The following is a 224,854-nucleotide window of genomic DNA, read 5'->3' as shown; positions in this document are numbered from 1 at the left end:
GTAATCCTTGCGCATGATGACTCCTGTCGGTGGGCGTTTTGGGCGTGATATGAAACCAGAATCCGCCGCCTCCGCAATCGGCGGTCATATCTGATCGGAGAAAAACCGTTCGGCTGCGAACCCGACGAGATTCCCCCGCATGGGTTATACCTGAACCGGTGCCTTCGCCGCAGTCAGGAGAAACCGATGAAAACTTCCGGTCCCAGTCCCGTCATCACCATCGCCGAGCAGCCAGGCTGCCTCCTTGTGAAATTCCACGGCATACAAGTCGCCGCCTCGGCCCGAGCCCTGGTGCTGCTCGAAGCCAATTACCCGCCGGTCTACTACATCCCGCGCGAAGACATCGACGAGAAGTACTTCGCCCGCACCGACCACACCACCTACTGTCCGTACAAAGGCGACGCCAACTATTTCAGTCTGCAAGTGCCGGGGCATGAAGGGGCGAATGCGGTGTGGACGTACGAAAATCCGAAGATTTCGGTCAGCCAGATCAAGGATTACGTGGCGTTTTATCCCGATCAGGTGAGGTTTGAGTTGCTGGAGGCGGAGGTTTGAGACGGCCGACTTCATGCACTTGGTCGGCAGTCGCCAACAGCATTCAGTCAGGATTTTTTGCCCGCTTCGGCATTCAAAAACAGCAGCGCGATCATCGGGTAGCGCTTGTTGTCGTGACTCGGGGTTTTTTGAGCTTTGGCAGGACAGACCCAGGCTAGCGCATCACTGGTCAGTGCCCGAAGCATTGTCTGGAAGGCTTCAATCTGATCAGCACTTGCCAGACTGCCGAGCGAATAGGGTGCAATAAATACGGCGCCCAATTTAGGCTCGTTGTAGTCGAGCCTGGCGGCATCGACAGTCGCTAATTTGCATTTACTCAAGATCCAGTCGCGGGCGTACGCCAGATTATCGATCGGCACGTAAGCGACTTTGGCTTCAATGCAAAAACCATTGCTGTCGTCGGCAATGTATAGGTCGTTACGGCCGATCGATGAGGTCTTTTCGTTCGCCTCCGTGGCGATCTTGCTGATCTGATATTCCTCGATGGCAGTCCAGTCGGCTTTCCAGGCTGCACCGGCGAGGATGCTTACGTTGGCCTGTTCGTTGTACCAGTAGGGGAGATCATCGCCGTCCCACACATCGATGTAGCGCTCGGTGCAAGTGATCCAACTGTTCAGCACGGGATCGAGTGGCTGTAAGGTTGGGCAAGCAATGTGTATATATTGATCGTTCATCGAGACGATGATCCTTGTCATTTGACGACGTTGGTTAGAAGAGGTAGCTGAAAAAGCCTTTGGATTGTCGAGCGCTGATCTCACGCGCGAAAAGATTGCGGGTCGATTTGAAGAATGATTGTTCCGCATTGAAGTTGTTTTGTTCGGTGGTCCTGAATAGAAGATTGAGTTCGACGACCGGCTTGGCGTAAACAGAAACCTCTTCAAGCATTTTTTGTTGATCCGCTGATGATTCAGCGTCAGAGGAGGCAACTTTGCGCAGGAGCGCCATCATATCGTTGCTGTTGCTTGCTTCGAGGTAAGGCTCCATGGAGAGCTTCATCTGCTTGTCGATTTGTTCTATCGATTTGTCCCGCACACTTGCCAGTCTTTTGAATTTTTCATAGGTGCCTGTCACCAATGCGAGTTCTTCATATTTGATGTAGAGGTCGGTGCGGCATTGACGTACCGCAGTGGACAGTTCTTTGCTGCTTTTGGCCAGTTCTTCATTGGTTTTGTACAGGGCTCTGGGGACTGCATCGTAACCGGGCTTCGACGCCAGTTCCGGATGGGTCAGAATGTGCTTCAGCTCATCAAACTGTAATTGGTAGGAGCCCGCAAGCTTGCCGTATTGATCTGCCAGTTCCAGATGCTTGGAAGAGCAGGAGGCGTGCAGCGCCCGCATCGGCCGGTAATAGCTGTCAATAATGTCTTTTTTGTCGCCGAGGGAGCTCTTGTAACCTTCGAGGATGCCGCTGAAGAGGAAGGAGCCCAAAAGCACCGGTACGATGGCTTGGCCGAACCACGCAAGGAATTTACCACCTCGATTTGTTTTGCCAGGTTTGTTGTTGTCTTCGGCATTGTCGGGTGACGTATCGGGCGTCGACAAGTTGGCCATTTTCCTGATCCTTTAGGAGGGGGTGAAGTAATGAAGGAAGGGAGCTGCATTAAGTGATGATGGATGATATGTAAGTGCCACTATGCTGTCGATGGCAGAGGAACATCCACAAAAAATCCGCTTCAGGCCTGACCTGAAGCGGATCCGTTGTGCCAATCAGTTCTTGTCCAGATCGATATTCTTAGTCTCCCGCAGACAGATCATCCCCACCACCAGGCTCACCCCGGTAATCAGCACCGGGTACCACAGCCCGTAGAAGATATCCCCGGTGTACACCACCAGCGCAAACGACACGGTCGGCAGGAAACCGCCGAACCAGCCGTTACCGATGTGGTACGGCAGAGACATCGAGGTGTAGCGGATGCGGGTTGGGAACAGTTCGACCATCAGCGCCGCGAGCGGGCCGTAGCACATGGCGGAGATGATGATCAGGCCGACGATCAGGGCCACGATCATCGGTTTGTTGATCTGCTGCATGTCAGCCTGTTGCGGATAACCGGCGAGGGTGATGGCACCGCGCAGTGCCGCTTCGTCGAAGCCGTCGAGTTTCACATCGCCGACGCTCACTTGCACCGTGCTGCCCGCCGGCGCGGTGACGCTTGAGTAGGGCAGGCCTTGCTTGACCAGGAAGGTCTTGACCTTGTCGCACGGGCTGTCGAATTTGGCCTTGCCCACCGGATCGAACTGGAAGGTGCAGGTCGCCGGGTCAGCCACCACGGTGATCGGTGCCTGACGGCTGGCGTGGTCGATGGCCGGGTTGGCGTAGTGGGCCAGGGATTTGAAGATCGGGAAGTACAGCGCGGTGGCCAGCAGCAGGCCGAGCATCAGCACCGGTTTGCGCCCTACCTTGTCCGACAGCCAGCCGAAAATGATGAAGAACGGCGCGCCGATCACCACGCTGATGATCAGCAGACTGTTGGCCACCGCCGGGTCCATTTTCAGGAACTGGGTGAGGAAGAAAAGCACGTAGAACTGCGCCGCATAAAAGGTCACCGCCTGGCCGGCGTTGATGCTGAACAGTGCGATCAGCACGACCTTGAGGTTTTCCCATTTACCAAAGGATTCGCGGATCGGTGCCTTGCTGGTTTTGCCTTCCTCTTTCATTTTCAGATAGGCCGGCGACTCATGCAGGCTCAGGCGAATCCAGGTGGAAATGCCCAGCAGCACGATCGACAGCAGGAACGGAATACGCCAGCCCCAGACTTCGAACTGATCGCCGGTGAAGTAGCGGCAACCGAGCACCACCAGCAGCGACAGCAGCAGACCGAGGGTGGCAGTGGATTGAATCCAGCTGGTGTGGAAACCGCGTTTGCCGATCGGCGCGTGCTCCGCCACGTAAGTTGCGGCGCCGCCATATTCGCCGCCAAGGGCCAGGCCCTGCAGCATGCGCAACACAACAAGAATGATCGGCGCGGCGATTCCGATGCTGGCGTAGGTCGGCAGCAGGCCCACCGCGAAGGTCGCTACGCCCATCAGGATGATGGTCGCGAGGAAGGTGTATTTGCGCCCGATCATGTCCCCCAATCGACCGAACACCAGCGCCCCGAACGGCCGCACGATGAAGCCTGCGGCAAACGCCATCAGCGCGAAGATGAACGCCGTGGTGTCGTTGACCCCAGCGAAGAACTGCTTGCTGATGACCGCCGCCAGGGCGCCGTAGAGAAAGAAGTCATACCACTCGAACACCGTCCCCAGGGACGAGGCGAAGATGACCTTTCGGGTATCGGGGCTGGCGTCCGTGCTGCGCACGGCGTCCAGCGGTTGAGCGTGTTCTGACATATCGGTATCCCTCACAGTGATTGTTTTTGTTGTTTCCACTGTCGGCGCCGACCTTGTGGGCGTGCGCCGCTGTTCCTTTGGTCAAGAGAGTGCGGTCAGTGCTTTTTCTTCGGCGGGAAAACTCCGGGCGGTTGGGGTGAGAATCAGCTGTGCCGCTTTTTCAGCAATCATCAGCGTAGGCGAACAAGTGTTGCCCGAGGTAATGCGCGGCATGATCGACGCATCGGCAATCCGCAGGCCCGGTACGCCGTGCACGCGCAACTGCGCATCGACCACCGCGTCCGCGTCATTGCCCATGCGACAGGTGCCGACCGGGTGGAAAATCGTCGTGCCGATTTTCGCCGCCGCTTCGTGCAATTGTTCTTCGGTCTGCAGGCTGGCGCCGGGCAGGTATTCCACCGGGTTGAAGGCTTGCAGGGCGGGGGCGCTGACGATGCGCCGGGTCAGGCGAATCGCATCGGCGGCCACGCGCAGGTCTTCGGGATGGCTGAGGTAGTTGGGTTGGATCAGCGGGGCTTCTTGCGGATCGGCTGAGCGGATCTCGACCCGGCCCCGGCTCTGCGGCCGCAAATCACACACCGACGCGGTGAACGCAGGGAAGCTGTGCAGCGGTTCGCCAAAACGCTCCAGCGACAGCGGCTGCACGTGATATTCGAGGTTGGCCGAGGTCTGTTCCGGCCCGGATCGGGCAAACGCGCCCAGCTGACTCGGCGCCATCGACAAAGGCCCGCTGCGGTCATACAGATAGCGCAGGCCCATGCCCATCTTGCCCCACACGCTGCCAGCGATCTGGTTGAGGGTGCGGGCGTTTTCCAGTTTGTAGATCAGCCGCAGTTGCAGGTGATCCTGCAGATTGCCGCCGACGCCCGGCAGCTCATGCACCACGCCGATCCCGAGCTTTTCGAGCAGCGGACGCGGGCCGATTCCGGAGCGTTGCAGAATGCTCGGCGAGCCCACGGAGCCGGCGCACAACACGATCTCCTTGCGCGCCTTGAAACTCTTTTGTTGACCTTGCCAACGGGCGCTGACTTTCGAGGCGCGGCCGTCTTCAAACAGAACGCGATCCACTTCGACTTCGGTCAATACCGTGAGATTGGCCCGATCGCGAATCGGCTTCAGAAACGCCTTCGCCGCATTCCAGCGCACCCCGGCCTTCTGATTGACCTGAAAGTAGCCACAACCCTCGTTGTCGCCCTGATTGAAGTCATCGATGCTGGCGATGCCGCTCTGCTCGGCAGCACTGCGGAAGGCATCGAGAATCGGCCACGACAGGCGCTGGCGTTCGACTCGCCACTCACCCTTGTCGCCATGAAAGTCCGCCGCGCCGGCAAAGTGGTTTTCGCTCTGCTTGAACAGCGGCAGCACGTCATTCCAGGCCCAGCCCGGATTGCCCTCGGCGGCCCAGCCGTCGTAGTCGTTGGCCTGGCCGCGCATGTAGATCATGCCGTTGATCGACGAACAGCCGCCCAGCACCTTGCCGCGCGGATAACTCAGCGCGCGGCCATTGAGGCCCGGTTGCTCTTCGGTCTTGAAGCACCAGTCGGTGCGCGGGTTGCCGATGCAGAACAGGTAACCCACGGGGATGTGAATCCACGGGTAGTTGTCGCGCCCGCCGGCCTCCAGCAACAGCACGCGCTGCTGTGGATCCGCCGACAGCCGATTGGCCAGCAAACACCCGGCCGGCCCGGCACCGACCACGATGTAATCGAATTCATCGAGGGAAGTCTGCATTCCCTGACCTCGCTTATTGTTTTTGTTGTCGGTCATCCTAGTTGTTAGCTTTCGTCAAAAGAATGTTAGTTTTTGCGCAGCCGCTGTGCGTTTTCAAACAGCGCTTCCTGACGATAGCCGACAAGGACAAGCCATGTTCGACTGGAACGACCTGCGGTTCTTTCTCGAGTTGCAACGCAGCGGGCGCTTGCTCACTGCTGCCCGCCGCCTGAACACCACTCACGCCACCGTGGCCCGGCATATCGAGGCCATCGAAAAAAGCCTCGGCACCGCGCTGTTCGTCCAGCACGCCCAAGGCTACGAAATGACCCCGGCGGGGGAGGCGCTGCTCAAACATGCCGAAGCCATGGAAAACGTCGCGCTGCTCGCCCAGGAAGAAATCACCCAGTCCACCGCACCGCTGGGCAAGATTCGCGTCGGCGTCACGGAAGGGCTGGGCATCATGTTTTTGGCCAGCCGCATGATCGGGTTGTTCGAACGCTATCCGGGGCTGGAAGTGGAACTGGTGGCGGTGCCGCGTTTCGTCAGCATCCTCAACCGCGAGGCGGAAATCAGCATTCACCTGGAACGGCCGGCAGCTGACATGCTGGTCACCCGCAAACTCACCGATTACCGGCTCGCGCTCTATGCCAGCCGCGCCTATCTCGACAATGCGCCGCCGCTGCGCAGTCGCGAAGATCTCGGACGACACGCGTGGATCGGCTACGTCGATGATCTGCTGTTCAGTCAGGAACTGATGTTTCTCAACAGCTTCTGTCGCAACCCGCGTGTTGTGTTTCACAGCACCAGCGTGATCGCGCAGCAGCAGGCGGCGCGCTCAGGTCTCGGCATTGCAGTTCTTCCTTGTTACATGGCCGCGTCGGACCCGGATCTGGTGCCGCTGTTGCCCGATGAGAGCATCGAGCGCAGCTACTGGATCAGTACGCGGCGCGAGTTGCACAAGTCGGTGCGGTTGCGGGTGGTCTGGGATTACGTGGTGGGGTTGTGCGAAGGCGAGCGCGAGTTGTTGATGGGCCAGTAAAGAAGCTGTTTCATGCAACTAAAACGCTTGGCAAAAGGTCATTCGATTTGCGGAGGTTGAGTCATCTCGCAGAACCTCGACAACGAAGACGTTACCCGTGGCCACTCACCTCGATCGCCGCAATAACCTGTCCCTCGACAGCCTGAATTTCTTCCTCGCCGATGTGCGTGACGGGCTCGGTCCTTATCTGGCGATTTACCTGCTGGCGGTTCACCACTGGGAGCCGGCGAGCATTGGTCTGGTGATGACGATTGCCGGGATCGCCGCGCTCATCACGCAGACCCCGGCAGGCGCACTGGTCGACAGCACTCGCTTCAAACGGTCGCTGATTGCGATTGCCGCGCTGGTGGTCACCGCAAGCTGTCTACTGCTGCCGTTTGTGGCGTCGTTCAGCCTGGTGGCGGTGACGCAAGCCATCAGTGCCGTCGCCGCTTCGATCTTCGCGCCAGCCATTTGCGCGATCACCCTTGGCATTACCGGGCCTCGTGCCTTCACGCGAAGAACCGGGCGCAACGAAACTTTCAATCACGCCGGCAACGCCTGCGCCGCGTTGTTGGCCGGTTTGTCCGCGTACCTGTTCGGCCCGGTCGCCGTGTTTTATCTGATGGCGGTCATGGCGCTGGCCAGCGTGATTGCCGTTTCGTTCGTATCGGCAGACGCGATTGACCACGATCTCGCCCGAGGCCTGAATCCCAGCGAAACGGGGCAGGGCAAGCAGCCTTCGGGCTTTTCCGTGTTGCTCACCAACCGACCGTTGCTGATATTTGCGATTTGCTGCGCGCTGTTTCATCTGGCGAACGCGGCGATGTTGCCGCTGGTGAGTCAGAAACTGGCGCAGGCCAATCTGCAAATGGCCACGCCGCTCACGTCCGCCTGCATCGTCGCGGCGCAACTGGTGATGGTGCCGGTCGCGCTGCTGGTGGGAGCGAAAGCGGATCTGTGGGGACGCAAGCCGTTGCTGCTGGCGGGGTTTCTGATCCTGCCGTTGCGTGGCGTGTTGTATGTGCTGTCGAACGATCCGTGGTGGCTGGTTTCGGTGCAGTTGCTCGATGGCATCGGCGCGGGGATTTTCGGCGCGCTGTTTCCGGTGGTGGTGAAAGACCTGACGCAGGGGACCGGGCATTTCAATGTCAGTCTCGGGGCGATTTCAACGGTGTTCGGTCTGGGTGCTGCATTGAGCAACAGTCTGGCGGGCATCGTGGTACAAGAGGCCGGTTACAGCGTTGCGTTCCTCACCTTGGCGGGGGTGGCGATGGCGGCGCTGGTGCTGCTTTGGGTGGCGGTGCCGGAGACGGTGTCGCGCCCCGATGCCGACTCAATCACCCTGCAAGGCAGGGCGCCGCCGATGGTTGCGCCTTGACTCAAACGGTCTCAAGACCTGGTCAACCAGCGGGAATCGACAGCGTCGCCCGCAGGCCTCCCTCGACCCGGTTTTCCAGGGTGATCCGCCCACCCAGACGGGTGGCGATGGTATTGACGATGGTCAGCCCCAGGCCCGCGCCCTCGGGATTGCCCCGGCTGTAGAACCGTTCGAACAGTCGTGCCCGGTCCGCTTCATCGATACCCGGCCCCTGATCTTCAACGCTCAAATGGTAAAACCCGTCGGCCCGGGTCAATTGCACGCTGATCACGCCTTGCTCCGGGGAGAAGTTGGCGGCGTTGGTGATGAGGTTGTTCAGGGCAATGTCGATGGTGGCAGCATCGGCGAACGCTGGAAAAGGTTGTTCGTTGACGTCGAAGGCCAGTTCCAGATGCTTGCTCAGCAACCATGGCGTGAGTTGCACCAGACTGTTGCGCACGGTGTCGCCAAGGTCGATGCGTTGGTTGGCAGGCGCACTGGCCTTGGGTTCGAGGCGGGCCATGGTCAGCAACTGATTGACCAGTCGGCTGGTTCGATCCACGCCGGCAATCAGAAACTCGAGTGACTCGCGACGTTCCTGCTCGGTGCCGGCTTCCAGCAGGTTTTGCGCGTGTACCCGCAGAACCGCCAGCGGCGTGCGCATTTCGTGGGCGGCGTCGGCGATGAACCGGCGTTCCCGACCGAGCACTTCCTGGATCTGCGCAAGCATGCGGTTGAGCGCGGCCTGCATCGGTTCCAGTTCGCTGGGCAGCGGCGTCAGTTGCAGCGGTTCTAGGGAGCCGCTGTGCCTGGCGCGTAGCGTCGCCGCCATATTGGCCAGGGGCTTGAGCCCCCAGCCGATGGCCAGCCAGATCATCGCCGCAAGAATCAGGCTGCCGATCACGTTCGGCCACAGGGTATGGCGGACGATCCGGTCAACCAGATCCGCTCGCACGTCACCGCGTTCACCCACCCAGATGCGCAAACCGTTCTGTCGGTCTTCCAGGACAAACGCCCGCCAGTGGCGCTTGTTCAAATCCACCACATCACTGAAGCCTGGCTGGATCGGCGGCGTGCTGAAGGAGGGCGCGCTGGCGGTATGCACCAGGACCTCGCCCTTGGCATTCCAGACCTGAAAGGCGAGCTTTCTCTCGTAGGGATGGCCGTCACCCTTGGGCACGGCTTCAGCCAGGGCCGAGTTGAACGCCCGATAAAGATCCGCGTGCTCCTGCCCCGGCAACGGCATGCGCATCACACCTTGCAGCAACCGTGCGTTCTGCGCCAGTTGCGCGTCGTAGACTTCGGCGATTTCGTGGTTGCTGTCGTGCAGATTGAACAGGCTGAGCACGGTCAGACCGGCGAGCATCAGGCCGATGATCAGGGTCAGGGTGCGGCGCCGGATCGAGGTCATCGGCGCTCCTCCACCAGATAACCCACGCCACGGATGGTGCGGATCAGGTCGGTGGAGAATTTCTTGCGCAGGTGATGAATATGCACTTCGAGAGTGTTGCTTTCGGCTTCTTCGTTCCAGCCGTAAAGCAGTTGTGTGAGGTGGTCGCGGGTCATGACCCGACCCGGCGGCGAGAGCAGTTCGTGCAACAACTGATATTCCTTGGGCGTGAGCACCACCGGCTGCCCCAGGTAGCTGACTTGCTGGGTGCCGGGGTTGAGGCTGATGCCGGCATGTTCGATCAGCATCTGCGCGCGTCCGGCACTGCGTCGCAGCAGGGCGCGCAGGCGGGCCTTGAGCTCGGCCAGGTCGAAGGGTTTGATCAGATAGTCGTCGGCGCCGGCATCCAGCCCCGCGATGCGGTCTTCGGTGGCATCGCGGGCGGTGAGGATCAGCACCGGCAGGTTCGAACCGCTGCCACGCAGACGACGCAGGACTTCGAGCCCATCCATGCGCGGCAGGCCGAGATCGAGCACCGCCAGATCAAAGGTTTCGCTGAGCAGGGCGTGCAGGGCGCTGCTGCCGTCCTTGAGCCAGTCGACGGTGTAACCCTCGCGCCCCAGCGCCTGATGAATGCCCTCGCCGAGGGCCACGTCATCCTCGATCAGTAATAAACGCACACGGACTCCTGTCAGTCGAGTTTCTTGTTCACGTCCACCAGCAACGCGGCGATCTCTTTGCGGCGCCCGGCGTCGGCACTTTCCCGGCCTGGGCGTGGAGCGGCTTGCAGGGCCTTGAGCAGCGCTGCTTTGGCTTCAGCGTAGCGTTTTTGACGGTAAAGGTGATCGCCCCAGAAGTACAGACTGTCGATGCCGTCCGGGTTGAGTTGCAGGGCTTGTTTGAGCAGTTGTTCAGCCTTGTCGCTGTCGCCGAACCCGATCGGCCATCCCGGTACCCGATCGTACAGCGCGGCGAGGCTGGTGTAGGCCGAACCTTGCAATGCCTTGGGGTCGAGGTTCAGGGATTTTTCCAGATCGGCTTTGGCGTCCTTGGCTTTGCCCAGGGCCCCGAGCCCGCCCTCGGCACCGGCCCAACTGCTGGTGACAATGCCTTTCCAGATCCAGGCCTCGGCGACGGCCGGACGTTCGGTGGCGAAGTGCGTTGCCTGGACGGCCAACTGTTCAAATGCAGCGGCGCGCTGTTTTTCCGGTGTTTCGTACTGGATGTGCGCCCAGCTCTGCTGGATGCTGTTGAGGCGTTGTTGATCGGCAGCGTCCAGCGCCCAGACACTTTGACTGAGGGCGCCCAGCAGCACACAGGCGAGAATTTTTTTCATGGTTTCGGCGTCTCGTTTTCAGGTTTTTCACTCAGGCGACGGATCAATGGCAATTGCTTGCGCAGACCGCGATCCACCAGATTGGGCAGCAGGCTGTTGAGGCGTACGAAAAAGCGCTCCGGCCAGCCCAGATAGAGGTCTCGGCGATCGCCGGCAATTGCATGGATTACGGCATTCGCGACGGCTTGCGGGTCGTCGACGCTGGATTTGAGTGCGTCATTCAAGGCTTGGGCGGCGGGGCTGTTCATGGCGGTGCGCGTGGCGCGGGGCGCCACGTACAACACACCGACCCGGGTATCCGCCAACTCTCGGCGCAAGGCCTCGGAAAATCCGCGCAAGGCAAACTTGGTCGCGCAGTAACTGGCATAACCTGGATAACCGATCGAACCATAGGTCGAGCCGACGTTGACCACCATGGCACTGTCGGCCTGCTTGAGCAGCGGCAGCAACAGTTTGGTCAGGCAGATCGGCGCACCGATGTTCACCGCCAGCATGGCGTTGATGTCGCTGTCGTCGAGCTGTTCCAGCATTGCGAAATGATTGACCCCGGCGGCGTTGATCAGCAGGTTGATGCCGCCGATGGCCTCGGCGGCGGCCAGCACCTTGCGCCGGTCGCTGAGGAACGTCAGATCGGCGGCGACCCAGCACAGGTTCTGCGGGTAAAGGTCGAGCAACGGGCGCAGCGATTCCTGATGCCGCGCGACCGCCAGGACCTGCGCACCGGCAGCGCACAAGGCACGCGTGATCGCTATCCCGATGCCGCCGCTGGCACCGGTCAACACCACACGGGCTTCATGCAGCTGCATGTTGAGCCTCCGCGTCACGGGGCAGGCCGCGGAACATGTCGGTGTAGAGCCGATAGACGACTTTCGAGGCATGGATCACAGCCGCCTGGTCGGCCGGATCTTCCAGCTGATTCATCAGCCGGCGATAGGTTTGCATGTGCTCGATGTCCAGCGAGCCGTGGGAACTGAGGTAGCTGAACGCCGTTTCCGGCAGGGCCAGACGCTCGCGGATACTGCCCGCGGCGTGGGTGGCCAGGGCGATGCTGGTGCCCTCCAGCACGTTGACCATGCCAAACAGGCCCACCGGATTGCCTCGGGCGATCAGGTCGTAGAGAAAGCTGACCATCAGCTCGATCGGCAGCGACGGCTGTCCGTCACGCACCGCGTTACGGTCACCGCCACAGGCCTCGATGTCGTTGAGCACCCATTGCTCGTGGCCGTATTCGTCCTCGATGTATTCGCACACGGCTTTGCGCAGCCATTCCAGGTGCGTCGGCAGGCGTGCACCACAGGCCATCATCAGAGGTACGGTGTGACGCACGTGGTAGTAGGCCTGGGCGAGAAACGCGCGATAACTTTCAAGGCTGACCTTGCCTTGCAGCGCATCGAGAATGATCGGCAGATTGAACAGCTCGTGGCGTTCCTGGTGCGTGGCTTCTTGCAGGGTGTCGAAAAAACTCATGGTGCGGATTCCTCGGAAAGGGCGGATTCGGCAAGCACGGCGCGGTACTGCGCGACGATTGCCTCGCGGCGCGGGCGACCGTTGGCGGTGAGCAGGCCGTTGGCGGCCGTGAAAGGTTGTTTGAGACGTGTCCAGTGATGCACCTGGGCGTAATCGGGCAAGGCCTCGTTGGCAGCGGCGACGGCGGCGGCGAGCTGAGCATCGGTGCAGTCCGGACGGTGCGGCCAGAGCAGGGCGTGGTTGTGCGGCAAGGCTTCGCCATACACAAAGGCCTGGGCGATGTGATGACGCTGGGTCAGTTCGGATTCGACCCATTCCGGGTTGACGTTGCGGCCGAAACTGGTGACGAACTGATGCTTCTTGCGGCCCTTGAGGTAGAGAAAACCTTCCGGGTCGAACTCCCCCAGATCGCCGCTGGGCCACCACTCATCGGTGTACGCCGGTTCGCCAAGGTAACCGAGCAGGGGCGAGCCTTTGATCAACACCTCACCATCTTCGGCCAAGCGCACGTCGACGTGGGGCAGGGGCCGCCCGACGCTGCCCGGACGTCGAGCCCCAGGCCGGTTGAGACAGACAACCGAGGCGCATTCGGACAGGCCGTAGCCTTCGTAGACCGGCAGGCCGACCCGTTGCGCGCGGTGCAGCAGATCCTCGGATACCCGTGCGCCACCAACGGCGGCAAAACGCAGCGATTGCGGATCGAAGGCTTTCTGTTCGGCAGCGCTGACCAGTAACAGCAGCAATTGCGGCACCAGAATCAGGCTCTCGGGTGCCCGGCTGGCCAGACAGCCCAGCAAGCGCGGCAGGTCGACGCCGCTGGCGCCCTGGATGCCCAGGGTTTTCTGGCTCGGCACGCTCAGCGTCGCACCGGCGTACAGCGCCGCGTAACAGCCGAGGTTCTCCAGCAGGATCGCCAGCGGCAGCAACGCCACGTGATGTTGAGGGGCTGTGGGTTTGCTGGCCTCTTCCAGCTCCCGAGCGACCCGCAGCAGACTGTCGGCGCTCAGGCACACGCCCTTCGGTGTACCGGTGGTCCCGGAGGTAAACGTCAGTTTGGCGGTGCCGACTGGCAGGCGGTTCGGGCCTTCAAAGGCGCGGCACCAGAATTCACCGCGTTGTTCATAACCGGCGGCCAGCAATTCTGGCACCAACTCCGGTTCGGCGATCACTCGCTCGGCCTGGCTTTGCTCTAGGCAATGGGCACGCTGCGCGGGGCTGAAAAAGGGCGGCAGCGTCACGCAGGCCAGACCTTCAAACAACGCCGCCAGATCCCAGAGTATGGCCTCGACGCCGTTGTCCAGCGCCAGGGCGATAACCTTCACCTTTTCATCGCGCAGGCGCTGCTGGCGGTACATCACCTCGGCGTACAGCGTCGTGTAGCTGATTTTCAGCGTGTCGCCCCATAACGCCAGGGCGTTGTCATTGCGCCCTGCATGGCTGCGCAGGGTTTCCTGGAATCGTTGGCGTTCAAGCGACATGGCAGGCTCCTTCGACAGAAGTCGGCAATCCCAGCCGACTGAACAGACCGATGTTGCGCAGATGGATGAAACCGGAGCGGATATTGCCCACGTGCACCCAGGGTTTGCTTTCGTAGTAACTGCCCCAGTGGTGACGGTCATCGCCCAGACGCTCCGGGTCAGCGGCGCACAGCGTCACCGGCTTCAGACCCAGGCGATGGAAGCTGTTGACCAGCCCGATATTGCCGGTGAAGGTCACCCATTCCAGACCGCCCATGGCCAACAGATAAGTGATCGCAATGATGCTCAGGCGCGCGCTGCCGGTGTCGTTGGCGGCAAGGTTGCCGACTTCGACAATCGCGCTGCGCTCCACCGGATGGTCTGCCGCCGCGCTGATCAACGGCTCGATCGGTTCATCCAGGTAACGTTCGAGAAAAAGTGGTTCAAGGTGCGCACGACGTACTCCAGCGACCGCGCACAAGTCCCCGGAGTCGTTGTGCACACCAAACAGTTCAGGCATGAAATGGCGGATATCGGCGCCGTGGGCCTTGCGAAAACGTTGTTGAATAAACGCTTCGAACGCCGCCCGTTGAGCGTCGCCGGGTTGGGCGCTCGACAGCTGCATCTGCGTTGTTTCGCCTTGGCCAAAACGCAGGGGCAGGTGGATGTTCCAGTCAGAATCGGGCATGGGCTGAACGCCTCCCTCAATAGGTTTGAGTGGAGTATCCGGACCATTTCTTAACGAAGTCTGAAGGTGAAAAAAGGTTAACGAACGACGGATCTTCAGATTGTCTTAAGACTGTCACGGCAGTGTGACGCCGTCGGTTCGCCCGGCAACCGGATCGAGACAGCCGAACGAGTCGGCCGTCGCTTACAACAATCACGAGGCAACTATGACCCGCGACATGGCCGCACCCCATTATGGAAAACTGTCGATCACCTTGCACTGGCTGATGCTGGCGCTGTTCGTGGGCGTGTATGCCTGCGTTGAAATCAAAGGCTTCATGCCCCGAGGCAGCGAAGCGCGGGGCCTGTTAATGGGCCTGCACGGGATGTTCGGCGCGAGCATTTTCGTTCTGGTGTGGGTGCGCCTGTTTGGCCGCCTGACGCCGCGTCCGCCGATCACCCCCAAACCGCCTGCCTGGCAGACGGCAATCGCGCACCTGATGCACCTGGCCCTGTATGGGCTGATGATCGCCACCCCGGTGCTGGCCTGGCTGATGCTCGCGGCCGGCGACAAACCTTTTCCGTATTTCGGCTTTCATGTGCCGGCGCCGGTGGCGGTCGATCCGGATCTGGCCAAGCAGATCAAGTACTGGCACGAGCTGATCGGCAATGCCGGTTACTGGCTGATCGGCCTGCACGCCGCTGCCGGACTGTTCCATCATTACTGGGTTGGCGACGACACCCTGGACCGGATGCTGGGCGGGCGCAATCGCTCCTGAGGACCAGGCCCGCTCAGTCAGCCAGGTGTTCCGGCGACACCACCCATACGCTGCACGGAATCTTGTACAGCAGGTGTTCTACCGTGCTGCCGACCAGCCGGCCTGCGCCGCGATGGCCGACGCGGCCCATGACGATCATGTCGATGTCATACCCGCTCGCGTAGCTGCACAGCACCTTGGCCGGGTTGCCCATGACCATGTGCTGACGCTCGTCCGGAATGCCGTTGCGCTCGGCCAGTTCGCGAAAGGCGGCAGCCTGGGCATCGAACAGGGACTTGGCGGAGCTGGAGGAGAAGAACGCCGAGGCATTGTTGAAGCCGAATTCACTGGCGCTGATTGATGACAGATCATGGGCATACAGCACGTCGAGTTCGGCATTGCACAGGCTGGCCAGTTTGGCGGCCTCGCGCAGGATCCGGTCGTTGAAGCCGGCGTACTGCCCGTCACGGTGGAACGGGTCCACGGCGGCCAGGATCTTGCGGGGCAGGGCATGCCCGACATGGCTGACGAAATGCAGCGGCACCGGGCATTCGCGCAGCAGGTGAATATCCAGCGGGGTGAACATCAACCGTGACAGGAGCGATTCCGGCTCCAGCGCCTTGATCAACGCCGCCATGGGCTGTTCTCTGAGGTGAATGAGGATTTCCTGTAAGGGCCGTTCCACCCACACCACTTCCGTGGTGACGGTGACCCCGAGCTTGCGCATCGAATGCGCCCGTTCTTCGAGCCACTGACGATGACGCTCGATATAGCCGATTCGCATCTGTTCCAGTGCTTGCTCGTTGACCATGCTGGCGGTCGCCAGACCTTCCAGATAATCGAAAGCCACGATGTGCAGGGCCGCGCCCGCCGCCTTGGCCAGTGCCGCTGCACGGTCGAAGGCAGGGTTGTTTTCCATCAGGGGTGAGGCGACCAGCATGTAACGCGATTGCTCTGACATGACGACTCTCCTTTGGCAGGACACTTGAACCGATGGTTACAGGCTGCGCCAGGCGCGGGGTGGCCGTTTGATCTTTGTCAAACAACCGATGGTCGGCAGAACGCCGTCAGACGGGTGGTCAATCGAGGTGGATGTCGTCGATTGTTGATCATTATCAAACGCTGGCCAGACCGTGCGGCGCAGGCTGGGTTACGAGTCGAATCCCTCAGGAGAATGCTCATGGCCACCATGAAAGCCGCGATTTTCGTCGAGAACAATCGCATCGTGCTCGACGACAAGCCGATCCCCGAAGTTGGCCCGCAGGACGCTTTGATTCGAATAACCACCACGACTATATGCGGTACGGATGTGCATATCCTGCGCGGCGAATACCCGGTGGCGCAGGGTTTGACGGTCGGTCACGAGCCGGTGGGCTTCATCGAGCGTCTGGGATCACAGGTGCGCGGGTTTGTAGAGGGGCAACGCGTGATTGCCGGCGCCATCACTCCCAGTGGGCAAAGTTATGCTTGCCTGTGTGGCTGTGGTTCTCAGGACGGGCCGGACACTCGTCATGGTTTCCGGGCCATCGGCGGGTGGAAGTTCGGCAACACCATCGATGGCTGCCAGGCCGAATACGTCTTGGTGCCCGATGCCATGGCCAATCTGTGTCCAATACCGGACGGCCTCAGTGATGAACAAGTGCTGATGTGTCCTGACATCATGTCCACCGGTTTTTCCGGTGCCGAACGGGGCGAGGTGAGCATCGGCGACAGCGTCGCCGTATTCGCCCTCGGCCCCATTGGTCTGTGTGCAGTCGCCGGTGCCCGGCTCAAAGGCGCCAGCACGATCATCGGTGTCGATGCGGTGGCCGAACGCATGACGGTAGCGCGTCGATTGGGGGCCACGCATGTCGTCAATTTTCGCGAGGGCGATGTGGTCGAGCAGATCATGGCCCTCACCGATGGGCGCGGTGTCGATGTCGCGATCGAGGCACTGGGCACACAAGGTACCTTTGAATCGGCGTTGCGCGTGCTGCGTCCGGGCGGCCGCTTGTCGAGCCTGGGTGTTTACTCGAGCAACCTGCACATACCCCTCGACGCCTTTGCGGCCGGGTTGGGCGATTACAGCATCGTCACCACCCTGTGCCCCGGCGGGAAAGAGCGTATGCGGCGTTTGATGGCGGTCGTGCAGAGCGGCATGGTTGACCTGTCACCGCTGGTGACTCACCGATTCAAACTGGATGACATCGAAGCAGCCTATGACTTGTTTGCGCACCAGCGTGACGGGGTGATGAAAGTGGCGATTACACCGTGAAGGTGCAGGTCCTGCCGCTCACGGGACGAGCACGATCGCGCCGTTGAATTGCCCGGCGCGCAATCGCTCCAGTGCCTGATTGGCTTCTTCGAGCGCAAACAGGGTGGTGTCGCAGTGCACCGGGGCGTGCTGCAGCTCCGCGAAAAAAGCCGTGCCATCTTCGCGGGTCAGGTTGGCCACCGAGCGGACGCTGCGCTCGCCCCACAGCAGCCGGTAGGGGAAGGCCGGAATGTCACTCATGTGAATTCCGGCGCAGACCACGCCCCCCCTTTGGCCGTGACAGCCAGCGCCAACGGCACCAGGGCCCCGACCGGGGCGAAGATCAGACTGGCATCGAGCAGGTGTGGCGGTGGCTGATCCGAAGGCCCGGCCCATTCGGCGCCCAGCGATCGGGCGTAGCGCTGGCCTTCGCTGTCATCCGGTCGTGTAAAGGCATACACCTTCTGTTTGCGTGCGCGTGCGACCTGAATCGCCAGATGCGCCGCAGCCCCGAAACCGTAAAGCCCCAAATGGCGCGCCTCCCTGGCCATTTGCAATGCGCGAAAACCGATCAGCCCTGCGCACAGCAGCGGCGCAGCCTGGGTATCGGAAAGGGTTTCAGGAATGACCAGGCAGAAACGGGCGTCGGCCACGAGGTACTCGGCATAACCACCGTCGAGATGGCAACCGGTGAACTGGGCCTTGTCGCAAAGGTTTTCCCGGCCCGTGCGGCAAAACGAACACTGACCGCAGGTTCGGCCCAGCCAGGGAACGCCGACCCTTCGGCCGACCCATTCGGGCCCGACATCGCTACCGACGGCCGAGACGGCGCCGACCACCTCATGCCCCGGCACCCGTGGCAACCGTGCCTGAGGCAACTCACCGTCGACCAGATGCAGATCGGTACGGCACACCCCGCAGGCCAAAACCTTGATCAACAACTGGTGTGAGCCGGGCGTGGGAATGGGCCGCTCTTCAAGTATCAAAGGCTGGCCGGGGCGGTGCAGAACCATGGCGCGCATGACGTCACTCCCGTCGGCAGGGTCACCGCAGGTGACGATGGCAGCCGACGATCAACTGCTTGAGCCCATCCATGTTCTGAATGGTGACGTCGCGGCCGGTGATTTCCACCAGCCCCATGTCGCGCAGGTGGGCGATGCCGCGACAGATGGTTTCGAGGCGCAGGCCCAGGTAAGAGCCGATCTCCTCCCGACGCATCTTCAACACAAAGCAGCGCGACGAATAACCACGAGAGTTCAAGCGTTGCGACATGTTCAACAGGAACGCTGCCAAGCGTTCATCCGAGCTCATGTTGCCCAGCATCATCAGCATGTCGTGATCGCGAACGATCTCCCGGCTGAGGATCTTGTTCAGGTTGTGCTGCAGTGATGGCAGCTCCCTGGCCAGTTTTTCCAGATGACCGAAATGGATGGGGCAGACTTCGCTGTCTTCCAGCGCGACTGCATCGCAGGTGTGCAGATCCGAACTGATGGCGTCCAGACCGAGCATTTCACCGGCAATCTGGAACCCGGTGACTTGCTCGCGACCGTCGATCGACAGCACGCTGGTCTTGAACGAGCCCAGCCGCACGGCATAAAGCGAGCGCAAGGGGTCGCCGGCACGGTAGAGCGCCACACCTTTTTTGACCTTCGATCTCTGCACGATCAGCGTGTCCAGACGCTCGATTTCCCCACCGGTCAAGCCGAGCGGCAGACAGAGCTCCAGCACGCTGCAACTGGAGCATGCGGTTTTGAGATGCTGGTCGTGGTACGCGCGAGTTTCTGCCACCAGGAAACCCTCCCCGTCACCTGTTGAGCATAGTTCTCAAGGCGCCTTGGACACGCAAAAAGTGTCGTGAGCCCAGCTGAAACGACGAACGGAGCCGTTGCTGTCGAATATCCAGGCGTATTGGAAATGAGTCATGCATCACTGCTGTGACGCAACGCCGACTCAATTGATAAAAATCAGTACTGCGCACGAACGCCGCCAGATACTTGAACGACAGCATTGCCTGTTGTGACCACGCTGGGGGACGTCATGCATCAAGCCTTTGTGCGTGCTTCGACGCCCGGGTTCCGGCACAGGAAATGAAGTTTGCAATCTTCCAGATACACGTTTCGGGGAGAGGCACGTGATGCTCAAACTCAAACGCATTCTATTGATAGCCCCGGGTGAAATGATCCTGACCCCGGCCTTTGAACGCGCCTATGCGCTGGGTGGTGCGAGCGGAGCGCTGTTGCACATCGTCGCGTTCGATTATGTCCCGGTGCTGGCAGCGGCCGGGCTGTTTGCACCGGAAGCAATGGCCCAGGCGCGGGAAGGGTATCTGCAAGTGCATCGGCACTGGCTGGAGCAGCAGGCCCGCTTCAAACGATGCATTGGCTTGAACGTTACTACTGAAGTGGTCTGGGCCAGATCGAACCTGGCGCACGTGCTTGAGTACGTGAATGACTTTCATCCGGACCTGGTCATCAAGGATACCCATTACGTCCCGGCACTCGACCGCGCCTTTCATCGCCCGCTGGACTGGCACTTGCTGCGCGAATGTCCGGCACACCTGCACCTGGTGACCCACGCCGGGCATGCCAGGCCAATGAAAATTCTTGCGGCGGTCGATCTGTCGCATCTGGAAGAACTGACGCAAGGGTTGAACGACCGGATACTCGACCTCGCTTCCACACTGGCGGCCGGCTGCGACGCGACGCTGCACCTGCTCAATGTCGGTTGCTGGGCGGTTATGGGTGATGGGGCCGCAAGTGTGCCGACAGGCAGCCTGGATGGCAGTCTGAAAGGTGCAATCGAGGACGCCCAGCAAGAAGCTTTCGAAGCACTCGCCGAACGCTATGGCATCCAGAGTTCATGCAGACACTTGCTGACCGGCATCCCGCAAAAGGTCATCGGCCTGTTTGCCCGGCAGCACGCTTTTGACATGGTGGTGCTGGGCACGCTGTATCCCGACGGCAAACACCGGTTCATCGGCAGTATCGTCGAGAGCGTGTTGAACCAGGCTCCCTGCAGTCTGATGATCGTCAAACCGCCGCAGCCCTCCGAGTGAAAGTCAGCGCTGTCAGGCCTGCAGTTGATAAAAATCAACGGCTCCCGAGCCAGAAGGAGCGCTCAATAGTGCTCCTCTGAGCGTTCAAGGAAACGGCCATGCGAATCACATTTCTGGGTGCTGCGGGCACGGTGACGGGCAGCAAGTATTTGCTGGAACATCATGATCAACATGTACTGATCGATTGCGGCCTGTTCCAGGGCTACAAGCAACTGCGATTGCACAACCGCGACCCGTTCCCGCTCCCTCTCGGCGGTCTTGACGCGATTGTACTGACCCATGCCCATCTTGATCACAGCGGCTATCTGCCGGTACTGGTACGCAATGGTTATCGCGGCCCGGTCTACGCCACGCCAGCGACCTGTGAACTGGTAAAGATCCTGTTGCTGGACAGTGGCCGATTGCAGGAAGAAGAGGCTGAGTTCGCCAATCGGCATGGCTTCTCGAAGCATAACCCGGCGCAGCCGCTTTACACCGAGCAAGATGCGGCACAAGCATTGAAACTGTTACGGGCGGTGGAGTTGCGTCACAAGGTTCAAATCATCCCCGGCATGATTATCGAACTACACTGCGCCGGGCATATCCTGGGCGCAGCGACGGTCACGGTGGTTGCCGACGGACAGTCCCTGGTGTTTTCAGGGGATCTTGGCCGACCGGATGATCCCTTGATGCTAGCCCCGGAAACGGTCGAGCAAGCAGACTTTCTGCTGGTGGAGTCAACGTACGGCGACCGCAGGCATCCAGCCGAATCACCGCATCAACAGTTGGCCGAGGTCATTAACCGTACTGCGTTGCGCCGAGGCATCACGCTGGTGCCATCGTTCGCAGTCGGACGTGCCCAATTGCTGATGTACCACCTGTATCAATTGAAACGCACAAAAGCGATTCCCGATCTTCCTGTCTACCTGAACAGCCCCATGGCTACTGATGTCACGGACCTGTATCAGCGATTTCGCAGCGAGCACAAATTGTCTGCGCAGGACTGCGACGGCATGTGCCATGTCGCGAAGTTTGTCCGGACGGTCCAGGACTCGAGAGAGCTTGATCAACTGCGCACGCCGGCAGTGATCATTGCTGCCAGCGGCATGGCGACGGGAGGGCGGGTCGTCCATCATCTCAAGGCGTTGGCTCCCAACCCGCTCAACACATTGTTGATGCCGGGCTTTCAGGCCGGTGGCACCCGTGGGGCGCAGATTGTCGCGGGCGCTCCCAGCGTACGCATCCATGGCAGGGACGTACCCATCAACGCTGAGGTGGTACCCATGCAAACCCTGTCGGCGCATGCTGACACCGATGAAATCATGCAGTGGTTGCGTGGATTCAAGCGGCCGCCGAATCACACCTTCGTGGTACACGGCGAACCCAATGCATCCGATACGTTGCGCCGCCGCATCAGCCTGGAACTGGGATGGTCGGTGTCGGTGCCGGAGTATCGTGACAGCGTGGATTTAGGCGAAACCGATGCCCCAGAGCATTCGCGACTCTGATGAAAAAGCCCCCGCCGTTATCGGGCGGAGGCTGTCAGGCGGTCAGTCGGCCTTGATCGGCACGACCTTGTCCGCCTTCATGGCTTCGGGCTTTTTCGGCAGGGAAATGTTCAGCACACCTTTGCTGAAGCTGGCTTCGATCTTCTCGGCATCAACGCCCTTGGGCAGATTGAATACTCGCTCGAAGGAGCCGTAGTGACGCTCGCTGAGGTGATAGCCCTTCCTTTTTTCCTCCTTGTCCTCTTTCTTCTCCCCCTTGATGATCAGGTTGCCGTTGGACAGCTTGAGCTCGATGTTCTTTTGATCCATGCCGGGCAACTCGGCCGTGATCTCGAAACTCTTGTCCTTTTCGGTGATGTCCACGGCAGGCAGGCCGTGGCTGCTCAGTTCGCGCCGCCAGAAGGGTTCGACATCGAACAGTCCACGGCTGAACGGCGACAGCGCCGAACCGCGATTGAAATCTTCGAACAGGCGATCAACCTGTTGCCGGAGTTTTTCCAGAGGGCGCCACGGGTCTGATGGCAGGGGCAGCTGGCTCGATTTGTCCTCGGGATGGATCGGCATTTTTTTCACGGAATTGCTCATTTTGACGACTCCTCTCAGATGAAGGGCAGGCTGCAAATGTCCTGTACGCGAGTCCACCCTGGAAAAAAAATACGGCGCGGGCACTGGCCTCAAAGCGTCAGTGCCCCGGTCCACAGCATCCAGCCGGCGAAGGCCGCCGCCGTCCAGATGATGATCAGCAGTCCCGTTTCGGGGCCGTTGAGCGGTTGTCCCTGGCGCGATTTCATGCTGGCCAGGTAAATCAATGAGCCTGGGGCATAGAGCAAAGCGCTGAGCAGCATGTATTTCGGCCCGGCGGCGTACAGCAGCCACACGCAGTACAGGGTGGCGATCAGGGCAATGGCCACGTCGCGTATTTGCAGGCCCAGATGTCCCTCGTAGGTCTGCCCTTGCCAGGCCAGCTTCAGCGCATAAAGGCCGCTGAACAGGTACGGCAGCAGAATCATCGATGTGGCCAGGGAAATCAGCGCCAGGTAGCTGGCGCTTGAATACAAAGTCAGCAACAGAAACAGTTGAATGCAGCCATTGGTGATCCACAGGGCGTGATTCGGCACGCCACGGCTGTTTTCCTCGGCCAGTGCGCCCGGCATGACGTTTTCCCTGGCTGGCGTGAATACCGATTCCGCCGCCAGCAGTGTCCAGGCGAGCAGGGCTCCGCCCACCGAGATGATCAAGCCGATGCTGATCAGAACGGCTCCCCAAGGTCCTGTCGCAGCTTCAAGCACACCGGCCATGGATGGATTTTTCAGGGCTGCCAGATCCGGTTGCCTGAGAATGCCCAGCGACAACAGAGACACAGCAATCAGCAGCAACAGGGTGATGACAAAACCAATAACCGTGGCGCGTCCGACATTGGCCCTTTCTGCCGCCCGGGCGGAAAACACGTTGGCGCCTTCGATGCCGATGAATACCCAGACCGTCACCAGCATTGTGCTTTTGACCTGGTCAAGGGTGCTGCCCAGCGCCGGCGAACCCCAGAAATCAACGCTGAATGTTTGCCGTTGAAAGGCCGCCATCACCAGACCGATAAACAGCAGCAGCGGCACAATTTTGGCCACGGTTGTCAGCGCGTTGGCCCGTGCCGCCGTGCGCATCCCGCTGAGGATCATCCAGTGCAGCGACCACAACACCACAGACGCCCCGACAATCGCCGCCGTGTTGTTGCCTTCGCCGAACAGTGGAAAGAAGTAACTTAACGCGGCAAACAGAATCACCAGGTAGCTGACGTTGCCGATCCATGCGCTGATCCAGTAGCCCCAGGCCGAATTGAAACCGAGATATTCGCCCCCTAACGCCCGGGCGTAGGCGAACACGCCGTTATCCAGATCCGGTTGGCGGTTGGACAGCGTCTGGTAAACCAATGCCAGCGAGAGCATGCCGACACCGGTGATCAACCAGCCAATCAGAATCGCCCCGGCGCCCGCGCTGGCCGCCATGTTCTGCGGCAGGCTGAAAATGCCGCTGCCGATCATCGAACCGACCACGAGTGCAATCAGCAGGCTCAGGGACAGCCGTTTGGTCTCGACTTTTTGCAGACGGCCTGTCATCGGTTGACCGGTGGGAGGAACAGTTGAATGCGTGCCTTGCAAGTGCGTAGCCATGGGAGCCTCCGGGAAACGAGGTGGTATGCACTCACCGAATGCGTTGGCGTGAATGCTGACTCTAATTTCTGCGGGAACACTCAGACGCCGTTTGATCTAGATCAGAAAGAACAAACACCGTGTTTTTGCCTGGGCGCCGCCACGATGTGAGCGCTGACACAGGGATTACCCTGACCGTTTGCGGCGTGGATTGTTGATCATTATCAAGTGTCGGACACGTAGCCCGGCGCAGTCTGGTTCAGCGCCCACCCCGGTACATGACTGCGATGTTCAGCCTGACGCTGAGGCGCAATAGCATCGGCGACAGCCTATTCATGGCGAGCTCACGACACTGCTTCGAAGAACGTAACGGTGACTGCATGACGGATTGCTTTCGGCGATTGGAGGTGATGATGAACATTGAAATCAGTGGACCGAGCGACGATCAATGGATCGTGCGAATGGATGCATTCGTGGTCAGGTTTGACAGCAAGGTCGCTGCGCAATCTTTTGTCGATCAGCTCAAGGCACGGATCGATGCGCCTCATGTGTGGCCAACGATTGTCGATACAGCGCCGGTTGCACGACCCAGGGTCACGCGCGCCGGTGACCCCGTCGCGCTATGAACGACGCACTGGGTCTGGCGGGGGCCGCCGCAGCGCTGGGTATCGGCATGCTGGTCGGTCTGGAGCGCGAGCGGCATAAAGGGCGCGGCGACAGCCGTGCCTGTGCCGGGTTGCGCACGTTCGCGATCACGGCGCTGCTGGGTTACGTCGCGATGCAAGTGGGCGGCGCACTGCTGTTGGGCATTGTGGGCGGCTGTCTGGCGCTGCTGATCAGCGTGGCTTACTGGCGCAGCCTGAGCACTGATCCGGGGCTGACCAGCGAAGTGGCCTTGCTCACGGTGCTGGTACTGGGCGCGCTATGCGGCACAGCGCCGGAACTGGCAATCGCCATTGGCGTGGTCATGGCGGGGCTGCTGGCTTACCGGCAGAAACTCCATCACTTCGCCCGCAGCCAGTTGAGCGAAGCGGAGATGCGCGATGGGTTGGTGCTGCTGATCGCAGCATTGGTGGTGTTGCCGCTGACGCCTGACCGGTTCATCGGTCCCTACTCGGCACTCAACCTGCGCACCCTTTGTACATTGACCGTGTTGCTGATGGGCGTCGGCGCCATCGGGCATATCGCCATGCGCACGCTGGGTGTGCGCTACGGCTACGCGGTCAGCGCCATCGCGTCCGGTTTCGCCTCCAGCACCATGACGATTGCGGCGATGGGGCATATCGCCCGCAAAGACCCGGAGCACCTCAAGGTACTGAGTGCGGCGGCCCTGCTGTCGAACCTGGCCATGGCGGCGCAGGTCGCGCTGATCCTCGGCGCGGTCGACACCGCGCTGTTGCCGCACCTGTGGGGGCCGTTGCTGGCCGGGTTTGGCGTAACGCTGCTGTTCAGCCTGGGCCTGCTGTTCCCCAGGCCCGCGGTCGCTGCGAACCAACCGATCAAGGTCGGCGGGGCGTTCAATCTCAAGCTCGCGCTGGCGGTCACGTTGACCATGGCCGGCGTGACGTTTTTGTCTTCGTTGATGCTCGATCACTTTGGCGAGGCGGGCGTGATGCTGACTGCCGTGCTAAGCGGATTCGCCGATGCCCATTCTTCCACGGCTTCAATCGCCACGCTCGCCAAGGGTGGCCTGTTGGCTTACAGCGCCATTGCGCCACCCGTGTTGCTGGCGGTCAGCAGTAACGCGTTGAGCAAGTGCCTGGTGGCCTGGATCAGTGGCGGACGACGCTTCGCCGCGTATGTCATACCCGGTCAGATTCTGCTGACCGCTGCCATGTGGGCCGGTCTGCTGGTGGATCGAGCGACGATTTGACCGGACACTGACAAAAATCAAAGTGCTCGTCGGTAAAAGGGACAGCCTGAGACTCATTCCCTGCCATCGCTCAATGCCGAGGTGCACCATGACACAGGAACCCCGCCTGCTGCTGATCGCTCCGCCCGCCATGCACCACACGCCGGCATTCGATCGTGCCTTGGCATTGGCGCAGGCGCTGCAAAGACCGCTGCATATCGTGGCATTCGATTATTTACAGGCGCTGGCAGTGGCCGGGCTGTTTGCCCCCGAACAGGTGGCCGTGGCCCGTGACGCCTACCTGGAGAAGCATCGCCATTGGCTCGAAGAACAGGCAACACGGATGCGTGGACACGGGATCGTTGTCACGAGCGAAGTGGTCTGGGTCCAGGACCCTTACGCGGAGATTCTGCAATTCATCAATGAGATACCGTTGGTGGTGATCATCAAGGATGCTCATGAAGAGTCGGCCTTGAAACGGGTGTTCTTTACTCCGCTGGACTGGCAACTGCTGCGCGATTGCCCGATCCCGGTACACCTCGTGACCAACGCCTTGAACCCTCGCCCCCGTCATGTTCTGGCGATCATCGACGTGCTGCGCAGCGAAGATCAGGATCTGGTGTTCAACGACCAGATTATCGATGCCGCATCGAAGCTGGCCGAGGTGTGCAATGCCCGGCTGCAGTTGTTGCACGTTTACGATTGGACCGCCGCCTATGCGCAAGACTTCGGGGTCGGCGCGTTGCCACTGGCCACCGGTATCTACGAGGCACTGGGCACGGCGCAGCATGAGGCGTTTGCCGCGATGGCCGAGCGTCATGGCGTGTCGAAGGAGTGTCGTCATTTCATCGAAGGTGCGCCGGTGCCGGCCATTTGCCGATTCGTCGAAGAGCAAAACGTCGACATGATCGTGGCGGGTACGGTGCAGCACCTGGGTCTGACCAAACTGCTGGGCACCACCGCCGAACAACTCTTGCACCGGGCACCGTGCAGTGTGTTGGCGATCAAGCCGGGCAGGGGACTCTAGCGTCGGAGCACCGGCGATCGCCCGTACTGACGTTCGCCGGCGGCAGAGGCTACAAGTACAGGCTGTGAATGACCTGGCGGGGATCGTCAGGGTCATTGTGCCGTTCAAACCCCAGCGTCCGGGCCAGGTCACGCATCGGGGCATTACTGGCAGCATCGACCGAATACATCCGATGCATTCCATTCTTGCGTGCCGCCGAGATCAGGTGCTCCATCAACAGGGTCCCCAGTCCCAGGTGCGTCCATTCATCGGCGACGGTAACGGCGCATTCGCACTCGTGTTCACCCGTGGCGGCATAGCGGCTTACGCCGATCTCGATCAATTGGCCGTTGTCGTGCACCAGCGCGACGTAGGCCAGGCGCAGGCGATTATCGGTGTCCATCAATTGATCCAGCATCGTGCCCGACGGTTCGTTGATCTGCGCCAGAAAGCGCATGTGTCGCGACTCCGGAGACAAGCGTTTGATGAACGCATATTCGCGTTCCCGATCCTTTTCCGAAAGGGGCCGGATCAGCACATGGCGACCGTCCCTGAGTGCTTCGATCCAGTGTTGCCCGGCGATCGAGGCATAGGCATTGGCGGCTCGTTCGTTGTGGTCTTTGACGGTGAGCATGAGGAGACCCTCCTTGCGGTTTTAAAGACGGGTGCGGGACACAGCGCCCTGCAGTCGCTTTCTTTCTACGCCGCTCAATGGGCAGGAATCTGATCTGGGTCAGAGACCGGCGATGTTGAATGGTCCGAAGTTGATGTAAATCAACTGCGCGCCAGTCGCGCAGGCTCAGTCTCAAAGCCTGCGGTTGTCTTGCGGAGGTGTGTAATGGGGCAATATCAACGTTTGCTGCTGGTCGCCGACCAGACCCTGCATCAGACGCCCGCCATGCTGCGCGCGGTGGCGCTGGCCAAGGCGAGCGGGGCGGCGCTGGACGTTCGGGTCTTCGCTGAACCGGCACCCGTGGTTCACCTGTGGGAGGACAAAATCGATGAGGTCGGGTATCAGCGCTATCTGCGCCACCACCGTCGCTGGGTAGCCGATCAGCTTGAGCTACTCTCGGAACAGGGACTGAAGGTGACGGTGAACGTGGTGTTCACCACCCACGCGCTGCTGGATATCCTGCGGGCTGTCGCAGACCTCAAACCTGATTTGCTGATCAAGGATGTGACGCTCGAACCCCTCCTGAAGCGGGTTTTCATAACGCCGCTGGATTGCCATTTGCTGCGCGAATGTCCGGTGCCCGTGCATCTGGTCAACGAGGTCCGTTACAGCCTGCCGCATCGGATCGTGGCGGCCGTGGATCCGTTCGATCCCGAGACCCAGATCAGCGGTCTGAATGACACCATCATTCAGACTGCCAACGCGCTGGCCGCGCAATGTGACGCGCCCATGCACCTGCTCTACGCTTATGACCTGTCACCGGCCTTCAATGGCGACGCGCCGCTGGTCGGTGCCGGATGGGGAGTGGATTTTGTCGAGGAGCTGCGGCAGTCCCTGCATCAGGCGTTCATCAATCTGGCCGATCGCTACGGGATCCCGCCTGAGCGACGCCATTTTGTAATGGGCCTGCCAGTGCCTGTCATCAGCGAGTTTGTCGAGCAATACGTGGCGGATGTGGTCGTGATGGGCACGGTGCACCGCGCAGGTATTGATCGGTTGATGGGCAGCAATACTGAACGGGCGCTGTATTCGGTACCCGGCAGCATCCTGGCGGTGGGGCCGGTCGTTCGAACCGAAGTGCGACGTCCTGGATCTGACGAGAGGTCTCTATGAGCCAGTATCAACGGTTGTTGCTGATCATCAATCCGCTCCTGCGCGAGTCCGCTGCGATCAACCATGCCGCGGCGCTGGCCAAGGCCAGTGGCGCGCGCTTGCACATATTGGCGCTGATTCCCTCGCTCGACGGTTTGTCGCTGCTGGAAACAGGCAACCGGTCACAGGCACGCGAAGCATTTCTTGAGGAACACCGGCAGACGCTGGAAGCCCGGGCGGTCAATCTGCGCGGCAGGCGGATCGAGGTGACCACCGAAGTGGACTGGGCCGCTGATGTGGAGCAGCGCATCCTTGATCACGTCAAAGCGTATGGGCCCGATCTGCTGATCAAGGAAATCGAACAGGTGTCGACCCTCAGGCGCGCGTTTTACACGCCGCTGGACTGGCAATTGCTGCGCGATTGTCCAGTCCCTGTGTATCTGGTGGGCGGAAGCGGCTATGTATTGCCTCGTAAAGTGCTGGCGGCGGTCGAGGTGTCGGATATCGAGTCCGCCGACAACTCGTTGAACGAGCAGATCATCCGGCAGGCCAGTGCCCTGGCCATTCAGTGCGACGCCGAGTTGCACTTGCTCTATGCCTGCGATATTTCCGCCGCGTACCTGGCGGACATGGGAGGATTACCCCTGGCCGAGCTGACTCGGTCACTGCGCGAGGACCTGCAAAAATCGTTTCTTCGACTGGCCGGGCAGTTCGGTGTGGCCTCCAGTCAGCGGCACTTCGTTGAAGGCCGGCCAGTTAGCGTACTGAGCGAGTTCGCCGACGAACAGCATGTCGATGTCATCGTGATGGGAAGAGTTCGCAACCGGGGCTTGAGCAAATGGTTGGGCAGTACCACCGAGCACATTCTTTACCAGGTACCTTGCTGCGTTCTGGCGGTTTGACGAGCGTTGCCGGGCTCTCGGCAGGCGAGATGCTTTCCGTTGGTCAATCAGCGTATTGACATATCGAACAATCTCGATATTCTCGCCGCATGGACCTGATCGAAGTATTCAAAGCACTCTCAAACCCGGTACGGCTTGAAATCCTGAAAGGCTTGAAAGACCCCGTAAAGAACTTCCCTCCGCAGGACGAGGGCGACGTTCACACGGTGGGCGTGTGTGTGAGCAGTATTCAAGAGGGCATCGGACTCTCGCAGTCAACGGTGTCCGGTTATCTTGCAACGCTGCAGCGTGTGGGCCTGGTTGAAGTCAGGCGCATCGGTCAGTGGACCTACTACAAGCGCAATGAAGCCAACATCAGCGCCTTGGCCGAGGTCATAGGGAAAGAGCTGTAAAAAAATTTACCGCGTGATATCGAGATATCTCGATATCCCTTATTATCGATACGAGGATTCAATATGAAAGCGATGCTGCTTGAATCATTTGGCAACCCGGAATCGTTCACACTTTGCGACGTACCCAAGCCCGTGCCGAAAGCGGGGCAAGTGCTGGTCCGGGTACACGCCACCTCGATCAATCCATTGGATTATCAAGTCCGACGCGGCGACTATCAGGATCTGGTGCAACTGCCGGCCATCACCGGACATGACGTCTCCGGCGTCGTCGAAGCGGTCGGCCCCGGCGTGACGGCTTTCGCACCGGGCGACGAAGTCTGGTACACGCCGCAAATCTTCGACGGTCCCGGCAGCTATGCCGAGTACCACGTCGCATCCGCCAGCATCATCGGCAAAAAGCCTTCCTCGCTGAGCCACCTCGAAGCGGCCAGCTTGAGCCTGGTGGGCGGGACGGCGTGGGAAGCGCTGATCGTGCGGGCGGCGCTCAGAGTGGGGGAGAGCATCTTGATACACGGCGGCGCAGGCGGCGTCGGACACGTCGCCATCCAGCTCGCCAAAGCGATGGGCGCCAAAGTGTTCACCACCGCGAGCGAAGCAAACGCCGAGTTCGTCCGCCGTATGGGCGCCGATGTGATCATCGACTACGAAAAGGGCGACTACGTCGACGCCATCCTGCGAGAAACCAATGGCCTCGGAGTGGACGTGGTATTCGACACCATCGGCGGCGACACCCTGTCGCGCAGCCCCGACGCCCTCGCACAACTTGGCCGCGTGGTCTCGATCGTCGACATCGCCCGGCCACAAAACCTCGTCCAAGCCTGGGGCAAGAACGCGAGCTATCACTTCGTGTTCACCCGCCAGAACCGCGGCAAGCTCGATGAATTGAGTGCCCTGGTGGAGCGCGGTCAACTGCGACCACATGTTGGCGCGGTGTATTCGCTTGCGGAGATTGCGCTGGCCCATGCTCGGTTGGAAAGTCACAACAACGGTCTTCAAGGGAAAATCGCGATTGCGGTTGAGCCGTCGCTTCGGGCGGGTTCTGCGGGGGATGCGTCATGATTTATGAGATCGCTTTGTTGCCCGTTTATAAAGAACGTGTTGATGAGTTCAGAGGTGCATTTGCCGAGGTTGCGGCTTTGCTCCGCCGCGCGAATGGGTATGGCGGGCACATGCTTGCGCAGGGGATTGAAACGCCGGAGCGGTTCAATTTGATCGTGCGGTGGGAGTCTCTTGAGGCTCATACGGAGTTTGAGGCGGGGGAGGATCACAGGGTCTTTATGTTGGGGCTGGAGGGGTATTTTTCGGAGGCGCCGCAGGTTTATCACATTGAGGGGGCGGCTTTTACTGCGGGTGGAGATGATGGGGCTCTTTGGCCCGGAAACTGAAACTTGCGTTTGTGATGAGGGCGCCGGACTGGGTGACAGTCCGGCTTTTGTCCGGAATTAAACGCTCTGCGCTTTGGTTGTTTAAATCAGTCCTGCTGTCACACCCGGATGCCCACAGCGCCTTGCGCCGTCCCCTACACCTAAGACAGAATCCGCCGGCTTGTGCGTCTGGCCCCCCGACCGTAACTTGATTCCCGTCACTGCCCATCAGTGATCGGGTCTGCAAGCCCGCCGGAAAACCAGTCGCACAGCCTGCCAAAAGGACGCTCGTTCGCGCCCGCGCAATGGCGGCTTTGTGCGGGAGACCCTCGGGTCTGCCGGGTGCCTGGTTTCCCGGTCTTGCAGACCCGCACATGGCTGCCACCCATCATCTGCAAGTGATGCTGGTAGCTCCTAATCAAAATCAGGAGTTTCACCATGATCAAACCGACACCGAACCCCCCGGAAACCGATCCGGTTTCACCCTACAGATTCCCCGACTCCCGAACCCTGAACGAAGCCGCCGAACGCGCGCTCGATCATTACCTCACTCCGCAGCAACGGATTATGGGGAGTCACCACAAGCACGACCCGATGTACTTGGCGAATCCGGCGTACGACACCGAATCACTGCTCGCCAACGCCAGTGAATCCCTCGGTTCGGCCAGCGAGATGCTCAACAACTTTGCGGCCACGCTGGAGCCCTCTCACCGTAAGACTGCGATAGGGATTGCGCAGATTGTGATGCTCGGGGAATTGGCGGTGAATCAGGCGTTGGATAACGTCGAACTGAAAACTTAAGGCTGTATTTCAGTAAAAAGGGAGCAGATTCACTACCTGAATCTGCTCCCTTTTTTGTTCGTTAAGCTCAACCGTTGGCGTTTGCTCTCTTTTCCGCCGTCACGATGCAAGCCTTGTAGAAATTGGAATGGAAATCGCTGATCGCTTTCTGTTGCAAACTCTCGCTTGAGTATTGAGGAATCTCGTACGCCTCGCGAATCAACGACTTGAACACCTCACCCACATACTCGTTCTGCTTACCTGCCGCTTCGGCCAGTTCCATCACCGAAGCCATGGGCACGCCTTGCTGCCTGGTTTTCATGACCTGTTTGGCCGAGTTTTCTATTCGTTGGCACTCTTCTAGCTCTTCCTGCGGCACAGGAGAGGCAAGGGCGGAAAAACTGATGGCGAAGGTTACTGCTGCTGCCAGACATTGTTTGTGCACGAGGTGTCGTCCCTGGTTTTGAGGCTGAACCATATCATTCGTGGCTCGGCGCCACCATTGCAGGCAGGGAGAAAGAGCGCCAGGTGCTGGCACGCGGCCACGCCTTGCGCCCCCCGATTTCCGCTGTCACCCTTCGGCCCGTTCTTCAAGGATCAGAAGAAGGAATCAAGGATTGAGTGGCTACATTCCCAACCCGCCTAAAAACTATCGCAACAAAGGAACCGACCCCGTCGATATTCATGCCCAGCGTTGGGCTGAGTATGAGAAACACGGGAAGGAACCGGCATCTGCACGTGAAAAAATTGGCATAGCCCTGCGGATCGGAGTGTTCTTCGATGGTACGGGGAATAATGCCAATAATGCTGCGGCCGGGCTTCTGTGTGGTGCTCATCATCCGATTGCGGCTCAAGATATTGATGCCAGTTGTAAGCCGTTCATGAAAGATCCGGACAGCAGCTACGGTAACGACACCAGCAATGTGCAGAAACTGAGTGACTTGTATTACGCACCTCAGAAAGCCGAAGGAGACGGCTCGCAGAAGCAAGCCTTTCGCATGGTGTATGTCGAGGGGATCGGTACTCGCTCAGGCATGGAGGACAGCACGCTTGGGGCCGGCACTGGTCGAGGTGAGACGGGGGTTGCAGGTCGTGTTCAGCTTTCGTTTTCAGAGATCAAACTGCGTATTGAAGGGGTACTGGCTAGCCATCCTGAGAGCGAAATTACTTCTCTGACATTCGATACGTTCGGTTTCAGCCGTGGAGCTGCTGCCGCTCGGCATTTTGCCAATGAAATTGCACGCGGAAAGCAGGGCCCTCTTGGGGATGTGATGCGCAGTAGTGCGAGAGGATTTAGTTCTACTTTCAATGATCAATACAAAAGCAGCATCAACATGGGCTTCATTGGTCTGTTCGACACCGTACCCTCGATTGCCGGATGGTCAAATCTGGGCAATATCAAAAGCCCTGTTGCCACTGGCATCAGGTTGTACCTGGATCGTCGCTATTTCTCTGATGTCGTCCAGCTGACTGCCCGCGATGAATGCCGGGCGAATTTCGCTTTGAGTCGCGTCAAGCCCGATCATTTGGAAATCGTTTTACCGGGAGTTCATTCCGACCTTGGTGGTGGTTACCTCGAAGAAGCACAAGAGAATGTACTCGTCAGCCCCATGCAAAGCTTGGACGTGTCGCAGAATACTGATGTTGTGACAACCTCGATTTATCGTGATGCAGAGATAGTGAAGGATCAGTTGCTTGCCAAAGGTTGGCCTGCGGAAATGCTGGAGATTGTCACGCCAGCTGCGTTGCCCTTGCCTAATGCGTTACAAGATCGGCTCAGTCCGCGCCTAAAACGGGTGTACGCCGCCGTCCAACTAAAACGTCCGGTGAGTGGCATGCTCTCCCGGGTGTACCTGCGCTTGATGCACCAGTTGGCGAAAGAGAAGGGCGTTCGCTTTAAAGACATTCCGGATACACCGGAATTGGCTGTTCCTTCAGAGCTTCAAGCGTTGTGTGATCGGTTCTTGGCGGGTGACTACAGCGTTACTCCGCAAGAAGAAAAGCTGTTGAAACTGAAGTACATTCACACGTCCGCAAACTGGAACCACCCCCTTGGCCGCAGAGATGGCAGCGGAATGAGCGCGGTCTATATCAATGCTCCTACCGCAGACTCAATTCGCGTACAACATCCTCACGTACCTGACTGGACGCTCTGGTAATGAAATTACTCGTCACTCTGTTTTGCGCGTTGTTCATGGCTGGCTGCCAGTCTGCTGACCCGCTATCAGGCAAAAACGACCCCAAATCCGAATGGTGGGAATTGGCATTCATCGAACCTGATTACATGCAGGTTTGGGTGGAGGACAGTTCTGTGCAGGACGTTACCGGCAAGGTCTACTTCAAGGCCAATGGTGGCTCCGCAGCCGGTGGCGAGCCAGAGGACGGCACCGAGTCGGCTCGCGGCTGGTCAATAGTGGACGGCAGCGGGAAACGAGTAGTGGGTGCCGATCTTCCCGTTCGGATATATGTACGATGGCAGTCAATCGTTGAAAAGAAAACCTGGCAAGCCTGGGTGGATATTCCAGAACATGCCAGGCAATTGATGTTGGAATCCACCAGCAAACGTTGCCCGCAAACACCTGAACGAGAGGCGCGGTTTATGGCGTCGGTTTACTTGGGGCTGGCGCCCGGCGGGGTGGTGCAGGCTTGGGTTAAAGACTCGTGTCATAAGGCGATCAAGGTCGCTCGGGCGAAAGCAGAGATTGAGCCGTTAGGGCCTAGTCAGGGTAAGAACCAAGGACGTTACGCCTATCCGGTCAGTGAAAAATCCAAGCGTTATATCGACAAATTCGGCATTCCGTATGGCAGTTGGTAATTCTTGGGAAACGGGGGCGAGTCGGAAAAGATAGGGCGGCTCTTTTGATAAATAGATGCGTCCCATTTTTAAATCTGCCCGCATTCCTCCCTGACTTATTGAACAAGCTGCCGTATCCCCAGAGACAAAATCAAACCACCGCATAATTGATCAATAGCTTTTTTCCTCCTTCGATACGCTGACGCGATGTCAGGTTGCGAAAGAGCGATTGCGACCATTCCATACCAAGTCATTGAAACCACCACTACGACTGCCAGCATCGACAAAAACGTGCTTGTTGACACGTGGGCGGGGGCTGCCGCTGAGAAAATAGCGGCGTAGAAGGCCATGGATTTTGGGTTGCCGATGTTCGTGATGACTCCCTGAATGAACGACTGCCGAAAGTTTCCGACGGCAGCATCATTATTGGGGGCAAGCGCGGTCTTTCCGGCATTTAGCAACAGTCGGAGTCCAAACCACATCAGATAGGCGGCCCCCAGAACTTTTACGATCAGCGCCGCCCAAGGAAACGCAGCAAATACAACGCCGATACCTGCTATTGCACAGGTGGCCCAGAGTAAGTTGACCAATACAATGCCTGCCACCAAGGCCAAGGCTTCTGGCCGCGACGCAGCTACCGCTTTGTGGACTACCGCAACGAAATTGGGTCCTGGAATAACGACACCGGCCAGGTAAACCAAAAAAACTGTCAAAACAGCGAGACCATCGATCATGTGCGTTCCTTTGCGAGCTCAGTAGTTGGAGAGGTTATCATTCGGTTCAAGATCCAACGTACCTGCTACTTTCGGTTGTCATCCGATGAGCAGACCATTTTTGACGCTTATTAAGTGATGATGTCAACGGCAGTACTCCCCAACCGCTCCCCATTAACTACCACATGCACCGTATGTACCCCCGCATAGTGCTTGCGCGTAGTGAAATCCTTAATCACCTGTCGCCGCGCCACAACCTCACTCCCAAACCCCGCCAACTCCAACGTCTTCAACTTGAAAACCTTGGCCGAAGTCCCGCCATTCGCCTTCACATAGTCAATCGCATAATCAATCACCAACCGCTGTTCAACTGGCACCAACGATCGCACGGTAAACGACAGAGTGATCGTATCCCCAAGCCGCACAACCGCCGGCTCCACCTTCACATCCAGCAATTCAACCTCAGCCTTCGCCCCAGCGCCTATAACTGTGAGCGCCCGAGAATTCCCCTGTTTGATCAAACTTCGTAGCGCATGTTTGGCAATCCACGCCGTGTGTTTGTTCTCCAGCGACCACCCCTCAACTGTATCCAGCACCCACTCCGGATGCTCTTTGGTCACGTCATTCAAATGATTCGCCACGGACTTGCGCACGTACAAACTTTCATCGGCTTTCAACCGGTCAAGAATCCCGGCGGCCAAGTGTGGATCAGCCTGCACCGGTTCCAGCCGAAACGACCACGGCAGGCGAGGGCGGCTGCCTTCGCTGGCGAGTCTTCGAACGTGGTGGTTTTCGTCTTGGGTCCAGTCGTGCATCAGTTCCAGCGAGCGTTCCAGGTCGCTGCGCAGGAAGTGGCGGATGGCGAATTCAGAGGAACCGAAGGTGGTGAAGTATTTCAGGGCCTCCATGGAAGCGTCGAACGCGTGCGCGCCGTAGCACGCGACGTAGTGCGGCAGGCACATGCTGACGAAGCCGCTGTTCAGTCGCGGGGCAAGTTCGCGCAGGACAGCGAGGGAATCTGCGTAATCCAGCGGTAGCACGTGATGCAGGCTTTCGCTGACGCGGGCCATGCGCTGCATGACGGAGAGGTCGGCGAGGCCGTCGTTGGCGTGCTTGAGAAACGCCTTGGCCTTGAACGCCGGGTACACGGCGCTCATTTCTGTGGCGATGTGTTGCAGGCGTTCGGCGTTGAAGATTTCTTTGAGGGCCGGGGCGGCGGTTTCGGTGGCGCTCATGGTCAGGTCATCGGGGTGTCGATGAACGCCTGGGTGCTTTCGGCGTACGCGGTGTATTGGGCGATGCGCGGGAAGTGATCGGCGTCGATCTGGTCGGGGACGACGAGGCCGGTGAAGCTCCAGGCGACGGCGAGAGTGATGCCGTCCTGCTGGAGAGGGCCGTCGGTGGGCAGTGGGTGTTTTTCGAGTTCATGTTCAAGGGCGGTGAAGGCGGCGGCGAGTTGGCCTTCGACGCGTTTGACCCACGGCTGGTATTGAATGTCGGCCGGGCGCAGGTTGCGTTCGTAGTAGAGCTGCACGGCTTTTTCGCAGGCGGCGAGGCCGAGACCGATCAGGCGCAAGGCTTTGGCGCGTTGCGGCAGGTCGGCGGGCAGCAGGGTTTTGCCGGACAGGGCTTCGAGATAGTCGAGGATCAGGGTCGAGTCGATCAGCACTTCGCCGTCATCAAGGATCAGGGTCGGCGCCTTGACCACCGGGTTGATCTGCTGGAAACGTTCGAAGTGGCGGAACACCGAGACCGGGTCGTGTTCCATTTCGACCCCCAGGCATTTGGCAGAGATCGCCACGCGGCGCACGTAAGGGGAGTCCAGCATGCCGATCAGTTTCATGACGCGTTCCTTCAAGTCGAACCGGGGAGGGCATAACGTAGCCGAGGTTGGGGGGATTTGTCAGTCTTTGCGAGGGGAGGGTTTTGCGTTCAGTGACCGTAACGAATTGCGACAAAGCGCCGCTCGTCCGACGTTTGTCTTCTATATACAGCCGCTCGACTGAATTTCTTGCTATAAACGCACTCCGATGAGCGCTGTGAAGCCTGTGTCAGAGCAGTTTCCGGGCCTTGTCGGACAAATTCCCGGTATTTACAGTTGCTGAGGCCTCAAACGGGCCTTAGACTGCCGCCCCTTCGTAAATTGAGTGCCGGGTGGCGTTTGCAATAAACGATGCCTTTCCGATGACCGCAGGCGGTTCGCCGGAACGCTCCCTAATTCGCCTTAATGCACGTTTTTTATAGAGATATCAATGACAAAGGACAAGTTGCTGGCCATGCCGGCAGATGACTACATGAATGCCGAGCAACACGCTTTCTTTCAAGAGCTGTTGCAGAACATGAAAGTCGAAACCCATGAGCGCATTGAGCAGAACCGTATTGCCATCGAAAGCCTGGACACCCCGGCTGACCCGGCGGACGCCGCATCGGTGGAAGAAGAGCGCACCTGGCTGGTAAACGCGATCGATCGCGACCAGCGCATGCTGCCGCAACTCGAGCAGGCCCTTGAACGTATCAAGGAAGACAGCTTCGGCTGGTGCGACGACAGCGGCGAGCCGATCGGCCTGAAACGCCTGCTGATCAGCCCGACCACCAAGTACTGCATCGAAGCTCAAGAGCGTCACGAGCAGATCGACAAGCACCAGCGTCAGGCCTGATTCCTGAGGCGACCCCTTCAATGCGGGTCGTCGCGAAAAGATCGCAGCCTTTTGCAGCTCCTAAGGGAACTGCAAAAGGCTGCGATCTTTGCTTTTTCTCGTCTGCCGGAAAGTCCCCGCACCATTCCATTGACCTGCCACAGACCCACGACTAACGGACCATGGATAATGGCGTTGTAGTGGCGTTTAATGCAGTCACAACAATGAGAACAAGCGTGGGGTAACAAAATGACGAGAGATGGATCTCTGGTTGCGGCTCTGCCTGCACCAGTTGTTTTGCCGAAGAATCGCTGGCTGACGCCGACCCTGCAAAGCATCGCTCTGATGCTGTTGCTGGCCGGAATGAGCCTGGGCGAATGGCCGTTGTACGTCGGCATGCCGCTGGCGGTGCTGATCGTCTGGCTGCCGCGCCTGCGTTCCCGGGCGGTCCCCGATGCGCAACCGATCGATAGCAATAACGCGATGTCCGAGCTGACTCGCGACCTTTCCTACACCACCAGTCATAACGCGCTGTCAGCCGCAGGCGTGGCGTTTTCCGTCAAGGAGCTGGCCGGCAAGCTGCAATCGCAACTCGACGCCGCCGCGCAGATCGTCAACAACGCCGAAGTCATGATCGCCACTGAGCAGGCCACTTCGCAGCTCAGCCGTGAAGCCTTGGGCGCTGCCAGCGAAGCCCATCACAGCAGCGCAGCAGGGCGCACCGAGCTGGTGGATTCCATTTCGCGCATGCATCAGCTCAGCCAGCGTGCCAATGCCAGCCGCGAACTGATCGAAGCCTTGAGCCAGCGCAGTGATGACATCCAGCGCGTGACACTGGTGATTCAGTCGATTGCCAGTCAGACCAATCTCCTGGCATTGAACGCCGCCATCGAAGCGGCCCGGGCCGGCGAGCACGGTCGCGGTTTTGCGGTGGTAGCGGATGAGGTGCGCGGTCTGGCGGCCCGTACTGCAACGGCCACTGGCGAAGTGGGCGAGATGGTCGCCGACATCCAGCAACGCACGGCGCAGGTGGTGGAGCAGATCCGCCAGCTCTCCGACGATTTGCACACCGGCGTCGAGCAGGTCGAACACACCGGCCAGCACCTGGAAAACATCGCGCGACTGGCTGCCGGCGTAGAAACCCAAGTCGGCGAAATCGCCCGAGGCGCGGAAACCAATCGTGAACAGCTCGACAGCCTGTTCACCGCCATCGAGCAGATGCGCAGCGATCTGGCGATCAGCGACCAACAGACCCGGCACCTGGCCGAGGCCGCCGTGCAAATGGAAGGGCAGGCGGAAACCATCAGCGAACGTCTGGCCGAAGTCGGGCTGGATGACTATCACCAACGCATCTACGACCTCGCCCGCGAAGGGGCCAGCCAGATTGCCGCGCGGTTCGAGGCCGATGTCGAGCAGGGACGCATTAGTCTTGAAGACCTGTTCGACCGCCAATATCAACCGATTCCCGACACCCAGCCCGCCAAGTTCCAGACTCGTTTCGATCGCTACACCGATCAGGTGCTGCCGGCCATTCAGGAACCGTTGCTGCCGCGCCACGAAGGCCTGGTGTTCGCCATCGCCTGTACGCAGCAGGGTTACGTGCCGACCCACAATCAGGCATTCAGCCAGCCGCTGACCGGGGATGCACAGGTCGATACCGTGAACAACCGCACCAAACGCAAATTCGCCGACCGCACCGGCATCCGCTGCGGCAGCCATCAGCAACCGGTGTTGTTGCAGACCTACACCCGCGATACCGGCGAGCTGATGCACGACCTGTCGGTGCCGATCATGGTCAAGGGCCGTCACTGGGGCGGGTTGCGTCTGGGCTACAAACCGGAAAAGCCGCGCTGAGCCATTGTTGCCGGAACTGCAATTAAGCTGTGCAGCGGCGTTGCTGTTTCCTCTTGATCCAAATCATTAACATGCCCACATAGTTAGGTTGCTAATGAAGTTGGGAGGTCAACATGCAATGCAGAGTCGATGTCGCGGTGATGATCGGCAGCGGTGTACCCGCCGGTCTGCGCGCGATGGGGCAAAGTGTCTGCTGGGTGGTGCTGCTCAATGGCGAACGCCGGGGCACTGCGTTTGCAAGTCGTAACGAGGCGGAAGAGTGCAGGGCCGCATGGCTTGCGCAATTGAGCGCTGAAACCGGTGACAGCCTGCACTGATCAAGATTACTTGCCCCGGTGCAGGCGCACATTCAGCTCATCGACCATGATGGCTTCCTCGCCATCGGCCCGCAGCCACTCCTTGAGCATTTGCGCCTGTTGTGGGCTCCAGAAGTCGGCGTCGATCAGCTTGGTATCGGCATCCAGCGGATGGGCTTCGATGAAGTCGTCGATCGCCGTTTCCTCCGAAGGCAGCCCTAATTGATCGAACAGGGTGGTCAGGTTGTAGGCAGGCAGTTCCATGGTGTACTCCTTGAAGGATGGCGGGGTCGGTCACTCTCTTTATCTGAGGTGCTCGCTGGCCAGGAGTTCGATTCGCGATTCCAGTGAACGGGCAAGGGCGCAGGCGGCGTTGTGATTCTCGCGGAAACCTCTGACAAGCCCCGTCGACTTTTCCCTGATATGGAAAAAGCCGTTGCCCGCCGGGATTACCTGGAACAACGGTTCCCGTCCGCAAGGCTCCATTGCAGGAACAGTCTCGAAGGCTGAAGTGTTCAAGGCAAAGGCAGGTTCGTGAGTCACGGCAAAATGCGTCATAGTGCACATATGAAGTCCTTTTCATGGATTGACCCGCATTTACTGGCCACTGCGGGTAGTCGCGAATAGCATCGCTGCTCTAGAATCGCCAACACCTGTTGACGGCATGGCGTTATCTAAAGCAATTTTTTGCGTGCGATATGTCGGAAAAGTGCTTTTCTTGGTGAGTTTTTTCCCTAAAGTTCGTAGTCAGTTTTCTCTGGCCGGCCGTGAGGCGTTTTCCTTCAACATTTGGAGAATGTCTTTGCAGGTTTCGCGGGTGGCATTCCAGTAGTCTTGTGGACCTCGCGTTGGATGAGCACTTCGCTCGCTCAGGCGTATATTCGAGTCATTGTGCAACACCTTCGGCCTGGCCGACTTTTACTGCCGTGCGCGCTTTTCGCGTACGGCACTCTTTTCAAGTGTGGGGATGTTTCTTTGGCAGTCAGTAACCTCGATATGCATGCTTTGTTCGTGCTGGGTGATTTGCGGGCAAAGCTGGTCAAGCAGTTTCAATCGCGTTTTGTTTACATCACCGAGCAAAACGCCGAAGGCATTTACGTTGCCGAGATCGACACCGAAAGCGCATTGGTGGTCGATGACAAACCTGGCCTCAAGCTCAAGGTCGGTGATCATTTCAGCGCGTCGGTGCTGCCGAGCCGTGAAGGCGGCAAGATGGACATCCGCTTTCGCGAAATCAAAATGACTGTGTACGGCTTGGGCGACTACGCGTTCGTCACCACGGCCGACGGCCATGCCATTGTGTTCAAGGAAGGCCACAGCGCGGTCACCGTGTTCGCCGCCAATGAACAACTGCAGGAAGGCCTGACCAAGACCCTGAAAGCCGTCACCGCCAAAGCCGCCAAGTGGCGCAAGGGCGAACTGGTGACCTTCAAGGCCAGCGAGTGAGCCGCGCCGATTTCCATTTGCAGAACCTCGACAGCGCCCGTGAAGAAGCACGTCGATTGTTCACTGCAAAGGCCGAAATGAAGAGCGCCTGGCTGGGGTGGGTCGCCTCGCAGATCTACGCCTTGCAGCCTGCGGAATACGCCAGCATGGTCAGACGCGAGCTGAAGAACCTGCAGGAAATTTCTGAAAAGTAGCCTCATCCGTGTCATGCCCCTGAAAAAGCAGGAACCTCGTCTACAGTCAGTTGACTGAGTATTCAGAGGCTTGCGGTCTTCTGTCAGGCCATCCTGCTATTGCTGTGAACAGCACGAGGTGCAAAAGCATGAACGGATTTCGACGGTTGCTGGCCGCTGGCCTGACCTCCTTCGGCTTGATGACGGCGGTGCCTGCGGTGAGCGCGGCACAGGCGCCGATCCACTTTGCCGACCTGAACTGGGAAAGCGGCAGCCTGATCACCGACGTCCTGCGGATCATCGTCGAGAAGGGTTACGGCCTGCCGACCGATACCTTGCCGGGCACCACCATCACCCTTGAGACTGCGCTGGCCAACAATGACATTCAGGTCATCGGCGAAGAGTGGGCCGGGCGCAGTCCGGTATGGGTCAAGGCCGAGGCCGAAGGCAAGGTCGTCAGCCTGGGCGACACGGTCAAAGGCGCCACCGAAGGCTGGTGGGTGCCGGAGTACGTGATCAAGGGCGATCCGGCCAAAGGCATCAAGCCATTGGCGCCGGAGCTGCGCAGTGTCAGCGATCTAAAGAAGTACAAGGACGTGTTCAAGGATCCGGAAACCCCGAGCAAGGGACGGTTCCTCAACAGCCCGATCGGCTGGACATCGGAGGTGGTCAACAAGCAGAAGCTCACGGCTTATGGCTTGCAGGATGATTTCGTCAATTTCCGCAGCGGCTCCGGTGCGGCACTGGATGCGGAAATCAGCTCATCGATCCGTCGGGGCAAACCGGTGCTGTTCTATTACTGGTCGCCGACCCCTCTGCTCGGTAAGTTCAAGCTGATCCAGCTGGAAGAGCCGCCTTTTGATGCCGAGGCCTGGAAAACCCTGACCGACGCCGATAACCCCAATCCGAAACCGACCCGTTCACTGGCCTCTAAGCTGTCGATCGGGGTGTCCACGCCGTTCCAGAAGCAGTATCCGCAGATTGCCGAGTTCTTCGGCAAGGTCGATTTTCCGATTGATGATCTGAACAAGGCGCTGGCCGAAATGAGCGAGAAACACACGGCGCCCCGGGATGCGGCGGTGGCGTTCATGAAGGCGCATCCGGATGTGTGGCAGGCGTGGTTACCGAAGGATGTGGCAGATAAGGTTTCAGCTGATTTGAAATAGAGGCCGTAACGATGGGCCTTATCGCGGGCAAGCCCGCTCCCACAGGTTTTTCGGTGTGCTCTGAGCTTTGAAAACACATCGATTCCTGTGGGGGGCGGGCTTGCCCGCGAAGCTTTTAGAAGCGGGTTTGCACAGCCAGCTCAAAGGTGCGCGGTGAGCCGAGGTAATACGCCGGCGACACATGGGCGAACTCGGCATACACCTCATTCGTCAGGTTGCGCACCCGCCCGGTCACGGTGGTGTGCGAATCCACCTGGTAGCTGAGGAAGCTGCCAAACAGCGTGTACGACGGCACGGTCATGGTGTTGGCATTGTCGGCGAACACCGACGCCACATACCGCGCATCGACCCCGCCTTGCCATTGCGGCGAGAAATCATAGGTCAGCCATAGATTGCCGACCCGGTCCGGCACGTTGGTCGGTGTGTTGCCTTTGCGGGAAACCACTACGCCGGCGGCGTTCTTTTCGTTGAACTCATCGTATTGCGCATCGACCCAGGCGAAGTTGCCTTCGGCCAGCAGCTTGTCGGTGATCCGCAGCGAGCTGGCAATCTCGATGCCCTTCGAAGTCTGCTGGCCGACCGGAATGCTGCTGGTCGGGTCCAGTGGATCCGTCACCGCGAAGTCTTTGCGCTCGATGGTGTACGCGGCCACTGTCGCCGAGCCGCGCCCGTTCAGGTAGTCGAACTTGCTGCCGATTTCCCATTGCTTGCCGGTCGAGACATCGAAGTCCTGGGTGCCATTGGGCTGCTCGGCGGCGGTGCTGTATTGCACGTAGACATTGGCAGACGGAATGAACTGGTATGTCAGGCCGACGCGCCCGGTGACCGGCTCCCAGCTGCGCTTCAAATGACGCGGGTTGCTCGCGGTCACCGTGCGATGGTTGGTCACGTCGAGGTCGATATCGTCGTACCGCAGGCCAGTAAGCAGCGAGAGCTTGTCAGTCAGTGCCAGGCGGTTTTCGGCAAACAGCGCTTTGGTGGTGATTTCGTTGGTCTTGTCGCTGACGAAACCCGGCATCGTTCCGGGAATGTCATAGAAATGCCCCGGTCGGTAGTTGTTCGGGTTCACCGTGCTGGCGCCTTTGACGTTCAGCGGCGAGTTGGTGGTCTGGTTTACCTTGTACTCGAATCCGCCGGACCAGGTGGTGTCGAGGCCGAACAGGCTGTTGTCGTGGCGCAGTTCGAACTGGTTGCCGTTCTGCTCGCCCTGGTGCCGAACCTGATAGGCAGTGGAGCGGTTCACCGCGCTGTTGTCGGCGTTGTATTGATAGGTTTCCAGGTTGCGGTAATCACGCTGGCTGTCGAGGTGATAGAGGGTGTTGCGCAGGGTGGTGCTGTCGTTGATCCGGTAGTCGATGATCGAGCGCACCCAGATTGTCCGCTGCTCGTAGCGCCCATCCTCGACGTTGTAGTTATTGAAGCGATTGTGCTTGTCGATCTTCAGTTCGCCGGCCTTGGGGTTGAGCACCGGCGTGCCCCAGTACGGGCTGTCCTCGTGTTCGTCCTGATATTCCAGGGCCAGGGTGTGCGACAGGTTCGGCGTCAGGTCGCTGAGCAACGAGAACGCCAGGCTCCAGGCATCGCGCTCCTGGCGGTCGATGTAGCCGTTGCTGGTGTTGTGGCTGACGTCGAGACGCGCGTAATGCTGCACCTCGGCGCCGGGTTCGGTCAGCGCGTGGTTGAGGCCGAATGCGGTTTCGGTAGTGTCGTAGGTGCCGTAGCTGACCCGACCTTCGATGGCTTGCTCGTCGCGCGTGGCCAGTTTGGTCACGTAGTTCAGCGAGCCACCGACCGAGCCAGCGCCGTTGATCAGTGACGACGGACCGCCCACCAGTTCCACCCGGTCATAAATCCACGAATCCACGGGCCGTGCCAGTCCGCCGGAAACGTTGACGCCGTTGAACATCTGGGTGATCTGGCTGCTGGTAAAACCGCGATAGGAGACGAACCCGCCAAAGCCCGGCGGCGCACTGGCGTTCACCCCCGGCAAGGTGTTGGCCGCGTCCTGAAAGTTTTGTGAACCGTGACGTTCGATGTCATTGCGGTTGGCAATGGCCACCGAAGCGGGGGTGTCGCGCACGCTGAGGCCGAGGCGCGAGGCCATGCCGCTGGACTGGTCGAGGCTCAGGCCCGGTTCGACGCCGGATTCGCCGTCAATGGTGATCGGCGCCAGATCCACGGTGGATTGCGCCCAGACGTTGACGGACAGGCAGCCGCAAAGGCTCGCCAGCAAGGTAAGTTGTTTCATCGATTGAATCCTGAATGCTTGTCTAGGAGTCAGCGCACAGGCGAACGCCGCGCGTTGGCGCAGTAGGCTGACAAATCAAAAAGGCAAGGACACTCAGGCGAGCGGCGGGGCGCGAGGGTTGGCCGAAGGCCAGATGAAGCGGGCAGGGAGGTCGGCGCTGACGATGACCGGCAGCGGCGGGCTGTGTTGTTCAGGCAGGATCGCGAGGGTCAGGCTGGAGTTGAACGCCGGGCCCATGCCGCCTGTGGAGCACAGCGGACAACCGAAGGCCTTGGCCAGGGTCGGCAGTTTTTCTTCGGCGGGATTCGAGGCGAGCGGCGCCTGGGTGCTCGGGTCGACGGCGCAGAACTGGCCGCCGATACCGTTGAGCTGCATGCCGACCATTTGTCCGTGACCGATGCTGCAGGCGAACACGTTGAACAGGACGCAGCAATAGAGCATCCATGCCAGCAGTGAGCGATCGGTACGGGTGAATTTCATGGGGCGGCACTTTACCGCACCGCCGACCGGTCGTGCACATGGAAAAATGCCGACTAGGATGTTTTGTTCAAATCCCTTTAAAGGATTCTCGACCATGACCTTTGTGTTGGCTCAATGGCTGGTGACGATATTTGCGGTGATCAGCCTGATGCATGTGTATTGGGCGATGGGTGGGCAGTGGGCGGCCGTGGCAGTGGTGCCGCAGGTTCCGGTGGACAACGGCGGGCTGACGCTCAGGCCGGCGTTCAAGCCGTCAGGCTGGATCACGCTGGTGGTGGCGGCAGCTCTGCTGCTGATTGCCGCACTGGTGTGCATGCGAGTGGGGTGGTGGCTGCCCGCCGTGCATCACTGGGCGCTGCAATGGGTGATCAGCGCGATTGCGCTGCTGATGTTTGCGCGGGCAATCGGCGATTCGGAGCTGGTGGGGTTTTTCAAGGAAGTGAAGGGGTCGCGATTTGCCCGGCTCGACACTTGGGTTTACTCGCCGCTGTGTCTGATATTGGGAGCCGGGCTGTTGGCTGTCGCCTGGATCTAACTGCCGGTTTCAGTACGCCGGCTGCTGACCTCGGCCGGCACATCATCCCCCGCCATGCGCTTGCGGAACAATGCCGCCCGCGCCAGCAGCAGGGTGGTCACTGGCACGGTGATCGACAGCAGAATCGGGATCAGCCATGCGTGCAGCACCGGCCCGGATTTGAGCGCGGAAAAACAGATGATCGACGCCAGCGCCACGCACCACGCGCCCAACGTCGAGGCCAGCGCCGGCGGGTGCATGCGCTGGAAGTAATCTTTCATCCGCAGCAGGCCGGTCGCGCCGATCAGGGCGAACACGCCGCTGAGGACCAGCAGGATCGCCACCGGGATTTCCACCCAGAGAGACAGTTCAGCGTTCATTCGATCACCTCGCCACGCAGGAGGAACTTCGCCAAAGCAAACGAGCCGACGAAGCCGAACAGCGCGATCAGCAGCGCCGCTTCGAAGTAGGTGTCACTGGCATAACGAATCCCCAGGGTCAGCATCATCAGCATGGCGACGATGTACAGGTAATCCAGCGCCAGTACCCGGTCTTGCGCCGACGGGCCTTTGAACAGGCGCACCAGCGTGAGGACCATGGCCAGGGAAAACAGGAACAGCGTCAGCAGAATCGCGTTCGACAGCAGCGGGCTCATTCGAAAATCTCCATCAATGGCCGCTCGTAAGTGACCTTGAAGTGCTGGATGAATTGCGCTTCGTCATCCAGATCCCACACGTGCAGCAACAGAATGCTGCGATCCAGCGCCAGCTCCGACCATACCGTGCCGGGCACGACCGTACAGATCATCGACAGCGCCGCCAGACCGTTGGCATCGCGCAGGTCCAGCGGCACCTTGATGAAGCGTGAACGAAGCGGCCGACGACCGGCGTTGAGTACACCCCAGGCCACCTGCAGATTCGAGACGATCACGTCACGCCCGACCAGCAGAAACAATCGCAGGATCGTGCCCGGGCGGCGGATGTGAATTTGTTGCGGGCGCAGTTTGCGCATCATCAGCGGGGCACAGAAACCGAGTACGGCACCCAGCAGCAGGTTGCCCGGGCTGACCGACAGGTTCAGCACCAGCCAGAGCAACCACAGCGCAAGCGACAGCCACGGCGCAGGGAACAGACGCTTCATGGTTGCACCTCCAGCAGCGCAGCCTTGGCTTCCGGGCTCGGCACGGCGCGGGTGCCGAGCACCGCCATTACGTATTGCTGCGGATTGTTCAGCGCATCGGCTGCTGCCTGGGTGTAACGCAGCAGCGGTTCAGCCTTGAAGGTCAGCGCGATGCTCAGCCCGAGCAGCAGGAAAATCGGCGTGCATTCCAGTTTGCGCAGCAGGGGCGACGGGCGCTCTTCGGGCGACCAGAAGCGCTGGATGCCCAGGCGCGAGAACGCCATCAGCGAGCCGAGTCCGGTGAGGATCAGCAGGGCCAGCAACGCCCATGCGGCATTCGAGATCGGTTCGCCGGCGCCGAGGCCCAGCGGGTTGAGCAGGGCGCCGATCAGGCTCAGCTTGCCGATGAAACCGGACAGCGGCGGCATACCGATAATCAGCAGCGCGCAGGCAATGAAGCTCAGGCCGAGGAAGGCCATGGTCCACGGGATCACCTGACCGACCACGGCTTTCTGATCGTCGTCGAGGTTGATGCCCTTGACCGGACGCTGCCACTCCTGCGGACGCGGCAGCAGTTCGTTTTCATCTTCCAGCGGCACTTCGATGGCGGTACGCGAGCGTTCGATCAACTCAGCCAGCAGGAACAGCGCGCTCAACGCCAGGGTCGAGCTGACCAGATAGAACAGCGCGGCGCCGATCAGATTGGGTTGGGCAAAACCCACGGCCGACAGCAGGATCCCCGCCGACACCAGAATGCTCAGGCTAGCCATGCGTTCCAGGCGTTGCGCGGCAATGATTGCCACGCCCGCACCGGCCATGGTCGCCATGCCGCCGTAGATCAGCCAGTCACCGCCGAAGTAAGCCGAAGCGCCCGCTTGGCCCGAGAACAGCAGCGTCCACAGACGCAGCAAGGTGTAGACGCCGACCTTGGTCATGATCGCGAACATCGCCGCCACCGGCGCGCTGGCCGACGAGTAGGCCGGTACCAGCCAGAAGTTCAGTGGCCACATGCCGGCCTTGGCCAGGAACGCCACGGCCAGAATCCCTGCGCCAGCGTGCAGCAGGCCTCGGTCGGCTTCCGGCACCAGCGGGATCTTCAGGGCCAGATCCGCCATGTTCAGCGTGCCGGTCACGCCGTAGATTAATGCCGCGCCGATCAAAAACAGCGACGAGGCCAGCAGGTTGATCGAAATGTAATGCAGCCCCGACGACACCCGCGCCCGGCCCGAGCCGTGGAGCAGTAAACCGTAGGACGCGGCGAGCAGCACCTCGAAGAATACGAACAGGTTGAACAGGTCCGCCGTCAGGAATGCGCCGTAAAGTCCCATCAACTGAATCTGGAACAAGGCGTGGAAGCTCGACCCCGCGCCGTCCCAGCGGGCCATGGCGAAGAGCAGGGCGCTGACGCCAATGATTCCGGTCAGCACCAGCATCAATGCCGACAGACGATCGACCACCAGCACGATGCCGAACGGCACCTGCCAGTTGCCCGGCAGATAAACCCCAATCGAACCGGGAACGCCGGTGGTCTGGGTCCATTGCAGCAGCATTACCGAGATGCCGAGGCCGAGGAGGCTGGAGAACAGGTTGATTTTCGCCTTCAGTGGTCGGTGCTTCTCGCCGAGCATCAGCATGATGGCGGCGGTCAGCAGCGGCAGCAGGATCGGTGCGGCGATCAGGTGAGTCATCGCCGTCATTCCTTGGGCTCCCTTCCGTCAACGTGGTCGGTGCCGGTCAGGCCCCGTGAGGCCAGCAGCACCACCAGAAACAAAGCGGTCATGGCGAAGCTGATGACGATGGCCGTCAGCACCAGCGCCTGGGGCAGCGGGTCGGTGTAATTGAGCAGATCCTGCGGCACGCCGTCCTTGATGATCGGCTCCTTGCCGATGAACAGGCTGCCCATGCTGAAGATGAACAGGTTGACGCCGTAAGAGAGCAGGCATAGGCCCATCACCACCTGGAATGTCCTTGGCCGCAGGATCAGCCAGACCCCGGACGCGGCGAGCACGCCGATGGCGATTGCGATGACTTCTTCCATCAGACGGCTCCTTTGGCGGCAGCGGTTTTGTGGCCCCGGACCGATTGGTGGGCGAGGGCGGTGAGGATCAGCAAGGTCGAGCCGACCACCACGGCGTAGACGCCGATATCGAAGAACAGCGCGCTGGCGATATGGATGTCACCCAGCAGCGGCAGGCTGAAATGCCAGGTGTGGGTGGTGAGGAACGGATAACCCACCACCATCGCCCCGAGGCCGGTGACGGTGGCGAACAGCAGGCCGGTGCCCATCCAGCGCAGTGGGCGCAGGCTCATTTGCGCCTCGACCCACTGGGTGCCGGCGACCATGTATTGCAGGATGAACGCCACCGACATCACCAGACCGGCGACAAAGCCGCCACCCGGCTGGTTGTGCCCGCGCATGAACAGGTAGAACGACACCACCAGCGCAATCGGCAGCAACAGACGCACCAGCACCGCCGGCACCATCATGAAACCGAGCGCGGTGTCGCTGGCCGAGCGCGGGTTGACCAGATCGGTGACCACGTCGGGGGCGAGCAGGCGCTGCTGGGCCGGCAGTTGCAGGCTTTCTTTCGGCGGGCGGAAGCGACGCAGCAGGGCGAACACGGTCAGTGCCACGGCGGCCAGCACCGTGATTTCGCCAAGGGTGTCGAAACCACGGAAATCCACCAGCATCACGTTGACCACGTTGCTGCCGCCGCCCTCGGGCAGGGCGCGGCTCAGGTAAAACGAGGAAATGTCGTTCGACGTCTGCCGGGTCAGCATCGCGTAGGACAGCAGCGCCATGCCGCCACCAACGGCAATCGACAGCAGCAAGTCGCGCAGACGCCGTACCCGCGCCTTGCGCAGGCTGCTTGGCAGCGGCGAAACCTCTTCGATCCGCCGTGGCAGCCAGCGCAGGCCGAGCAGGATCAACACGGTGGTCACCACTTCGACCACCAGTTGCGTCAGGGCCAGATCCGGCGCCGAGAACCAGACGAAGGTCACGCAGGTCATCAGCCCGCAGACACTGACCATGGTCAGGGCGGCGAGACGGTGATACTTGGCTTGCCATGCGGCGCCGAGGGCGCAGGCGATTGCCAGCAGCCACAGGGTCACGAACACGATCGAGCCAGGAATCTTCGGCCGATCGCCCCAGCTCAGACTGCTGTGCAGCATCGGAATCAGGCCGGCCAGCACTGCCGCCAATACCATCAGGAACAGCTGGGCTTGCAGACGCTTGGTGCCGATCCGCCGCTCCAGCCGCCGGGCCAGACGCATCATCGCCACCAGACTGCGCTCGAACATTCGCTTGCCGTTGAGGCGGCCCGCCAGCGGCGGATACTTGAAGCGGCCGCGCTTGAGCTGGTTGCGCAGTAGCAGATACAGCACGATGCCGCCGGACATGGCGATCAGGCTCATGATCATCGGTGCATTGAGGCCGTGCCAGATCGCCAGGCTGTATTCCGGCAGCACGCCACCCACCACCGGCAAGGCGGCAGCGGCCAGCAACGGGCCTACAACTTGTGCCGGGAAAATCCCCACCAGCAAACAGGTGAACACCAGCAGTTCCACCGGCGCACGCATCCAGCGCGGCGGTTCGTGCGGGGTGTGCGGCAGGTCGGTGGCGGTTGGGCCGAAGAACACATCAACGGTGAAGCGCAGCGAGTAGGCAACGCTGAACATACCGGCAATGGTCGCGATGATCGGCAGGCTGGTTTCAACCCAGGCGGTGGCGTTGATGAACACGGTTTCGGCGAAGAACATCTCCTTGGACAGGAAACCGTTGAGCAGTGGCACGCCGGCCATGGAGGCACTGGCCACCATCGCCAGGGTGGCGGTGAACGGAATCAGTTTGAACAGGCCGTTGAGTTTGCGGATGTCGCGGGTGCCGCTTTCGTGGTCGATGATCCCCGCGGCCATGAACAGCGAAGCCTTGAAGGTCGCGTGGTTGAGAATGTGGAACACCGCCGCCACGGCGGCCAGCGGGCTGTTCAGGCCGAGCAGCAGCGTGATCAGGCCGAGATGGCTGATGGTCGAGTAGGCCAGCAGTCCTTTGAGATCGTTCTGGAACATCGCGCAGTACGCGCCGAGCAATAGCGTGGCGGCACCGGCGCCGCTGACGATGTAGAACCATTCTTCGCTGCCGGACAGCGACGGCCACAGCCGGGCCAGCAGGAAAACCCCTGCCTTGACCATGGTCGCCGAATGGAGGTACGCCGAAACCGGTGTGGGCGCCGCCATCGCGTGCGGCAGCCAGAAGTGGAAGGGGAACTGGGCGCTTTTGCTGAGGGCGCCGATAAGAATGAGGGGAAGCAGGATGGGGTAGAGGGCATGTGCGCGAATCAGATCGCCGGCGGCCAGGACCTTGTCCAGGTCATAGCTGCCGACCACATGGCCGAGGATCATGACCCCCGCCAGCAGACATAATCCGCCCGCACCGGTGACCATCAACGCCATGTACGCACCACGGCGCGCGTCGTGGCGGTGGTGCCAGTAGCCGATCAACAGGAACGAGAAAAGGCTGGTCAGCTCCCAGAAGAACACGATTTGAATCAGGTTGCCGGAGATCACCAGCCCGAGCATGGCGCCCATGAACGCCAGAAAGAACGCGAAGAAACGCGGCACCGGATCGTCCGGCGACATGTAATAACGGGCATATAAGGAAACGAGGGTGCCGATGCCCAGCACCAGCATCGAGAACAGCCAGGCGAAGCCGTCCATGCGCAGGACGAAGTTCAGGCCCAGGCTGGGCAGCCACGTGAATTCTTCGCGGATCACGCCGCCGTGGGCGATCTGCGGGTATAGCAGCGCGACCGAGACAGTGCCGATCAGTGCGACCAGACCTGCCAGCAGGGATTCGGCGTTACGTGCGTTGTGCGGCAGCACGGCTGCCAGACAGCTGCCCAGAAAAGGCAGAAGCAGTAGAACTATCAGGGACATAGGCTTCTAATCTGCGGAAGTTTGTGAAGCATCATACGTGCCAGCTCCCGGATCGCCAAACGCGAGGATGTCTCTGAATCCTACAAAGTAGCCGTAAAACCCCGTTTAGCCTTCGGTCTCGTGCTCCAATTCTTCCGTGACCGTTTGTGTCTCTTTGCCTTTGGTCTTCAATTCACTGACGATCACTGCCGCCACGATCAGCCCCGCACCCACCAATGCAATCGCTGGCAAACGCTCCCCCGCGATGCGCCCGACGATTCCGGCCCACACCGGCTCACCGGCGTAGATCAAGGTCGCTCGGGTCGGCGAAACACTTTTCTGCGCCCAGTTCATCGCCACCTGAATCGCCGCACTCATCGCGCCCAGGCCCAGAGCCGTACTCAGCAACAGCCACGAGAAGTCCGGAATCGCCTCGCCGGTCGGTACCACCATCAAAAACGACAGCACCGAAGTCGTCGCCAGTTGCACAACGGTTACGCGACGCACATCGACCTGCCCGGCATAGTTGCTGATCAGGATGATTTCGGCTGCTATCGCGATGGCGCTGATCAGCGTGGCGATTTCACCGGGGCTGAAATTCAGCGAAGCACCGGACGGCCCGGAAAGCAGCATCAGCCCGGTAAACGCCAGCATGATGCCAATGCTCGGCATCAAACCCGGGCGCCGGCCGAGAACCAGCCATTGCAGCAGAGGCACGAACGGCACGTACAGCGCGGTGATGAACGCCGACTGGCTGCTTGGAATGCTCTGCAAACCGACAGTCTGCAAACCGTAACCGAGCAGGATCGCCACGCCGATAAAGGCACCGGCCTTGAGTTCGAACAGGGTCAGCTCACGCAGGTGCTTCCAGGAGAACAGCGCAACGATGCCCGCGGCGGCAGCAAAGCGCAGGCCGACGAAGAACATCGGACCGCTGACGGTCATCGCGTGCTGCACCAACAGAAAGGTGCCGCCCCAAAGCATGGTGATCAGCACCAGCACGCACTCGGCTTTGCTGAATCGGGAAAACCGCAGGGAAGATTGGGAGGGATTGGCTGACGTCATGACCTTGCGCACTTTTAAGGAGGAGACGCACAATGCGCCAAATGTTGCGCAGTATACTGCCCAACTCCAGCCAGTGAGCAATATAGTGCACAAAGATTCCGTTCAGCGGGCTTCGGTCCTGCAACACGTCAGCCAGAACGTCCGGCGCCTGCGCCACGCCGCCGACATGAGCCAGACGGCCCTCGCGGAAAAGTCCGGGGTCAGCCGGCGGATGCTGGTGGCCATCGAGGCCGGCGAGAAGAATGTCAGCCTGACCACCCTCGACCGCGTCGCCGAAGCCCTCGAAGTGGCCTTCAGTGATCTGATCCAGGCCCCGGACAATCGCGATCCCGGCCGGATCAACGAACTTGCCTGGGCCGGCAGCATCCCCGGCAGCAAAGCCGTTTTGCTATCCAAGGCCAATGCCACCCGCGCGGTGGAGCAGTGGGAATGGTGCCTGCAACCGGGTGAGGTCTATCCCTCGCAACCGGACGCCGAAGGCTGGAGCGAGCAGATTTTCGTGTTCGAAGGCTGCCTGACGCTGATGCTCGGCGATCAACCCCAGCGCATCGCCGCCGGGGAGTTTTTCATGTTCGCCAGCAACCAGCCGCACACCTATCGCAATGACGGGGAAGTGGCGGCGCGCTTCGTGCGCAATGTGGTGATCTGACTGTTGCAGGGCCGACAGCGGATAAACAGTTTGCTCCATCCTGCGTGCAGACTGCTTTAGGTTGTTATCTCAATCTATTGATAAATAAAGAAAATGTATTCAGGCATGACTCCTGCTATGGGTTCTGGATCCTCATCCGGAAACCACGGAGTCGCCTCACATGATCGCTTCAAATCAAACCGCTAAACGCCTCCTGAACATCGGGAGTACCGTCTGATGCCCCGCGAAATCCGTCTCAACGCCTTCGACATGAACTGCGTCGGTCATCAGTCGCCGGGCCTGTGGGCTCACCCTCGGGATCGCTCCTGGCAGTACAAGGATCTGGAGTACTGGACCGATCTGGCGAAAATCCTCGAGCGCGGCAAGTTCGACGGTTTGTTTATCGCCGATGTGCTGGGCATCTACGACGTGTACAACGGCAATGGCGAAGCGGCGATCCGGCAGGCGGCGCAGGTGCCGGTCAACGATCCGTTGCAGTTGATCCCACCGATGGCGCTGGTCACCGAGCACCTGGGCTTCGGTCTGACCGCTTCGCTGTCCTTCGAGCATCCGTATCCATTCGCACGACGCCTGTCGACCCTCGATCACCTGACCAAAGGCCGTGCCGGCTGGAACATCGTCACCTCTTATCTGGAGAGCGGCGCGAAGAACATCGGCCAGCAAGCCCAGACCGAACATGACGCACGCTACGACTTCGCCGAAGAATACCTCGAGGTCTGCTACAAACTCTGGGAAGGAAGTTGGGAAGAGGGCGCGATTCTGCGCGATCGCGAACGGCGGATCTTCAGTGACCCGAGCAAGATTCACGAGATCCGCCACCACGGGAAACACTTTCAGGTGCCGGGCATTCACCTTTGCGAACCGTCGCCGCAGCGCACGCCGGTTCTCTATCAGGCGGGTGCTTCCAGCCGGGGCAAGCAGTTTGCCGCCGAGCATGCCGAATGCGTTTTTGTCGCTGCCCCGTCGAAAGTGCTGCTGAAGAAAACCGTGGCCGACATCCGCCGCCGCGCCGCCGAGGCCGGGCGTGATCCGTCGAAGATCCTGATTTTCAACCTGCAAACCGTGATCCTCGGCGAAACCGACGCCAAGGCCAAAGCCAAATTCGAAGAATACAAATCCTGGGTCAGCTACGAAGGCGCGATGGCGCTGATTTCCGGCTGGACCGGCATCGACTTCAGCCGCTTCAAACCGGACGAACCGCTCAGGCATGTGCACACCAACGCGATTCAATCGGCGGTCGAGGCGTTTTCCACGGCGGATCCGAACAAGGTCTGGACCCCCAACGAACTGGCCGACTGGGTCGGCATCGGCGGGTTCGGCCCGTTGTTCGTCGGCAGCCCGGAAACGGTGGCGGACCTGTTGCAGGAATGGGTCGACGAAACCGACGTCGACGGCTTCAACCTGGCCTACGCGCTGACCCACGAAACCTTCATCGACGCCGTGGAATTGCTGGTGCCGGAGTTGCAGAAGCGCGGTGTCTACAAGACCGAGTACGCGCCGGGGACCTTGCGCGAGAAGCTGTTTGGCGAAGGGCCGAGACTGCCGGAGGTTCATCCGGGCAGCGTCTATCGAAACCTCGGCGAGCTGCATCGGCAGGAGAAAAAAGTCGCGTCCGTCTAGACGCCTTCGCGGCGTCTGAATGACACTGCCTTGAGCAAACCCTCTGCAGCGAGAACGGCATGACTCAAACCGATACGACCGCACTGCGTCACGCCGACATCCTGATTGTCGGCGGCGGCCTCAGCGGCACGATGCTGGCGGTGCAATTGCTGCGTTTGCCGGGGCGCAGAAAGATTCTGGTGATCGAGCCCCGGGCCGAGCTGGGCCGGGGCGAAGCGTACAGTGCGGTGGAACTGGGCCACACGCTTAACGGCAACGCGGCGCGGATGAGCGTCGATCCGGACAATACCGATGACCTGACCCAGTGGCTGACCGCTCACATCGCCGGTGGCGGCTGGCCGGAGTCGGATCAGCAACATGTGCCGGTCAGCGAACTGTTTCCACCTCGGGGGCTGTTTGGCGTGTATGTGCAACAGCGTCTCGCCGAAGCGCAGCAGGTTGGCGCGCAACACGGTTCTACGGTCGAGCATGTGCGCACCGAAGTGGTCGATGTTCAGGCCTCCAGTGATTCCGTGCAGCTCACCTTGAGTAACGGTCAGCAATTGCTCGGGGCTTTTGCCGTGTTGGCGACCGGGATGTTCCCGGCTGCCCGCACCCCGCAAAAAGAATCCAGTGGTCTCAACGCGGCGGCACTCGATCCGTGGGATGTCGCGGCAATGCGCCAGCTCGATCCGCAATCGACGGTGCTGATCATCGGTTCCGGCCTGACCATGGTCGATGCCGTGGTGTCACTGGAGCAGGCCGGGCATCGCGGGCCGATCGAGGTGTTTTCCCGGCACGGGTTGTTGCCCCATGTGCGTCGGCAACCGCCCGCGTGGGTGGACTTCCTCGCCGAGGATCACAGCATTCGCACACCACGCCAGTTACTGCGCGAATTGCGCCGGCATTGCCGCGACGCCATCGCACAGGGCATCGACTGGCAGGCGCCGCTCGACACCGTGCGTGCGCACATCGGCCGGTTATGGAGTCAGGCCAGCGATGTGCAGCGCCGGCAATTCGTGCGGCATGTGCGGCCGTGGTGGGAAAGTCATCACCATCGTTCGCCGCCGCTGAGTGCGGAACTGGTCGAGCGTCTGCACCGGGAAGGGCGATTGCGCATTCATGCGGCGTCTTACAAGGGTCTTGAGCCTGCATCGGGCGACGGCGTGAGTATCCTCATTCGCCCTCGCGGCGAGGCCGAAACCCGCGTGCTGCAGGGCGCGGCGTTGATCAATTCCAGCGGCATCGAATACGACTGGCGCCGGGTCGCGCGACCTTTGCCGCAGCAGTTGCTGGCGCGCGGTCTGGTTCGTCCAGGGCCGCTGGCACTGGGGATCGCGGCAGAGGTGGACGGTGCGGTGCTGGATGTCGAGGGCCGGGTCTCGAACCGCCTGTTTGCCATGGGCCCGCCGTTGCGTGGCATGTGGTGGGAAAGCACCGCCGTCACCGATGTGGCGTTGCAGGCCAAGGCACTGGCCGCGCGACTGGTTCGCTGATGCCCAAATGCAAGAAACCCCGCTTCGGCGGGGTTTCCTGTTTCTGGCAGCTCAAACCGATCACTCAGTAGCGCTGATATTTGGAACCGAATTCCGGACGGTTTTCTGCGACGTACAGTTTGGTCTGTTCGGCGTTCTGTTGCAGTTTGAGGCCGTCTTTGTGTTCGGCATCGATGCTGACGGTATCGACGTTCAGGGTGCCGGACTGGCCAACGGTCGCAGCCGCGACAACCGGGGTGCTGGCGTGTGGGGCGGCGATGGCGGAGGTGGCGCCGATCAGGGAAACGATGAAGCCGAGTGCGATGATGTCTTTCATGATGTTGCTCCAGAGAGTGGGGAGAAGATGGGGCCCACTGTAGTGCTGGAGGGTTTTGATGTGAAAACACCTTTGCGCATAGTTGTTATCGAAGGTGTTGATGCGCGATCAGCGCGGTAGGGTATTGCTCAGCCAGCGCTGGCGCAGCTGCTCCAGACGGCCATCGGCCCGCAATGTATCCAGCGCCTGCTGCCAGCGTGCGACCTGTTTCGGATCGGTTTGCGGCGAAAAGGCTATGTAGGTGTTCTGTTTCATCAGCGGGATCTGGTACTGCAAGCGTCCCGGCTCCATGCCTTGTTCGCGGGCGAGGGCGGCCTTGGACCAGGTATCGGAGACCACGAAATCGGTACGCCCCAGGCTGAACAGTCGCATCATCTGCTCCGGGGTTTCCACGCCGTAGAGGTTGTTCAGGTCTTGCCCTTGCAGATAGCTGTAGACCAGCCATTTGCGCGGCACGGTGATCTGGCCCAGGTGATCGGCTTCACGCAGGCTGTGCACGGGAGGCTGGAGATTGTCGCGGGCGTACAGCGCGGTTTCGACTTCGATCAACGGCCCGACCCATTGATAGCGATCGTCGCGGTCGTCGGTACGCAGTACGGTGAATACGCCGGTGTCGGGGGTGTCGCTGGCCATGCGCAGGGCGCGCAGCAGCGGGACTTGTTGCAGATGGATACGATCGCCGGTCTGGGTCGCCAGGGCCTTCACCACGTCCACACCGAATCCCGCGAGCTGATTGCCTTGCATGAAATGCAGGGGCGGGTGGTTGTCGGTGAGCAGTTGCAGGTCCGCCGCAGTGGCCGTCAGGGCCAGCATTGACAGCAGACAGGCGGCAAATCGTTTCATGGATCGTCCCTGAACAAATCAATCGCGCAGCTTAGTACGAGCCATGACGGCTGTCGTGGGGAAACAGCGGGCTTTTGTGTCAGAGAACAAGGCTTATCGGTAGTGAACGCTGCGGGGGCAGAGCGCCCCCGGCAGGAATCGACAACGGCGGTACAAACGATCAGTAACGCTGGTACTTGGAGCCGAACTCGGGACGGTTCTCGGCGACCAGTACGCTGCGGGCCGAACGTTCGCGCAGTTCCTGTAAGCGATCGGCACCCCCTTCGGCGACGCGTTCGCGCAGCTCTTGCAAGCGGTCCGCACCGCCCTCGGCGACGCGCTCACGCAGTTCCTGCAAACGATCCGCGCCGCCTTCAGCCACGCGTTCGCGCAGTTCCTGCAAGCGATCCGCGCCACCTTCGGCTACGCGATCCTTCTGCAGGTTTTCCGAGCCGTATTCGGCAACCAGCGGCTGGGAGCTGGCGGACGCCAGGTCGGCCAGGGCCAAACCGCTGAACAGGCTGATTGCGAGTACCAGGGATTTCGAGGACTTGAACATGGTGCTTCTCCTTGCGTTTGAGATGAGTGAACCAGTGCTTTCTGGTGGGTTCATTCAAACGCGAGGGTGTATCGCTGATATGTGGTGTTGCGGCCCGAAAACGCGGGTTACGTATCTGCGCGGCGAATTTATACAGAGCGATACAAATCCGTCAGGATTCGGCGAGCATCTCCACGGCGAAGGAGAAAACATAACCCTCGTTGCGCACGGTCTTGATGTAGGTCGGCTCGCGGGAGTCGTCCAGCAGACGCTGGCGCAGGCGGCTGACCAGCAAATCGATGGAGCGGTCGAACAGGTCCGCGTCGCGACCCTGGGTCAAATTCAGCAACTGGTCGCGGCTGAGCACCCGTTGCGGATGATCGAGAAACACCCGGAGCAGGCGATATTCGGCGCCGCTTAGGGCGACCATGGTGTCGTCTTCATCGAGCAGGTGGCGGGCGGTGGTGTCCAGGCGCCAGCGGCCGAACGCGAGCAGGCGTCCGGTTTCGGTGATCAGCAGATTGGGCGGCAGCATTCGCGTGCGGCGCAGCACGGCGTTGATCCGCGCCAGCAATTCGCGGGCAGCGAAGGGTTTGGTCAGGTAATCGTCGGCACCCATTTCCAGGCCGAGGATGCGGTCGGTCTGGTCGTCGCGGGCGGTGAGCATCAGGATCGGGATCGCCTTGTGCTTGCCGGCGCGCAGTTCGCGGCACAGCACCAGCCCGTCATCGCCGGGGAGCATGATGTCGAGCACGATCAGGTCGACCGTGTTGGCTTCCAGAAAACTGCGCATCTGCCGGCCATCGGCGACCACGGTGCTGCGCAGGCCGTTCTTGGTCAGGTAATTGCCGACCAGCTCGCGGATCTCGCGGTCATCGTCGACGATCAGGATGTGGTTGATGTGATCCATGGTTCGCTCTTTTTATAAGGAGTGCCCGAAGCGTTGCGCTTCGGGCACTGGTCGCTTTTAGTCAGGACACCACGCGATAGCACGGCACATACGCCGCGCCGCCCGGCAGTTTCATCCGGTGCTGGGCGACGAAGGCTTTGAGCAGCAGATCGAGGGGCTGCATGATCGCGGCGTCGCCACGGATCTGATACGGCCCGTGTTCCTCGATCAGGCGGATGCCCTTGTCCTTGACGTTGCCGGCGACGATCCCGGAGAACGCGCGGCGCAGGTTGGCCGCCAGTTCATGGGGCGGCTGATCGCGGTGCAGCTTGAGGTTGGCCATGTTTTCGTGGGTCGGATCGAACGGGCGCTGGAAGCCTTCGTCGATCTTCAGCAGCCAGTTGAAGTGGAACGCGTCGGCGCGTTCGCGGCGGAATTGCTTCACGGCCTTGAGGCCCGCCGTCATCTGCCGCGCCACTTCGGCCGGGTTGTCGATGATGATTTCGTAGTGCTTCTTCGCCGCTTCGCCGAGGGTGGCGGTGACGAAGGCGTCCAGTTGTTCCAGGTATGGCGCGGCATGTTTCGGCCCGGTCAGGATCACCGGGAACGGCAGGCCGGCGTTGTCCGGGTGCATCAGGATGCCCAGCAGGTACAGGAACTCTTCGGCGGTGCCGGCGCCGCCCGGGAAGATGATGATGCCGTGGCCGACGCGGACGAAGGCTTCCAGGCGTTTTTCGATGTCCGGCAGGATCACCAGCTCGTTGACGATCGGGTTCGGCGCTTCGGCAGCGATGATGCCCGGCTCGGTCAGGCCGAGGTAACGGCCACCGTGAATCCGCTGCTTGGCGTGGGCGATGGTCGCGCCTTTCATCGGGCCTTTCATCACGCCGGGGCCGCAGCCGGTGCAGATGTCGAGGCTGCGCAGGCCCAGTTCATGGCCGACTTTCTTGGTGTATTTGTATTCTTCGGTGTTGATCGAGTGGCCGCCCCAGCACACGACGATTTTCGGCTCGACGCCCGGACGCAGGGTGCGCGCGTTGCGCAGCAGGTGGAAGACGTAGTCGCTGATGCCTTGGGAGGTGCTGAGGTCGATGCTCAGGGCATCGAGTTCGTTTTCGGTGTAGACGATATCGCGCAGGGCGCTGAACAGCATTTCCCGGGTGCTGGCGATCATTTCGCCGTCGACGAAGGCGTCGGCCGGGGCGTTCAACAGCTCCAGGCGCACACCGCGATCCTGCTGGTGGATGCGGATTTCGAAGTCCTTGTAGGCTTCAAGAATGGTTTTTGCGTTGTCGACATGGGCGCCAGTATTGAGGATGGCCAGGGCGCACTGGCGAAAGAGGGTGTAGGTGCTGCCGGTTCCGGCCTGGCTCAGTTGCTGAACTTCACGTTGGGAAAGGGTTTCGAGGCTGCCTTTTGGGCTGACCGAGGCATTGATTACGTGTCGTTGGGTCATGCAGTGATCCTTAAAACGATGTCATTGCCGGCATGGCCAATGGCATCCGAATAGTGTGTATCCATGAATGAAGATGGCACGATCTGCGTGGTATCGCCATGTCCCCGTTGGACGTTGAAAAGATGAAAAGGCGCACCAGCATAGCTAAATCCGCCTCAGAGGCGATAATGCGCAGCCTCTTTTTAACTCAAGCCATGGAAGCCTGTCGCGATGTTCGAGATTCAACCGATCGATGCCATCACTTATCGCCAGCAGACCCGGCGCAGCACGCTGATCATTGCGGTGCTGTTTCTGGTGCTGGCGATGGCGTTTTCGACGGCGGCGGTGGCGCTGTTCGGCGAGCCGGGCGGGGATAACCTGCGGTTCAATGTCGGCGGGGTGTTTGGCGCATTTCTGCTGACAGCGGCGTTGCTGCGCGGGCGTTTCTGGAATCAGACCTGGATGGCCCCGGCGGTGTACGGCTGGCGGCTCAAGCGCAGCCTGATGAGCGTCACCAACGTGATGCATCAGGTGACGGCAGCGGTGGAGAAGGGTGATCCGGTGGCGATGAAGGTGCTGTGGTTTTATCACCTGGGCCTGACACAGATGCATGAACTGGACGGCAATTCCAGCGATCACGCGCAATTGCACAGGGAAGTCGAAGCGCACAAGTCGCGGATGGAGGCGCTCGGTCTGGACACCGATCAGAAGCGCCTCGATCCGGCCTGGCTGGAAACCTTGAAAGCGCGCTAAAACGGAATGCGCGCGGCACGCCGCAGTTTCCAGCGGCGGATCAGACGCCCGTAGACCAGCAGGTTGACCACCAGCACCACGCTGCCCAGCACCAACTGAATCTGCGGGGTCAGCCCCGCCGGGTAGATGATCGGCCAGATGTAATGTTCGATGAATCCGCCGGCGTATTCGGTCTGCCCGGCGGCGTGGCGCATCAGGTTTTCCCAATAGGTCAGCGGACAGGTCAGGTGCAACACCTCGACCGCCACGCCCCAGGCCGCCGCCGGCAAATGCAGCCACATCAGCCGCGGCCACTTGAGCACCAGCAGCCCGCCGAACAGCACGAACAGAATGAACAGCAAATGAAACAGCACCAGCCCGTCGGCGGCTATTCGATACAGCATGTCGTCTCCCTGACGCGTGTGTGAATGGTTGTCATGTTACGCCGGTAAACGACTGACGGAAGGAAGGATTTGCGCCAACTGCGCAAGATTGTTCAAGCCATGAACGGGCGTTTGCTGGCAGAGTCCGGGGCCTTGTCTCACGGTTGAAGCGTGTTATGTCTGACTCATTAATGCCGCGCAGTGCCTTTCTTCGCGGAGCCGCGGCGATCATGCCGTTATCGCTGGCCACCGCACCCTGGGGGCTGCTGGCCGGCTCCATGGCGATCGAAGCCAACCTCACGCCGCTGCAAGGGCAGGGCCTGTCGAGCATCGTGTTCGCCGGCGCTGCGCAATTGGTGGCGATCGGCATGCTCAAGGGCGGCGCGGGGATTTTCTCGATTCTGCTGACCACGCTGCTGCTGACTTCGCAGCATCTGCTTTATGGAATGAGCATGCGCCACGTGATTTCGCCGTTGCCGGGGCGCTGGCGTATCGGTCTGGGCTTTTTGCTCACTGATGAACTGTTCGCTCTGACCAGTCAGCATGATCGTCAGCAGTTCAACCGCTGGTACGCCTTGGGCGTGGGTCTGACGTTTTACATCGCCTGGAACCTCTTCACCCTGGCCGGCATCGTGCTCGGCAGCAGCATTCCGGGGCTTGAGCATTTGGGGCTGGACTTCTCGATTGCCGCGACCTTCATTGCCCTGATCACCCCGGTGGTGCGCAATGTGCCGACGGTGGTCTGCGTGGCGGTGTCGCTGTTCTGCTCGGTGCTGTTCAGCTACTGGCAATGGGGTTCGGCGCTGGTGCTGTCGGGCCTGGCCGGCATGACCGCCGGGTTTATCTGCAACAAGCTGTATCGGGAGCGCACATGATGGTCTGGGCAGTGATTTTCGGCATGGGGATTCTGGTGTTCCTCAACCGTTACGTGTTTCTCGAACCGCGCCTGCCGGTGCGTTTGAGCAGTAACGCGCGGCAGTTTCTCGGGTTTGCCGTGCCGGGCATGTTGACCGCGATTTGCGGGCCGATTGTATTCATGCCGGACAAACAACTGAATCTGCAGTGGGATAACCCTTATCTGCTGAGCTCACTAGTGGCAATCGGTCTGGTGATCTACACGCGTAATACATTGCTTAGCATGCTATTGAGCATGGCGTTCTTCTTTCTATTGCGCTGGTGGCTTTAAGTTCTACGCTTAATGGATGAATTCCATTAGCGAGGTGAACATGGCAACCGAGCAGAAACGTCCCGAAAAAGATGACGAGCCGAGCGAAGAAGAGATCGAGCGGGAGAAACACAAGGAGCAGACCTGGAAGCATGACGACAGCCGCGAGTTGTCCGACCGTGATCAGGAACGCCCGCTGAAACCCTGAACGCCACAACGAAAAAGCCCCGCGATTGCGGGGCTTTTTCGTTTCATCAAAGATCGTCCAGCTGCGTGAAATCGGGGTGGGAGGCCCGATAACCCAAGGTCTTGTCGATCCAGGCATTCAGCTCGTTGACCATCACCGGCGGGTGGCAGGGATAGTTTTCGAGGGTGGCGCGCAGGATGCGGTCGATATCGGGTACGTCACGCAGGTTTCGAGTCTTTATGTAGTGGCCGATAAAACAGTCGAGTTGAAAGCGTTCTGTCGTGGACAGATGAATACACTCCAGGCCTGTGACCTGTTTGATTGCAAAATCGTCGCGCAACTTAGTTCTCTGCAAGGCTTGTTAAGTTTGTGGGGTATTCCTGGGTTTGCTGACTCTTTGGTCAACTGGTATGCCAAAAGGAAATGCGGCGCGCATGCTATCCGTAGTGTTTGTAAATGTATGTATGACGGTTGAAATGTCAGACAGGCGGTTAGTTCAATCAAACGACTGTTTATGTTGAATGTTTCGCGTTTGAAACACCGGGTGTAACGCGCAGGATTCAATTCGTGAATTCCTGCTCTTGATAACGCACCGCATCGGCACTTATTTACGTCACCGCTTCAATCAATTCAGACCCCTGATTGCGGGCGTTGCCCACCGCTTTGCCGACTTTGTGCCATTGGAACGCTTCGCTGGGTTCGGCTTCAAACAGCAGCATCTGCTCGGCGCGCTCGGTGGGCGTGGCGGGATCGAGCCATTCCTGTACCCGATCGGCGTGCAGCACAATCGGGCGACGGTCATGCACATCGAGCAAGCCACCTTCGCTGTCGGCGGTGATGATGACGAAGCCGTCGTCTTCCCGTGAGGGTTCGCCGGGTATCGGAAACTGGCCGATGGCGGCGCAGAAAACCGGTTGATGGTCGGCGCGACGAATCAGCCACGGCTGTCGGCTCTTGTCGGGTGCATCGACCCACTCGAACCAGTTGTCGACCGGCACGATCAGTCGATGGCGCCAGATCGCTCGAAAGAACGGCCCGTGGGCGACTTTTTCCACCCGCGCGTTGATTGGCGCGGCGCGATCCTTGGCCCAGTGCGGGCGCCAGCCCCAGCGCAGATTGTCGGCGTATAGCCGTTGTTGGTGCTGATGGAGGATCGCCAGTGACGTGGTGGGCGCAGCGTTGTAATGCGCCAGCGGTGCGTCGCCGACGTGATTGATCAGCGCATCGGGAATGCTCAGCACCGCGACAAAATCGTGGATGCCACGGTATTGCGACAGTCTTCCGCACATCGGCCGATCCTCCGGCGAACCAGCTGCCTGAAGGCTTCAGTTTAGTTGCACGGTTCAATCCTTGCTGCCCTGGCCGGTGAAGGCGTCGCGCCAGACCAGCCAGCGGCGTTCCAATATGGCCAGCAGGCCATCGCTGAGTTTGCCGAGCAGTGCCAGGACGATGATCGCGGCCAGCACGATGTCCGGTCGCGAAGTCTCGCGACCGTCACTGAGCAGGTAACCCAGCCCTTTGGTCGCCGCGATCAGTTCGGCCGCCACCAGAAACATCCACGACAGGCTCATGCCGCTGCGCAATCCGGTAAACAGACCGGGCAGGGCAGCTGGCAACAGAATCCGTCGCACCAGTTGCAGCGGACTGAAACCGTAGATATGCCCGACCTCCACCAGTTTGCGGTCGATGTTGCGAATCGCCGCGACCACGTTGACGTAAACCGGGAAGAACGCGCCGATGGCGATCAGGACGATTTTCGAGGTCTCGTCGATCCCCAGCCACAGCAACAACAGCGGCACCCAGGCCAGGCTGGGAATCGAACGCAGCGCGGCGAAGGTCGGTTCCAGATAGGCCTCGGCTTCGCGGCTGAGGCCGACCCATGCGGCGAACACCAGCGCCAGACTCGCGCCGATGGCAAACCCCAGCAGCACGCGAATCAGACTGGCGCCGATGTGTTTCCACAAGGCACCTTCGGCCAGATCTGTAAGGGTCAGGGCAATCTCGCTCGGCGCCGGCATCTGGTAGGACGGCAGCCAGCCGATGCGTACGATAAATTCCAAGGCGATCACGATCAGCAATGGCAGGGCCAGGCCCTTAAGGCGCCGGCGCCAGAGCGGATTCAGCAGTGGGAGTTTTCGCCGTGGTGCCGACAAGGCGAGGCGGGCGGGCAAGTCGTTGCTCATGGACGGTTCTCCGCTCACGACAAATCCGCGACGGGCGCGGACTTGTCATGAGCCTGATCGGTTACTGGGCGGCGGCGACTTGCTGGAAACCGGTGTCGATCAACTGATCGATGACCTGATCGACATTCACCCCACGGCGCACCAGTTCTTCGGAGACCAGAATCGGCGCGGCGGCTTTTGAGGCCAGCACGTCCCTGGCGGTCAGTTGCGGGCTGCTCAGGTCGGTGCGCGACAGTTGCAGCTTGGCCACGTCCAGCGGCAGGCCGGATTCGCTGGCGAGCAACTTGGCCAATTCTTCGGGGTTCTTCACCGACCACTCGCGGGCCTGCTCATAGGCCTTGATCACGGTGTCGATGGTTTGCGGGTGTTGCTTGGCGTATTGCTCGGTAACGCTGACCACGCCGTAGCTGTTGAAGTCGCGATTGCGGTACAGCAGGCGCGAACCGGCCTGCACCTGGCTGGCGGCCATGTGCGGATCGAGGCCGGCCCAGGCGTCGACATCGCCTTTCTCCAGCGCGGTGCGGCCGTCCGGGTGTTGCAGGTGCACCAGTTCCACATCGTCCTTTTTCAGCCCGGCCTGTTGCAGGGTGCGCAAGGTGAACAGGTACGGATCGGTGCCTTTGGTAGCGGCGATTTTCTTGCCCTTGAGGTCGGCGACGGACTGGATCGGCGAGTCCTTGCGCACCACCAGCGCGGTCCATTCGGCGCGGCTGTAGACGTAGACCGATTTGATCGGGCTGCCATTGGCGCGGCTGAGCACGGCAGCGAGGCTGGCCGACGAGGCGAAATCCACGCCGCCGCTGTTGAGGTACTCCAGCGAGCGGTTGCTGCCCTGGCTCAGCACCCAGCTGACTTTGCTCTGGGGCAGGGCTTTTTCCAGGTAGCCCAGATGTTTGAGCGCCAGGCTGACCGGCGAGTAATAGGCGTAATCCAGATGCACTTCGGCCGGCGGCGCTTCGGCAGCGTGGGCGAAAGGGTGCAGGCTCAGGGCGACTGCGCAGGCCGCGAGCAGCGTTTTGACGCGGGAAAACGGTAAGAGGGATTTCATGGGCACGCTCCGGCAAGGCAACAGATTCTTATGTCCAAAAAGATACTTTTATCGAATGCTTCCTGCATGAATGGAATATTGCAGGCTCTGTGCCATGTGCGCCTTGTCCCGTATTTACGGGGTCTAACGCCGGTTTTGCAGGTTTGAAGTGTTGCAGGGAGAACACTGTGCCGAGCCACTGTTGCTCGGCCAACAGTGCGGCGGGAAGGTGCTGAGCTTATGCGCTAATCGAATTTCAAATCTGATTTGTAAGAGCGTTATGGTCTATAAAAATCCCTCTGCAGGACTCGCCATGAAGCTCTCACGTTTCCTACGCGCCGCGTTGACCAGCGCACTGTTTGCCACGCCATTGACCTACGCTGCCGAACCCTTGGTCCTGCACGTCGGCGACCAGAATTACTACAACATCCGCGCGTCCATAGAGGCGTCCGGCGTGTTGAAGGACGCGCCTTACACGGTCGACTGGAAACACTTCCAGGCTGCCGCGCCATTGGCCGAGGCGTTGCAGACCGGATCCCTGGATCTGGGTTTCCTGGGGGATTCGGGGTTTCTGTTTCTGGCTGCCAAACAGGCGCCGGTGAAACTGATCGGGGTGTCGCGACAGAACCCGGACACCATCGCCCTGTTGGTGCCCAAGGATTCTCCGGTGAAAACCATCGAGGACCTGAAGGGCAAAAAAGTCGCCTACTGGCCGGGTGCCTGGAGTCAGCAATTGACCTTGCGGGCACTGGAGCAGGGCGGTTTGCCGGAGAACTACGTCGACTTCGTCAAGCTGATGCCGATCGATGCAGCGGCGGCGCTACCGCAAGGCAGCATCGATGCGTTCCCGGTCTGGGAACCCTACATTTCCCAGCAGATCGTGTTCTCCGGTGCGCGGCCGATTCTCACCGCGAAAAACCTGATGCCGGGTTTGAGCGCCATCGCCGCGTCTGCGCCGTCCATCGACAGCAAGCGCGAAGCGATCGCCGATTTCCTCGGGCGCCTGAAGCAGGCCCGGGCCTGGGTCGACAGCCACACCGACGAATACGCCGACCTGTGGGCGAAGAAAGCCAACCTCGATCAGCAGGTTTCGCGGCACTGGTTGCGCCAGGCGCACATGACGGTCGGCCCGGTGGATCAGCAGGCCGCCGCCGATCTGCAAAGCACCGCCGACTTCCTGTTCAAGGTCAAGGCGCTGCCGGCTCCGCTGGCCACGGCGGGGATCATCGACAGCTCGTTTCAACAGGCACTGGCACGCTGAGCGAGCGCCGGAACCAAACCCTGTGTATCTTTATCCAACCTCGGCCCATCTCAATGGGTCGCAGGGAGGCAGCAGCGGCGAAGGAGTTTTGCCAATCGACAACATGACCGCAACGGTCGGGCTCAAGGCAAAACATGACACAGTGGTTCAAGCTTTTCTGCGCGATGGCGGTGGCCGTCGGGCTGGCCGGGTGCATCGCCGCTCCCATTGAAATGACCGCGCAGACAGAAGCCCGGCTCAAAGAGCAGGCGCCTGTGCGCTTTCTGTTGACCTTCGATGACGGGCCCAGCGCTTCCAGTCTTTTCAACCCCACCGACACCGTGCTCGACAGCCTCAAGGACAACCCGCTGCAGCCGGGGATCAAAGCGGTGTTTTTCGTCCAGACCCGCGCGCCGCGAGCGGGCAACAGTGAGATCGGCCGGCAGGTGATGCGCCGCGAGCACGCTGAAGGGCACATTCTGGGCTTTCACACCGCCACCCATTGGCACACCAATCATCGATTGCTCGACCCGGATGAGCTCGAAACCACGTTGACCAACGGCTCGGCGGACATCGCGGCAATTTCCGGCGCGCCGCCGACGTTATTGCGCCCGCCGTTCTGGAACTACGACAAACGCACCTTCGCCGCCTATCAGCAGCACCACATGCAGGTTTTGCTGACTGATCTGAGCGCCAACGACGGCAAGATCTGGGGCTTCAACGCCAGCCCCCGGCGGCGGGCGAACATGCTGCGTCAGCTGTCGGAAGTCCGGGAACGGATTGCCCTCGGTGAATTGCCAACGGTGGACGGGGTGATTCCGGTGGTGGTGACCTTCCACGATCTCAACCGCTACACCGCCCGCCATACCCGCGAGTACTTGCAGATTCTGCTCGACAGCGCCGCCGCCACCGGCGTGCGACTGGCGGACAAACCGTTCTATGAGGATCGCGCAGCACTGGAAAAAGCCGCGCTGGCGCGCACGGTGGGCGAGTCGTCGAAACCGGTGAATCTGCCGGGGATCTGGAACTGGATTTGGGACCATGACGCCCATTGAGAGCGGCGACTTGAAGATGTGAAGCGGTTGGCAAATTTTGCGGGTGTCGGTGAGAGCAAGGCGACAAAAGCTCATCTATGCTGATCGGGTCGCCCGAGCCTGCGCCTGTGAGGCGTGCCCCCCATGATTGCCATTGCCGACATTTGCCGCATCGTCGAATCCGGCTTCTCGCCGCTGTATTGCGATTGCACCGAAACGGCGCAGGGACTCTTGCAGATCAAGGTTTACGAACCCGACAGCGGGCGGGTCAACCTGTTGCTCAACGGGGTGTCTCCGGAGCATCTGGTCACCATTCGTGACATCTCCAATTTCATCGGTGAATTGCGCACTGAGATGAGCGCCGGACGCCGGGCATTCGCCGGTTGAGGGTCAAAGGCGTCGCTGAAAGGCGCGGACGATGCTCAGCGTGGCGTCACTGACGTTCAGATTCTGCACCGCATCCAGCGGGTGCCAGAGACAGTCGACGATTTCATTCAGCGGGCGAACCTGATCGATGTTCAGCACCGATGCCTCGTAGACGTGGTGGCGGGTGCTGCCGTTCTGCAATTCCATCAGATAAAGCATGTCATCGCTGTCCAGCCCGGTTTCCTCCTTGAGTTCTCGGACGGCGGCTTGCGCGCGGGTTTCTCCCGGTTCGACGGTGCCCCCCGGAAGCGTCCAGCGGCACCTGGGTTTGCGCACCAGGAGAATGTGTCGATCCTGTTCGCAGATGACGGTTGCTCGTACTTTCATGTGTTACCCGATTGCCGGTTGTCATAAATCTGTCATGAATTAGCAATATTTGGACCGCTACCGGTTTAGAGCTTCTGAGTGCCTGGAAGCGGCAAAAGTGCCGGAGACTTGACGCGGCCACGGTGCGACGTCCGGTCGGCACGACTGCGTGTTGCGGGTGTAAGGTGCAAAAGTTCGTTAGAAGACAGGAGGTGCCTATGAGCATGGCGATGCTGAACAAAATGCACATGAATGGCTACGACGTACTCAGCGTGAACAACGGCCCGTGGCGGGTCTGCACGCAGGGTGACCGGCTCGCTTCGTTTGCCAGTCGCGAAGAAGCGCTGGCCTACGCCGCTGCGCTGCCGGGGTACAAAAGCCGTGTACGCGGTCGCAAGACAGGCTGAAGGCCTGTGGAGAAAAAGCCCCGGATGTCCGGGGCTTTTTGTTGTGGACCGGGTGGGTTTCAGTGGACTTTGGTTCGGCTGATGGCGCGGGCTTTCACTTCCCGGGCATACAGTTGCAGGCGTTCTTCATCGCTTTGCAGCACTTCGCAGGATCGCAGTACCGCCTGGGCGTCCGCCTCGTTGCCCGACTGACGCAGTTGCTCGGCGATGCGCTTGAGGTCCACCGCCGACCATCTCAGGTCCGATGCCACGCTTTGCAGGTCACGCTGAAGTTCGTGTTCGTATTCATTGAGCCGCATGATCACCTCCGGAACATTCTCGGTAAAACAGAGTAGCCGCATTTTTCCGGTGTGGGGCAAGGTCTTCTGTCGGTGAGCTGAATGGCCCGGTTTTCGGGGAGTACCGGCAGAGCGCTACGATGGATGTCCGAACAGTTACAGGGTACATTTGCGTTTTTTCAGATGAAGGAATCACTATGCGGATGTTGATCGGAGGGATGCTGATGGCGGCATTGGCCGGTTGTTCGTTGCCTGCGTCACTGGTGCCGGGCGAGCCGAATGTCAGCAAGACCAGCGACAAGACTCCCAAGGACTACGCCGCATGTGTATTGCCGCTATGGCAGCAAGACGTTGCCAAGACGTCCCAGACAGCGATTTCCAATGGCTACCGGATCACCGCGCCGAGCATCGTCACCGCCGACGAGATTCTCGATGTGGTCAAGTACAAGGACGGCAGCCGCGTTTCCCTGTACCAGGGGCCGCCGTGGGCGAAGTCCGGGTCGTTGCGCAAAGCGGTGCGCGACTGCCTGTAATGGCGAAATAAAAAAAGCAGAAACCGAAGATCGGTTTCTGCTTTTTTTTGCCTGCTGATCGGGCTCAGTCCGAGATGTCGGTGAGCGGAATGCCGGCGCCGCCGGTCTTCTTTTCCCGACGATCCTGCATCCAGTCTTCCACCTGGCTGTTGAACCCTGCCGGTGCCTTGCGCCCGACCTTTCTGGCGATGTCGAGGATGGTCTGTTGGGCGAGGGCTTCTTCCATACGCTTTTGCGCGGTCATCATCGCGGCGTGAATCGAGCAGGTGCCGTCCAGCGCCCAGTCCGGCGGCGAGCCGTCGAACAGCGCGCAGCGTCCGCGAATGTCCCGGCATTCGAAAATGTTCTTGGGGCCATCGATGGCATTGACGATGTCGAGCAGGGTGATTTCGTCCGCCGGACGCGCCAGAGTGAAGCCGCCGCGCACACCGCCGGTGGATTCCACCAGTTTGCCTTTGGCCAGTTTGGTGAAGATCTTCGCCAGGTAATCCAGCGGCACCCCTTGCAGCTCTGCCAGGTCACGCACGCTGGCTTCACGACTGTCACCGCCGCTGCCCACCAGAAAGGCCAGGCAGTGAATGCCGTACTCGACCCCCGCACTGTAAAGCGACATAACTATCTCCGACTGTATTTGTCGCCGATGTTATCAGGGTTGTTCGTGGCAAACAATTCGGGAACGCTTTGGTTTTTTGGCTATGAGGATCCCGTTTTTCTTGGTTTTCAGCTAAATCAACGAGTTAAATAGGGTGGTTCAGTTCAATCTGAGCTATCGAAGTTTTCGATGCTAATTATCACAAAATCTGACTTGTCGGATTTAAAGGCGACCAATACAGTCGCCGTTATCCGGTGAGCAGCTTTCCTCGCTGCTGAAAAGTTAAAGCGTGTCCGCTCCCGATGATGTGAATCCTTCAACCTCATTCAGTGACTTGGCTTCGTGCCTGGAGAGAACAATGAAACAGCACATTCTGGTAGTCGGCGCAGGTTTCGGCGGCATGTGGACGGCGTTGAGCGCCACGCGTCTGGTCGACATTCACAATCGGGACAACATCGACGTAACCGTGTTGGCGCCGCAAGCCGAGCTGCGCGTTCGTCCGCGTTTCTACGAGCCGAATGCCCACACGCTGGCTGCGCCGCTGGGCGATCTGTTCGACGCGGTTGGCGTCAACTTCATCAAAGGCGCGGCGAACACCATCGACGTTCAGGCGAAAACCGTGGGCTACACCGACGCAGCCGGTACGCAGCAGGTGTTCAACTACGACAAGCTGGTGCTGGCCTCCGGCAGCGGTCTGGCCCTGCCGGACACCCCGGGCGTGGCGCAATACGCTTTTGACGTCGACCAGATCGAAGCTGCGATTCGCCTGGAAAACCACCTTGATTCGCTGATTGGCCTGCCTGAAAGCCAGGCGCGCAACACCGTGGTCGTCGCCGGCGGTGGTTTCACCGGCATCGAAACCGCCACTGAAATGCCGGCGCGTCTGCGGGCCGTGCTGGGCGATGATGCCAATATTCAAGTGATCATCGTTGATCGCGGGCAGAAAGTCGGCGCATCCATGGGCGAAGCGATCAGCGTGTCTATTGCCGAAGCGAGCGAAGAGTTGGGCGTGGAATGGCGACTGGGTGTGTCGGTGCTGTCGGTCGATGAAAACGGCGTGACCCTGTCGGACGGCCAGCGTATCGAGGCAAAAACCGTGGTCTGGACCACCGGTGTACGCGCCAGCTCCCTCACCGAGCAGATTCCTGCCGAGCGTGATCGCCAGGGCCGTCTGCACGTTGATGCCAACCTGAAAGTCATCGGCCAGGACGACATCTTCGCCACCGGCGACGTGGCTTACGCGGCCACCGACGACATCGGCAACTTCGCCCTGATGACCTGCCAGCACGCGATTTCCCTTGGTCGTCACGCCGGCAACAACGTCGCAGCGCAGATCCTCGGGGTCGACCCGACGCCGTACAGCCAGCCGAAATACGTGACCTGCCTCGACCTCGGCGCCTGGGGCGCGGTGTACACCGAAGGCTGGGATCGTCAGGTGAAACTGGTCAAGGAGGAGGGCAAGTCGCTCAAGACCCAGATCAACACCCAGTGGATCTACCCGCCGGCGGCTGACCGCGCGAGCGCGCTGGCGGCTGCGGATCCGATGATTCCCGTGGTCGCGTAAAACGACGTGTCGCAGACAATCCCGCCCGGTTGACGCTGGGCGGGATTTTTTTTCGTTCAGATTCCGCAAACCCCTCCGCTAAGGACCACCCGACCGAATTCGGCGTTGGCCTCCTGAGGTGTGATGGCGAACAACTGGTCGAGGCGAATTTCCTGTTGCGCGCCCTGTTGTTCGATCACCAGAAATTCTTCTTTGTCACTGCTGGTTCGCGTGGTCACGGCCCGGGCCATCAGCCGCTGACCGTCGATCAGTTCGATGTCCAGCTGATAGCCGCGCAGGCAGGCGATTTCCAGGTAGTCGTGCAGATCACAGTTCAACGGCTGATAACGGGTCATTGCGTTACTCCTCGAAACCTTGCAGGGTGATGATGAAATAGCCGTCTTCGGCGATGGCCTTGGCGACCTGCGGATTGGCCGGCTCGCTGTGGCAGAACAGACACTGGCTCTGGGAAATGTCTTCGTCCTGCAAGCCGTTGTCCATCAGGAACTGCCGAGCGTAGGCTTTCGCTGCTTCGGCTTCGCGATCGGTCAGCACGTCGAAATGAAGATAGCGGCCATCTTTGGTGCGCACGTGGGTATCGAATACTTTGACGAACATTATTGGCTCTCCTGCATTTTCCAGGTGCCGGGCAGCGAGAGGTTGCCCGAGGCGATGTCGTAGACGCTGCTGACACACAGCAGTGGGTTGTGCAGGTCGGCATTGACCTTCAGCGCTGCGGTGACGCCGTCATAGTTGAAGCTTTGCGGGAAACCGACGGCAGCCAGCGGCACGCGGATCTGCGCGGCGTTCTGTTTCACACTCAGGTCGTAGCCGGGGGAGTCGATGTAAATCGGCGCGCCGGGCCAGGTCGCAGGCAGTTTCGGTTTGGCATCCTTGGGGATGTCGCGCACTTTCAGGCCACCGGGGCCGCAGCTTTCATCCTTGCTCAGAACCACCCAGTGCGAGTGCCAGAGGCCACCATCGTTGTCCTTCTTGCCATCCTTGTTTTCATCCAACTGCGGGGTGTCATCGAAGTCCGGATGCGAGGTCAGAGCGAGGGCGAGAATGCCTGAGTTCGCTTCAAAACCGACGGCGCCGCTGTCGAGGCTGGTGGGCCAGACGTAGCTGTAGACCTCGGCGCCGGCGAATGAACCCTTGGCGGTCGGCACGCGGCTGCCGGCCTTGCCATCGACCAATTCTTCGAAGACCAGGGTGTTGCCGTCCTTGAAAACACGGGTGTGGACCAGATCGAACGCGGCGTCGGTTTTACCGGGTTCGCTGTGAATGCCTTCAGGTCCGTGGGCCCAGGCTTGTGTTGCCAGAAGCGTGCTGATGGTCAATGCCAATGCGCTTTTCATGGAATGCCTCGATGTGCGTTTAAGTTTCGAATCGACACCGCAATCCTAAGGTGGCACTGTTTTTTGTCAATAAGGTTTTTAAACGATACTATTTATCGATCCCATTGAAACAGGCGATGACCGTGTTGTTTGACCTGCTGGAAAGATTGTCGAGCCTGACCCGGGTGTGGTTTCGCGAGCACCCGCTGCTGGCCGAACTGCAACCGATTCAACTCAGCGCGCTGCTGTATCTGGCGCGTTGCAACCGCTATTCGAATACGCCGCTGGCGGTCACCGATTACCTCGGCCTGACCAAGGGCACCGTGTCGCAGTCGCTCAAGGCGCTGGAGACCCATGGTTTTCTGACCAAGGTTCCGGACGCCCGAGACAAACGCAGCGTGCATCTGGAATTGACGACCACTGCACGCGAGCTGATCGACGCAGTGATGCCGCCGGATTTCCTGAGCAATGCCGCGCAACGCATGGGCGCGCGTGCCGGCGATCTGGAAGGCTTGTTGCTGGAGTTGCTGCGCAACATTCAACACAGCGAAAACGTACCCAGTTACGGGCTTTGCCGGACTTGTCGCTTCCACCAGACATCGACTGCCGGCGCCGTCTGCGGATTGACCGGCGAAGCGTTGGCCCCGCCGGAAATCGAACTGATCTGTCGCGAGCATCGGTTACCTGAAGAAATCCCTGTTTAATCTTCTTTGTGCCACGGCTGTGACTAATCCTCACGGCTCCCTGTTTTCTCTACGATGCGTAATGCCCCGTGACACTTGATCGCAAGCGTCTTTCCAGCGTGCACTAGGCTTTGAATGCCGGCCCATTACGGGCCGGCATTGCTGTTTCTGGAGGATTGTTTTTGATTCAAGGAGCGACCGATCATGGATGATCTGGTGAAAGAAGTGATTCCGCTGTTGCAGTACCTGATCCCGGGGTTTGTCTCGGCCTGGATTTTCTACACCCTGACGGCGTTCAAACGGCCGGATACGTTCGGGCAGATTGTGCAGGCGTTGATTTTCACGTTTGTGATTCACGGGATGGTGTTGGGGGTTGGAGCGGTTTGTGTGTGGGTGGGGGAGAAGGGGTTTTCTGTAGGGAAGTGGGATGCGAAGGCTGAAGCGTTGTGGGCATTTTTTGCATCGCTGGTACTCGGGTTGTTGGCCTGTTGCCTGTCAGCGAATGGCAAGTTACATGGTTGGTTGCGCAGCAGAAACGTCACGAAACAATCTTCCTACCCCAGTCAATGGTTCAGCGCATTTGCGAAATATGATCGCGTTATCACCCTGCATTTGGATGATGAAAGGCGCGTTCTAGGGTGGCCGGTGGACTGGCCACCCGAGTCAACCAGCGGGCAGTTTGTGATGCAGTATCCCTGCTGGATCAACGAGGATGGAACGGAGGTGCCTATTAGTGCGGAATTTTTGTTGATAGATTCCACAAGGGTTAAATGGGTTGAATTCAGCCCTGTATCAGAGGGTTCATCATGACCGCCAGAGCATCACAACCAATACCGCCACATATAAAGCGTCTTTTTGTAGGGCCGGACGGAAAGCGGCTGGAGAAACCATTGATCGAGGCATCAAAGGCACCTCCTCCGCCGAAGTACCCTCCATATCCTCATACCCATTCCTAGCCCCATCCATCCTTCACCGCCCGGCGAATGCCCTCCAGCAACATCGCAAACGCCGGGTTGTCGTTGTTCTCCCGCCAGATCAGATGCAGCTCGCTCTGCACCCCTTCGCCCAGATCGATCTCGCGAAACACCACATTCCTGAACACCACACTGGTCGCGCAACGCGGCACCAGCGCCAGCCCCATGCCCGCGTTGACCAGCGCCAGAATCGTCAGCGAAGACCCCAGCCACTGCACGTAATCCGGCGCGACCTGGGCCGAGCGCAGCATGCCGGTCAGCAATTCGTTGAACGGCGGATAGGCCGCGTGGGAATACATCAGGAACGGCTGCCCATCCAGATCCTTCACTGAAACGTCGTCTGCCTCCGCCAGTCGATGGCCGCTCGGCACCGCCAGCACAAACGGCTCGCGCACCAGGCATTCGGTGGCGTAACCCGGCTCGAGCAACGGCGCGCGGACGATGCCCAGGTCGATGCGACGGGCACGCAGGGCTTCGTGTTGCTGATAGGTGTTCATTTCAGTCAGGTCGATCTTCACCTGCGGCTGCTTGAGGCGCGCCTCGGCGATGACCTTGGGCAGAAACTCGTACACCGCGCTGCCGACAAAACTGATGTTCACCGAACCGATATCGCCCTCGGCAAAGCGCCGGGCGGTGACGGCAGCCTGTTGCGCGCGTTCGAGCAGATTCTGCGCTTCGATGAAAAACGCCCGGCCGGCGGCGGTGAGCGCGACACTGCGCGTGCTGCGGGTAAACAGTTCGACGCCCAGATGATGTTCCAGTAACTGGATCTGCCGGCTGAGTGGCGGCTGGGTCATGTTCAACCGCTCGGCGGCGCGGCGGAAGTTGAGTTCGGTGGCGACGGTGGTGAAGCAGCGCAGTTGGGTCAATTCGAACATTGATCTAATCCAGGTATCAATCGAATGCCAGGTTAGATTAGACGGGATCAATTGCCCCGTCCATGATCGCTCTACGCCTCAAAGGCCACCGCTATCCCTACAAAAACAAAGATCGGGAGTCGCCCCTTGAATACCCTCCAGAGTCCGCCGGACATCACGGTACTCGCCCGCGCCGCTGCCAAGGTCAAGCGCCATGTGCTGCCGTTGTTCGTGGTGATGTTCATCGTCAATTACATCGACCGGGTCAACATCGGTTTCGTGCGCAGTCATCTGGAAACCGATCTGGGTATTGGCGCCGCTGCCTATGGCCTTGGCGCCGGTTTGTTTTTCATCGGTTACGCCTTGTTTGAAGTGCCGTCCAACATGCTTCTGCAACGCTACGGCGCCCGCGTCTGGCTGACGCGGATCATGTTCACCTGGGGCGCAGCGGCGATGGCCATGGCGTTCGTCAAAGGCGAAACCAGTTTCTACGTGCTGCGCTTCATCCTGGGCGCTGCCGAGGCCGGGTTCTTCCCTGGAATCATCTATTACTTCACCCAATGGCTGCCGGCCTCGGAGCGCGGCAAGACCATGGCGGTGTTTCTCAGCGGTTCGGCGATTGCTTCGGTGATATCCGGCCCGGTGTCCGGCGCGCTGTTGCATATCAGCGGTCTGGGCCTGCACGGCTGGCAATGGATGTTCCTGATCGAAGGCGCCGCGTCGGTGGTGCTCTGCGGGTTTGTCTGGTTCTGGCTGCAATCCCATCCGCGCCAGGCCAAGTGGCTGAGCGAAGAGGAGCGCGAGGCGCTGGTGGCCGCGATCGCCGAGGAGCAGCGTGCCCGCGAAGCAACCCACGTCGCCAAACCTTCGATGTTCAAACTGTTGGCTGACCGGCAGATCGCGCTGTTCTGCTTCATCTACTTCTCTATCGCCCTGACGATCTACGGTGCCACCTTCTGGCTGCCGAGCATGATCAAGAAAATGGGCAACCTCGGCGATTTCCAGGTCGGACTTCTCAACTCGGTGCCGTGGATCATTTCCATCGTCGCGATGTACGGCTTTGCGGCGCTGGCCGGCAAGTGGAAATTCCAGCAGGCGTGGGTCGCGCTGACTCTGGTGATCGCCGCGTTCGGCATGTTCATGTCCACCACCGGAGGGCCGATTTTCGCCTTCGTCGCGATCTGTTTTGCGGCCATCGGTTTCAAGGCGGCTTCGGCGCTGTTCTGGCCGATTCCGCAAAGCTATCTGGATGCGCGCATCGCGGCGGCGGTGATCGCGCTGATCAACTCCATCGGCAATCTGGGTGGCTTCGTTGCGCCGACCGCGTTCGGTTTTCTGGAGCAGACCACCGGCTCCATCGAGGGCGGCCTGTATGGTCTGGCCGCAACTTCGCTGGTGGCAGCAGTGGTGATTTTCTTCGCCCGCATGGCGCCCGGCACCAAAGGCAAAACCCCGGCAAAGCCTGAACCCGAGACCGCCGTTGCGCCGACGGCCAATCCGGTGGCGAGCCACTGATTCCGACTCAACAGGAGCGTCATTTTGAAAATTACTCGTGTCACCGTCACTCCGATCGCTTTCCGTGATCCGCCGCTGCTCAACGCCAGTGGCATCCACGAACCGTTTGCCCTGCGCTCGATCATCGAGATCGAGAGCGACAACGGTTACATCGGCCTCGGCGAAAGCTATGGCGATGCCCCGGCGCTGGCGATCCAGCAACAGTTGCAATCGCAGTTGATCGGCCTCAATCCGTTCAACCTCAGTCAGTTGCGTCGCATCGTTCAGGCCACGGTCGCTGCCAACAAACCGGCCAGTCTGGCGGGTGCCGAACTGGCGCCCGGTTCTCACGCCAGTAAAGCGGTAAGCAATGCGTATTCGGCGTTCGAAGTGGCGTTCCTCGACTTACAGGCGCGTTACCTGAATGTGCCCCTGGTGGATCTGCTGGGTGGGGCGGTGCGTGATGAAGTGCCGTTCAGTGCCTACCTGTTTTTCAAGTATGCGCAGCACGTTGATTCACCGTACAAACCGGACAACTGGGGCGAGGCGCTGAATGAACAGCAGATCGTCGCCCAGGCCGCGCGAATGATCGAGGCTTATGGCTTCAAGAGCATCAAACTCAAGGCCGGCACGTTGCCGCCGGAACACGAAGTGGCGTGCATCAAGGCGCTGAAAAAGGCCTTTCCCGGTTATCCGCTGCGCATCGATCCCAACGGCAACTGGTCGCTGGAAACCTCGATCCGCATGGCCGAGTTGCTGGGTGATGACCTGCAGTATTACGAAGACCCGACCCCGGGCCTCGAAGGGATGGCCGAACTGCACAAACGCACCGGGCTGCCGCTGGCGACCAACATGGTGGTCACCGATTTCGACGAATTCCGCCGTAGCGTCGCGTTGAACAGCGTGCAGATTGTCCTCGCCGATCACCATTACTGGGGCGGCCTGCGCGACACCCAGACCCTGGCGAAAATGTGCGACACCTTCGGCCTCGGCGTGTCGATGCATTCCAACTCACACCTGGGCATCAGCCTGATGGCGATGGCTCACGTGGCGGCCGCCGTGCCGAATCTGGACTACGCCTGCGACACCCATTACCCGTGGCAGGAACCGGATGAAGAGGTGATCAAGGGTGGCAAACTGCCGATCGTCGACGGCTGCGTGAAGATCACGCGTGCACCGGGCCTGGGGCTGGAACTGGATCACGATCAACTGGGCAAGCTGCATGACCAGTACCTGACCTGCGGCATTCGCCAGCGCGATGATGTGCGGCAGATGCAGCGCTACAAACCTGACTGGAAAGCGCTGAAGCCGCGGTTCTGATCGAGCAAAACCAGAGGGCGCCAAACGGCGCCCTCTGTTGTTTCAGAGCGTACGCATCAACCAGTCGCGAAACGCCTTCAGCGACGCCAGCGACTCATTGCGCGCCGGGTACACCAGGTAATAGCTGCGCCGGCTGCTGATCGGTTCGCCCAGTTGCAGCAGCTCGCCGTTGTGCAACTCATCCTCCACCAGAATCCTCGGCACCAGCCCGATGCCGATATTGGCGCGCACCGCCTGGATCAGGTGCGAGGTCATCTCGAAACTCGGGCCGATGCGCATGCTGCGATGGGGCAGGGCGTGATGGCTGAACCACTCGGACCAGGCCTGAGCGTTGCTGCTGACGTTGAGCAGCAGTTGCCCGGCGATATCCTTGTCGGCAGTGAGACGTTCGGTATCGGACAACTGCGTGCTGGCGATCACCACCAATTCTTCAGTGTGCAGGCGGTGGGCGGTCAGCCCCGGCCAGTCACCGCCGCCGACGCAAATCGCCGCGTCGATTTCGCTGGTGTCGAAGTCGATCGTTTCGATGCGTGAATGCAGGTGCACGGTCATGCCCGGGTGCGCGGTGTAGAAGTCCTTCAAGCGCGGCAGCAGCCATTTGGAGCCGAAGGTCGGCAGGGTCGCCAGGCGCAAACTGTGAATCCCCGAGCCAAACGCCATGGCCTGCAAGGTCGCACTGCGGATCTGCCCGAGGGCTTCGGACAGCTCGCGCTGGTACATGCGCCCGACGTCGGTAAGGATCACCCGCCGGCCTTCGCGGCTGAACAGGCGCATCCCGAGCATCTTTTCCAGTATCTGCACCTGACGGCTGACCGCACTCTGAGTCAGCGACAGTTCGTGAGCGGCGCGGGTGTAGCTTTCATGGCGTGCGGCGGCTTCAAATGCCAGCAGCAACGACATCGAGGGAGTGAGGGTTCGCGGATTCATTCGTTTTAGTCATGGATTGCGGGTCGATTTTACGGTTGTCCCGGTGTCACTCTGCAATGAACATAAGGCCTATGAGATGGCGGGAGCGTGACGCAATCATTCATTGCGCACAACTGTTCACCGCCACACGGCCCGTTTTTGACCGAGATTGCCCTTCCGATGATTGCCCAGCTGTCGCCTTCCACCGCGCTGAACACCGATTACCAACAGTTTCTCAAAGCCCTTGAAACCGGCGGTTTTCGCGGCGAAATCAGTGCCGACTACGCCAGCCGCGTGGTGCTGGCCACTGACAACTCGATCTACCAGCGCTTGCCGCAAGCGGCGGTATTCCCGCGTGACGCCGACGACGTGGCGCTGCTGGCGCGCCTGATCGCCGAACCGGCGTACCAGAAAGTGGTGATCACGCCTCGCGGCGGCGGCACCGGTACCAACGGCCAGTCGTTGACCGATGGCATCGTCGTCGACTTGTCGCGGCACATGAACCGCATCCTCGAAATCAACGTTGAACAGCGTTGGGTGCGGGTGCAGGCCGGTGTGGTGAAGGACCAACTGAACGCCGCCCTGAAATCCGCCGGGCTGTTTTTCGCCCCGGAACTGTCGACCTCGAACCGTGCCACCGTCGGCGGCATGATCAACACCGACGCCAGCGGCCAGGGCAGCTGCACTTACGGCAAGACCCGCGACCACGTGCTGGAGTTGAACATGGTCCTGCGCGGTGGCGAGCGCTTGCACGGCCGCCCGCTGGAAGAAAGCGAACTGGCAGCGGAATGCGCCCGCGAGGGCCGGGCCGGCGAGGTGTATCGCTGCGCGCGGCAGATCATCGATGAGCAGCGCGAGCTGATCCGGGAAACCTTCCCCGATCTCAACCGCTGCCTGACCGGCTACGACCTCGCGCACCTGCGCGAGGCCGACAATCGTTTCAACCTCAACAGCGTGCTGTGCGGCGCCGAGGGTTCGCTGGGGTTTGTGGTCGAGGCCAAACTCAACGTATTGCCGATCCCCAAGCACACGATGCTGGTGAACATTCGCTACGCCGGCTTCATGGATGCCTTGCGCGATGCCCGGGCGCTGATGGCGCTCAAGCCGCTGTCGATTGAAACCGTCGACTCCAAAGTGCTGTTGCTGGCGATGCAGGACATTGTCTGGCATGGCGTCGCCGAGTACTTTCCGGAAAGCGCCGAGCGGCCGACGCTGGGGATCAACCTGGTGGAGTTCTGCGGCGACGATCCCGAGGAGCTGCAACGCCGGGTCGAAGCCTTCGTCCAGCACTTGGGCAACGACGCCACGGTCGAGCGACTGGGGCATACGCTGGCCGTCGGGCATGCGGCGGTGAATCGCGTCTACGGCATGCGCAAACGCGCAGTGGGTCTGCTCGGCAACGTCGCCGGTGAAGCGCGGCCACAGCCGTTTGTCGAAGACACCGCCGTGCCGCCACAGCACCTGGCCGAGTACATCGCCGAGTTGCGCGACCTGCTCGACAGCCACCAATTGCAGTACGGCATGTTTGGTCACGTCGATGCCGGCGTGCTGCACGTACGGCCGATTCTCGACATGAAGGATCCGCAACAAGCTGCACTGGTGCGCCCGGTGTCGGACGGCGTCGCCGCGTTGACCCAGCGTTACGGCGGCCTGCTGTGGGGCGAGCACGGCAAGGGCCTGCGTTCGGAATATGCGCCGGCGTTCTTCGGTGAGTTGTACCCGGCGTTGCAAGCCTTGAAGGCGGCGTTCGATCCGTTCAACCAGTTCAACCCCGGCAAGATCGCCACGCCGAACATTCCCGGCGCTGTATTGTTGAAGATTGACGAAGTGACCCTGCGCGGCGAACTCGATCGGCAGATCGACGAAAAAGTCTGGCAGGACTACGGCGCGGCGATGCACTGCAACGGCAACGGCGCCTGCTACAACTTCGATCCCGACGACGCCATGTGCCCGTCGTGGAAAGCCACCCGCCAGCGCGCGCAATCGCCCAAGGGCCGCGCTTCGCTGATTCGCGAATGGCTGCGTTTGCAGGGCGAGGCGGGTGTTGATGTGTTGGCCGATGCCAGCCGCCGTCCGCCGTTTTTCAGCACATTGCTGCAGCGCTGGCGCAACAGTCGTGCGCAGGAACAGGACTTCTCCCACGAGGTGTACGACGCCATGGCCGGCTGCCTGGCGTGCAAGTCCTGCGCGGGGCAGTGCCCGGTGAAAGTGAACGTGCCGGACTTCCGCTCGCGGTTTCTCGAGCTGTACCACACCCGTTATCTGCGGCCGGCGCGGGATTATCTGATCGCCTCGCTGGAGTACACGATTCCGTACATGGCGCGGATTCCGTTGCTCTACAACGGCGTGATGGGCGCCTCGTTCAGCCGGCGCTTGATCGAGCGCCTTGGCGGCATGGTCGATGTGCCGTTGCTCAGCCGTTTCGATTTTTATGCGGCGATGCGTCGCTGGCAGGTTCAGCCGGCGTCGGTCGAGGTACTTTCGGCGCTGACCCAGGCGCAACGTGAACGCAGCGTGGTGCTGGTGCAGGACGCGTTCACGCGGTATTTCGAGGCGCCGCTGCTGGCGGATCTGATCGAGCTGATTTCGCGTCTCGGTTATCAGGTTTATCTGGCGCCGTTCTGTGCCAACGGCAAGCCGCTGCACGTGCAGGGTTTCCTGTCGGCGTTCAATCGCGCGGCGTTGCGCAATGCCGGGCAGTTGCGCGCGCTGGCCGAGATCGGGGTGCCGTTGGTGGGGCTCGATCCGGCGATGACTCTGGTCTATCGCCAGGAATATCTGAAAGTGCCGGGGATGGAGAAATGCCCGGAGGTGGCACTGGTGCAGGAGTGGTTGCTCAAGGTCATGCCGGAGCAGGCCGATCAGCGCCGCGAGGACACCTTCCGCCTGCTGGCGCATTGCACCGAGAAAACCAACGCCCCGGCCGCCACCCGGCAATGGGAGCAGGTGTTCGAACGTGTCGGCCTGAAGCTGGCGACCCAGGCCACCGGGTGCTGTGGGATGTCCGGTACTTACGGACACGAAGCGCGCAATCGCGAGACGTCGGCAGTGATCTACGAGCAATCCTGGGCGAAGCAGATCGAGGCGCCGGTGGAGAAGGGCGAGGCGCTGGCCACCGGGTATTCCTGCCGCAGTCAGGTCAAGCGCCAGGCCGATCAACAGCTGCGTCATCCGTTGCAGGTCGTGCTGGAAATCCTGCGTACAGCGTGATCGCTATTTGAGAATCGCTGGCGATTGGATCGGTTTTTCATGTTATAAGGTAACGCAAATTATGCGACCGCTTTCGGGCGGTCGCATCGATCAACCTTTCGATTGCGATACCTCCATGACGATTGCGGTTCCCCGTTCTGCCCCCTTGGCGACTGGCCGGTTGCTGTCCATTGATGCGCTGCGTGGCCTAGTGATTCTGTTCATGTTGCTGGATCACGTGCGCGAAACCTTTCTGCTGCATCGACAGGTCAGCGACCCGATGGACATCGCCAGCACGGAACCGGCGCTGTTCTTCAGCCGCACCCTGGCACATCTGTGCGCGCCGGTGTTCGTGCTGCTGACCGGGTTGTCGGCGTGGCTGTTCGGCGAGAAGTACGACGGCAAGGCTGACGTCAGTGCCTTCCTGTTCAAGCGCGGTTTGTTTCTGGTGGCGCTCGAATTCACCCTGGTGAATTTCGCCTGGACGTTCCAGCTGCCGCCGACCGTGATCTACCTGCAAGTGATATGGGCGATCGGCCTGAGCATGATCGCGCTGTCGCTGCTGGTCTGGCTGCCACGCTGGCTGCTGCTGACGTTGAGCGTTGCGATCATCGCCGGGCACAACCTGCTCGACGGACTGCACTTCCCGACCGAGTCGGCACTGCACGTGCCATGGGCAATCCTGCATGACCGCGGTTGGATCGAGGCCGGCGAGACTTTGCGTCTGCGCACCTCGTACCCGTTGTTGCCGTGGATCGGCGTGATCGGGCTGGGTTACGCGCTGGGGCCGTGGTTCGCTCGCGCAGCCGATGCCGGCGTGCGCCAGCGCCGTTTGTTGATCGGTGGTGTCGCCGGGCTGCTGGGCTTTGTGGCACTGCGGCTGGTCAACGGTTACGGCGAGAAACCCTGGGCTTTCGGTGACAGCGGTGTGCAAACCCTGATGAGCTTTTTCAACATCACCAAATACCCGCCGTCGCTGTTGTTCATCACGTTGACGGTGAGTGTCGGGCTACTGCTGTTGCTGGTGTTCGAGCGCGCGCAGGATCGACGCTGGATTCGCTGGCTGACGGTGTTCGGCTCGGCGCCGATGTTTTTCTACCTGCTGCACCTGTACGCGCTGAAGGTGCTGTACCTGATTGGCGTGGCGCTGTTCGGGCTCAATCAGGGCACCTATTTCGGTTTCTCGTCGGTGACGGCGGTGTGGCTGGCGGCGATGGTGCTGGCGGTCGCTTTGTTCCCGGCCGTGCGCTGGTTTTCGGCACTGAAGGCCCGACGCCGTGACATCGCCTGGTTGAAGTATCTGTAGAACGGCTCAGCTCGTTTTGCCCTCGCGGGCATTGCGGACGAAGTCGATAAACGCCTTGAGCGGCGCCGGTACATGGCGTCGGCTCGGGTAGTACAGGTGCAGGCCGGGATAGTACGGACACCAGTCCGCCAGCACCTGCACCAGCCGTCCGCTCGCCAAGTGCTCGCGAGCCATGTCCTCGAACACATAGGCCAGTCCCAAGCCCTTCAACGCCGGGCCGATCATCAGGCTGACATCGCCCAGGGTCAGCGGGCCGTTGACCTCGATTTCCTGTTCTATACCACCCCGTTCGAATTCCCAGCGGTACATCGAGCCGCTCGGGAACCGATGTCGGATGCAGGGAAGGGCATGCAAATCTTCAGGTTTCTGTGGCGCGGGATGTCGTTCGAAAAAGCCGGGCGAGCCGACCACCACTGAACGCAGATTCGATCCGATGGGCATCGACACCATGTCAGCTTCCAGCCGGTTGCCGAAGCGTACACCTGCATCGAATCCGGAGGCGACGATATCCAGCAGCGCATCGCTCTCGACTACTTCCAGACGAATATCCGGGTAAATCTTCAGAAACTCGCTGGCTATAGGCAGCAGCACCAGCTCGCACGCCTGGCGCCCGGAGGTAATGCGCAGATTGCCCGAGGGCTTGTCGCGAAAGTGATTGAGGTCTTCAAGCGCATCTTCGATATCGCGAAACGCCGGTTTCAGCCGCGCATACAACCGTTCGCCCGCCTCGGTCAGAGCCACGCTGCGGGTGGTGCGATTGAACAGGCGCACGCCGAGGCGATTTTCCAGCGCTCGCAATGAATGGCTCAGCGCCGACGGCGTCAGGCCCAGATCCACCGCTGCACGGCTGAAATTCAGATGCTGGGCAATGCAGAGAAAGATCGACAGATCCGCCGTGGACGGGTTTTTCATTTGTGAGCACCTTTCACAAAGTTATGCAAATTTGTTGGGATTATCACATCAGTAGCACGGCTTTAAAGTCGACTCAACTCATCAAGAAGGCCCGGCAATCTCGCCCGGGTCACCGACAGGAGGAGTTGATATGCGTACCTGGCTGATTACCGGAGCTTCCCGTGGTTTTGGCACCCTTATCGCTGAGCAGGCCCTGCGTGCCGGTGACGCGGTGGTTGCCACCGCCCGCAACCCGCAAGACATCACCGACCGCCTCGGCGATCACCACAATCTGCTGGCGGTGCGCCTTGATGTCACCCGCGAAGAAGAAGCCCACCAAGCGGTGGCAGCAGGCATCAAGCGCTTCGGCCGCATCGACGTGCTGATCAACAATGCCGGCTTCGGCGTGCTGGGCGCCGTCGAAGAAACCAGCGCCAGCGAAACCGAGCGCCTGTTCGCCACCAACGTGTTCGGCCTGCTCAACGTCACCCGCGCCGTGCTGCCACATATGCGCGCCCAGCGCAGCGGAAGGGTCATCAACATCTCGTCGATTGGCGGTTATCAGGCCTACGTGGGCTGGGGCGTCTACGGCTCGACCAAGTTCGCGGTAGAAGGCATCAGCGAAGCGTTGCATCAGGAGCTGTCGCCGCTGGGCATTCATGCCACAGTGGTCGAACCGGGCTTCTTCCGCACCGACTTCCTCGACGAACAATCGCTGATCAAGACCGCGCTGGTACTGCCGGACTACGACGAAACCGTCGGCAAGATGCGCACGTTTGCCGAAGCGGCCAACCATGCACAACCGGGCGATCCGCTGAAGTTTGCCGAAGCGATGCTGGCGCTGGTCAACGCCCCGAACCCGCCGCAGCGGCTGGCGCTGGGCAGCGACACGATTGCGCGAATCGAAGCGAAGAACCGCTTGGTGGCGCAGGAGTTGGCCGAGTGGAATGAGCTGGCGTTGTCCACGGATTTCAAGGACTGACCTGGCCCCTCGTTGAAGCTATCGCAGGCTGCGCTCTATTGATCGCAGCCTGATTTTCTTTTCATTGGATGAAATCATGACAAACGTCTCCCAACACACTGGCGCGCGCGACAAGCTGCTGATCCTCGCGGCCATTTGCCTGTCGGCGCTGGTCCTTCCGTTAAGTTTTACCGGTGGCGCGGTGGCGACGCCGGCCATTGGCCGTGACCTGGGCGGCAGCCCGGTGGCGCTGACCTGGATCACCAATGCGTTCATGTTGTCGTTCGGCAGTCTGCTGATGGCGGCGGGGGCGTTGGCCGATGTCTATGGACGCAAGCGCCTGTTCACCGGCGGCATGCTGTTGTTCACCGCAGCGTCGATTGCCCAGAGCCTGGCACCTTCGGTGTTCTGGCTCGACGTGTTGCGGGCGATTCAGGGCGTAGCCGGTGCGGCGGCGCTGGCCAGTGGTTCGGCGGCGTTGGCGCAGGAATTCGAAGGCCATGCGCGCACCCGTGCGTACAGCATGCTCGGCACCACATTTGGTATCGGGCTGGCGTTCGGGCCACTGGTGGCCGGGGCGTTGATCGAGGCGTTCAACTGGCGCGCGATCTTTGTGTTCACTGCGCTGATCGGTGTAATCGCGATGGTTTTCGGCCTGCCGCGCATGCGTGAAACCCGCTACCCCGACGCCAGCGGTCTCGATTGGCCGGGCACTGTGACGTTCAGCTCGATGCTGGCGCTGTTCACGTTCGGTGTGATCCAGGCGCCCGAAAGCGGTTGGGGCAGTCCGTTGGTGGTCGGTCTGTTGGGTGCTTCGGCGTTGTTGCTGGCGCTGTTCGTCTTTATCGAAATGCGCGTCAAACGTCCAATGCTCGATCTGACGCTGTTCCGCTTTCCGCGCTTCGTCGGCGTGCAGATGCTGCCGATCGGCACCTGCTATTGCTACATCGTGCTGGTGGTCATGCTGCCGCTGCGCTTTATCGGTGTCGAAGGCTTGAGTGAAATCGATGCCGGTCTGCTGTTGCTGGCGCTGTCGGCGCCGATGCTGGTGGTGCCGATGCTGGCGGCGTCCATGACCCGGTTTGTCTCGGCCGGCATCCTGTCGGGCGTGGGCTTCCTGATTGCCGCCGTGGGGCTGCACTGGCTGAGCCTGTACAACGTCGGCGAGCCGAAATTTGCGCTGGTGGTGCCGATGGTATTGATCGGAATCGGCGCGGGTCTGCCGTGGGGCTTGATGGATGGACTGTCGGTGAGCGTGGTGCCGAAAGAGCGCGCCGGTATGGCGGCCGGGATTTTCAACACGGTACGGGTGGCGGGTGAAGGGATTGCACTGGCGAGCGTGGCGGCGATTCTTGCCTCGCTGCTGCATACCGATCTGCAGTCAGTGGCCAGCGGTGCAGACGCCGCGCTGATTGCGGAGACCGCCCACCGGGTGACCACGGGCGACATGGCGCATGCGATCAACACGGTTCCGGGCCTGGCCAATGAGCGTCTGGTTCAGGGTTACGCCTCGGCGTTCCAGTATATGCTGCACATCCTGACGATCATCACCCTGGTGTCGGCGGCTGTGGTGCTGGGGCTATTAAGCAAGGATCGGACGGTGTCGGAACCCCAACAGGCTGCGGCATAAATGAAAAAGCCCGGAAGCGCAAAACGCTTCCGGGCTTTTTTCATTGGATCAACGGCGATCCAGCCACACCGTCTGCGCATTGCAGAACTCGCGAACGCCGAAGTGCGACAGCTCACGGCCGAAACCGCTTTTCTTCACGCCGCCGAAGGTCACGCGCGGGTCGCTGGCGGAGTAGCCATTGATGAACACGCCGCCGGTTTCCAGTTCGCTGGTCAGTTGCTGGGCCAGGGCGACGTTGGCGGTGTAGATCGTGGCGGTCAGGCCGAACTCGCTGTCGTTGGCCAGGGCCACGGCGTGGGCGCAATCGCGGGCGGTGATGATCGAGGCCACCGGGCCGAACAGTTCCTGCTTGAACGAGGTCATGCGATCGGTGACGTCGGCCAGTACGGTCGGCTCGTAGTAGTTGCCCGAACCCTCTACTTTGCCGCCGCCGAGCAGCAGGGTGGCGCCTTCTTCCAGGGTGTCGCGCACTTGTTGATCCAGTTCGTCGCGCAGATCGAAACGGGCCATCGGGCCGATGTAGTTGTCGGCGGACAAAGGATCGCCCATCTTCAGCTGGCGGGTGGCTTCGACGAATTTGCGGGTGAATTCTTCAACCACACCTTCTTCGATGATCAGGCGTTTGGCGGCGGCGCAGACCTGGCCGGAGTTCTGGTAACGACCGATGACTGCGGCTTGCACGGCTTCGTCGATATCGGCGTCGTTGAGCACGATGAACGGGTCGGAACCGCCCAGCTCCAGCACGCATTTCTTCAGCGCGGCACCGGCCTGTGCGCCGATGGCCATGCCGGCACGGACGCTGCCGGTCAGGGTTACAGCGGCAATGCGCGGGTCAGCAATGGCGGTGGACACGCCTTCCGGGGTGACGTTGATCACTTCGAACACGCCATCGGCAAAACCGGCGCGGGTGAAGGCGTCGCGCAGCAGATAGGCGCTGCCCATCACGTTCGGCGCATGCTTGAGCACGTAGGTGTTGCCAGCGATCAGTGCCGGGACGGCACCGCGCAGCACTTGCCAGATCGGGAAGTTCCACGGCATCACGGCGAGGATCGGGCCGAGCGGACGGTATTCGATGCGCGCCTTGCCGCCTTCGACCAGCGTCGCTTCGGCGTTGAGCATGGCCGGGCCGTGTTCGGCGTACCACTCGCAGAGCTTGGCGCATTTCTCGATTTCGCCACGGGCCTGGGCGATCGGCTTGCCCATTTCCTGGGTGATCATGGTCGCCATGGCTTCGCTGCTGTCACGCAGCGCGCCGGCCAGCGCAGTCAGGGCGCGGGAGCGATCTTGCAGCGGTTTGCGTTTCCACTTGTTGAAGCCGAAGGCGGTGCGGGTCAGTGCAGCGTCGAGGGCTTCGGCGGATTCGAAGGCGTAGTGACCGATCTGCTCGCCGGTGGCGGGGTTGATCGAGATGGCGTGGGTCTGGCTGGAAATCGGGCTCATGGCATCGTCCTGCGAGGTCAGTGGATGCGCTCAGAGTAGGGTGGCGTTTGGTTTCTGGAAACTGAATAATAAAGAGCGTTTCTTTCACGATTGGAGAATGACTGTGGATCTGGTGCAACTGGAAATCTTCAAGGCCGTTGCCGAGCACGGCAGCATCAGTGCTGCGGCGGCGCAGATCCATCGCGTGCCGTCGAACCTGACGACCCGCATCAAGCAGTTGGAGGAAGATCTGGGCGTCGACCTGTTCATCCGCGAGAAAAGCCGCTTGCGCCTGTCGCCGGCCGGCTGGAGTTTTCTCGAGTACGCACGGCGCATTCTCGACCTGGTGCAGGAAGCGCGCGCCACCGTCGCTGGCGAGGAACCGCAAGGCGCGTTCCCGTTGGGGTCGCTGGAAAGTACGGCGGCTGTGCGGATTCCCGGTTTGCTGGCGACCTATAACCAACAACACCCGAAGGTCGATCTGGACCTGTCGACCGGGCCGTCCGGGACGATGATCGACGGTGTGCTTTCCGGGCGCCTGGCGGCTGCGTTCGTCGACGGCCCGGTCCTGCACCCGGCGCTGGAGGGCATCCCGGCGTTCGAAGAAGAAATGGTCATCATCTCGCCACTGCATCACGGGCCGATCCAGCGCGCGGCGGACGTGAACGGCGAGAACATCTATGCATTCCGCTCGAACTGCTCCTATCGCCATCACTTCGAAAAATGGTTCAGCACTGATGCTGCCGTGCCCGGCAAGATTTTTGAAATGGAGTCTTATCACGGCATGCTCGCCTGCGTCAGTGCCGGCGCCGGCCTAGCCCTGATGCCGCGCAGCATGCTGCAAAGCATGCCCGGCTGCGCGACGGTCAGCGTATGGCCGCTGGCGTCGGATTTTCGCTATCTGACGACGTGGCTGGTATGGCGGCGGGGTACGGTTTCGCGCAGTCTGAGCATGTTTGTGCGCTTGCTGGAAGAGCGCGGTGTGGTGCGCGCAGAAGAGAATTGACACGTTGTGTCATGGTTGTATCTTAGGCGTCCTGTTTCGCAATATAAAAAACTATACAGCGCTAACGATTAGCCAGAAGGAATCAGCGATGACCACAGCCCTGAGCGGAAAAGAAGCGGTAGGTGAGCGTTTTGTGCTGGAAACCATGCGCCACGCCCAGCAGTTGACCTGGAAGGCCGTGGACGAGATCGCCAAGGCGATCAAACCCGGGATGCTCGAGTCGGAAGCCCATGCACGGGGCAAGGAAATCCTCGTTGAGCTGGGCATGGACCGGATCTGGCATCCGCTGCTGATCCGCTTCGGCGCCAACACGTTGAAGACCTTCAAGGAGCGTTCCGACGGCGATCCGGTGCTGGGCGAGAACGACATTTTCTTCATCGACATGGGCGTGGTCTGGGAAGGTCACGAAGGCGATGCCGGGGCGACGTATGTCACCGGTTCCGATCCGCAGATGATTGCCTGCGCAGCGGCCTCTAAAGAACTCTTCGACAAGGTCGAAGCCTTCTGGCGTCAGGGCGTGACCGGTGTCGAGCTGTACCGTTACGCCACCGATCAGGCCGAGACGATGGGCTGGAAGCTGAATCTGGACATCAAGGGCCACCGGGTCAGCGATTTCCCTCACGCGATTTATCGGGGTGGCAATCTGGGTGACTTCGATCAGGCTCCGAATGCCGGTGTGTGGATTCTGGAAATCCAGATTGAACACCCCGAGCTTCCGTACGGTGCTTTCTATGAAGACCTGCTCATCTGATTGAAAAGCTTGCCCGGTTCGGTGATTCGCCGAACCGGGCATTTTTTATTGGCCGTCTATGCTGCGGGGCAGGTCGAGCGGATTACCGTCGCGCAACACCTCCGGTAGCAACGCATCCGGAAAGCCCTGATACGCCACCGGCCGCAAAAAGCGCTCGATCGAGGTCATGCCGACCGAGGTGAAGCGGCTGTCCGACGTGGCCGGGAATGGCCCGCCGTGTACGGTGGCGAAGGTCACTTCCTGCGGATGGGCGAAGGCGTTGACCACGATGCGTCCGGTGCGGCGTTCGAGGATCGGCAGCAGACGCCGGGCCAGATCCAGATCGCGGTCTTCAAGGTGAATGGCTGCGCTCAGTTGGCCCTTGAACGACCGCGCGACCGCCAGCAATTCTTCCTCATCGTTGACCGTTACCAGCAACGCGGCCGGACCGAACACTTCATGGGCCAGCGCCGGTTCGCCGAGCAGGCGTTGACCGTCAACTTCCAGCAGCGCCGAGCGGCCTTCAAATCGGCCATCCGCTGGTGCGCCGACTGCCACCAGCTTCGCCCCCACGCTTTCCATCGCCACCAGGCCGTTAACGTATGACCCGTGAATCCCCGGCGTCAGCATCGTACGCGCTGGCGCTTCGCTGATCCGTTTGATCATCGCATTGCGCAGCGCTTGCAGACCTTCGCCTTCAATCGCGATCAGAATCGACGGACACAGACAGGCCTGCCCGACATTCACCAGCATCCGCTCGATAAAGCCATCGCCGATTTCGCCGCCACGCGCGGACAGCGCTGCGGGCAAAATGAACGTCGGGTTGACGCTGGTCATTTCGGTGAAAACCGGAATCGGATCAGGCCGCAACTGCGCGCGACGATAAAGCGCCATGCCGCCCACCTCTGAACCGGTGAACGTCACCGCTTTAATCAAAGGATGATCGACCAGCGCCTCACCGATGGCATTGCCGCCACCGCGCACCATCGAAAAAACACCCTCGTGCAAGCCATGCTTCTGCACCGCTTTACGGATGGCGCTAGCCTGGATTTCCGAGGCTCCAGGATGCGCGTTATGCGCCTTGAGAATCACCGTCGCACCGGCTGCAAGTGCCGACGCGGTGTCGCCGCCGGCCACCGAATAGGAGATCGGAAAATTGCTCGCACCGAAGATCGCCACCGGGCCGATGGCAACTTTCTGCAGGCGATGATCCATCCGTGGTCGCGGCTGGCGATCAGGTTGCGCCGGGTCTATCGCCAGTTGCAGAAAGCGCCCCCTGCGCACCACCTCGGCGAACTGACGGAACTGGGTCGCAGCTTTGGCGGCTTCGCCTTCCAGTTGTGCATGGGGTAGGCCGGTTTCCAGCGCGGCCCGGGCAGCCATTTCTTCGCGCACGGCGTCGAGGTTGTCGGCGATGCTTTCCAGAAACGCCGCACGTTCGGTCAGCGAGGTGTGGCTATAGCTATCGAATGCCGCGTCGGCGAGGGTTGCAGCCTGATCGACTTGCGCCGCGCCGCCGAAGGCAAAATCCGGCTCGATCAGCGTGTTGGTCGCTGGATTCAGCGCCTTCATCGTGCCCTCGGTGGCGGCGACGTCAGTGGCGCCGATCAGCATGTGGCCGGTCAGAGTCATTTTGCGTCACCTTGCGACTGAAGGTTGGCAATCAGTTCGTTTGTAGTGGTGATGACATGGGCGAACGTCGGGCCGTTGAGTTCATGGGCGGCGTGCATCATTTCCTCTTTGAACGCGGCGGTGGCATCGCGCACCAGCGTGACGTGATAGCCGAGTTCGGACGCATAGCGGGCGGTGGCTTCGATGCAGGTATTGGCCAGCAAGCCGACGATGATCACGTGGGTGATGCCTTGCTGTTTCAGGCGAAAATCCAGGTCGGTGTTGGCGAAACCGCTGGAGCCCCAGTGTTCCTGGACCACGATGTCGCCGTCCTTCGGCGCGAAATCCGGGTGCCATTCGCCACCCCATTCGCCGCGCGCGAAGTGGTGCATGTGCATGATCTTTTGTTGGGTCGGGGTTGGATGATCCCAGTTCTCGTAGTCGCCTTTTACCCAGCGGTGATGCGGTACGATGACGACCGGAATCGGCAGGGCCCGCACGGCGCGATCGAGTTTGCGCAGGTTGTCGAGCAGGCCGTTCTGCTCGGCCATCGGTTTGAGCAGCGGAAAGATCTTGCCGCCGTCCGAGAGAAAATCGTTGTACGGATCGACCAGCAGGTAGGCGGTTCTGTCGAGCGGATAGAGAGGTTTCGACATGACGATGTACTCCGGCAATGAGAGTGATCGATGCTCAGGGCTTGTTCCCGCATCGTGTTGATATGATAATCATAGTAACTATGAAAGAGGCAAGCCCTGATGGCTGTAAACGATAGTCTTCCCGACACGCTGTGCCCGATTTCCCGGGCCGAGGCGATCGTCGGCGACCGCTGGACGGTGCTGGTTTTGCGCGAATTGTTCATGGGCAGCCATCGCTACGACGAGATCCTGGCCCAGACGGGCGGTACGCCGCAGATGGTCGCCGCGCGTCTGAAAAGCCTGGAGGCGGACGGGCTGGTCGAGCGCCGCTTGTACAACGAGCGGCCGAAACGCTACGAGTACCACCTCACCGCGAAGGGCGAGGCGTTTTACCCGGTGGTGATTGCGTTACGTGCCTGGGGCGAGACCTGGTGCAAGTCGCCGGAGGAAGGGCTGGCGGTGAACATGACCCACAAGAACTGCAACCACAGCGCCGGCCTCGGGCCGCTGTGCGATCACTGCGGTGAAGTGCTGCGCCGTGAGGATCTGATCAGCCAGCCGCAAGAGGCGTACGCCGCCGAACGGCAGGCGCGGCGTGAGGCGTTCAAGGCGAAATAGGCGATTCCAGCCAACGCAAAAAAGGCCCTCACTTTCGAGGGCCTTCGTGTATCAGCGCAAAACGGATGACTTACAGATTGTTCACCAGCTTTCCGGAAGTCAGCCGCCGACGATAAGCACTGTCACGAGTCGCCAGCCAGAAATACAGCGGCGAGGTCACCAGCAAGCCAACCAACCACGACAGGTCCGCACCGTTGATGTGCGCCGACACCGGGCCGACGTACAGCGGCGTGTTCATGAACGGAATCTGCACCGCGATACCGATCGCATACGCCAGCAAGGCCTGCGGGTTGTAGCGGCCGTAGATGCCGCCATCGACCTGGAAGATCGAGCCGATGTCGTACTGGCCTTTGTGGATGGCGTAGAAGTCGATCAGGTTGATCGCGGTCCACGGCACCAGTACGACCAACAACACCAGCACCATGTCGACGAAGTGGCCGATGAAGTCTGCCGACGCGCCGACCGCAGCGAAGCAGCAGGCCAGCAGCACGATGATCGAAATCACCGCGCGGCTCTTGGCGGTCGGGATCCAGCGGTAAGCGAAAGTCTGCACCAGGGTGATCAGCGACAGCACCGCGCCATACAGGTTGAGGGCGTTGTGGCTGATGACGCTGAGAAGGAACAGCACCAGCATCAGCGGGCCGATGGCGCCGGTGGCGAGTTTCACCGCGTCCATGGTGTCCATTCCCACGGGGGTTGCCAGCACAGCGACGGCGCCGAATATGAACGACAGGCTCGAGCCCAGCGCCGATCCCAGATAGGTTGTCCAGAAGGTCGCCGCCACCGGCACGTTCGCCGGCAGGTAACGCGAGTAGTCCGACACGTACGGCGCAAACGCGATCTGCCACAGCGCCGCCAGCGAGACCGTCGCAAGCCAGCCCGAAAGGTTGAAGCTGCCGCGCGTGAGGAAATCATCGGTCTGGATGTGGGTGAGGATGTAGCCGAAGCCGACCACGATGCCGATTCCCAGGACCCAGGTGCCGATGCGGTTGAGCACGTGGATGAAGCGGTAACCGATGATGCCGATGATCCCCGAACCCAGCGCGCCGATGACGATGCCGACCGGCACCGGAACGCTGTCGACCACGCCATGCAGGGACTTGCCGGCGAGCACGATGTTGGAGGCGAAGAAGCCGATGTACATGACGCCGGCAATCAACACCACCAGCAGCGCGCCGAGGGAGCCGAACTGCGCACGGCTCTGGATCATTTGCGGGATGCCCATCTGCGGGCCTTGCGCCGAGTGCAGCGCCATCAGCACACCGCCGACCAGATGGCCGACCAGAATGGCGACGATGCCCCATACCAGATTCAGGTGAAACAGCTGCACGCCGAGGGCGCCGGTGACGATGGGCAACGGCGCAATGTTGCCGCCGAACCAGAGGGTGAACAGATCCCGGACCTTTCCGTGGCGATCTTCGGGCGGCACGTAGCCGATCGTGTGTTTTTCAATGAGCGGTGCAGACGTTGATGCAGAGGTGGTCATGACGAACTCCAAGGCAAGGACGAGTACGTGGACGTACTTCAGTGAGCGCCGGCACGGACGGCGCATTTCTTGTTGGGGTTGATCATGGGCAAGGAAAGGTGAGAGATAAATTAGTAGTTTTGTTGCTTCAGGCGTTAAAAAAACGAGGCTCTCCGGTCAGCGGAAAACGCTCTGTTCCGGTCGTTTCAGAGCCATGAACGACAACGCAGCTGACCTCCATCGGAGCAGCTGTCTGTCGGTGTTATTGCAGCTCGGCTGCAGACCTGAATCCTGCAGCCAAGGCCGTTTTTTCAGACGCGAATCGACGCCAGCATCCGTTGCAGCATCTCATCGCAAGCCGTGAGCTGATCGACGCTGACGAACTCGTCCGGCTTGTGCCCCTGATCCATGCTGCCGGGGCCGCACACCACTGTGGGAATCCCCACCGCATCGAACAATCCGCCTTCAGTGCCAAACGCCACGGTGCCGAAATCGTCCGAGCCACAGAACGTGGCGATCAATTCCGCAGCCTGGCTCCGGGCATCCGTCGCCAGCCCTGGATAGGCCGACAATTCACTGAAACGGATATCGCTCTGCTCGCTGACGGCCCGCATGCGCGGCAGCATTTGCTGTTCGGCATAGGTCTTGAGTTGCTGCGCGACGACCGCCGGATCCTGCGAGGGCAGGGCGCGGATTTCGAAGTCGAAACGGCAATCGGCGGGAACGATGTTCAACGCCTTGCCACCGTTGATCACGCCGGTTTGCACCGTGGAGTACGGCGGGTCGAAACGCGGGTCGAGGTGTTCATCCTTGAGTTGCCGGCCGATGCGTCCCAGCTCGCCGATCAGCTCGGCGGCGCATTCGATGGCGTTCACTCCGAGTGGCGCGTAGGCCGAGTGACAGGCATGACCCTGGACATCGCAGCGCACAGCCAGTTTGCCCTTGTGCCCAAGCACCGGTTTGAGTTCGGTCGGCTCGCCGATGATGCACAGCAGCGGTTTGACCGGACGTCGCTCCAGCACCTTGAGCAACGAGCGCACGCCGAGGCAGCCGACCTCTTCGTCGTAGGACAGGGCAATGTGCACCGGCATACGCAGCGGTGCTTCGAGCAACGACGGCACCAGCGCCAGCACGCAGGCGATGTAGCCCTTCATGTCCGCCGTGCCGCGACCGTAAAGCTTGCCGTCACGCTCGCTGAGTTCGAACGGCGGCAGCGTCCACGGCTGGCCATCGACGGGCACCACATCGGTGTGCCCCGACAACACGATGCCCGGCTGATCGGCCGGGCCAATCGTGGCGAACAGATTGGCCTTGCTGCGCTCATCGTTGTAGATCAGCTCGCACGGCACATCGAAACCTTCGAGGTAGCTGCGCACGAAATCGATCAATTGCAGGTTGGACTCGCGGCTGGTGGTGTCGAACCCCACCAGCGTCTTGAGCAACGCGACGCTGTCGCTCATCGGTCGTCTCCGGCAACCCCGTAGCCCGGCGCCTTGGCCGGATCGAGGGCGCGGTCGATGTAGTCCTGCAACTGCGGGCGATAGGCGTCCCACAGTTTTTGCAATTGACCGATCGGGTCTTCATCGGCCCAGTCGACCCGCAGGTTGACGATGGGCCAGGTCAGTTCACCCACCACGACCACGGCTGCCGAATGCACCGGACCTGCTTCACCGCCCAGGGCCTGGGCGGCGTGCAGGGCGTTGATCAGGCGATCGGCCAATTGACCTTCGCCTTCTTCGAACGCGCTGACCATGGCTTCGATCACCGAGCGCCCGGCGAGCATGTTGCCCGCCGCCACGCATTGCTCTCCCGACACGGCGTTGTGCACGCCCAAGGTTTGCGCGCCGCTGAAATGCGCGGTCTGGCCGAGGTGGTTAATGGCCGTGATCTGCCGGTACTGACTGTAGCCGTTGCGGGTCAGCACCTTGTCCAGCGCCGCCTCGGGCGCCAGACCTTGCTCCATCAGGGCGAGCACTTCCGGGCCGAGCGACGGCAGAGTGATGTTCTGGCTCGACACCGCACCAACCCCCGGCAACAGCCACGGGCAGCGGGCGCCGACGGCGATGCTGGAGGAGCTGATGGCGATGCCGAACTGACCGGTTTCGGGGCAGCGGGCGGCGATGGAAAATGTCATGTGTGGCCTCCTTTCGCTAAGGTCGAATTACTCGGGAATCACCGCAACCACATCAATTTCCATCAGCCACTGCGGCTGACCCAAAGCCGACACCACCAGCCCGGTGGAGATCGGGAACACGCCCTTCAGCCATTTGCCGACTTCCTGATACACCGGCTCGCGGTAGCGCGGGTCGATCAGGTAAGTGGTGGTCTTGACGATATGGCTCAGGTCGCTGCCGGCCTCTTCGAGCAGTTGCTTGACGTTGCGCATGGCCTGTTCGGTCTGCGCGCGCGGGTCGCCGAGACCGACCAGTTCACCGTCGAAATTGGTCCCGACCTGACCACGGACATACACGGTGTTGCCGGCGCGCACGGCCTGGCACAGGTCGTTGTCCAGGGTCTGGTTCGGGTAAGTGTCCTTGGTGTTGAACATGCGGATGCGGGTGTGGGTTGGCTGACTCATGTGCGGCTCCTGACGAATTCGGACCCGGCGCGACGGGCGCCGGGATTGAAGAGGGAAATCAAGCGTCGACGGTGTCGACAGCGTTGTTGTGCAGCGCGGCTTCGCGTTGTTCGGCATCGCGATAGGCCAGGTATTTGCGCTGGGTGGCGATGTGGTCGGCCACGTGTTTGGCGTCGTGCCACACGCCCCAGATGAACGACGAACCGCGTCGCGACTGCCACGGCAGACCGAGGAAATACACGCCCGCTTCGCTGGACACGCCGCGCTGGTGCTGCGGCTTGCCGTTGTCGTCGAAAGCGGCGACTTTCAGCCACGAATAGTCCACCGCAAACCCGGTGGCCCAGATGATCGAGGTGATACCGGCGGCGGCCAGATCGAGATCGGCCAGCGGGTTTTTCACGCATTCAGGGTCCGGATACGTTTCGCGGGCTTCCGGTTCCAGCGGCAGATCGAGGCCGTTGCGTTCGATGTAGGCGTCGGCGGCATCCAGCAGCGCGAGGTAGTTCTCGTCGCCACGCTTGAGGTTGTCGCGCAGGTCCTGTTTGAAGGTCACCACGCCGTCGCTGAACGATTCGGTGACGCCGACCAGGGTCATGCCGCGATGGGCCAGACCACGAAAATCGATGGTGCGGCCACCGTGGGCACCGCTGACGGCGATGGTCACGTGCTCGCGGCCGGGTTTCATCGCGGCCTGATCCCACTCGCCGAGGACGCCCAGCCACCAGCAGAAATCGCGGTTGCGGTAAGCGCGAGGAGGGCGGTCATGAGCGCCGACGGAGAGGTAAACCTGCTTGCCCGAGCGCTGCAATTCATCGGCGATCTGTACGCCCGACGAACCGGCACCGACCACCAGCACTGCGCCGGCCGGCAACTGCTGCGGGTTGCGATAATCAGCCGAGTGAATCTGCAGCAGACGCTCATCTTTCGGTGCAATGGCCGGGATCACCGGACGCTGGAACGGGCCGGTGGCGGCGACGACGCGGGCCGCTTCGATCACGCCCTCGGAGGTCTCGATGGTGAAGCCCGGGCGACCGACATTACGCACTACGCTTTTCACATCGACGCCGGTGCGGATCGGCGCGTTGAATTTCTTTGCATACGCTTCGAAGTAATCGGCGACACGTTCCTTGTGGGCAAAACCGTCCGGATCGACATCATCGAATTCCATCCCCGGAAACCGGTCGTGCCACGCCGGACCGTTGGCCACCAGCGAGTCCCAGCGCCCGGTGCGCCAGCGTTCGGCAATGCGGCTGCGCTCCAGCACCAGGTGCGGCACACCGAGTTTGCTCAGGTGTTCACTCATAGCCACACCCGCTTGACCGGCGCCGACAACAAGCGTGTCTGTTTTTATTATTTCAGTGGTCATCTCTGATCCCTTCTCACGAGGCCGTTGGATTCAGGTCGCTGTCGACCTGTTCTCTGTGCTTGGGATCAGACTAGGGAGGGGGTGGTTATCGGTAAAATATTATTAAGCTGGCATGTGAAGATAAAAACGTGATGCAGAGGCCTGAAAGCTCCGTAAATACGGGGCTTCACCTTGGCACCGGAATCCGGGACAACAAAAAAAAGGACCGCCGACAGGATAGTCGACGGCCCTTTTCAAGGCGTGTTCAGATCACAAGGACTCAGCGATCGAGAAACGCCAGCAGGTCTTCATTCAATTGCTGCGCATGAGTCACCGCAAAGCCGTGCGGCGCACCTGCGTAGACTTTCAGTTCAGCGCCCTTGATTTGCGCGGCCGCTTGTTTGCCGGTGGTTTCGAACGGAACAATCTGATCGCCATCGCCGTGAATCACCAACGTCGGCACATCGATTTTCGCCATGTCCGGGCGGAAGTCGGTTTCCGAGAATGCAGTGACGCAATCCACGGTGCCTTTGAGCGAGGCCAGCAGAGCGATGTTCAGGGTTTGGGTCAGCACGCCATCGGAGACTGTCTGACCCTGATTGGTGCCGTAGAACGGGGCATTGAAGTCCGCGATGAACTGCGCACGATCCTTCAGCAGGCCAGCCTTGATTCCGTCGAACACCGACTTGTCGACGCCTTCGGCAAAGTCCGGTTTCTTGCCGAACAGCGGTGTCACCGCGCCCAGCAACACCAGTCCGGCAACGCGCTCGCTGCCGTGGCGTGCGATGTAGCGGCTGACATCGCCGCCGCCCATGGAGAAGCCGACCAGGGTCACGTCACGCAGATCCAGGTGCTCGATCAGTTGCGCGATGTCATCGGCGAAGGTGTCGTAGTCGTAGCCGGTCCACGGCTGCTCGGAACGGCCGAAGCCACGACGGTCAAAGGCGATGGTGCGATAGCCGCGGCTGCTCAGGTATTCCATCTGGTATTCCCACATGTCAGCATCCAGCGGCCAGCCGTGACTGAACAGCACGGGCTTGCCGCTGCCCCAGTCCTTGAAATAGATCTCGGTGCCGTCTTGGGTCGTGAACGTGCTCATGAAAACTCCTTGGGTGTGGGCCTGCGAGGATGCCGTGATGGCAGCGTTCACTATCGCGACAAAGGGCATTGGCCACTTGTACGCAGGTGCTAAGTTTCGAGCCGCACGCGTTAACGATTTGACGGCATGAGTTGTAAGATGCAACCGCATCGAACCTGCCGTTTTGCCGGAGACACCCGAAATGAAGCGCAAAAGCCTTGCGGGCAATGCCTGCCCGATCGCCCGGACACTCGATCTGATCGGTGACTGGTGGTCGTTGCTGATCATCCGCGATGCGCTGGAAGGCATCAGTCGTTTCAGCGATTTCGAGAAGAGCCTGGAAATCGCCAAGAACATGTTGAGCACCCGGCTCAAAGGGCTGGTCGAGCGCGACATCCTGCGCTTGGTGCCAGCGTCCGATGGCAGCGCTTACAAGGAATACGTGCTGACCGAAAAGGGTCGTGCGTTGCAAACTGTGATCGTTGCGTTGTCGCAGTGGGGTGGGGAGTTCATGTTCGAGCCTGGCGAGCCGGGGTCGGTGATGGTGGATGCGCAGAAGCGTCAGCCGATCAGGAAGCTTCAGTTGCTGTCGGCCGATGGTCGGGTGCTGGCGCCGGAAGATGTGGCGACGAAACTGGCGGTTGAGCATTGAGATGATGTGATTCACCGATTCCGGAAGACTTTTACTGATGCCGCTGGTCGGCAATACATATTTAGTAATGACAAAAATTGACGTCAGAATAGTGGCTCATTACTATCGCGCCACTATTCTGATATCAGTTTCCGTCTCGAGGGATCGAACATGTCCTCACCCGCCCTCGTGGCGAGGTTGTGCCTGGCTTTGCTATGCCTTTCTCCACTCCAAACCGCACTTGCAGCACCCACCCCCGGTGAAACCGACCTGATCCGCGAACGCCAGAATCGTCTGCTCGAAGAGCAGCAGAGGCGGCTCGAAGAGCTCAAGGATCTGCCCGGTAAAGAGGCCAAGCCGGCGCAGCCGGAAGCCCCCGCCGACACACGTTGCTTTCAGATCAACGACATCGAGCTCAAAGGCGCCGACAGCCTGTCGGAGAACGACAAGAGCCGTTTGCTCAAGCCCTACATCGGCCAGTGTCTCGGTGTGCCTCAGCTGAATGAAGTGCTGAAGGTCATCACCGATCACTACATCGAGAAGGGTTGGGTGACCAGCCGTGCTTATCTGCCACAGCAGGATCTGTCCGGCGGGCACCTGAAAGTGCTGGTGGTCGAAGGCAAACTCGAGGGCTTGAAAGGCGCCGACAACAGCAAGCTCTCTGAGCGTGAGTTGTCGATGGCGTTTCCCGGCAAGGCCGGTGAGCTGGTGAACCTGCGCGAGATCGAGCAAATGGTCGATCAGCTCAATCGCCTCCCTTCCAACCAGGCCAAGATGGAGCTGTCGCCAGGCAAGAACGTCGGCGGCAGTGAGGTGCTGGTCACCAACACCCCGCAGAAACCATGGCGCGCCGGACTGTCGCGCAGCAACGATGGCCAGCGCAGCACGGGTGAGCAGCAATGGGGCACGACATTCGACTGGGACAGCCCGCTGGGTCTGGCTGATCAGTTGAGTCTGCGCGGCGGTCACGATGCGATGACCGATCACCAGCACACCTCCAACAACGCCATGCTCAACTACAACCTGCCGTGGGGCTGGTGGAACTTCAGCTACACCTACAGCCAGAGTGAGTACCGCTCGCAAATCGCGGCCAACGGCTACAACTTCAAGCAGACCGGCGACAGCGAAAACCATCAGCTGCGCGCAGAGCGGGTGATCCACCGCGACTCGGTCAGCAAGACCTCCCTCAACGCCGGCCTGTCGTATCTGCGCACCAACAACTTCATTGAAGACAGCAAGCTCAAGCTGAGCAGCAACCGCATCAGCGAAGCGCAGTTCGGCTTCAACCACGGGCGGCGTATCGGCAGCGCCTTCGTCAACTTCGACGCCGGCATGCAGGAAGGCATCGGTGCATTCGACGCTCAGGGCAGTCACGACCCGGGCCCCGGCGAGCCGGATGCGCGTTACCGCAAATACACCGCAACCCTGAGCTATCTGCAGCCATTCAAAGTGTGGGGCGAGTCCTTCACCTTCAGCAGCCTGATGACCGGCCAGCGCAGTGAAGACGTGTTGTTCAGCCCGCAACGTACCAGCCTCGGCGGGTCGTCTTCGATCCGTGGCTACAAGGATCAATCGCTGTCTGGTGACAGCGGTGGCTACTGGCGCAATGACCTGCGCTGGTCGCGCCCGATCAACGCCGAATGGCTGCGCCCGGTGTTCGCGGAATACGGCACCAGCCTCGGTTACGATCAGGGCGTGATCCGTGGTGACCGCTACAACGGTGACCAGCATGGGCGCATGTCGAGCAACTCGCTGGAACTGTTTGCCCGGGGCGAACACGTTGCGGCCAGCGTGACCTTTGCCCACTCCCTGGAACGCCCTGACGTGCTGACCGAGCGCGAAGCGCCGATCTATTTCCGCGTGGATTTCTTCCTCTAGTTTTTGCCCTTTCCGAGATTCTGATATGGACTTCCGCCAACTGGCCTTTCTGGCCAGTCAGCCTTCTGCTGCCGTAAAAAACCGTGAACACTTCTGGGGCATGCCCAAACGCGGACTGGCGTTCCTGCTGGCCAACGTCATGTTCTGGCAGCCGATGTGGGCGCAGGCAGACGGAATCGTGGTCAGTGCGCCCGGCACCACGCTCGACCGGGCAGGCAATGGCGTGCCGATCATCAACATCGCCACGCCCAACGGTGCGGGTCTTTCGCACAACCAGTTCCACGATTACAACGTGGATGCTCAAGGCGTCATCCTCAACAACGCTACGAGCCGCACGCAGCTGACGCAGATCGGCGGAATCATTCTCGGCAACCCGAACCTGCGCGGTGCGGCGGCGCAAACCATCCTTAACGAAGTCAACGGTGGCAGTCCGAGTCAACTGCGCGGTTACACCGAAGTGGCGGGGCAGTCGGCGCGGGTGATCGTGGCCAACCCGTATGGCATCAGTTGCAACGGCTGCGGCTTCATCAACACCCCGCGTGTGACATTGACCACCGGCAAACCTGTGCTCGATGGCGCGGGTCGACTGGACCGTTTTCAAGTCGATCAGGGCAGCGTCTCCATCGATGGCAAAGGTCTGGATGCCAGCGCTGTCGACAGCTTTGAAATCCTCACCCGCAGTGCGCAGATCAACGCGCAGATCCACGCCAAACGCCTGAACATCACCACCGGTCGCAACGATGTAAACGCCGAAACGCTCAACGCCACCGCGCGTGCCGATGACGGCAGCGCCAGACCGCAACTGGCGATCGACTCTTCGGCGCTGGGTGGGATGTACGCCGGGGCGATCAAACTGGTGGGCACCGAGGCCGGTGTCGGCGTGAAACTGGCAGGCGAACTGGCGGCCAGCGCCGGGGATATCCAGATCGACGCCAATGGCCAACTGACGTTGGCGAAGGCCACGGCCAGCAATGCGGTCGACATCAAGGCCAACAGTCTTGAGGCGCAGCAGGCCGTTTACGCGGGCACGCAATTGACCGTGCAAACCGCTAAGGATCTGGTCAACCAGCAAAGCCTTGCCGCCAGGGACAGCGTTCGCCTGACCAACGGCGGCACATTGACCAACGCCGGCGTGATTGAAGCCGGAGTGAATGCGGATAACAGCCGTAACAGCAATGGCGATGTTTCCATCAACAGCGGCTCGGTGAGCAACCGTGGCAGCGTATTGGCCAGTCGCTCGCTGAGCGCAAGTGCCGCAGGTGTGCTCGATAACCAGAACGGTATCGTCCAGGCCAAAGACGTCGCGCTAAGCGCCACTCGGTTGCTCAACCAAGGGGCTGACGCCCGGATTTACGGCGAGACCAGCCTGGCCTTCAACGTCCCGGCATTCGTCAACCTCAGTGGTCTGATCCGCTTCGCCGACGGCCAGGCGGCAACGCTCTCCGTCGACAGTCTGGACAACCGCAAAGGTCGTATCGAAATCGCCGGCGGCAGTCTGAAACTCAATGCGCGGGCGCTGCAAAACGATGACGGCAAAATCATCGCCGGACGTCTGGATATCGATACCCGGCTACTCGACAACGCTGGCGGCCTGATTGCTGCCAGCCAGGGCGAAACCAAGGTCGTCGCCCACGAACGTCTGAACAATGGCAAAGGCAAGATCCAGGCAAAGACCGACCTCGTTGTGTCGGGCGCCGAGTTGCTCAATCAGGGCGGCACATTGGCCGCCGATTCGATTCGGATCACTGGCACCCGACTGGATAACAGCAGCAAGGGTGTCATCAGTGCCGAAAACGGCAATCTTGATCTGGCACTGGATCAGGGCTTCGATAACCACGCTGGCAAGCTTCAAGCCTCGGATCGATTGAGCGTCGCTGCCCAGAGCATAGACAACCGTAATGCCAGCCTGACCGGCAAAACCCTTGAGGTCACCAGTCGCGGCAAACTCGACAACTCCCAAGGCACGATTTCATCGGATGACAGCGTGCTGGCCAGCGAAGACCTGGACAACACACAGGGCCTGATTCAGGGCAACACGACACTGAACCTGACCGCACGCGATCTGGACAACACCAACGGCCAACTGCTCGGCGGTGTTGTCGATGCGACGCTGGACAATCTCACCAGCAATGACAAAGGCGCGATCAGTGCCGAGACCGGCAAGCTCACGCTGGTCGTCAACAAGCACCTGAACAATGCCTTGGGTCGACTGCAAGCCAGCCAGGGGGACGTGGATGTTCACGCCGGCAGTATCGACAACCGTAAAGGTGTGGTGGCCGCGCAACAGCTGCTGTTGGTCGCTCGCAACGGTCACATCGATAACCGTGGCGGGCGGGTGATCGGCGATCGCCTCAACCTGCAAGCGGCCAGCCTCGATAATGGCGAGGGTGGTCTGCTGGCGGCGGGTGTTGATGGCGCTCGCCTGATTCTCAAGCAAACCGTCGCCGGTCAGTCGCAACTGCTCAATCAAAAGGGCCGGATCCAGAGCGATGCCGACCTGTACATCGAAAGCGATACGGTCGACAACAGTGCCGGTGTGTTGCTGGGCAAAACCATCGAAGTCAACGCCACGCAGCTGAACAACAGCGACAAGGGCGGCATCGTCGGCACGGGCGGCGACATTGCGCTGAAAATCGCCGGGGTCTTCAAAAACGTCACGGGCGTGGTCGACGCCGCCGAGCAACACCTGCTGCTCGAACAACTGGTCGAACTCGACAATCGCGGCGGCACATTGCGCGGGCAGCGCCTGGACATCACCAGTACGTCCATCGACAACCGTGATGCGGGCCAGATTGTTGCCGGTAGTGATGGTCTGAAAATCGTCGGCAGTACCGTACTGAATCAGCAGGGTGCGATCCTCGCCAATGGCAGCCACGCAGAACTCGCGCTGGGCACCGGCAACCTGCAAAACCAGGGTGGCACGCTACAGGCTGACACGCTCGACATCACCAGCGCCGACCTCGACAACAGCGTGGTCAACGGCAAGGCCGGTTTGATCTCCAGCCTGCTGGGCGATTTGCAGCTGACCGTGACACGCCTGATCAACCATGGCGGCAAGCTCTTCGGCAAAGGTCAGGTCACTTTCGATGGCACCCGTCTGGATAACGCGGGTGGTGAGATCAGCGGCAATCGGCTGGGTCTCGAAGCGGTCGGCCAGATTCTCAATCAGGGCGGACTGATCGAGTCGGCGACGAATCTGCAACTGATCGGCGACCAACTGGATAACAGCGCTGGCGGGCAGATACGCGCACTTGGCGGCACCTTCAGCAAGATCAAACTGAACGGCAATCTGAACAACCAGAACGGCGCCATCGAGATCGGCAGCCAGGATCTGCAGCTTGGCGGTGCCCAGCTCAACAACCTCAGCGGCAGCGTTCGTCACGCCGCGCAAGGGTTGTTTGACCTGGATCTGAATAACCTGACCGGCACGCAGGGCAGCCTCACCGGTCTGGGCAAAGGCGTCTGGGATGTCGCGGCGGTTAATGGTGTGGGCACCTGGCAACTCAATGGTGGGCTGACTTACACCAGTTCGCAGGATTTGAACCTTAATGTCGGGGATCGCATCGCCAGTGCTTCGGCGCTGAACCTGAATGTCGCCAATCTGAATAACGCCGGGCAACTGCTCAGCGATGGCGATCTGACGCTGACCCTTGGCGGCAACCTGATCAACAGCGGTCGAGTGTCGGCTCAGCAGAAACTCACCATCAACGCCAACGACGTGATTCAACAGGACGGGCGGCTGGTCAGCGGTGGCGATACCGTGATGACCTTGCGTGGCACGCTGGACAACCTCGGTCGGCTGATCGCCAACCAGAACCTTACGGTGACGGCTGCCCGGATCGACAACAAAGGCACCCTGGGCGCCCAGGGCAATCTGGAATTCAACGCCGCCAACGGCATCTCCAACGGAGCCGATACGCTGCTGTTCAGCGGCGGCACGATGAAGTTGCATGGCAGCAGCCTGAGCAACTATTACGGCGATATCTACAGCCGGGGCAATCTCACGGTCGACGCTGTGGGTGGTGGTCGTGCTGCGTTGTTCAGCAACTTGTCGGGGACGGTCGAGGGCGAGGGGGATATCGACATCAATGCGATGTCGGTGGAAAACGCCAAGTCGGTTTTCGAAATGTCGCAGGGCGGCAGTTCCGGCTCCATCAGATGGATTTGCGGGCAGCATTGCGGTGGCCACGATGGCTGGAAAAAAGGCACGATCATTATTGATCGGACCTATAACGATGTGGTTCTCAAAGACTCGACCGCATCACGCTTCGTCGCGGGCAAAAACCTGACGATTCATGCCGGCAATGTCGAAAACCGCTACAGCATGATGGCTGCGAACGGCAGCCTAACGGTAACCGCCGACCGCTTGTTAAACCTCGGCGCGGAATCGCGCTCCGGCACTTCGACAGAATCGATTGGCACGCCTGGCAGGATCGACAATAGTCTGTGGGATCGGATGGAGTTCATCGAAGTCCCGGCGTTCAACGCGCAGACGCAGCAGGGGAATTTCGATGAGGCACGCTTCAACGAGTTGGTCGCCGTTACCAATGACAGTCGCTTCGCTCACCCTGAGAACGTACAAATAAAGTGGTCTCCCAATGGCAACACCTTGTATCCGGCCACCCTGCAGGCGGGAGGAACGGTAAGCCTCAACGTCACTGACTCCATCCAGAACGGCAAGCTCTACAACAATACTTACGATCAGCTCACCGGAAATCTGGACAGCGAAAAAGCCACCGGTGTGGGTGTCGTCGACATCAATCTGGGCAAGCGCAGCAGCGCCGCCAGCGTTCAGGTCGCCAAGGACGTCACTCGCATCGAAAAGGTGGATGCGGACGGCGTAAAGCAGATCAGCTTCGTCCCGGTTGATTTCCGTGGAGTACCGTTTGCTGCAGTAGATCCAACCGCGTCTTCGACATTCAGGCTTCCGAAAGGCCCTTACGGCATGTTCGTGCAGAGCCCGAATCCGCAGAGCCGCTACCTGATCGAAACCAATCCGGAGCTGACTCAGACCGCGCCATTCATGAGCTCGGACTACCTGCTGGGTAAGCTCAATTTCAACGCCGATGAGGCCGCTCGCCGCCTCGGCGACGGTCGCTACGAATCGCGTTTGATCAGCGATGCAGTGTTGGCTCAGACCGGCCAGCGCTTTCTGGCCGGTGGCTTGAACAACGATTACGAGCAATTCCGTTACCTGATGGACAACGCGCTCGCCAGCAAAAACGAGCTGAATCTGACGGTGGGTGTCACCCTGACGTCGGAGCAGGTGGCGGCGCTGACGCATGACATCGTCTGGATGGAAGAGCGCGTCGTCGATGGTCAAAAAGTACTGGTGCCAGTGCTGTACCTGGCTCAGGCCGAGTCGCGCAACGTGCGCGGCGGCAGCCTGATTCAGGGGCGTGATCTGGAAATGATCGCCGGCAACGACCTGGTCAACGTCGGCACTCTGCGGGCCACCAACAACCTCACGGCAGACGTCAAAGGCAGCCTTTATAACGGTGGTCTGGTCGAGGCTAACGAACGCCTGAGCCTGATGGCCACCGACAGCATCCGCAATGCGCTGGCCGGTGATATTCGCGGTAATCAGGTCAGCCTGAGCACCCTCAAGGGTGACATCGTCAACGACCGGACCGCCGTGACTTACAGCCCGGGGCAGGGGTTGCGCACGTCACTTGACGACGGCGGCAACATCAGCGCCCGCGATACGTTGAGCATCAAGTCCGGCCGTGACTTGACCAACTCCGGCACGATCAACAGCGGCGCCGATGCAGACCTGAGCGCGACCCGCGACATCAACTTACTGGCGGTTCAGAACGTCAACGAGATCCACACAATCGAGAACGGCGGACATCGCTCGACCGTCACCACAACCGTGGAAAACCTCGCGTCCAGCGTGAAAAGTGGCGGCAACCTGAAGCTTGACGCCGGTCGCGACATCAACGTCCTCGCCAGTACGGCACAAGCCAAAGGCGATCTGCTTGCCGACGCGAAACAAGACTTGAACATGGCTTCGGCGAGCGACGAACACAATGTCGAAACCAACAGCAAAAGTGGCAAGAAACGCGTCCACGAAGAAGACAATCACACCGTCCAGAAGGCCGCTGAGTTCATCGCAGGCGGCGACGTAAAAACCGCTTCCGGTCGCGATACCACGTTGGTGGCGAGCAAGATCAGCGCGGGCAATGAAGCCTATGTGTATGCGGGTAATGACCTGAGTCTGCTGGCAGCGCAGAACAAGGATTACACCCTGTACGACATGAAGGAGAAGGGTGGTTTCGGCGCCAAGAAAATGCAGCGCGACGAAGTTACCCAGATCACTCATGTGGGGAGCGAGATCAAGACCGGGGGCAATCTCACGCTGGTTAGCGAGGGGGATCAGCGCTATCAGGTGGCGAAGCTTGAAAGTGGCAAGGACATCACGCTGGACAGTGGTGGGGCGATTGTTTTTGAAGGGGTGAAGGATTCTCACGACGAGAGCCATACCAAAAGCGATGGAGATGCTTTTTGGACTTCGTCAAAAGGCCGGGGCAATAACGATGAAACGCTGCGTCAGAGTCATCTGATCGCATCTGGAAAACTTACGATCAAAGCTGTAGACGGGCTGAAGATCGATATCAAACATGTCGATCAGCAAAGCGTGCACCAAGCCATTGACGCAATGGTCGAGGCCGATCCTCAACTTGCTTGGCTCAAGCAGGCAGAAGCGAGAGGAGACATCGACTGGAGGCAAGTCAAGGAAATCCACGAGTCGTTCAAATATCAAAACTCGGGGCTTGGGCCAGCTTCGCAACTGATCATTGCAATCGTGATGGCAGCGGTTATCGGTCCGATGTCGAGCATGATTCTGCAATCCGTTGCGGTTACCGCAGCGACAAAGGCCGCCGTCAGCACCATCGACAACCGAGGCAATCTGGGCAAGATTGCAAAGGATGTAACCTCCAAGGAAGCGCTTAAAAGCTATGTCGTGGCGGCAGCAACCGCAGGCGTTACCCAAAGCCTCAACTACGACCCAGGCGCAATTGGACTGAATCCCGAGAGCTTGAAGATCGTGGCGATCAAGGTGAGTTCGGATGCCTTGATCAAAACCGCTGTTTACGGCGGCAGCCTGAAAGACAATTTTGCGAGTTCTGCAGTTGGCACCGCTGCGGCCATCGGTGGCGCCTATGGGGCCGGGAAAATCGGTGATCTTTCCCTGAAAGACGGGAGCGTTGGGAAAATCCTCCTGCACGCCGGATTGGGCGGGTTGCTGGCTGAGGCCACGGGCGGTGACTTCCGTACGGGTGCCATCGCGGGGGGCGCCAACGAAGTGTTGATCGGTCTTCTTGGAGAGAGGCTCCTTCCTAAAAATCTCGTAAAAGGAAGCGCCGAATACGCTCAGGCTCAGGCGAACCTGCTCGCACTCTCGCAGGTCGTGGGTGTGTTGGGAGCGGCAGCTTCCGATGGCGATCTGGGCGTCGCAGCGACGGTGGCGGCAAACGCAACGCAATACAACTTCCTTGGGAAGCACGACAAGGCGGAACGTGATAACGCACGTGAGGAGTTCAAGGAAACAGGAGCAATAGATCCTGCTAAGCGGCTGGTGCGACTGGAGGGTGCGGATCACCGAAGTGATGATCTGCTCGCCAAGTTCCGCCTGGACAGAAATTCTCTGACACCACAGGAGCGCACGGAGTTAGCAGCTTACCTCCAAGTGTACGCCGCCCAAGAGTTGGAAAACTCGACGGTGGCAGAGGTCAATGCCCGGGTCAGCAAGCTAATCAGCAATGGCCCCGAGAACCCGGAGCTGTACCGTTACGCCGGAACCACCGAAGCCAAAAATGCTTTTGCCGATGCTCAGCGTGCCATTGCAGGTGGATGGTTCGATCAATTGGTCTGGACTCGGACAAAAACTGAAAACGAACTGATCTTCAGGGACGCTCAAGGTTATTTACGCATCAATAACGAACTGCAGGGTTTGTCGAATCTTGGAAATCCGGCAATTTATGGACTGACCGGTCCATTGGGCTCCAGCATACGTATGGCGGCAGCGGCCAATGGTTTACTCCAAATAGGTGTAGGAACAAACCAGGCGTTCAACGGCGATCTTTGGAACGCAGCTGGAAATATTGTCATTGGGGCTTTGGGGGTTGCCAGTGCGGGACTTCCTGGTACCAAACTGCCTAACAACGCAACAACGGGGTTAATCTCCGAAACGGGTCAATACACACGACCTGCCGAGGCAGTAGGCTTATTTGATCGAACAGTGTTACACGCTCCTGCAAATGATAAGTTTTATGAGCGGGCGACCCAAGAATTACTGGATGCTATCAATGCGATTCCTAGCAATACCCAAGCATCTAAAGTGGCAACTATGATTAGTGCCTATGATCCTGTATCAGGGAAGATTGCGGTAGGGAGCAGTAATGGCAATATTAGAGCTGATATGTTGGATGTGCGAACCGTTAACTATATAGAAACACAACTTGGTGTGAAGGTCGGTGAGATCACAAACCTCTGCCGCAATGCTGCTGGTGCCTGTGCTGAAGTCTCGGCGGTTGACAAATTAGTTAGGATGGGTGTCAATCCTGCTGAAGTGAAATTTACCAGTGCTCTGCGCCCCCGTATTGTTAGAGATGAGGGCGGGATTACGAAAAATGCTATAATTGACACCTGTGCGAACTGCAGTGTTACCTGGCCGGAGGGAAAGTGATGTCGCTGAATAAAGACTGGCAGCCTAGTTTTGGAGAAATAATAACTTGGTTCGCCATGGATAGAAATGGGTTGATAGCAGTTATGGTCAATAACTGTTTTGGTCGCCTGCCTTCTGCATTGTTGGAAGTTCCAGACTTGGAGGCAAAGCTGGATAGCATAAACGAGTTTATGTGGGAGGAGTCGTCAGACTTTTTTGATTATCCGAAAAATAAAGTAGGCCGTACTTTGTTGGATATGTACTCATTTCGCAGATATCGTAATGCCCGTTCGCGCATAGATGTGGAATTAATAGTTTCAGAGAGGTCGGGATTTGATAAAAAGCTTTCAGAGTATTCAATTCCGTCAATTAAGGGGTTTTACATTTACCATGCAGTTGAAAGCTCTGCTCCTGGTGAGGACTATCCGGTCGGATACGAAGGAGAGACAGTTGTTGGGGATTATTTTCGGTTTTTAGTACCAACTGTACATGGGGGAATCGAAGATTTTCCCGAGGATTTGAGGTCATTAGTTTTAGTCTCGGATAAGCTGGATTTTACCTCGGATCAGATTGTCGCGAGCGATTCGATTGACTTGTTGTTTTAAAAGAAGAAAGAAGAAGGGGGGGCGGATTTATTTATTTTAATAAATCTGTCCCCTTTTGTTCGAGGCGACATAGCCGCTGCCGCAGAAAAGGCTGAGTTGAAATCTTTAACCGTAAGCGCTATAGATGATAAAACAGGATTGCCGAAAAACTACTACTGGGAGCCAGGTATGAAGTCTATTAAGGAGAAAAAATAGATGGTGATCGGAGGGTATACGCTTAGTCCTGAATACGGTAGATTACAAATACCTCTTGTTAATCAGCCGACTATGGAAGATGTTAAATCCATTATATTTGAGTATAGCAAGTTCGATGGCGTGACTTCGTTGTCTATTACCCCTGCACCTGAAGCTGGGCCTTACGAGATTAATCTTTATTCTGATTCTGGAAACTACCTTCTAATGTTAAATCAATACCTGGATGATGGGGAGCACGTCGTACGTACCCTTAATAATGCGTCAGCTGGAACACAACTGATTGACGTTTTGGGTGATTGCTATCAGGCGAGTTTGATTACAAGAGATATAGGGATTGTTATTTCTTGTTTTCAAGAGTTTTTAAGCACTGGTGATGTAAGTTCATTAGTGCTAAGTGTTTGATAGAGCAGGGGATTGATAGAAAAGGGGGGGCGATTTAATAAATCTGTCCCCTTTTGTTGGTAGAGGGGTCTTTAGTTATGATGTTTGTAATGATGGAGGATATAAGCTGGTAGCTAAGCCGGTCGTTCCTTTGCAGTTGTCGGATCTCCCAAGCCAAGTGAAACATTGTATTTTCCAATCCTCAATGCAAGCTCTTAGCATAGTTTCGCCGTTGGATATTGAGCTCAGACACAATCCTGCTAATGGAACGATTGATGCGTAAACCCCAAAACTCAATGGTTGCAGCGCTTTTCAAGTATCGCCACGGTGTGGGTGTTGCCTTGCTGGTGGCGGCACTTGTAAACGGTTATTTTCAATTCAATGGCAGCTGGGGACGTTTTTTCACTGTACTCGCGGTTCAGCTGTGGTTTGCGCAAGGGGTCTACTGCTATTTTTGCGGTGCGAGTATTTCAATTGCCCCAGGTGGATTGGGAAGAGATGCAGATCCCGAGTGGCGTGCGGCTTTGGCGGCCTTTGCCTTCTTTCTATACGCCGTATTTTTCTTTCTGGATTACCAGTATTAGCGACTGATCCGGCAGAGTCATCGTTGCCTCCATCCCTGAGCTGAACCGCATACGAAAACGCCCCGAACATCTCGGGGCGTTTTTGTATGCCGGGCGGCAGGTCTATCTGAACGCCGGCACCACATGCTTGATAAACAACTCCAGCGACTTCTTCTTCTCCGCATGCGGCAAACTGTTGTCGCACCAGAAACTGAACTCATCCACTCCAAGTTCCTGGTAGTACTTGATCCGCGGAATTATCTCTTCCGGCGTGCCGATCATCGCCGTTTTGTGCAGGCTCTCCAGCTCAAACTCCGGACGCCCGGCAAATTTCTCTTCCGGGCTCGGTGCGAGGAAGCCGTTCACCGGCACTTCCTTGTTGCCGAACCACGCATCGAACGTGCGATAGAAACGTGAGATGGCTTTCGCGCCGACCTTCCAGCCTTCCGGGTCATCCACTGAATGCACGTGGGTATGACGCAGCACCATCAATTGCGGACGCGGCACATCCGGGTTGTTGTCCAGCGCAGTCTGGAACTTGTTCTTCAGATCGAGAACTTCTTCGTCGCCCTTCATCAGCGGTGTGACCATCACGTTGCAGCCGTTGGCGACGGCGAAGTTGTGTGAGTCCGGGTCGCGGGCGGCGATCCACATCGGCGGGTTCGGCTTTTGGATCGGTTTCGGCACGCTGGTGGAGGTGGGGAATTTCCAGATCTCGCCGTTGTGGGCGTAGTCGCCTTGCCACAGCGCGCGCACCACCGGGACCATTTCCCGTAGCGCCTGACCGCCGCTGGAGGCGGGCATGCCGCCGGCCATGCGGTCGAATTCCACCTGATAGGCGCCTCTCGCCAGGCCGACTTCCATCCGGCCGTTGCTGATCACATCGAGCAGCGCGCATTCACCGGCGACCCGCAGCGGATGCCAGAACGGCGCGATGATGGTGCCGGCGCCCAGGTGAATGGTGGTGGTCTTGGCCGCGAGGTAGGCCAGCAGCGGCATCGGGCTCGGCGAGATGGTGTATTCCATCGCGTGGTGTTCGCCGATCCACACGGTGCTGAAACCACCGGCCTCGGCCATCAACGTCAGTTCGGTCAGGTCTTCGAACAGTTGACGGTGGCTGACGCTTTCGTCCCAGCGTTCCATGTGTACGAACAGGGAAAATTTCATGACGCTACCTCGAATCTCTTGTGGTCGGCCGGTCGCTTGCCGGCCTGTTTAAGTGCAATCGTGCGGATCAGGCGAAGGCGGGCAGGGCGCCCATCTTGCCGTGGCAGTACACCAGCGGGCCGGCGTCCTGCTGAGGGACGATGAGGTTTTTCACCGCGCCGACCATGATCGCGTGGTCGCCGCCTTCGTATTCGCGCCACAGCTCACATTCGATGATAGCTGTCGCATTGGCCAGGATCGGGTTGCCCAGTTCGCTCAGCGTCCACTGGATGCCCTGCGCCTTGTCCTTGCCTTTGCGGGCGAAGGCATAGGCTTCGCTCTGCTGACCGCCGGACAACATGTGAATGGCAAAGCGTTTGTTCTTGATCAGGACGGGGTAGGAATCGGAACTGTAGTTGGGGCAGAACAGCACCAGGGCCGGATCCATCGACAGCGAGCTGAAGGCGCTGGCGGTCAGACCGACGATCTGGCCGTCGTCATCCAGCGTGGTGATGACGGTAACGCCGGACGGGAACGAGCCCATGACTTGTTTGTAGACGGCAGCATCGATCATTGGTCAATCCTCGAGTGCGGTGGAGCGTGTTTTTATGTGTTTGTGGGTCTGATGGTATACCGTAATACATCGATTGCAAGCGCTTTTTTGGTGAAACGATAAACGTGGTTCATCCGTCGAAAACTCAGCATTTACGGGGCTTTTCTCTAGCCGTGAACGCTGGCTATCAGGGAGGATGCCGGATCAGATGCCGTCGTAAACAGCGGATCAGTCTTGTGAAAATGTTGGAATACCATAATATGGTCTGCATCTGAGGGGCGACCACAAAGCACCCCCGGTTTGGCTTCATACAACGATAAGAACAGACCCAATCGAGTTCATTTTTATGTCCCAGATGTCCCGGCAAGATCCGTTGATCGAGAATCACACGGTCGACTACGTCCCACTCGCGGAACGCCACGGGAAGGCCCGCGACCTTTTCACCCTATGGTTCAGCACCAACATTGCGCCACTGCCAATCGTCACCGGCGCCATGGTGGTTCAGGTGTTTCATCTCGACCTGTTCTGGGGGCTGCTGGCGATTGCGCTGGGGCACATGATCGGCGGGGTGGTGATCGCCCTGGCGTCGGCGCAAGGCCCGCGCATGGGCATTCCGCAGATGGTCCAGAGTCGGGGTCAGTTCGGGCGTTACGGCGCGCTGTTGATCGTGTTCTTCGCGGCGATCATCTATATCGGCTTCTTCATTTCCAACATCGTGCTGGCCGGCAAGTCCATCGTCGGCATCGCGCCGTCGGTGCCGGCGCCGTTGAGCATTCTGATCGGCGCCCTCAGCGCCACGACCATCGGCGTGATGGGCTACAACTTCATTCACACGCTCAACCGCATCGGCACCTGGGTGATGGGCAGCGCGCTGCTCGCCGGTTTCATCTACATCTTTGCCCATGAGTTGCCGGCGGACTTCTTTACCCGTGGCAGCTTCAATCTTTCGGGATGGCTGGCGACGGTATCGCTGGGGATCATCTGGCAGATCAGCTTTTCGCCGTACGTCTCCGACTACTCCCGCTACCTGCCGGCGGACATCGGGATCAGCAAGCCATTTATCGCGACTTATCTGGGCGCCACACTGGGCACGATTCTGTCGTTCACCTTCGGCGCGGTGGCGGTACTGGCGACGCCGGAAGGCACTGAGGCGATGGCGGCGGTCAAGCAGTCCACCGGTTGGCTGGGGCCGATTCTGATGGTGCTGTTCCTGCTCAACATCATCAGCCACAACGCGCTGAATCTGTATGGCGCGGTACTGTCGATCATCACCTCGATCCAGACCTTCGCCAGCCAGTGGACGCCGAGCATCAAGGTGCGGGTGATCCTGTCGAGCGTGGTGCTGGCGGGATGCTGCGTTGTAGCGCTGGGCGCGTCGGCGGATTTCATTTCCGAATTCATCGGATTAATTCTGGCGTTGCTGCTGGTGCTGGTGCCGTGGGCGTCGATCAACCTGATCGACTTCTACCTGATCAAGCGCGGCAGCTATGACATCGCCTCGATCTTCCGCGCCGACGGTGGCATTTATGGGCGCTTCAACCTGCACGCGATCATTGCCTACTTCATCGGCATTATCGTGCAGCTGCCATTCGCCAACACGTCGCTGTACGTCGGGCCGTACGCCAATCTGGTGGAAGGCGCGGACCTGTCGTGGCTGGTCGGCCTGATCGTGACATGCCCGCTGTATTACTGCCTGGCGACCCGTGGACAGACCCAGCAGAGCAGGGCGGCGCGGTTGGGTTTTACCGACTGATCCTTCGCAGGCTGCTCAAACAATGCCCGGCACTTCGTCGGGCATTGTTGTTTCCGCATCCCGGCGGTCATGCAAATTGGCCGTTTCGATCCCCTTTTGGCCAACGGGCTACTGTGCCGCGTCTACGCTGTCAGGAAGAATCGAAGCCACAACAAAATGCTGCACCTTCCTTGCCCTTGGCTGATTTGCTAGCCGCTGCCGTGTACAGAACATAAAAACCATCGACTCACGCTGCATTCGGGGAAACACAACATGGTCACGATGAAACGCATTCTGGGCGCTACTGTTTTCGGGCTGACGCTGCTGGCCAGCGCCGTACAGGCCGAACAGCGCGAACTGCGGGTGTACAACTGGGCGGATTACATCCTGCCGTCGGTGCCCAAGGATTTCGCCTCCAAAAGCAACATCAAAGTGACCTGGGACACCTTCGACACCAACGAATCCCTCGAAGCCAAGCTGCTGACCGGCAACTCCGGCTATGACCTGGTGGTGCCGTCGAACCAGTTCCTCGATACCCAGATCAAGGCCGGCGTGTTCCAGAAACTCGACAAGTCCAAGTTGCCGAACTGGAGTCACCAGGACCCGGCGCTGCTCAAGCTGCTCGACGCCAACGACCCCGGCAACCAGTACGGCGTGCCCTACATGGTCGGCACGGTGCTGATCGGTTTCAACCCGGCCAAGGTCAAGGCGGCGCTCGGCGAGAATGCGCCGGTGGACAGTTGGGACCTGGTGTTCAAACCGGAGAACATGGAAAAGCTGAAATCCTGCGGCGTGGCAATGCTCGATTCGCCGTCGGAAATCCTGCCGCTGGCCCTGCACTACCTGGGCCTGGACCCGAACAGCCAGAACCCGGCCGACTATGAGAAAGCCAAGGACCTGATGCTCAAGGTTCGCCCTTACGTCACCTACTTCAACTCGGCCAAATACATGACCGACATCGCCAACGGCGACATCTGCGTGGCCATCGGCTACTCCGGCAGCTTCTACCAGTTCGGCAATCGGGCCAAAGAGGCGGGCAACGGCGTGGTGGTCGACTGGCGCTTGCCGAAGGAGGGCGCGCCGATCTGGTTCGACACCTTCGCCATTCCGAAGAGCGCGAAGAACGTCGAAGAGGCCCACGAGTTCCTCAATACGCTACTGGATCCGAAGGTCATCGCGTCGATCAGCGATTTCCTCGGCTACCCGAATGCCAACAAGGATTCGCTGCCGCTGATCAACAAGGAAATCACCGGCAACCCCAACCTGACGCCGACCAGCGAAGCACTGAAGAAACTTTACGTGGTGCAGCCGTTGCCGCAGAAACTGGAGCGGGTGCGGACCCGGGTGTGGACCAGTATCAAGTCGGATAAATAAGCTCAAAGCCGAGGGAGCGAATCCGTTCGCTCCCTCGGCCGTTATTTCGCCTGACTTTCTTCGGGCGACTTGTCCTTCGTCAGGATCAGACTCAGCACCACCGACGCCAGAATCAGCCCGCCGACGATCGCCAGCGACCACTCCACCGGCATGTGAAACCACGGCATCACCGTCATCTTCCCGCCGATGAACACCAGCACCAGCGCCAGTCCGTACTTGAGCAGATGAAAGCGGTCGGCCATGTCCGCCAGCAAAAAGTACAGCGCCCGCAGGCCCATGATCGCGAAAATGTTCGAGGTGAAAATGATGAACGGATCGGTGGTCACCGCGAAGATCGCCGGGATGCTGTCAACCGCGAACATCAGGTCGCTGGCCTCGATCAGCACCAGCACCAGAAACATCGGCGTGGCCCAGCGCACACCGTTCTGCAGCACGAAAAAGCGCTCGCCGTGAAAGCCGTTGGTGATCCGCAGATGCCCGCGCACCCAGCGCAGGAGCGGGTTGTTATCGAGGTCCGGTTGCTGCTCGGCGAACACCAGCATCTTGATCCCGGTGATGATCAGGAACACGCCGAACACATACAGCAGCCAGGTGAACTGCGACACCAGCCATACGCCGGCAAAGATCATCCCCGCGCGCATCACGATTGCCCCGAGCACGCCGTACAGCAGCACCCGGCGCTGCAACTCAGGCGGCACGGCGAAGTAGCTGAAGATCATCACGAAGACGAACATGTTGTCGATCGACAGCGACTGCTCGATCAAATAACCGGTGAGGAATTCCAGGGTCTTGACCTTGGCGATTTCGGGACCGAATTCGCCGTTGAGATACCACCAGAGCAATCCGGCGAAGGCCATCGCCAGCATGCACCAGGCGATCACCCAGGATGAAGCTTCACGTACCGAGACCCGATGCGCCTTGCGCCCACCGAAGACGAACAGGTCGACGGCCAGCATGGCGAGGACAAAAACGATGAAGGCGACCCACATCCAGGGTTCGCCGATGTTGATGGGGTGCATGCCGTTCTCCCTGTCTTTATGTTTTTCGGGGTAGACGGGGCCATGCTAGTAGGAGCTTTCCGACAAAGAAAAATCGTTTATTTCGTGGGTATTGTTCGTTAAAAGCGAAGTGTCGAGTGGCGCGGCAGGCTCGGGTAATACTTCATTCGATACTTCTTTGCTAACCTCGCTGTCGAGTCAGTCCACCAATCCGGGAGCTACGATCATCGACACGCCAGATCCTCAAGCCGTCTGCAGCCCGATCACCAGCGCTGCCATATTCATCGTGGCGACCCTCAACGCCGAGGCCGAGGCCGCCGAAAAAGTCCGTGGCTGGTGCGCCGATATCGCCGGCCTGACGCGCTCGGTGAGCAAGCGCGTTCCTTCGGGCAACCTGTCCTGCGTCTGTGGTTTTTCGTCCAGCGCCTGGGATCGCCTGTTCGGCAGTCCGCGCCCGGCGTCCTTGCATGACTTTCGCGAGTTCGGTGTGGAAGGGCGCCGCGCTGTTTCCACTCCTGGCGATCTGTTGCTGCACATTCGTGCCGATCAGATGGACCTGTGTTTCGAACTGGCGACGCAGTTGATGTCGGCGCTGGATGGCGCCGTGACGGTGACCGACGAGGTGCAGGGTTTCCGCTATTTCGACATGCGCAGCATCATCGGTTTTGTCGACGGCACGGAGAACCCGGTCGGCCGCAAAGCCGAGCATTTCACTCTCGTGGGCGATGAAGATCAGGCGTTCAGTGGCGGGAGTTACGTGCTGGTGCAGAAGTACCTGCACAACATGAAAGCGTGGAACGAATTGTCGGTCGAAGCGCAGGAACGGGTGATCGGTCGCACCAAACTGTCCGATATCGAGCTGGACGATTCGGTCAAGCCGAGCAACTCCCACAGTGCGCTGACCACCATCACCAAGGACGGCGAAGAGGTGAAGATCCTGCGCGACAACATGCCGTTCGGCCGGCCCGGCGCGGGGGAGTTCGGCACTTATTTCATTGGCTACGCGCGTTCGCCGGAGCCTTTGGAGCAGATGCTGGAGAACATGTTTGTCGGCAAACCGCCGGGCAACTACGACCGGTTGCTGGACTTCAGCACGGCGGTCACCGGCAGTCTGTTCTTTGTGCCTTCGGCGGATTTACTGGAAGAGTTGGCAGAGCGATAAAAAAACGGCGGGATCAATTGATCCCGCCGTTTTGCATTTACTTGCCTGCCGCCAGCGCTGGCGTGCGTGGCGGTACCAGACGCCTGGAACCGGTCGCCTCAAACGCCGCTGCCAGACGCAGCAACGTCGAGTCGTCATAGGCGCGACCGGCAAACGTCAATCCCACCGGCATGCCGATGTCGGCCATCACGCCCATCGGCACGGTGACGGTCGGCACGCCGAGGTGGCGGATTGCGAGGTTGCCGTTGGCGACCCAGATGCCGTTGCTCCAGGCGATGTCCGCCGAGGCCGGGTTGACGTCGGCGTCCGCCGGGCCGACGTCGGCGTTGGTCGGGAACAGCACGGCGTCGAGGCCGAGGCGATCCATCCAGTCTTCGAGGTCGAGCTTGCGAGTCTTCTCCAGGCCGCGCAGGCCGTCCGGCAGGGTCGGGATCTGATCCCACGGCGTGATGCCGCGCTGGGCCATGCGCACGTATTCGTCCATGCCGGCAGCGAGGTCGCCTTCACGGTTGGGCAGGGTGCCCGGGTCGTGCGGGAAGATTTTCGGCCCGTCGACGTCTGCCAGACGGTTGAGTTTCGGGTCGCCGTTGGCGCGCAGGAAATCATCGAAGGCCCAGGCCGACAGGTCCCACAGTTCGTGGTGCATGAACTCTTTGGAGACGATGCCGCGATTGAACACGGTCGGCGCACCCGGACGATCGCCTTCGCAGTTGGAGACCAGCGGGAAATCCACTTCGATCACTTCGGCGCCGGCGGCTTCGAGGGCCTGACGCGCCTGTTTCCACAAATCGATCACCGAAGCGCGGGTGTTGATGCGTTGCCCGGTCGGGCCGCCGATGCCCGGTTCTTCGCTGGTGCCGGCTTCAGGGTCGGCGTTGATGTACATGCGCGGCACGCCCAGGCGTTTGCCGGCCAGTGCATCGCTCTTCACTGCCAATTCCAGATAGGAAGCAGGACGCACCGAAGCGACGCTCGGGATCGGAACCCAGGGTTGCAGGCGCCACAGGTCGCCACGGGTGTCGGTGTCTTCGGCGACGACTACGTCGAGCACTTCCAGCAGGTCGGCCATGGTACGGGCGTAGGGCACCACCACGTCCATGGTCGGCGTCAGCGGCCAGTTGCCGCGCACCGAGATCACCCCGCGCGACGGCGTGTAGGCGCACAGGCCGTTGTTCGACGCCGGGCCGCGACCGCTCGACCAGGTTTCTTCTGCCAGACCGAAGGCCGAGAAACTGGCAGCGGTCGCGGTACCGGCGCCGTTCGACGAGCCGGAAGCAAACGGCGCGGTCAGGTAGTCAGCGTTGTACGGGCTTTCGGCGCGGCCATAGACGCCACGCTGCATCCCGCCATTGGCCATCGGCGGCATGTTGGTCTTGCCCAGGCAGATCGCACCGCCCGCACGCAGGCGCTCAATGGTGAACGCGTCGCGCTGGGCAACGAGATCGGCGAAGGCCGGGCTGCCGGACGCGGCGGTCAGGCCTTTGACCAGATAGCTGTCCTTGGCGGTGTAAGGGATGCCGTCCAGCGGGCCGAGGGTTTCGCCCTTGGCGCGACGGGCATCGGAAGCTTGCGCTTCTTTCAGCGCTTCAGGGTTGCGCACGATCACTGCGTTCAGGGCAGTGGCGGTGTCCGGGCCGTCAAAGGCGTCGATGCGCGCCAGGTAGGCCTGGACCAGTTCAACTGCCGTGGTCTGGCCGGATTCGAGCGCCGCGCGCAATTGGGCAATGGAAACTTCAGTGACTTCGATCATGCTGTTACCGCCGACAGGTTCGCTAAAGGGTGGTTGATCATTGTTATCGTCGAAAGATGTCAAAGATTCTTGATGGGCGAAACTCTACCCTGAAATTTGATCAATGGCATGCATAAAGTCGATAAATATCGGTTAATTTCATCGGAAAAACTCTCCCGGTGTTTCACCGAACTGTTGGCGAAACGCCGCGATAAACGCCGAGGTCGAGTCATAACCACAGGCCAAAGCCACGTCGGTGACGCGTTCGCCGCGTTCCAGCGGTGTCAGCGCACCCAACAGACGCAGGCGCTGGCGCCAGGTGCGGAAGGTCAAACCGGTGTCGCGCAGGAACAGCCGAGTCAGCGTTTTCTCGGTTACGCCGAATTTTTCGCTCCAGTGCGCCAGGGTGGTCTGCTGTTCCGGATGTTGCTCCAGGCTCTGATAGATCTGGCGCAAGCGACTGTCCTGCGGCAGTGGCAGCATCAGATCGATGGGCGGCGCCTCGGCCAGTTGATCGAGGATCACCTGAGCCAGGCGCCCGTGCGGGCCGCTCTGGTCATATTCGACAGGTATCTGACTGAAGGCCCGGATCAGCTCACGCAAAAGATCACTGACGCCGAGCACGTGACAACGCTCCGGTGCCCAACTGGCGACGCTGCAATCGATGTACAGGCTGCGCATTTCCGTGTGCGGCGAACTGAATACCCGATGCGGCATGCCCGCCGGAATCCACACCGCACGCTCCGGCGGCGCAACGAAACGACCGACGGCGGTCTGTACTTCAAGCACGCCCTGGATCGCGTAGGACAACTGCACCCACGGATGACTGTGGCGGCGGGTCAACGCGCGATTGGGCAGAGATTCGGTGCGTCCGTAGAGCGGGCGCGGCAGGCTGGGCAGCCCGGGAATGCTGCGTCTGACGCTTTTGTCGTGTCCTTTTGGCGGCATCTGTGGTTTCTTCGGCGTTAGTCGGTAATTTCCAGTCACGTTAGAGTCGCTGCCACGTACTGGCAACCCCCGGATGAACAAACCATGACGCGCCCACGATTTTTGCCCGACAACTTCACCCTGACCCTGATCGGTGTGGTGCTGCTGGCCAGCTTCCTGCCCGCCAGCGGTCAGGTCGCGACCGGTTTCGGCTGGCTGACCAACATCGCCATCGCGCTGCTGTTTTTCCTGCACGGTGCCAAGCTGTCTCGCGAATCGATCATCGCTGGCGCCGGCCACTGGCGCCTGCATTTGCTGGTGTTCGGCCTGACTTTTGTCCTGTTCCCGCTACTGGGGCTTGCGCTCAAACCGCTGTTGTCGCCGCTGATCGGTGATCAGCTGTACATGGGCATGCTGTACCTGTGTGCGCTGCCGGCCACGGTGCAATCGGCGATTGCTTTCACCTCGCTGGCGCGGGGCAACATTCCGGCGGCGATCTGCAGCGCGGCGGCGTCCAGCCTGTTCGGGATTTTCCTCACGCCGCTGCTGGTGACGCTGCTGCTGAACGTCCACGGCGACGGCGGCTCGACCCTCGACGCGATCGTGAAAATCAGTGTGCAACTGCTGCTGCCGTTCATTGCCGGTCAGATCGCCCGTCGCTGGATCGGCGCCTGGGTCGGTCGCAACAAGAACTGGCTGAAGTTCGTCGATCAGGGCTCGATTCTGCTGGTGGTCTACGGTGCGTTCAGCGAAGCGGTGAACGAGGGCATCTGGCACCAGATTCCGGTGATCGAACTGCTGGGGCTGGTCGTGGCGTGCTGCGTCCTGCTGGCGCTTGTGCTGCTGGCGTCCACAGTGCTGGGCAAACTGTTCGGTTTCAATCTGGAAGACCGCATCACCATTCTGTTCTGCGGCTCGAAAAAGAGCCTGGCCACCGGTGTGCCGATGGCGCAGGTGTTGTTCGCCGGCAGCACGATTGGCGTGCTGATTCTGCCGCTGATGCTGTTCCATCAGATTCAACTGATGGTCTGCGCAGTGCTGGCGCAGCGCTATGCGAAACGCCAGGAATCGGTGCCTGAACTGATGGCGCAGGTTGATCCTTGATCCTCATCGAGCGGGCCAGCGGGTATGCAGGAACTCCTGCAAAAATTCGGTGAAGGCCTTGACCTTGGAAGTCATGGCGGCGCGCTCCTGCACACAGGCATAGATCTCGAGCGGCGCGGCGCTGGCAAAGGTCGAGCCGCCCGGTTCGAATAAAGAGACCAGTTGACCACTCTCCAGATAGGGCGCGGCAACGAATTCCGCCAGTCGGGTGATCCCGGCACCATGAGCAGCCATTTGCGCCAGGGCGTCGATATCGTCGCTGATGGCGGTCGCATTGATCCCAGCCTCAAAGCGCTGACCCTGCTCAACGAACCACCAGCGCAGTAACCGTCCGTCCAGCGGATAGCGAAACGCCAGGCAGGCGTGTTGCTGAAGATCCGCCGGAGTCGACGGGCGACCGGCCTTTTGCAGATAGTCAGGGCTGGCGCAAATCACGAACGGTACCGTCGCAACCTTGCGCGCGATGATGCCGTCTTCCAGTTGCGGCTCAATGCGCAGACTCAAGTCGATACCTTCGTGGAGGTGATTGATTTTGCGGTCGGACGTCGAGAGCTCAAGCGTCAACTGCGGGTAGCGTTCGGCGAAACCGGCAATGACCGGGGCCAATACATGGCGCCCGAACCCGGCGGTGGAGGCGATACTCAAGTGTCCCTGGAGTTGCGTCTGCGCGTGGCTGATGGCGCTCTGCGCGGACTCCAGATCGAGCGCGATACGTTTTACTTTCTCGAAATACACCGAACCGCTCTCCGTCAACGCCATGCTGCGGGTGGTGCGTTGCAGCAGGCGTGTGTCGAGGTGATTCTCAAGACGACCAAGGGTCTGACTGACGGCGGCGGCACTCACCCCGAGGGTTTTGGCGGCCCCGACAATCGATCCCGCCTCAACGACTTTGATAAAACAATCGATTGCACCCAAGAGGTTCATGCGTGGATCCTGGCAAAGACAAATTCATAAGATTTTGTTTATAAAGTGCTCACGGCAATCAGTCTAGTTACGGGTTGGCAGACTTGTTAGGGTGCTCGGCGCCTATCCACTTCGGTCAACAAGGACTGACATGAATCAGAGACTCTCTCCAAGAAACACAGTATTCAGCCCGCGCAAGCTGTCGGCCCGTGCCATGCCGTACATATTCGCGTTGTACATGGCGATCATCATGGCGTTTCTGATGTCGCTGGTAATCACCGCCTCCAATTTCGGAATTGATGCCGATTACCTTAGCAATACGCTGCACGCCTACAAACTGGCGATGCCCGTGGCGTTTCTGTGCATTCTCGTGGTCCGGCCGATTGTGGTGAAACTGGTAGCACTGACCGTCCACCCGCAAGGCTGAACTGGAGGCAGGCTACAAGGCCCCGGAGTATTTCACCGCCGCCGCTGCCCGCGACGGCACGTTGAGCACCCGCAACAACGACGACACATGAATCCGCACCGTGAACGGCGAAATATCCAGTTCACGGGCGATTTCCTTGTTGGTCTTGCCTTGGGCGATCAGCCGCAGCACCTCTTGCTGACGCGGGGTGAGGGCGGTACCGGTGTCCAGCGGCAGCAGGCCGGACGGGGCGAATTTCACCAGTACCTCACCTTCACGAATCGCCCGGATCGCCTGACCCATCTCATCGGGTGCGATGTTCTTGCCGATAAAACCATCGATGCCGGCGGCCATGACGTCGCCGATCAGCGCTTCGTCATCGACCATCGACACCACGATCAGGGTGGTTCGCGGCAAACGCCGGCGCAGTTCCGCGAGCTGGCTGACACACGTCAGGCCGGGAAAACGCAGGTCGAGGATCAAGGTGTCGGGCTCATCACCGGCCGGCAGCAGGGCGAGCACGGCGTCGAGGTCGCCGGCCTCTTCGATCAGGGCTTCGGGCAGCAGACGCTGGACGGTGCGCAGCAACGCTTCGCGAAACAACGGGTGATCGTCGGCTATGATGATTCGGCACGCCATGGCGCAACCCTCCCTGGGTCTGCATTGCTCATGGCATGCACCTTAGCATCGGGCGAAGGCATTGCCTGTTGATTCGTGCGTTTATGACGACTGCTGCACAAGGACGTTCCCCCATGAAGTTCGAAAAGAACACCGAGCTTGACCAGGCCAATCTGCGCATCATCATCGCCAGCATCGCGCTGGTTTACATGGCCGTGCTCGGTTTCCTGCCGGGCCAGCGCTTCGATACCTATCTGCCGGTGGTCACTTACATTTCCCTGTTTTTGCTGGCCTCCGTCGTGCTGCGCCAGGCCATCGTGCGCTGGCCGGGACATTATCCGGCGCGGCGGATTTTCGGCATGCTTCACGATTACACCGGCACCAGTTTCGGGCTGGTGGTCGGCGGCGAGGCGGCGTTGCCCATTTATGCCGTCATGGTCTGGGTCAATCTCGGTAACGGCATGCGCTACGGCTCGCGCTACCTGGCGATCGCCACGGTGCTGGCATTGCTGGCGCTGCTGGCGGTCTATCGGTTGACGCCGTACTGGCAGGCGCAACCGTTCATGGTGTTGATGCTGATGATCACCAGCACGGTGATTCCGGTGTATGCGCACCTGCTGCTGGAACGCACGCGCAAGGCGTCCGAAGAGGCGGTCGCCGCCAACCTTGAAAAATCACGGTTCCTGGCTCAGGCCAGTCATGACCTGCGTCAGCCGATCCATTCCATCGGACTGTTTACCGCGTGTCTGCGCGAGTCGCGACTGGGCGAAGAGGAGCGGCGGCTGGTGGACAGCATCGACCGGTCGCTGCTCAACGTGTCGCAGCTGTTTCGTTCGATTCTTGATCTCTACACCCTCGACAACGGGCGGATTCTGCCCCGCTCGCAGACGCTTGAGCTGGGTGAATGGCTGGCGGATCTGATCCGCCAGAACGCCGAAGCAGCACGCTGGGCGGGTGTCGAACTGCGCTTGCGGCCTTGCGAACACTGGGTGCGCACCGATCCGGCGTTGCTCGCGACGATGGTGCAGAACGTGCTCTCCAACTGCTTCAAATACGGTGCGCACCGGCCGGTGCTGATCGGTGTGCGCAAGCGCGGCGCAGGGTTGGCCATCGCGATCTATGACCGCGGTAACGGCATCGCCGAAGAGCATTTGCCCAAGGTGTTCGAGGAGTTTTATCGGGTTCGCCAGTTGCGCGACAAGGACGTCGAAGGCGTGGGTCTGGGGCTGTCGATTGTCCGGCGTCTGGGGCAGTTGATCGGTGTTGATGTCGCGATCCGCTCACGGCTGGGGCATGGCACGGCGGTGACCTTGCATGGACTGCCGCTGGCGCCGCCGCAGGTGCCGGTCAATCGTGAAGAGGTTCGGCAAATCGGTTTGCTGACGGGGTTGAAGGTGTGTCTGGTGGAAGATGATCGCAACGTTCTGCTGGCGACTTCGGCGTTGCTCGAGCGCTGGGGCTGCGTTGTGCAGGCTGAGCTGAGCGGGCAGGGCCTGGTCACGGACTGCGACATCATCGTTGCCGACTATGACCTCGGCTCCCACAGCACCGGTATCGAGTGCATCGACGAGGTTCGCCGTCAGCGCGGTTATGCGGTCCCGGCCATGATCATCACCGGGCATGACATCGAAAAAATCCAGGCGGCCCTGCATGACCGACAGATCGCCATTCTGTCCAAGCCGGTACGCCCGGCCGAGCTGCGCGCGACCCTGCGTGCGCTGCGCGACCGGCAGACCGAAGCGGTCAGCGCTTACACAGATAGTCCTGCGTGATGGTGGTTTGCAGGCAGTTGTACTGGCCCATGGTGCGGCAGATGTTTTTCTCCGAGCCCGATACTTCGGCGCTCTTGTAGCCCCAGACCTTGCAACGGCCTTCAGCCGTGGCCAACCCTTGAGCGGCGGAGGTTTGCCCGCTCTCGAACTGGCCCAGTTCATAGGAGACCTGGACAACGCCGTCGGTCTTGCTGCCGCCGGTGGCTTCCCATTGTTTTGGGGTGGCGCAGCCGGTCAGAACGACGGCCGCGAGGCTGAGGGTGGCGATGAGTGTTTTCATGATCGAGCGCAATCCTTTACCGGATGAGAAGAGGCATTTGAACGGTTTTTCTGCACCGGATTATTGGTACGGAATCGGCGACGCGCCTTTGGGCAGGCAAGACAGCGGAGGCGTCATGATGCCCATGCTGGCCACCGCGATGATCGCGCCGCTGGGCAACTCGCAGTTGTATTCGCCGGCGGCGGTGTAGGCGGTGTAGTAGGTCAGGGTGCTGTCATTGCGGATGTTGCCGATCTTGGTGACGGGTTGGCCGATAACAGTCTGGGCGCGTTCGCGCATGCTGTCTTCGGTGGGTTTGGCGGTCTGGCAACCGCTGGCGCCGAGGAGCAGGGCACCGAGAACCGTGATCTTGGCGAGGCTGAGCTGCAGTTTCATGGTGTTTCTTCCTTGGTGTTGTTGTTTTTCCAGGCACAACGATCCCGCGCACTGCACAGCGGCAATGCTGGGAAGCGTCGGGGGTTGCGAGGGAATATAACGCCAGGGATCGGGGTGGTCGATTAGCACAAATGTGCTAGTACGGCGCAACCAGCGGTGGGCTGGTTGCGCCGATAGCGGTTATTGAGGACTGTTGAACTGGTCCGAATAGCTGCCGCTCATGAGGGCGGAAGCCACCTGGTCGGAGCCGACGCCTGCGCGGGAATAGGCGAGCCGGTTGGCACCGACTTTGTCTGCGCCATCGGCGGCGAGGGCGCCGGCGCCGACGTGGTCGGAGCCGTCAGAAGCTACTGCGCCGGCGCCGACATGGTCGGAACCGTCAGAGGCGACCGCTCCAGCGCCAACATGATCGGAACCGTCAGAGGCAACGGCCCCAGCACCTACGTGATCGGCGCCGTCAGAGGCGACTGCACCTGCACCAACGTGATCGGCGCCGTCAGAAGCTACAGCTCCAGCGCCAACGCGATCCGCGCCATCAGAGGCGACAGCGCCTGCACCGACATGATCGGAACCGTCAGAAGCAACGGCCCCTGCGCCGACATGGTCTGAGCCGTCAGAGGCAACTGCTCCGGCGCCGACGTGATCCGCGCCATCAGAGGCGACAGCGCCTGCGCCGACATGATCGGAGCCGTCTGAAGCAACGGCGCCAGCACCGACATGATCTGCGCCATCAGATGCGACTGCACCAGCGCCAACATGATCGGCACCATCAGAAGCAACCGCCCCCGCACCCACATGATCCGCCCCATCCGACGCCAATGCCTGCGCCTGCGCTGCCCAGACATTGGGCATTGCCACCGTTGCCGCAACTGCCAGGACGAGGCCCGGCCAAAGCGTGTGCTTCATGATTTTCTCCACGCCCCATCAGCCAAACAGCAACCGAGCGTTACCCGTCATTCGTTCATTGACGGAAGGCTCGTCGGCCCGGGGTCAACCAGATTGGTGAATGGCACGGGGGCACCGGAAGGTGCACGGGTGTCGACGGTTTACAGGAAATCTGGACAGCGAACTGAAAAGTATAGTTCGCCCTCGGCGGAAGGCAGGCTGAAGGGTCGTGAAGGCGATAGTCGGTTCGCTTCCTTGAAGGCCTGCGCTAGAAAACAATCAGTCTAAAAACCGCGTAGCGCAATGTAGCGTGTTTGCTAGGCTCAAGGATGTAGGCGAAGACGCAGACTGATGCGCAAGCGGATAGCGAGGAAGCGTTGGGCGCGTTCCGAAGGGTACACGGTTAGAAAGAACCCCGCGCTGGGTTCCAGCCCTTATGCCGTGTGAAGCAGCAGAGCACATTGCCTGTACTGTGGGAGTCCTGAGAAACCTCGTAAGCCAGAGACCAGCACTGGCCGCCTACTCAAACACCAAAGCCCGCCTTGTGCGGGCTTTGACGTTTTCGGGCGTTAGATACTGGCCAGCGCTTGCGCCAGATCCGCACGCAGGTCTTCGATGTCCTCGACGCCCACCGACAGACGCACCAGGCTGTCACCGATGCCGAGCTTGGCACGGGTTTCGGCCGGGATGGTCGCGTGGGTCATGATCGCCGGGTGTTCGATCAGGCTTTCCACACCGCCAAGGCTTTCGGCCAGGGCGAAGATCTGCACGTTCTCCAGAAAGCGCCGGGCGCCCGCCAGATCACTGTTCAGATCCAGGGAAATCATCCCGCCGAAACCACGCATCTGACGCTTGGCCAGTTCGTGCTGCGGGTGCGATTCCAGACCCGGGTAGTAGACGCGTTTGACCTGCGGCTGCTGCTCCAGCCAGCGCGCCAGCTCCAGCGCGTTGCTGCAATGACGCTCCATACGCAACGCCAAAGTCTTCACGCCGCGCAGGGTGAGGAACGCGTCGAACGGGCCGGAGATGGCGCCGACGGCGTTCTGCAGGAAGCCCAGACGCTCGGCCAGCGCAGGATTGTCACCGACCACCGCGATCCCGCCGATCACGTCGGAGTGACCGTTCAGGTATTTGGTGGTCGAGTGCAGCACGATGTCGAAACCCAGTTCCAGCGGCCGCTGGATCCACGGGCTGGCGAAGGTGTTGTCGGCCACGCAGAGGATCCCGCGCGCCTTGCAGATGCGCGCGATGGCGGCGAGGTCGGACAGACCCAGCAGCGGGTTGGTCGGGCTCTCCACAATCACCATGCGCGTGTCGTCCTGTAACGACGCTTCGAACGCCGACAGATCCGCCAGATCGACGAAGCTGAAACGATGCCCGGCACTGCGCTGGCGCACCTTGTCGAACAGGCGGAACGTGCCGCCGTACAGGTCATTGCCGGAAATGATGTGCGAGCCGGCGTCGAGCAGTTCGAGCACGGTGGAAATCGTCGCCAGCCCGGACGCGAAAGCGAACGCCTGGGTGCCGCCCTCCAGATCCGCCACGCAGCGCTCCAGGGCAAAACGCGTCGGGTTGTGCGAGCGGCCGTAGTCAAACCCCTTGTGCACGCCGGGGCTGTCTTGCAGGTACGTCGAGTTGGCGTAGATCGGCGGCATCAGCGCGCCGGTGGTCGGGTCCGGCGTTTGCCCGGCGTGGATCACGCGGGTGGCGAAGCCCTGTTGACGGGCGTTCTTGTCGTGCTGGCTCATGCCAGGGATCTCCGTAATTGATTGAGCATGTCGACGCGGGTGATCAGGCCGTGGAAGCCTGAAGCGTCGGCGATGATGGCCACCAGGCCGCTGCTGAGCACGGCTTCCAGTTCAGCCAGCGTGGCGCCGGGGGCGAGGGTTTGCAACTTGTCGGTCATCGCGCTGGACACGGGTTTGCTGAAGAGCGAGGCGTCTTCGTGCACGCGCACCAGAATGTCCGACTCGTCGATCACGCCGACCAGTTGCTTGCCATCCACCAGCACCGGCAGTTGCGAAACATCTGCCAGGCGCATGCGCTGGAAGGCGGTCATCAGCGTATCGTCCGGTCCGACGCTGACGACTTTGCCGTCTTCGAAACGTCGGGCAATCAGGTCGCGCAGGTCGCCGTAGCGTTTGCGCTGCAGCAGGCCCTGATCGGTCATCCACTGGTCGTTGTAGACCTTCGACAGGTAACGGGTGCCGGTGTCGCAGACGAAGCTGACCACGCGTTTCGGCTCGGTCTGTTCGCGGCAATAACGCAGCGCGGCGGCCAGCAGGGTGCCGGTGGACGAGCCACCCAGAATGCCCTCGGCTTTCAGCAACTGACGGGCGTGATCGAAGCTCTCTTCGTCGCTGATCGAGTAGGCGCTGCGCACGCTCGACAGGTCGGTGATCGACGGAATGAAGTCTTCGCCGATGCCTTCCACCGCCCAGGATCCGGCGGTGCCCAAGTGCTTGCTGCGGCTGTATTCAGCCATCACCGAACCGACCGGGTCGGCCAGGACCATTTCAAGGTCCGGTTGCACGCGTTTGAAGAAACGGGTCAGGCCGGTCAGCGTGCCGGCCGAGCCGACGCCGACCACGATCGCGTCCAGGTCATGCTCGGTCTGGGCCCAGATTTCCGGCCCGGTGCTGCACTCGTGGGCCAGCGGGTTGGCCGGGTTGTTGAACTGGTCGGCGAAGAACGCGCCGGGAATGTCCTTGGCCAGACGCGCGGCGACATCCTGGTAGTACTCGGGATGACCCTTGCCGACATCGGAGCGGGTGATGTGCACTTCGGCGCCCATGGCCTTGAGGTGCAGGACTTTTTCGGTGGACATTTTGTCCGGCACCACCAGCACGACGCGGTAGCCCTTGGCGCGGCCGACCAGGGCCAGGCCCAGACCGGTGTTGCCGGCGGTGGCCTCGACGATCGTACCGCCCGGTTGCAGGCGACCATCGCGTTCAGCGGCGTCGATCATGGCCAGACCGATGCGGTCCTTGATCGAACCGCCGGGGTTCTGTGATTCGAGTTTGAGAAACAGGGTGCAGGGACCGGTATCGAAGCGGGTGACTTGTACCAGCGGCGTATTGCCGATCAGCCCAAGTACGGCAGGGCGTGAATCCTTTGACATCTCTTCACCTCTTTGTGGTGTTGATCGCGTTCCATTCGCGGGGAAAAAGCTCGCGTGCAACATAGGCTCAGACATGAGCTGTCGCAACCTTTAAACGGCCGGAAATACAGCCATTTCGATCTAACGATAGAACGAAATCGGAGAGGGGAAGGAAGTGATTTGCAGGGGTTTATACGCAGGCGTCATCGAGTATTGAAAGGGCGTCTTCGGCGTCACGAAGCGCTTGATCCGGCAGTGAAAATCCTGCAACGAAAATCGCTCAGTGGTTGCTCATCAGACCGTGCAGCACACCCAGCCTCAGACCGGGTTCGGACGGCACCATTTGCGAGATCCCGAACACTTTGAACGCTGCCAGCATGACCACCAGACCGCCGGGCAGAATGCTCTGGCGGTGGGGTTGCAGGCCGGCCAGTTTCAGCTGTTGAACATTGCTGACTTCCAGCAGGCGCAACGACAACCGCAACAGGCCGCCGTAGGTGATGCCGCTCTCGCCATGATCGTTCAGGCGATTGGCCTTGAGCACTTTGGCGAGCATCCGTGCGGTGCCCGAAGAGCCGATCGTCTGCTGCCAGCCCTGGGCGCGATAACGGCGGGCGACTTTTTCGAATTGCAGGATGGCCACCCGTTCGGCTTCTTGCAGGGCGCCGGCGGAAATTTCACCGTTGCGAAAGTAGCGCGCGCTCAAGGTGCCGCTGCCGATGGCAATGCTTTCGGTCAGCAGCGGCTGCGAGCCCTGGCCGAGAATCAGCTCGGTGGAGCCGCCGCCAATGTCGACCACCAGACGCATGTCATCGGCGACCGGCAGGGTATGGGCCACACCGGCGTAGACCAGACGCGCTTCTTCATGCCCGGAAATCACATCGATGCGAAACCCCAGATGCCGTTCCGCGCTGGCCAGAAACAGCTGCGCATTGTCCGCCTCGCGCACCGCGCTGGTGGCCACCGCACGCACACGACCGGGCTCGAAACCGCGTAGCTTCTTGCCGAACCGCGCCAGCGCCTGCCAGCCGCGATCCAGCGCCATTTCGTCGAGTGCCCGGCCGTCGAAACCTTCGGCCAGTCGCACCGGTTCGCGCAAGGTTTTGACCTCCTGAATCATGAAGCCCTTTCTGCTGCGCACCGACTGGCCAATCATCATGCGAAAGGCATTGGAACCGAGGTCGATGGCGGCAAACAGCGAGGTGTCTTCTTTCATGGGGATCCTTGCAAATCATCCGTCGGGAGGCGCGGGACGGTTTGCGAGGATTCTGCCGTGGGTTCGATGACAACCTGATGACGCGGGCGGGGCGGCTCAGTGAATTCATCGCTGTCATGACACTGTCATTATCGGCTGTCCATACTTTGCCCCAATACATCGCGTGCTTTTCATGATTCGGCTGCCTTCCGGGCAGCTTTTTTTTGCCCGGAATTTACCGGGCGCGCAAAATTTGCAATCCCGGACGATGCACGATTAATATACGATCCATATACACTTCGTATCGGATATTGCCATGGGCATCGTAAAGATTTCAGAGGACATGCACGAGAATCTGCGCATCTCCAGCAACGCACTCAGCCGCTCGATCAACGCGCAGGCCGAACACTGGATGCGCATCGGCATGCTCGCCGAGCTGTATCCCGACCTTGATCACCACGCCATTTGCCGGTTGCTGATTCGCGCCGAGCAGTCGGGCGGTCTGGATCTGCAGCAAGTCTGCGCACTGGCGGATGCTGCGCAGAACACCTCGGGCAAAGAGGCGATCAAGGCATGAGAAACCCGATCAAGATCAACACCCAGGCCGAAATCGCCCAGTCCCGCGAGGCCGGCAGACTGGCCGCCGAGGTGCTGGCGATGCTGGTGCCGCACGTCAAGGCTGGCGTCACCACCGATCAGCTCGATCAGTTGTGCAACGACTACATCGTCAATGTGCAGAAGGCGATTCCGGCCAACGTCGGTTATCACGGCTTCCCGAAAACTGTTTGCGCGTCGGTCAACGAAGTGGTCTGCCACGGCATTCCTTCGAAGCGTGTGCTGAAGGACGGCGATATCGTCAACCTCGACATCGCGGTGATCAAGGACGGCTGGTTCGGCGACACCAGCCGCATGTACGTGGTCGGCGAGCCGACGCCCGAGGCGCGGCACCTGATCAAGACCACTTACGACGCGATGTGCGCCGGTATCCGCGTCGTTCGGCCGGGCGCCACGTTAGGTGACATCGGGCATGCGATCCAGACGTTGGCGGAGAAGGAAGGTTTCAGCGTGGTGCGCGAGTATTGCGGGCACGGGATCGGCAAGGTCTATCACGATGAACCGCAGGTGCTGCATTACGGTTATCCGGAGCAGGGCTTGAAGCTGAAGGCGGGGATGATTTTCACCATCGAGCCGATGCTCAATGCTGGCAAGCGGCATGTGAAGAGCCTGGCGGATGGCTGGACGGTGGTGACCAAGGATCAGTCGTTGTCGGCGCAGTGGGAGCACATGATTGCGGTCACTGACGACGGGTTTGAGGTGTTGACGGCGTGGCCTGACGAAATTGATGGGTTTGCGCCGATCAACTGATACCGAGTCGCCTGCTGGCCCTCACCCCAGCCCTCCCGAAACGTCGGACCGCCCGGAGGGAGAGGGAGCCGATTGGGGAATATTGGAGAATTACGCCGACCTGAAAACTCCGCAGTGAATCCATAATCGCCGCCGACCAGAATGCTGTGCCAAATCCACAATCGACTCGGTTTTTCAGGTCGATGTACAGCGCAAGACACCTCGGTCGGCTCCCTCTCCCTCCGGGAGAGGGCTGGGGTGAGGGCGGGCAGGCGACTCGGTGTTAATGAGCCCCCGCCGCTTTGTTCAAATCGCTCTCAGCCCACTCGGTATAGACGCAAGCATCCGCCGTCGCCCAACGCACTCGAACCGGATCTCCAGCCTTCAGCGGCATCCCCGCCGCTGACAACGCCTTCACCGTCATCGAAGTCCCGCCCGAAGTCACCACACTGCAAGTCTGACTCTCACCCAGAAACAACACCTCGACCACCTTCGCCGAAACCTCGTTCCAGCCCGCCGCCAACGGCTCACTCGCCGCCTGCTGCACACTCAACGCCAACGCCTTCTCCGGACGCACCATCAGCAAAACATCCTGCCCGGTCTGCAATCCAGCGGTCAGGCGAATCGACAGCGCCTGCCCCTCAAAATTCGCCGCCGCATTACCCTGCGCCTTGAGCTTGAGAAAGTTCGAGTTACCCAGAAACGACGCCACAAACGCATTTGGCGGATTCTGATAAAGGTCATAACCGCTGCCGAGCCCGACAATCTTGCCGTGACTGAAAATCGCGATGCGCTGGGACAGGCGCATGGCTTCTTCCTGGTCGTGAGTCACGTAGACGATGGTGATGCCGAGGCGGCGGTGCAGCTGGCGCAATTCATCCTGCAAGTCTTCACGCAGTTTCTTGTCCAGCGCGCCGAGCGGTTCGTCCATCAGCAGAATGCGCGGTTCGTAAACCAGCGCCCGGGCGATGGCGACCCGTTGCTGCTGGCCGCCAGACAGTTGCGAAGGGCGGCGATGGGCAAATTGTTCGAGCTGCACCAGTTTCAGCATCGCATCGACGCGTTTGTCACGCTCGGCTGCAGCGAGTTTGCGGATCGCCAGCGGGAACGCGATGTTGTCGCGTACCGACAGATGCGGGAACAGCGAATAACGCTGGAACACCATGCCGATGTCGCGCTTGTGCGGCGGCACGTTCACCAGCGACTGGCCGTTGACCAGGATCTCGCCGCTGCTCGGGGTTTCGAAGCCGGCGAGCATCGACAACGTGGTGCTTTTGCCCGAGCCGCTGGAGCCGAGAAAGGTGAGGAATTCACCGTCCTTGATGTCCAGCGAAATGTTGTCCACGGCCGCAAAATCGCCGTAGTGCTTGTTCAGGTTGCGCAGGCTGACCAGGGGTCTGTCGTTCTGCTGGGATGCGTCTTTGATCACGGCACTCATGTCGTACTCCTGGGCGCTCAGGCGCTGATTTCGTTGCGCCGGCGCAGGGCGGCGGCGATCACCATGACCAATACCGACAGGCCGATCAGCAGCGTCGAGGCGACGGCGATCACGGGCGTCAGGTCCTGGCGCAGGGTGGTCCACATTTTCACGGGAAGGGTTTGCAGGGTCGGGCTGGCCATCATCACGCTGAGCACCACTTCGTCCCACGAAACCAGGAAGGCGAAGAGGGCGCCGGCCACCATCCCCGGGCGGATCGCCGGAAAGGTCACCTTGAACACCGCTTGCAGGCGTGACGCACCGCAGATCACCGCCGCGTCTTCAATCGACTGATCGAACAGCTTCAGCGAGTTGATGATCGAGATAATGGTGAACGGCAGCGCGACGATCACATGGCTGACGACGAAGGCGAACATCGTCCCGGTGTAGCCGAGCTTGAGGAACAGCGCGTACACCGCCACCGCGATGATCACCAGCGGCACGATCATCGGCAGGGTGAACAGACCGTAGAGCATTTCCCGGCCGGGGAAGCGTCCGCGCACCAGCGCAAAGGCCGTCGGCAAACCGAGGGCGACGGCGCAGATCGTGGTCAGCACCGCGACCTTGAGGCTGGCCAGCGCTGCGCTCATCCAGTCGGCATTGGAGAAGAACTGCACGTACCATTTCAGCGTCCAGCCCGGTGGCGGGAACACCAGCCACTGGGACGAACCGAACGACAGCAGGACGATGAACACGATCGGCAACAGCAGGAACAGGCCGATCAGCCCGGTGGTGAAATACAGGCCGAAGCGCATCCGGCGACTCATGGCATTGGGCGTCAGGAGCATGTCGGCTTACCTCGCGTTACTGGCGCCAACCGGGGATTCCGGTTGCAGCTTCAGGTAGACGTAGAACAGCACCAGGGTGATGACGATCAGCAACGCGGCGCCGGCGCTGGCCAGGCCCCAATTGAGGAACGACTGCACCTGCTGAATGATGAATTCCGGCAGCATCATGTTCTGCGCCCCGCCCAGCAGCGCCGGGGTGACGTAGTAACCGAGCGACATCACGAACACCATCAGCCCGCCGGACGCCAGACCCGGCCGGCACAGCGGCAGGAACACCCGGAAGAAGTTGGTCCACGGGCTCGCGCCACAGATCGAGCCGGCCTGCAGGATCATCGGGTCGATGGCCTGCATGGTCGCCTGCAACGGCAGCACGATGAACGGGATCATGATGTAGCTCATGCCTATCACCACGCCGGTCAGGTTGTGCACCATTTCCAACGGCTGATCGATGATGCCCATCGCCATCAAGGCTTTATTGATGACGCCCGAAGCCTGCAACAGCACCAGCCAGGAATAGGTGCGGGCGAGGAGGCTGGTCCACATCGACAACAGCACAATGTTGAGGATCCAGCGGCCCCAGCCCCGTGGCACCAGGGTGATTGCCCAGGCCAGCGGGAAGCCCAGCAGCAGGCTGAACACCGTCACCAGTCCCGCCACCGAAAAGGTGTTGAACAGCACCCGGGCGTAGGCCGAGTTAGCGAACAGTTGCTCATAGTTGCCGAGGCCCGGCACCGGTTCCAGCACGCCGCGCAGCAACAAGCCAATCAGCGGGGCGAGAAAGAACAGACCGAGGAACAACAGCGCCGGCGCGAGATTGCCGGCGCCGCGCCAGCGTTGCTTGAGGGACGGGGCTTGCGCCATTGCACTCGCCTTGCCTGACGCCGGGCCGGCAGCGCTTGCGGCGCTCCCGGTGGCAGTGGAGGGACGGGACGCGGTGGCCGCCATTTTCATTTGACCAGCCATTCGTTCCACCGTGTCGCGATGGCCGGACCGTTCTTGGCCCAGTACGCGAAATCAAGAGTGATCTGATCCTTAGCGTAGGCAGTCGGCAGGTTCGGGGCCAGCGTCGAGTCCAGACGCGCCACGCTGTCGACGTTGACCGGGGCGTAGGCGGTCAGGTTGGAGAAGTCCGCCTGGCCTTTGGCACTGCTGGCGCTGGCCAGGAACTTCATCGCCGCGTCCTTGTTTTTCGCGCCCTTTGGCACGACCAGAATGTCGGCCATGACCAGGTTCTGTTTCCAGCTCACGCCGACCGGTGCGCCGTCTTCCTGCAGGGCGTGGATCCGGCCGTTCCAGAACTGGCCCATGCTCGCTTCACCGGAGGCCAGCAGTTGCTGCGACTGCGCGCCGCCGCCCCACCAGACGATGTCTTTCTTGATGGTGTCGAGTTTCTTGAAAGCGCGATCAAGATCCAGCGGGTAGAGCTTGTCGGCCGGCACGCCATCGGCGAGCAGGGCCAGTTCAAGCACGCCGGGGCTTGGCCATTTATAGAGGGCGCGTTTGCCGGGGAAGGTCTTGGTGTCGAACAGCGCGCTCCAGTCCTGCGGCTTGTTGGCGCCGAGCTTGCCCTCGTTGTAGCCGAGGACGAAGGAGAAGAAGAACGAGCCGACGCCGTAGTCGCTGACGAAACGCGGGTCGATCTTGTCGCGCTGGATCTGTTTGAAATCGAGGGGTTCGAGCAGACCTTCGGCGGCGGCGCGCAGGGCGAAGTCGGCTTCGACGTCGACCACGTCCCATTGCACGTTGCCGCTCTCGACCATGGCCTTGAGTTTGCCGTAGTCGGTCGGGCCGTCCTGCACGACGGTGATGCCGCTGGCCTTGCTGAACGGATCGGCCCAGGCCTGTTTCTGCGCATCCTGGGTGCTACCGCCCCAGCTGACAAAGTTCACACTCTCGGCGGCCATCGCGGCCTGACCGGTCACGCTCAGCAGTCCCGCAAAAAAGATCGCGGTTGCAGCTTTGTTCAACACCATTTTTACGCCCTCATTGTTGTGTTTTTGAGCGGGCTTGCGTTGTTGCCCGCCTGTCGGGAGCAGTAGCTGGACGGTTTTTCAGGTCGTCCGGTCTATGGAATATCATATTATGGTATTCCAAGCTTTGTGCAAGCACTTTGCCTTACCGGCTATCTGGCAAACAGGGTCATTCGGTGAATGGAATGCTCTCAACCACCTCAAGATCGTACCCAGTCAACCCGGCATATTTTAGCGGCGGGCCCAAGTGGCGCAGCTTGCCAACGCCCAGGTTCTGCAGAATCTGCGCCCCAGTCCCGACCTCTGAATAGATCCGCGATTGCGAGCGGCTGAACTGCCGAGGCGGCTGAGTCAGTTGCGGAACTCGCTCCAGCAGCGCCTGGGAAGACTCATGATTGGCCAGCACCACGACCACGCCATGCCCCTCGGCCGCGACCCGTTGCAGTGCTGCCCACAACGTCCAGTTCGTCGGCCCGCTGTACTCGGCACCCACCAGATCGCGCAGCGGATCGATCACATGCACGCGCACCAGCGTCGGCTCTTCACGGCGCAGCTCACCCATGACCATCGCCATGTGCACCCCACCCTCGATGCGATCTTCGAAGGTGATGAGACGGAACGTGCCATGCACCGTCGGCAACTCCCGTTCGCCGATGCGCTCTATGGTGTGTTCGGTGCTCAGGCGATAGTGGATCAGGTCGGCGATGGTGCCGATCTTGATCCCGTGCTTGCGCGCGAAGACTTCCAGATCCGGACGACGGGCCATGGTGCCGTCGTCGTTCATCACCTCGACAATCACCGAGGCGGGCGTGAAACCCGCCAACCGCGCCAGATCACAGCCGGCCTCGGTGTGGCCGGCACGGGTCAGTACGCCACCTTCCTTGGCGCGCAGCGGAAAGATATGGCCGGGCTGCACCAGGTCTTCAGCGCGAGCATTCGGCGCCACCGCAGCGGCCACCGTGCAAGCGCGGTCGGCAGCAGAAATGCCGGTAGTCACACCGACCGCCGCTTCGATGGAAACCGTGAACGCCGTGCTGAACACGCTGCCATTGCTCGGCACCATCTGCTCCAGCCCCAGACGCTGGCAATGATCGTCAGTCAACGTCAGGCAGATCAGCCCCCGAGCCTCACGGGCCATGAAACTGATCGCCTCGGGTGTGCAACGATCGGCGGCCAGCAGCAGGTCGCCTTCGTTTTCCCGATCTTCGTCATCGACCAGCAACACCATTTTGCCGAGGCGATAATCTTCGATGATTTCTTCGATGCTGTTGAAGGCCATGCTGGACTCTCGATGTGGATGAATTTCGTGGTATACCATAATACAGAATCAACCAAGAGGTCACTATGAAGGCGTACTGGATTGCACACGTGGACATCAACGATCCCGATCACTACAGCCAATACACCCAGCGCGCGCCGAAAGCGTTCGCCGAGTTCGGCGCGAAGTTTTTAGCCAGAGGCGGGCGCAGCGAAGCAATGGAAGGGCGGGCGACGCCACAGCGCAGCGTGGTGATTGAATTCGACAGTTATGAGCAGGCCGTGGCGTGCTACCGCTCGGCGGCGTATCAGGAAGCGAAGAGCTATCGCGAGGAATGGGCGAGGGCGGAGATTGTCATCGTTGAAGGGATGGCGCCGTAACGTCTTGCTTGTAAACCCGCAGGAACTACAGAATCGAACGTGGCCGCGATCTTTTGATTTTTTTCTGGATCAGGAGATCGTCCGCCGGACGGAATTTAATGCCTGCGGGTTTGCACGGTGTGCTCTAAGGGAATATTGATGCGCATGACAAAAGGAATGTTTGCAGGTAGGCGAGTGGGCCTCTGGCTAGTGGCTGCTCTATTGGTAAATGCAGTCTTTCTGGCTTTTCTGATTTTCGGGAACAGTGCGAAGGGACGCGATCTGGAGATGGTTAAAACCAAAGAACCCCTGCTGATCGAGGGGCAAGGTGGCGATGACAATTACTATGTCCTGCCGATGGGGACAACGCTATATCACGATAAAAGCTTTCCTGAAGGGCACGATCGTTATGTGGTGTATCTGAATCACAAAGGTGCCATTGCCCACGAAGAAGTCCCAATGAAGCCTGAATATGGCGGATCTTTTATCGATCCTCTTTGGCTCTCCAATATTGATGCCGATACCTTGAAGGACATTTTCAAGCGTTTCCCGCTCTCCAAGAAAGACATCTCCGCTGCTCTCAAAGCCAATGAAATCACCAAAGATGATTTGGCGGATATCATTCGTGCGATGCCGGATTGAGTGAGCAACTGCCGAGGACCCGGATCCAGCTCTGCATCTCTGGCAAGTGACGTTTAATCAACGCATGAAATGAATCTTGCCGCTGTCGTCATTGCCCATGTACATGCCATACACCCCGGCCTGGCGTTCCTCGATGTAGCGTTCGAGGATCTGCCGGATCGCCGGGTAGTAGATCTGCTCCCACGGGATGTCTTCCGGGGCGAAGAATTTGCAGGCGAGGGTTTCCGGACCGTACTCGCCAGTGATTTCCAGCGCGAGGGCGCGGAAGATGATGTAGACCTCGCTGATCTTCGGCACGCTGAAGATCGAATACGGCGAAACGATTTCCGCGCGCACGCCGCTTTCTTCCCAGACTTCGCGCAGGGCGGCCTGTTCGGTGGTTTCGCCGCTTTCCATGAAACCGGCGGGCAGGGTCCAGGTGCCGGGGCGCGGGGGAATCGCCCGTTGGCACAAGAGGTATTTGCCGTCCTGCTCGATGATGCAGCCGGCGATGATCTTCGGGTTTACGTAGTGGATGTAGCCGCAACTGCGGCACATCAGGCGCTCGTGCGTATCGCCCGGCGGCACCTGCTGACCGAGGTCGGCGCCACCGCATTTCGGGCAAAAGCTCGGGCTGAACATGTCAGTGACCTATGCGCGGTTCTTTCAGCGCGATGGGCAGGGTGATCGGTGGAGTGGCGCCGGTCTCTTCCTGTTTGCGCTTCAGATAATCGAGGGCCACGGCGGCTGCGGCGCGAACGTGATCGACGCACGCCTGATGCGCCGCCAGCGGATCGCCGCTCTTGATCGCCTCGACCATTTTTTCCATCTCGTGATTGCTGGCGCCGCGACGGTTCTCCTGGGACACCGACGTTGCGCGCAGGTAGCTGATGCGCGCCTGCAACTGCCGCAACTGAGTGGCCGCGACATGGTTGCCCGAGCCTTCCAGCAGCACGTCGTAGAAACCCTGCACCGAGTCGATCACCTGTTGCAGTTCGCCATCCTTGAGCGCCTTGCGGTTCTCGTCGAGGGCTTTTTCCAGGGCCTTGATGTCCTTGGCCTTGGCGCGCAGGGTGAACAGCTGGACGATCAGGCCTTCGAGCACGCAACGCAGTTCATAGATGTCGACGGCATCGGCGAGGGTGATGATCGCCACGCGCGGGCCCTTGGCGTCGGCGAATTCCACCAGACCTTCGGATTCGAGGTGACGCAAGGCTTCACGCACCGACGTACGGCTCACGCCCAGGCGATCGCACAGATCGCGCTCCACCAGGCGATCGCCCGGCAGCAGCTGGAAGTTCATGATGGCGCTTCGCAGTTTATCCAGCACGATTTCGCGCAGGGTGACGGGGTTGCGATTGACCTTGAAGCTGTCGTCGAGTGGCAGGCGTTTCATGGGGTCCGCTCTTTAAGGTGGCTGTCCATGCCAGAGGGGCATCAAAACAGCCGAGGGGTTAACTGGAGGCCTCGGCGTCGGCTTCGGCGAAGGCTTCACGGGCGAGCCGGAAACTGTCCACGGCTGCCGGGACGCCGCAATAAATACCGACCTGAAGCAGAATTTCGCGTATTTGCTCACGACTCAGGCCGTTACGCAAGGCGCCGCGCACATGCAGTTTCAGTTCATGCGGGCGGTTGAGCGCCGAGATCATCGCCAGGTTGATCATGCTGCGCTCCTTGAGCGACAGGCCTTCGCGTCCCCAGACGTGACCCCAGCAGTATTCGGTGACCATTTCCTGCAGCGGGCGGGTGAAGTCGTCGGCGTTCTCGATCGAGCGCTGCACATAGGCTTGGCCCAGCACCTGGGTGCGGATCTTCAGGCCTTGCTCGTACTTTTCGTTGCTCATGTGTTTCTCCGCTCAACCCAGTGTCGGCAAAGCGCCGAGCTTGCCCTTGTGATAAATCATCGGCGTCACCGGTTGCTCCGGCAGGATCAGGTTCTTCACCGCGCCAACGATGATCGCGTGGTCGCCACCGTCGTATTCACGCCACAACTCGCACTCGATGATCGCCGTGGCCTTGGCGAGGATCGGGTTACCGAGCTCGCTCAAATGCCACTCGATGCCGTTGGCCTTGTCCTTGCCTTTGCCGGCGAAGGCGTAGGCCTCGGCGGTCTGGTCGGCGGACAGCAAATGGATCGCGAACTTCTTGCTGTCGCGCAGCACCGGGTAGGTGTCGGAAGCGTAGTTGGGGCAGAACAGCACCAGCGCCGGATCAATCGACAGCGCACTGAAGGCGCTGGCAGTGATGCCGACGATGCCGCCATCCGGGTCGAGGGTGGTGACCACCGTGACCCCGGACGGAAACGAGCTCATGACGTCTTTGTAAATGCCGGGTTCGATCATGTCGCAGGACTCCTAACGCATCACAAACGGATCAGGCATCGGCGCCTGGGAGAGGTTGATCCACACCGTTTTCAGTTCGGTGTAGGCCAGCACCGAATCGATGCCGCTTTCGCGTCCATAGCCACTGTTCTTGAAGCCGCCGATCGGTGCCATGGCCGACACCGCGCGGTAGGTGTTGACCCAGATAATCCCCGAACGCACGTCCCGGGCCAGACGATGGGCGCGGCCCAGGTCGCGGGTCCAGATGCCGGCGGCGAGGCCGAACTGCGAGTCGTTGGCGATCGCCAGCGCTTCGGCTTCATCCTTGAACCGGATCACCGAAGCCACCGGGCCGAACACTTCTTCCTGCATGATCTTCATCGAATTGCGATCGCATTCGAACAGCGTCGGTTCGTAGAACCAGCCGTCACCGACGCCGCTCGGGCGCTTGCCGCCCAGACGCAGACGCGCGCCCTCGGCGATGGCATCGGCCACCAGACCTTCAACCACCGCCAGTTGCTGCGCGGTGGCCATCGGGCCCATTTCGCTGCTGTCGTCCTGTGGGTTGCCGATGCGTATGCGCTGGGCGCGCTCCACTAGTCGGCTGACGAATTCGTCGTAGATTTCATCCTGCACCAGCAGTCGCGAACCGGACACGCAGCTCTGGCCAGACGCCGCGTAGATCCCGGCGATGGCGCCGTTGATCGCGCTGTCGAGATCGGCGTCGGCAAAGATGATGTTCGGCGACTTGCCGCCCAGTTCCAGCGATAGCTTGGCAAAGTTCTCGGCGCTGCTGCGCACCACATGCCGGGCCGTGGCCGCGCCTCCGGTGAAGGCGATCTTGCGGATCAGCGGATGGCGGGTGAGGGCGGCGCCAGTGCTCGGGCCGTAGCCGGTGACGACGTTGACCACGCCCGGCGGAATCCCGGCTTCGAGGGCCAGGCGCGCCAGTTCGAGGATGGTCGCCGAGGCGTGCTCCGACGGCTTGATCACGATGGTGTTGCCCGCCGCCAATGCCGGTGCCAGTTTGATCGCGGTCAGATAAAGCGGGCTGTTCCACGGAATGATCGCGGCGACCACGCCCATGGCTTCGTGCACGGTGTAGGCGAACAGATCGGGTTTATCCAGCGGCAGGGTGCCGCCTTCGAGCTTGTCGGCAAGGCCTGCGGTGTAGTGGAAAAACTCCGGCAGATAACCGACCTGACCCCGGGTTTCGCGGATCAGCTTGCCGTTGTCTCGGCTTTCCAGCTGCGCCAGTTGTTCCTTGTTTTCAGCGATCAGGTCACCGAGACGACGCAGCAATTTGCCGCGCGCGGTGGCGGTCAAACCACGCCATGCCGGGCTGTCGAAGGCGGTCTGCGCGGCTTGCACGGCGCGTTCGACGTCGGCCTCGTCAGCGTCGGGCAGTTCGGCCCAGGGTTCGGCCAGCGCCGGGTTGAGGCTTTCGAAAGTCTTGCCGGAGAGGGCGTCGACCCATTCTCCGCCGATGCACATCTGGAAGCGTGCGAGTGTCATGCAACGATCCCCTTTATATGGTTTTGTCGGGCGTGTGCGGTGTCGAGAAATTCCAGCAGCGTCTGGTTCACCAGCCGTGGCGACTCTACCGGCATCATATGCCGTTGCTCCGGCAGCACGGCAACCTTCGCACCGGGAATGCGCGCGGCCAGCTGCTCGGCCATTTCCGGGGTCGATCCGGGGTCCAGCTCGCCGGTGGCGATCAGCGTCGGCGCCTGGATGCTGCCCAGGTCGTCGGCGCGGTACATGTCCTGGGTGGCGAACAATTCGTAGGTGGTCAGGTAACCCTGCGGATCATTGCCGGCCAGGGTCTGGCGGATCGCGGCGATCTGCGCCGGGTTGGCCGCTTGATATTCACGGCTGAACCAGCGCGACAGTGCCGCTTCGGCATTCGCGTCGGGCCCGTGTTCGGCAGCTTGAGCGGTGCGGGCGATGACGCCGGCGCGTTGCTCTTCGCTGCGGTTGAACACGCTGTTGAGCACCACCAGGCTTTTCAGGCGGTCCGGGTAATGCAGGGCAAACGCCCGCGCCACCAGACCGCCCATGGAAAAGCCGATCACCGATGCCTCGGGCAATTGCAGGTGGTCGAGCAACTCCAGCAACTGATCGGCATAGCCGAGCAGGGCGGTGCCGCTGGCCGGTCGCGGGCTGGCGCCATGGCCGAGCATGTCGTAGGCGATCACCCGGTATTGCGTGGCCAGGCCAACGATCTGGCCGCCCCACATTTCTTTGTTCAGGCCTACGCCGTGGATCAACACCACGGGTTGGCCAACGCCTGTCGCCAGATAACTGGTGCCGGCCGGGGTGAGTTCAGCGGTGAGCCGAATCATGGAGCGCTCCTGCAATGCCTTTTTTATTGTGATTACTGGGCTTTTTCGGCGGCCAGTTCTTCCAGATCGATGTAGCGGTTGCCGATGCGCGGGTGCAGGCGACCACCGTCGGCGCAACCGAGCACCACGACGATTTCGTCGGCGCGGGGGGCGTCTTCGATCTGCATTTCCAGGGTTATGTAGTGCGAGCGCAGGCCTTCGTCGTCCTTGTGCATCATCGGGATCTGAATCGAAGTGCCCGGACCGCCGCGCTTGTTGGTGAAGCTCAGGTAGCTCTTGGCCTTGACCGCTTCGCGATAGTGATTGCCGAAGCGCAGGGTGTGGATCACCGCCGACGCGTGCTCGATTTCGCCGTCGGCGCCGACCACCGCGGCTTTGCCGTAAGCCTCGATCTTCTCGGCACCGCCGATGATGCCCACCAGACGCTCGACCATCATCGCGCCGAGGTCGGAGCAATTGGCGCGAATCTGCGGCTTGAGGTCTACGACAAAGCCGTTGCCGACCCACGGGTTTTTCATCACGACGGCCAGGCCCACCATGGTCACCGGGGTGTCGGAAGCCTTGCCGCCTTCAATGAAGGTCTCTTCGACATAGCTGACGATCTTGCGAATTTCGAAACTCATGAGCTGCTCCGTAGGGGATAAAGAGTGTCTGTGCGTCTGATGGTATACCATAATACCGATCGTGCAAGCCTCCCATTCGAATTTGTACGAGATCAGATGGACGGCATGCGCAAGCGCCACGCCATTCAGGGGCGGCAGTTCAAATGTTTAGAGGCGTTGATCGGATAAGCGGAAGGCTTGGGATAACATTGTCCGATCTGAGAGAAAGGACGCTCGCGATCAATGCTCCCCTACATTGCTACCTATTTGATTTTCGCTTTCGTACTGGAAGTGGCCAGACGCTGCATGGATGGCCCGATGTTTGTCAGAACAGGTTCGAAACACTGGCCCTGGAAGCTCAACTACAGCATTCGATGGTGGGGGGTCGACGAGTATCTGGCGGCGCTGACCCTTGTGTCGCTGGCGCTGCTGCTGTTGCTCGCTTTATGGACCAGGCTGGGCAGCCCTGCGGATCTGAGTGTGGTCTTGCAGGTATGGGTCACCCTGTGCCTGAGTTCATTGGTCCTCTCGATCAGATATTTCAATCTGGTCGCCAAATTCAGGGAAAACTTCTGGTGGCTGGCCCTCACCGCGGCCTTGATAACGTTGGGTATCGGCCAGTTTGCGAGTGCCTGGGCTGACTATTTCATCGTTCACTACACGCGAGTCGAAGCCACCCAGTTTCCCGTCGCACAAAAGACGCTGACGTTGCTGATACTTGCATTCACTTGGCTATACGCCGCGACGATGCTGGGCAGTCTCATTGTCATCGTCACATATATGTTCATGAATGAAGTGAAGCCGACATTCCGCGAGTCGGCGAAGCGCGATCCTCTGTCAGCGCCGTTCTGGAAAAAATACAAATCCGGTCGAAGCCACATTAGGCGCGCGACCATGCGCTGGATTGTCCTCGGCGTGTCTCTTTTCACCGTCAGCAGTTCATGGAGTGTGTGGGTTTTTGTTCTCAAACATGTCGAAGAAGGTGTTCAGGAAGCTCTGGTATTCGCCTCGTTTCATCTTCATCCGCGCGAATGCGCCATCCCCGGGATGCCCCATGGCGCCAGAGCGGCATTGATCAGTGAAAAAAAAGCGGTTGTCGCAATTCCCGGGGCCAAGGGTTATGTCTTCGAGACTATGCCTTGCGACATGCAGTCGATCCGGGTTCTGAAAGATGACGCGGCTCAGAGGTTGAAGCTGGATGATTATTTTTGACGAGGGGCCAGATGCGGGTTCATCAACCCGGCGAATACCCCTCCATTCGCTCGCAACCCCGCTCCTTCGCGGTTAACAAAAGATAACGTTGCGCCGATTGTCAGACGTTTCGAATGCCCGATAGGATGAGCCAGCTTCCGAAGGGGCTCTGGATGGCGGGTTTCAGGACTATGCTTGTGACCAGGCAGTCACCGTGAGCACCCTTGCGGCGCCCTTAAGGTCCATGACCAACAATAATAAACAGGGGAAGGTCTATGAGTCGTTGCCGCCCGCCGGCGTTACGCAACACCGCGTTGCTGGCCACAGCACTCTCTCTGCTGGGCTTTGCCACATTGTCGGCGCCGGTTCTCGCCGCCGAAGCGCCAGCCGACGTGGTCTATTCCACCGAATCGGCCAAGGCCTCGAAAAGCCTGATGCTCGATGTCGTTCACGCCGGAACCCGGCTGGTGGCGGTTGGGGATCGCGGGCACATTCTCTATTCCGACGATCAGGGCAAGACCTGGACCCAGGCCAAAGTGCCGAGCCGCCAGTTGCTGACCGCCGTGTATTTCGTCGATGACAAGCACGGCTGGGCCGTCGGCCACGACGCACAGATCCTCTCCAGCGAAGACGGCGGCCTGACCTGGACCAAACAGTTCGAAGACCTCAAGCGTGAGTCGCCGCTGCTCGACGTCTGGTTCAAGGACGTCAACAGTGGCCTGGCCGTAGGTGCCTACGGCGCGCTGCTGGAAACCACCGATGGTGGCAAAAACTGGGAAGACGTCAGCGACCGCCTCGACAACGAAGACCAGTTCCACCTCAACGCCATCGCTTCCGTAAAAGACGCCGGCCTGTTCATCGTCGGTGAGTCGGGCAGCATGTTCCGCTCCGCCGACTGGGGCCAGACCTGGGAAAAACTCGAAGGCCCGTACGAAGGCTCGCTGTTCGGCGTGATCGGTACGGCGCAGCCGCAAACCCTGCTGGCCTACGGTCTGCGCGGCAACCTTTACCGCTCCACCGATTTCGGCAGCACCTGGGAGCAGGTCGAACTGAAAGCTGCGCGCGGTTCGCTGGAGTTCGGCCTGTCCGGTGCCACACTGCTCGAAGATGGCTCCATCGTCATCGTCGGCAACGGCGGCTCGGTGGTCAGCAGCAGCGACAACGGCGAAACCTTCAGCGTGTTCAACCGTCCGGATCGCATCTCGCTGTCGTCGGTCACCGCCGCCGGCAACGGCAATCTGATCCTGAGCGGGCAGGGTGGCGTGCGGGTCACTACTGCGAACGGCGCCGAGCTGGGCAAATGAGCCGAATCAATAATAAGAAGGCGGGGCTATGACTTCCTTGAGCACTCATCATCAGGACAAGGCGACGTTTCTTGAGCGCCTGATCTTCAACAACCGCCCGGCAGTGATCGTGATCTGCCTGCTGGTCAGCATTTTCCTGTTCTGGCAGGCCACGCTGATCCGCCCGTCCACCAGTTTCGAAAAGATGATCCCGCTCAAGCATCCGTTCATCGAGAAGATGATGGAGCACCGCAACGATCTGGCGAACCTGGGCAACACCGTGCGTATTTCGGTGGAAGCGAAGGATGGCGACATCTTCTCCAAGGAGTACATGGAGACCCTGCGTCAGATCAACGACGAGGTGTTCTACATCTCCGGCGTCGACCGTTCCGGCCTCAAGTCGCTGTGGAGCCCGAGCGTGCGCTGGACCGAAGTGACCGAGGAAGGTTTTGCCGGCGGCGAAGTGATCCCGCAGAGCTACAATGGCTCCCAGGACAGCCTCGATCTGCTGCGCAACAACGTGCTCAAGTCCGGTCAGGTCGGGCGTCTGGTGGCCAACGACTTCAAGTCGAGCATCGTCGACATCCCGTTGCTGGAGTCCTACCCGGACCCACAGGACCAGGGCAAGCTGCTGGCGCTGGACTACCGCCAGTTCTCCCATGAGCTCGAAGACAAGATCCGCAACAAGTTCGAAGCGCAGAACCCCAACGTCAAGATCCACATCGTCGGTTTCGCCAAGAAGGTCGGTGATCTGATCGACGGCCTGGTGATGGTGGTGATGTTCTTCGGCATCGCCTTCGTCATCACCCTGATCCTGCTGCTGTGGTTCACCAACTGCCTGCGCAGCACTGTGGCGGTGTTGAGCACCACGCTGGTGGCGGTGGTCTGGCAACTCGGGTTGATGCACTTCTTCGGGTTCGGCCTCGATCCCTATTCGATGCTGGTGCCGTTCCTGATTTTCGCCATCGGCATTTCCCACGGCGTGCAGAAAATCAACGGTATCGCCCTGCAATCCGGTGAGGCGGACAACGCGTTGACGGCCGCACGGCGGACATTCCGTCAATTGTTCCTGCCGGGGATGATCGCGATTCTGGCAGACGCCGTCGGCTTCATCACGCTGCTGATCATCGACATCGGCGTGATCCGCGAGCTGGCCATCGGCGCTTCCATCGGCGTGGCAGTGATCGTGTTCACCAACCTGATCCTGCTGCCGGTGGCGATTTCCTATGTCGGCATCAGCAAGCGCGCCATCGCCAAGAGCAAGAAGGACGCGCATCGCGAGCATCCGTTCTGGCGTCTGCTGTCGAATTTCGCCAACCCGAAAGTCGCGCCGATTTCCATCGCCCTGGCGCTGGTCGCCTTCGGCGGCGGTCTCTGGTACAGCCAGAACCTGAAAATCGGTGACCTCGACCAGGGCGCGCCGGAACTGCGTCCGGACTCGCGCTACAACAAGGACAACAACTTCATCATCAGCAACTATTCGACCAGTTCCGACGTGCTGGTGGTGATGGTCAAGACCAAGTCCGAAGGCTGCTCGCGCTATGAAGCCATGGCGCCGATCGACGAGCTGATGTGGAAGATGCAGAACACCGAGGGCGTGCAGTCGGCGATCTCGCTGGTGACCGTGTCCAAGCAGATGATCAAGGGCATGAACGAGGGCAACCTGAAATGGGAAACCCTGTCGCGCAACCCGGATGTGCTGAACAACTCAATCGCCCGGGCCGACGGCCTGTACAACAACAGTTGCTCGCTGGCGCCGGTGCTGGTGTTCCTCAACGACCACAAGGCCGAAACCCTGGATCGCGCCGTGCATGCGGTGCAGGACTTCGCCAAGGAAAACAACAAGGAAGGCCTGGAGTTCATCCTCGCGGCTGGTAACGCCGGGATCGAGGCGGCCACCAACGAGGTGATCAAGAAGTCCGAGCTGACCATTCTGATCCTGGTGTACATCTGCGTGGCGGTGATGTGCATGATCACCTTCCGCTCGTGGGCGGCGACCCTGTGCATCGTGCTGCCGCTGGTGCTGACCTCGGTGCTGGGCAACGCGCTGATGGCGTTCATGGGTATCGGCGTGAAGGTAGCGACGCTGCCGGTAGTGGCGTTGGGCGTGGGCATCGGCGTGGACTACGGCATCTACATCTACAGCCGCCTGGAAAGTTTCCTGCGTGCCGGTTTGCCGCTGCAGGAAGCCTATTACCAGACCCTGAAATCCACCGGTAAAGCGGTGCTGTTCACCGGTCTGTGCCTGGCCATCGGCGTGTGCACCTGGATCTTCTCGGCGATCAAGTTCCAGGCCGACATGGGCCTGATGCTGACCTTCATGCTGCTGTGGAACATGTTCGGTGCGCTGTGGCTATTGCCGGCACTGGCGAAGTTCCTGATCAAGCCGGAGAAACTGGCGGGGCAGAAGGGAAATTCTCTGTTTGCTCACTGATCCGGTTGGCTGAAATGAAAAAGCCGCAACCTTGAAGGGTTGCGGCTTTTTTATGGTGTGAGAGCAAAAGCCCCCTCACCCTAGCCCTCTCCCAAAGGGAGAGGGGACTGACCGCAATGTCTCGCGTGATACATCGACCTGAAAAAACCAGTCGATTATGGATTCAAAGCAAATCGTTCACGTCGGTGTAGATCGTCAATATCCCCGGATTGGTTCCCTCTCCCCCTGGGAGAGGGCTAGGGTGAGGGCAGGCGGACTAAAGGCTTACGAAAGATCCGCCCCAAGCACAACACTCAAGGCGCTGCGCGCATCATCCAGCTGCACCAACGTCGCATGCCGAGCCCCCAACGCATCCCGATTCTCGATCGCCGTCAAAATCGCCTTGTGCCGAGGCAACGCCAGCTCATGCAGATTCGGCCGCTGATTCGAATGCTTCAACGCCTCGGCAATCGCCACCGCAAGCATGTTGCACAGATTGGCCAGCAAATCGTTGTGGGTCGCATCGGCGATCCGGCTGTGAAAGTCCAGATCCGGTTGCAGCAAGGCTTCCGGGGTCGGCGCCGCTTCCATGCGCTGGTAAGCCTCGGCAATCGACGCAATGTCGGCATCGGTGGCGTGCTGGGCGGCGAGGGCGGCGGCGGCGGGTTCGATGATGCTGCGCACGCTGGTCAGGACGTTGAAGAACTCGTTCTGCGGGCTGCTTTGCATCAGCCAGTGCAGCACGTCCGGGTCGAGCATGTGCCATTCGCGGCGTGGCTTGACCACGGTGCCGACGCGCGGTTTCGAATACACCAGGCCCTTGGCGACCAGCACTCGGGTGGCTTCGCGCAACACCGGCCGGCTGACCGCGTATTCCTCGCAGAGCAAGGCTTCGGCGGGCAGCTTGTCGCAGGGCAGAAAGCGTCCGGAAACAATCTGCATGCCCAGTTCCTGGACGATGCGCGAGTGCATGCTTTTACGGTCGGAAGGTTTGCGGTAATCCATGGGGAGTGGCGCGATCCTGAGCGATGGAGATGCCGCGCATCATAGCAGGCACGGCGTAATCTGGAGCGAGGCAATGATCGTTCCCACGCTCCGCGTGGGAATGCCTGAAGGGACGCTCTGCGTTCCAGTTCTCGAATGGGACGCAGAGCGTCCCGGGCTGCATTCCCACGCAGAGCGTGGGAATGATCAGGGCAGGGGGACGGCGGTGTTAGTGGGAATGGCGGGGGACTTCAGCCCCTCGGCAACCTACCAGGAAGTCGAAATCGCAACCCTGATCCGCCTGCAGCACATGGTCGATATACAGCTGACGATACCCACCCACCAACAATTGCTGCGGCGGTTGCAGATCCGCCATGCGCGCCGCCAGTTCAGCGTCCGGAATGTCCAGATGCAAACGCCCGCTGGCGCAGTCCAGCTCGATCCAGTCACCTTCCTTCACTGCCGCCAAAGGCCCGCCGGCCGCCGCTTCCGGCGCGACATGCAACACAACGGTGCCGTAGGCTGTGCCGCTCATGCGCGCATCGGAGATACGTACCATGTCGGTCACGCCCTGCGCCAGCAGCTTGGCCGGCAGCCCCATGTTGCCGACTTCGGCCATGCCCGGATAACCCTTCGGCCCGCAGTTCTTCATCACCAGAATCGAGTTGGCATCGACGTCCAGTTCCGGGTCGTTGATGCGCGCCTTGTACATGTCGAAGTTCTCGAACACCACCGCGCGGCCACGGTGCTGCATCAGCTCCGGCGTTGCGGCTGACGGTTTGAGCACCGCGCCCAGTGGCGCGAGGTTGCCGCGCAACACGCAGATGCCGCCGTCGGCGCGGATCGGATTGTCGAGGGTGCGGATCACTTCGTCTTCACCGTAGATCGGCGCGTCCTTGGTGTTCTCGCCGATGGATTTGCCGTTGACGGTCAGCGCGTTCGGATTCGGAATCAGATTGGCTTCGCCGAGGCGGCGCAACACTGCCGGCAATCCCCCGGCGTAGTAGAACTCTTCCATCAGGAAACGCCCGGACGGTTGCAGGTCGACAATGGTCGGCATGCCGCGACCGATGCGGGTCCAGTCGTCCAGATCCAGCTCGACACCAATGCGCCCGGCGATGGCTTTGAGGTGGATCACAGCGTTGGTCGAACCGCCAATGGCCGCGTTGACCCGGATCGCGTTTTCGAAGGCTTCCTTGGTCAGGATCTTCGACAGTTTCAGATCCTCACGAACCATCTCCACCGCACGCATGCCGGACATGTGCGCCAATACATAACGCCGCGCATCCACTGCCGGAATCGCCGCGTTGTGCGGCAGGGAAGTACCGAGTGCTTCGGCCATGCAGGCCATGGTCGACGCAGTGCCCATGGTGTTGCAGGTGCCGGCCGAGCGGGACATGCCGCCCTCGGCCGCGAGGAAATCGTCAATCGTGATGGTGCCGGCCTTGACCTGTTCGCTGAGCTGCCAGACCACGGTGCCGGAGCCGATGTCCTTGCCTTTGTGCTTGCCGTTGAGCATCGGCCCGCCGGTGACGACGATCGCCGGCACGTCGCAACTGGCTGCGCCCATCAGCAGGGCCGGGGTGGTCTTGTCGCAACCGGTCAGCAGCACCACGCCGTCAATCGGGTTGCCGCGAATCGCTTCCTCGACGTCCATGCTCGCCAGGTTGCGGGTGAGCATGGCGGTTGGGCGCAGGTTCGATTCGCCGTTGGAGAACACCGGGAATTCCACCGGGAAGCCGCCAGCCTCGATCACCCCGCGTTTGACGTGCTCTGCGATCTGGCGGAAGTGCGCGTTGCACGGGGTCAGTTCCGACCAGGTGTTGCAGATGCCGATGATCGGCTTGCCATGGAACTGATGGTCGGCGATGCCCTGATTCTTCATCCAGCTGCGGTACATGAAGCCGTTCTTGTCGGCCGTGCCAAACCATTGGGCGGAGCGCAGGGTGAGTTTCTTATCAGACATGATCGATTCTCTTATTGTAAGACTATTGTTTGCGAGCTTCGGCTAAACATATGCGCAAAATCGTCGATTTGGAAGTGTTGTCGCATAATTAGTATTACTATATAGTCGTTTTCGACGGAGGGATGGCCCTGGCGATTTTCCGCGAGAGGCGTTCCCCGAGGTTCCATAAAAACAACAATCGGAGACCGATCTCATGAGCCAGGAACTGCGTCTTGTCCGGCGCATCACGCTGAAACTGATTCCCTTCCTGATCCTGCTGTACCTGATCGCCTATGTGGATCGCTCGGCCGTCGGCTTCGCCAAGCTGCACATGGGCGCCGACATCGGTATCGGCGATGCTGCCTACGGCCTCGGTGCCGGGCTGTTTTTCATCGGCTACTTTCTGTTTGAAATCCCCAGCAACCTGATGCTCGAACGCTTCGGCGCGCGGCGCTGGTTTGCGCGGATCATGATCACCTGGGGCGCGATCACCATCGGCATGGCCTTCGTCCAGGGCCCGCACAGTTTCTACGTGATGCGCTTTCTGCTCGGCGCGGCGGAGGCGGGGTTCTTTCCCGGCGTTCTGTACTACATCACCCAATGGTTCCCGGTGCGCCATCGCGGCAAGATCCTCGGGTTGTTCATCCTGTCCCAACCCATCGCGATGATGATCACCGGCCCCGTTTCGGGCGGTTTGCTGGGCATGGACGGCATCCTCGGCCTGCATGGCTGGCAGTGGCTGTTCATCGTCATCGGCACCCCGGCGATCCTGCTGACCTGGCCGGTATTGCGCTGGTTGCCGGACGGCCCGCAGCAAGTGAAATGGATGGATCAGGCCGAGAAGGACTGGCTGACAGGCGAGCTGAAAAAGGACCTGCAGGAATACGGCCAGACCCGTCACGGCAATCCGCTGCATGCGCTGAAAGACAAACGCGTGCTGCTGCTGGCGCTGTTCTACCTGCCGGTGACCCTGAGCATTTATGGCCTGGGCCTGTGGCTGCCGACCCTGATCAAACAGTTCGGCGGCAGCGATCTGGTGACAGGTTTCGTGTCTTCGGTGCCGTACATTTTCGGGATCATCGGCCTGCTGATCATTCCGCGCAGCTCCGACCGTTTGAATGATCGCTACGGCCATCTCGCGGTGCTTTATGTGCTGGGCGCGATCGGCCTGTTCCTCAGCGCCTGGCTGTCGTTGCCGGTGGCGCAACTGGCGGCGTTGTGTCTGGTGGCGTTTGCGCTGTTTTCCTGCACGGCGGTGTTCTGGACGCTGCCGGGGCGGTTCTTCGCTGGTGCCAGTGCTGCAGCCGGGATTGCGTTGATCAACTCGGTGGGCAACCTCGGCGGTTACATCGGCCCGTTCGTGATCGGCGCGCTGAAGGAATACACCGGCAACCTCGCTTCGGGCCTGTACTTCCTGTCCGGGGTGATGGTGTTCGGGCTGATTCTGACGGGTGTCGTCTATCGCTTGCTGGAGCGCAAGCATGTGCTCCCGGTCGAGCAATTTGCAGCGAGTGCACGGGGTGCGACGCGTACCTGATTTCGATCCAGGATTTGTTTTAACAGGAGAACATCATGCATCTGGTTCAATTCGAATTGAGTAGCGGCGAGCGCCGTGTCGGGGTGGTCGAGGACGGCCTCGTGCGTGAAGTACAAGATGCGCGCACGGTTCGCGATCTGGCCCTGGCCGCGATCGAGGCCGGCAGCACCCTCGCGCAGCAAGTGCAAACCCTTGGCCTCGGCATCAGTCACGATTACGCCGAATTGCTGGCCAAACTGCGCATTTTGCCGCCGCTGGATCACCCGGACCCGGCGCACCTGCTGGTCAGCGGCACCGGCCTCACGCACCTCGGCAGCGCCTCGGCCCGGGACAAGATGCACCAGCAGGCCGGTGACGAAGCGGCGATGACCGACACCATGCGCATCTTCAAGTGGGGCGTGGAGGGCGGAAAACCGGCGGCGGGGCAGGCCGGTGTGCAGCCAGAATGGTTCTACAAGGGCGACGGCAGCATCGTTGTGCGTCCCGGTCAGCCGTTCCCGCTGCCGCCGTTTGCCGAAGACGCCGGCGAGGAGCCAGAAATGGCCGGGCTCTACATCATCGGCCACGACGGCAAGCCGTATCGCCTCGGTTTCGCGGTGGGCAACGAATTCTCCGATCACGTCATGGAGCGCAAGAATTACCTGTATCTGGCCCACTCGAAACTGCGCAGTTGCAGCTACGGCCCGGAACTTCGCACGGGTGAATTGCCTCAACACCTGGCGGGCACCAGCCGCATCCTGCGCGACGGTGAAGTGCTGTGGCAGAACGAGTTCCTCAGCGGTGAGGCCAACATGTGCCACAGCCTGGCGAACCTCGAATACCACCACTTCAAGTACAGCCAGTTCCTGCGTCCCGGTGACGTGCACATTCACTTCTTCGGCACCGCGACCCTGTCGTTCGCCGATGGCATTCGCACTCAGCCGGGCGACGTGTTCGAGATCAGCCAGGCCGAATTCGGCGCACCGCTGGTCAACGGCATCGCTCCGGTCGCAGCGGCATTCGAACCGGACAGCATCGGCACCCTTTAAGGAGATCCCATGACTCAGATTCTCGGTCACAACTACATCGGCGGTCGTCGCAGCGCGGCGGGCAACGTCAAGCTGCAGAGCGTCGACGCCACCACGGGCGAAGCACTGCCCCACGATTTCATTCAGGCCACGGAAGCGGAAGTGGACGCTGCCGCCAAAGCCGCTGCGGCGGCGTATCCGGCGTATCGCAGCCTCAGCGCCGAACGCCGCGCGCAGTTTCTCGATGCGATTGCCGATGAGCTGGATGCGCTGGGCGATGATTTCGTCGCCGTGGTCTGTCGCGAAACCGCACTGCCGGCCGGGCGGATTCAAGGTGAAAGAGGGCGCACCAGCGGCCAGATGCGCTTGTTCGCCAAAGTCCTGCGACGCGGTGATTTCTACGGTGCGCGCATCGACCTGCCGTTGCCGGATCGTCAGCCGCTGCCACGTCCGGATCTGCGCCAATACCGCATCGGCCTCGGCCCAGTGGCGGTGTTCGGTGCAAGCAATTTTCCGCTGGCATTCTCCACCGCCGGCGGCGATACCGCATCGGCGCTGGCGGCCGGTTGCCCGGTGGTGTTCAAGGCCCACAGCGGTCACATGGCCACCGCTGAACTGGTTGCCGATGCGCTGATCCGTGCAGCAGAAAAAACCACGATGCCGGCCGGTGTGTTCAACATGATCTACGGTGGTGGCGTCGGTGAATGGCTGGTCAAACATCCGGCCATTCAGGCGGTAGGTTTCACCGGTTCGCTGCGGGGCGGACGGGCGCTGTGCGACATGGCCGCCGCGCGGCCTCAGCCGATCCCGGTGTTCGCCGAGATGTCGAGCATCAACCCGGTCATCGTGCTGCCCGAGGCCCTGGCCGTGCGATCGGAAACCGTCGCCCGCGATCTGACCGCTTCGGTGGTGCAGGGCTGCGGTCAGTTCTGTACCAATCCGGGCCTGGTGATCGGCATCCGTTCGCCACAGTTCACCGCATTCGTTGAGCAAGTCGCGGCGCTGATCGGTGATCAACCGGCGCAAACCATGCTCAATGCCGGGACCCTCGGCAGCTACGGCAAAGGCCTGGAAAAACTCCTGGCCCACGCCGGCATCGAGCATCTGGCGGGCAATCCGCAACAGGGCAATCAGGCGCAGCCGCAGTTGTTCAAAGCGGATGTTCGCCTGCTGATCGATGGCGATGAAGTGCTGCAGGAAGAGGTGTTCGGCCCGACCACAGTGATTGTCGAAGTGGCCGACAAGGCGCAGTTGAGCGCGGCGTTGCAGGGCCTGCACGGGCAACTGACGGCGACCATCATCGGCGAGCAGACGGATTTCGAGCGCTTCCCGGAGCTGACGCCGTTGCTGGAACAGAAGGTCGGGCGGATCCTGCTCAATGGTTATCCGACCGGTGTCGAAGTCTGTGATTCGATGGTTCACGGCGGTCCGTATCCGGCGACGTCCGATGCTCGCGGTACCTCGGTGGGGACGCTGGCGATCGATCGATTCCTGCGTCCGGTGTGCTTCCAGAATTACCCCGATAGCCTGCTGCCGGAACCGCTGAAAAACGCCAACCCGCTGCGTATTCAGCGGCTGGTCGACGGCAAGCCATCGCGCGAAGCCCTCTAAGCCCCATGCCATGATCGTTCCCACGCTGCGTTTCGTTGATCGTTCCCACGCTCCGCGTGGGAATGCAGCCCGGGACGCTCTGCGTCCCATTCGAGAGCTGGAACGCGGAGCGTCCCTTGAGGCATTCCCACGCAGAGCGTGGGAACGATCAAGAGCGGGGCTTTGAGCTATCATTGGCCCTTTCCCCCTGAAAGACATGATTGCCATGACTGCCGTAACCGACACCCTTCTCAACGCCCTCGAACACTGCGGTATGGTCGAAATCGACGGCCTGCACGCTTTCGAATTCGCCCTCGACGAAGACGACAACCTGCACATCGAATGCATCGATGGCCGAACAGCCAAGCACTGGGAATTCACCCCGGCTCAGGTGGCGGCGGCGACGTTTGATGAAGACCTGCAGAGCTGGTTGATCGTCGGTTTTTCCAGCGACACCAAAACCGTTGGCGAACACCGTCTGGTGTGCCTCGGTGACGTACTGAGCAGTGCCGACGACGAGGATGAAACTGAATGAACATGCGTAAATTCTGGCCATTGCTGATGGCCGGCAGTGTCGGCGCGATGGGCCTTTCCAGTGCCTCGGCCGAGAGCTTCCAGTTTTTGGTGGGCTCCTACACCGCCGGCACCAGCGAAGGCATCTACCGGATGAACTTCGACAGCGCCACCGGCCAGATCGCCGCCAAACCGCTGCAAGTGATCAAGAGCGAAAACCCGTCGTGGCTGACCCTTTCGAAGGATCAGCACCGGGTGTTCGTGGTCAACGAAAACGGCCCTGGCCAGAAGGATCCGGTCGGCCGCGTCAGCAGTTATTCCATCGATCCGAAGACCCACGCGCTGACCCTGATCAATCAAGTGCAGAGCCTGGGCAACGAGCCGACCCATTCGAGCCTCAGCGGCGACGCCAGCCATTTGTTCGTCAGCAACTACTCGGTGGTTGAAGATCCGGGCGGCACCCTCGCGGTGTTGCCGGTCGGCAGCGACGGCAAGCTCAAACCGGTGGTGCAGATGAGCGCGCACCCGGCAAGCCGGGTCAATCCCGAGCGTCAGGCCTCGAACCACGTGCACTCGACGGTGTCCTCGCCGGACGGTCGTTACGTGTTCTCCAATGACCTGGGTGCGGACAAGGTCTTCATCTACCAATTCGACCCGAAAGCCAACCCGGAACTGCCGCTGACCCCGGCGAAAACCGCGTCGGTGCAACTGCCAGCCGGCAGCGGCCCGCGTCATCTGCTGTTCAGCGCTGACGGCAAACATGCCTGGCTGACCATGGAAATGAGTGCTCAGGTCGCAGTGTTCGATTACAAGGGCGGCGTCCTGACCCAGACGCAACTGGTCGATCTGGCTGCCGGCCAGCCGACGTCGGACAAAGCCGCCGCCGCGCTGCACGCGTCCGCCGACGGCAAATTCCTTTACGTCAGCAACCGTGGCACCGCCAATCAGCTGCTGGTGTTCGCCATCGACCCGGCCAGTGGCCAGCTCAAGGAACTGCAACGACGTTCGGTGGAAGGCGATCACCCGCGTGAGTTCAGCCTCGATCCAAGCGGCAAATTCCTGCTGATCGCCAACCAGAAGAGTAACCAGATTGTCGTGGTCGAGCGCGACGGCAAGACCGGTTTGCTGGGCAAAACCGTGCAAAAACTGCCGATGGACGCCCCTAGCGATCTGAAGTTTCTCGTGCGTCAATAAGCCGCAGGCCCCGGTCTGCGGGGCCTGAAGCTATGTATTAATCCTGCTGATAACAGGTAATGTTGCAAAGCATTTCAAGCGATCGACCCTCGAGCGTTAAGTTTGCTTCACGGCCCAACCGGGCAAGCAAGCCAACTGAACACGAGGGTTACCGCCATGAACTTCAATCTCTTCTCGATCATCGCCGCTTCCGCCATCTCCGCCACCGTGGCTCTGCCAGCCAGTGCCAACGTTGAAATCAGCGACAAAAAATCCCACACCCAGAGCTACACCGAGAAATACCTGCAACAAAGCGCCAACTTCTACGCCGCGCTGGATCACAAAGCTCAACACTGAAATTTCCGTCACGCCCTGGAACTGCCCAAGGCTGCGATCCTTTGATCTTGTTTCTCAAAAAGCAAAATCAAAAGATCGCAGCCTTGGGCAGTTTTTTGCCTGCGCAACGACCGACGATAGCTATTTTCAAACGGCGAGATAGACCGGCTAAATAATCAACGAAGCTGATGGTTACTATGGAAAACCCTGAGTGGTTACCCCGGCTTTTTTGATCGATTCTGTGGACCTCGAAACATTGTCCACGGAGCACACATCATGGCCAGTTCAATCATCACTTCCGCCAAACGCGGCGCCTACGTGGCCATCGGTCTGTACCTGGTCATGGTGCTGTTTGTCAGTCTGGCGTCGCAGTCGCAACACAGCTTCGAAGCACCAATCGACGTTGCACATCCCGGCATCCAGTTCGAACTCCGCTCGCAAAACGCGACGGTGGATTCAGCTGAACTCGCGGGAGTCGGCGGAGCATGAAAGGCTACAGACTCTGGGTCATCGCCGGGCTGGCGTTCATGACCAACGGCGCTTCGCTTTTGGGATTCGGTCAGGGCTCGGTCGGTGGACTGGCCCGGGCCATAGAGGCCAACCACAACATCGCGCATAACATCGAACGGGCCAATGCGCTGGGGCTGCTGGCCGGCAATCCGCCGGTGAAAACCCCCAGCGGATTTCTCGGTCCGTTCGAAGTGGATTGCTCGGCCATCGGCATGTGTGAAGTGCTGGCGTAACGCGCCTACTTTTTCATGATGCCGGTGAACAGCTCCGACTCCAGAAACCGCTGCAACCAGGTCTGCAACCGCACGTAAGGCGTCTGCGCAAACCAGTCACGATCCACGTGAGCGAACTGGCGAACGAACGGCAACAGCGCGATATCGGCCAGGCTCGGATGATTGGTCAGCAAGTATTCGCGACCCTCGAGCAACTCATCCAGTTTCTGCAAGAACAGAGCACCTTCCGCCCGATAAACCTCCATCGGCTGTTCCGGATAACGCTCGGCGTACTTGTAGCGATTCAAGTGAACCTTGAACACTTGATCGTTGGCTTCGATCAACTTGGCGATCCTTGAATCGCCCCCCAGCAACCACTCATCCGGATCGTTCTGCGCCAGCGCCCAGCGCATGATCTCCAGACTTTCATCGATCACCTGACCGTCCGCATCCAGCACCGGCACCGTGCCCTTGGGCGAGATCGCCAGCATCTGGGCCGGTTTGGCTTTCAGGCTGACTTCAACGATCTCCACCGGCACACCCGAATAACGCAGGGCCATCCGCGCCCGCATCGCGTACGGGCAGCGGCGGAAGGAATACAGCGTGTTCATTTCACCTCCAGTGTGCTCAAACCGTTGCCCTGGCGCTGTACCTGAATCTGCACCGGGATCCGCTCGTGCATTTCCTGCACGTGGGAAATCACCGCGACCTTGCGGCCCTGAGCCTGCAAGCCGTCGAGGGCGTCCATGGCCAGTTGCAGGGATTCGGGGTCGAGGCTGCCAAAACCTTCGTCGATGAACAGCGATTCGATCTTCAACGTGCTCGACGCCATCGAGGCCAGGCCCAGGGCGAGGGCCAGCGACACCAGGAAGGTTTCGCCGCCGGACAGCGAATGCACCGAGCGCAGTTCGTCGCCCATTTCGGTGTCCATCACCAGCAGGCCGAGCATGCTGCCGCCACGCTTGAGGCGATAGCGCTTGACCAGTTGCCGCAGCTGCACGTTGGCGTGATGCACCAGCAGGTCGAGGTTGTAGGCCTGGGCGATCTTGCGGAAGGTGTCGCCGGTGGCCGAGCCGATCAGCGCATTGAGCCGCGCCCAGCGCTGATACTCGGCATAGGCGTCGGCGATCTGCTGCGCGAGCGCCTGATTGGCGTTCTGGCGCCGCTGGTCTTCGGCCTGCTCGGCGCGCAGTTCGGCGCATTGCTGTTCGCTGGCCGTGCACTGGTTTTGCAGGTCGGCGAGGGCGCTGGCGAGTTGTTCGGCATCCAGATTGCCGTTGTGCTGGGCCTGATGATCGCGCAGGCGCTGATCGCGTTCCTGCAACAACACCTTGGCCTGTTCAACGGCTTTTTCGTTGCGCTGCAAGCGCTGGCGCAGTTCATCGACTTGCGCGTCATCGACCCGCAGCAGGTCTTCGAGGCCACCGTCATCCAGCTCCGGATGGCGTGCGCGCCAGTCGGCAATCTTGCCGGCCAGATCGCGGTCTTCGCTTTCCAGCGCTTGCAGACGCTCTTGCTGCGCTTTCAGTTCGGCGGCGATTTGCACGAGCTGCGTACGCGCGTCCTGCAGCGCCTGAGTCGTCGTGGATTCGGCGTGGCGCGCCTGTTCTACCGCCTGTTCCAGTTGCTGCTGCCAATGCTCGGCGCAGGTGTGATCGCCCAGCAATTGCCCAAGCTTTTCTTGGCTTGCCTGTTGTTGCCCGGTCAGCGCGTTGAGCTGCTGTTCAGCGTTTTGCAGCTGCTGCGCACGGCCCTGTTGGCGATCCTGTTCTTTCTCAAGCGTCTGCTGGCGTTGTTGCTGCTCGGCCATTTCTTCCTTTTGCTGATCGACTTGCGCCAGACGTTCGGCAATCTGCCGGTCAAGCTGCATGAAGGTCGCGGCCGGTTCGGCGCGCAGGGCTTCGAGGGTGTCGCTCGGCAGCAGTGTGGCGAAGGCCGCCAGTTCTTCATCCAGACGCTGGCGATCAGCACTCAGCTCGCGCTGCTGATTGCTCAGGTGCTGCGACGCTTGCTGGTGCGCCGTCTCGGCCTGACGCAATTGCTGGGTCAGCCGCGCCGCATCCCGTTGCAACGTGAGCAGGGCGGTCTGGCGCTGTTCGTCCTGGGTGATGCTCTGGTTCAGTTGATCGTTCTGGCGAGTCAGCCACGCGGCGCGCTTGTCACTGTCCTGATTCAGCAACGACGCAGCCAGCGGATGCGCCTCGATGCTCGGCGTCAGCGATTGTTGCTGAGCAGCCAGTTGTTCCTGCTGTTGCAGCAACTCTTTCTGTTGGGCAATCACGCCACCGACGCTGGCACGTAGCTCGGTCAGTTTTTCTTTCAACTGATCGACCACTTGCTGCGCGCTGGCCTGCTCGCTTTCGTCGTGACGACCCAGGCTTTGGAGCAGGGCTTCCGGCTGGTGATACGGATGCTCGTTGCTGCCACAAACCGGGCACGGCTGGTCGTCTTGCAACTGCGCGCGCAACTCTTCGACACTGGCACTGCGGGCCAGACGCTGACGTTCGAGCAATTCACGGGTGACGTTGAGGGTCTGTTCGGCGACAGTCAGCTCGGACTTGGTTTTCACCCCGTCCTGGGTCAGGCGCTCGCGCTCCTGTTGCGCATCGAGCTGACGCTGTTGCAGTTCGGCACTGCGTTTGTCCAGCTCCTGCTGACTGGCCCACAGGCGCGTCAGGTCTTCAATGGCGCGCAGTTGCTTGCGGTTGTCCTGCAACAGAGTGCCGAGGATGCCGATCTGTTCGGCGACCGCGTCCGGTTCGGCACCAGCCTCCTTGAACAATACTTCCAGCTGTTGCTTCTGCGTGGCGAGCGCTTCGCTGGCGCGAGTGGCGTTTTCTTCGAGGGAAGCGAGTTCGCTTTGGCCCTTGTTCAATCGATTGCCGATCAGCATCAGTTGCTGCAAGCGGTCGCGATAGGCATTCCACGCTTCGCTCAACGGTGCCAAGTGAGCGCTTTGCTCGAGATCGGCGGCGATACGTTGCAAGCGTTCGGCGACCTGTTTCTGCTGATCGAGCAGGGTCTGGATTGTGCCCTGGCCCTGGGCGCAGGCTTGCTCAGCGGCTTGCTTCGCTTCGGTGCCGGTTGCGACATCCTTGGCGAGGCGGGCGAGGGTGCTTTGCTCCTCGAACGCCTGACGCAACAGCGGCGCGCCTTCGCTCTGCTGCGTTTGCGCCTGGGTCAGGGCAATCTGCGCTGCGGCGAGATCCTGTTCCAGTCGAGTCTGGCGCTCAGCCAGTTCGCCTTGTTGCTGGGTGTGCGCGTGGATCTGTGCGGCCAGCGGCGTCAGCTGGGTATCAAGTTCGGTTTTGCGGGCGAACTGGTGCCGTTGCGGGGCAAGTTGTTCGAGGCGGGTGAGCTTCAGACGCTCACCGGCCAGCGACTCCCGTTCGTGGTCGGCGCTGCGCAGTTGTTCGGCGGCGGCCTGTTGCGAGTCTTGCAGCCGCAGCAGTTCCTTGAGCCAGTCATGCTGCTGCTCGATTTGTTTGAGCTGCGCCTGCTGCAACTTGAGTTGTTGCTGGGCGGCATTGAAGCGCTCGTCGAGTTCTGCGCGAGCCTCGGGGGCCAGCGGGGTCACGCCGGTAGCCTGATCCTGCAACTGCTTGTGGGCTTCGCGGGCCTCCTTGGTCTTGTCGAATGCGCGGCGGCCGAGGCGGGTGTAGAGCGCGGTATCGGTGAGTTTTTCCAGCAGTTCGCTGCGGTCGTTATCGTCGGCTTTGAGGAACGCACTGAATTCGCTCTGGGCCAGCAGCACGGCGCGGGTGAATTGTTCGAAGTTCAGGCCCAGCGCGGCTTCAAGCTGAGTCTTGTACTCGCCTTTCTGGCTGGCGAGCAGTTGATCCTGATCGATGTCGCGCAGGCTCTGACGGCTGGCCTGCAACTTGCCGCCGGCCTTTTCCCGAGCGCGGTTGGCTTCCCAGCGCGCGCGATAGCGACGGCCATCGACGCCGACAAAATCCACCTCGGCAAAACCTTCACCCGTGCCGCGACGCAGCAGGGTGCGCGGGTCGCCAGTGGCGATTTCGCCGTCGGCGTCCGGCACCTTGGCGTCACGCCCGGTGTTGTTCAGACGCGGCACGGCGCCGAATAGCGCCAGGCACAAGGCGTCGAGCAGGGTACTTTTACCGGCGCCGGTCGGGCCGGTGATCGCGAACAGGCCGGCGCTGGCCAGCGGTTCGGCGGTGAAGTCGATCTCGAACGGGCCGGCCAGCGACGCGAGGTTTTTCAAGCGAATGGCGAGAATCTTCATGTCTGCTCGCCCTCCATCTGGACGTCTTGCAGCAGCTCGGCGAAGTCCTTGAGGGTTTGCTCATCGACCTCGCTGCCGTAGTTGTCGAGCCAGGCGCGGCTGAACAATTCCTGCGGCGTGAGCTGGTCCAGTTCGATCAGCGCGCTGCCGTCCTCGGCGCCGTCAGCGCCCCGGTTGCCGGCGTATTCGGCGGCAATTCGCACCAGTCGCACAGCCTTGCCTTGCAGGGCGCTTTCGACCTGATGGCGCAGATCCGGCTGCGGTTCGTCGAGGCGCACCCGCACTTCCAGCCACGGCTGGCGCTGGGTTTCGGCCAGCAGGTCGATGTTCGGCAGGTCCGCCAGTTGCAGCAGGATTTCCGCCAGCGGCGCAGGGCCGAGGCGTTGCAGATTGACCGCGCGAGGGATCAGTTTTGGCTCGACGCTGACCAGGGTTTCGCCGTCGAGCACGATGTCGAGAATCTGATGTTGATAGGCGATTTCCGAGAACGACAACGGGATCGGCGAGCCGCTGTAGCGAATCCGTTCTTCGCCGTTGACCTTCTGCGGCTTGTGCAAATGACCTAGCGCGACGTAGCTGATGCTCGGCCCGAACAGGCTGGCGGGCAGGGCTTCGGCGTTGCCGATGATCAGGCTGCGCTCGGAGTCCTCCGACACCGAACCACCGGCCATGTGCGCGTGGCTGATGGCGACTAGTGCCTGGCCTGGTTGGCGCTTTGCGTTCGCCGCTTCGATCAGCCATTCGTGCACTTGACCGATGCCGCGCAGATAGTTGTCGCCCAGATGCGCGCCGGTCACTTCGGCAGGCCGCAGGAACGGCAGCGCCAGGCACCACGCGGCGATCTCGCCGGACGCATTCGGCAGCGGCAACAACAGACGCTCCGCATCCAGTTGTCCGTCATCCAGCCACAACACCCGGCCCAGCGCATGGGTGCGCAAACGCCGCATCAACGGCGCGGGCAGTTCGATCCGCGAACCGGAATCGTGGTTGCCGGCGATCATCACGATGGTCAGCAACGGCTGCTGTTCGTGGGCGCTGACGATGAAATCGTAGAGGCGTTCCTGGGCTTTGACCGGTGGATTGACCGTGTCGAAGATGTCGCCGGCAATCAGCAGCACGTCCGGCTGCGCCAGCTTCAATTGGCGCAGCAGCCACTCGAGAAAACAGGCGTGCTCGAAATCGCGTTCCTGGCCGTGCAGGTTCTGCCCAAGGTGCCAGTCGGAGGTGTGAAACAGACGCAAGGCTGACTCCGCAATATAAAGAGGTGATGGCCACCGGGATGAGAGGGGCGGCGAAAGAGGGGAGAGTTTACAGATTATTGCGCCAGGAGGCGCTGACCCTGCCCGGGGACGTCAGTTGAAGGGTATTTGACGGCATGATGACCGTTCGTCGGCAACGCCGGGTCGTCGCATCCAATAATTGACGCCAAAATAGTGGCCATCTAATATCGCGCCATTAATTTGATATCAGTGTGCCGCTACGAGGGAACGAACAGGCGTTCATGGCTTTTGCCGTGATCGTCCGGGCAACGCTTGATCGCCTTGCGCAACTTTCTCCCTATCCGATTTTGCTCTGACGGGCGCCATCCGCAACCCCGTCGGGATCGTCGCGCCTGCCTTCAAATCGCCCATCCTGCCTGTGCATTGAGACCTTTACATGGACGTTCGTCAGTTCTCCTTTCTCGCTCGCCTGCCATCTGCCGCCGTAAAAAGCCGTGATCAGTTCTGCGGTATGCCCAAGCGCGGACTGGCGTTTTTGCTGGCCAACGTCATGTTCTGGCAGCCGATGTGGGCCCAGGCCGACGGCATCGTGGTGGCCAACCCTGGCACCACTCTCGATCGCGCCGGCAATGGGGTGCAGATCATCAACATCGCCACGCCCAATGGCAGCGGTCTGTCGCACAACCAGTTCCATGAGTACAACGTCAGCGCGCAGGGCGTCATCCTCAACAACGGCTCGAACCAGGCTTCGTCCACCCAATTGGGCGGGTATGTCATCGACAACCCGCACCTGAAGAACAGCGGATCGGCGCAGGCGATCCTCAACGAAGTCATCGGTGGCAGCCCGAGCCAGTTGCGCGGTTACACCGAAGTGGCGGGGCAGTCGGCGCGGGTGATCGTCGCCAACCCTTACGGCATCAGTTGCAACGGTTGCGGTTTCATCAACACGCCCCGCGTCACCCTTACCACCGGCAAACCGGTGCTGGATGGCAGCGGTCGCCTCGACCGTTTTCAGGTCGATCAGGGCAGCGTCGCCATCGAAGGTGCCGGGCTTAATGCAACCAATGTCGACCGCTTCGAAATCATCACCCGCAGCGCGAAGATCAACGCCGAGATCCAGGCGAAAAACCTGACCATCGTTGCCGGGCGCAATGACGTCAACGCCGACAACCTCAACGCCACCGCCCGCGCTGACGACGGCAGCGCCAAACCGCAACTGGCCATTGACTCTTCGGCGCTGGGCGGGATGTACGCCGGTGCGATCAAACTGGTCGGCACCGAAGCCGGGGTCGGGGTGAAACTCGACGGCAAACTGATCGCCAGCGGCGGTGACATCCAGCTCGACGCCAACGGCCAGCTCAGCCTGGCCGAAACCTCGGCCACCGGCGCGGTCAACGTCAAGGCCGCCAGCCTGGAGACCCGCTCGGCGGTCTACGCCGGCACCTCGCTGAACGTACAGACTCAGGGCGATCTGACCAACCGACAGACTCTCGCGGCGCGGGACAGCATCAGCCTCAGTGCGGGCGGTCAGTTGACCAACGCCGGGGCCATTGAAGCCGGGGTCAATGCTGATGGCAGTCGCAATGCCAATGGTGATCTGAGCCTGAGCGCGCAAAACATCGACAACCGTGGCAAGAGCCTGGTGGCCAGCCGCAATCTGGCGGTGAATGCCGCGCAGGTGCTGAGTAACCAGGGCGGCACGCTGAGCGCTGCGCAGATCGCAAGCATCGTTGCAGGGACACTGGACAACCAGAATGACGGGCGTGTGCTGAGCAAAGGCGCGCTGAACGTGACCGCCAGTCAAGTGCTCAACAGCCAAGGTTTGATCGACGCAAAGGGTAACCTGACGGCCACGATCGGTCAGTTGAACAACAGCAACGGCCAGGTTTCGAGTTCCGGTATCACTCGACTCAGCGGAACCTCCGTCAACAACCTCGGCGGCCAAATCCTGGGTGATCTGGGGCTTAACATTGATCTCAGTGCCGCGCTGGACAATCGCGACGGCATGCTCGGTTCCGGCGTTGCTCTCGATCTCAAGGCCGGTAGTCTCGATAACCGCGACGCCGGGGTCGTGGTCAGCGATGGCGGTCTTGTGGTGCGGGTCAGCGGTCTGCTCGACAACCGCAACAAGGGCGAAATCACTGCCAAGGGCGCCATTGACGCGCAGGCCGGTCATCTCGACAACCGTGACGGCAAAGTCATCGGCAAAGGAACGCTGGCACTGCGCAGTGATTCGGCAGACAACCGTGGCGGCGCGCTGCAAGGCGACGGGCAACTGACGCTGAACGTCGATCGACTGGATAACCGCGACAACGGTCTGATCATCGGCAAGGCTGGCATCACATACGCAGGCACGCGCCTGGACAACAGCAGTGGCCTGGTCAGTGCTGTCGGCCCGGTGGGTATCAAGGCTGGCGAGGTGCAGAACGCCAAAGGGCGGATCTCCAGCCAGGGCGACTTGACCGCGACCATAGGCCTGCTGCAACAGCAGGGCGGCGCACTGGTCGCACAGGGCAACCTGAGCCTGACCGGCACCACACTCGACAACCGTAACGGCGGGCTGATCGGCACAAAAAAAGCGCTGACTCTCGCGGTCGATGACATCGATAACCGGGCGGGCGAGCTATCTGGCAGCCTGTTGCTCAACATCAAGGGCCAGCGGCTGGACAACAGCGACGGTGGCAAGGTTCTCGCAGCCAGCGATCTGGAACTGGCGGTTGCCCGGTTGATCAACCAGAGCAAAGGCATGATCGTCGCCAGTGGTGCGACGAAACTGACCGGCAGCACGCTGGATAACACCGGTGGCTCGTTCGATAGCTTGAAGGGCCTGGTCATCACACTGGACGATGCACTGCTCAACGGCCAGGGGCTCATCAGCAGCGAAGGCACGTTGACCATCAATGCCGGCCGTGTCGATAACAATGCCGGCAACCTGACCAGCGCCGGCGCCCTGGCGTTGACCAGTCTTGGCGCGCTGCTCAATCAGGGTGGCTCCATCAGCACCGACAGCACTCTGAAACTCAAGAGCGCCAGTCTCGACAACAGTCACAGCGGTCTGATCTCCGGCAAGGACAACAGCCGGATCGACAGCGGCGATGTCGACAACAGTCAGGGCGGGCGCCTGATCAGCGGTGGAACGCTGGACTTCACGGCGGGGCAGGTGAACAACGCTGCAGGCCGCATCGCCAGTCAGCAAGCCATGACCATGTCGGTCACCGGCCTCGATCAGCAGGGCGGTGAACTGTTCAGCAAGACCAGCCTGAGTCTTGATTTGAACAACGGCCAGTTGAACAACCAGAACGGTTTGATCAATGCGCCCGGCGAATTGCTGCTCAAGCAACTCAATGGCGTGAACAACCAGGGCGGCGAAATCTCCAGCCAGCAAGCCTTCGCACTGACCGCCCATGACCTGGACAACAGCAACGGTAAACTGCTGAGTCAGCAAGGCTTGACCGTACGCATTGCGCAGGCGCTGAACAACGCCAAAGGCGTTATTTCCGGGGCATCGCTGGACAGTCACAGCGCCAGCCTCGACAACAATGAAGGCTTGATCAGCAGCCGTGGCCCACTGACGCTGACGACCGACAACACCCTGGATAACCAGCTCGGTACGGTGATTGCCGACGGCAAACTCGAACTGACGGCGCAGACGCTGGACAACCGTGGCGGCAGCATCGCCGGCAAGTCGGATGCCACCGTACAGGCGAAAAAGCTCGATAACCAGGACGGCCAGTTGATCGCCACCGGCGTCCTCAAAATCGATGCCGACCTGCTCGACAACCGTCAGGGCGGACTGCTCGGCTCGACCAAGGCGATGACCTTGAACGTCGACGACGTGGATAACCGCGGCGGTGAAATCAGCACCAATAGCGATCTGCAGGTGACCGGCAAAAAACTCGACAACAGTGACGCCGGCAAAATCTTCACCGGCCAGTCGTTGACGCTGACCGTTGAGCAACTGATCAACCGCAACAAGGGCCTGATCAGTGCCAGCACTTCGCTCGACCTGCACGGCGATTCACTGGACAACAGTGGTGGCGAGTTGCTCAGTCAGCAGGCCATGGCTCTGACGCTGAGCGGTGCATTCGACAACAGCCAGGGCAAGGTCAGCAGCGAAAGCGCCCTGACGGTCAAAACCTCGCAACTGACCAACATCAAGGGCAGCCTTTCCAGCGCTGCGGACCTGACAATCGAGAGTCGCGGCAGCGTTGATAACCAGGGCGGGGCGGTGGTCACCGATGGGGCGCTGGTGCTCGGCAGCACCCGCCTCGACAACCGTCAGGCAGGCACACTCAGCGCCAAGGGCGCGGCCAGCGTCACCACAGGCGACTTCGACAACAGCACCGGCAAGCTCAGCAGCGCCGACACCCTGAACCTTGTCGCGGGAAAGGTCACCAACCGCGATGGCGGGCAGATTGGTAGCCAGGGCGCTTTGACGGCGTCGGTCACAGGGCTTGAGCAACAGGGCGGCAAGCTTTTCAGCAACACTCGCCTGAGCCTGGACATGAACAATGGCCAGCTCAATAACCAGAATGGCTTGATCAATGCCCCCGGTACGTTGCTGCTCAAGCAGCTCAATGGCGTGAACAACCAGGGCGGAGAAATTTCCAGCGGTGAAGCCTTTACCGTGGCGGCGCAAAATCTGGACAACAGCAATGGCAAATTGCTGAGCACCCAGAGCCTGACGCTGCGCATCGCCCAGGCACTGGACAACGTCAAAGGCATGATCGGTGCGGCATCGATCGATGCCCGTGCCGGCAGTCTGAACAGCAGTGGCGGCAGTCTGGTCAGCCGCGGTGATCTTGACCTGACTGTCGATGGCCTGCTGCGCAACGACAGCGACGGCCTGGTGAGTGCGGCGCAAGCGTTGCGTATTCGCAGCGCCGACCTGAACAACCAGGGCGGTGTTTTGCAGGGCATCGGCGGCGTCACGCTCAATGCCATGGCCCTGAACAACCGCGACAAAGGCTTGATCAACAGCCAGGGCAGTCTGTCCCTGACGGCGACAGCGCTGGACTCCAGCGATGGCGGCGAAGTCTCTGCCGGCGGCGACATCGACCTGACCTTGACCTCCCTGACCCAGAACGGCGGGCGCCTGCTGGGCGACAAAGCCGTTACCGTGGATCTGGCCAATGGCGACCTCGACAACACCAATGGTTTGTTGACGGCCAAGGGGCCGTTGACCCTCAAGCGCCTGCGCGACCTGAACAACCAGGGCGGTGAAATCTCCAGCAGCCTGGGTTTCGACGTCATTGCCCGGGCGTTGAACAACAATGCCGGCAAGATCATCAGCGGCGAGAAACTGAAGCTCAGCGGCACCACCCTGACCAACCAGAATGGCTTGCTCTCGGGCTGGCAGCAGTTGAACGTCAGTGGTGACAGTCTGGACAACCGCGCCAACGGCACGCTCTCAAGCCGCAACGGTGACGTGTCGGTCGATCTCAAGGGCGCTCTGCTCAACAGCGGTAACGGCGCTCTGGTTTCGCAAGGCAGTCTGACCGTCAATGCCGGCAGCCTCGACAACAGCGACAAAGGCATCCTCAGCAGTGCGGCAGGGCAGACCCTCACGCTCAAAGGCGCACTCAACAACAATCAGGGCGGCCTGATCGACAGTGGCGCCGCACTGGACATCACCAGCACTGCACTGACCAACGTCGGTGGTTCTATCAACGCGCTCCAGGCGCTCACTGCCAACGCTACGAGCCTGGATAACAGCGGGGGCAAATTCGCGGCCAACGGCGCGATCAACCTGAACCTGTCGGGACAGCTGAACAACAACGCCGGCAAACTGGCGGGCACCGGTCCGGTCGTGATCAAAGGCGTCAGCGATCTGAGCAACCGCAACGGCCAGCTCGCCAGTCAAGGTTCGCTGCAACTGCTGACCGGCTCGCTGGACAACGGTAGCAAAGGCACCATTGCGGCCAAGGATGGCTTGTTGATCACCGCCAGCGCCGCCGTGCGCAACGATGCCGACGGCTTGATCTACAGCCAGACCGGCAGCCTGCAACTCAAGGCGGCGAGCCTGGCCAACGGCAAAGGTTCGATCCAGAGCCAGACCGGCCTGACGCTCGACGTTACTGGCGATCTCGATAACCAGAGCGGAAAAATCATCGCTCAGGAAGGCGACGTGACGGTCGGTGCGGCCAGCATCGATAACCGCGGCGGGATTCTGTCCAGCATCAAGGGTGCCCTCGAGGCACGTACCGTCGGTGTCCTGCGCAATGGCTTCGACCTGAACAACAATCGCCAGGGCGGCGTCATTCAGGCTCAGGGCCTGAAACTGTCGGCACTGGCCGGCCTGAACAACAATGGCGGGCGCATCTCGGCGCAAGGCGCCGACGCGAACATCACCACCGCTGCATTCGATAACCGTAATGGCGTGATCTACGCCAAAGGGCTGGTTGGCGTAAGCGGCACGAGTCTGGACAACGGTGCCGGGCAGATCGCCGCCGAGCGCATCGATTTTGGCTTGAGTGGTGCGCTGATTAACGGCGCGGGTGTCATTGAAAGCAACACCCGACTGACCGTCAAAGCGGCCAGCGTCAATAACCAGAGTGGCCGACTGCGTTCGCTGGGCACCTCTGGCAAGACCGAATTCCAGATCGGCGGCCTGCTGGATAACCGCAATGGCGTGCTGGAAACCGCGAACACCGACATGACCCTGGCCGTCGGCAGCTTCCTCAACGGTGGCGGGCAGCTCAACCACGTCGGTCGCGGCAAGTTCGATCTCTCCACGACCAACGTGATCGGTGCCGGCGGCAGCATTACCACCGGCGGCCTTCTGGATTTGACGGCCGACACCTGGAACAACTCCAGCGTGATTCAGGCCGGGCGATTGAACGTGAACGTCCGCCAGTTCAGCCAGAGCGCCAGCGGCAAGCTGCTGGCCTCCGATCTTCTGCAGATACGTGGGGGCAACTGGACCAACGACGGACTGCTCGCCAGTGATGGCCTGATTCATATGCAACTGACCGGCGCCTATGGCGGCAACGGGCGTATGTCGAGTCAGCGTGGTCTCAACCTGAGTGCAGCGCAAGTCAACATCGGTGGTGCCGGCAGCATCGCCGCTGGCGGATCGTCGACGATCAGTACCGGTGGATCGCTCGTCAACTCGGGCCGCATCACCTCCAGTGAAGATCTGACCGTGAACGCCGGCAGTGTCGCCAACTACGGCACGTTGGGTGCGGCGCAGAACCTGAACATCAACACCCCTTCATTGCTCAATGACCGCGGGTTGATCTTCAGCGGCAAGGACATGACGCTCAGTGTTGGCAATCTGACCAACCAGCATGGTGATTTCTACGGTCTGGGTAATGTTGTTGTCGGTGGTTACGGCGGTGCAGCGAGGGCGGCAGGCGTCTACAACATCTCCGGTTCCATGGAGAGCGGTGGCGCGTTCACGATGAATGCCGATGTCTTCGAAAACCGCTCCGAAGGCCCAGTGATGTCGGGTGACCGCAAACTGGTCTCTGGCTACATTGCCAATATTTGCAACGACTGCCGCGGCGGGACATTCGTTTTCACGCTTTCGGCTCATGAGCTTTATCAAAGTACTGACACTGATACCAGCGCCTCTGCCGTATTGAATGTAGGCAAGGACTTCGTTTTCCAGGGCGGGACTTTTCTTAACAGCAAAAGCACCGTGGCTGCCGGCGGCAATATCAGCATCACGGCCGACAGCCTCAAAAACATTGGTGCCAAGAGCGGCACCATCGAACGTACAAGCACTTACGTCCTGACCATGGGAGCGGGCGATACTCCACGGTTTTTCGAAAGCGTCGTAATGCCTTACAACCAGCGCAACAATCCTGATTTCCCGTATGTGTATTACATCGATCCGGCGGGTGCTATCCGTAAAGCCATTCCGACATCCGGTCGTGTCAGAGAAGGGAACCGGGACGGCGAGTGGTACAACGTGGTGGGTCTCAAGGACAGTGAGACAGGCGCAACGGTCAGTGCGTTACGTGGCTATAACATCGCACTGCCTGGTTTGAACTATGGCTTTGAATCCACAACGCCATCTCTTTATGACAAGAATAATCTGGTCGAACTGCCCGCTCAGTTGACTCAGTACAAACCTGAGTCCGTCACTGAAGTCGCTGTTGACAGCACAGGTGCAGCGAGCACAGGTACAAGCCGCAATGCTGTCATTCAGGCCGGTGGCAACGTTTCGATCACCGCCGTCAAGGACGTGGAGAACAGCGTCATCCACCAGGATTACGGCGCTACTGGCGGTACCAACAAAGTCGCAGACACTCGGGTTGGCAACACCGGCATAGCGGTCATCAGGATCAACAGCCAGTTGCCACCGGAGCTGGCCCAGCAGCAGGTCAATCCACTGACCTTGCCGGGCTTCTCCTTGCCGGTAGGCGACAAAGGTCTTTTCCGTCTGAGCACCCAGGGGGGCAGTGACCTTTCTCCTGTAGTCGCTACAGGTCCATCGCCCACCTGGACAATGACCGGCGAGTCGGTCAAGGCCGAGCAGCATCTGGTCGCAGGCACCAGCGGCGGTCCGCGCAATTTGCTGGTCGATGCTCCTGCACCGGTCTCTGACAGCACGCGCGCCGTCGATACCTTTCGACGCGACCCGACCATGGTCAAAGCGGTCGCCAGCACGCTGGATGTGAACGTTCCGGTGAATCCGGCCGGTCCCGGCAGGGGCGGACGTGGCAATGACGCCCGGGAGTCGATCGACAGTCGCCCGGTCACCCGCGTGACGGGCCTGCCAGACACCAAGGCCCCGGCGAACGGCCACAAATACCTGATCGAAACCAACCCGGCGCTGACCGATCTCAAGTCCTTCATGAGTTCGGACTACCTGCTCGGCAAACTCGGTTACGACCCGGACCAGAGCGCCAAGCGTCTCGGTGACGGACTCTTCGAGCAGCGTCTGGTGCAGCAAGCCGTGACCGCGCGCACCGGCCAGGCCTTCATCGATGGCCGAAGCAACAACGAGGACATGTTCCGCTACCTGATGGACAACGCCATCGCCAGCAAGGACGCCCTCAACCTGTCGATGGGCGTGGGCCTCACTGCCGAACAGGTGGCGGCGCTGACCCACGATATCGTCTGGCTCGAAGAGCACGAAGTGAACGGTGAAAAAGTGCTGGTGCCGGTGCTGTACCTGGCCCAGGCCAACGGCCGTCTCGGCCCGACCGGTGCGTTGATTTCCGGTAAGGACGTGACGCTGATTGCCGGCGGGAATCTGGATAACGTCGGGACGTTGAAGGCGACGAATGATTTGATGGCTATCGCCGGTAACGACGTTGTCAACAGCGGAGTGATTGAGGCGGGAAATCGCCTGGATGTTCTGGCGGGCAATGATGTCGTCAACAAATCCGGCGGCATCATCACCGGGCGGGATGTAAACGTGACAGCGATTCGTGGAGACGTACTTAACGAGCGAACCATTACGACCCAGACCAATAACACCCGCCTCGCCTCTCAAAGTCATGACTTCGCCGACAGCGCAGCAAGAATTGAAGCGGCCAATGATCTGACGGTAATGGCAGGCCAGGACATCAATGTTAAAGGCGCAGTCATGCAGAGTGGCCGGGACATGACGTTCAACGCAGCTCGCGACATCAACGTGACGTCAGCGCAGGTGGCGAACAGCGTCTATTACGACAGTCGGCACAACAGCAGCAATGTCACTCAGTTGGGTTCGGAACTGGACTCGGGTCGCGATGTATCCATGCGCTCCGGCCGCGACATAACAGTCGTTGCCAGCAAGATTGACGCTGAACGCAATGTCGCGATGGCCGCGACCGGTGACTTGACGATCAGTTCGGCCGCAGATGAGGAGCACTCCCTGTCGAAGAGCAAGAAACTTACAAAGCAGGAAGATCACGTCAGCCAGGTCATGAGCGATATCAAGGCTGGTGGCAGTGTTGCAATGAGTGCAGGTGATGACATGGCGGTGATCTCCAGTCGCATCAGCGCCGGTGACGAGGCGTACTTGGTTGCCGGAGACCGACTGGACATTCTTGCCGCGCAGGACACTGACTACTCGTTGTATGACAAGAAGAAGAAAGGCTCATTCGGGTCCAAACAAACCAAGCGCGATGAGGTGACTCAGGTCACTCATATCGGTAGTGAAATCACGTCTGGCTCCAACATGGTTTTGGCAAGCGGTGGGGATCAGCGTTACCAGGCTGCGAATCTGCAAAGTGGTGGCGATCTCACGATCAACAGTGGCGGCTCAGTCACGTTCGAAGGTGTGAAGGATCTGCATCAGGAAAGCCACGAGAAGAGCAGTTCCAGTCAGGCCTGGACGTCCATGTCGGGTAAAGGCAGCACCGATGAGACGTTGAAACAGACCCAGATGACGGCCGCAGGAAAGCTGGCAATCCATGCGGTTGACGGGCTGAAAATCGATGTCAGACAGGTCAACCAGCAAACCGTAAGCGAAGCCATTGATGCGATGGTCAAGGCGGATCCGAAACTTGCGTGGCTCAAGGATGCCGAGCAACGGGGTGACGTGGACTGGCAACTGATCAAGGAAACCCACGAATCGTTCAAATACAGCAATTCGAGCCTGGGTCAGGGCGCGATGCTGGCAATCATTATCGTCATGACCGTATTGACCGCCGGAGCGGCAAGTGGTCTGGCGGGCACAATGGCGGGTGCGACAGCTGGCTCGGGCTCGGCAATGGCTGCGGGATCGGCGACCATGGCAGCGGGCTGGGGGAACGTTATGGCAACCAGCGTAATGACCTCGATGGCCGGCTCGGCGACGGTGAGCGCCATCAACAATAAAGGCAATCTGGGCGCGGTCGTAAAAGATGTCACCAGTACCCAGAGTCTGAAGGGCTACGCTACATCCGCCCTGACAGCGGGCATCACTTCCGGGTATCTGGATGAGGCGTTTGGTGCATCGACCAATCCCACAGCAGGAATCACGAAAGGATTCGATCTCGGAAAGTTGAGCGGCATTGGTGACTACATCAAGTATTCTTTGGCCCAAAGCGCGACACAGGCCGGAGTAAGCACCCTCATCAATGGCGGTAGCCTTGGTCAAAACCTGATGACAGCGATTGCATCGCAAGCCAATAACGTCGCCATGGCAACCGGGTTCAACTTTGTCGGCGATTACGTGAAATATCCAACAGGCAGTTTCGAAAAAGTACTGGCCCATACACTGATGGGAGGGTTGCTGGCTCAAATCACTGGGGGAGATTTCAAAACGGGTGCGGCAGCAGCAGGCGCCAATGAAGCGTTGAGTGGAATTCTTGATGGAATGACCAAGGGCGACAAGCAACTTGAACTAATGGCTTCTCAATTGACCGGTATTCTGGCGGCGACTGCCGTCGGAGGTGATGTACAGCTTGGGGCGGACATTGCCAAATACGCAACGGCGTTCAATCGTCAAGGGCATGAGGAGGAAGAGCATGCCAAGGAAGAAGAGGCCAGTAAGGGCGACTTCAAAAAGGAAAACCTCGATAAAGCGACTTGCTACATGATCCGGTGCTGGGCCCAGTATGAAAGGGGGAGTGCCGAGTATCGTGCAAATTACCTCACGGAGGCTGATATGGCCGGGCTCAGCAATGAGTTGACCTGGGCTGATGCACAGCGTGACAGGGGTTTGTTTGACTATACTTATTTTGATTCAGTCTCGGATTTTGCAACGCGTGATGCCTTTCCTCTGGGAGCCGATGCTCTTCAGGCGGGTCTCGGGGTGGGAACCGTGGTATCGGGTTTCAGTCTGTGCGCCACTGTTGCAGGTTGCGCCTTTGGAGGGCCTATGGCGACGATTGGAGCAGGTAACGCTGTAGAAGGCAGTAGCGGTTTTTATAACCACATCTTTGGTGATGAGCCCTTCCGATATAATCCTGTAAAGGACGCATTTTCATACTTTGGAGGTGAGTATGGATCTGCTGCATACAGCGGTGCGGATCTGTTCTTCAGTGCAGGGTCGGGGTTCGTAAAAGTACCTTTGAGAATATCGTCGGACGGACTAAAGAACACCAAGTCGCTATTCGGTGTGACAGTGGAAAAATTTGATAATAATTTCGTCGTGCCTGTTTTTGGTAAGACTTTGCCTTTCGGGAGCGCTCTGGGTATGTATCTGTATGGTGTGACTGGAAAGGCGTCTGACTTTTATAAGGAACTAAATAGTGGCAAGTAGAAATATATTCGCCAGATCGGTCGTTTTGTTGTGTGTCGTCTGGTTTGTGTTCATGGTGTCTTTGCTGCTTTCTCTTGTAGTGGTTTCACTGTTGATGGCGGCGCTATATGTTTTTTTCGAGCCTGATTTCAGGTTGGTATTCAAGTGTGTCGGGATTCCATTGGCATTGGTTCTGTCGGCGCGATGGATTTACAAGAACCTGGCTCGTGTGAAAGACTTTGCTGATGGGTGAAAGGTGCGAGGTGGAAAGGAAGGACGGATTTATTTATTGCTTACTGTTGTAAATAAATCTGACCACTTCTTGAGAGCAGCAAAGCACAAGCAGAAAAAGGGGCGGATTTATTTGATTAATAAATCCGCCCCTTTTTTATTTTTTACTGAGCTACTTCGGATAAAGCGGCGGCAACCCACTGTCCCCAACCGGATCCTGCACCCGCTCCGCCGTTGGAATCGTACGGATCGCCCGCCACAAATCCTCACCCTGCCAATGCTGCCCCGTCTCGCTGTACAGCGCGCCGTTCAAACCATCGAGCGCATCCGACAGCGGCACAAAACGCGCCGCCATATCCGCCAGGGTTTCCGGTTGCTGGCGGGCCCAGGCGTCGAGGGCCTGGCGGGTGGCGTGGGGGTCGTTGGCCTGGCTGGCGCGTTTGATGTCGTCGAGCAGGGTGCGGGGGCTCGGGCCGGTTTGCGCGGCGCGCAGGATTGCCGGCTGCCAGCGGGCACGCCACCAGAGGCCGAAGCCGAGCAGGGTGGTGCAGGCGAAAACGAAGGTGCTGAGTTTCCACCACCACAAGGCTTCGCTGTCGGCCGCGCTGAGCGGTTGCGTGCTGCCCGCCGGGGTGTCGACTTGCAGGCTCGGGTTGTTCGCCACCTGCAGGGTGCGCGCCGGCAGGCTGGTGTGTTCCAGGTGATCTTCGAAGGTGTTCCACCAGACCACGTCCACCGTTGGCAACTCGATCGAACCGCTGCGGCTCGGCACCAGTGCTTCGCGTTCTTCACGGCTGCCGATCAGGCCGCGGTCGCTGCTCTGGTTGTTCAGCACCGGTTGATCCGGATAGCGGCGCAGGCCGTTGGCTTCGGTGGCGGGCAGGGCGGGCAGTTGCGAGCTGGCCAGGCCTTCGACCTTGAGGGTCAGGCTGCGGGTCAGGGAGTCGCCGACCTGGGTGTGTTCCGGCTCCGGGTTCCAGCTTTCGCTCAGGCTCAGGCTGCGGGCCGGCAGCCACGGTGCGTCGCTGGGGTACGTCATCGGTTTCGGTTTGACCGTCAGCGAGGTGGCGGTGGAGCTGACGCGCATCAGTTTGCCCGGCTTCGGTCCCTGCGTCGTGGCGTCCTGCGAGGGCTGGGTGTCGACGAGTGTGGCGCTGAAAGTCTGCGGGGCGATGCTCAGCAAGCCGCTGTGCTGCGGATAGATCGCATAGCGCATCTCGATCACGCCATGGCGCACACCGTTGATGTCTTTTTCGTAGGTGCGCATGTCGCCCAGTTGCTCGATGCGCGCGTCGGCGATCTGCAACGGCGTCAGGCTGCTGTCGTCGTACAGCGACACCGAATGGTAGATGCGCAACGTCAGGATGGCCTGGGCCTGCACGTAGACGCTGGTCTGGTCGAGGCTGGCTTCGATGAACACCGGTTCGCGGGCATTGTTCTCTTCGCGGTTGTCACTCTCGATCACCTGCACGGTGATCGGCTGGCTCTCGACGTCGCCCAGTTTCAGCGGCGGGATTTCAACGCTGCCGTTCTGCTTGGGCAGCAACGTGATGATCCAGCGAGTGGTGGCGCGGTTGTCTTCGTTGAGTGTGTTCAACTGGTTGACCTGACGCGTGCCGCGCACTTCGAACAGCGGTTCCAGCGGGCTCAGATCCGGTTTGCCGAACTGCGTGACATCGTTGGATTCGAGGGTGAGTTCGACCGTCTCGCCGGAGTTCAGGCGACTGCGATCCACGCTGGCTGTCAGCTCGGCCGCCTGGGCGGTGGCCGTGCAGATCAGCAGGGGCAGCAAGAGAGCGGTGAAACGGGTCATCGAATGTTTTCCTGATCCTGATGTTGTTGCTGTTCGTACCAGAATTTGCGTCGCAGCAGTTCGCCCGGGTCATCCGGGATCTTGCCCAGCCATTGTTCCAGCGCCTGCTGTTGCTCGCCTTCGAGGTTGTCCTCATTGGGGCGCAGCAGCGGCGCAGTGTTCTGTTCCTCGCCCGGTTCGCTGTCCGGCAACTCGTTGGCACCCGGCAGCGGCGGGGTGGTCGGTGGCGGTTCGCTGGCGGACTCGCCGGTCTGCGACTCGCTTTGGGTTTCGCTTTTGACCGCTGGTGGTGGAGCGGTCGGTGGCGGCGGTTCATCGCCCGGTATGTTTGGCTGCGCCGGTTTGTCTTGCGGTTCGGCCGGCGGCGGGGCGTTTTTCTGTTTCAGCAGGTTTTCCACCAGCGCCTTGTTGGTCAGCGCCGGGCGCAGATCCGGCTGGCGTTCCAGGGCCTGTTCGTAGGCGTCCAGAGCCGCTTCCAGCTCGCCGCTTCTGGCCAGGGCGTTGCCACGATTGTAGTGGGCGTGGGCGTCATTGCCCTCGGCGAAATGCTGAGCGGCGCCACTGTAGTCGCCGGCCTCGTACAACGCCACCCCTTGCCATTGCGGATCTTCGAAATGCTTCGCCGCTTCGGCCGGGCGCTTCTGTTTGAGCAGATGCAGGCCTTGCTGATCGGGGCGCAGCCACAGGTCTTCGAAGTCGAAGGCATAGCTGGGTTGCGGCAATGCCAGCAGCAACGGCAGGCAGAACAACCAGCCACGCCGCCCGGCGCACGCGGCGAGCAACAACAGCGGCAACAGCAGCCAGTACCCCTGATCGGCCCAGGTGTCGAGGCGCACGGTCTGGCCATCGTCGCGCAGGCTGCGCGGGCCATCGAGCAGGCCGAGGTCGCCCAGATCGGACTCATCCAGCCGCGCGCTGCGGTACTCGCCGCCGACCGCGTTGAGGAAGGCGCCGAGGCCCGGGCTGTCAAGTTGCGGCACCCGGATCGCGCCTTGTTCATCCTTGAGGAAACTCCCGTCCTCCTGAGCAATCGGCGCGCCCTCAGCGGTGCCGACACCGAGCATCAACAACTGCGCCGATTGGCCGCTTAGTGCATTGCGAATACCTTGGCGTTCCTCTTCCGACAGCGAAGAGCCAATCAGCAGAATCCGCCCCTGACCCAGCGCTCCCTGCTTGAGCAGCGCCAGCGCCTTGCCAACCGCCAGATCGGCGCGATGGCCGCTTTCCGGCATCAGCGAGGGCTTGAGCGCGTCGAGCAGGTTGCGACTGGTCGCCAGGTCATCCGACAGCGGCACCAGCGTATGGGCGCTGCCGGCGTAAACGACGATGGCGGTCTGGGCATCGCTGCGCACTTTCAGCAGGTCGAACAGCTTGCGCCGGGCCTGTTCCAGTCGCGTTGGCGGTGAATCGGTGGCGAGCATTTCCGGGGTCAGTTCCAGCACCACCACCAACGGGTCGGCGGGTTTCTGGCTGGTTTGTTCGACCCGCTCCCAGCTCGGCCCGAGCAACGCCAGAATCGTCAGCAGCCAGGCCACGCTCAGGGCGACCCACGGCAGTTTGCTGTCGCGACCGCTGCCGCCACTGAGCAGCGTGGCGTGAAAGGCCGGCGGCAGAATCATCTGCCAGCGACCGGCGCGTTTCTGTCGGTGCCAGAGCTGCCAGATCAGCCAGCCGAGCGCCGGCAGCAGCAACAGCCACCAGGGACGGAACCAGTGCGGCCAGAGAGCGATCATCGGCGCCTCCGCAAACGCAAACGCTTGAGACGGTCGCGCCAGTCAGGCAGGGGGCTTTGCAGATACAGCTCCTTGGTAAACAGTCGTTGCAGCGGGTTGTCCGGCCACAACACACGGGCGACCAGTAACATGCTCAGCAGCAGCGCGAATGCCAGCGGCCACTGATACAACGCCTGCGCCGGACGGGCCTGGGTAGGTTGCTGAGTCACCGGTTCGAGCTGGTCGAGGGTGTCCTTGATCGCTTGCAGTTGCTGGCCGTCGCGAGCGCGGAAGTACTGGCCTCCGGTGACTTCGGCGATGGCCTTGAGTGCCGGTTCGTCGAGATCGAGGGTCGGGTTGCCGCCGAGCAACGCCGTGGCGCCGCTTTCTTCGGGATCGGCACCGATACCGATCGGATAGATTTTCACGCCTTCGCTGGCGGCCAGTTTTGCGGCGGTCAGCGGGTCGATTTCGCCGCCATTGTTGGCGCCGTCGGTGACCAGAATCAGCACCCGGCTCTGGGCCGGACGCATGCGCAGGCGCTTCAGGGCCAGGCCGATGGCGTCGCCAATCGCGGTGTTCTTGCCGGCGATGCCGATCCGCGCTTCATCGAGCCAGACCCGAACGGTGCGCCGGTCAAACGTCAGGGGTGCTTGCAGGTAGGCCTGGCTGCCAAACAGGATCAGGCCAACGCGGTCGCCATCGCGACTTTCGAGAAAATCACCGAGCAAATGCTGAACCAGCGACAGGCGACTGACGTCTTCGTCGTTCCATTGCATGTCCGGAAAATCCATCGAGCCGGACACGTCCACTGCCACCAGCAGATCACGACCGCTGGCGGCAATCGGCAGCGGTTCGCCGAGCCATTGCGGGCGGGCGGCGGCGATCAGCAGAAACAGCCACAGCAGCATGAACGGCGCTTGCTGGCGCCACGCTGGCAGGTTGGCCCGGGCGCGGCGGCGAGCGAGGCCTTCCAGGTCACCGAGGAAACTCACTTTCAGCGCCGGTTCGCCGCTGTCGGCCACCGGCAGCACGAGGCGCATCAGCCACGGCAGCGGCAACAGCAGAAAGATCCACGGCCAGGCGAACTCAAACATGTTTGCGGATCCAGGTGTCGACTGCCTGGGTCAGGCCGGCGATGGCTTTGTCGTCGAGCTTGCACTCGGGTTTGTAGGCGCCTTCGACGAGCACCATCCACCGGGTCAGGCCGGCGGCGGGGCAACGGTTGTCGAGAAACGCCAGCCATTTGCGGCCGTTGAGGGTATGGCTCTGGCTGTAGGGATAGTGGTTGCGGCACAGGCGTTTGAGCAGGCCGTTGAGCTGCTGCAGCCAGGCCCCGGCCGGGGCGCCGTCGTAGGGTTTGGGCATCTGCGCCAGTTCGGCGAGTGCGGCGATACGCACCGGATCGAGCGGCAGTTCGGCGCGCACGACCGGTTTTTTCTTGATCGGAATGAAACGTCGCAGCCGCCAGATCACGAAACCGATTACCGGCAACAGTAAAAGCAGCAGCCACCAGCCCGGCGCCGGCGGCCAGAAGGCAATCGGTGGCGGGGAGATCAGCGGTTGCAGTTGTTCGAGGCCGCTCATCGACCTTTCCCCGGACGTTGCGGGTTCAGGAACTCGCGCATCTGCTCGACCATTTCGCTCTGAGTGCTCAGCGGCATCAGCAGCACGCGCAGCTTCTGCGCGAGCAATTCCCAGCGAGCGATCCGCGCTTCGGCCTGGGCGCGGTAGGTCTGGCGCAGATCGAAATTGAGGGTGTCGAGTTCCAGCTGCGCGCCACGTTCGGCGAATCTCAGCAGGCCGGCGGCGGGCAGGGCGTGATCCAGCGGATCGGACAGCGGCAGCATCAACAGATCGCAATGGCGCGACAACAGGCTCAATTGCTGCTCGGCGCTGTCGGACAGTGCGCGCTCGTCGCAGATCACGATCACCAGACTGCCCGGTCGCAGCACTTCGCGGGCCCGGCGCAACGCCACGCCAAACGCATCGCGATCCGGCTCCCGCTCGCTGTGCAGCGATTGATTGACCTTCACCAGCCGGTTGAGCAGTTGCAAAAGGCTCTGCTTGCTGCGGCGCGGTTTGATTTCGTAATGCTCGTTGTCGCCGAACACCAGCCCGCCAACCCGGTCGTTGTGACCGAGCGCTGCCCAACCGATCAGCGCCGCAGCCTGCGCCGCCAGCACCGATTTGAACATCAGCCCGGAGCCGAAGAACAACCGCGTACTCTGCTCGACCATGATGAAAATCGGCCGTTCGCGTTCTTCATGGAACAGCTTGGTGTGCGGTTCCTGCGTTCGCGCGGTGACGCGCCAGTCGATGGTGCGCACGTCGTCGCCGGCCTGATAGACCCGCACCTGATCGAAGTCGACGCCGCGACCACGGAATTTCGAGTGGTGCAGGCCGATCAGCGGGCTGCGCTGGCTCGGCGTGGAAAACAGCTGCACTTCGCGCACGCGGTGACGCATCTCGATCAGCTCGGCGAGGCTGATGCGGATGCCCGGTTCGGACGGCAGGGAGGCGTTCATCGGGGTCAAGCGACGGCTACGACGTCGAGAATCCGTTGCACCACGCGATCCTGATCGATGCCAGCGGCTTCGGCTTCAAACGACAGAATGATGCGGTGACGCAACACGTCGAACAGCACGGCCTGGATGTCTTCCGGGCTGACGAAGTCGCGACCGGCCAGCCAGGCGTGGGCGCGGGCGCAGCGGTCGAGGGCAATGGAGCCGCGCGGGCTGGCGCCGTAGGCGATCCACTCGGCCATTTCCGGGTCGAACTTGGCCGGGTTGCGCGTGGCCATGACCAGTTGCACGAGGTATTCCTCCACGGCGTCAGCCATGTACAGGCCGAGGATTTCCTTGCGCGCGGCGAAGATCGCCTGCTGGCTGACCCGGCGTTCGGGCTTGGTTTCGCCGTTCAGGGCTTCGCCCCGGGCCTGTTGCAGGATCCGGCGTTCGACGGCGGCGTCCGGGAAACCGATTTTTACGTGCATCAGGAAACGGTCGAGCTGGGCTTCGGGCAGCGGATAGGTGCCTTCCTGCTCGATCGGGTTCTGTGTGGCCATCACCAGAAACAGCGGCGACAGCTCATAAGTGCTGCGCCCGACACTGACCTGACGTTCGGCCATGGCTTCGAGCAGCGCCGATTGAACCTTGGCCGGGGCACGGTTAATTTCGTCCGCCAGCACCAGGTTGTGGAAGATCGGGCCTTGCTGGAACACGAAGCTGCCGGTTTCGGGGCGATAGATCTCGGTGCCGGTGATGTCGGCGGGCAGCAGGTCCGGGGTGAACTGAATGCGATGGAACTGGGCTTCGATGCCCTCGGCGAGCTCTTTGATCGCTTTGGTCTTGGCCAGACCCGGAGCGCCCTCGACCAGCATGTGGCCGTCGGCGAGCAGGGCGATGAGCAAGCGCTCGATGAGTTTTTCCTGGCCGAGAATCTGCGTTGAAAGAAAGGTTCGCAGCGCCAGCAGCGCTTCACGATGTTCCATCGATGACTGTTCCTGGAAAGGGTGGCCACAGGCGTTCGGATAACGCCGGGGCTGGGGGCGTTACTTTAATCCATCGCAGGGGGTGGCGACTAACGGCATTTTGCGCAAAGTGCGGGAAATGACCGGGGCAATTGTTGGAATTTTGTAGGGCGGGGGAGGTGCGGTGTTCTTTCGGGCCCTTTCGCTCGCGAAAGGGCCGGCCCAGATGCCATCAAATCTGGCTGATATAGGTGCCAGTACCATCAAGAATGTTCTTCAGGGTTTCCTCGACTTCAGCCAGATCCACCATGTCCGGATTGAAAGTGATTTCCAGCACATCATCCCCGTTCAACGCATCGGCATCGGCTGCAGCGATTTCGATCTTCAACAGGGTTTTGGTCAAAGTGACCTTGACGCCATCAAGGGTCGACGGCTCGCCATCCAGCGTGATCTCCAGCTCGTCCTCGTCCGGGTAGCGGCTCATCAGGAACATGTCGCCCTTGTCGCTGTGGCAGCAGAGCATGGCCATGTTGTCTTCTTCGTCGTCGCACGGGTTGACGATCAAAAGGGCGGTGGTCATTTGCATGGGGAATTCCTGCCTCGGCGGGCTTGTTGGTCGCAATTGGGCGCGATTCTGCCAGCCCCCGGGAATTTCTGCATGTGAGAGTGTCAGAGGATGTGTCGTGAACGCGACACAGGTCAATGGTCATTCCTGGCACGCCTGTACCGTAAAAACGGGCATTCAGACCGGCGTTCCGCCCCATGAATGCTAGTGTTTACCGATGCGCAGGCCTTGGTTTACGTGCCAATGACCGAATATGTCGCAGCACCGCAAGCAGACACATTGTCGCACCCATTAAGCTGCGCAACGGATGAGCACCCGTAAAGGCATTGCCATGGCCCCGCGAGCGGCGCCGGGCAGTCGTTTTTGCAGATGCCCATTCATGGAAGGTGAATGTGACCTGAGTGTCTCGTCCAGCTTCACCCACCTGTCACCCTGTTTCCTCTGCCCGAGAATCAGGAACAGGGCGACGGAACGCCCCGAAAGGGGTTTTGCACGCGACGCTTTCCATCAATAACAAGCCCAAGCGGAGTACCACAGATGGCGTTCTTCACCGCAGCCAGCAAAGCCGACTTCCAGCACCAACTGCAAGCGGCACTGGCGCAGCACATCAGTGAACAGGCACTGCCACAAGTGGCGCTGTTCGCTGAACAATTCTTCGGCATCATTTCCCTGGACGAGCTGACCCAACGTCGCCTCTCCGACCTCGCTGGCTGTACTCTTTCTGCGTGGCGCCTGCTTGAGCGCTTCGATCACGCGCAACCGCAAGTGCGCGTCTACAACCCCGATTACGAACGTCACGGCTGGCAGTCGACCCACACCGCGGTCGAAGTGCTGCACCATGACTTGCCGTTCCTGGTGGACTCGGTGCGTACCGAGCTGAACCGTCGCGGCTACAGCATCCACACCCTGCAGACCACCGTGCTGAGCGTGCGTCGTGGCAGCAAGGGCGAATTGCTGGAAATCCTGCCAAAAGGCACCACCGGCGAAGGCGTGCTGCACGAGTCGCTGATGTACCTGGAAATCGACCGCTGCGCCAACGCGGCCGAATTGAATGTGCTGTCCAAGGAACTGGAGCAGGTCCTGGGTGAAGTCCGCGTCGCGGTCTCCGATTTCGAGCCGATGAAGGCCAAGGTGCAGGAAATCCTCACCAAGCTCGATAACAGCGCATTCGCCGTCGATGCCGACGAGAAGACCGAAATCAAGAGCTTCCTGGAGTGGCTGGTGGGCAACCACTTCACCTTCCTCGGCTACGAAGAGTTCACCGTTGTCGATCAGGCCGACGGCGGCCACATCGAATACGACCAGAATTCGTTCCTCGGCCTGACCAAGCTGCTGCGCACCGGTCTGACCAACGAAGACCGCCACATCGAAGACTATGCCGTGAAATACCTGCGCGAACCGACACTGCTGTCGTTCGCCAAGGCCGCGCATCCGAGCCGCGTGCACCGTCCGGCTTACCCGGACTACGTGTCGATTCGCGAAATCGATGCCGACGGCAAAGTGATCAAGGAACACCGCTTCATGGGCCTGTACACCTCGTCGGTGTATGGCGAAAGCGTGCGTGTCATCCCGTTTATCCGCCGCAAGGTCGAGGAAATCGAGCGCCGCTCGGGCTTCCAGGCCAAGGCTCACCTGGGCAAGGAACTGGCTCAGGTTCTGGAAGTGCTGCCGCGTGACGACCTGTTCCAGACTCCGGTCGACGAACTGTTCAGCACCGTGATGTCGATCGTGCAGATCCAGGAACGCAACAAGATCCGCGTGTTCCTGCGTAAAGACCCGTACGGTCGTTTCTGCTACTGCCTGGCCTACGTGCCGCGTGACATCTACTCCACCGAAGTTCGCCAGAAGATCCAGCAAGTGCTGATGGAGCGCCTGAAAGCCTCCGACTGCGAATTCTGGACGTTCTTCTCCGAGTCCGTGCTGGCCCGCGTGCAACTGATCCTGCGCGTCGACCCGAAAAACCGCATCGACATCGACCCGCTGCAACTGGAAAACGAAGTGATCCAGGCCTGCCGCAGCTGGCAGGACGACTACGCTGCCCTGACCGTTGAAACCTTCGGCGAAGCCAACGGCACCAACGTGCTGGCCGACTTCCCGAAAGGCTTCCCGGCCGGTTACCGCGAGCGTTTCGCAGCGCATTCGGCCGTGGTCGACATGCAGCACCTGCTCAACCTGAGCGAGAAGAAGCCGCTGGCCATGAGCTTCTACCAGCCGCTGGCCTCCGGCCCACGCGAGCTGCACTGCAAGCTGTATCACGCCGATACCCCGCTGGCACTGTCCGACGTACTGCCGATCCTGGAAAACCTCGGCCTGCGCGTGCTGGGTGAATTCCCGTACCGTCTGCGTCACACCAACGGCCGCGAGTTCTGGATCCACGACTTCGCGTTCACCGCTGCCGAAGGCCTGGAACTGGACATCCAGCAACTCAACGACACCCTGCAGGACGCGTTCGTCCACATCGTCCGTGGCGATGCCGAGAACGATGCGTTCAACCGTCTGGTGCTGACCGCCGGCCTGCCATGGCGCGACGTGGCGCTGCTGCGTGCCTACGCCCGCTACCTGAAGCAGATCCGCCTGGGCTTCGACCTCGGCTACATCGCCAGCACCCTGAACAACCACACCGACATCGCTCGCGAACTGACCCGGTTGTTCAAGACCCGTTTCTACCTGGCCCGCAAGCTGGGCAGCGAGGATCTGGACGACAAGCAACAGCGTCTGGAACAGGCCATCCTGACTGCGCTGGACGACGTTCAAGTCCTCAACGAAGACCGTATCCTGCGTCGTTACCTGGACCTGATCAAAGCAACCCTGCGCACCAACTTCTACCAGACCGACGCCAACGGCCAGAACAAGTCGTACTTCAGCTTCAAGTTCAACCCGCACTTGATTCCTGAGCTGCCGAAACCGGTGCCCAAGTTCGAAATCTTCGTTTACTCGCCACGCGTCGAAGGCGTGCACCTGCGCTTCGGCAACGTTGCTCGTGGTGGCCTGCGCTGGTCCGACCGTGAAGAAGACTTCCGTACCGAAGTCCTCGGCCTGGTAAAAGCCCAGCAAGTGAAGAACTCGGTCATCGTGCCAGTAGGTGCGAAGGGCGGCTTCCTGCCGCGTCGCCTGCCATTGGGCGGCAGCCGTGACGAGATCGCGGCCGAGGGCATCGCCTGCTACCGCATCTTCATCTCGGGTCTGCTGGACATCACCGACAACCTGAAGGACGGCAAACTGGTACCGCCGGCCAACGTCGTGCGGCATGACGACGATGACCCGTACCTGGTGGTCGCGGCGGACAAAGGCACTGCAACCTTCTCCGACATCGCCAACGGCATCGCCATCGACTACGGCTTCTGGCTGGGTGACGCATTCGCGTCCGGTGGTTCGGCCGGTTACGACCACAAGAAAATGGGCATCACCGCCAAGGGCGCGTGGGTTGGCGTTCAGCGCCACTTCCGCGAGCGCGGCATCAATGTCCAGGAAGACAGCATCACTGTGGTCGGCGTGGGTGACATGGCCGGTGACGTGTTCGGTAACGGCTTGCTGATGTCCGACAAGCTGCAACTGGTTGCCGCGTTCAACCACATGCACATCTTCATCGACCCGAACCCGGATCCGGCCACCAGCTTCGCCGAGCGTCAGCGCATGTTCGACCTGCCGCGTTCGGCCTGGTCCGACTACGATGCCAGCATCATGTCCGAAGGCGGCGGCATCTTCTCGCGCAGCGCGAAGAGCATCGCCATCTCGCCACAGATGAAAGAGCGCTTCGACATCCAGGCCGACAAGCTGACCCCGACCGAACTGCTGAACGCCTTGCTCAAGGCGCCGGTGGATCTGCTGTGGAACGGCGGTATCGGTACTTACGTCAAGGCCAGCACAGAAAGCCACGCCGATGTCGGCGACAAGGCCAACGATGCATTGCGCGTGAACGGCAACGAACTGCGCTGCAAAGTGGTGGGCGAGGGCGGTAACCTCGGCATGACCCAACTGGGTCGTGTGGAGTTCGGTCTCAATGGCGGCGGTTCCAACACCGACTTCATCGACAACGCCGGTGGCGTGGACTGCTCCGACCACGAAGTGAACATCAAGATCCTGCTGAACGAAGTGGTTCAGGCCGGCGACATGACCGACAAGCAACGCAACCAGTTGCTGGCGAGCATGACCGACGAAGTCGGTGGTCTGGTGCTGGGCAACAACTACAAGCAGACTCAGGCCCTGTCCCTGGCGGCCCGTCGCGCTTATGCGCGGATCGCTGAGTACAAACGTCTGATGAGCGACCTGGAAGGCCGTGGCAAGCTGGATCGCGCCATCGAGTTCCTGCCGACCGAAGAGCAACTGGCCGAACGCGTTGCCGAAGGCCATGGCCTGACCCGTCCTGAGCTGTCGGTGCTGATCTCGTACAGCAAGATCGACCTCAAGGAGCAGCTGCTGGGCTCCCTGGTGCCGGACGACGACTACCTGACCCGCGACATGGAAACGGCGTTCCCGCCGACCCTGGTCAGCAAGTTCTCCGAAGCCATGCGTCGTCACCGTCTGAAGCGCGAGATCGTCAGCACCCAGATCGCCAACGATCTGGTCAACCACATGGGCATCACCTTCGTTCAAAGGCTCAAAGAGTCTACCGGCATGACCCCGGCGAACGTGGCGGGCGCTTACGTGATCGTGCGCGACATCTTCCACCTCCCGCACTGGTTCCGTCAGATCGAAGCGCTGGACTATCAGGTTTCCGCCGATGTGCAACTGGAGCTGATGGACGAGCTGATGCGTCTGGGCCGTCGCGCTACGCGCTGGTTCCTGCGTGCCCGCCGCAACGAGCAGAACGCTGCCCGTGACGTCGCGCATTTCGGTCCGCACCTGAAAGAGCTGGGCCTGAAGCTGGACGAGCTGCTGAGCGGCGAAATCCGCGAAAACTGGCAAGAGCGTTATCAGGCGTACGTCGCCGCCGGTGTACCGGAACTGCTGGCGCGTATGGTGGCGGGTACGACCCACCTCTACACGCTGCTGCCGATCATCGAAGCGGCCGATGTGACCGGTCAGGATCCAGCCGAAGTGGCCAAGGCGTACTTCGCCGTGGGCAGCGCGCTGGACATCACCTGGTACATTTCGCAGATCAGCGCCTTGCCGGTTGAAAACAACTGGCAGGCCCTGGCCCGTGAAGCGTTCCGCGACGACGTCGACTGGCAGCAACGCGCGATCACCATCGCCGTTCTGCAAGCGGGCGGCGGTGATTCGGACGTGGAAACCCGTCTGGCACTGTGGATGAAGCAGAACGACGCCATGATCGAACGCTGGCGCGCGATGCTGGTGGAAATCCGTGCCGCCAGCGGCACCGACTACGCCATGTACGCGGTGGCCAACCGTGAGCTGAACGACGTGGCGCTGAGCGGTCAGGCGGTCGTGCCTGCCGCGGCGACTGCGGAGCTTGAGCTTGCTTGAGTAGCCGTTGAATGAAAAAGCCCCGCTCTCGAAAGAGGCGGGGCTTTTTCATGCCTGTGTTCGGCGATATTGATGTGTTGATGCACAGAACCAACCCCCTCACCCCAGCCCTCTCCCCCAGGGGGGGCGAGGGGGAAAGGGAGCAGATCTTCATGCTGTTCAAACCTGAGTTCGACCCAGGAATAACAGGTCGATGTATTTCGCCAATAACACTCGGTCAGTTCCCTCTCCCTCCGGGAGAGGGCTAGGGTGAGGGCAGCGGTCTAACTATCACTGCATACTAAGACCTTGTTTACGCTCGACCATCGACACGTTATCCGTCGACCTGGTCAATAAATTACTGAGCGACTGGTCAAACTTCTGCAACGCCCGAACTTGCACATTCTGCTGTTCATTAATATCCGCCACGATATCTTCCGAACGTTTGTAATCCGCCCATAACGGACTCAAGGCTCTGGCATCCGTTCCTTGGGCCGTGCCGATATAGTTGAACTTACCGTCATAAAAGTCCGCGCTCACATCCGCCTTGACGTCCGAACTGCGCGACGTAATCAACTGGCTGTGAGTGTCGACAATCGCCACCACATCCGGGTTGGCCGCGCGCAGGCTCTGCATGTCCGGGTACACCGTCACCGAGCCGAACTGGCGTTGCAGCGAAGCTTTCACCCAATCCACCGCCATGTCCGGTTTCGAGGTAGCGACGTAGGCGTCGTGGATCGGCTGCACCAGCAGGCTCTGGCCGAAACCGGTGCCGGCGTTGGCCTGGTAGTTGCGCAGGTAGTCGCGGTTGGTCTGGGTGCTCGGGCTGTAAATCACGCCCAGCGACACGCCCGGGCCGGCCTTCACGGTGGTCATGTGGCTGCGGCCCACCGGGTGGGGCAGCAGGGTGTCGAGCGACGATACCGCTTTGGGCGCTGTGGGTACCGAGCAGGCCGTCAGTGTCAGCAGTGAAAGGAACAGAGTGCTGGCGAACGCAGGTTTCATGGTGTTTCTCCCGTGAAACAACTTCAGTCGGAAAGTTTAAGTTGCCACTGTTTGTGGCAGTTGAATCAGACTAAACCTGTGGCGGTTTTATGAAACGACCAATCAGTGAAGTTATCAGGAAGCCAATAGTTTTATTTGCTGTAAGCCGGGCAGGTTAATTGCGGCCAGCATTAAAAACGCCCAAATCGACGATTTGAGCGTTTTTATTTATGGCTGACGTAACAGCAATCAGTTTTCCAGGGGGATCAATACTTTCTCATCGGGCGACAGCACCATGAACACCAGCAATTTGGCCGGTTTGCTCTTGCTGGCGTTTTTCGAGATCAAATGCTCGGAACCGGCCGGCTCATACCAATACTGACCCTTATTGTAGGTGATCGGTTGCTCACCTTTGACCTGGGAAACGATCTCGCCTTCCAGCACATACGCCATGGCTGTGCCGTCGTGTTTGTGGGCAATCGAAGCCTGGCCGGGTTTGTAATCGACCTCAATCATCATGGCTTTTTTGCCGGGCACGTTTTTCAGCATCTGATCCTGCAGCACCGAGATTTTCTCGGACGGCGAATCGGTGCCGTGGGCCAGTGCCGAAGCGCTGATGGTGAGGGCCAGAGCGGCGAGCGGGGCGGCAAGCAAGTGCAGGACTTTCATGGTGATCACCTGATAAGTGGGGGAGTCGGTCATCACAGTAGTCCGCGGGCCGGGGTATTCAAACGGCCAATACTCGTGAAGATCAGGTGACCAATCTGGGGGATTGCAGCGCATTCAAATACGCCATCGCTGGCAAGCCAGCTCCCACAGTTTTTTGTGTCGTTCATATGATTTGTGAACAATACAAAACCTTGTGGGAGCTGGCTTGCCAGCGATCGCGTCCGTAAGTCAAACGATCGGAAAGGAGTTGAAATCCACGCTATTGGCCAGACGGCTGTCGATCAGGTCGATGAAGCCCTGGGCTTCCGGGCGATTGAAATGCGCCTGCATTGCCGCTTCCGACTGCCAGCGGGCGCTGACCGTCCAGCGGTGGCTGTCCTCGGGGCAGCGGTCGACCATGTAGGAATCGCAGCCCGGCGTTTCGCGCAGGGTTTCGACGATCTTCTGCAACTGCTTGCCCAGCTCCTCCGATCGGCCGGCGGCAGCCTGCACCTGTACGGTGTTGATCACTTCGTTGGACATTGCTCACACTCCTGAATCAGGCCGGACGAATCCTGCTCATTGAGGGATAACGCTTGTGCAGGATAGGCCTGCACCCCCGGATCACCAATAACCAATCGGCGGTTAATCGTTTAGGCCAATCTAACCCACGACCTGTTGCAGAATGTCGCGCAGGCGGTCGAGGGCGATGTCTATGTCCAGCGTCTCGATGGCGCCGAAACCGAAGTACATCCCGCTTTTGGCCGGCTGCTGATAATAGAAGCCATCGATGGCGTACAGCCCGACTTCGACCTTTTTCGCCAGTTCGATCACCAGCGGCAAGTCGATCGGCACCTTGCAGAACACCGCCATGTGAAACCCCGCGCTGGGCGGCACGGCTTCCAGCCACGGCGACAGATCGGTGGCCATGCGCGCCAGAATCCGCTCGCGGCGCTGGGCGTAAATGGTATGGCAGCGGCGGATGTGCTTGAGCAGACACCCTTCGGCGATGAACTTGGCCAGCGCCCATTGCGGCAGGGTGGAGGCGTGCAAATCGGTGAGCTGCTTGGCGCGGATCACCGCTTCGAGAATCGCCGGCGGCAGGATCGCGTAGCCCAGTCGCAGCTCCGGCAGCAGGGTTTTCGAGAAGGTGCCGACGTAGGCGACGATGCCGCGCTGATCGAGCTTGTGCAGCGAATCGGTCGGTCGGCCTTCGTAACGGAACTCGCTGTCATAGTCGTCCTCGATGATGATCGCGCCCAGCTCATGGGCTCGCTCAAGCAGGGCCTCGCGCCGCGCCTCACTCATCGGCATGCCCAGCGGAAACTGGTGCGACGGCGTCACATAGATCAGCCGCGTGCCCTCGGGAATCCGCTCGACCTGAATGCCCTCGGCGTCCACCGGTACGCCGACCACCGTCGCCCCGTGAGTGCCGAACAGCAGCCGCGCCGGCGGATAACCGGGATCTTCCATCGCCACCAGACTGCCGGGGCGGATCAGCACCCGCGTGATCAAGTCCAGCGCCTGTTGCGCGCCGTTGCACACCACGATGTCCTCGTCCTGACAGTTCACACCACGGGAAAACGCGATGTGCCGGGCAATCGCATTGCGCAGCGCCGGCAGGCCTTCCGGCACGCTGTAAAAACCTTTGGAATTGGCCATCTGCCGCAGCGCGTGAGAGACGCAGCGGCGCCAGTCATCCTGGGGAAACTGGCCCTTGCTGGTAGCGCCGCCGATAAAGTCATAGCGCAGCGAACCCTCGAGCGTCGGATGCCGCAGGAACACCGGCAGATTGCGCCAGCTCTCGATCACCTCGGAACTGGCCAGCTCGGAATGGCTTTGCTTGCGCTGCACCGGCGTTGAGCGGGCGTTGACGTAAGTGCCTTTGCCGATTACTCCGGTCAGGAAGTTTTCGTAAGTCAGCTGCGCGTAAGTGTCGGAAATGGTCTTGCGCGAAATCCCCAGTTGCTCGGCGAGCAAACGGCTCGGCGGCAGTTGCGTGCCGGCGGCCAGACGCCCGGATTCAATGGCGTCGCGCAGTTGCCGGTACAACTGACCGGCCAGATCCTTGCGGCCATTGATCACGACATGAAGTTCCATACCGAGGGGGCTCTCCGGGCGGTTGAGTGTGCCGGCCAGATTACTCCCGAATGCAGTATCGACAGAAGTTGCGTAGTGCAAATCCCCCAAATTGGCATAGGGCCCTGTGGGAGCTGGCTTGCCAGCGATAGCGGTGTATCTGCTGACATCTATGTTGAATGTGATTGCCCCATCGCTGGCAAGCCAGCTCCCACAGGAATGTTGTTTTACTTGAATCAGTGGTCTGCCATTTTTTCGTGGAATTGGGGCTGTAACGGCGCCCAACCAGCGCCTACCGTGAAATCACTCTTCTGCTGCCCGAGGCCCGCCCATGTCCCCGCGTCTGGATTACTACAGCGCTTCACCCAAAGCCATGAAAGCGATGATTGCCCTGGAAGCGCTGACCAGCAGCCTGAGCATCGAGCCGCCGCTGCTGCACCTGATCAAGATCCGCGCCTCGCAGCTCAACGGCTGCGCGTTCTGCACCGACATGCATTCGGTGGAGGCGCGGCGGGCAGGGGAGACGGACCGACGGCTGTACGCCATCGCGGTCTGGCGCGACAGCGGCTTCTTCAACCTGCGCGAGCGGGCGGCGCTGGCCTGGACCGAGGCGGTGACGCTGCTGGCGGACAGCCGGGTGCCTGAGGATGTTTACCAGCAGGCGCGGGAACAATTCAACGAGACGGAACTGGTGGACCTGACCATGGCCGTCAGCACCATCAACAGCTGGAACCGGTTGGCGGTGAGCTTCCGCCAGATTCCCAGCGATTGATCACGAGCCGTTGATCGCTCCCACACTTTCGATCGTTCCCACGCTCCGCGTGGGAACGCCTCTAGGGACGCTCCGCGTCCAGTGACGCGGAGCGTCACGGGCTGCATTCCCACGCAGGAGCGTGGGAACGATCAGGTAAAAGTTAGTTCGGTGGCCGCTGCGGTTTCACCGACGTACCAAACGTGTTGCCCATCCGCGTACTGGTGGCCGCCGGCGTCGCCAGCCCCACCTGATTCGGCGGGCGTTTATTGACCGGCACATTCATCGCTTCCTGATTCTTCTGCGCAGCCGCCGCGCCATTGGGATTGTTGCCCATCTGCTGGCTCAGGCAGTCGTAATTCGGCGCCTTATAGCCACCCACCGTCACCTCGACACAGCCCAGTGGCTCCTCCGCGTGTGCACCGCCCAACACCGTCAGCAACAACCCGCCGAGGGCGACTTTCCAGACTGATTTCATGCCTGCCTCCTGGCCGGCCCGAAGGGGCCGCTCTGGCTCAAGAGTCTAGTGCAACGGCGGCGCCTATCCCGTGATGGTTTTTTTGCAGTGGCCGTCACACCAGATTCATAAACAGCCCTCAGGATGACGGTTTTCAGGGATACATCAGCCGTGCAGCGAGGCCGTGCCAGGGAGGATGTTGTGCGCTCAGCGCTCATGCGCCAGCTCTGTCTGGGGCTGCTGCTTGGCTTGTTTCTGAGCCGCGCCAGCGCCGACCCGATGCCGGCGACGATGCGCATGACGCTGCACATCCCGGCCCAGGAACTGGCCCGCGCCCTCGAACAGTTCAGCCGCGCCACCGGCATGGCGGTGCTGGTCGACAGCCAGTTGAGTCGCGGTCGACGCTCATTGGCGGTGGACGGTGAATTCACCGCCGCCGAAGCGTTGCGCCGGATGCTCGGCGGCAGCGGCTTGATGGCCAAGTACAGCCGCGACGACGCGTTCACCTTGCAGGTTGCGCAAGTCGAGGAAGTGCCAATGCCGGCGGAGAAACCAACCCCCGCCAGCGCAGCCGTCAACCGCAGTTACGCCACGGCGGTGCAGGCCGCGATTGAACGCAACCTGTGCCGTTCGCCGCTGACCCGGCCCGGCAGTTTTCGCGCGGTGTTGCAGCTGTGGATCGGCCGCGACGGCGTGGTGCAGCACAGCCGGTTGGTCACTTCGACCGGCGATGTTCGGCGCGATGCAGCGCTGGTAGACAGTTTTCACACGCTCAAAATCGACCGGCCGACACCCGGCGCATTGCGCCAGCCAGTCACGTTGCTGTTGTTACCCGAATCGTCAGGAAAGCGCATGGAATGCACACAATGGGAAGGAGTTTCCGGGGGATGAAAGACGCCGGACAAAGTTCGATGGTCCAGCTGTTCCTGACGTCCTACGAGGACTTTCGGGTGCGCCTGCGACGCCGTCTCGGCTCGGAGGACCTGGCCAACGACGTGCTGCACGAAACCTACCTGCGGGTCGACCGCATGGAAGCGCCGCCGAACCTGCTGCGGCCCAACGCCTACCTCTATCGCATGGCCCTGAACATCGCCGCCGACCGCCGCCAGGCCGATGCGCGGCTGCTCACCGGCAGCGAAGTCGAAGAACTGCTGCAAGTCAGCGACGAAGCGCTCGACCCGATGCGCGTGGTCGGCGGCCAGAAGGAAATTCAGTCCCTGCTCAGCGCCCTCTACGAACTGCCGGCCCGGCGCCGCCGGATCTTCATCGCCGCGCGCCTGGAAGAAGCGCCGCACCTGGAAATTTCCCAGCGTTTCGGCATTTCCACGCGCATGGTCGAGAAGGAAATCAAAGCCGCCCTCGGACACTGCGCTGCCAAACTGGAAAGAAAAGTGTTTCAGCGGTTCGGTCGCGGGGCCGGAAAACCGTCTAGTGAATGAAGCTCCCGATCAACCCGTCGAGTACCTGTGCGTTTGAACATCTTCCGTCTGACACCTGCCGAGCTCACGCCTGCCGAGCGTCTGCAAAGCGAAGCCCGCGACTGGCTGATCCTGCTGACCTCCGGCCGCGCCACGGTCGCCGATGCCCGAGCGCTGCGCCAGTGGTGCGCCCAAAGCCCCGAACACGCCCGCGCCTTCGAAGAGTGCAAGGCCTTGTGGCACCTGCTGCAACCGGCGGCCGAGGCGATGCAGGCACCACGCCGGTTTGGACGTCGGGCCTTTCTCGGCGGCGCGATTGCCGCGTCGGCGGCGTTCCTGCTGGTGCGCGGCACGATTCCGGGCGGGTTCTCAGGGCTTGGGGCTGATTACATCACCGAAGTCGGCCAGCAACGTCGCGTCGAACCGGCCGACGGCTTGAGCCTTGAATTGAACACACAGACCCGCATCAACCAGCGTTCGGTGGATGAGGGCGTGCAGGGGTTTGAACTGGTCAGCGGCGAAGTCGAAGTGCAGACCGCGCGACTGCCGATGGCGATGCAGGCCGGTGGTGGTTGGTTGCGGGCGAGCAGGGCGCGGTTCAACCTGCGCAACCTCGATCAACAGGTGTGCGTGACGTGCCTCGATGGCGCGGTTGAAGTGGAAGTTGAAGGTCGTAGCCTGCGCCTGGAACCGGGCCAGCAACTGACCTATGACGCGCAACAGGTCGGCACCGTGCAAAGCGTCGACACGGCGGCGGTGATGAACTGGCGTCAGCAGGTGCTGGTGTTCAACGGCGCGACCCTGAGCCAGATGATCGACGAGATCAACCGTTACCGCCCAGGCATGTTGCTGCTGCTCAACCGAGAACTCGGCCAGCGCCGCGTGCAGGCGCGGTTCTCCCTCGATCAACTGGCCGGCGTAGGCGCATTGATCCGCGATGCCTACGGCGTCAAATGCACCGAACTGCCGGGCGGTGTAGTCGTCCTCAGTTGATCACTGCAAGGGACCAATGACCTGCCGGTACTTCTCCGGCCCTTGCGGTGTCTTCCGAGTCAACCGCACCTCCAGCCCCAACGGATCCTCCCGCCGATTCCCACTCAACTGCCGCCACCCCTTGTCCACCTCCCAAACCCGCACCTGCAAATCACTCACCTCACCCAAAACCGCCACCCCAGCCGTCGGCGCCGGCAACGGATAGCGACTCCGCGCCGGCGCCACCGCGCGATACAACGTGTCCCCCTTGAGCCACCAGCGCACCCTCTGCAACGCCCCCGGCTGATCCGCCGCGCTACGAATGATGTCCAGCCGAAACCCCTTGCTGTCACTGCTGCGCACCGTAAGCGCAGGCGGGGCCGTCGCCGGTTCATCCTCCGTGCCGACCTTCTTCGGCTCCGTCAGCTCAATCCCGGCGCGCATCTCCACATCCCGCTGCATCTGATTCAACGCCCGCAACAGGCTGTCGCTCTGCTCACCACTGGCCTGCAAATGGCTGTCGGCGCGCGTGACACTGTCCAGCCCCTTCCAGGCAATCAGACTGACCACCGCCATCAACAAAATCGCGACCATCACCTCGATCAGCGTAAAACCTTGTTGTCTGTTCATTGCACGCTAATCCGGCCCGAAGCATCGCGCAGCACACTCAACCGATTGAGCCCGTCAGACAGCGTCAACTGCAGCGGCGGATTGATCCACTCAGCGTTCAGCACCACTTTCTGCTTCGGCTCCACCCGCACCTCCAGCTTCGGACTCTGCCAGGGACGCGGCCGCAACTGCGGGTCCCGATCGAAATGATCAAAACCCTTGCCACTGTCACTGCGCCGACTGAACCGAAACCCCCTGCCATCGCTCAACCACGCAATCGGCCGGCCATCGGCGCGGGCCTCAGCCTGGGCAATCTGCAGCAACTGCGCTACGCGCTCGGCATCCTTGCGCAGCAACTGCAACGGATCGGGCTTGATATTCAGACTGATCGCCGCACTGGCGATACCGATGATCACCAGCACCACCATCAACTCGATCAGCGTGAAGCCTTGCTGCCTGCACCGGTTCATCGAATGCGCACTCCCTTGCGTCCAGCCCCGTCCCAAAAAACCATCCTGCACGGCCAACATGTAAGGCGTGTGAAATAAAACCGTGAGAATTGCCGCGTAGTCTGGTCACCGGGACTAAAAGGAGATTCAGCCCATGAGATACACCGCACGCTTTTCACCCCCCCAAATCACCCAGGCCGCCGCACTGCTGGCCGCTCTGATCGGCATCGCCACCTGGTCATCCCTGCTCCTGACCACCGCCGAATCCCACACCCCGGCCGCCACCCCGCAACTGCTCGCGGCGCGCAGCGATAACCCCGCGTTGCAGTGGTTTTCCAATCGAACGGCGCCGGTGGAGATCAAGGTGAGTGGCGTGATGGCGGGGAGTCGCGGGGCGGTGGCGATTTTGAGTTTGAACGATGGGCCGCCGAGGAGTTTTTTGCAGGGGAACGGGTGAGTCCTGGGGTGAGGTTGGTGGCGGTGGAGGGGGATGGGGTGGTGATTGAGCAGGGTGGGGAGAGGGTGCGGTTGGAGGTGGAGAGGTTGGGGGAGGGGGTGGAGATGCCTAGGTTGGTGAGGCCGTGATTTTTTAGGGGATGCAGTTATTTTGGCGTCTCAGTCGGGTGGTGGGTACTGGGTCGCCGGGGATGTGCTTGATTGCTTTTGACCAACTGAAGGAAGCGGCCGCAGGCTGGCTCCAATAATGGATTGGGTATAGTTTTCTTTGAGCCCCCGAAAACACTGCACAAAACCTGAGGCAATACATCCCCGCGCCATTTTTTACCAATTCATGTTGCAATTCCTAACTGGAACACTAGTGAATGTCTGGCAAAGCATCGTATGCTCGTACAAAATCAGCCAGTAAGGAAGAATGATGAAGGTATTTATTAGCTGGTCAGGCGAAACCAGCAGACGTGTTGGAGACGCTCTAAGGAATTGGTTGCCCATGCTAATCCAGAGCATTACGCCATATTACACGCCGTCCGATATCGAAAAAGGCACTCGCTGGTCTAGTGATATCGCGGGTGAGCTCGACGCTTCAATGGCTGGCCTATTTTGTGTAACTAGAGAGAACCTCACCAGCCCTTGGCTAATGTTTGAAGCAGGTGCAATTTCAAAAAAAGTTGACGGCAGCATGGTCTGCCCAATCCTAATCGGCATTGAGAACAGCGAGTTAAAAGGCCCACTCAATCAATTTCAGGTCACACTATTCAACAAGCCCGATATAAGACGCCTAGTTATAGCACTAAATAATTCACTCAAAGAAAAGGCCGTGGATGAAAACGTCCTCAGCGGGCTATTCGAGAGACTCTGGCCCGAGCTTGAAGCGCAGGTAAATGAAATCCTTGAGGCAATGAAACGAGGAGCTAACAACCAACCGACGGCCCGCACCGAGCGCGAAATGCTGGAGGAGGTTTTAGAACTCTCCAGAGCCTTGGCCATACAGAAAACTGGCGGATTCAAGCTGCACAATGAGCTTAACGATCTAATCTCTAACTTCTTGGTCTCATTCCACTCTGTTTTTCACATCGATTGGGACCACTCATCCGCTTGCCTAAGCGAGTACAGTTACATCAGTCCGAGGGGAACATTTATTGAGCCTCAGGTCGAGGACGAAGAAAATAATTGGGCTAATCGAGCCCTTCTACTAAACACGTATCGCGCCCTAATAGAATTTATCGAAACAAATAAAGTAGATATTGATACTAGTATTTACAAGGCCAGAAGGCGACCGTAAAAGTTAATATCCAGCAGCACCCCAAACTCTGATTGTGCTGGACTATTAACCGTAGAATGCGACAAAGACCCATAATAAAAGGTCTTTGTCGCTATTTTTGATTGTCAGTTTGGTGCCCCAAGTGCATAGAGTGTCGCTAGGATTTTCTAGAGACTACCAGTATATTCGTAGACACACTGATGAATGGGATAAAACAGCGGTATGGGAGAGGCACACTGCGATCCGGCAATGTTACCCGTAATCCCAACTGGCGTATGCGGCGGGAACATATTAGCCAAGCGTTTACGACACGAATCGACCAATTGTGGCGTGTCTACTGCAGATAAGAGGATTCGAGCATCTTAGCAGCTAATCCATTGCACTCTTCCAAAAGCGCCGCTAACACGGATCGAAGCTTACTCGCGTCATATGCCCCTGATTCAATAGCGTCAGGGGTCGCGTTATAGAACGCCTTGGCGTAGCTATCTTTGAAATCGAGCGCTCCCTGATAAATATTCAACGACTCCTTGTAATTCGTCCAGGTTACCTGCGCTGGGGGCCGGTCATTCAGTCTAAGATCGAGATAGCATTCGATAGCGGCTGCGCAACCATTAATATCAGCATTCTCAACGCCACTTGGTCCTTTTGCCGGAAAGTTTCGCAATTCATCCAGGTCAGGGAGAACCATCGCCCTCATGTTCACTGGGAACTTGAAGCGTTGAAGAAGATTTCTGTAAGTATCAACACCCTCGGCGTCGTTATCGAACAAGAAAATTACGCGATTGTGAACGTCAATTTTTACCAAGCCTTCGGCAAACTTGGATAAATTCCCTGTGCCGGAGAAAGGGTGGCGCTCCTCGATGTCGATGAATCGAAAAAAGTCTTCAATATCTGGGCGCAGAAGCGCGAGTCCATGCTTCAAAATGTGAGTATCAGATGTACCTTCAGTCGCGATCAGATAGGTTTGGGTTCGACGTGCGTTGCCAATAAAATCCTCGTTTTTAGCCCAGCCAGCGTTGACGAAACAGCCGTAATCCCAGACTACGTCTTCTCTCAAGTTCTCAGGGTTTTCAGCAAGAACTCGTAGGATTGCATATGGGCTGAGGAACTCTATCAATGAACCGAAGTGACTGAGCTCAGAATAGCCACCGATTTCTCGAAAAAAATCACCCTTCGGAAGAAGAGATGTCGTTGGATCAGCCGCAAAACGCCCCTCTCCCTGACTGTGCTCTATGTCGTAGTGAACGACATATTCGTCACTGAGATCTTTCAACGCATAGGTCTTTATAAAGGCGATGAATTGGTCGAAGGTTAAGCGGTCTGAGCTTGGCTCTCTTGTTTCCAGTCCCTCAGCTTTTTCGATTTCGAACAGTTCCTCGAATTGTTCGCGGTCGAACTCCACCTGCTTATCATATTCCGACCTCACTGCTGCCAACGTATACCCGAGCAGTTCCAGCCGCGAAACCATTGAACCTAGATTTCGGCAAAAGCAAAGATCCATCTGCTGAAGGTCTCTAGAGCTGGACGCTTCGTCGTAATCAATATCGCGATGTCGGCGGTGTCGGCGGTCTTTCTCTTGGAAGAGCATACCGTGATCCATGCCCATGTGGCCCGTGTTGTAAGTGAGGTTGAGATCGGCCACAGACAAAGTGATTGGTGTGCTCATTTAGATTTCAGTACCTGGACTTGCTTGTGATTGATGTGCCTGGGTGGCGAGTCAGAGACGTATCCAGTGTAGTCCCCAGTTCGACGATCCCAAACATTCGTGACATGGAATTATTGGAATTTAAGGGGACTGATTTATTTCTAGGAAGTAAATCAGTCCCCTTAAGTCGTAAGTCGCAGGCCAGGTCAAGCGTAGACTTCCGTTACCTATCCCAATCCCAGATTGTCAGGCATTATCGAGCCAGATCGCTATGGCGATTTGCCAGTGGGCTAGGTGAGGCGGAGGATAAGGATGAAAGACTCATTTTCACGGCGTAACGGTTTCTCGCAGGTCGATGAAGCCGAAATCACTGTCCGGGAAGACGCACCGCAAGCGCTGCAGGAGTATCTGATTCAATTGAGCTACGAATGTGGTCTCAAGCCATCAGATCTGCGCCAAATAATCTGCCAGACGTTGAAGGTCTTGCCCGACAGGCAGAACTGGAGTGAGAGGCCCAATATCCACGAGGAAAACGTTCAGCGGCTTGAGCAGTGCAAGTGGTTCAAGGTGTATGACGTCATTGAGCGGCTCGATGATTACCTAGGCAACCGTAACTATGACTCTGGCGTGTACGAGCACTTCACTACAGAGCTGAACGAGTTCTTCATTGAGCACGGCATAGGGTGGAAGCTGCTGGATGGTCGCATCGAAATCCGTGGCTCTGAATCCTTTGAACAGGTTTTGAACTCGGCGAAAGAAACTGAGCATCAACATGGGCACGTCACGGCCAGCAAAGAATTACACCAAGCGATTGCTGATCTTTCACGCCGACCGTCTCCAGACCCGACGGGGGCGATACAGCATGCCATGGCTTCGCTGGAGTGCGTCGCTCGGCAGGTTACTGGCGACCAACAAGCGACCCTCGGGAAAATCATGAATGATTCCCGAACTCTGATTCCAGCGCCATTGGATCAGGCTGTCATCAAAACCTGGGCGTATGCCTCGGAGTTCGGGCGGCACATCCAGGAAGGGCGTGAGCCGTCTTTCGAAGACGCAGAGCTCGTAGTTGGCCTGTGCGCCTCAGTCAGCAGCTATTTGATCAAGAAATCGAAGTGACTTAAGAGGGTTCACAAGATGATCTGGGAGAGCTGGTACTGGAAACAACCGCTGCTACAGATGGCAGATCGTCTTGAGCACCTCAAAACGGCCAGTGCCCTGTCTGATGAAGAACTTTCCCAAGTGGAACGCGACATCTTCATCGGCTTCTACTCCGTCAGGAAGCTCCTAGAGGCCCCTGCCAAAATCACCGACGAGACCCGCCACCGTTCTATCCCCCTTCATAAGCATCCAAACCTGAAGCGCGTGACTTGGCGTAACAGCCACCGCCTAGATGAGCTCTACGACCTCTCCAAGGCCAGTCAGGAGGGGCGAGACGTTATGTTTGTATGCGGGCGGATTATTCATAGCTTCGTTTTCGCGCCTTGTATGTCTGAGGGGGGCGGACTGGACGGGGCATTCTTCAGCTCAGATCTGGACAAGGATAAATGCCTGTACTTCATCAGTATCGATGAGGTGATTTCGTTATTTCGCCAAGTTGGGAATGATGACCCTTGCAACATTAAGTGGTCTCGTGATCCTGAGACAGGAAAGGAGACGCTTATCGTGAAGTGACCGTAATGAAAGGTGCCAAGTGGACGGGGAGTTCATTCGATCGCGTAGTGACGGACGATGGATGGTGCTGCACCCGTTGAACGATCCTGACTGACCTAATTGCCTGGGAGGCATGGCTAGCGGGCGAGGGAAAAGGGGACTGATTTATTTCCAGAAAGTAAATCTGAGACTCATCTGGCCTGCCTCCCCACCTCATGGAGATGCCGCAGTAAGGCCTCGATAAACACCAACGTTTAAAAAGACATCTCCAGACACTCTCTCAGGCTACACACCCTTGCGCCGTTGCCTACAGCTACGCCAGAATCCGCCGGCTTGTGCGCTTTGTACCTGGTCTTTATCGTCTACGTGTCGCTGGCAACCCAGCGACCGGGTTTAGCGACCCGACCAGGTATAAGTTCAACGACGCTCCCGTTTCTCGCAGATTTTTGCGATGACGATATGGTGGCTGTGCGTGGGAGACCTTCGGGTCTGCCGGGTCTTATACCTCTCGGTTCGCTAACCCGCGCACAGCTGCCACCCTTACTTGTTTAGCGACAGGTGTTGGTGGTTCCACCAGGTATAAAAATGGAGCTTCACCATGATCAAACCAACACCCAACCCGCCCGAAACCGACTCGGTTTCCCCCTACGAATCCATCGATTCCAGAAAACTCCACGAAGCCGCCGACCGCGCGCTCGACCATTACCTATGTCCGCCCGGCTCCACGCCGCCCCCACGCAGAACCCGCGGGATGTATGCCGTGACTGCGGACAACAAAAACGAAGAACTGCTGATTGATGCCAGTGAAACTCTCGCTTCGGCCCAAACCATTGCCCAAAACATCGCCAGTCTGGTGCCGGCTTCGCAGCGTCGGGCGTTGGTGGGCATTGCGCAGTTGATCATGCTCGGGGAGTTGGCGGTGAATCGGGCGTTGGATAATTTGCAATTGCCGGTGAAGCAGACCTCAGGATCACCTGCTGATTAAGCTGGTGCCAATTCTGGCGCCTTCGCGAGCAAGCCCGCTCCCACGGAATTTATGTTGATCACAGATATTGTGCAGGGCGCTGAAATCTGTGGGAGCTGGGCTGGCAGAGAGGGCGATGGCACACGCACTTTCTGACGCCTAGCCGTCAGTGGAAAAAGGGGATCGATTCATTTCAATCGATCCCCTTTTTGTTGCTTAACCCGCGTCGCCGCTATTTGGCTCTGAAGGCGCATCCGGACATTCATTGCGCCATCGCGTAACCGTCATGCCTTTGAGTTGCTCTCCCATGGTGTCGACACGCAAGCAGGCGCCTTTCTTTGAATAGAACAGTATGCAGCGCGAGCTATCAAAAGAGCAGGTATCGACCTCCAGGAAATCGCGAGCAGCCAGCTCCCGCTCGACACCACTGTATTCATAGCCATCGCGGGTGTGCATCCGGGTTGGTTTCCATCCTTGTTTGATCAACTTGGACCTGGCCGATACCAAGGGCTCATCGACGGCGATGCCTGCTGGCCCGTGCTTGACGTTTGTCGCTTGCGAGCCGCCGGCAAACGCAAAGCTTGTACCTGTGCAATACATTGCGAAGAGCAGGAGGGTTGGGGTCTTCATTTGATCGTTCCACAAAAAGGAACAGATTTCTGTTCCCTTTGATTTCTGGCTTCAATCCTTTTCAGGGCATTTGAAGTTCCAGGAATAAATCTTCATGTCTTTGACTTCTTCGCCGACAGTTCCTACACCTAAACAATCACCGTTCTTGATGTAGTTGAAGCTGCAGTAACGGACGCCTTCCGTGCAAGACTCGATTTCACTGAAGCCTTTTCTTTGGATGACGCTTTCAACCCCGAACCCACCGGAGTGGGTGGGATTTGGCTTCCAGCCATTTTTGATCAAGGCTTTTCGGGCTTTCGAAAATGGCATTCCCTCTTTGATAGGAAGATCTGCTGCGCTGGAAAATAAACTGACGCAACATAAAAGGCTGATGGCTAATATTTTTTGTTTCACTTATCAGTACCGCCAAAGAAAAGGGGACGAGTTTATTTTCACTGGAGGGTTTCTGATAGAGTCCGCACTCGTTCAATCCACTGACAGGGAGTCAGGCACATGGCAAAGCCTGCCGCACGCATCACTGATCCAACCTCCTGCCCGATGCCCGGGCATGGCCCAAAGGCTATCGCCTCAGGATCCCCCGACGTGTTCTTCGACGGCCTTGCTGCCGCCCGTAAAGGAGATACCTGTACCTGTGGGAGTGCACTGGTTTCGGGTGTTTCCGCTACGGTGTTCATCAATGGCAAAAACGCTGCGCTGATCGATACCACAGGTTCGCATGGCGACGTTGTGATTGGTGGTTCGGGGACAGTCATCATCGGGGATTCGCATACTCCGGCACCTTTCATTCCTCCTTTACCTCTCATCATTCAGAAACGATTCGGGCAGTCGTTCAGTGTTACCGACAGTGAAACGGGTAAGCCATTGGCGTTTCGTGACTATGTTGCGACGGTAAATGGCGTCGAGACCAAAGGCGTCACCGATGCTGATGGCATCGCACACATCAAAACGCCGACGCCCAATGCCCAAATCTCACTTCACATCACGTTCAATGCCCCAGCTCGAACGCTTCATGAATTTTCGGAGAAACAGTAATGGCCGCCAGTTTTGCGACACAGGCAACTGCTCAGGAGATTAAGCCAGGCGAGTTCATGTGCCCTATACCGGTGGCTGTGAATGATCGGGCGGCTACTCGTGAGGCGATCATCAAACGGGTTCGGGATTTGAAGGTCACGTTTGTTGAGCGCTCGTCCTGGAAAGCGTTGGATGGCAAGAAGGATATGGTCAAGGATTGGGACTACACCATGATCGCTTTACACCACGCCGGACGTAGTCATAGCTGCACGCCGGGAGCGGAGCAGATGCAGGAAATCCAAAAAGGACACCTGAGTCAGAAGTACGACGATATTGGCTACCACTACGGCATTGATTGCACGGGGCAGGTTTTTGAAGGTCGTGACATTCGGCTTCAGGGCTCAAGTGTTCTGAAATACAACACAGGGCTGATTGGCATCGTTCTGCTGGAAAACCTGACGACACCGGAGGAGGGTGGCGATTGGGTCGCCAAAGGTCGGGTGGCTCTGGATAGCATCGGTTACAGCACCACAAACGTTATTCCCAAAGAGCAAATCTTTTCTCTGATGCACCTGATCGACGCATTGAAAAGCGTTTTTTTTATCAAGAATTTTGGTGGCCACCGGGAATATCCAGGGCAAGGCTCTGAAGGGAAAATTTGCCCCGGCAACATTGGAATGGAGCTGGTCAGAAATATCAGAGCTCAAACCCAACTGCTTCCACCGCCGGCGCCACAGCAATGAAAAAGCTTTTGATCGCAGCAATCCTCGTCTTAGTAACCGTGCTCTATGTCGGCTACTACGAAGCTCTTGAGGACGGAGATATCGAGACCATTGTCTTCATCAAAAAGCATCCGACGTTTCAGATGAAGTTCTACAACATCCACGCGAACGATGGAGAGATCAGGAAGGTAGAACGCCTGACAGCAGAGGAGCGGGGGTGGATTATTGATTACTGCAGGTATCGTTTGGGAATCGACACGGACCTGAAGACTCAGGATGACGTCGAGATGTGTCGCAAAAAATAGAAATGCTCATTTGGCCGAGGTCGTCAGTCACACCTGACAACCTCGGCCATTTTCTTTTCGTCTATTGAGCTACAGCTCTCAGACGCTTACGCCTTCACCTCAACATGATCCAACGCCTGATTCACCGCCAGCTCGCTCAACATCACCAACTGCGCAATCCCGATCGCAGTCTTGCGATGGGCAGGCTCCAGCGTGGCCGCGAAGTTGTTGAGCATTTCGCTGGCTGATCCCAACGATTCGCTGGCGTTGGCCAGGAGGGATTCGGTGTTGTACGCCGGGTTGGCCAGATACATGGGGTCGTGTTTGTGGTGGCTGCCCATGATGCGTTGTTGTGGGGTGAGGTAGTGGTCGAGGGCGCGTTCGGCGGCTTCGTTCAGGGTTCGGGAGTCGGGGAATTTGTAGGGTGAAACCGGATCGGTTTCGGGGGGATTTGGTGTCGGTTTGAACATAGATGAAACTCCTCATGCTTCAAAAAGGGAGGCCATCCAATTTCGCTACCAAACGAAGGTGGCGGCCATGCTCAGGTTGGTAGACCGGCACATGAGGAACCCGGCGCACCCGAAGGTGCCCTGTGCATGACCACCATAAAGCCGAGACGAAAAGACGCCACGAATGGTGATGCTGTGCAGAACTCATGTGCGGGCTACCAAACCCGATCACTGTTTTTCAGTGACCCGGAAACGATAAAACCCGCACCCCAGACGCACAAGCCGGCGGATTCTGGCGTAGTCGTAGGCAATGACGCAAGGCGTTGTAGCCTTGAGGAAGTAACGGTGGGTGTCTTTAAACGGGGTCGTGGGAATTGATTAAACAGGTGAAAAAAGAAAGCCAATTTTCCTGTCTGGAAATGGATCTGGCTTCGCTCATTCAGTCGCTCCCCTGATTTTTCTTGCGGTGTAAGAAATGACGGCTATCAAAAAATTCTTGAGCTCCCACGCCCAAGCGCCCGCGAGCATGCAGATAACCAGAAAATGAAAATATTGATGAAATTCTGTAGAGGGCACTTTCTGTACGCTTTTCCCGACCAGTCCAAGCGTCATCAGGCTGATGCAAAAAAAGCTCAAACACCGTAATGCGAGATAGCAGAGGTCTTTGATGCTGGTCGTGTACACCCAGCTTTTCGCAGATTCAGAAAACAGGGCAGCCCACCCCAGATGAAACACGCTTGCGTAGATGAAGCTCAGGCTTAGACGTTGCGACACATCAGCGCCGGAGCTGAGGTAAAACTCCGAATAGAAATGGTCGAGAGAAATGCCTACCGGACGAAAGAGGTCGAGGAGGGGAAACAGGGCAACCCCGCCGGCGAGATAGATAGCAAAAAAAGCGATGATTTTCATCCTGCACTCCATTGCTTCGTAAACGGCATCGGTTGATGATTTTTCGTCCGGGGGAATTCGAAAGCATAGTCACCCTTGTCACATCCGTTTATTGGCCTGGGAGCGAAATCTCAGCCTGGTCTATAGCTCCTGTTTTCGGCGTGCTGCTGATCCCCGGGGCTTCATTCCGATTCATATCAACTTACACCACCGCCATTAGGCGGCGCGCAGTGATGGAAATGAATATGCACAAATGCATTGACTAACTATGCATTAATGCATAATCTTGCTTCCAGCTGGTTCCGCAAGCCGTCTAAAAACAAATCTCTCCAACCCCACCGCAACCTGTCCTCAACATCTCAGGTTGCCACCAAGCCCCGCCAGACGCGGGGCTTTCACTACGCAAAAGGATTTATGCCCAATGACAGCAAACACCACAAACCTCGCCGCCCAGATTGATTGCATCACGGTCGATACCCTTGATGATCTGTACGCCGTGAGTTCGGCCACGTACAAAAAGGTTTCAACGCTTGGCTTTCATGCTCGCGGTGATGGAGGGCACGCCGAGTATGTTTTGGACCCAACAGGCACCGGCGGCGCTAGTCCCATGGTTATTAACGCGAACGATGGTGGCCGTTGGAAGTTGATGCACGACGGTGATGTCACCGCTGAGCAGTGTGGCTTCAAGCGCGATGGCAGTGTGAATAAACAAGACGACTTGAACCCGGCGATTGCAGCAGTCACTGCCGCAGGCGCGAGAATCGTGTGGGGGTACGGCACTTACGTCTGTGAGTTCATCCAGATCATTCCTAACATGTCCTGGGTTGGCAAAGGGCAGTTCTTTACCATTCTCAAGGCCAATGGTGGCTTGAACACGGATTTCATTTCTTCGAATTTCAACGTCAACACGAACAACGTTTCGATTGTCGGTATGCAGTTCGACGGCAACCGGGCCAACAACACCAGCGGAAACACCTTTGCCCTCAAAGGCGCCAAGCAGAGCCTGCGACAGGTCACGATAACGCAGTCTGCCTACCATGGGCTGGTCACTGATTTCGACATCGTTGATGGTGAGCGCAAGCTCGGTTTTGAAAGTACGTATGAAGACATCCTGATTGACACAACGGGTCGCCATGGCTGGTTGTACAACGGCCCGACCGACTCCTCGATGACTAACGTCACGTTGCTGGACTGTGGAGTTTCCGCGGATAACTCCTTTTTTGGGTTGTACGCGAGCAGGAACTTCAGAGCGGATAACCTGCATCCCTGGAACCGTTCTTCTACCAGCAATGTTCCAGCGGCGTCCGTGTATATCGATAAATCGGCACCCGGTTGTACAGCCGTCAACTCACACTTTGAGGGCGGTCACTGTCCGCTCAAGATTATCAGTAACCAGAACACTTTCAGCGCCTGCGATTACTACGCGACCCGTGGCACCTATTGCATTGAAAACTATGGGACGGCGAACAAAATCAGCGGTGTGCTTGGCGCGACAGCGGCGGCGGTGAATCCTAATTACATAGGTATTCGGATGGAGGGGGCCGGTAACATGGTTGAACTCACCGACGGTGGATGTGTGAACGGCGCGATCGACTTTAAGGGCAGCCAAGGCGGCAACTTTGTCAGGATTTCTGGTTACAGAAGTTCGGGTGTTCTGCGTACCGACGTTCTCCCCCATCCGGCAGACGACGTGCTTCTCGTCATTCTCGGTGCAGGCGGCGGGGTGCTTTCAAAACCCTACTCGGCTTGATAAACGGGAGGGTCAAGAGCGGCCCTCACCCTAGCCCTCCCGAAACGTCGGACCGCCCGTAGGGAGAGGGGACTGATCGAGGTGTCTTGCGCTTTGCATCGACCTGAGAGACCGAGTTGATTATGGATTCAACGCGGTACGTGCAAGTTGGTTTAGATCTTTAGGTGGGTGTCGGAAATATCCTACGCTGATTCATTTGCCATCGAGGGGGCCGATATTTAAGGCGGGCTCGGGCTAGGGATTCTCGGGGCGGCTAAGCAACGTCTCCAGCCTCGCCAACGCCGGCCCCTCCTGGCTGCGATCAAACACCTGCACCCCAACCTTGAGCAACCGCCCATTCTCCACCCCTCCAATCACCTGCTCACACCGCAACAACAACCTCCCTTGATCACACTCAACCGCCTTAACCCCCATCGGCAATCTTCCCTCTAACCGCAGTTCAGCCATCCGACTCTGCGCCGCAATCATCGCAATCGAACGATCCCGCAAAACCCCGCTGCTCTGCGTCATCAAACCCGCCACGCGCACGGCGGCGGACATGGCGACGGCGATGATCGCCAGTGCGACGAGCACTTCAATCAGGGTGAATCCGGCTTGCGGGGAGGGGGTGCGCATCGGGGTCTCGGGCGGTCGGGCAGCCCTTGACGCTAACGCCCGTGCTTGACGGCTTGACGACGAAAACACCCGAGGATTTTCAACATCCCTGACATATCTTCTTGCAACACTGCGCGTCGAATCGAATCAAGCCAGGGAATGACGAGATGGATATCGCGCAATTCAAACAGCCCAATCGACCGAGCCGGATGCCCCGTGGGCAGCAGGGTTTCACGCTGATCGAGATCATGGTGGTGGTGGTGATTCTCGGGATTCTGGCGGCGATGGTGGTGCCCAAGGTGCTCGACCGGCCGGATCAGGCGCGGGCCACGGCGGCGAAGCAGGACATTGGCGGGTTGATGCAGGCGCTGAAGCTGTATCGCCTCGATCACGGCACTTACCCGAGCCAGAGCCAGGGCCTGAAAGTGTTGGTGGAGCGGCCGGCCGATGCGAAGAACACCAACTGGCGCTCGTACCTGGAGCGCCTGCCGAATGACCCGTGGGGTCGTCCTTATCAGTACCTCAATCCCGGTGCCAACGGCGAGATCGACATCTTTTCCCTCGGCGCCGACGGCCAGCCTGACGGCGATGGCGTGAATGCCGACATCGGTTCCTGGCAGTTGTAAGGCCGGTCATGAACAGCCAATCGAACCAGCAGGGGATGGCGATCATCAGTGCGCTGCTGATTGCGGCGGTGGTCGCGGTGATCGCCGCCGGCATGCTGACGCGCCAGAGCGTTTCGACCCGGGCGCTGGAAGCCGAGCAACTGCGCGTGCAGGGCCGTTGGCTGTTGCACGGCGGGTTGGAGATCAGTCGGCAATTGTTGTGGGATGCGCGGCAGCGCGATCCGCTGACCCGACTCGATCAACCTTGGGCGCAGTTGTTGAACACCCAGGGTTTCGAGGGGCGGCTGGAGGACGAGCAGGGCAAGTTCAACCTGCGCAATCTGGTGGCCAACGAGCGGATCGATGATGCGCAGGTGCAGGCGTTCGAGCGCTTGTGCGAGTTGATTGGTGTCAGCAGCGGCTTGAGCCGGCGCATCAGTCAGCGGGTGATCGGTTCTTATCCGCACCTGTTGAATGCCCAAGTGGTGGACAAGCCTGTGGCGAAAAACACTTTCGACAGCGGGCGCGCCACGTCGCCGTCCGCGTCGCGCAAGCCGCAATCACCGACCTTGCCGATGCTGCGCACGCTTGACGATTTGCGCAGTGTCGACGGGGTCAACGATGCGCTGTTGGCGAAACTGGCGCCGTACCTGACGGTGATTCCGGCGACCACCTGGCTCAACGGCAACACCGCCACGGCGCCAGTGCTGGCGGCTTATGTGCCGGGTTTGTCGCTGGAGCGGGCGCAGGCGTTGATCAATGAGCGTGACACCGGGCGCTGGTTCATCAATCGCGGGGATTTCGTCAATCGCCTGCGACTGCCGCAACTGGAGATCACCAGCGTCAAGGTCGGCATCACCAGCGACTGGTTCCGGCTGCGTGGGCAGGCGCGGCGCGATCAGCGGCGGGTCAGCCTCGATGCGTTGTTGCATCGCAGTGAGGATCGGTTGCCGCAAGTGATCTGGTCGCGGGTGGGCGTATGAGCCAGTTGCGCGTGAGTTTGCCGCCGCTGGCGGAGCTGGGTCTCGACAGTGAAGTGGATTGTGCGTGGCTGGATCGTCAGGGGCAGGTCACACGCCAGGAGCGCGTGCGGCTCGGCGCGCTGCCGAAGCAACCGTTGGCGTGCTTTCTGCACCCGTCGGACAGCCTGTTGGCGAGCATTGATCTGCCGCCTCTGCCTGCGAACAAAACCGCTGCGGCGGTGCAATGTGCAGCGCAGGCCTTGATGCTCGGCGACAGCGCCGAGATGCACATCGCTCACAGCGCTCGCAATGAAAGCGGCCAGGTGCAGATTGCCTGGGTAGCACGCAAGGATTTGCAGCACCTCGGGCAGTTTGGTTTGAACCTAAAAGGCCTGTACCCGGCGGCCTACAGTTTGCCGGTGATGGCGGGCGGCGTCGGTTGCCTGCACGACGATCATCTGTTGCTGCGCCACGGCCCGAATGCGGCGCAGGTGCAGCCGATGATCGACGAGGCATGGTTGCTGGAAACCGGTCTGCCGGCGCACTGGATCGGTGATGGCGCACCGGAGGCGGTGCAATCGACCTTGGCCGACACGCAGCGAAACGCCGGCCCGTTGCCGAATTGGGGCCTGCACGGCGGCCTCCAGCAACCGGGCACCGAACATCGCGGCTGGGGCAGGGCGCTCGGTTGCTGTGCGCTGGCACTGGCGGTGTGGGTGATCGGTTTGAACCTGTACGCCGCCCGCGAGGCCGGGCAGGGTCAGCAGCTCAAGGCGCAGATGGCGCAACGGGTGAAGCAGTCGTTCCCCGAGTTGCCGGTGATCCTCAATCCGCTGCAACAGGCGCGTCAGCAAATCGCGGCTCGCCAGCAAGGCGCGGTGGATGCGCCGGGGCAGGATTTCACGCGGCTGGTGTCGCAGGCCGGCAGCGGCATGCCGTCCATGGCCGGTACGGTGCAGCGGCTGGAGTTTGTCGACGGCGCGCTGCAATTGAGTCTGCTACCCGAGGCAAGGCGTTCGGGCAACGACAAGGACTGGCAAGGCACGCTGGCCCAGGCCGGCATCAGCATCAGCCCGAATGACGACGGCTGGGTCCTGCGCCCGGCCGGCGAGGCGACCGCTGCCACCGACAACGACGACAGCAGCGGAGCCGAAGATGAATAGCCCATCGCTTGCGAAATACCGCGCCGGTTGGCAGCGCTTCAATGCTCAGATGCAGGCCCGTTGGCAGCCGTTGGCCGTGCGGGAAAAACGCATGGTCGTCGGCATGGCGGCGCTGTTGCTCGGGCTGTTTGTGTGGGTGGCGTTGGTTCAGCCGCCGCTGAAGAAGATCGCCGCCTCGCAAGTCGAAACGCCGAAATTGCGCGCCCAGGCCGAAGCGCTGGAAGTGCTGTTGCGCGACGTCAGCGTGCGCCCCGACGGGCAGAACCTGGAGCAGTCGCTGCAGCAAACGTTGCAGGCCAGCGGACTGGGCGGCCATTACCAATTGGCGGCCGCGTCCGCCGGCTGGCAGTTGACCTTCGACGCGGCACCGGCCGACGCCGTGCTCGACTGGCTGCTGAGCCAACCGCGGAATTTTTCACTGCAAGTGGTCGAGGCCCGTCTGCAACGCGCAGACGACGCCGCGACCGATGACACCGCCGGCACTCTGTCGGGCACCGTACGCATGGATCAGGCGCTGGGCGCTAAGGAAGCTTCATGAAGGGGTCAGGATCCAAACGCATGGCGTTGCCGATGCTGTTGATGGCATTGAGCGCGTGCAGCAACACCACACCACCGAATCAACCGCCGCTGCTGGTGGACAGCGAACTCGGTCGGCCGTTGGCCAACACTCAGCGCAGCGGCGACGCGGTGCTCGACCGCGAGCGTGCGCAGGCTCAGGTCAAACCGGCGCCGAAGCAATTGCACAACATCACCGAACGCGCCCGCAGCGGTGGTTCGGCGCGGGGCACGACGTTGCCGGCCAATCCGTTGGGCGATCAACCGGTGACGCTGAATTTTGTCGACGCCGATATTCAAGCGGTGGTGCGGGCGTTGTCGCGCTCCACCGGCCAGCAGTTTCTGGTCGATCCTCGGGTCAAGGGCAACCTGACGCTGGTCTCCGAAGGCCAGGTGCCGGCGCATCAGGCCTACGACATGTTGCTGGCGGCGTTGCGCATGCAGGGTTTCAGCGTGGTGGACGTGGGCGGCGTAGCGCAGGTGGTGCCGGAGGCCGACGCCAAGTTGCTCGGCGGGCCGATCTATAGCGCCGACAAACCGGCCGGCAACGGCATGCTCACCCGTACGTTCCGCCTGCAATACGAGAACGCGGTAAACCTGATTCCGGTGCTGCGCCCGATCGTCTCGCCGAACAACCCGATCAACGCTTATCCGGGCAACAACACCATCGTCGTCACCGACTACGCCGAGAACCTGACGCGGGTCGCGCAACTGATTCAGGGCATCGACACCCCGAGCGCCATCGACACCGACGTGGTGCAGATCCAGAACGGCATCGCCGCCGACATCGCGCCGATGGTGGCCGACCTGCTCGATGCGCCGGGCAACGACCCGACGCAGAAAATCGCGGTGATCGGCGACCCGCGCTCCAACACCATCATCATCCGCGCCGGCAGTCCCGAGCGCACCGAGCTGGCGCGTAACCTGATCTACAAACTCGACAACGCCCAGAGCAACCCGAGCAACCTGCATGTGGTGTACCTGCGCAACGCCCAGGCCGGCAAGCTGGCCCAGGCGCTGCGCGGATTGCTCACCGGCGAGAGCGACAGCGGCACCAGCGACAATGCGCGCTCGGTGCTCAGCAACATGGGCAGCTCCACCAACTCGGGCGGTGGGCAGAACGGCCAGAGCGGTACGCAAACCAACGGCTCCACTTCGACCACCAACAACGGCAGTACTGGCGGCAGTTATGCCCAGGGCAGCAGCGGCACCAGCGGTAGCGGCAATGCGCAAAGCAGCGAACAGAACGTCGCGTTCAGCGCTGGCGGCGTGACCATTCAGGCGGATGCGACCACCAACACCTTGCTGATCTCCGCGCCGGAACCGCTGTATCGCAACCTGCGCGAAGTCATCGACCTGCTCGACCAGCGCCGCGCGCAAGTGGTGATCGAAAGCCTGATCGTCGAAGTCGGCGAGGACGACGCCAGCGAATTCGGCGTGCAGTGGCAGACCGGCAACCTCGGCGGCAAAGGCGTGATCGGCGGCGCCAACCTCGGTGGTTCGGGGATCAACGTCAACGGCAAGACCAGCCTCGATGTGCTGCCGCAAGGCCTGAACCTCGGCTACGTCAACGGCACCGTCGATATCCCCGGCATCGGCAAGATCCTCGACCTGAAAGTGCTGGCCCGGGCGCTGAAGAGCAAGGGCGGCACCAACGTGCTGTCGACGCCGAACCTGCTGACCCTGGACAACGAGGCGGCGAGTATTTTCGTCGGCCAGACCATCCCGTTTGTCAGCGGCAGCTACGTCACCGGCGGCGGGGGCACCAGCAACAACCCGTTCCAGACAGTGACCCGTGAAGAGGTGGGTTTGAAGCTCAACGTGCGGCCGCAGATTTCCGAGGGCGGCACGGTGAAGCTCGACATTTATCAGGAAGTCAGCAGCATCGACGAACGCGCTTCGGCGGCGGCCAATTCGGCGGGGATCGTCACCAGCAAACGCGCGCTCGACACCAGCATCCTGCTCGACGACGGGCAGATCATGGTGCTCGGCGGTCTGCTGCAGGACGGCTACAGCCAGAGCAATGACGCGGTGCCTTGGTTGTCGAGCATTCCGGGGATCGGCGCACTGTTTCGCAACGAGCGTCGCTCGATCACCAAGACCAACCTGATGGTGTTCCTGCGCCCGTACATCATTCGCGACAGCGCGGCGGGGCGCAGCATCACGCTGAACCGCTACGACTTCATGCGCCGCGCTCAGGGCGGTCTGCAACCGGAGCGCAGTTGGGCGATGCCGGACATGCAGGCGCCGCAATTGCCGGCCACTGCCCAAGGCGTGCCGGCGCCGGTGTCCGGCCCGCGCGCGACCATCAAAGCGGTGCCGCTGCAATGAGCGCATTGCCTTACGCCTGGGCCAAGGCGCAGCGGATTCTGCTGCGCGACGGCGTGCTGACGGTGTGCCCGTCGACGCCGGGCTGGTCGATCAGCGAGGTACGACGGCAGTTCGGCGCGGCCAGGCTTGAGCGGGTGCGCGATGACGAACTCGACGGTTTGCTCGCCACGGCCTACGCCGACACCGGCAGCGCGGCGGCGGTGGTCGGCGCGGCGGAAAACGAAGTCGACCTCGACCGCCTGATGCAGGACATGCCGGAAATCACCGACCTGCTCGACACCCAGGACGGTGCGCCGGTGATCCGCATGATCAACGCCTTGCTCACGCAAGCGGCGCGGGACGAGGCCAGCGATATTCACATCGAACCGTTCGAAACCCATTCGGTGGTGCGCTATCGGGTCGACGGCACCCTGCGCGACGTGGTCTCGCCGCGCAAGGCATTGCACGGTGCGCTGGTGTCGCGGATCAAGATCATGGCGCAGCTCGATATCGCCGAAAAACGCTTGCCGCAGGACGGGCGCATTGCGTTGCGCGTGGCCGGGCGGCCGATTGATATTCGCGTCTCCACTGTGCCCACCGGTCATGGCGAACGGGTGGTGATGCGTCTGTTGGACAAGCAGGCCGGGCGTTTGCATCTGGAAACCCTGGGCATGGACGCGCAGGTGCTGGCCAAGCTCGATCACCTGATCCGCCAGCCCCACGGCATCGTGCTGGTCACCGGCCCGACCGGTAGCGGCAAGACCACCAGCCTCTACGCGGCACTGGCGCGGCTGGATGCGAGCACCAGCAACATCCTCACCGTAGAAGACCCGGTGGAATACGACTTGCCGGGCATCAGCCAGATTCAGGTCAACGCCAAGATCGACATGACGTTTGCCCTGGCATTGCGGGCGATTCTGCGGCAAGACCCGGACATCATCATGATCGGCGAAATCCGTGACCTCGAAACCGCGCAGATCGCGGTGCAGGCTTCGTTGACCGGTCACTTGGTGCTGGCGACGTTGCACACCAACGACGCGGTGTCGGCGGTCAACCGCTTGGTCGACATGGGCGTCGAGCCGTTTCTGCTGGCCTCGTCGATGCTCGGGGTGTTGGCTCAGCGGTTGGTGCGGCGACTGTGCAATCAGTGCAAACAGGAAGACCCGGCCACGCCCGGCACCTGGCGCCCGGTCGGTTGTGCGGCGTGCAATCACACCGGTTACAGCGGCCGGACCGGCATTCATGAGTTGTTCTGCATCGACGACGACATCCGCACCCTGATTCACCAAGGGGCAGGGGAGCAGGCGTTGCGCGCAGCGGCGAGCAAGGCCGGGATGTTCAGCCTGCGCGAGGACGGCGAGCGCTGGATTCGCAGCGGTGCCACGGCGCCGGAAGAAATCCTTCGTGTGACACGGGACGCCTGATGAATCGCTATCGTTTTGAGGCCGCCGATGCCAGCGGCAAGATCGAATCCGGGCATCTGGAGGCGGACAGTCAGGGCGCCGCGTTTGGCGTGCTGCGCGGGCGTGGTTTGACGGCGTTGTCGGTGGAGAAGGAAAGCAATGTCTCCCAACATGGCGGTGGTGGAATGTTCAGCGCCAGAATGTCGGACAACGATCTGGCGTGGGCCACGCGGCAACTGTCGAGCCTGCTTGGCGCCAGTCTTCCACTGGAAGCGGCGCTAAGTGCCACGGTCGAACAGGCCGAGAAAAAACACATCGCCCACACCCTCAGCGCCGTACGTGCCGACGTGCGCAGCGGCATGCGCCTGGCCGAAGCGCTGGCGGCGCGACCACGGGATTTTCCGGAGATTTACCGGGCGCTGATCGCGGCGGGCGAGGAGTCCGGTGATCTGGCGCAGGTGATGGAGCGGCTGGCGGATTACATCGAGGAGCGCAACAACCTGCGCGGCAAGATTCTCACCGCGTTCATCTATCCGGGCGTGGTCGGGCTGGTGTCGATCGGCATCGTGATTTTCCTGCTCAGCTACGTGGTGCCGCAGGTGGTCAGTGCGTTTTCCCAGGCGCGGCAGGATCTGCCGGGGCTGACTTTGGCGATGCTCAATGCCAGTGATTTCATCCGTGCGTGGGGCTGGTTGTGTGCCGGGGTCATGGCCGGTGCGTTCTGGAGCTGGCGCCTGTATCTGCGCAATCCGGCTGCGCGCTTGAGTTGGCATCACCGGGTGTTGAAGTTACCGCTGATCGGGCGCTTTGTGCTGGGGCTGAACACGGCGCGGTTCGCCTCGACGCTGGCGATTCTCGGCGGTGCCGGGGTGCCGTTGTTGCGGGCACTGGAGGCGGCGCGGCAGACCTTGTCCAATGATCGCTTGAGCCTGAGCGTCAATGAGGCCACCGCCAAGGTGCGCGAGGGGGTCAACCTGGCAGCAGCGCTGAAAGTGGAGAACGTGTTCCCGCCGGTGCTGATTCACCTGATCGCCAGCGGCGAGAAAACCGGTGCGCTGCCGCCGATGCTCGAACGCGCTGCGCAAACCCTGTCCCGCGATATCGAGCGCCGGGCGATGGGCATGACCGCGTTGCTGGAACCGCTGATGATCGTGGTGATGGGCGGGGTGGTGCTGGTGATCGTGATGGCGGTGCTGTTGCCGATCATCGAGATCAACCAGTTGGTGCAGTAGTTTTCTCAACTTTTTTTACCGGCGTCTTATCTCACCCGAGCGCCAAAAACAGCATCCTCGGGTTCTCCTTTCTGTCATCTGCAACGGCCCTTCAAGGGCTGTGGCCGATTCCCTCGAAAAGCTTGCCGCAGACACTCCGCACAACCCCCGGAACACCCGAGAAAATCCCTCGAAAAACAGCCTGCACCTCCCGAGGTTTTTTCCTTTATCTGTCACCGGAAACTGCGAATTTCTCAGTGCGACTTAACCACGGACCCCGCTTGCGAAGGTCGGCGGTGAGTCCTCCCAGTGTCATGCAAGTCCCCTGAAAACCTGTGTTCACAACCAACGTTGAAAAGGAGATTCTTCATGTTCAAGCGCACTCTGATCGCAGCTTCCCTGACCGTCGCTGCCCTGGCTTCCGCCCAGGCCATGGCTGCCAACGTAACCGGTGGTGGCGCGACTCTGCCTGCCGCTCTGTACAAAGGTTCTGCCAACAGCATCTTGCCAGCCAACTTCAGCTACCTGGGTACCGGTAGCGGCACCGGCAAGACCGCTTTCCTGACCAACAACTCGGCACTGTTCAACACCACCGGTTCGGTTCACTTCGCCGGTAGCGACTCGATCCTCAGCGCTTCGGAAATCAGCACCTACAACACCAACTTCGGCGCTTCGTACGGCCCGCTGATTCAACTGCCTTCGGTGGCTACTTCGGTTGCTATTCCGTACAAAAAATCCGGTCAGACCGCTCTGAACCTGACCAGCGCTCAGCTGTGCGACGCCTTCTCCGGCGCCAAAACCACTTGGGGTGATCTGCTGGGTACTTCCGATACCACGCCGATCCGCGTTGTTTATCGCAACGTTTCCAGCGGCACCACGGAAATCCTGACCCGTCACCTGAACTCGATCTGCCCGACCAAGTTCGCCACCAACTCCACCTTCGCCAGCGCTCGTCTGCCAGCCGGTTCGACCCTGCCTTCGACCTGGGTAGGCGTTGCCGGTACTGCTGACGTGGCCACTCAAGTCAACGCCGTTGACGGCTCCATCGGTTACGTTGGTCCGGACGGTGTGAACGCCGCCAGCAACGCCGTGGTTGCTCGCGTCAACGGCGTACAGCCAACCACCGCCAACGTTTCGCTGGCTCTGGGTTCGGCGACTCTGCCAACCGCGCCTTCGAACCCTGCCCAGTGGGTACCGGTCGTTCCTAACCCAGCCAGCGGTTACCCGATCGTGGCTTACACCAACTTCATCTTCGGCCAGTGCTACAAGGACGCCACCGTGGCCGCTGATGTCAAAGCTTTCCTGACCACCCACTACAGCAACCCGGGCAACAACGCTGCCACCATCGCTCACAGCTTCACTCCGGTTCCAACCAACTGGAAAGCGGCTGTGACTGCCAACTTCGTCACCAACACCTCGGGCAACAACCTGGACATCAACAACGCCAGCGTCTGCAACGCTGTCGGCCGTCCTTTGTAAGCCTCGCTTCACGGCAATGAAATGGCAGCAGCCTTCGGGCTGCTGCCATTTTTTTTGGCCGATCTACACCTCGTTCATGAAGTTTGTGTGACATCCGTTCGGTCGCGGCCCCCGCCAACCGCCTATGTCGTAACAGCAGGGGCAAGCCGACCTGCGGCCTCATGTGGCAAACAAAAAGGATCTCGTAGTGATGCTCGCTCGCCCATCCCGTCGCAGTACCCGTGTTCAGCCTCAGCAGCGCATGGACGCCGATCCGGCGCTGTGGTTGCTCAAGCCCCTGGCGCAGGCGATTGCCTTGTGTCTGGTGGCAGGCAGTGCCGAGGCGGCGACTGCGTTCAGTTCGGGATGGTTCGCCGCCAAGGGCGCGGCGCAACAGGCTGCCGCAGCGCGCCCGAGCGTGGGCGGATTGCCGGGGATGACGCCACCGCTGGCGCAGCAGCAAAAGGCCAACCAGCAGTTGCAGCGCTCGATTCAGACCCTGAACAACACGGTGGCCGCGATTGCGGCGCAACAGGCGGCGCAGGCGGCCGGTCGTGCGGCGGCGCTGGGCACGGTGCAGTTTGTGCCTGATGGTCTGGGCGAGGGCGGTCTGAAGGTCGATAACAGCCTCACGCAAGGTTGGCAGAACGCCAAGGGCCCGCAGCAGACTCAGGTTGATGGCAAGACCACGGTGAAGATCGAGCAGACCGCCGACAAGGCGATCCTCAATTGGGAGACCTTCAACGTCGGGCGCAACACCACCGTCGATTTCGTCCAGCAGTCGAACTGGGCGGTGCTCAACCGCGTCAACGATCCGAATGCGCGGGCCAGCCAGATTCAGGGCCAGATCAAGGGTGACGGCACGGTGATGCTGATCAACCGCAACGGCATCGTGTTCAGCGGCACCAGTCAGGTCAACGTGCGCAACCTGGTGGCGGCGGCGGCCAACATCACTGACATTCAGTTCCGCGACCGCGGCCTGTATTTCGACAGCACCGGCAGCCAGCCGACGTTCACCGAGGCGGCCGGCAAAGTGCTGGTGGAGCGCGGCGCGTCCATCGAGACCGCGCGGCCGGCCAAATCGACCGATGCCGGCGGCTATGCCTTGCTGCTCGGCAGCGAAGTGCACAACGACGGCAGCATCAACACCGCCAAGGGCCAGACTGTGCTCGGCGCGGGGGATCGCTTTTACATCCGCAAAGGCTCGGGCACTGAGGGCAATGGCTTCTCGACGACGTTCGGCAACGAAGTCACGCCGGGCTTCAAGACCGGCAGCGCTGCCGGCAAGGTCAGCAACAACGGCCTGATTCAGGCCGCGACCGGCGACATCACCCTGACCGGCCATGAGGTCGTGCAAAATGGTGTGTTGCTGGCCAGCACCTCGGTCGCCACTCGCGGCACGATTCATTTGCTCAATCCGGCCACCGACACCCAGGGCAGCGTGACGCTGGGGCAGGGCAGCGCGACGGCGATCCTGCTCGACAGCAGCGATCTGACCGCCCTCGACAGTCAGCATCAGGCG

At 60.2% G+C, this 224,854-nt stretch carries 210 protein-coding genes and 2 pseudogenes (2 of these 212 running past the window's edge); 101 read left to right on the top strand and 111 right to left on the bottom strand.

Translation table 11 applies throughout. The features are described 5' to 3' along the window. Positions 1 to 15: the start of an MFS transporter gene (locus ABFB52_RS17630; protein WP_102717595.1), read on the bottom strand. The gene continues 1,200 nt to the left of window position 1, outside the view; only the first 15 of its 1,215 coding nucleotides appear in the window; it begins with the start codon at positions 13 to 15; its stop codon lies beyond the left edge, outside the window. 171 nt (positions 16 to 186) lie between these two features. Between ABFB52_RS17630 and ABFB52_RS17625 the strand changes: the two genes are divergently transcribed. Beyond that, positions 187 to 555, top strand: coding sequence for a DUF427 domain-containing protein (locus tag ABFB52_RS17625; protein ID WP_129973178.1), 369 nt, complete (start codon positions 187 to 189; stop codon positions 553 to 555). 47 nt (positions 556 to 602) lie between these two features. On the opposite strand, the gene ABFB52_RS17620 is transcribed toward ABFB52_RS17625, so the two are convergent. The 4 genes from ABFB52_RS17620 to ABFB52_RS17605 all read right to left on the bottom strand — a co-directional run bounded on the left by ABFB52_RS17620 (position 603) and on the right by ABFB52_RS17605 (position 5,616). Beyond that, positions 603 to 1,229 carry a hypothetical protein gene (locus ABFB52_RS17620; protein ID WP_129973179.1) on the bottom strand — a complete coding sequence of 209 codons (627 nt, stop codon included), beginning with the start codon at positions 1,227 to 1,229 and terminating at the stop codon, positions 603 to 605. Between the two features lie 34 nt (positions 1,230 to 1,263). Further along, positions 1,264 to 2,106 carry a hypothetical protein gene (locus tag ABFB52_RS17615; RefSeq protein WP_129973180.1) on the bottom strand — a complete coding sequence of 281 codons (843 nt, stop codon included), beginning with the start codon at positions 2,104 to 2,106 and terminating at the stop codon, positions 1,264 to 1,266. 156 nt (positions 2,107 to 2,262) lie between these two features. Continuing rightward, positions 2,263 to 3,885: an MFS transporter gene (locus ABFB52_RS17610; protein ID WP_129973181.1), complete on the bottom strand. Its 1,623-nt coding sequence runs from the start codon at positions 3,883 to 3,885 to the stop codon at positions 2,263 to 2,265. 81 nt (positions 3,886 to 3,966) lie between these two features. Then, entirely contained in the window at positions 3,967 to 5,616 is a 1,650-nt protein-coding gene (locus ABFB52_RS17605) for a GMC family oxidoreductase N-terminal domain-containing protein (protein ID WP_129973182.1), read from the bottom strand. A 133-nt stretch (positions 5,617 to 5,749) separates the two neighbouring features. On the opposite strand from ABFB52_RS17605, the gene ABFB52_RS17600 reads away from it, so the two are divergent. Continuing rightward, complete coding sequence (locus ABFB52_RS17600; protein ID WP_064379494.1) at positions 5,750 to 6,637, top strand: LysR family transcriptional regulator; 888 nt, start codon at positions 5,750 to 5,752, stop codon at positions 6,635 to 6,637. Positions 6,638 to 6,734: 97 nt separating this feature from the next. After that, positions 6,735 to 7,997, top strand: a complete 1,263-nt coding sequence (locus tag ABFB52_RS17595; RefSeq protein ID WP_129973183.1) for an MFS transporter — start codon at positions 6,735 to 6,737, stop codon at positions 7,995 to 7,997. 22 nt (positions 7,998 to 8,019) lie between these two features. Here ABFB52_RS17595 and ABFB52_RS17590 read toward each other — a convergent pair whose 3' ends face one another. Genes ABFB52_RS17590 through ABFB52_RS17560 form a run of 7 tightly spaced genes read right to left on the bottom strand, consistent with a single transcriptional unit; the run spans position 8,020 to position 14,314 of the window. Next, positions 8,020 to 9,387, bottom strand: a complete 1,368-nt coding sequence (locus ABFB52_RS17590) for an ATP-binding protein (RefSeq protein WP_129973184.1) — start codon at positions 9,385 to 9,387, stop codon at positions 8,020 to 8,022. Next, positions 9,384 to 10,046 (bottom strand): response regulator, encoded by a 663-nt coding sequence (locus ABFB52_RS17585; RefSeq protein ID WP_064379489.1) that lies wholly within the window; start codon positions 10,044 to 10,046, stop codon positions 9,384 to 9,386. Before ABFB52_RS17585 ends, ABFB52_RS17590 begins: the two co-directional genes overlap by 4 nt. An 11-nt stretch (positions 10,047 to 10,057) precedes the next feature. Continuing rightward, entirely contained in the window at positions 10,058 to 10,702 is a 645-nt protein-coding gene (locus ABFB52_RS17580) for a tetratricopeptide repeat protein (protein ID WP_129973185.1), read from the bottom strand. Further along, positions 10,699 to 11,508 (bottom strand): SDR family oxidoreductase, encoded by an 810-nt coding sequence (locus tag ABFB52_RS17575; protein ID WP_129973186.1) that lies wholly within the window; start codon positions 11,506 to 11,508, stop codon positions 10,699 to 10,701. The genes ABFB52_RS17580 and ABFB52_RS17575 overlap by 4 nt, the downstream gene beginning before the upstream one ends. Further along, entirely contained in the window at positions 11,495 to 12,169 is a 675-nt protein-coding gene (locus ABFB52_RS17570; protein WP_039767068.1) for an iron-containing redox enzyme family protein, read from the bottom strand. The genes ABFB52_RS17575 and ABFB52_RS17570 overlap by 14 nt, the downstream gene beginning before the upstream one ends. Beyond that, positions 12,166 to 13,647, bottom strand: coding sequence for an AMP-binding protein (locus ABFB52_RS17565; protein ID WP_102717585.1), 1,482 nt, complete (start codon positions 13,645 to 13,647; stop codon positions 12,166 to 12,168). Before ABFB52_RS17565 ends, ABFB52_RS17570 begins: the two co-directional genes overlap by 4 nt. Next, entirely contained in the window at positions 13,637 to 14,314 is a 678-nt protein-coding gene (locus ABFB52_RS17560) for a thermostable hemolysin (RefSeq protein WP_102717584.1), read from the bottom strand. The genes ABFB52_RS17565 and ABFB52_RS17560 overlap by 11 nt, the downstream gene beginning before the upstream one ends. Positions 14,315 to 14,519: 205 nt before the next feature. On the opposite strand from ABFB52_RS17560, the gene ABFB52_RS17555 reads away from it, so the two are divergent. Further along, positions 14,520 to 15,071 carry a cytochrome b gene (locus ABFB52_RS17555; RefSeq protein WP_129973187.1) on the top strand — a complete coding sequence of 184 codons (552 nt, stop codon included), beginning with the start codon at positions 14,520 to 14,522 and terminating at the stop codon, positions 15,069 to 15,071. A 13-nt stretch (positions 15,072 to 15,084) separates the two neighbouring features. Here ABFB52_RS17555 and ABFB52_RS17550 read toward each other — a convergent pair whose 3' ends face one another. Beyond that, the gene (locus ABFB52_RS17550) at positions 15,085 to 16,011 is read right to left on the bottom strand and encodes a universal stress protein (protein ID WP_085746143.1); all 927 of its coding nucleotides are present in this window, start codon (positions 16,009 to 16,011) and stop codon (positions 15,085 to 15,087) included. A 219-nt stretch (positions 16,012 to 16,230) separates the two neighbouring features. Here ABFB52_RS17550 and ABFB52_RS17545 point away from each other — a divergent pair, with 219 nt between their 5' ends. Further along, the gene (locus tag ABFB52_RS17545; protein ID WP_085746144.1) at positions 16,231 to 17,304 is read left to right on the top strand and encodes an NAD(P)-dependent alcohol dehydrogenase; all 1,074 of its coding nucleotides are present in this window, start codon (positions 16,231 to 16,233) and stop codon (positions 17,302 to 17,304) included. Between the two features lie 18 nt (positions 17,305 to 17,322). Here the strand turns inward: ABFB52_RS17545 and ABFB52_RS17540 are convergent. Together ABFB52_RS17540 and fnr are read right to left on the bottom strand one after the other, a co-directional pair. Further along, positions 17,323 to 18,305, bottom strand: a pseudogene (locus ABFB52_RS17540) (zinc-dependent alcohol dehydrogenase family protein). Positions 18,306 to 18,327: 22 nt separating this feature from the next. Continuing rightward, positions 18,328 to 19,071, bottom strand: a complete 744-nt coding sequence (fnr, locus tag ABFB52_RS17535) for a fumarate/nitrate reduction transcriptional regulator Fnr (RefSeq protein WP_102717580.1) — start codon at positions 19,069 to 19,071, stop codon at positions 18,328 to 18,330. A gap of 346 nt (positions 19,072 to 19,417) precedes the next feature. On the opposite strand from fnr, the gene ABFB52_RS17530 reads away from it, so the two are divergent. After that, the gene (locus ABFB52_RS17530) at positions 19,418 to 20,338 is read left to right on the top strand and encodes a universal stress protein (protein WP_085746147.1); all 921 of its coding nucleotides are present in this window, start codon (positions 19,418 to 19,420) and stop codon (positions 20,336 to 20,338) included. Between the two features lie 98 nt (positions 20,339 to 20,436). Beyond that, positions 20,437 to 21,825, top strand: coding sequence for an MBL fold metallo-hydrolase (locus ABFB52_RS17525; RefSeq protein ID WP_129973188.1), 1,389 nt, complete (start codon positions 20,437 to 20,439; stop codon positions 21,823 to 21,825). A 42-nt stretch (positions 21,826 to 21,867) separates the two neighbouring features. Here ABFB52_RS17525 and ABFB52_RS17520 read toward each other — a convergent pair whose 3' ends face one another. Further along, positions 21,868 to 22,410: an Hsp20/alpha crystallin family protein gene (locus ABFB52_RS17520; RefSeq protein ID WP_085746149.1), complete on the bottom strand. Its 543-nt coding sequence runs from the start codon at positions 22,408 to 22,410 to the stop codon at positions 21,868 to 21,870. 89 nt (positions 22,411 to 22,499) lie between these two features. Next, positions 22,500 to 23,990: an arginine-ornithine antiporter gene (gene arcD / locus ABFB52_RS17515; RefSeq protein WP_129973189.1), complete on the bottom strand. Its 1,491-nt coding sequence runs from the start codon at positions 23,988 to 23,990 to the stop codon at positions 22,500 to 22,502. A gap of 266 nt (positions 23,991 to 24,256) precedes the next feature. On the opposite strand from arcD, the gene ABFB52_RS17510 reads away from it, so the two are divergent. The 3 genes from ABFB52_RS17510 (at position 24,257) to ABFB52_RS17500 (ending at position 26,848) form a co-directional block, all read left to right on the top strand. Beyond that, positions 24,257 to 24,595 (top strand): hypothetical protein, encoded by a 339-nt coding sequence (locus ABFB52_RS17510; RefSeq protein WP_256656674.1) that lies wholly within the window; start codon positions 24,257 to 24,259, stop codon positions 24,593 to 24,595. After that, positions 24,592 to 25,842 carry a DUF4010 domain-containing protein gene (locus tag ABFB52_RS17505; protein WP_129973190.1) on the top strand — a complete coding sequence of 417 codons (1,251 nt, stop codon included), beginning with the start codon at positions 24,592 to 24,594 and terminating at the stop codon, positions 25,840 to 25,842. Before ABFB52_RS17510 ends, ABFB52_RS17505 begins: the two co-directional genes overlap by 4 nt. 88 nt (positions 25,843 to 25,930) lie before the next feature. Continuing rightward, the gene (locus tag ABFB52_RS17500; RefSeq protein WP_129973191.1) at positions 25,931 to 26,848 is read left to right on the top strand and encodes a universal stress protein; all 918 of its coding nucleotides are present in this window, start codon (positions 25,931 to 25,933) and stop codon (positions 26,846 to 26,848) included. A gap of 49 nt (positions 26,849 to 26,897) precedes the next feature. Here ABFB52_RS17500 and ABFB52_RS17495 read toward each other — a convergent pair whose 3' ends face one another. Then, entirely contained in the window at positions 26,898 to 27,461 is a 564-nt protein-coding gene (locus ABFB52_RS17495; RefSeq protein WP_085746153.1) for a GNAT family N-acetyltransferase, read from the bottom strand. 204 nt (positions 27,462 to 27,665) lie between these two features. Here ABFB52_RS17495 and ABFB52_RS17490 point away from each other — a divergent pair, with 204 nt between their 5' ends. The 6 genes from ABFB52_RS17490 (at position 27,666) to ABFB52_RS17465 (ending at position 32,051) form a co-directional block, all read left to right on the top strand. After that, positions 27,666 to 28,613 carry a universal stress protein gene (locus ABFB52_RS17490; protein ID WP_129973192.1) on the top strand — a complete coding sequence of 316 codons (948 nt, stop codon included), beginning with the start codon at positions 27,666 to 27,668 and terminating at the stop codon, positions 28,611 to 28,613. Beyond that, on the top strand, positions 28,610 to 29,494 hold the full coding sequence (locus ABFB52_RS17485) for a universal stress protein (RefSeq protein WP_129973193.1): 885 nt from the start codon (positions 28,610 to 28,612) through the stop codon (positions 29,492 to 29,494). Before ABFB52_RS17490 ends, ABFB52_RS17485 begins: the two co-directional genes overlap by 4 nt. Before the next feature lie 89 nt (positions 29,495 to 29,583). Further along, positions 29,584 to 29,886, top strand: coding sequence for a metalloregulator ArsR/SmtB family transcription factor (locus ABFB52_RS17480; protein WP_007950555.1), 303 nt, complete (start codon positions 29,584 to 29,586; stop codon positions 29,884 to 29,886). A 63-nt stretch (positions 29,887 to 29,949) separates the two neighbouring features. Continuing rightward, complete coding sequence (locus ABFB52_RS17475) at positions 29,950 to 30,945, top strand: zinc-dependent alcohol dehydrogenase family protein (RefSeq protein WP_129973194.1); 996 nt, start codon at positions 29,950 to 29,952, stop codon at positions 30,943 to 30,945. After that, the gene (locus tag ABFB52_RS17470; RefSeq protein WP_129973195.1) at positions 30,942 to 31,271 is read left to right on the top strand and encodes an antibiotic biosynthesis monooxygenase; all 330 of its coding nucleotides are present in this window, start codon (positions 30,942 to 30,944) and stop codon (positions 31,269 to 31,271) included. Before ABFB52_RS17475 ends, ABFB52_RS17470 begins: the two co-directional genes overlap by 4 nt. A 417-nt stretch (positions 31,272 to 31,688) precedes the next feature. Next, the gene (locus tag ABFB52_RS17465) at positions 31,689 to 32,051 is read left to right on the top strand and encodes a DUF6124 family protein (RefSeq protein ID WP_129973196.1); all 363 of its coding nucleotides are present in this window, start codon (positions 31,689 to 31,691) and stop codon (positions 32,049 to 32,051) included. Positions 32,052 to 32,118: 67 nt separating this feature from the next. On the opposite strand, the gene ABFB52_RS17460 is transcribed toward ABFB52_RS17465, so the two are convergent. Next, entirely contained in the window at positions 32,119 to 32,475 is a 357-nt protein-coding gene (locus ABFB52_RS17460; RefSeq protein ID WP_102687103.1) for a hypothetical protein, read from the bottom strand. A 172-nt stretch (positions 32,476 to 32,647) separates the two neighbouring features. Between ABFB52_RS17460 and ABFB52_RS17455 the strand changes: the two genes are divergently transcribed. Beyond that, positions 32,648 to 34,189, top strand: a complete 1,542-nt coding sequence (locus ABFB52_RS17455) for a DUF2235 domain-containing protein (RefSeq protein ID WP_102687065.1) — start codon at positions 32,648 to 32,650, stop codon at positions 34,187 to 34,189. Next, on the top strand, positions 34,189 to 34,845 hold the full coding sequence (locus tag ABFB52_RS17450) for a DUF2931 family protein (RefSeq protein ID WP_102687066.1): 657 nt from the start codon (positions 34,189 to 34,191) through the stop codon (positions 34,843 to 34,845). Before ABFB52_RS17455 ends, ABFB52_RS17450 begins: the two co-directional genes overlap by 1 nt. A gap of 95 nt (positions 34,846 to 34,940) precedes the next feature. Here the strand turns inward: ABFB52_RS17450 and ABFB52_RS17445 are convergent, their stop codons facing one another. The 3 genes from ABFB52_RS17445 to ABFB52_RS17435 form a co-directional block, all read right to left on the bottom strand. Further along, positions 34,941 to 35,558, bottom strand: coding sequence for a LysE family translocator (locus ABFB52_RS17445; RefSeq protein WP_129973197.1), 618 nt, complete (start codon positions 35,556 to 35,558; stop codon positions 34,941 to 34,943). Between the two features lie 110 nt (positions 35,559 to 35,668). After that, entirely contained in the window at positions 35,669 to 36,772 is a 1,104-nt protein-coding gene (locus ABFB52_RS17440; RefSeq protein WP_129973198.1) for a DNA alkylation repair protein, read from the bottom strand. Between the two features lie 2 nt (positions 36,773 to 36,774). Then, positions 36,775 to 37,380, bottom strand: a complete 606-nt coding sequence (locus tag ABFB52_RS17435; protein WP_085746166.1) for a glutathione S-transferase — start codon at positions 37,378 to 37,380, stop codon at positions 36,775 to 36,777. Positions 37,381 to 37,789: 409 nt separating this feature from the next. Between ABFB52_RS17435 and ABFB52_RS17430 the strand changes: the two genes are divergently transcribed. The 3 genes from ABFB52_RS17430 (at position 37,790) to ABFB52_RS17420 (ending at position 40,344) form a co-directional block, all read left to right on the top strand. Next, positions 37,790 to 38,194 (top strand): TraR/DksA C4-type zinc finger protein, encoded by a 405-nt coding sequence (locus ABFB52_RS17430; RefSeq protein ID WP_039767046.1) that lies wholly within the window; start codon positions 37,790 to 37,792, stop codon positions 38,192 to 38,194. A 228-nt stretch (positions 38,195 to 38,422) separates the two neighbouring features. Then, positions 38,423 to 40,027 carry a methyl-accepting chemotaxis protein gene (locus ABFB52_RS17425; RefSeq protein WP_102687068.1) on the top strand — a complete coding sequence of 535 codons (1,605 nt, stop codon included), beginning with the start codon at positions 38,423 to 38,425 and terminating at the stop codon, positions 40,025 to 40,027. Between the two features lie 113 nt (positions 40,028 to 40,140). Beyond that, a complete protein-coding gene (locus tag ABFB52_RS17420) occupies positions 40,141 to 40,344 on the top strand; it encodes a hypothetical protein (RefSeq protein ID WP_039767042.1) in 204 nt (67 codons plus the stop codon). A gap of 6 nt (positions 40,345 to 40,350) precedes the next feature. Here the strand turns inward: ABFB52_RS17420 and ABFB52_RS17415 are convergent, their stop codons facing one another. Continuing rightward, the gene (locus ABFB52_RS17415) at positions 40,351 to 40,587 is read right to left on the bottom strand and encodes a DUF2789 family protein (protein WP_039767041.1); all 237 of its coding nucleotides are present in this window, start codon (positions 40,585 to 40,587) and stop codon (positions 40,351 to 40,353) included. Between the two features lie 39 nt (positions 40,588 to 40,626). Beyond that, a complete protein-coding gene (locus tag ABFB52_RS17410; protein WP_102687069.1) occupies positions 40,627 to 40,890 on the bottom strand; it encodes a hypothetical protein in 264 nt (87 codons plus the stop codon). A 408-nt stretch (positions 40,891 to 41,298) separates the two neighbouring features. Between ABFB52_RS17410 and ABFB52_RS17405 the strand changes: the two genes are divergently transcribed. The 3 genes from ABFB52_RS17405 (at position 41,299) to ABFB52_RS17395 (ending at position 43,108) form a co-directional block, all read left to right on the top strand. Beyond that, positions 41,299 to 41,769: a hypothetical protein gene (locus ABFB52_RS17405; RefSeq protein ID WP_007950541.1), complete on the top strand. Its 471-nt coding sequence runs from the start codon at positions 41,299 to 41,301 to the stop codon at positions 41,767 to 41,769. Beyond that, a complete protein-coding gene (locus ABFB52_RS17400) occupies positions 41,766 to 41,963 on the top strand; it encodes a hypothetical protein (protein WP_085746169.1) in 198 nt (65 codons plus the stop codon). Before ABFB52_RS17405 ends, ABFB52_RS17400 begins: the two co-directional genes overlap by 4 nt. A gap of 128 nt (positions 41,964 to 42,091) precedes the next feature. Beyond that, entirely contained in the window at positions 42,092 to 43,108 is a 1,017-nt protein-coding gene (locus ABFB52_RS17395) for an ABC transporter substrate-binding protein (protein ID WP_129973199.1), read from the top strand. Positions 43,109 to 43,223: 115 nt separating this feature from the next. Here the strand turns inward: ABFB52_RS17395 and ABFB52_RS17390 are convergent, their stop codons facing one another. Beyond that, on the bottom strand, positions 43,224 to 45,356 hold the full coding sequence (locus ABFB52_RS17390) for a TonB-dependent receptor (RefSeq protein WP_129973200.1): 2,133 nt from the start codon (positions 45,354 to 45,356) through the stop codon (positions 43,224 to 43,226). Between the two features lie 93 nt (positions 45,357 to 45,449). Continuing rightward, positions 45,450 to 45,836 carry a DUF2946 domain-containing protein gene (locus ABFB52_RS17385; protein ID WP_085602912.1) on the bottom strand — a complete coding sequence of 129 codons (387 nt, stop codon included), beginning with the start codon at positions 45,834 to 45,836 and terminating at the stop codon, positions 45,450 to 45,452. Positions 45,837 to 45,930: 94 nt separating this feature from the next. On the opposite strand from ABFB52_RS17385, the gene ABFB52_RS17380 reads away from it, so the two are divergent. Next, complete coding sequence (locus tag ABFB52_RS17380) at positions 45,931 to 46,371, top strand: DUF3995 domain-containing protein (RefSeq protein ID WP_007950535.1); 441 nt, start codon at positions 45,931 to 45,933, stop codon at positions 46,369 to 46,371. Here the strand turns inward: ABFB52_RS17380 and ABFB52_RS17375 are convergent. The 7 genes from ABFB52_RS17375 to ABFB52_RS17345 form a co-directional block, all read right to left on the bottom strand. After that, complete coding sequence (locus tag ABFB52_RS17375; RefSeq protein ID WP_007950534.1) at positions 46,368 to 46,730, bottom strand: Na+/H+ antiporter subunit G; 363 nt, start codon at positions 46,728 to 46,730, stop codon at positions 46,368 to 46,370. The two genes, ABFB52_RS17380 and ABFB52_RS17375, sit on opposite strands and share 4 nt — an antisense overlap. Then, positions 46,727 to 47,005, bottom strand: coding sequence for a K+/H+ antiporter subunit F (locus tag ABFB52_RS17370; RefSeq protein WP_011334688.1), 279 nt, complete (start codon positions 47,003 to 47,005; stop codon positions 46,727 to 46,729). Before ABFB52_RS17370 ends, ABFB52_RS17375 begins: the two co-directional genes overlap by 4 nt. Continuing rightward, the gene (locus ABFB52_RS17365) at positions 47,002 to 47,490 is read right to left on the bottom strand and encodes a Na+/H+ antiporter subunit E (RefSeq protein WP_085602916.1); all 489 of its coding nucleotides are present in this window, start codon (positions 47,488 to 47,490) and stop codon (positions 47,002 to 47,004) included. Before ABFB52_RS17365 ends, ABFB52_RS17370 begins: the two co-directional genes overlap by 4 nt. Continuing rightward, entirely contained in the window at positions 47,487 to 49,166 is a 1,680-nt protein-coding gene (locus ABFB52_RS17360) for a monovalent cation/H+ antiporter subunit D (RefSeq protein WP_085602918.1), read from the bottom strand. Before ABFB52_RS17360 ends, ABFB52_RS17365 begins: the two co-directional genes overlap by 4 nt. Further along, positions 49,163 to 49,507: a Na+/H+ antiporter subunit C gene (locus ABFB52_RS17355; RefSeq protein WP_003192163.1), complete on the bottom strand. Its 345-nt coding sequence runs from the start codon at positions 49,505 to 49,507 to the stop codon at positions 49,163 to 49,165. Before ABFB52_RS17355 ends, ABFB52_RS17360 begins: the two co-directional genes overlap by 4 nt. Next, on the bottom strand, positions 49,507 to 52,407 hold the full coding sequence (locus tag ABFB52_RS17350; RefSeq protein ID WP_129973201.1) for a monovalent cation/H+ antiporter subunit A: 2,901 nt from the start codon (positions 52,405 to 52,407) through the stop codon (positions 49,507 to 49,509). Before ABFB52_RS17350 ends, ABFB52_RS17355 begins: the two co-directional genes overlap by 1 nt. Positions 52,408 to 52,512: 105 nt before the next feature. Beyond that, positions 52,513 to 53,451, bottom strand: a complete 939-nt coding sequence (locus ABFB52_RS17345) for a DMT family transporter (RefSeq protein WP_102717566.1) — start codon at positions 53,449 to 53,451, stop codon at positions 52,513 to 52,515. A gap of 85 nt (positions 53,452 to 53,536) precedes the next feature. On the opposite strand from ABFB52_RS17345, the gene ABFB52_RS17340 reads away from it, so the two are divergent. From ABFB52_RS17340 to ABFB52_RS17330, 3 genes are all read left to right on the top strand, one after another. Then, entirely contained in the window at positions 53,537 to 54,100 is a 564-nt protein-coding gene (locus ABFB52_RS17340) for an XRE family transcriptional regulator (RefSeq protein WP_007950529.1), read from the top strand. A gap of 216 nt (positions 54,101 to 54,316) precedes the next feature. Beyond that, positions 54,317 to 55,720 (top strand): LLM class flavin-dependent oxidoreductase, encoded by a 1,404-nt coding sequence (locus ABFB52_RS17335; RefSeq protein WP_346836088.1) that lies wholly within the window; start codon positions 54,317 to 54,319, stop codon positions 55,718 to 55,720. A gap of 59 nt (positions 55,721 to 55,779) precedes the next feature. Further along, positions 55,780 to 57,195 carry an FAD/NAD(P)-binding protein gene (locus ABFB52_RS17330; RefSeq protein ID WP_129973455.1) on the top strand — a complete coding sequence of 472 codons (1,416 nt, stop codon included), beginning with the start codon at positions 55,780 to 55,782 and terminating at the stop codon, positions 57,193 to 57,195. Between the two features lie 64 nt (positions 57,196 to 57,259). Here ABFB52_RS17330 and ABFB52_RS17325 read toward each other — a convergent pair whose 3' ends face one another. From ABFB52_RS17325 to ppnN, 5 genes are all read right to left on the bottom strand, one after another. Beyond that, positions 57,260 to 57,511, bottom strand: coding sequence for a hypothetical protein (locus ABFB52_RS17325; protein ID WP_129973454.1), 252 nt, complete (start codon positions 57,509 to 57,511; stop codon positions 57,260 to 57,262). Positions 57,512 to 57,619: 108 nt separating this feature from the next. Continuing rightward, complete coding sequence (locus ABFB52_RS17320) at positions 57,620 to 58,354, bottom strand: transporter substrate-binding domain-containing protein (protein WP_129973453.1); 735 nt, start codon at positions 58,352 to 58,354, stop codon at positions 57,620 to 57,622. Positions 58,355 to 58,514: 160 nt separating this feature from the next. Beyond that, on the bottom strand, positions 58,515 to 58,892 hold the full coding sequence (locus ABFB52_RS17315; protein WP_129973452.1) for a hypothetical protein: 378 nt from the start codon (positions 58,890 to 58,892) through the stop codon (positions 58,515 to 58,517). A 151-nt stretch (positions 58,893 to 59,043) separates the two neighbouring features. Continuing rightward, on the bottom strand, positions 59,044 to 59,781 hold the full coding sequence (locus ABFB52_RS17310) for a response regulator (protein ID WP_039766999.1): 738 nt from the start codon (positions 59,779 to 59,781) through the stop codon (positions 59,044 to 59,046). A gap of 61 nt (positions 59,782 to 59,842) precedes the next feature. Next, the gene (gene ppnN, locus ABFB52_RS17305) at positions 59,843 to 61,216 is read right to left on the bottom strand and encodes a nucleotide 5'-monophosphate nucleosidase PpnN (protein WP_039766997.1); all 1,374 of its coding nucleotides are present in this window, start codon (positions 61,214 to 61,216) and stop codon (positions 59,843 to 59,845) included. Positions 61,217 to 61,426: 210 nt separating this feature from the next. Here ppnN and ABFB52_RS17300 point away from each other — a divergent pair, with 210 nt between their 5' ends. Continuing rightward, the gene (locus ABFB52_RS17300; protein WP_129973451.1) at positions 61,427 to 61,948 is read left to right on the top strand and encodes a DUF3087 domain-containing protein; all 522 of its coding nucleotides are present in this window, start codon (positions 61,427 to 61,429) and stop codon (positions 61,946 to 61,948) included. On the opposite strand, the gene ABFB52_RS17295 is transcribed toward ABFB52_RS17300, so the two are convergent. Then, positions 61,945 to 62,331, bottom strand: a complete 387-nt coding sequence (locus tag ABFB52_RS17295) for a DUF2784 domain-containing protein (protein WP_007950517.1) — start codon at positions 62,329 to 62,331, stop codon at positions 61,945 to 61,947. The genes ABFB52_RS17300 and ABFB52_RS17295 overlap by 4 nt on opposite strands. Before the next feature lie 155 nt (positions 62,332 to 62,486). Here ABFB52_RS17295 and ABFB52_RS17290 point away from each other — a divergent pair, with 155 nt between their 5' ends. The 3 genes from ABFB52_RS17290 to ABFB52_RS17280 are packed head-to-tail and all read left to right on the top strand — an operon-like array spanning position 62,487 to position 63,683. Next, the gene (locus ABFB52_RS17290) at positions 62,487 to 63,185 is read left to right on the top strand and encodes an AzlC family ABC transporter permease (protein ID WP_045121617.1); all 699 of its coding nucleotides are present in this window, start codon (positions 62,487 to 62,489) and stop codon (positions 63,183 to 63,185) included. Next, complete coding sequence (locus ABFB52_RS17285) at positions 63,185 to 63,496, top strand: AzlD domain-containing protein (RefSeq protein ID WP_164872179.1); 312 nt, start codon at positions 63,185 to 63,187, stop codon at positions 63,494 to 63,496. Before ABFB52_RS17290 ends, ABFB52_RS17285 begins: the two co-directional genes overlap by 1 nt. 40 nt (positions 63,497 to 63,536) lie before the next feature. Next, entirely contained in the window at positions 63,537 to 63,683 is a 147-nt protein-coding gene (locus ABFB52_RS17280) for a hypothetical protein (protein ID WP_165369550.1), read from the top strand. Positions 63,684 to 63,729: 46 nt separating this feature from the next. Here the strand turns inward: ABFB52_RS17280 and ABFB52_RS17275 are convergent, their stop codons facing one another. From ABFB52_RS17275 to ABFB52_RS17260, 4 genes are all read right to left on the bottom strand, one after another. Beyond that, the gene (locus ABFB52_RS17275; RefSeq protein ID WP_085605099.1) at positions 63,730 to 64,002 is read right to left on the bottom strand and encodes a hypothetical protein; all 273 of its coding nucleotides are present in this window, start codon (positions 64,000 to 64,002) and stop codon (positions 63,730 to 63,732) included. 268 nt (positions 64,003 to 64,270) lie between these two features. After that, positions 64,271 to 64,951 carry an SOS response-associated peptidase family protein gene (locus tag ABFB52_RS17270; RefSeq protein WP_129973450.1) on the bottom strand — a complete coding sequence of 227 codons (681 nt, stop codon included), beginning with the start codon at positions 64,949 to 64,951 and terminating at the stop codon, positions 64,271 to 64,273. 54 nt (positions 64,952 to 65,005) lie between these two features. After that, positions 65,006 to 65,845: an ABC transporter permease gene (locus tag ABFB52_RS17265; RefSeq protein WP_011334671.1), complete on the bottom strand. Its 840-nt coding sequence runs from the start codon at positions 65,843 to 65,845 to the stop codon at positions 65,006 to 65,008. A 61-nt stretch (positions 65,846 to 65,906) separates the two neighbouring features. Continuing rightward, positions 65,907 to 66,893: an aliphatic sulfonate ABC transporter substrate-binding protein gene (locus ABFB52_RS17260; RefSeq protein WP_085746185.1), complete on the bottom strand. Its 987-nt coding sequence runs from the start codon at positions 66,891 to 66,893 to the stop codon at positions 65,907 to 65,909. A gap of 292 nt (positions 66,894 to 67,185) precedes the next feature. On the opposite strand from ABFB52_RS17260, the gene ABFB52_RS17255 reads away from it, so the two are divergent. The 3 genes from ABFB52_RS17255 (at position 67,186) to ABFB52_RS17245 (ending at position 69,533) form a co-directional block, all read left to right on the top strand. Then, complete coding sequence (locus ABFB52_RS17255) at positions 67,186 to 68,133, top strand: ABC transporter substrate-binding protein (protein ID WP_011334669.1); 948 nt, start codon at positions 67,186 to 67,188, stop codon at positions 68,131 to 68,133. Between the two features lie 134 nt (positions 68,134 to 68,267). After that, a complete protein-coding gene (locus ABFB52_RS17250) occupies positions 68,268 to 69,167 on the top strand; it encodes a polysaccharide deacetylase family protein (protein ID WP_129973449.1) in 900 nt (299 codons plus the stop codon). A 123-nt stretch (positions 69,168 to 69,290) separates the two neighbouring features. Then, positions 69,291 to 69,533 carry a DUF1652 domain-containing protein gene (locus tag ABFB52_RS17245; protein WP_115078268.1) on the top strand — a complete coding sequence of 81 codons (243 nt, stop codon included), beginning with the start codon at positions 69,291 to 69,293 and terminating at the stop codon, positions 69,531 to 69,533. A 3-nt stretch (positions 69,534 to 69,536) separates the two neighbouring features. On the opposite strand, the gene ABFB52_RS17240 is transcribed toward ABFB52_RS17245, so the two are convergent. After that, the gene (locus ABFB52_RS17240) at positions 69,537 to 69,899 is read right to left on the bottom strand and encodes an NUDIX hydrolase (RefSeq protein ID WP_085602944.1); all 363 of its coding nucleotides are present in this window, start codon (positions 69,897 to 69,899) and stop codon (positions 69,537 to 69,539) included. A 197-nt stretch (positions 69,900 to 70,096) separates the two neighbouring features. On the opposite strand from ABFB52_RS17240, the gene ABFB52_RS17235 reads away from it, so the two are divergent. Continuing rightward, positions 70,097 to 70,285 (top strand): hypothetical protein, encoded by a 189-nt coding sequence (locus ABFB52_RS17235; RefSeq protein WP_039766970.1) that lies wholly within the window; start codon positions 70,097 to 70,099, stop codon positions 70,283 to 70,285. A 59-nt stretch (positions 70,286 to 70,344) separates the two neighbouring features. On the opposite strand, the gene ABFB52_RS17230 is transcribed toward ABFB52_RS17235, so the two are convergent. Continuing rightward, a complete protein-coding gene (locus ABFB52_RS17230) occupies positions 70,345 to 70,584 on the bottom strand; it encodes a hypothetical protein (RefSeq protein WP_007950501.1) in 240 nt (79 codons plus the stop codon). Positions 70,585 to 70,760: 176 nt separating this feature from the next. On the opposite strand from ABFB52_RS17230, the gene ABFB52_RS17225 reads away from it, so the two are divergent. Beyond that, complete coding sequence (locus tag ABFB52_RS17225; RefSeq protein WP_041475321.1) at positions 70,761 to 71,096, top strand: hypothetical protein; 336 nt, start codon at positions 70,761 to 70,763, stop codon at positions 71,094 to 71,096. 64 nt (positions 71,097 to 71,160) lie between these two features. Here the strand turns inward: ABFB52_RS17225 and ABFB52_RS17220 are convergent, their stop codons facing one another. Further along, positions 71,161 to 71,709 carry an Rrf2 family transcriptional regulator gene (locus ABFB52_RS17220; RefSeq protein ID WP_007950499.1) on the bottom strand — a complete coding sequence of 183 codons (549 nt, stop codon included), beginning with the start codon at positions 71,707 to 71,709 and terminating at the stop codon, positions 71,161 to 71,163. 337 nt (positions 71,710 to 72,046) lie between these two features. Here ABFB52_RS17220 and ABFB52_RS17215 point away from each other — a divergent pair, with 337 nt between their 5' ends. Then, entirely contained in the window at positions 72,047 to 73,252 is a 1,206-nt protein-coding gene (locus ABFB52_RS17215) for an NAD(P)/FAD-dependent oxidoreductase (RefSeq protein ID WP_129973448.1), read from the top strand. Between the two features lie 56 nt (positions 73,253 to 73,308). On the opposite strand, the gene ABFB52_RS17210 is transcribed toward ABFB52_RS17215, so the two are convergent. The 3 genes from ABFB52_RS17210 to ABFB52_RS17200 are packed head-to-tail and all read right to left on the bottom strand — an operon-like array spanning position 73,309 to position 74,589. Continuing rightward, positions 73,309 to 73,587, bottom strand: coding sequence for a Rho-binding antiterminator (locus ABFB52_RS17210; protein ID WP_129973447.1), 279 nt, complete (start codon positions 73,585 to 73,587; stop codon positions 73,309 to 73,311). Positions 73,588 to 73,591: 4 nt separating this feature from the next. After that, the gene (locus ABFB52_RS17205; protein ID WP_007950496.1) at positions 73,592 to 73,849 is read right to left on the bottom strand and encodes a DUF2024 family protein; all 258 of its coding nucleotides are present in this window, start codon (positions 73,847 to 73,849) and stop codon (positions 73,592 to 73,594) included. Further along, positions 73,849 to 74,589 (bottom strand): hypothetical protein, encoded by a 741-nt coding sequence (locus ABFB52_RS17200; protein ID WP_129973446.1) that lies wholly within the window; start codon positions 74,587 to 74,589, stop codon positions 73,849 to 73,851. Before ABFB52_RS17200 ends, ABFB52_RS17205 begins: the two co-directional genes overlap by 1 nt. Positions 74,590 to 74,705: 116 nt before the next feature. Here ABFB52_RS17200 and ABFB52_RS17195 point away from each other — a divergent pair, with 116 nt between their 5' ends. Together ABFB52_RS17195 and ABFB52_RS17190 are read left to right on the top strand one after the other, a co-directional pair. Continuing rightward, positions 74,706 to 75,272: a MarR family transcriptional regulator gene (locus ABFB52_RS17195; protein ID WP_102687084.1), complete on the top strand. Its 567-nt coding sequence runs from the start codon at positions 74,706 to 74,708 to the stop codon at positions 75,270 to 75,272. Between the two features lie 183 nt (positions 75,273 to 75,455). Then, on the top strand, positions 75,456 to 76,061 hold the full coding sequence (locus ABFB52_RS17190) for a DUF6338 family protein (RefSeq protein WP_129973445.1): 606 nt from the start codon (positions 75,456 to 75,458) through the stop codon (positions 76,059 to 76,061). Positions 76,062 to 76,203: 142 nt separating this feature from the next. Here the strand turns inward: ABFB52_RS17190 and ABFB52_RS17185 are convergent, their stop codons facing one another. Then, positions 76,204 to 77,103, bottom strand: a complete 900-nt coding sequence (locus ABFB52_RS17185; protein WP_129973444.1) for a LysR substrate-binding domain-containing protein — start codon at positions 77,101 to 77,103, stop codon at positions 76,204 to 76,206. Positions 77,104 to 77,229: 126 nt separating this feature from the next. On the opposite strand from ABFB52_RS17185, the gene ABFB52_RS17180 reads away from it, so the two are divergent. Together ABFB52_RS17180 and ABFB52_RS17175 are read left to right on the top strand one after the other, a co-directional pair. Further along, a complete protein-coding gene (locus ABFB52_RS17180; RefSeq protein ID WP_129973443.1) occupies positions 77,230 to 78,597 on the top strand; it encodes an MFS transporter in 1,368 nt (455 codons plus the stop codon). Positions 78,598 to 78,621: 24 nt separating this feature from the next. Further along, positions 78,622 to 79,896 carry a glucarate dehydratase family protein gene (locus tag ABFB52_RS17175; protein WP_129973442.1) on the top strand — a complete coding sequence of 425 codons (1,275 nt, stop codon included), beginning with the start codon at positions 78,622 to 78,624 and terminating at the stop codon, positions 79,894 to 79,896. 42 nt (positions 79,897 to 79,938) lie between these two features. On the opposite strand, the gene ABFB52_RS17170 is transcribed toward ABFB52_RS17175, so the two are convergent. Then, positions 79,939 to 80,823, bottom strand: coding sequence for a LysR substrate-binding domain-containing protein (locus tag ABFB52_RS17170; RefSeq protein ID WP_129973441.1), 885 nt, complete (start codon positions 80,821 to 80,823; stop codon positions 79,939 to 79,941). A gap of 159 nt (positions 80,824 to 80,982) precedes the next feature. Between ABFB52_RS17170 and ABFB52_RS17165 the strand changes: the two genes are divergently transcribed. Together ABFB52_RS17165 and ABFB52_RS17160 are read left to right on the top strand one after the other, a co-directional pair. Continuing rightward, positions 80,983 to 84,012 carry an FAD-binding and (Fe-S)-binding domain-containing protein gene (locus ABFB52_RS17165; RefSeq protein WP_129973440.1) on the top strand — a complete coding sequence of 1,010 codons (3,030 nt, stop codon included), beginning with the start codon at positions 80,983 to 80,985 and terminating at the stop codon, positions 84,010 to 84,012. A gap of 115 nt (positions 84,013 to 84,127) precedes the next feature. Further along, complete coding sequence (locus tag ABFB52_RS17160) at positions 84,128 to 85,297, top strand: DUF1624 domain-containing protein (protein ID WP_129973457.1); 1,170 nt, start codon at positions 84,128 to 84,130, stop codon at positions 85,295 to 85,297. Positions 85,298 to 85,303: 6 nt separating this feature from the next. Here the strand turns inward: ABFB52_RS17160 and ABFB52_RS17155 are convergent, their stop codons facing one another. Then, complete coding sequence (locus ABFB52_RS17155; RefSeq protein ID WP_129973439.1) at positions 85,304 to 86,209, bottom strand: LysR family transcriptional regulator; 906 nt, start codon at positions 86,207 to 86,209, stop codon at positions 85,304 to 85,306. A gap of 130 nt (positions 86,210 to 86,339) precedes the next feature. On the opposite strand from ABFB52_RS17155, the gene ABFB52_RS17150 reads away from it, so the two are divergent. Then, positions 86,340 to 87,170, top strand: a complete 831-nt coding sequence (locus tag ABFB52_RS17150) for an oxidoreductase (protein ID WP_129973438.1) — start codon at positions 86,340 to 86,342, stop codon at positions 87,168 to 87,170. A gap of 76 nt (positions 87,171 to 87,246) precedes the next feature. Further along, on the top strand, positions 87,247 to 88,779 hold the full coding sequence (locus ABFB52_RS17145; RefSeq protein ID WP_129973437.1) for an MFS transporter: 1,533 nt from the start codon (positions 87,247 to 87,249) through the stop codon (positions 88,777 to 88,779). A 48-nt stretch (positions 88,780 to 88,827) separates the two neighbouring features. Here ABFB52_RS17145 and ABFB52_RS17140 read toward each other — a convergent pair whose 3' ends face one another. Further along, positions 88,828 to 90,219: an aldehyde dehydrogenase family protein gene (locus tag ABFB52_RS17140; protein WP_129973436.1), complete on the bottom strand. Its 1,392-nt coding sequence runs from the start codon at positions 90,217 to 90,219 to the stop codon at positions 88,828 to 88,830. A gap of 103 nt (positions 90,220 to 90,322) precedes the next feature. Here ABFB52_RS17140 and ABFB52_RS17135 point away from each other — a divergent pair, with 103 nt between their 5' ends. Next, positions 90,323 to 91,204 (top strand): LysR family transcriptional regulator, encoded by an 882-nt coding sequence (locus tag ABFB52_RS17135; RefSeq protein ID WP_007950470.1) that lies wholly within the window; start codon positions 90,323 to 90,325, stop codon positions 91,202 to 91,204. An 88-nt stretch (positions 91,205 to 91,292) separates the two neighbouring features. Next, positions 91,293 to 91,955 (top strand): M24 family metallopeptidase, encoded by a 663-nt coding sequence (locus tag ABFB52_RS17130; protein WP_129973435.1) that lies wholly within the window; start codon positions 91,293 to 91,295, stop codon positions 91,953 to 91,955. A 45-nt stretch (positions 91,956 to 92,000) separates the two neighbouring features. On the opposite strand, the gene ABFB52_RS17125 is transcribed toward ABFB52_RS17130, so the two are convergent. Continuing rightward, entirely contained in the window at positions 92,001 to 93,566 is a 1,566-nt protein-coding gene (locus ABFB52_RS17125; protein ID WP_129973434.1) for an aldehyde dehydrogenase (NADP(+)), read from the bottom strand. Further along, complete coding sequence (locus ABFB52_RS17120; protein ID WP_102687093.1) at positions 93,563 to 94,201, bottom strand: isochorismatase family cysteine hydrolase; 639 nt, start codon at positions 94,199 to 94,201, stop codon at positions 93,563 to 93,565. The genes ABFB52_RS17125 and ABFB52_RS17120 overlap by 4 nt, the downstream gene beginning before the upstream one ends. A 99-nt stretch (positions 94,202 to 94,300) precedes the next feature. Between ABFB52_RS17120 and ABFB52_RS17115 the strand changes: the two genes are divergently transcribed. Next, complete coding sequence (locus ABFB52_RS17115; RefSeq protein ID WP_129973433.1) at positions 94,301 to 94,798, top strand: helix-turn-helix domain-containing protein; 498 nt, start codon at positions 94,301 to 94,303, stop codon at positions 94,796 to 94,798. 70 nt (positions 94,799 to 94,868) lie between these two features. On the opposite strand, the gene ABFB52_RS17110 is transcribed toward ABFB52_RS17115, so the two are convergent. The 6 genes from ABFB52_RS17110 to ABFB52_RS17085 all read right to left on the bottom strand — a co-directional run bounded on the left by ABFB52_RS17110 (position 94,869) and on the right by ABFB52_RS17085 (position 101,285). Then, the gene (locus ABFB52_RS17110) at positions 94,869 to 96,284 is read right to left on the bottom strand and encodes a cytosine permease (RefSeq protein ID WP_129973432.1); all 1,416 of its coding nucleotides are present in this window, start codon (positions 96,282 to 96,284) and stop codon (positions 94,869 to 94,871) included. Between the two features lie 290 nt (positions 96,285 to 96,574). Then, positions 96,575 to 97,723 carry an acetylornithine deacetylase gene (gene argE / locus ABFB52_RS17105; RefSeq protein WP_129973431.1) on the bottom strand — a complete coding sequence of 383 codons (1,149 nt, stop codon included), beginning with the start codon at positions 97,721 to 97,723 and terminating at the stop codon, positions 96,575 to 96,577. Further along, positions 97,720 to 98,397, bottom strand: coding sequence for a DUF1028 domain-containing protein (locus tag ABFB52_RS17100; RefSeq protein ID WP_074688650.1), 678 nt, complete (start codon positions 98,395 to 98,397; stop codon positions 97,720 to 97,722). The genes argE and ABFB52_RS17100 overlap by 4 nt, the downstream gene beginning before the upstream one ends. A 27-nt stretch (positions 98,398 to 98,424) precedes the next feature. Next, positions 98,425 to 98,841, bottom strand: a complete 417-nt coding sequence (locus ABFB52_RS17095; RefSeq protein WP_007950460.1) for a RidA family protein — start codon at positions 98,839 to 98,841, stop codon at positions 98,425 to 98,427. Positions 98,842 to 98,899: 58 nt separating this feature from the next. After that, complete coding sequence (locus tag ABFB52_RS17090; protein WP_129973430.1) at positions 98,900 to 100,207, bottom strand: NAD(P)/FAD-dependent oxidoreductase; 1,308 nt, start codon at positions 100,205 to 100,207, stop codon at positions 98,900 to 98,902. A 259-nt stretch (positions 100,208 to 100,466) separates the two neighbouring features. Further along, on the bottom strand, positions 100,467 to 101,285 hold the full coding sequence (locus ABFB52_RS17085; protein WP_085746212.1) for an alpha/beta hydrolase: 819 nt from the start codon (positions 101,283 to 101,285) through the stop codon (positions 100,467 to 100,469). Positions 101,286 to 101,466: 181 nt separating this feature from the next. On the opposite strand from ABFB52_RS17085, the gene ABFB52_RS17080 reads away from it, so the two are divergent. The 6 genes from ABFB52_RS17080 (at position 101,467) to ABFB52_RS17055 (ending at position 114,206) form a co-directional block, all read left to right on the top strand. Continuing rightward, positions 101,467 to 101,916: a helix-turn-helix domain-containing protein gene (locus ABFB52_RS17080; RefSeq protein WP_085746213.1), complete on the top strand. Its 450-nt coding sequence runs from the start codon at positions 101,467 to 101,469 to the stop codon at positions 101,914 to 101,916. Between the two features lie 150 nt (positions 101,917 to 102,066). Continuing rightward, entirely contained in the window at positions 102,067 to 103,773 is a 1,707-nt protein-coding gene (locus ABFB52_RS17075; protein ID WP_102687099.1) for a ShlB/FhaC/HecB family hemolysin secretion/activation protein, read from the top strand. 25 nt (positions 103,774 to 103,798) lie between these two features. After that, entirely contained in the window at positions 103,799 to 112,462 is an 8,664-nt protein-coding gene (locus ABFB52_RS17070; RefSeq protein ID WP_256656679.1) for a DUF637 domain-containing protein, read from the top strand. Then, positions 112,462 to 113,046, top strand: a complete 585-nt coding sequence (locus ABFB52_RS17065; RefSeq protein WP_039766929.1) for a hypothetical protein — start codon at positions 112,462 to 112,464, stop codon at positions 113,044 to 113,046. Before ABFB52_RS17070 ends, ABFB52_RS17065 begins: the two co-directional genes overlap by 1 nt. Before the next feature lie 195 nt (positions 113,047 to 113,241). Next, positions 113,242 to 113,643 carry a hypothetical protein gene (locus ABFB52_RS17060; protein ID WP_129973429.1) on the top strand — a complete coding sequence of 134 codons (402 nt, stop codon included), beginning with the start codon at positions 113,242 to 113,244 and terminating at the stop codon, positions 113,641 to 113,643. 254 nt (positions 113,644 to 113,897) lie between these two features. Next, positions 113,898 to 114,206, top strand: coding sequence for a hypothetical protein (locus ABFB52_RS17055; RefSeq protein WP_052266538.1), 309 nt, complete (start codon positions 113,898 to 113,900; stop codon positions 114,204 to 114,206). 102 nt (positions 114,207 to 114,308) lie between these two features. On the opposite strand, the gene ABFB52_RS17050 is transcribed toward ABFB52_RS17055, so the two are convergent. Further along, positions 114,309 to 115,352: an LLM class flavin-dependent oxidoreductase gene (locus ABFB52_RS17050; protein WP_102688306.1), complete on the bottom strand. Its 1,044-nt coding sequence runs from the start codon at positions 115,350 to 115,352 to the stop codon at positions 114,309 to 114,311. Between the two features lie 67 nt (positions 115,353 to 115,419). Beyond that, complete coding sequence (locus ABFB52_RS17045; protein WP_129973428.1) at positions 115,420 to 115,905, bottom strand: flavin reductase family protein; 486 nt, start codon at positions 115,903 to 115,905, stop codon at positions 115,420 to 115,422. Between the two features lie 325 nt (positions 115,906 to 116,230). Between ABFB52_RS17045 and ABFB52_RS17040 the strand changes: the two genes are divergently transcribed. Together ABFB52_RS17040 and ABFB52_RS17035 are read left to right on the top strand one after the other, a co-directional pair. Continuing rightward, complete coding sequence (locus ABFB52_RS17040; RefSeq protein ID WP_129973427.1) at positions 116,231 to 117,637, top strand: cytosine permease; 1,407 nt, start codon at positions 116,231 to 116,233, stop codon at positions 117,635 to 117,637. A 252-nt stretch (positions 117,638 to 117,889) separates the two neighbouring features. Further along, positions 117,890 to 118,990: a polyamine ABC transporter substrate-binding protein gene (locus tag ABFB52_RS17035; protein ID WP_085746218.1), complete on the top strand. Its 1,101-nt coding sequence runs from the start codon at positions 117,890 to 117,892 to the stop codon at positions 118,988 to 118,990. Between the two features lie 41 nt (positions 118,991 to 119,031). On the opposite strand, the gene ABFB52_RS17030 is transcribed toward ABFB52_RS17035, so the two are convergent. Further along, a complete protein-coding gene (locus ABFB52_RS17030; RefSeq protein ID WP_129973426.1) occupies positions 119,032 to 120,009 on the bottom strand; it encodes a TerC family protein in 978 nt (325 codons plus the stop codon). 205 nt (positions 120,010 to 120,214) lie between these two features. Between ABFB52_RS17030 and ABFB52_RS17025 the strand changes: the two genes are divergently transcribed. Further along, complete coding sequence (locus tag ABFB52_RS17025) at positions 120,215 to 121,150, top strand: Dyp-type peroxidase (RefSeq protein WP_129973456.1); 936 nt, start codon at positions 120,215 to 120,217, stop codon at positions 121,148 to 121,150. Between the two features lie 37 nt (positions 121,151 to 121,187). Here ABFB52_RS17025 and ABFB52_RS17020 read toward each other — a convergent pair whose 3' ends face one another. Both ABFB52_RS17020 and ABFB52_RS17015 read right to left on the bottom strand, forming a co-directional pair. Continuing rightward, positions 121,188 to 122,900: an amidase gene (locus ABFB52_RS17020; RefSeq protein ID WP_129973425.1), complete on the bottom strand. Its 1,713-nt coding sequence runs from the start codon at positions 122,898 to 122,900 to the stop codon at positions 121,188 to 121,190. Positions 122,901 to 123,038: 138 nt separating this feature from the next. Continuing rightward, positions 123,039 to 123,827, bottom strand: coding sequence for a helix-turn-helix transcriptional regulator (locus tag ABFB52_RS17015; protein ID WP_102688310.1), 789 nt, complete (start codon positions 123,825 to 123,827; stop codon positions 123,039 to 123,041). An 84-nt stretch (positions 123,828 to 123,911) separates the two neighbouring features. Between ABFB52_RS17015 and ABFB52_RS17010 the strand changes: the two genes are divergently transcribed. Then, positions 123,912 to 124,910: a bile acid:sodium symporter family protein gene (locus ABFB52_RS17010; RefSeq protein WP_085603035.1), complete on the top strand. Its 999-nt coding sequence runs from the start codon at positions 123,912 to 123,914 to the stop codon at positions 124,908 to 124,910. Between the two features lie 3 nt (positions 124,911 to 124,913). Here ABFB52_RS17010 and ABFB52_RS17005 read toward each other — a convergent pair whose 3' ends face one another. Further along, a complete protein-coding gene (locus ABFB52_RS17005) occupies positions 124,914 to 125,834 on the bottom strand; it encodes a LysR family transcriptional regulator (RefSeq protein WP_102718127.1) in 921 nt (306 codons plus the stop codon). A gap of 130 nt (positions 125,835 to 125,964) precedes the next feature. Here ABFB52_RS17005 and ABFB52_RS17000 point away from each other — a divergent pair, with 130 nt between their 5' ends. Further along, complete coding sequence (locus ABFB52_RS17000) at positions 125,965 to 126,240, top strand: DUF2798 domain-containing protein (protein ID WP_102718128.1); 276 nt, start codon at positions 125,965 to 125,967, stop codon at positions 126,238 to 126,240. A gap of 12 nt (positions 126,241 to 126,252) precedes the next feature. Here ABFB52_RS17000 and ABFB52_RS16995 read toward each other — a convergent pair whose 3' ends face one another. After that, positions 126,253 to 126,858 carry a response regulator transcription factor gene (locus tag ABFB52_RS16995; protein WP_102688313.1) on the bottom strand — a complete coding sequence of 202 codons (606 nt, stop codon included), beginning with the start codon at positions 126,856 to 126,858 and terminating at the stop codon, positions 126,253 to 126,255. Positions 126,859 to 126,971: 113 nt separating this feature from the next. Here ABFB52_RS16995 and ABFB52_RS16990 point away from each other — a divergent pair, with 113 nt between their 5' ends. Next, the gene (locus tag ABFB52_RS16990) at positions 126,972 to 128,609 is read left to right on the top strand and encodes a hybrid sensor histidine kinase/response regulator (protein WP_129973424.1); all 1,638 of its coding nucleotides are present in this window, start codon (positions 126,972 to 126,974) and stop codon (positions 128,607 to 128,609) included. On the opposite strand, the gene yecR is transcribed toward ABFB52_RS16990, so the two are convergent. The 6 genes from yecR to ABFB52_RS16960 form a co-directional block, all read right to left on the bottom strand. Then, positions 128,581 to 128,889, bottom strand: a complete 309-nt coding sequence (gene yecR / locus ABFB52_RS16985; RefSeq protein WP_007950440.1) for a YecR family lipoprotein — start codon at positions 128,887 to 128,889, stop codon at positions 128,581 to 128,583. The genes ABFB52_RS16990 and yecR overlap by 29 nt on opposite strands. A gap of 60 nt (positions 128,890 to 128,949) precedes the next feature. Further along, a complete protein-coding gene (locus ABFB52_RS16980) occupies positions 128,950 to 129,264 on the bottom strand; it encodes a hypothetical protein (protein ID WP_039766904.1) in 315 nt (104 codons plus the stop codon). 503 nt (positions 129,265 to 129,767) lie between these two features. Then, on the bottom strand, positions 129,768 to 130,022 hold the full coding sequence (locus tag ABFB52_RS16975; RefSeq protein WP_165369549.1) for a hypothetical protein: 255 nt from the start codon (positions 130,020 to 130,022) through the stop codon (positions 129,768 to 129,770). Positions 130,023 to 130,718: 696 nt separating this feature from the next. Beyond that, positions 130,719 to 131,897, bottom strand: a complete 1,179-nt coding sequence (locus ABFB52_RS16970; RefSeq protein ID WP_102718130.1) for a PLP-dependent aspartate aminotransferase family protein — start codon at positions 131,895 to 131,897, stop codon at positions 130,719 to 130,721. Then, positions 131,894 to 133,270, bottom strand: a complete 1,377-nt coding sequence (locus ABFB52_RS16965) for a pyridoxal-phosphate dependent enzyme (protein ID WP_007957391.1) — start codon at positions 133,268 to 133,270, stop codon at positions 131,894 to 131,896. Before ABFB52_RS16965 ends, ABFB52_RS16970 begins: the two co-directional genes overlap by 4 nt. A 259-nt stretch (positions 133,271 to 133,529) precedes the next feature. Continuing rightward, complete coding sequence (locus ABFB52_RS16960) at positions 133,530 to 134,465, bottom strand: Ppx/GppA family phosphatase (RefSeq protein ID WP_129973423.1); 936 nt, start codon at positions 134,463 to 134,465, stop codon at positions 133,530 to 133,532. Between the two features lie 295 nt (positions 134,466 to 134,760). Here ABFB52_RS16960 and ABFB52_RS16955 point away from each other — a divergent pair, with 295 nt between their 5' ends. Next, on the top strand, positions 134,761 to 135,021 hold the full coding sequence (locus tag ABFB52_RS16955) for a ParD-like family protein (RefSeq protein ID WP_102688315.1): 261 nt from the start codon (positions 134,761 to 134,763) through the stop codon (positions 135,019 to 135,021). Further along, positions 135,018 to 135,809, top strand: coding sequence for a type I methionyl aminopeptidase (map, locus tag ABFB52_RS16950; RefSeq protein ID WP_129973422.1), 792 nt, complete (start codon positions 135,018 to 135,020; stop codon positions 135,807 to 135,809). The genes ABFB52_RS16955 and map overlap by 4 nt, the downstream gene beginning before the upstream one ends. A gap of 262 nt (positions 135,810 to 136,071) precedes the next feature. Here map and ABFB52_RS16945 read toward each other — a convergent pair whose 3' ends face one another. The 5 genes from ABFB52_RS16945 to ribBA form a co-directional block, all read right to left on the bottom strand. Beyond that, positions 136,072 to 137,226, bottom strand: coding sequence for an ABC transporter ATP-binding protein (locus ABFB52_RS16945; protein ID WP_129974263.1), 1,155 nt, complete (start codon positions 137,224 to 137,226; stop codon positions 136,072 to 136,074). A gap of 17 nt (positions 137,227 to 137,243) precedes the next feature. After that, entirely contained in the window at positions 137,244 to 138,053 is an 810-nt protein-coding gene (locus ABFB52_RS16940; protein WP_007957396.1) for an ABC transporter permease, read from the bottom strand. Positions 138,054 to 138,059: 6 nt separating this feature from the next. Next, positions 138,060 to 139,004, bottom strand: coding sequence for an ABC transporter permease (locus ABFB52_RS16935; RefSeq protein ID WP_007957398.1), 945 nt, complete (start codon positions 139,002 to 139,004; stop codon positions 138,060 to 138,062). Continuing rightward, positions 139,001 to 140,026, bottom strand: coding sequence for an ABC transporter substrate-binding protein (locus tag ABFB52_RS16930; RefSeq protein ID WP_129974262.1), 1,026 nt, complete (start codon positions 140,024 to 140,026; stop codon positions 139,001 to 139,003). Before ABFB52_RS16930 ends, ABFB52_RS16935 begins: the two co-directional genes overlap by 4 nt. Before the next feature lie 166 nt (positions 140,027 to 140,192). Next, on the bottom strand, positions 140,193 to 141,302 hold the full coding sequence (ribBA, locus tag ABFB52_RS16925) for a bifunctional 3,4-dihydroxy-2-butanone-4-phosphate synthase/GTP cyclohydrolase II (protein ID WP_085711338.1): 1,110 nt from the start codon (positions 141,300 to 141,302) through the stop codon (positions 140,193 to 140,195). A 65-nt stretch (positions 141,303 to 141,367) separates the two neighbouring features. On the opposite strand from ribBA, the gene ABFB52_RS16920 reads away from it, so the two are divergent. Continuing rightward, positions 141,368 to 141,661, top strand: coding sequence for a DUF1330 domain-containing protein (locus ABFB52_RS16920; protein ID WP_085746231.1), 294 nt, complete (start codon positions 141,368 to 141,370; stop codon positions 141,659 to 141,661). Positions 141,662 to 141,799: 138 nt separating this feature from the next. Next, the gene (locus ABFB52_RS16915; protein ID WP_256656693.1) at positions 141,800 to 142,282 is read left to right on the top strand and encodes a hypothetical protein; all 483 of its coding nucleotides are present in this window, start codon (positions 141,800 to 141,802) and stop codon (positions 142,280 to 142,282) included. Between the two features lie 57 nt (positions 142,283 to 142,339). On the opposite strand, the gene ABFB52_RS16910 is transcribed toward ABFB52_RS16915, so the two are convergent. From ABFB52_RS16910 to ABFB52_RS16880, 7 genes are read right to left on the bottom strand one after another with little or no spacing between them, the layout of a single operon-like run. Further along, positions 142,340 to 142,903 (bottom strand): NUDIX hydrolase, encoded by a 564-nt coding sequence (locus ABFB52_RS16910; protein ID WP_102718137.1) that lies wholly within the window; start codon positions 142,901 to 142,903, stop codon positions 142,340 to 142,342. Between the two features lies 1 nt (position 142,904). Next, a complete protein-coding gene (locus tag ABFB52_RS16905; RefSeq protein ID WP_085603063.1) occupies positions 142,905 to 143,657 on the bottom strand; it encodes a GntR family transcriptional regulator in 753 nt (250 codons plus the stop codon). Between the two features lie 58 nt (positions 143,658 to 143,715). Further along, positions 143,716 to 144,105, bottom strand: coding sequence for a carboxymuconolactone decarboxylase family protein (locus ABFB52_RS16900; RefSeq protein ID WP_085746232.1), 390 nt, complete (start codon positions 144,103 to 144,105; stop codon positions 143,716 to 143,718). 12 nt (positions 144,106 to 144,117) lie between these two features. Continuing rightward, positions 144,118 to 144,603, bottom strand: a complete 486-nt coding sequence (locus ABFB52_RS16895; protein ID WP_007957406.1) for a flavin reductase family protein — start codon at positions 144,601 to 144,603, stop codon at positions 144,118 to 144,120. Positions 144,604 to 144,615: 12 nt separating this feature from the next. Continuing rightward, positions 144,616 to 146,097 (bottom strand): aldehyde dehydrogenase, encoded by a 1,482-nt coding sequence (locus ABFB52_RS16890; RefSeq protein WP_085603065.1) that lies wholly within the window; start codon positions 146,095 to 146,097, stop codon positions 144,616 to 144,618. Beyond that, the gene (locus ABFB52_RS16885) at positions 146,094 to 146,927 is read right to left on the bottom strand and encodes an alpha/beta fold hydrolase (RefSeq protein ID WP_085746234.1); all 834 of its coding nucleotides are present in this window, start codon (positions 146,925 to 146,927) and stop codon (positions 146,094 to 146,096) included. The genes ABFB52_RS16890 and ABFB52_RS16885 overlap by 4 nt, the downstream gene beginning before the upstream one ends. 32 nt (positions 146,928 to 146,959) lie before the next feature. After that, entirely contained in the window at positions 146,960 to 147,550 is a 591-nt protein-coding gene (locus ABFB52_RS16880; RefSeq protein ID WP_129974261.1) for an amino acid synthesis family protein, read from the bottom strand. A 222-nt stretch (positions 147,551 to 147,772) separates the two neighbouring features. Here ABFB52_RS16880 and ABFB52_RS16875 point away from each other — a divergent pair, with 222 nt between their 5' ends. The 3 genes from ABFB52_RS16875 to ABFB52_RS16865 all read left to right on the top strand — a co-directional run bounded on the left by ABFB52_RS16875 (position 147,773) and on the right by ABFB52_RS16865 (position 152,437). Continuing rightward, on the top strand, positions 147,773 to 148,741 hold the full coding sequence (locus tag ABFB52_RS16875) for a hypothetical protein (RefSeq protein WP_129974260.1): 969 nt from the start codon (positions 147,773 to 147,775) through the stop codon (positions 148,739 to 148,741). Positions 148,742 to 148,995: 254 nt separating this feature from the next. Continuing rightward, a complete protein-coding gene (locus tag ABFB52_RS16870) occupies positions 148,996 to 150,024 on the top strand; it encodes a YCF48-related protein (RefSeq protein WP_346836087.1) in 1,029 nt (342 codons plus the stop codon). A 28-nt stretch (positions 150,025 to 150,052) separates the two neighbouring features. Continuing rightward, positions 150,053 to 152,437 carry an RND family transporter gene (locus ABFB52_RS16865; protein ID WP_007957414.1) on the top strand — a complete coding sequence of 795 codons (2,385 nt, stop codon included), beginning with the start codon at positions 150,053 to 150,055 and terminating at the stop codon, positions 152,435 to 152,437. Positions 152,438 to 152,701: 264 nt separating this feature from the next. Here the strand turns inward: ABFB52_RS16865 and ABFB52_RS16860 are convergent, their stop codons facing one another. Further along, complete coding sequence (locus ABFB52_RS16860) at positions 152,702 to 153,421, bottom strand: FadR/GntR family transcriptional regulator (protein ID WP_011334609.1); 720 nt, start codon at positions 153,419 to 153,421, stop codon at positions 152,702 to 152,704. A 208-nt stretch (positions 153,422 to 153,629) separates the two neighbouring features. Then, a complete protein-coding gene (locus ABFB52_RS16855) occupies positions 153,630 to 155,366 on the bottom strand; it encodes an IlvD/Edd family dehydratase (protein ID WP_129974217.1) in 1,737 nt (578 codons plus the stop codon). A gap of 193 nt (positions 155,367 to 155,559) precedes the next feature. Here ABFB52_RS16855 and ABFB52_RS16850 point away from each other — a divergent pair, with 193 nt between their 5' ends. From ABFB52_RS16850 to ABFB52_RS16815, 8 genes are all read left to right on the top strand, one after another. Next, positions 155,560 to 156,882, top strand: coding sequence for an MFS transporter (locus ABFB52_RS16850; protein ID WP_007957417.1), 1,323 nt, complete (start codon positions 155,560 to 155,562; stop codon positions 156,880 to 156,882). 35 nt (positions 156,883 to 156,917) lie between these two features. Further along, the gene (araD1, locus tag ABFB52_RS16845) at positions 156,918 to 157,910 is read left to right on the top strand and encodes an AraD1 family protein (protein WP_085746238.1); all 993 of its coding nucleotides are present in this window, start codon (positions 156,918 to 156,920) and stop codon (positions 157,908 to 157,910) included. A 9-nt stretch (positions 157,911 to 157,919) separates the two neighbouring features. Beyond that, positions 157,920 to 159,500: an aldehyde dehydrogenase (NADP(+)) gene (locus ABFB52_RS16840; RefSeq protein WP_129974216.1), complete on the top strand. Its 1,581-nt coding sequence runs from the start codon at positions 157,920 to 157,922 to the stop codon at positions 159,498 to 159,500. A 205-nt stretch (positions 159,501 to 159,705) separates the two neighbouring features. Further along, positions 159,706 to 160,014 (top strand): DUF5629 family protein, encoded by a 309-nt coding sequence (locus tag ABFB52_RS16835; protein ID WP_085746274.1) that lies wholly within the window; start codon positions 159,706 to 159,708, stop codon positions 160,012 to 160,014. Further along, entirely contained in the window at positions 160,011 to 161,186 is a 1,176-nt protein-coding gene (locus ABFB52_RS16830) for a lactonase family protein (protein ID WP_129974215.1), read from the top strand. The genes ABFB52_RS16835 and ABFB52_RS16830 overlap by 4 nt, the downstream gene beginning before the upstream one ends. 156 nt (positions 161,187 to 161,342) lie before the next feature. Continuing rightward, the gene (locus ABFB52_RS16825; RefSeq protein ID WP_129974214.1) at positions 161,343 to 161,522 is read left to right on the top strand and encodes a hypothetical protein; all 180 of its coding nucleotides are present in this window, start codon (positions 161,343 to 161,345) and stop codon (positions 161,520 to 161,522) included. Positions 161,523 to 161,777: 255 nt separating this feature from the next. Then, a complete protein-coding gene (locus tag ABFB52_RS16820) occupies positions 161,778 to 161,990 on the top strand; it encodes a hypothetical protein (protein WP_085746241.1) in 213 nt (70 codons plus the stop codon). Continuing rightward, positions 161,987 to 162,244, top strand: coding sequence for a hypothetical protein (locus tag ABFB52_RS16815; RefSeq protein ID WP_085746242.1), 258 nt, complete (start codon positions 161,987 to 161,989; stop codon positions 162,242 to 162,244). Before ABFB52_RS16820 ends, ABFB52_RS16815 begins: the two co-directional genes overlap by 4 nt. A 5-nt stretch (positions 162,245 to 162,249) precedes the next feature. Here ABFB52_RS16815 and ABFB52_RS16810 read toward each other — a convergent pair whose 3' ends face one another. The 3 genes from ABFB52_RS16810 to ABFB52_RS16800 are packed head-to-tail and all read right to left on the bottom strand — an operon-like array spanning position 162,250 to position 167,713. Next, complete coding sequence (locus tag ABFB52_RS16810; RefSeq protein WP_085746243.1) at positions 162,250 to 162,834, bottom strand: glutathione S-transferase; 585 nt, start codon at positions 162,832 to 162,834, stop codon at positions 162,250 to 162,252. After that, positions 162,831 to 166,472, bottom strand: a complete 3,642-nt coding sequence (locus ABFB52_RS16805) for an SbcC/MukB-like Walker B domain-containing protein (protein ID WP_129974213.1) — start codon at positions 166,470 to 166,472, stop codon at positions 162,831 to 162,833. The genes ABFB52_RS16810 and ABFB52_RS16805 overlap by 4 nt, the downstream gene beginning before the upstream one ends. Then, positions 166,469 to 167,713 carry an exonuclease SbcCD subunit D C-terminal domain-containing protein gene (locus tag ABFB52_RS16800; RefSeq protein ID WP_129974212.1) on the bottom strand — a complete coding sequence of 415 codons (1,245 nt, stop codon included), beginning with the start codon at positions 167,711 to 167,713 and terminating at the stop codon, positions 166,469 to 166,471. The genes ABFB52_RS16805 and ABFB52_RS16800 overlap by 4 nt, the downstream gene beginning before the upstream one ends. A gap of 415 nt (positions 167,714 to 168,128) precedes the next feature. Here ABFB52_RS16800 and ABFB52_RS16795 point away from each other — a divergent pair, with 415 nt between their 5' ends. Next, complete coding sequence (locus ABFB52_RS16795) at positions 168,129 to 179,819, top strand: filamentous hemagglutinin N-terminal domain-containing protein (protein ID WP_346836086.1); 11,691 nt, start codon at positions 168,129 to 168,131, stop codon at positions 179,817 to 179,819. A 382-nt stretch (positions 179,820 to 180,201) separates the two neighbouring features. On the opposite strand, the gene ABFB52_RS16790 is transcribed toward ABFB52_RS16795, so the two are convergent. From ABFB52_RS16790 to ABFB52_RS16760, 7 genes are all read right to left on the bottom strand, one after another. Next, positions 180,202 to 181,842: a BatD family protein gene (locus tag ABFB52_RS16790; RefSeq protein WP_129974084.1), complete on the bottom strand. Its 1,641-nt coding sequence runs from the start codon at positions 181,840 to 181,842 to the stop codon at positions 180,202 to 180,204. Then, a complete protein-coding gene (locus ABFB52_RS16785; protein ID WP_129974085.1) occupies positions 181,839 to 183,575 on the bottom strand; it encodes a tetratricopeptide repeat protein in 1,737 nt (578 codons plus the stop codon). The genes ABFB52_RS16790 and ABFB52_RS16785 overlap by 4 nt, the downstream gene beginning before the upstream one ends. After that, positions 183,572 to 184,651, bottom strand: coding sequence for a VWA domain-containing protein (locus ABFB52_RS16780; RefSeq protein WP_129974086.1), 1,080 nt, complete (start codon positions 184,649 to 184,651; stop codon positions 183,572 to 183,574). Before ABFB52_RS16780 ends, ABFB52_RS16785 begins: the two co-directional genes overlap by 4 nt. Then, the gene (locus ABFB52_RS16775; protein WP_129974087.1) at positions 184,644 to 185,141 is read right to left on the bottom strand and encodes a DUF4381 domain-containing protein; all 498 of its coding nucleotides are present in this window, start codon (positions 185,139 to 185,141) and stop codon (positions 184,644 to 184,646) included. Before ABFB52_RS16775 ends, ABFB52_RS16780 begins: the two co-directional genes overlap by 8 nt. Further along, entirely contained in the window at positions 185,138 to 186,082 is a 945-nt protein-coding gene (locus ABFB52_RS16770) for a DUF58 domain-containing protein (protein ID WP_007959332.1), read from the bottom strand. Before ABFB52_RS16770 ends, ABFB52_RS16775 begins: the two co-directional genes overlap by 4 nt. Before the next feature lie 5 nt (positions 186,083 to 186,087). After that, a complete protein-coding gene (locus tag ABFB52_RS16765) occupies positions 186,088 to 187,047 on the bottom strand; it encodes a MoxR family ATPase (protein ID WP_007913915.1) in 960 nt (319 codons plus the stop codon). Between the two features lie 211 nt (positions 187,048 to 187,258). Continuing rightward, on the bottom strand, positions 187,259 to 187,612 hold the full coding sequence (locus tag ABFB52_RS16760) for a hypothetical protein (RefSeq protein ID WP_003225678.1): 354 nt from the start codon (positions 187,610 to 187,612) through the stop codon (positions 187,259 to 187,261). Between the two features lie 516 nt (positions 187,613 to 188,128). Between ABFB52_RS16760 and ABFB52_RS16755 the strand changes: the two genes are divergently transcribed. Further along, complete coding sequence (locus tag ABFB52_RS16755; protein ID WP_129974088.1) at positions 188,129 to 193,015, top strand: NAD-glutamate dehydrogenase; 4,887 nt, start codon at positions 188,129 to 188,131, stop codon at positions 193,013 to 193,015. 270 nt (positions 193,016 to 193,285) lie between these two features. Here the strand turns inward: ABFB52_RS16755 and ABFB52_RS16750 are convergent, their stop codons facing one another. From ABFB52_RS16750 to ABFB52_RS16735, 4 genes are all read right to left on the bottom strand, one after another. Beyond that, a complete protein-coding gene (locus tag ABFB52_RS16750) occupies positions 193,286 to 193,999 on the bottom strand; it encodes an ATPase (RefSeq protein WP_129974089.1) in 714 nt (237 codons plus the stop codon). A 228-nt stretch (positions 194,000 to 194,227) separates the two neighbouring features. After that, a complete protein-coding gene (locus ABFB52_RS16745) occupies positions 194,228 to 194,647 on the bottom strand; it encodes a cupin domain-containing protein (RefSeq protein WP_129974096.1) in 420 nt (139 codons plus the stop codon). A gap of 228 nt (positions 194,648 to 194,875) precedes the next feature. Next, entirely contained in the window at positions 194,876 to 195,169 is a 294-nt protein-coding gene (locus ABFB52_RS16740; protein WP_007959339.1) for a putative quinol monooxygenase, read from the bottom strand. Positions 195,170 to 195,289: 120 nt separating this feature from the next. Continuing rightward, entirely contained in the window at positions 195,290 to 196,726 is a 1,437-nt protein-coding gene (locus ABFB52_RS16735) for a PLP-dependent aminotransferase family protein (protein ID WP_346836085.1), read from the bottom strand. Positions 196,727 to 197,036: 310 nt separating this feature from the next. Here ABFB52_RS16735 and ABFB52_RS16730 point away from each other — a divergent pair, with 310 nt between their 5' ends. Next, the gene (locus ABFB52_RS16730; RefSeq protein ID WP_129974091.1) at positions 197,037 to 197,477 is read left to right on the top strand and encodes a carboxymuconolactone decarboxylase family protein; all 441 of its coding nucleotides are present in this window, start codon (positions 197,037 to 197,039) and stop codon (positions 197,475 to 197,477) included. A 142-nt stretch (positions 197,478 to 197,619) separates the two neighbouring features. On the opposite strand, the gene ABFB52_RS16725 is transcribed toward ABFB52_RS16730, so the two are convergent. Beyond that, positions 197,620 to 197,934: a hypothetical protein gene (locus ABFB52_RS16725; RefSeq protein WP_129974092.1), complete on the bottom strand. Its 315-nt coding sequence runs from the start codon at positions 197,932 to 197,934 to the stop codon at positions 197,620 to 197,622. A 195-nt stretch (positions 197,935 to 198,129) separates the two neighbouring features. Here ABFB52_RS16725 and ABFB52_RS16720 point away from each other — a divergent pair, with 195 nt between their 5' ends. The 3 genes from ABFB52_RS16720 to ABFB52_RS16710 are packed head-to-tail and all read left to right on the top strand — an operon-like array spanning position 198,130 to position 200,324. Beyond that, positions 198,130 to 198,804, top strand: coding sequence for a secretin and TonB N-terminal domain-containing protein (locus tag ABFB52_RS16720; RefSeq protein ID WP_129974097.1), 675 nt, complete (start codon positions 198,130 to 198,132; stop codon positions 198,802 to 198,804). Then, on the top strand, positions 198,801 to 199,352 hold the full coding sequence (locus ABFB52_RS16715; RefSeq protein WP_011334580.1) for an RNA polymerase sigma factor: 552 nt from the start codon (positions 198,801 to 198,803) through the stop codon (positions 199,350 to 199,352). Before ABFB52_RS16720 ends, ABFB52_RS16715 begins: the two co-directional genes overlap by 4 nt. Positions 199,353 to 199,385: 33 nt before the next feature. Continuing rightward, complete coding sequence (locus ABFB52_RS16710) at positions 199,386 to 200,324, top strand: FecR family protein (protein ID WP_102718160.1); 939 nt, start codon at positions 199,386 to 199,388, stop codon at positions 200,322 to 200,324. On the opposite strand, the gene ABFB52_RS16705 is transcribed toward ABFB52_RS16710, so the two are convergent. Both ABFB52_RS16705 and ABFB52_RS16700 read right to left on the bottom strand, forming a co-directional pair. Beyond that, a complete protein-coding gene (locus ABFB52_RS16705; RefSeq protein WP_129974093.1) occupies positions 200,325 to 200,933 on the bottom strand; it encodes a prepilin-type N-terminal cleavage/methylation domain-containing protein in 609 nt (202 codons plus the stop codon). It lies immediately after the preceding gene. Beyond that, entirely contained in the window at positions 200,930 to 201,382 is a 453-nt protein-coding gene (locus ABFB52_RS16700) for a GspH/FimT family pseudopilin (RefSeq protein WP_129974094.1), read from the bottom strand. Before ABFB52_RS16700 ends, ABFB52_RS16705 begins: the two co-directional genes overlap by 4 nt. A 133-nt stretch (positions 201,383 to 201,515) precedes the next feature. Here ABFB52_RS16700 and ABFB52_RS16695 point away from each other — a divergent pair. The 3 genes and pseudogenes from ABFB52_RS16695 to ABFB52_RS16685 all read left to right on the top strand — a co-directional run bounded on the left by ABFB52_RS16695 (position 201,516) and on the right by ABFB52_RS16685 (position 203,425). Beyond that, positions 201,516 to 201,946: pseudogene (locus ABFB52_RS16695) on the top strand (type II secretion system protein N). Positions 201,947 to 202,235: 289 nt separating this feature from the next. Continuing rightward, complete coding sequence (locus tag ABFB52_RS16690; protein WP_129973960.1) at positions 202,236 to 203,099, top strand: TIR domain-containing protein; 864 nt, start codon at positions 202,236 to 202,238, stop codon at positions 203,097 to 203,099. A 179-nt stretch (positions 203,100 to 203,278) separates the two neighbouring features. Continuing rightward, positions 203,279 to 203,425 carry a DUF4113 domain-containing protein gene (locus ABFB52_RS16685; protein WP_129973959.1) on the top strand — a complete coding sequence of 49 codons (147 nt, stop codon included), beginning with the start codon at positions 203,279 to 203,281 and terminating at the stop codon, positions 203,423 to 203,425. On the opposite strand, the gene ABFB52_RS16680 is transcribed toward ABFB52_RS16685, so the two are convergent. Next, positions 203,413 to 204,744 carry a HEPN/Toprim-associated domain-containing protein gene (locus tag ABFB52_RS16680; protein WP_129973958.1) on the bottom strand — a complete coding sequence of 444 codons (1,332 nt, stop codon included), beginning with the start codon at positions 204,742 to 204,744 and terminating at the stop codon, positions 203,413 to 203,415. The genes ABFB52_RS16685 and ABFB52_RS16680 overlap by 13 nt on opposite strands. Before the next feature lie 291 nt (positions 204,745 to 205,035). On the opposite strand from ABFB52_RS16680, the gene ABFB52_RS16675 reads away from it, so the two are divergent. From ABFB52_RS16675 to ABFB52_RS16665, 3 genes are all read left to right on the top strand, one after another. Next, positions 205,036 to 205,839 carry a hypothetical protein gene (locus ABFB52_RS16675; protein ID WP_129973957.1) on the top strand — a complete coding sequence of 268 codons (804 nt, stop codon included), beginning with the start codon at positions 205,036 to 205,038 and terminating at the stop codon, positions 205,837 to 205,839. A gap of 18 nt (positions 205,840 to 205,857) precedes the next feature. Then, positions 205,858 to 206,394 carry a hypothetical protein gene (locus tag ABFB52_RS16670; protein ID WP_129973956.1) on the top strand — a complete coding sequence of 179 codons (537 nt, stop codon included), beginning with the start codon at positions 205,858 to 205,860 and terminating at the stop codon, positions 206,392 to 206,394. 577 nt (positions 206,395 to 206,971) lie between these two features. Continuing rightward, a complete protein-coding gene (locus tag ABFB52_RS16665; RefSeq protein ID WP_085730684.1) occupies positions 206,972 to 207,358 on the top strand; it encodes a hypothetical protein in 387 nt (128 codons plus the stop codon). Between the two features lie 195 nt (positions 207,359 to 207,553). Here the strand turns inward: ABFB52_RS16665 and ABFB52_RS16660 are convergent, their stop codons facing one another. Both ABFB52_RS16660 and ABFB52_RS16655 read right to left on the bottom strand, forming a co-directional pair. Further along, positions 207,554 to 207,967 (bottom strand): hypothetical protein, encoded by a 414-nt coding sequence (locus ABFB52_RS16660; protein WP_129973955.1) that lies wholly within the window; start codon positions 207,965 to 207,967, stop codon positions 207,554 to 207,556. 51 nt (positions 207,968 to 208,018) lie between these two features. Further along, positions 208,019 to 208,360 carry a hypothetical protein gene (locus ABFB52_RS16655; RefSeq protein ID WP_256584403.1) on the bottom strand — a complete coding sequence of 114 codons (342 nt, stop codon included), beginning with the start codon at positions 208,358 to 208,360 and terminating at the stop codon, positions 208,019 to 208,021. Positions 208,361 to 208,459: 99 nt separating this feature from the next. Here ABFB52_RS16655 and ABFB52_RS16650 point away from each other — a divergent pair, with 99 nt between their 5' ends. From ABFB52_RS16650 to ABFB52_RS16640, 3 genes are read left to right on the top strand one after another with little or no spacing between them, the layout of a single operon-like run. After that, positions 208,460 to 208,999 (top strand): PAAR domain-containing protein, encoded by a 540-nt coding sequence (locus ABFB52_RS16650; protein WP_129973954.1) that lies wholly within the window; start codon positions 208,460 to 208,462, stop codon positions 208,997 to 208,999. Further along, positions 208,999 to 209,721, top strand: a complete 723-nt coding sequence (locus ABFB52_RS16645; RefSeq protein WP_129973953.1) for an N-acetylmuramoyl-L-alanine amidase — start codon at positions 208,999 to 209,001, stop codon at positions 209,719 to 209,721. Before ABFB52_RS16650 ends, ABFB52_RS16645 begins: the two co-directional genes overlap by 1 nt. Beyond that, positions 209,718 to 210,005 (top strand): hypothetical protein, encoded by a 288-nt coding sequence (locus ABFB52_RS16640; RefSeq protein WP_129973952.1) that lies wholly within the window; start codon positions 209,718 to 209,720, stop codon positions 210,003 to 210,005. Before ABFB52_RS16645 ends, ABFB52_RS16640 begins: the two co-directional genes overlap by 4 nt. An 86-nt stretch (positions 210,006 to 210,091) precedes the next feature. Here the strand turns inward: ABFB52_RS16640 and ABFB52_RS16635 are convergent, their stop codons facing one another. Next, a complete protein-coding gene (locus ABFB52_RS16635; protein ID WP_007959368.1) occupies positions 210,092 to 210,454 on the bottom strand; it encodes a hypothetical protein in 363 nt (120 codons plus the stop codon). A gap of 414 nt (positions 210,455 to 210,868) precedes the next feature. After that, positions 210,869 to 211,342, bottom strand: coding sequence for a hypothetical protein (locus ABFB52_RS16630; protein ID WP_102718846.1), 474 nt, complete (start codon positions 211,340 to 211,342; stop codon positions 210,869 to 210,871). Between the two features lie 400 nt (positions 211,343 to 211,742). Here ABFB52_RS16630 and ABFB52_RS16625 point away from each other — a divergent pair, with 400 nt between their 5' ends. Continuing rightward, complete coding sequence (locus tag ABFB52_RS16625) at positions 211,743 to 213,071, top strand: hypothetical protein (RefSeq protein ID WP_129973951.1); 1,329 nt, start codon at positions 211,743 to 211,745, stop codon at positions 213,069 to 213,071. Between the two features lie 234 nt (positions 213,072 to 213,305). Here ABFB52_RS16625 and gspI read toward each other — a convergent pair whose 3' ends face one another. Then, on the bottom strand, positions 213,306 to 213,686 hold the full coding sequence (gene gspI, locus ABFB52_RS16620; RefSeq protein ID WP_129973950.1) for a type II secretion system minor pseudopilin GspI: 381 nt from the start codon (positions 213,684 to 213,686) through the stop codon (positions 213,306 to 213,308). Positions 213,687 to 213,832: 146 nt separating this feature from the next. On the opposite strand from gspI, the gene gspG reads away from it, so the two are divergent. The 9 genes from gspG to ABFB52_RS16575 all read left to right on the top strand — a co-directional run. Beyond that, on the top strand, positions 213,833 to 214,291 hold the full coding sequence (gene gspG / locus ABFB52_RS16615; protein ID WP_007959380.1) for a type II secretion system major pseudopilin GspG: 459 nt from the start codon (positions 213,833 to 213,835) through the stop codon (positions 214,289 to 214,291). Between the two features lie 8 nt (positions 214,292 to 214,299). Next, positions 214,300 to 215,253, top strand: a complete 954-nt coding sequence (gene gspK / locus ABFB52_RS16610) for a type II secretion system minor pseudopilin GspK (RefSeq protein WP_129973949.1) — start codon at positions 214,300 to 214,302, stop codon at positions 215,251 to 215,253. Continuing rightward, entirely contained in the window at positions 215,250 to 216,395 is a 1,146-nt protein-coding gene (gspL, locus tag ABFB52_RS16605) for a type II secretion system protein GspL (RefSeq protein WP_129973948.1), read from the top strand. The genes gspK and gspL overlap by 4 nt, the downstream gene beginning before the upstream one ends. Further along, positions 216,388 to 216,933 (top strand): type II secretion system protein GspM, encoded by a 546-nt coding sequence (gspM, locus tag ABFB52_RS16600; protein WP_129973947.1) that lies wholly within the window; start codon positions 216,388 to 216,390, stop codon positions 216,931 to 216,933. The genes gspL and gspM overlap by 8 nt, the downstream gene beginning before the upstream one ends. Then, entirely contained in the window at positions 216,930 to 219,281 is a 2,352-nt protein-coding gene (gene gspD, locus ABFB52_RS16595) for a type II secretion system secretin GspD (RefSeq protein ID WP_129973946.1), read from the top strand. Before gspM ends, gspD begins: the two co-directional genes overlap by 4 nt. Further along, positions 219,278 to 220,684 carry a type II secretion system ATPase GspE gene (gene gspE / locus ABFB52_RS16590; protein WP_085646839.1) on the top strand — a complete coding sequence of 469 codons (1,407 nt, stop codon included), beginning with the start codon at positions 219,278 to 219,280 and terminating at the stop codon, positions 220,682 to 220,684. Before gspD ends, gspE begins: the two co-directional genes overlap by 4 nt. After that, entirely contained in the window at positions 220,684 to 221,895 is a 1,212-nt protein-coding gene (gene gspF, locus ABFB52_RS16585) for a type II secretion system inner membrane protein GspF (protein WP_102718838.1), read from the top strand. The genes gspE and gspF overlap by 1 nt, the downstream gene beginning before the upstream one ends. Positions 221,896 to 222,243: 348 nt before the next feature. After that, positions 222,244 to 223,353, top strand: coding sequence for a substrate-binding domain-containing protein (locus tag ABFB52_RS16580; RefSeq protein WP_085745440.1), 1,110 nt, complete (start codon positions 222,244 to 222,246; stop codon positions 223,351 to 223,353). A gap of 190 nt (positions 223,354 to 223,543) precedes the next feature. Further along, on the top strand, positions 223,544 to 224,854 hold the beginning of the coding sequence (locus tag ABFB52_RS16575; RefSeq protein ID WP_129973945.1) for a filamentous haemagglutinin family protein. The gene runs 11,202 nt beyond the window's last position; the window shows 1,311 of its 12,513 coding nt (coding positions 1-1,311); its start codon is at positions 223,544 to 223,546; its stop codon lies off the right edge, out of view.

This window comes from Pseudomonas sp. 9.2(2024) (assembly GCF_039695385.1).
Lineage (GTDB): Bacteria > Pseudomonadota > Gammaproteobacteria > Pseudomonadales > Pseudomonadaceae > Aquipseudomonas > Aquipseudomonas paraglycinae.
Note: the sequence above shows the minus strand (reverse complement) of the source record. Positions and strands in the feature narration are given on the sequence as shown.

Excerpts from the sequence above, each read along its gene's own strand:
- ABFB52_RS17625 (WP_129973178.1), top strand. The coding sequence starts at position 187 with ATGAAAACTTCCGGTCCCAGTCCCGTCATCACCATCGCCGAGCAGCCA.
- ABFB52_RS17620 (WP_129973179.1), bottom strand. The coding sequence starts at position 1,229 with ATGAACGATCAATATATACACATTGCTTGCCCAACCTTACAGCCACTC.
- ABFB52_RS17615 (WP_129973180.1), bottom strand. The coding sequence starts at position 2,106 with ATGGCCAACTTGTCGACGCCCGATACGTCACCCGACAATGCCGAAGAC.
- ABFB52_RS17610 (WP_129973181.1), bottom strand. The coding sequence starts at position 3,885 with ATGTCAGAACACGCTCAACCGCTGGACGCCGTGCGCAGCACGGACGCC.
- ABFB52_RS17605 (WP_129973182.1), bottom strand. The coding sequence starts at position 5,616 with ATGCAGACTTCCCTCGATGAATTCGATTACATCGTGGTCGGTGCCGGG.
- ABFB52_RS17600 (WP_064379494.1), top strand. The coding sequence starts at position 5,750 with ATGTTCGACTGGAACGACCTGCGGTTCTTTCTCGAGTTGCAACGCAGC.
- ABFB52_RS17590 (WP_129973184.1), bottom strand. The coding sequence starts at position 9,387 with ATGACCTCGATCCGGCGCCGCACCCTGACCCTGATCATCGGCCTGATG.
- ABFB52_RS17580 (WP_129973185.1), bottom strand. The coding sequence starts at position 10,702 with ATGAAAAAAATTCTCGCCTGTGTGCTGCTGGGCGCCCTCAGTCAAAGT.
- ABFB52_RS17575 (WP_129973186.1), bottom strand. The coding sequence starts at position 11,508 with ATGCAGCTGCATGAAGCCCGTGTGGTGTTGACCGGTGCCAGCGGCGGC.
- ABFB52_RS17570 (WP_039767068.1), bottom strand. The coding sequence starts at position 12,169 with ATGAGTTTTTTCGACACCCTGCAAGAAGCCACGCACCAGGAACGCCAC.
- ABFB52_RS17565 (WP_102717585.1), bottom strand. The coding sequence starts at position 13,647 with ATGTCGCTTGAACGCCAACGATTCCAGGAAACCCTGCGCAGCCATGCA.
- ABFB52_RS17560 (WP_102717584.1), bottom strand. The coding sequence starts at position 14,314 with ATGCCCGATTCTGACTGGAACATCCACCTGCCCCTGCGTTTTGGCCAA.
- ABFB52_RS17555 (WP_129973187.1), top strand. The coding sequence starts at position 14,520 with ATGACCCGCGACATGGCCGCACCCCATTATGGAAAACTGTCGATCACC.
- ABFB52_RS17550 (WP_085746143.1), bottom strand. The coding sequence starts at position 16,011 with ATGTCAGAGCAATCGCGTTACATGCTGGTCGCCTCACCCCTGATGGAA.
- ABFB52_RS17545 (WP_085746144.1), top strand. The coding sequence starts at position 16,231 with ATGGCCACCATGAAAGCCGCGATTTTCGTCGAGAACAATCGCATCGTG.
- ABFB52_RS17530 (WP_085746147.1), top strand. The coding sequence starts at position 19,418 with ATGCTCAAACTCAAACGCATTCTATTGATAGCCCCGGGTGAAATGATC.
- ABFB52_RS17525 (WP_129973188.1), top strand. The coding sequence starts at position 20,437 with ATGCGAATCACATTTCTGGGTGCTGCGGGCACGGTGACGGGCAGCAAG.
- ABFB52_RS17520 (WP_085746149.1), bottom strand. The coding sequence starts at position 22,410 with ATGAGCAATTCCGTGAAAAAAATGCCGATCCATCCCGAGGACAAATCG.
- arcD (WP_129973189.1), bottom strand. The coding sequence starts at position 23,990 with ATGGCTACGCACTTGCAAGGCACGCATTCAACTGTTCCTCCCACCGGT.
- ABFB52_RS17510 (WP_256656674.1), top strand. The coding sequence starts at position 24,257 with ATGTTCAGCCTGACGCTGAGGCGCAATAGCATCGGCGACAGCCTATTC.
- ABFB52_RS17505 (WP_129973190.1), top strand. The coding sequence starts at position 24,592 with ATGAACGACGCACTGGGTCTGGCGGGGGCCGCCGCAGCGCTGGGTATC.
- ABFB52_RS17500 (WP_129973191.1), top strand. The coding sequence starts at position 25,931 with ATGACACAGGAACCCCGCCTGCTGCTGATCGCTCCGCCCGCCATGCAC.
- ABFB52_RS17495 (WP_085746153.1), bottom strand. The coding sequence starts at position 27,461 with ATGCTCACCGTCAAAGACCACAACGAACGAGCCGCCAATGCCTATGCC.
- ABFB52_RS17490 (WP_129973192.1), top strand. The coding sequence starts at position 27,666 with ATGGGGCAATATCAACGTTTGCTGCTGGTCGCCGACCAGACCCTGCAT.
- ABFB52_RS17485 (WP_129973193.1), top strand. The coding sequence starts at position 28,610 with ATGAGCCAGTATCAACGGTTGTTGCTGATCATCAATCCGCTCCTGCGC.
- ABFB52_RS17480 (WP_007950555.1), top strand. The coding sequence starts at position 29,584 with ATGGACCTGATCGAAGTATTCAAAGCACTCTCAAACCCGGTACGGCTT.
- ABFB52_RS17475 (WP_129973194.1), top strand. The coding sequence starts at position 29,950 with ATGAAAGCGATGCTGCTTGAATCATTTGGCAACCCGGAATCGTTCACA.
- ABFB52_RS17470 (WP_129973195.1), top strand. The coding sequence starts at position 30,942 with ATGATTTATGAGATCGCTTTGTTGCCCGTTTATAAAGAACGTGTTGAT.
- ABFB52_RS17465 (WP_129973196.1), top strand. The coding sequence starts at position 31,689 with ATGATCAAACCGACACCGAACCCCCCGGAAACCGATCCGGTTTCACCC.
- ABFB52_RS17450 (WP_102687066.1), top strand. The coding sequence starts at position 34,189 with ATGAAATTACTCGTCACTCTGTTTTGCGCGTTGTTCATGGCTGGCTGC.
- ABFB52_RS17445 (WP_129973197.1), bottom strand. The coding sequence starts at position 35,558 with ATGATCGATGGTCTCGCTGTTTTGACAGTTTTTTTGGTTTACCTGGCC.
- ABFB52_RS17440 (WP_129973198.1), bottom strand. The coding sequence starts at position 36,772 with ATGAGCGCCACCGAAACCGCCGCCCCGGCCCTCAAAGAAATCTTCAAC.
- ABFB52_RS17435 (WP_085746166.1), bottom strand. The coding sequence starts at position 37,380 with ATGAAACTGATCGGCATGCTGGACTCCCCTTACGTGCGCCGCGTGGCG.
- ABFB52_RS17430 (WP_039767046.1), top strand. The coding sequence starts at position 37,790 with ATGACAAAGGACAAGTTGCTGGCCATGCCGGCAGATGACTACATGAAT.
- ABFB52_RS17425 (WP_102687068.1), top strand. The coding sequence starts at position 38,423 with ATGACGAGAGATGGATCTCTGGTTGCGGCTCTGCCTGCACCAGTTGTT.
- ABFB52_RS17420 (WP_039767042.1), top strand. The coding sequence starts at position 40,141 with ATGCAATGCAGAGTCGATGTCGCGGTGATGATCGGCAGCGGTGTACCC.
- ABFB52_RS17415 (WP_039767041.1), bottom strand. The coding sequence starts at position 40,587 with ATGGAACTGCCTGCCTACAACCTGACCACCCTGTTCGATCAATTAGGG.
- ABFB52_RS17410 (WP_102687069.1), bottom strand. The coding sequence starts at position 40,890 with ATGTGCACTATGACGCATTTTGCCGTGACTCACGAACCTGCCTTTGCC.
- ABFB52_RS17395 (WP_129973199.1), top strand. The coding sequence starts at position 42,092 with ATGAACGGATTTCGACGGTTGCTGGCCGCTGGCCTGACCTCCTTCGGC.
- ABFB52_RS17390 (WP_129973200.1), bottom strand. The coding sequence starts at position 45,356 with ATGAAACAACTTACCTTGCTGGCGAGCCTTTGCGGCTGCCTGTCCGTC.
- ABFB52_RS17385 (WP_085602912.1), bottom strand. The coding sequence starts at position 45,836 with ATGAAATTCACCCGTACCGATCGCTCACTGCTGGCATGGATGCTCTAT.
- ABFB52_RS17380 (WP_007950535.1), top strand. The coding sequence starts at position 45,931 with ATGACCTTTGTGTTGGCTCAATGGCTGGTGACGATATTTGCGGTGATC.
- ABFB52_RS17375 (WP_007950534.1), bottom strand. The coding sequence starts at position 46,730 with ATGAACGCTGAACTGTCTCTCTGGGTGGAAATCCCGGTGGCGATCCTG.
- ABFB52_RS17370 (WP_011334688.1), bottom strand. The coding sequence starts at position 47,005 with ATGAGCCCGCTGCTGTCGAACGCGATTCTGCTGACGCTGTTCCTGTTT.
- ABFB52_RS17365 (WP_085602916.1), bottom strand. The coding sequence starts at position 47,490 with ATGAAGCGTCTGTTCCCTGCGCCGTGGCTGTCGCTTGCGCTGTGGTTG.
- ABFB52_RS17360 (WP_085602918.1), bottom strand. The coding sequence starts at position 49,166 with ATGACGGCGATGACTCACCTGATCGCCGCACCGATCCTGCTGCCGCTG.
- ABFB52_RS17355 (WP_003192163.1), bottom strand. The coding sequence starts at position 49,507 with ATGGAAGAAGTCATCGCAATCGCCATCGGCGTGCTCGCCGCGTCCGGG.
- ABFB52_RS17350 (WP_129973201.1), bottom strand. The coding sequence starts at position 52,407 with ATGTCCCTGATAGTTCTACTGCTTCTGCCTTTTCTGGGCAGCTGTCTG.
- ABFB52_RS17345 (WP_102717566.1), bottom strand. The coding sequence starts at position 53,451 with ATGACGTCAGCCAATCCCTCCCAATCTTCCCTGCGGTTTTCCCGATTC.
- ABFB52_RS17335 (WP_346836088.1), top strand. The coding sequence starts at position 54,317 with ATGCCCCGCGAAATCCGTCTCAACGCCTTCGACATGAACTGCGTCGGT.
- ABFB52_RS17330 (WP_129973455.1), top strand. The coding sequence starts at position 55,780 with ATGACTCAAACCGATACGACCGCACTGCGTCACGCCGACATCCTGATT.
- ABFB52_RS17325 (WP_129973454.1), bottom strand. The coding sequence starts at position 57,511 with ATGAAAGACATCATCGCACTCGGCTTCATCGTTTCCCTGATCGGCGCC.
- ABFB52_RS17320 (WP_129973453.1), bottom strand. The coding sequence starts at position 58,354 with ATGAAACGATTTGCCGCCTGTCTGCTGTCAATGCTGGCCCTGACGGCC.
- ABFB52_RS17315 (WP_129973452.1), bottom strand. The coding sequence starts at position 58,892 with ATGTTCAAGTCCTCGAAATCCCTGGTACTCGCAATCAGCCTGTTCAGC.
- ABFB52_RS17310 (WP_039766999.1), bottom strand. The coding sequence starts at position 59,781 with ATGGATCACATCAACCACATCCTGATCGTCGACGATGACCGCGAGATC.
- ppnN (WP_039766997.1), bottom strand. The coding sequence starts at position 61,216 with ATGACCCAACGACACGTAATCAATGCCTCGGTCAGCCCAAAAGGCAGC.
- ABFB52_RS17300 (WP_129973451.1), top strand. The coding sequence starts at position 61,427 with ATGTTCGAGATTCAACCGATCGATGCCATCACTTATCGCCAGCAGACC.
- ABFB52_RS17295 (WP_007950517.1), bottom strand. The coding sequence starts at position 62,331 with ATGCTGTATCGAATAGCCGCCGACGGGCTGGTGCTGTTTCATTTGCTG.
- ABFB52_RS17290 (WP_045121617.1), top strand. The coding sequence starts at position 62,487 with ATGTCTGACTCATTAATGCCGCGCAGTGCCTTTCTTCGCGGAGCCGCG.
- ABFB52_RS17285 (WP_164872179.1), top strand. The coding sequence starts at position 63,185 with ATGGTCTGGGCAGTGATTTTCGGCATGGGGATTCTGGTGTTCCTCAAC.
- ABFB52_RS17280 (WP_165369550.1), top strand. The coding sequence starts at position 63,537 with ATGGCAACCGAGCAGAAACGTCCCGAAAAAGATGACGAGCCGAGCGAA.
- ABFB52_RS17270 (WP_129973450.1), bottom strand. The coding sequence starts at position 64,951 with ATGTGCGGAAGACTGTCGCAATACCGTGGCATCCACGATTTTGTCGCG.
- ABFB52_RS17265 (WP_011334671.1), bottom strand. The coding sequence starts at position 65,845 with ATGAGCAACGACTTGCCCGCCCGCCTCGCCTTGTCGGCACCACGGCGA.
- ABFB52_RS17260 (WP_085746185.1), bottom strand. The coding sequence starts at position 66,893 with ATGAAATCCCTCTTACCGTTTTCCCGCGTCAAAACGCTGCTCGCGGCC.
- ABFB52_RS17255 (WP_011334669.1), top strand. The coding sequence starts at position 67,186 with ATGAAGCTCTCACGTTTCCTACGCGCCGCGTTGACCAGCGCACTGTTT.
- ABFB52_RS17250 (WP_129973449.1), top strand. The coding sequence starts at position 68,268 with ATGACACAGTGGTTCAAGCTTTTCTGCGCGATGGCGGTGGCCGTCGGG.
- ABFB52_RS17245 (WP_115078268.1), top strand. The coding sequence starts at position 69,291 with ATGATTGCCATTGCCGACATTTGCCGCATCGTCGAATCCGGCTTCTCG.
- ABFB52_RS17240 (WP_085602944.1), bottom strand. The coding sequence starts at position 69,899 with ATGAAAGTACGAGCAACCGTCATCTGCGAACAGGATCGACACATTCTC.
- ABFB52_RS17235 (WP_039766970.1), top strand. The coding sequence starts at position 70,097 with ATGAGCATGGCGATGCTGAACAAAATGCACATGAATGGCTACGACGTA.
- ABFB52_RS17230 (WP_007950501.1), bottom strand. The coding sequence starts at position 70,584 with ATGCGGCTCAATGAATACGAACACGAACTTCAGCGTGACCTGCAAAGC.
- ABFB52_RS17225 (WP_041475321.1), top strand. The coding sequence starts at position 70,761 with ATGCGGATGTTGATCGGAGGGATGCTGATGGCGGCATTGGCCGGTTGT.
- ABFB52_RS17220 (WP_007950499.1), bottom strand. The coding sequence starts at position 71,709 with ATGTCGCTTTACAGTGCGGGGGTCGAGTACGGCATTCACTGCCTGGCC.
- ABFB52_RS17215 (WP_129973448.1), top strand. The coding sequence starts at position 72,047 with ATGAAACAGCACATTCTGGTAGTCGGCGCAGGTTTCGGCGGCATGTGG.
- ABFB52_RS17210 (WP_129973447.1), bottom strand. The coding sequence starts at position 73,587 with ATGACCCGTTATCAGCCGTTGAACTGTGATCTGCACGACTACCTGGAA.
- ABFB52_RS17205 (WP_007950496.1), bottom strand. The coding sequence starts at position 73,849 with ATGTTCGTCAAAGTATTCGATACCCACGTGCGCACCAAAGATGGCCGC.
- ABFB52_RS17200 (WP_129973446.1), bottom strand. The coding sequence starts at position 74,589 with ATGAAAAGCGCATTGGCATTGACCATCAGCACGCTTCTGGCAACACAA.
- ABFB52_RS17195 (WP_102687084.1), top strand. The coding sequence starts at position 74,706 with ATGACCGTGTTGTTTGACCTGCTGGAAAGATTGTCGAGCCTGACCCGG.
- ABFB52_RS17190 (WP_129973445.1), top strand. The coding sequence starts at position 75,456 with ATGGATGATCTGGTGAAAGAAGTGATTCCGCTGTTGCAGTACCTGATC.
- ABFB52_RS17185 (WP_129973444.1), bottom strand. The coding sequence starts at position 77,103 with ATGTTCGAATTGACCCAACTGCGCTGCTTCACCACCGTCGCCACCGAA.
- ABFB52_RS17170 (WP_129973441.1), bottom strand. The coding sequence starts at position 80,823 with ATGAATCCGCGAACCCTCACTCCCTCGATGTCGTTGCTGCTGGCATTT.
- ABFB52_RS17165 (WP_129973440.1), top strand. The coding sequence starts at position 80,983 with ATGATTGCCCAGCTGTCGCCTTCCACCGCGCTGAACACCGATTACCAA.
- ABFB52_RS17160 (WP_129973457.1), top strand. The coding sequence starts at position 84,128 with ATGACGATTGCGGTTCCCCGTTCTGCCCCCTTGGCGACTGGCCGGTTG.
- ABFB52_RS17155 (WP_129973439.1), bottom strand. The coding sequence starts at position 86,209 with ATGAAAAACCCGTCCACGGCGGATCTGTCGATCTTTCTCTGCATTGCC.
- ABFB52_RS17150 (WP_129973438.1), top strand. The coding sequence starts at position 86,340 with ATGCGTACCTGGCTGATTACCGGAGCTTCCCGTGGTTTTGGCACCCTT.
- ABFB52_RS17145 (WP_129973437.1), top strand. The coding sequence starts at position 87,247 with ATGACAAACGTCTCCCAACACACTGGCGCGCGCGACAAGCTGCTGATC.
- ABFB52_RS17140 (WP_129973436.1), bottom strand. The coding sequence starts at position 90,219 with ATGAGCCCGATTTCCAGCCAGACCCACGCCATCTCGATCAACCCCGCC.
- ABFB52_RS17130 (WP_129973435.1), top strand. The coding sequence starts at position 91,293 with ATGACCACAGCCCTGAGCGGAAAAGAAGCGGTAGGTGAGCGTTTTGTG.
- ABFB52_RS17125 (WP_129973434.1), bottom strand. The coding sequence starts at position 93,566 with ATGACTCTGACCGGCCACATGCTGATCGGCGCCACTGACGTCGCCGCC.
- ABFB52_RS17120 (WP_102687093.1), bottom strand. The coding sequence starts at position 94,201 with ATGTCGAAACCTCTCTATCCGCTCGACAGAACCGCCTACCTGCTGGTC.
- ABFB52_RS17115 (WP_129973433.1), top strand. The coding sequence starts at position 94,301 with ATGGCTGTAAACGATAGTCTTCCCGACACGCTGTGCCCGATTTCCCGG.
- ABFB52_RS17110 (WP_129973432.1), bottom strand. The coding sequence starts at position 96,284 with ATGACCACCTCTGCATCAACGTCTGCACCGCTCATTGAAAAACACACG.
- argE (WP_129973431.1), bottom strand. The coding sequence starts at position 97,723 with ATGAGCGACAGCGTCGCGTTGCTCAAGACGCTGGTGGGGTTCGACACC.
- ABFB52_RS17100 (WP_074688650.1), bottom strand. The coding sequence starts at position 98,397 with ATGACATTTTCCATCGCCGCCCGCTGCCCCGAAACCGGTCAGTTCGGC.
- ABFB52_RS17095 (WP_007950460.1), bottom strand. The coding sequence starts at position 98,841 with ATGAGTCAGCCAACCCACACCCGCATCCGCATGTTCAACACCAAGGAC.
- ABFB52_RS17090 (WP_129973430.1), bottom strand. The coding sequence starts at position 100,207 with ATGACCACTGAAATAATAAAAACAGACACGCTTGTTGTCGGCGCCGGT.
- ABFB52_RS17085 (WP_085746212.1), bottom strand. The coding sequence starts at position 101,285 with ATGAGCACGTTCACGACCCAAGACGGCACCGAGATCTATTTCAAGGAC.
- ABFB52_RS17080 (WP_085746213.1), top strand. The coding sequence starts at position 101,467 with ATGAAGCGCAAAAGCCTTGCGGGCAATGCCTGCCCGATCGCCCGGACA.
- ABFB52_RS17075 (WP_102687099.1), top strand. The coding sequence starts at position 102,067 with ATGTCCTCACCCGCCCTCGTGGCGAGGTTGTGCCTGGCTTTGCTATGC.
- ABFB52_RS17070 (WP_256656679.1), top strand. The coding sequence starts at position 103,799 with ATGGACTTCCGCCAACTGGCCTTTCTGGCCAGTCAGCCTTCTGCTGCC.
- ABFB52_RS17065 (WP_039766929.1), top strand. The coding sequence starts at position 112,462 with ATGTCGCTGAATAAAGACTGGCAGCCTAGTTTTGGAGAAATAATAACT.
- ABFB52_RS17060 (WP_129973429.1), top strand. The coding sequence starts at position 113,242 with ATGGTGATCGGAGGGTATACGCTTAGTCCTGAATACGGTAGATTACAA.
- ABFB52_RS17055 (WP_052266538.1), top strand. The coding sequence starts at position 113,898 with ATGCGTAAACCCCAAAACTCAATGGTTGCAGCGCTTTTCAAGTATCGC.
- ABFB52_RS17050 (WP_102688306.1), bottom strand. The coding sequence starts at position 115,352 with ATGAAATTTTCCCTGTTCGTACACATGGAACGCTGGGACGAAAGCGTC.
- ABFB52_RS17045 (WP_129973428.1), bottom strand. The coding sequence starts at position 115,905 with ATGATCGATGCTGCCGTCTACAAACAAGTCATGGGCTCGTTCCCGTCC.
- ABFB52_RS17040 (WP_129973427.1), top strand. The coding sequence starts at position 116,231 with ATGTCCCAGATGTCCCGGCAAGATCCGTTGATCGAGAATCACACGGTC.
- ABFB52_RS17035 (WP_085746218.1), top strand. The coding sequence starts at position 117,890 with ATGGTCACGATGAAACGCATTCTGGGCGCTACTGTTTTCGGGCTGACG.
- ABFB52_RS17030 (WP_129973426.1), bottom strand. The coding sequence starts at position 120,009 with ATGCACCCCATCAACATCGGCGAACCCTGGATGTGGGTCGCCTTCATC.
- ABFB52_RS17020 (WP_129973425.1), bottom strand. The coding sequence starts at position 122,900 with ATGATCGAAGTCACTGAAGTTTCCATTGCCCAATTGCGCGCGGCGCTC.
- ABFB52_RS17015 (WP_102688310.1), bottom strand. The coding sequence starts at position 123,827 with ATGCCGCCAAAAGGACACGACAAAAGCGTCAGACGCAGCATTCCCGGG.
- ABFB52_RS17010 (WP_085603035.1), top strand. The coding sequence starts at position 123,912 with ATGACGCGCCCACGATTTTTGCCCGACAACTTCACCCTGACCCTGATC.
- ABFB52_RS17005 (WP_102718127.1), bottom strand. The coding sequence starts at position 125,834 with ATGAACCTCTTGGGTGCAATCGATTGTTTTATCAAAGTCGTTGAGGCG.
- ABFB52_RS17000 (WP_102718128.1), top strand. The coding sequence starts at position 125,965 with ATGAATCAGAGACTCTCTCCAAGAAACACAGTATTCAGCCCGCGCAAG.
- ABFB52_RS16995 (WP_102688313.1), bottom strand. The coding sequence starts at position 126,858 with ATGGCGTGCCGAATCATCATAGCCGACGATCACCCGTTGTTTCGCGAA.
- ABFB52_RS16990 (WP_129973424.1), top strand. The coding sequence starts at position 126,972 with ATGAAGTTCGAAAAGAACACCGAGCTTGACCAGGCCAATCTGCGCATC.
- yecR (WP_007950440.1), bottom strand. The coding sequence starts at position 128,889 with ATGAAAACACTCATCGCCACCCTCAGCCTCGCGGCCGTCGTTCTGACC.
- ABFB52_RS16980 (WP_039766904.1), bottom strand. The coding sequence starts at position 129,264 with ATGAAACTGCAGCTCAGCCTCGCCAAGATCACGGTTCTCGGTGCCCTG.
- ABFB52_RS16975 (WP_165369549.1), bottom strand. The coding sequence starts at position 130,022 with ATGTTGGCGCTGGTGCAGTCGCATCTGATGGCGCAGATCATGTCGGTG.
- ABFB52_RS16970 (WP_102718130.1), bottom strand. The coding sequence starts at position 131,897 with ATGAGCCAGCACGACAAGAACGCCCGTCAACAGGGCTTCGCCACCCGC.
- ABFB52_RS16965 (WP_007957391.1), bottom strand. The coding sequence starts at position 133,270 with ATGTCAAAGGATTCACGCCCTGCCGTACTTGGGCTGATCGGCAATACG.
- ABFB52_RS16960 (WP_129973423.1), bottom strand. The coding sequence starts at position 134,465 with ATGAAAGAAGACACCTCGCTGTTTGCCGCCATCGACCTCGGTTCCAAT.
- ABFB52_RS16955 (WP_102688315.1), top strand. The coding sequence starts at position 134,761 with ATGGGCATCGTAAAGATTTCAGAGGACATGCACGAGAATCTGCGCATC.
- map (WP_129973422.1), top strand. The coding sequence starts at position 135,018 with ATGAGAAACCCGATCAAGATCAACACCCAGGCCGAAATCGCCCAGTCC.
- ABFB52_RS16945 (WP_129974263.1), bottom strand. The coding sequence starts at position 137,226 with ATGAGTGCCGTGATCAAAGACGCATCCCAGCAGAACGACAGACCCCTG.
- ABFB52_RS16940 (WP_007957396.1), bottom strand. The coding sequence starts at position 138,053 with ATGCTCCTGACGCCCAATGCCATGAGTCGCCGGATGCGCTTCGGCCTG.
- ABFB52_RS16935 (WP_007957398.1), bottom strand. The coding sequence starts at position 139,004 with ATGAAAATGGCGGCCACCGCGTCCCGTCCCTCCACTGCCACCGGGAGC.
- ABFB52_RS16930 (WP_129974262.1), bottom strand. The coding sequence starts at position 140,026 with ATGGTGTTGAACAAAGCTGCAACCGCGATCTTTTTTGCGGGACTGCTG.
- ribBA (WP_085711338.1), bottom strand. The coding sequence starts at position 141,302 with ATGGCCTTCAACAGCATCGAAGAAATCATCGAAGATTATCGCCTCGGC.
- ABFB52_RS16920 (WP_085746231.1), top strand. The coding sequence starts at position 141,368 with ATGAAGGCGTACTGGATTGCACACGTGGACATCAACGATCCCGATCAC.
- ABFB52_RS16915 (WP_256656693.1), top strand. The coding sequence starts at position 141,800 with ATGCGCATGACAAAAGGAATGTTTGCAGGTAGGCGAGTGGGCCTCTGG.
- ABFB52_RS16910 (WP_102718137.1), bottom strand. The coding sequence starts at position 142,903 with ATGTTCAGCCCGAGCTTTTGCCCGAAATGCGGTGGCGCCGACCTCGGT.
- ABFB52_RS16905 (WP_085603063.1), bottom strand. The coding sequence starts at position 143,657 with ATGAAACGCCTGCCACTCGACGACAGCTTCAAGGTCAATCGCAACCCC.
- ABFB52_RS16900 (WP_085746232.1), bottom strand. The coding sequence starts at position 144,105 with ATGAGCAACGAAAAGTACGAGCAAGGCCTGAAGATCCGCACCCAGGTG.
- ABFB52_RS16895 (WP_007957406.1), bottom strand. The coding sequence starts at position 144,603 with ATGATCGAACCCGGCATTTACAAAGACGTCATGAGCTCGTTTCCGTCC.
- ABFB52_RS16890 (WP_085603065.1), bottom strand. The coding sequence starts at position 146,097 with ATGACACTCGCACGCTTCCAGATGTGCATCGGCGGAGAATGGGTCGAC.
- ABFB52_RS16885 (WP_085746234.1), bottom strand. The coding sequence starts at position 146,927 with ATGATTCGGCTCACCGCTGAACTCACCCCGGCCGGCACCAGTTATCTG.
- ABFB52_RS16880 (WP_129974261.1), bottom strand. The coding sequence starts at position 147,550 with ATGAGTTTCGAAATTCGCAAGATCGTCAGCTATGTCGAAGAGACCTTC.
- ABFB52_RS16875 (WP_129974260.1), top strand. The coding sequence starts at position 147,773 with ATGCTCCCCTACATTGCTACCTATTTGATTTTCGCTTTCGTACTGGAA.
- ABFB52_RS16870 (WP_346836087.1), top strand. The coding sequence starts at position 148,996 with ATGAGTCGTTGCCGCCCGCCGGCGTTACGCAACACCGCGTTGCTGGCC.
- ABFB52_RS16865 (WP_007957414.1), top strand. The coding sequence starts at position 150,053 with ATGACTTCCTTGAGCACTCATCATCAGGACAAGGCGACGTTTCTTGAG.
- ABFB52_RS16860 (WP_011334609.1), bottom strand. The coding sequence starts at position 153,421 with ATGGATTACCGCAAACCTTCCGACCGTAAAAGCATGCACTCGCGCATC.
- ABFB52_RS16855 (WP_129974217.1), bottom strand. The coding sequence starts at position 155,366 with ATGTCTGATAAGAAACTCACCCTGCGCTCCGCCCAATGGTTTGGCACG.
- ABFB52_RS16850 (WP_007957417.1), top strand. The coding sequence starts at position 155,560 with ATGAGCCAGGAACTGCGTCTTGTCCGGCGCATCACGCTGAAACTGATT.
- araD1 (WP_085746238.1), top strand. The coding sequence starts at position 156,918 with ATGCATCTGGTTCAATTCGAATTGAGTAGCGGCGAGCGCCGTGTCGGG.
- ABFB52_RS16840 (WP_129974216.1), top strand. The coding sequence starts at position 157,920 with ATGACTCAGATTCTCGGTCACAACTACATCGGCGGTCGTCGCAGCGCG.
- ABFB52_RS16835 (WP_085746274.1), top strand. The coding sequence starts at position 159,706 with ATGACTGCCGTAACCGACACCCTTCTCAACGCCCTCGAACACTGCGGT.
- ABFB52_RS16830 (WP_129974215.1), top strand. The coding sequence starts at position 160,011 with ATGAACATGCGTAAATTCTGGCCATTGCTGATGGCCGGCAGTGTCGGC.
- ABFB52_RS16825 (WP_129974214.1), top strand. The coding sequence starts at position 161,343 with ATGAACTTCAATCTCTTCTCGATCATCGCCGCTTCCGCCATCTCCGCC.
- ABFB52_RS16820 (WP_085746241.1), top strand. The coding sequence starts at position 161,778 with ATGGCCAGTTCAATCATCACTTCCGCCAAACGCGGCGCCTACGTGGCC.
- ABFB52_RS16815 (WP_085746242.1), top strand. The coding sequence starts at position 161,987 with ATGAAAGGCTACAGACTCTGGGTCATCGCCGGGCTGGCGTTCATGACC.
- ABFB52_RS16810 (WP_085746243.1), bottom strand. The coding sequence starts at position 162,834 with ATGAACACGCTGTATTCCTTCCGCCGCTGCCCGTACGCGATGCGGGCG.
- ABFB52_RS16805 (WP_129974213.1), bottom strand. The coding sequence starts at position 166,472 with ATGAAGATTCTCGCCATTCGCTTGAAAAACCTCGCGTCGCTGGCCGGC.
- ABFB52_RS16795 (WP_346836086.1), top strand. The coding sequence starts at position 168,129 with ATGGACGTTCGTCAGTTCTCCTTTCTCGCTCGCCTGCCATCTGCCGCC.
- ABFB52_RS16790 (WP_129974084.1), bottom strand. The coding sequence starts at position 181,842 with ATGACCCGTTTCACCGCTCTCTTGCTGCCCCTGCTGATCTGCACGGCC.
- ABFB52_RS16785 (WP_129974085.1), bottom strand. The coding sequence starts at position 183,575 with ATGATCGCTCTCTGGCCGCACTGGTTCCGTCCCTGGTGGCTGTTGCTG.
- ABFB52_RS16780 (WP_129974086.1), bottom strand. The coding sequence starts at position 184,651 with ATGTTTGAGTTCGCCTGGCCGTGGATCTTTCTGCTGTTGCCGCTGCCG.
- ABFB52_RS16775 (WP_129974087.1), bottom strand. The coding sequence starts at position 185,141 with ATGAGCGGCCTCGAACAACTGCAACCGCTGATCTCCCCGCCACCGATT.
- ABFB52_RS16770 (WP_007959332.1), bottom strand. The coding sequence starts at position 186,082 with ATGAACGCCTCCCTGCCGTCCGAACCGGGCATCCGCATCAGCCTCGCC.
- ABFB52_RS16765 (WP_007913915.1), bottom strand. The coding sequence starts at position 187,047 with ATGGAACATCGTGAAGCGCTGCTGGCGCTGCGAACCTTTCTTTCAACG.
- ABFB52_RS16760 (WP_003225678.1), bottom strand. The coding sequence starts at position 187,612 with ATGCAAATGACCACCGCCCTTTTGATCGTCAACCCGTGCGACGACGAA.
- ABFB52_RS16755 (WP_129974088.1), top strand. The coding sequence starts at position 188,129 with ATGGCGTTCTTCACCGCAGCCAGCAAAGCCGACTTCCAGCACCAACTG.
- ABFB52_RS16750 (WP_129974089.1), bottom strand. The coding sequence starts at position 193,999 with ATGAAACCTGCGTTCGCCAGCACTCTGTTCCTTTCACTGCTGACACTG.
- ABFB52_RS16745 (WP_129974096.1), bottom strand. The coding sequence starts at position 194,647 with ATGAAAGTCCTGCACTTGCTTGCCGCCCCGCTCGCCGCTCTGGCCCTC.
- ABFB52_RS16740 (WP_007959339.1), bottom strand. The coding sequence starts at position 195,169 with ATGTCCAACGAAGTGATCAACACCGTACAGGTGCAGGCTGCCGCCGGC.
- ABFB52_RS16735 (WP_346836085.1), bottom strand. The coding sequence starts at position 196,726 with ATGGAACTTCATGTCGTGATCAATGGCCGCAAGGATCTGGCCGGTCAG.
- ABFB52_RS16730 (WP_129974091.1), top strand. The coding sequence starts at position 197,037 with ATGTCCCCGCGTCTGGATTACTACAGCGCTTCACCCAAAGCCATGAAA.
- ABFB52_RS16725 (WP_129974092.1), bottom strand. The coding sequence starts at position 197,934 with ATGAAATCAGTCTGGAAAGTCGCCCTCGGCGGGTTGTTGCTGACGGTG.
- ABFB52_RS16720 (WP_129974097.1), top strand. The coding sequence starts at position 198,130 with ATGCGCCAGCTCTGTCTGGGGCTGCTGCTTGGCTTGTTTCTGAGCCGC.
- ABFB52_RS16715 (WP_011334580.1), top strand. The coding sequence starts at position 198,801 with ATGAAAGACGCCGGACAAAGTTCGATGGTCCAGCTGTTCCTGACGTCC.
- ABFB52_RS16705 (WP_129974093.1), bottom strand. The coding sequence starts at position 200,933 with ATGAACAGACAACAAGGTTTTACGCTGATCGAGGTGATGGTCGCGATT.
- ABFB52_RS16700 (WP_129974094.1), bottom strand. The coding sequence starts at position 201,382 with ATGAACCGGTGCAGGCAGCAAGGCTTCACGCTGATCGAGTTGATGGTG.
- ABFB52_RS16690 (WP_129973960.1), top strand. The coding sequence starts at position 202,236 with ATGAAGGTATTTATTAGCTGGTCAGGCGAAACCAGCAGACGTGTTGGA.
- ABFB52_RS16685 (WP_129973959.1), top strand. The coding sequence starts at position 203,279 with ATGAATGGGATAAAACAGCGGTATGGGAGAGGCACACTGCGATCCGGC.
- ABFB52_RS16680 (WP_129973958.1), bottom strand. The coding sequence starts at position 204,744 with ATGAGCACACCAATCACTTTGTCTGTGGCCGATCTCAACCTCACTTAC.
- ABFB52_RS16675 (WP_129973957.1), top strand. The coding sequence starts at position 205,036 with ATGAAAGACTCATTTTCACGGCGTAACGGTTTCTCGCAGGTCGATGAA.
- ABFB52_RS16670 (WP_129973956.1), top strand. The coding sequence starts at position 205,858 with ATGATCTGGGAGAGCTGGTACTGGAAACAACCGCTGCTACAGATGGCA.
- ABFB52_RS16665 (WP_085730684.1), top strand. The coding sequence starts at position 206,972 with ATGATCAAACCAACACCCAACCCGCCCGAAACCGACTCGGTTTCCCCC.
- ABFB52_RS16660 (WP_129973955.1), bottom strand. The coding sequence starts at position 207,967 with ATGAAGACCCCAACCCTCCTGCTCTTCGCAATGTATTGCACAGGTACA.
- ABFB52_RS16650 (WP_129973954.1), top strand. The coding sequence starts at position 208,460 with ATGGCAAAGCCTGCCGCACGCATCACTGATCCAACCTCCTGCCCGATG.
- ABFB52_RS16645 (WP_129973953.1), top strand. The coding sequence starts at position 208,999 with ATGGCCGCCAGTTTTGCGACACAGGCAACTGCTCAGGAGATTAAGCCA.
- ABFB52_RS16640 (WP_129973952.1), top strand. The coding sequence starts at position 209,718 with ATGAAAAAGCTTTTGATCGCAGCAATCCTCGTCTTAGTAACCGTGCTC.
- ABFB52_RS16635 (WP_007959368.1), bottom strand. The coding sequence starts at position 210,454 with ATGTTCAAACCGACACCAAATCCCCCCGAAACCGATCCGGTTTCACCC.
- ABFB52_RS16630 (WP_102718846.1), bottom strand. The coding sequence starts at position 211,342 with ATGAAAATCATCGCTTTTTTTGCTATCTATCTCGCCGGCGGGGTTGCC.
- ABFB52_RS16625 (WP_129973951.1), top strand. The coding sequence starts at position 211,743 with ATGACAGCAAACACCACAAACCTCGCCGCCCAGATTGATTGCATCACG.
- gspI (WP_129973950.1), bottom strand. The coding sequence starts at position 213,686 with ATGCGCACCCCCTCCCCGCAAGCCGGATTCACCCTGATTGAAGTGCTC.
- gspG (WP_007959380.1), top strand. The coding sequence starts at position 213,833 with ATGGATATCGCGCAATTCAAACAGCCCAATCGACCGAGCCGGATGCCC.
- gspK (WP_129973949.1), top strand. The coding sequence starts at position 214,300 with ATGAACAGCCAATCGAACCAGCAGGGGATGGCGATCATCAGTGCGCTG.
- gspL (WP_129973948.1), top strand. The coding sequence starts at position 215,250 with ATGAGCCAGTTGCGCGTGAGTTTGCCGCCGCTGGCGGAGCTGGGTCTC.
- gspM (WP_129973947.1), top strand. The coding sequence starts at position 216,388 with ATGAATAGCCCATCGCTTGCGAAATACCGCGCCGGTTGGCAGCGCTTC.
- gspD (WP_129973946.1), top strand. The coding sequence starts at position 216,930 with ATGAAGGGGTCAGGATCCAAACGCATGGCGTTGCCGATGCTGTTGATG.
- gspE (WP_085646839.1), top strand. The coding sequence starts at position 219,278 with ATGAGCGCATTGCCTTACGCCTGGGCCAAGGCGCAGCGGATTCTGCTG.
- gspF (WP_102718838.1), top strand. The coding sequence starts at position 220,684 with ATGAATCGCTATCGTTTTGAGGCCGCCGATGCCAGCGGCAAGATCGAA.
- ABFB52_RS16580 (WP_085745440.1), top strand. The coding sequence starts at position 222,244 with ATGTTCAAGCGCACTCTGATCGCAGCTTCCCTGACCGTCGCTGCCCTG.